This window comes from Clostridioides sp. ES-W-0016-02 (assembly GCF_020641035.1).
Lineage (GTDB): Bacteria > Bacillota > Clostridia > Peptostreptococcales > Peptostreptococcaceae > Clostridioides.
This window is the reverse complement of the sequence record NZ_CP061361.1, coordinates 75,172-305,857: the sequence shown is the minus strand read 5'-3', so window position 1 is coordinate 305,857 and position 230,686 is coordinate 75,172. Positions and strand designations below refer to the sequence as shown.

Here is a 230,686-nt window from a genome sequence, read left to right as displayed (position 1 = left end):
ATTATTTATAATTTTACGTTGATTCACTTCATCTTGATTTACCTTTTTAGAATCTAAACCTACTGCTTCTGCAAAAGCTTTATAGTGGTCACTTATTGTACTTACTTTTCCACCAACTGCTCCAATATCTATTTTTTCATCTTTTAGCTTAGCAATCTTCGAAGCCTCATCAGCAGTAAGCTTTAATTCATTTGGATTACTCTTTATAGCTGGATTTACCTTTATGATATCTTCACCATCTACATTTGAAGTTATAAAAAAATCTGTTACTGTTATTCCAGCAGATGTATTATAAACATCATTTATCTGTTTAGCTAATCCATCAGATACGTCTTTTAAATCGCTTTTATATGTATCAATCTTACCATGCATTTCAAACAGCCCTTGTAAAGTTCCTGATACACCTGTTTTCCAAGTCCCATCTGGATTTTTTAGTTCATTAAGTTCTAATTTACCATCTGCAAGCATATTTTTAACATCGCCATTTTCAAGGTCTAGCTTAAAACTTAAATCATCTAAGATTCTATCTCTTTCGTCAAGTAAATCATTTGGCGTCGAACCAGAGCCAGATATAACATCAATAGATTTATTCAAATCTTCAAGGCTCTTTAACATGTCATTTATCTGTTTTATCTCAGAATCTATATTATCATCTATATCTCCTTTTAACTTATCAAGTTTCTTATAACTCTCACTTATTAGAGTTGCTAAATTTGATGCATTTTCTACTACTAAACTTTTTTTGCTATCACTATTTATATCCTTTGCTAATGATTCCCATCCTTTGAAAAAATCATCTATCCCTGCAGATATACCATAGTCTGATGGTTCATTTATTATAGTTTCTATAGTATTATAATAATCATACTTTGAAACTGTATTACCATATTTATGAGCCTCTGCTCTAAATTGGTAATCATAAAAACTATTTCTAGCTCTTGTTACATCTGTTACATGTACACCAGTTCCTAATTGACCTCTTCCAATTGCATTGTTTAAGCTAGGCATATACATTGGGCTATTTGTAGCAAATTCTGTTCTCTGCCTAGAATAACCTTCTGTATCTAGATTACTTATATTATGAGAAATTGTCTGTATTGCTTTTTGATGTGCATTCATGCCTGAATTAGCTGTATTTAAAATGGAAAATAATCCTGCCATATTTCTCCTCCCAATATCTATTTTCTAATATTTCCATAAGAATTATAAGTTGTAGTTTGTTTATCCGCTGGTTTTATAAAATTAATCATTTTTTTCGTAAAAATAAGTTCTTTCTTTATTAGAGAATCATTTGATTCTTGTTGATTTTTAGCTAAAGCAATAATGTGCTTTAAGTCTGTATATATTTCTTTTAAATATTCATCATTACTATTTTCAACAACTTCACTCATTGAAATATCACCACTAAAAAGCTGTCTTCTCTTTATCTCTATAGATGCAAGTTCTCTACTAATATCTTCTAATTTAGGATTTAATCCATTTAAATTTTCTATATCTTTTACAACTATATAATCAAATTGTTCTTTTAATAATTCCATCATATTACTAAGTATCTTTTTTTCTTCATATATTATAACTTTTAAGTCTGTAATCATGACTTTATCCTCGCATATCCTCTATCATTTTTTTCGCAATTTCTTCTGGTTTTATTTTGTAAGTTCCACTTTCCAATGCATTTTTTATTTCATCGATTTTTTTATTTCTAATAGTCTCATCACTCATATTTGATACACTTGCCATTTCCTTTGCAAATTTAGATAGCTCTATCTTGTCTGTTTTACTAGTTTTTTGAACTTCTTCCACTTTTTTTACACCTGATGTATTCTTTAAATAATTATTCACTACAATATTTGAACTTACATTTTTAATATCCATAGTTTCACCTCCAAAATTACATACTTATAATTTAGTTATCGCTCAGAAAATAAAAACATTTATATGATTCAAACATATTTTAAATTTTTTATAAAAATATCCCCTTAGCTAAACTCATACGGAATAGCCTAAAGGGATACTATTTAAAATGCTAATTTATATCTGAATCTTCTATTTTAGATAATCTTACAGATAATTTCTCATTTGTAATAATACTTTCTCCATAAGCAAATAATCTATCATTTGCATATATATCTAATTTTTCATCCACATTCTTATTTAGTTTTATTATAGAGCCTTCTTTTAAATCTAATATATTTTTTATTGTTTCTGTTGTGTTTCCTATAGAAACAGCTACATTTACTTTTGCATTAAAAACATTTTGATTTTCTTCTATAACACCAGTCTTTTCTTCTATTAGTTGCCCAAAATTCAATTCATATATATCCTCTTTTTTGCTATTCATAAAACTTTTCTCCTTGTATAACCTTATCTATACATATCTATCAACAAGCCTTGTATCATATCAACAGTAGAAACAATATCTATGTTTTCTTTTTCTTCACTAAGTAACTTACTAGTCATATCCTCAAGTTTATTGTCAACAATCTTTACATTCTTATAATACTGATGCTCCCAAAAGCTACTATTTTTATCAAGTGAATACATGTTATCTACAACAGATTTTAGGTATTCTTTTACTGCATTTTTATATATACTAATATCGCCATAGTTTTGAGTAAGTACAAGCCTCTCTCCTGCCTTTTTTACACTTTCCAGATTTCGTTTTATATCTTCCATTGAAGAAGATTGTTTTACAGAGTTTAAGCTGTCAGAAAATTTATTATTTTCCTTTGTTTTTTTCACCTCTATATTTCTACTTGGACTTATGTTTAGCTTATCTATATTTATACCCATAATAAAGCCTACCCTCTATAATATTTCATAACCTTAGGAATATAATTTTGTGTTTCTTTTGGCATTTTATACAAGTCAGAAATTGATTCTACCCCTCTACTTTTCATCCTTCCAGGACCACCATTATATGCCATCAATCCCATTTCTATGCTCCCTCCAAACATATCAATGTATTCCTTAATGTGTCTAGTTCCAGCATCTATATTCTGCTCTATATTAAAAGGGTCTGCGACACCCAAATCTCTGCAATTTTCTGGCATAAGTTGCATAAGGCCTTTAGCCCCAGCAGAAGATACAGTATTTGGATTAAAATCCGATTCAACTTTAATTATTGCTTTTATAAGATTCGCATCTACATTATATTGTTTTGATGCTTGCTCTACAGCATTTTCAATTCTTGACTTTACATTTTTATCTTTTGTATCAACTTCTATAAATTTACCAACTGTATTATTTGCTACACTATCAAGTTCATTAAATAGTTGTTCAGAATTAGACGATAAATTATATCCATTAGAAGTTTGTTGATTGTTTTGTGATAATGCTTTTAATAAGGTCATCATAATCATATCAAATCCAGATGAATTATTATATCCACAATTACACTGATTTGTAGAATTACTGCCAGATAATTGCGTCAATGCTAATATATTAATTAGTGAACCTATTTCATTCAATATAAGACTCCCCTTTCAAAATTTTATAAACTTTAAAGTTAACCCTCATAGAACTCTAAGTACCTGAGTTCCTATAATATGTAAAATCCTCCTTCTTATAGTTTTCTATAAAGAATCTTTTGTTATAGATATTATAAGTATATACCTATCAACATAAGAATCGACATAGAATGATATATTATTAATTTATTATATATTGCAAATATTTACTTTGATATACATTTTGTCATATAATATAGTCTTATCATAAACCATTTTACTAAAATAATCCCTTTCAAATTTATTAAATCTTTAAATTTGATTTTGCCATATTATGATTATCGGATAAATAAAAAAAATATTTATACTCAAATTATTTACTAATTATTTTTTTAATTGACTACTATACCTTGTTATTAATATTTTCATTGATTGTTTTTACCCTCCAATAAATATTCAATTCTGCTTAATAATTAATTATAACATAGCTTATATTTTGACTTGAGTAGAATATATTATTTTTATATAAATAAAAAAGAGATGTAATATTAAATGATTATCATCACATTATTACATCCCTTTAAATCTAAATATATAAAATATATTGTAATTACCAATTAATTACCAGAATCCTATCTAAAATACTTAACTCCAGATTCAAATATCTTTTGGTCTTTTTCACCTATGATATTCTTAAATACTTCCTCACCAATTCTCTCAGAATGTCCCATTTTACCAAACACTCTACCATCAGCACTAGTTATACCTTCAACAGCATAGAATGAACCATTTGGATTAAATTCAATATCATAAGTAGCTTCATTATTAAAATCAACATATTGAGTTGCTACTTGTCCATTAGCAATTAATTCTCTCATAACATCTTCACTAGCAACAAATTTACCTTCTCCATGAGAAATAGCTATATTGTGAATATCTCCAACATTAGTTTGAGCTAACCAAGGAGATTTATTAGATGAAATTCTAGTTCTAGCAATCTTAGCTTGATGACGTCCAATATTATTGTAAGTAAGTGTTGGTGCACTTTCACTTGGAACTCTTATTTCTCCATATGGAACTAAACCTAACTTAATTAATACTTGGAATCCATTACAGATACCTAACATCAAACCATCTTTTTGAGTTAAAAACTCATTTATAGCTTCTTGAACTCTAGGGTTTCTAAATACAGTAGCTATAAATTTACCAGAACCATCTGGCTCATCACCAGCACTAAATCCTCCTGGTAACATTATTATTTGAGAAGATTTTATTTCATTCACTATTGTATCTATAGAATCTTCTATGTCTTTATAAGTTAAATTCTTAAATACTCTTATATTTGCATTAGCCCCTGCTCTTTCAAATGCTCTTGCAGAGTCATATTCACAGTTTGTTCCAGGGAATGCTGGTATAAATACTCTTGGAGTAGCTATACTTAATGATGATTTTTTAGCCTCTCCTTGTGATATATAGCTTATAGTCTCTATTTTTGATTTTACTTCTTCTGTTTTAGTTGGGAATATAGGCTCTAAAGTACTACAATGCGCTTTATATAATTCATCTAATGAAAGTTCTTCACCTTTAATGAATATACTAGCATCTTTAACTGTACTTCCAAGCACTATGTAATTATATCCATCTAACATGCTTAAATCATCATTTGCTAATTCAAGTACTATATTTCCATAACTAGCTTCAAATAATTTATCATCTGTATATACTTTTTCAGCTTCTTCATTAAACTTAAATCCTATTTTGTTACCAAAAGCCATTTTACTTATTGCTTCACCTACACCTGCAAATCCCAATGCATATGTTGATAAAACTTTATTTTCATGTATAAGTTCTCTTACTTTATCTAAGTTTTTCTTTAGTTCTTCAAAGTCTATAACATTATTTTCTGCTTTATTTACACATAACATTACTACTTTTGAATCTGCTTTTTTAAATTCTGGAGATACTACTTTTCTAGCATCTACTGTATCAACAGCAAATGAAACTAATGTTGGTGGAACTTCAATATCTTTAAATGTACCAGACATACTGTCTTTTCCACCTATAGCAGGTATTTCAAACTTACTTTGTGCATAAAATGCTCCTAAAAGTGCTGAGAATGGTTTGCCCCATTTTTCTGGATTGTTACCAAGTTTTTCAAAGTACTCTTGGAATGTAAGTCTTGTTGTACTGTAATTTCCTCCAATAGCAACTAATTTACATACAGATTCTACTACTGCATATAAAGCTCCATGGAATGGACTCCATTTCCCTACTTTTGGATTATATCCATAAGTCATTATTGTAGAAGTATTAGTTTCTCCACCAAGAACTGGTATCTTAGCAACCATACCTTGAGTTGGAGTGGCTTGATACTTTCCACCAAATGGCATAAGTACTGTATTTCCACCAATTGTATTATCAAACATCTCTACTAATCCTTTTTGAGAACAAACATTAAGGTCAGATAATACTTTTGTAAATTTATCTTTCATACTTGCACACTTAACATCTTTTACTATTTCATTAGAGCTAAAGAATGTGTTTTCTTCATCTACTTTAGTAACATGGACATCAGTAGTTTGTTTCACTCCATTTGTATCTAAAAACTCTCTATTTATATCTACAATTGCTTTTCCATTCCAGAACATTCTTAAATATCCTGTATCAGTTACTGTAGCTACATGTGTAGCTTCTAAGTTTTCTTCTACTGCTAATTGTATAAATTTATCTTTATTTTCTTTTTTTATAGCTACTGCCATACGCTCTTGTGATTCTGAAATTGAAAGTTCAGTTCCATCAAGCCCATCGTATTTTTTAGGCACTAAATCTAAGTTTATGTCCAAACTATCAGCAATCTCACCTATAGCAACACAAACTCCACCTGCTCCAAAGTCATTACATCTTTTTATCATTTGAGCAACTTCTTTATTTCTAAAGAATCTTTGTATTTTTCTTTCGTTAGGAGCATCTCCTTTTTGAACTTCTGCACTACAAGTTAATATTGATTCTTCACTATGTTCTTTAGATGAACCAGTTGCTCCTCCACAACCATCTCTTCCTGTTTTTCCTCCAAGAAGAACTATTACATCTCCTGCTTCTGGTCTTTCTCTTACTACATTTTCTTTTGGTGCTGCTGCTATAACTGCACCTATTTCCATTCTTTTTGCAACAAAGTTTTCGTCATATACTTCTGCAACTTGTCCAGTTGTAAGACCTATTTGGTTCCCATATGAGCTATATCCATGAGCTGCTTCTGTAGTTATTTTTCTTTGCATAAGCTTTCCAGGTAAAGTGTCCTCTAAAGTGGTTCTTGGGTCAGCACTTCCTGTAACACGCATTGCTTGGTAAACATAACTTCTTCCTGATAATGGGTCTCTTATAGCTCCACCTAAACAAGTAGCTGCTCCACCAAACGGCTCTATTTCAGTTGGATGGTTATGAGTTTCATTTTTAAACATTACTAAATATTTTTCCATCTTTCCATCAACTTCAACATCCACATTTATACTACATGCATTTATTTCTTCACTTTCATCTAGGTCATTTAACTTACCATTTTTCTTTAATTCTTTTACTGCAACTGTAGCTATATCCATTAAGCATATATCTTTATGTCTATTTACATATACATTGTCTCTTGAGTTAAGATACATTTGATATGCTTCTTTTACTATATCATTAAATTTACCATCTTCTATTTTCACATTTTCTATTTCAGTCATAAAAGTAGTATGTCTACAATGATCAGACCAATAAGTATCTAGAACTTTTATTTCTGTTATAGTTGGGTTTCTCTTTTCTGTATCTTTGAAATATTTTTGAACATGTTGTAAGTCTCCTAAAGTCATTGCTAATCCTTTGTCACTTACAAATGATTTTAATCCGTCTTCATTTAAATCTATAAATCCATCTAATATTTCAACTGCTGTTGGTATCTCAGTTTCCATTTTTAATGTTTCTGGTTTTTCTAAAGATGCTTCTCTACTATCCACTGGATTTATGCAGTAATCCTTTATTTTGCTAAATTCTTCATCAGTTATTTTACCTGATAATATATAAACCTTTGCTGTATTAATAGCAGGTCTTATACCTTGATTTACTATTTGGACACATTGAGCTGCCCAGTCACCCCTTTGGTCATATTGACCAGGTAGGAACTCTATTGCAAATACTTTTTCTCCATTTAATTCTGGTATTTCCTCATAGTATACTACATCTAGATTTGGCTCAGAAAAGATTGTCTTTGCTGCATTTTCATAAACATCTTCTGATATTCCTTCTACATCATATCTATTTAATATTCTTAAATCTTCTATACTACTTATGTGCAAACTTTCCACTAAATCCTTTTTTAAAGCTTTAGCCTCAAGGTCAAAACCTTCTCTTTTTTCAACTAGTACTCTTCTAACCATTGAGTCTTTATTTCCAGTATTCAACATACCTTATCCTCCATTTTAGAAAAATTATCTACCTATGTCTGTTCTATAATGCATTCCTTCAAAATTTATTTTTTTTATATTTTCATAAACTTTTTCTGCTGCATCTTTAACTGTATCTGATTTTGTAGTTATACCAATTACTCTTCCCCCATTAGTAACTAAATTGCCGTCAAGAATCTTAGTACCACTGTGGAATACTACTATATCATCATCTAAATTTTCAAGACCAGTTATAACTTTTCCTTTTTCATAACTGTCTGGATACCCTCCTGATGTAAGCATAACACATACAGCTTCATCATCACTATAATTTATTTCTATGTCTTTTAACTTATTGTCAAGTATAGCTTCCATTATTTCATGTAAATCTGTTTCTAATCTAAATAAAACAGATTGTGTTTCAGGGTCTCCAAATCTTACATTATATTCAAGTACTTTCTCTCCATCATCAGTTATCATAAGACCAACAAATAAAATACCTTTAAAGTTAAGTCCATCTTTTTTGAATCCTTCTAATGTTTTTTCTAGTACTGTTTCTTTTACTTTATTTGCTAATTCTTCTGTATAGATTTCACTAGGTGAAAAAGTTCCCATTCCACCTGTATTCGGTCCTTGTTCATAATTGTTTACCTTTTTATGGTCTTTTGCACTTGCCATAGGAACTATTGTATTATTGTCTACAAATGCCAAGATAGAAGTTTCTATACCTTTTAAAAATTCTTCAATTACTATTTTATCTCCAGCAGTTCCAAATTTCTTATCTGACATCATTTCTTTTAAAGTTGCTATAGCATCTTCTCTATTTTCAGGTATTACAACACCTTTTCCAGCAGCTAATCCGTCCGCTTTTATTACTACTGGATACCCAAAGCTATCTATTTCTGATATAGCTTCTTCTAAGTTTGTATATTCTTTATATTTTGCAGTAGGTATGTTATGCTTTATCATAAAATCTTTTGAAAAAGCTTTACTTCCTTCAAGTTGAGCACATTTTTTATTAGGTCCAAATACTCTTAAACCTTCTTTTTCAAATTCATCTACTATTCCCATAACTAGTGGTACTTCTGGACCTACTATTGTTAGACCTATTTTGTTATCCTTGGCAAATTTTAAAAGCCCTTCTACATCAGTATCACCTATATTTACACATTCTGCTACATTTGCGATTCCTGCATTACCTGGCGCACAATAAACTTTTTCTACATTTTTTTCATTGCTTAATTTCCAGCATATAGCATGTTCTCTTCCGCCACCGCCTACAACCAATATCTTCATAATATCCTCCTTAGTGTTTGAAGTGTCTTATTCCTGTAAATACCATAACCATATCATACTTATCACAAGCTTCTATTGAATCTTTATCTTTTATAGAACCACCTGGCTGAACTACTGCTGATATTCCATATTCATGAGCTAATGTTACACAATCATCAAATGGGAAAAATGCATCTGATGCTAAAACAGCTCCTGTAAAATCTTTATCTTTATTATTTTCAAGAGCATTTTTTAATGCCCAAATTCTTGATGTTTGTCCACAACCTAGAGCTAGAGTTTGACCATTTTTTACTATTGCAATTGCATTTGACTTCATATTTTTTACCACTCTCATACCAAATTCCATGTCTTTAAGTTGCTCATCTGTTGGTTTTGCTTTTGTTACATTTTCACTTTTTTCTGCTAATGTATTGTTTCTATCTTGTATCAATAATTTTCCATCTAAGTATTTCATTTCATATGGTTGTAAACTATTTTCTATCTTAGCTAATTTTAAGATTCTTAGATTTTTCTTTTGTTTAAGTATCTCTAATGCTTCTGGTTCAAAATCGTATGCTACTACTATTTCTAAGAATATTTCATTTAATTTCTCTGCTGTAGCTTTGTCTACAGTAGAAGTTATTCCTACTATTCCACCAAAGATTGATACTTTATCTGCTTCATAACATTTTGTATATGCTTCAAAAGCATCTTTTCCTAATCCTACACCACATGAATTAGCATGTTTTATAGCTACTGAAACTACTTCTTCACTGTCTTTAAATTCTCTCATAACTTCTAAGCAACCATGTAAATCATTTAAGTTGTTGAAAGAAAGTTCTTTACCACCTAGTTGTTCATAATTTAAGATTGGATTTTTTGCATTTGATTGTGAATATAAGAAACCATTTTGATGTGGATTTTCTCCATATCTTAAAGTTTGTTCTTTTTGGAAAGTTAAATTTAATATGTCAGGATATGTATCTCCTACTTCTCCAGCAAAATAGCTAGATATTAAAGCATCATATCTTCCTGTAGTTGAGAAAGCTTTATATGATAATTTTTTTCTATCTTCTAATGTCATTGTGTCTGTTTTTAATTTTTCTATTATAGAATCATAATCTTTTATATCTACTACTACTATTACATCTTTATAGTTTTTAGCAGCAGAACGTATCATAGATGGTCCACCGATATCTATATTTTCTATCATTTCATCGTGGCTTTTTCCAGCTTTTAAAGTTCCTTCAAAATCGTATAGATTTACAGCTACTAAATCTATTGAATGTATTTTATGTTCATTCACAGTTTCTACATGAGATTCTTTGTCTCTTTTATAAAGTATTCCACCATGTATATATGGATTTAATGTTTTTACTCTTCCATCCAATATTTCTGGGAAGTTTGTAACATCTTCAACTTGCATTACATTAACTCCATTTTCTTTTAATGTCTTAAAAGTATTTCCTGTAGATATAATTTCATAGTCTAACTTATTTAATTCTTTAGCAAATTCAACTACACCTGTTTTGTCAGTTACACTTATTAAAGCTCTCTTACTCATTTATAAACACTCTCCTACCTTGAAGTTTTAATTTATTTTCACAAAAAAGACTTAAACTCTCTTCCAAAATCCTATGTTCAACTTCTAACACTCTTTTTGCAAGTGTTTTTGCATCATCATCTTGATTTACCTTAACTACATCTTGCATTATTATTGGTCCAGTATCAGCACCTTCATCCACAAAATGAACTGTAGCACCAGTTACTTTAGCCCCATAATCTATTACTCCCTGATGGACTCTTTCTCCATAGAATCCAGCCCCACAAAATGAAGGAATTAATGATGGATGTATGTTTATCATTTTGTTTCTAAACTCATTAACCAGCTTTGGGCTGATTATTTTTAAATAACCAGCCAAAACTACTAAATCTATTTTATTTTCTTTAAGAATTTCTATTATCTTGTCTTCATTAGTTTCACAAATTGCCTTTATGTTATGATTTTTAGCTCTCTCTAAACCATAAGCATCTTGCTTACTTGAGATAACTACTTTAACCTGACCTTTTATTTTTCCAGACTCAGTACCATCTATAACTGCTTGTAAATTTGTTCCTCCGCCAGATATCAAAACTCCTATATTTAGCATAATTCTACACCTTCATGACTATCTACTACTTCACCAATTATATATGCTTTATCTTCTAATAATTCGCTATACTTTTTATCTACATAAGCAGCATTGTCATTTTCTCTATTATTTATAAAGTTTACAACATCATTGGCATTTTCTTTATCTACTATTAAAACTAGTCCAATACCCATGTTAAAACTCTTATGAAGTTCTCTCTCATCTACAGCATTAAAACCTTCTATCATTTTAAATATAGGAGGCTTCTCCCAAGATTTTTTATTGATGTCTAATCCTAATCCTTTAGGTATAACTCTTGTTATATTTTCTATAAGCCCTCCACCAGTTATGTGAGCTATAGCTTTTATATCATGTTTAGCTAATACATCTAAAGCTAACTTAACATATATTTTAGTTGGTGTTAAAAGTGCTTCCCCAACTGTCATTCCTAGTTCTTCTACATATTGTTCCATCTTATAATCATACGTTTCTAAAAATATCTTTCTTATAAAAGAAAATCCATTACTGTGTACTCCACTTGAAGATATTCCAACTAATACATCTCCTGATTTAACATCATTTCCAGAAACAATCTTTTCTTTGTCTGCTATACCTACAGAGAATCCTGCTAAATCATAATCATCATCTCCATACATTCCAGGCATTTCAGCAGTTTCTCCACCAATTAGTGCACAACCAGACATCTTACAGCCATCTGCTATTCCGCCAACTACTTTTTCTATATGCTCAGGAACTAATTTTCCAAGAGCTATATAATCAAGGAAAAATAATGGCTTAGCACCTTGACATATTAAATCATTTACGCACATTGCAACTAAATCTATTCCAACAGTATCATGCTTGTCCATCATTTGAGCTATTTTTAACTTAGTCCCAACACCATCTGTAGATGCAAGCAAAACTGGTTCTTTCATTCCTACAAAATCTTTTAAACTGTATAATCCACTAAAGTTTCCTAAATCTCCAACTACATTTCCATCATAAGTTCCTTTAATTTTCCCTTTTATAAGGTCTACTGCTCTATTTCCTTCATCTATATCTACACCTGATTCTTTATATGTTAACATGAAAGTAGTTCCTCCTTATCAATTTTTTTAACTGGGTATTCTCCATCAAAACAAGCTTTACAGAAAGTAGACTTATGTTCTGCTGCATCTAACATTCCTTCTATATCTAGGAATTTTAAACTATCACATCCAATATATTCTCTCATTTCTTCTACGTTGTTACTTGATGCAATTAACTTAGAGCGATTTGGAGTATCTATTCCATAATAACAAGAGTAAGCTACTGGAGGAGATGTTATTCTAAGATGAATTTCTTTTGCTCCTGCTTCTCTTAAAGATTTTACTAACTGTTTAGATGTAGTTCCTCTTACTATTGAATCATCTACTAAAATTATAGATTTTCCTTTTATTACTGTTGAAAGAGGATTTAATTTTATTTTTACAGCTATTTCTCTTTCCTCTTGTGTAGGTTTTATAAATGTTCTTCCTACATATCTATTTTTAACTAGACCTTCACTTATTTTTAATCCACTAGCATTTGCATAACCAATAGCTCCTGGCCAACCTGAATCAGGAACTGGAACTACTACATCTGCTTTTACATTTTCATCTTGAGCTAATCTTTCCCCACATTTAATTCTGAACTCATATGCATTTACATTATCTATAGTTGCATCATTTCTTGCAAAGTATATGTGTTCAAATATACAACTTTTCTTAACTGGTTTATAATTTTCTGAATAAAAATATGATTTTAATTCACCATCTTTAACTACTATTATTTCTCCTGGCTCTACATCTCTTATAACTTCTCCGCCAAGTATGTCTATTGCACAATTTTCTGATGCAAATATATATTCATCACCCTTTTTACCAAGTACAAGAGGTCTGAATCCATGTGGATCTCTAACTGCAACCAATTCATCTTGACTCATTATTACAAGGGCATATGCACCTTTGATATAGTCCATTGTTACTTTTAAACTTTCTACTATATCACCTTTGTAATATCTTGCAAGTATATATAAAATTACTTCTGTATCTGAATTAGTTTGGAACATATATCCATCTTCTTCTAGCATATCTTTTAAATAATTTGCATTTACTAGATTTCCATTATGAGCTATAGCTAATTGTCTTTTTCTGCAACTTCCAACTAAAGGCTGACAGTTAGAAACATGACTTCCTCCAGCTGTTGAATATCTAACATGTCCAATACCTATATTTCCTTTTAACTTAGATAATTCACTTTCCTTAAAAACATCTCCAACTAATCCCATATCTTTTTTGTACTTAATTTCTCCATCATCTAAAAGAGCTAAACCACAGCTTTCCTGCCCTCTGTGTTGCATAGAATATAAAGAATAATATAGTTCTTTAGTTACATCTTTATTAGAGTAAATCCCTAAAACTCCACACATACATTTGCCTCCTATTTATTATTCATTCTCGAAAGTACTTCCATATAACCTTCTACAAGGTCTCCAAGGTCTCTTCTAAATCTGTCTTTGTCTAATTTTTCATTTGTGTTTACATCCCAAAGTCTACAAGTGTCTGGTGATACTTCATCTGCCAATATTATGTTTCCTTCTGAATCTTTACCAAATTCTATTTTAAAGTCAACTAACTTTAGGTTTAATTTTAAGAAGAATGTTTTTAGCAATTCATTTATTTTTAGAGTTTCTTCTCTTAAGAATTTCAATTCTTCTCTAGTTGCTAATTTCATTGCCACTGCATAATCGTCATTTAGCATTGGGTCACCATAATCATCGTTTTTATAGCTTATTTCAAAGATTGGCTCATCGAAAACTACACCTTCTTCAAGACCAACTCTTTTGCAGATAGAACCAGCAGCAATATTTCTTACTATCACTTCTAATGGTAAAATTTCTACTTTCTTAACTAGCATTTCTCTGTCTGATAAACTTTTTATAAAGTGTGTATTTATATTATTTTCTTTTAACATTTCAAAGATTATTGTTGATATTTTATTATTTAGTATACCTTTTGAAGATATTTCTGCTTTTTTTTCTCCATTAAATGCTGTTGCATCATCTTTATAATAAACAACATATTCGTTTTCATTATCTGTAGAATATACTTGTTTTGCTTTTCCTTCATATAATAACATTTCTGTTACCCCCTTAAGTTCTTGTCGTCTTCTAGCACCTTTTGTGCCATTTCTTCTCTATATGATTTCAAATCTTCTTTTAATTTTGGGTATTTTAGAGTCATTATTTGTAATGCCAATAAAGCTGCATTTAAACCTAAATCTATTGTAACTGTTGCAACTGGTATTCCTTTTGGCATTTGAACTATTGATAAAAGTGAGTCTAATCCATCCATAGTTGATGATTTAATAGGCAATCCTATTACTGGAATTAGAGTTTGTGAAGCTATTACACCTGGTAGATGTGCTGCTTTTCCTGCTGCTGCTATTATTACATCTGTATCATCTTCTATTTCTTTTAGGAATGTTGAAAGTTGTTCTGGTGTTCTATGAGCAGATAATGCTCTTGCTACAACTTCTATTCCATATTTTTCAAGCAGTTTTATCCCTTCTTCTAATTTTGGATAATCTGATTTTGAACCCATAACTACTGCTACTTTCATTAGACTTCCCCTCTCCGTTTATAAGTTATTTTACATTTTAAATCATTCGTATCATTATACGAATTATACACCTTAAATTTTATATTAATATACATATATTATCAACTCTTTTTTGAAATTTTTTAAAAAAAATATTACTTGTATTTTTTTTATTCGCCCCATATCGAACTTTATTCGCTTTTTTTGATACCTAATAAAATTACTTTTCATTTATTTATTATTTTTTGATAAATAAATATATTTTATATAATTTTAAAGTAAACTTGCATAGTATTTTTTAAATTATAAGATTTATAATTCAGTAAGATACTCATTTCTATACATACTTGTATCAGAGTCTATACTAAAAAAGGAAGTTAATTATTATAAATCATCTTCCTTTTCATTAGTGTATAATTTTATAGTTGTTAATTTAAAAATATAAAGTGCCGTTTTTAATTCTGTATTTTATCAATAAATTCATATCTTGCCAATAGTTAATCATCCTTAAATAATCTTTTATATAACAATTTCATTTCTTGATAATCTAAAATTACAAAATCAGGCTCATAAATCAAATCTTCTAAACTATTCCCCCTATGATTCATCCAGATACTCTTCCATCCAGCTTTTTTAGCACCTACTACATCATTTTTATAAGAGTCACCTATATAATATGTATTTGCCCTATCTAAACCCATAAATTTCTCAGCTAATCTAAAAATATTAATGTCTGGCTTAGAAAAGCCAACTTCACTAGAAATAAAAATATTCTCTTCATCAACCCACTTTTCAATATTTAATTGCTTTAATTTCATTCTTTGATGAGAAGATGGTCCATTAGTTATAATTCCAATATTAATATTTTTTTCTTTAGCAAAATTCAAAGCTTGCTCCATCTCTGGTATTAGAGTTATTTGTGATTGTTGATATATATACTCATCTTGAAAATTTTGAGCATCTTTTTCTGTAATGGGGTTTCCTAACTCTTCAAAAGCTTTCATTATTCTATACACATGCATTTTTTCAATTGGCATCTCTCCACTCTCAGTCAAATGAAATACCTCATCACTATACTTTCTGCTACTGATATATAAATCTTTAACAGAAATATTCTTTATTGAAGAAAATACTTTATCATATGCGATATAAAAAGGTGTTAACTGATTGTATAAAGTATCATCTACATCAAAAATTAAATTAATCAAAATATTAGTCCTCCAAAATTTAATAGTGGTAAATATAATTATAACTATAAATACCTAGTATAACAATACCTACCACTATAAGTCCTATTATTTATTTAAAATTCTAGTAGTTACACCTTTTAGATTATAACATTCTGCATAATCACGTAAAGGACGCTTAATATGGTCTACAACAAATCTTTGACCATTGATGTTATTTTTTCTTAAATTACTATAAAGCATTTCTATCTCTCTTTTAACATCATCATTATTGAATGTATAGTGACCTGCAATATCTAATATTTCATTAGATAAAACTTCATCCTTAAAGATTTCTTCAGTAGTTAGATTTTTCTGTTCTCCTATCACCCATTTTCTCCAACGTCCACATTCAATAGCATCTACAAGAAGAACATGTCTAATATTTGAAGTCTTTTCAATTAATCCTTCTTCCTTTAGTTTTCTTTCAACTTCTGCTAGCTTTAAGTATGCTCTAGTCTCTTCAGTACCATATTGAGGAGCAACATTTGTCGCAATAATTTGAGATGGTATATGTTCTAATAAAGTCACATCATCCAAATAATCTCCATTATGTTCCTTTAACCCAACTCCATACTTTTTAGCCATTTGAGCTAAATCATAAGCATTCTTAAAGTTAAAAGTGCCTACCTGTTCTGTTTTTCTAGTTAGAGTACCTGTCTGACCAACTATAAATGTCGGCATTGGCAAATCTCTCTTTTCAAGTTCAACTTTTAATCTAGTTATAAATGTTTCATATGTCTCAGTTGAAGTTAAGCCTCCATTTGTTTCCTCTGTCCCAACTTCATATCCTATCTCTGGCAAATTAAGTCTTTTTCTTTCTTTTTCGCAATATTCAATTAATTCTACAGTTCGTTCTAACACTATATCCAATGGAATCACTTTTCCCATTTCAAATGGGTCTTTTGTAGGGTCAATCATTAATAAATCAAAACCTGCCTCAATATCAGCTAAATAAGATTTTTTTCCTAATTCCATAGCTTTGTCAACAGGTAAATGGTCATTTCTCTCTTTATCTCTTTGCCATGGTCCTCCATGGTCTCTGCATAAGTAATATAAACCATCAAATCCCACTTCATCAGCTATTTTCTTAATATCTCTTGTAAATGTTTCTTGATTCCAACCATTTACATAACCTCCTCCTAGCTCATCTGCATCTACTTGATTTCTACTTGCAATAAACATTAAAGGAAAATCATCATCCTTTGCTAATTCAAAACTCGCTTGTAACAAATTAGGTGACATAGGACCAATCCCTAAAAGTGTTGCACTTTTCCCCTCTTTTTGTAAGTCTAGTAATCGTTGTACGACAGTTTTTATTGGTAATTTTTTCATTACTATATCTCCTTTTATTCTATTTTTTAAGATGTTTTCAAAGATGCTTTTAATAAAATCTTCAATAAAAACATCTTTATGTTATATGTAAAATAAATCAAACTTTATTGAAAAGTATCTTTTATTTTCTTAATTAATGCATCAGATTTTTTAATAATATCAGACACACTCATTCTTACTACTTTCTTGCCTTTAAAACGCTCCATATTTCTAATCTCAACATCATTAGTTAATATTACACAAGTTGCTTCTTCAATTTCTTTAATTGACAACTCATTATCTATTCCAGAGCTTCCTTGAGTTTCAACCTTTATTTCTATACCAAATTTTTTTGCTGATAATTCAAGTGATTCAGCTGACATATAAGTATGGGCCACTCCACTAGGACAAGATGTTACTGCTACAATTTTCATATCTTTATCTCCTTTAAATTTATAGTTCTATATAATTTTCTTACAATTTTATATAAATTAATTTATTATTTTATATATCTATAATTCTTCAAATATTAGTTCAATAGAATCATCTATATCTTCTTCAATTTCTTCATCTTCTTTTACATCTTTCTTTACTAATTTCATCAATATTGCGACAACAACTGCTCCAGTTAGTACAGATGCTATATAACCCAACCTGTTATCAACAACTGGAAGTACTATCAATCCTCCCCAAGGAGCATGATTCAAACATCCCAGTAAAAAAGCCATAATATTTCCAATAATTGAACCAGCCATAATACAAGGAATTACTCTAACAGGGTCCGCTGTTGCAAATGGAATAGCTCCTTCCGTGATTCCAACACATCCCATTAGAAGTGATGCTTTTCCTGAATCTCTTTCTTCTTTACTAAATTTTTTTGGGAATAATAATGTTGCTAACCCTAATCCAATTGGAGGTATACAAATCGCAACTCCAACCCCTCCCATTAAGTATGGAAGTGTATCAACTTGTGTTTGAGCAAAAGTCGCAGCAACTTTATTTATAGGACCACCCATATCAGAAGCTATCATTCCTCCCAAAATACCCCCTAAAGGAATCTTTGAAACACCAGACATTCCATTTAACCAGTTCGTCATCCATGCCATAAAAGAAGCTATAGGTTCTCCAATTAAAAATACAATTATACCACCTGTAATCAATGTACCAAGCAAAGGATAAATAAATATGGAACCTAGAGTTCTCATTGTAGGAGCTAATTTTATTTTCTTCAGTTGTAATACAACAAATCCTGCTATGAACCCTGCTATAATACCACCTATAAAACCAGCATTTACTTCTTTTGCTAAGTATGCACCTATCATACCTGGTGCTAGCCCTGGCTTATCTGCCATACTAAATGCTATATATCCGCCTAATATTGGAATGAATAAAGCTAGACCTGCAGCACCAATTTGATTTAGTTTAGCTAACCATCCAGTTTCAGGAACAGCAGCTTGTCCACTTAATGTTACTGATAAAGCAAATAATATTCCCCCAGCAACTACAAATGGAATCATATATGATGTTGCTGTCATAAGATGTTTTTGTAAAAACTTTAAAATCCTCATTTTAATCTTCCTCCCCTATCTTTTCTTTTATAAGATTATAAACTGTTTGTTCATCTGCCCCTCTAATTTGATTTCTAAAACTCTCATGCATCAATAAACGTGCCAGTTTTGATAAAATCTTTAAATGAAGATTATTTTCATTATCTTTTGTTACTGATATTAAAAATATCAAGTCTACTTTTTCACCTTCTTCTGTCCATTCAATAGGAACATCAAACTTTCCAATTGTAATACAAGAATCTTTGACACCTATACTTTGACTATGAGGTAGACCTATACCATGCCCAATATATGTTGATAATGTTTCCTCTCTCTTTAAAACATCTTCTAAAAATTGATTTTTATCTCTTAAATACCCCTCTTTTGATACTACATCCACTAATGATGTAATAGCTTCTTCTTTTGAATCTGCTTTCATTTTGAATGAGCATTTTACATTGACTAATTTACTCATACAGTGACCTCCTCCTCATATTTATGAATTAAACCTTCTGCTTCTTCTTTTGTCCTTGCACTTTCTAACATACTAATAAAATTAGTCTTATAAACCATTTTAGTTAAATTAATTATTGCTGGAATTTGCTCTTTCTTATCTCTACTTGCTAAACAAAATATAACTTTAACCTTTTTATCACCAAAACTAATTAGCTCTTTACATATTAGTAAACTTATTGAACTTACTTTAACTAATGAACTGTCATTTCCATGCAATAAAGCAAACTCTTCATCTTTTACAGCATAGAAACCTACATTATTTAAAATATCTATAATATTCTCAGCATATTGTGTTGATACAAAATCACAATTAGCAAGTATATTTGAACTAATTTTAACAGCATCTTCCCACTTAACTTCTCTATCAATTATACTAATAGTATCAGCACCTATTAAATCACTTAATTTAAGCTGTCTAGATAATATTCTCTCATCACTATATCCAAGCTCCTGCCATATGATACTCAATACTCTTTTTTGAGCATCTTCTTCTAAGAAATCCAGCCTTTTTTTGATTGATATATAGTTAGTCAAGACATTCTTTCTTTTTATTCCTTTTTCTTCGAGTTTTAAATAATCGTTTTCCTGCAAAAATGGATTAATCTCAATAACTACTTTAGGCAAAGTTACAACTATCTTTGATGTTGTTATAATAAAATCTATATTTTCCCATTCCTTATAATCTTGTAATTTATATGCTGGAATACTATCCACTATATTTATTTGATAATCATTTATTAGAGTATCTTTTAACATAGCAATTACACCATATCCAAATCCACAAACTAATAATATGTTTTTATAATTATTTCTCTCATTTCTTTGTACACTTCCTAAAAAGTGTATTGCTAAAAGTATTATTTCATTTTCATTTTTTATTTGATTTAACATCCTATTTTTTTGTATAGAAACCTTAGTAGCTTCAAGTACATATTGATACTTATCTGGTATTACATGAAATAGTTCTTCATAAATCTGTATGTTTTGCTTGATTCTTTCTATTAATGGGGCAATATGATTAAGCAATCCTTTATAAAGAATCATATCTTCTTTAAAATCAACACTCAATATTTCTGACATATTGTAAATTAAATCTTGAACTATTATTTCTGTACTAATCAAATCCATATCTTCATTTAAACTTGCATATTTATTTGTAAAAAACACAAAACTTTTTAGCAATAAAATTTGTTCTTTAGTCAATTTCTTTTGAATGATTTGTTCAAATTCTTGGTCAAATTTATTTTCAAAATATGGTTCACTTAATGAGGAAGATTCCAAAGGATGTTTTTCATCTGAATGTATGTACCATGTAAAAAGAAAAATATTTGAAACATACCATGTGAAAGATTCATCATTTAAAATCCAATCCATTTTGGAAAGTAAATCTATTGACCAATTATATATATTATTCAAGGAAATCCCCTTGAATATTTGTTCAATAATTTTCACTAAGTACTGCTCAAACACACTTAAATCAGACTTTTCTTTACCAAATAGGTAAGAATATAATTTTAATATACTTAGTCTTTGTTTATATATAGTGTTTTCATCTCCACTTATTTTGAAAGTCTTATCATATGTAATAGTTATTTGGTTTCTTTCTAATTCACTTGATAGAACATTAAGGTCGTTTTTAATTGAACTTCTAGAAACCTGGAATTCTTTGCTCAACTTTTCTAAATTTAGCTTATCTATTTTAAACATTGATATAATCTTCATAATAGATACTCTCTCAGTTAAAGAAAATACATATTCATTATTATCTATATATACTACTTGGAAATTCTTAGGAATAATTAGTACACCTTTATTTATTTTTTGTATTAATGGTTTATTTAATGACTGTAAAACTATATTTAAATTATTTATGTCATATCTAACTTTTCTTTCTTCTATACTTAATTGTTGGCTAATTTCCTTATAACTTGTCTTCTCTTTTCCTTTTAGAAAATTCATAATGAGTAACATTCTTCCACTTATCATATTTTCCCTCCTTTCAAAATAATTAGAGTTATTAATACTGCAAATTTTATGTTATTCTGTATATTTAAGTTTTTTTATGTCTAAAAATAGTAACTATCTTTCTATATTCAGAATAATACAATAAAGCTTTAACTACAACTTACAATATTTGAAAATTGTTTTTACAAAATCTGTAGACATATTTTTATTAAAAAATATAATATTTATATTTAAAACTTTATATCACCTACTAATTACAATATATTTTAACATTACATAGTATTTTCAACGCTTTACTAATAACTGCTACATATCTTTAACTATATGGGTAACAACAAAATAGTTAAAAGTTTTACTTAAAAGTAAAACTATATCTGTAGATTTAAACATACAAATAAAAAAAGCAAGCTATATATTTAAATTATATAACTTGCCTAAATATTTAATTTTATAAACCTAATCATTAGGTATTGTTAAATTTTTTACTTTATCACCATTATATGCGAATTCTTCAAATTCATGTATTGATAATGGTTTAGAAAAAACATAACCTTGAATATAATCACATCCAATACTTTTTAAGAAATATACTTGTTCAACTTCTTCAATACCTTCAGCAATTACTTTCATACCAAGTCTCCTGCTAAGTTCAATAATAGATTCCACAACAACTTTACCACGTTCTATATTATTTTTACTAACAAAAAATGAACGATCTAATTTAATTATATCGACTTTAAACTCCTTTAATATCCCTAATGATGAATATCCAAATCCAAAATCATCTATAGAACATTTAAAGCCTTTACTGTGGATATCATCTATTACACAAATTGCTTCTGGATTTTCTAAAAAAATAGATTCTGTAAGTTCTAAGTCTATTAAAGATGTAGGTACATTATATTTAATACATATCATCTCATATTTTTCTAAGAATGATTTATCCTTTAAATGTTGTCTTGATACATTAACAGAAATTATTAATAACTCCTTACATTCTTTTATCCATTTAGAAATCAATTTACATGTTTCTTCAAGAACATATAGGTCTAACTCACATATAAATCCACTTTTTTCAAAAATGGGAACAAAATCACTAGGATAAATCATCCCCTTCTCTGGGCTATTCCAACGAACAAGAGATTCTGCACCACTAACCTTTCCAGTTTTTATATCAATCTTTGGTTGTAAGCATATAAAAAATTCTTTATCATCAAGAGCTTTTTCCATTAAATTTGACAATTCCTTTTCAAATATCAATCGTTTTTTTTCTATATCACTATAAAAATTAAAATCACTTTTATGTGCTTTATTAAAACTTTTTCTTGCTGTATTCACATGGTCTTGTATTGTAATTAAATCTTCGTCATGATTTTCAATTGCGTAAATACCTACTGATATTCTTAAAAAGTATGGGTTTTCTTTTCCTTTGTTAAAATAATTAATCTCATCTTCTATTTTATACAGTAATTCTAAAACTTCTAATACTGGTCTATTCTTCATAAATAGATAGAACAGGTCTGCATCATGCCGACATACAAACTCCTCATCATTAGCAATATTTTTTTCTAAAACATTATAAATATATTTAAGTGTATTATTTCCTTTTTCACTACCAAAACAGTCATTTATTAGCTTAAAATCCTTTATATTTATTGCTATCATCATATAAGTATTATCAGGAGATTTTGAAATTAAAGGTTTTATTAACATACTAAATTTTGTTGAATTAATACCATTTGTTATATTATCTAAATAAGCAATATCTTCAATTTGTTTTATGTATTTTCTTCTAATAGTATATAAAATCCATGTTATAATTCCAATAATAAAAATAATTATAAAGGTCATTATTATTGTAAAAATGTTTAATTTATTCAATTCACCTAAAACAGCTTCTTCAGGCACTATAAGAATGAAATACCAATCATTTAAATCTTTTGTTACTGGATGATACGTTAGCAGACACTTTACATTTTTTGACGAAGTTATTGTAATTTCTCCTGATTCTTCATTCTTAAAGTCATCCATTATTTTGGGAACCCAATGCTCATTTGTAGCACCTTTATATTTATGACTAAGGTCCTTTATCAACTCACTATTTTTACCTATAAAGAGAGGTTTCCCCTTAGTATTAACAATTTCAATAGTTCCTTCTCCGTTAAAACTGTCAATACCAAGAATATTATTCACACTTTCTTTTTGAGAAACACCTACTAAAATACTAGATACCTCATGTTTATAATCAAATATAGGTACACTGTAGAGTACAACATCTATTGACTCTATAAGTTCTGTGTATTCCTTTCCCTCTATCCCCTTTTTATATGAAATAGTATTCTTTAAATCCGCTTCTTTTCCACTTAAAAACTTTGTTTTACCTTTTAAATCTATTATTCCAATATCAGAATATTTATAACTAGTTTTTCTTTTTGCTAAGTAATCATATCGACTATCACCTTCATATTGTTTAATAAAATCTGCCATTAGCCTTAAATCAGATAAAATAAACTTAATTTGATTATCAACATTTGTTACAACTTGTGTAGATACATCATTTAGATAGTTTTTAGTTTGCTTATTAGATATGTTGTACAGTTTTACAGTAGTAAAAACAGTAATTACAAGAATTGAAATAATAAGTGCACATAAAACCACAGACAAAACCATATTGTTTTTTTCGTACCTTGATAATTTCATTTTTTGTCCTCCAAACTATAAGTCCATTTTTAGCATAAATACTAACTCTACAAATTTCATTACCAAAAAACTATTCACACTATATTATAATATTCTACTTATCAATATTCAACAAAACTCCTTTATATTTCAATAATAATTCATTAATAAGCATTTTATTGATTTTATTTATGTAATATTTTTCCTTAAACTGCTGTAGAATATTGTTTAAAAACAAATTCCATAATCTAAGTTTATGTTTCTATTTATTCAAGACTAACAAATTCTATATACTTATATCAAAAAAGCTATCCCATATTTTAAGATAGCTCTTTATTTTAATGAGACACTTAATATCTCTAATATCTCATAACTAAATATATTATTAAACCTTCACTTATTTTCTTTAATAACACAACAAGGATTCCCATAAGCTATAGTATTAGATGGAATTGACTTTGTTACAACACTACCTGCACCAATAGTTACATTGTCTCCTATTGTTACTCCTGGTAAAATAATACTCCCTCCACCAATCCAAACATCATTACCAATTTTCACTGGTGCAGTTATAGTTTTGCAAAAACTAAATCCATCATCAGTTCTTTCCTCAAATCTATCTTTAGCATTAGTTGGATGAAATGCTGTATATATTTGTACATTAGGGGCAATCAATGCATTGTCACCTATTATGATTTCATTATCATCTAAAAATGTACAATTCATATTTACTTCGCAATTATTACCAAAATAAATATTATTTCCATAATCAACATAAAAAGGTGCAGTAATCCATATATTTTTTCCCTTTCCACCTAAGAGTTCTGTTAAGATACGTTCCTTGTTAATACTATCATCTGATTTCAAACTATTATACTCTTTTGTTAAATCCTTGGCTTTGTGCCATTGACATAATAATTCTTTATCTCCACAGTCATACAATTCTCCTGCCAACATCTTTTCACGTTCTGTCATCCCAACCTCCTAAAATATATTAGTATATTAACTAAAAATAATATTTGTTATTAATATTGTTCCATATTTATATTGTAATATAAAAAATTAAATACTCAATGAAACTATCTTATTGAATATTTAATTTACTTACATCTTGCAAATACAAAGTTAGTATATAATTATAGGTTCTACTTAAATCAAATCTATACTATAGATATTTTCATTATTCATTGAATCAAAAATGCTAAATTTAAAATCTACTTTTTTCAATAAATTATTTGAAGCCAGATTATCTGATAAAGCACTTGCTAATACTTGTATAAACTTTTGTTCATTATTTCGGTAAGACATAAAAGAATCAATATAGCTTTCTTGAAATCTTCTGATTTTATATCTTTCAGTTGGCATATGCAGTCTCTTTTTATAATGATTTTTTTTAACAAGTGTGTAGTTACTATATCTTCAATACACCAAGCATAACACAAACCATATTTGTATGACAATTCATAATTATATTATTTATTTAGTCATTTTTAAATAATTGATATGAATTTGTATCATATGAATTTAAAAATCATTATTTGATAGAATCGCTGTAACTCTTTTTTTATTTAACTTATCAAAATAAATAGAGATTATAGCAAGTGTACTACCTAAATAATGAATGTAATACATCTGGTAACCATCCAATAATATTTGAAGCACCTGCTAATATCAAAAATACTAATTCTATCTTTCTTAAATAGAAAGAACAGTTATAGCAAAATGATATTACATAAAGCTCTAGCAGTAAAGTAAATAGGGTGAAAAATGAAATTGAAGTTAACAAAATATATACTAGTTGTAATTGATTATGTGCAACTCCAAATGAAATACTAAAAGCATAATACAAAATGATACCTAGAATTGTTAGAAAATTTGTTTTTTGTTCTACTGTATCTATATCACGAAATATGTATGAACCAATGACTGGAACGATAATTAAAAGCATTGTTAAGTCTGAACCTATCAATATAGGTGCCTTGAAATATGAGTCATATTGATAAATACCTGTACCATACATCTCAATAACCTGCCCATATAGGTTTATTGCTTCATATTTATTATCTATAGAAAATGAAAATATTCCACAAACTGTAATGATTAGCAATAATATGAATATAATGGTTGGTGAAATATTTAGCCAGGTCATTTGTTTTTTCTTTATCATTTAATTTCCTCCCTAAGGTAAAGTGTTTAAAGACTCTAAATGTTATTAGTTAGTATAACTGATAAATCTCTTGTATAAATCTATAGTAATAAGTTACCATTTACACTATAGCAACTTATTACTATAATATAAATAGTAGATTTCACATGAAAGGAGTATCTTATGCAAATTAAAAACATGATTAGAAATTTTAGTGGTGAAAGAAATAATGAAGTTCGTGGTATTTTTGCAAGCATATTTATTTTACAAAACCGATTACAAACTATTTTTGATAAAGCAGATGAACATCTTACTTTAAAACAATTTATGCTTCTTACAATGGTAAAGCATGCTGATGAAAAAACTACTTTTACTTATCTTGGGAAACTCTTAGGGTCTTCACGTCAAAATATAAAAAAACTAGCTGTTTCTCTTGAAAACAAAGGTTTTATAACTATTGAACATGAACCCAATAATAAAAGAAATACTTCTATTGTACTAACAAAAAAAGCAGATGAATATTCACAAAAAGTACAGGAACTCCATACTGAGAAATTAAACAATATATTTCAGGATTATTCAAATGAAGAAATCAGCCTGTTTTATCAAATGATTACAAAACTATATACAGGAGTTGAAAGAGAAGAAAAATACTATGAGTAAAATAATTATTTATAGCACAAAATTTAACTCAACTAATATGTATTATGACTTTGAATTTTATGCATTCCATTGAAAACATAAATATAGTCCAAAAGAATAGTTACACAGCACGATATGTATTAAAACAAGTAAAAAATAGACCGAAAAAGAGCTAGAAATACCCTATTTAAAGGCTTTCTAGCTCATTATTAATTATTCCCATTCTATTGTTCCAGGTGGTTTAGAAGTTATATCATAAACTACTCTATTTACTCCATCAACTTCATTAATTATTCTATTAGAAATTTTTTCTAACACATCATAAGGCATCTTATACCAGTCAGAAGTCATTCCATCAGAAGAAGTAACTGCTCTTAAACCAACTAAATAAGCATATGTTCTTTCATCTCCCATAACTCCAACAGTCTTAACATCTGGTAATGTTGCAAAAGCTTGCCATATTTCTCTATATAAACCAGCTTTTCTAAGCTCGTCCATATAAACAGCATCTGCTTCTCTTAATATATCACATTTTTCTTTAGTTACATCACCTATAACTCTTATTCCAAGACCTGGCCCTGGGAAAGGATGTCTAAATATTAATCCTTCTTCTATACCAAGTTCTAATCCTATTTTTCTAACTTCATCCTTAAATAGTTCTCTTAATGGCTCAACTATTTCTTGGAAATCCACATCTTCAGGAATTCCACCAACATTATGGTGAGATTTTATAGTAGCAGCACCATTTCCATGTCCACTTTCTATAACATCTGGATAAATTGTTCCTTGAACTAAGAAATCCATTTTTCCTAATTTATTTGATTCTTCTTCAAATACTCTTATAAATTCTTCACCAATTATCTTTCTCTTAGCTTCTGGCTCAGAAATTCCTTTTAGTTTAGATAAGAATCTATCTTCTGCATTAACTCTTATTAAATTTATATCGAATTTCTCTCTAAATATTCTTTCTACATCGTCACCTTCATTTTTTCTAAGTAAACCATGGTCAACAAATATACAAGTCAAGTTATCTCCAATTGCTCTATGAATAAGAACTGCAGCAACAGAAGAGTCAACACCTCCACTTAAAGCACATAAAGCTTTTTTGTCACCTATTTTTTCTTTTAATTCTTTTATTTTATCTTCTATGAATGAATCTGTAGTCCAGTCACCTTTTACTTCACATACATTGTATAAGAAATTTTTAAGTATCTTATCTCCCTCTAAACAATGTTCTACTTCTGGATGGAATTGAACTCCATATAGTTTTTGTTCTACATTTTCCATAGCCGCTACTGGACAATCTTTAGTATTTGCAACTATAGTAAATCCTTCTGGAGCCTTTTCTATTAAATCAGTATGACTCATCCAAACACTATTTGTAGTAATCCCTTCAAATAATGATGATTTTCCATAAGTTATAGATGTTTTTCCATATTCTTTTTCTTGTTTATTGCCTTTTCTTACAACTCCACCTAATACATGAGACATTATTTGAACTCCATAACATATACCAAGTATTGGTACTCCTAGTTCAAATATTTCTTTTGATATTGTTGGAGAATCTTCTAAGTATGCACTATTTGGCCCACCTGTAAATATTATCCCTTTAGGATTTTTTGCTTTTATTCTTTCTATGCTTGCAGTACATGGAAGTATTTCACAATATACGTTGTTTTCTCTAACTCTTCTAGCTATTAACTGATTATATTGACCTCCAAAATCTATTACAAGTACTAATTCATGTTTCATAAATTTCCATCTCTCCTTGTATAATATAGTTTTTATATATATTTATTTTAACACAATACAGTCTAAATTATATTAAATCTTTTTACACAAAAAACCTGTATAGTAACTTCCATAATTTCTAGCAAAAGTGAAATTACTATACAGGCTTCCAAAATGCCCCTTATCTTATAGCCAACATATAGGGAGTATAACTCAGCCTACACATTTACTTAACTAGGTCTTTTGGTATAATAATTTCACTCATAGTCAAGATATTTACGGTATCTTGGTAGAGACTCTCAGACCATATCTCTGAGCATATACGAGTGAGTTTATATTTTATATATTTTTTTCTGTTTGCTTTTATTTATTAAAGCTGAGTATTAATTTATCAAAATTTATTACTTATGTCAATAAGTTTTCACTAAATTCTTCTTTTATTCTAAAATTTATATCAGCAAACACTTTTTTTATAGGAATATCTTCATTTTTTGCTATAGTTTTACATTCATCATATTCTGGAGTAGCTTTAACTAATTTATCTTTGTAATACCCTAGTTTTATTGTAACTAATCCATATTTTGTGTCTAATTTTACAAACTTTCTATCTAAAATTTCTCTGTTGTAAGCATTATATCGTACTCCAAAAGTGCTAGTTTCTAAAAGCAATATTTCAATAAATTTTTCTAAATCTACTTTATTACATAAAATCGATATTTTTGTTGCAGGTCTATTCTTTTTCATATAAATGCTTTCTGTATAAATATCTAACGCTTTCTCGTCTAATATTTTTTCATACAAATAAGAATATACTTCTGAAGACATATCATCGATATTTGCACTAATTTCATAAATTAATTCTTCTTTTTTTTTTCTCCTAATACTGCTCTTAACATATTAGGTACTTCAAATTTCTTATGACCTATTCCATATCCAATTTTTATTGGAGAAAACTCAAAATCCTCTACAAATTCATCACACAGAACTTTTATTATTGCAGCTCCTGTTGGAGTCGTACATTCTCCTTTTACATTATTTAATTTGATTGGTACACCTTTTAATATTTCCATAGTTGCAGGTGCAGGTACAGGCATGACTCCATGGTCACATTTTACAAATCCTGAACCAACAGATACTGTACTAGAATAAATCTTATCTATACAAAGTAAATCAACTAATATAGATGCTCCTACGATATCTACAATTGAATCTATAGCTCCTACCTCATGGAAGTGTATCTTATCTATTGTAGTTCCATGAACCTTTGCTTCTGCTTCTCCAATTACCATAAATATTTTTTTAGCATTAGCTTTTACATTTTCATTTAAATCACTTTCATCTATAATTTCAAATATATCCACTAAATTCCTGTGCATATGTGTTTCTTTCGTAATTACTTTTACTGTTATACCTGATATTCCACTTTCATTTTTTGAGCTTATATTTATATTAAATTCATCGCTCATTTTTAGTTTATGAATTTCCTCCAAAAAAATTTCCTCAGGTACACCTAAATTTAATAAGCTTGCAAGGGTCATATCCCCTGATATACCACTTACTATATCAAAATAAAGTATTTTTTCACTCATATATTTCTCCTCAGTTTTAATAATGAAAAATCTAATAAACATTAGATTAACATCGTATAATTTATGTTTAATTTATATCAATATACCTATTATAATTTATTTATCATAGCTGCCAAATATCCTGCTCCAAAACCATTATCAATATTTACAACAGATATTCCAGATGCACAACTATTTAACATAGCCAATAATGCTGCTAATCCTCCAAAATTGGCTCCATATCCAACAGATGTTGGTACAGCTATTACTGGAACATCAACTAGACCTCCAATTACACTTGCAAGTGCACCTTCCATTCCTGCAACAGCTACTACTACTCTAGCACTATCTATTTTGTGTCTCTTATTTAAAAGCCTATGTATACCAGCCACTCCAACATCATATATTCTATCAACATCATTACCTAAAAATTTAGCTGTATAATATGCTTCATCTGCTACTGGTATATCAGAAGTTCCTCCTGTTGCAATTACAATTTTGCCTTTTCCAATATTCTCTATAGCATGATTTTGAATTTTAAGAATTTTAGATAATTCTTCGTATTCAGCATGACTATAAATTTCTTTAACTTTTAAAAATGTTTCTTTTCTACATCTTGTCCCCAATATATTAGAACCTTTTTGATTCATTTTATCAATAATTCCTAAAATATGTTCATCACTTTTACCTTCACAATAAATTACTTCTGGATATCCATTTCTTAATTCTCTATGATGGTCTATATTGGCATATCCAAGGTCTTCATAGGGTAAATCTTTTAATTGTTCTAATGCAACATCTATATCAATGTTTTCATTTTTAACCTGTTCAAGCAATTTTCTTAAGTCCATATTATCGCATCCTTTTAAACTTTGATTTATTCTCTATCAACAATTATACCTTAATTAATATATATCTAACATCATAACCTAAAAAATAACAATACAACTTCAAAGATATTATTATAATCCAGATACTAATTATCCAGATATATATATTAAAATTGTAAATACACAAAAAAATTAAATATATACAAAAGAACTATTTCAACTTAGATACTAAAATCTAAGTCAAAATAGTTCTATATCTTAAAATTTATATTTTTAAATATTTTAAGATTACATCATTCCTGGCATACCGCCACCCATTCCTGGCATTCCTACATCTTCTTTTTCAGGAAGGTCAGCAACAGCAGCTTCAGTAGTTAAGAAAGTACTTGCTATTGATGCAGCATTTTGTAGAGCACTTCTACTAACTTTAGTTGGGTCAACTATACCAGCTTCTATCATATTTACATATTTTTCATTTAAAGCATCAAATCCAGTTTCTGCTTCAGCGTTAACAACATTTTGTACAATTACAGCACCTTCAAGACCAGCATTTATAGCTATTTGTCTTAATGGTTCTTCTAATGCTTTTTTAACTATTTGAGCACCTAGTTTAACTTCTCCAGTTAAACTCTCAACTAGTGTTCCTATTGCTGGTATAACACTAACAAAAGCAGTTCCTCCACCAGCTACTATTCCTTCTTCTACAGCAGCTCTAGTTGCATTAAGAGCATCTTCTATTCTTAATTTTCTTTCTTTTAACTCAACCTCTGTAGCAGCACCAACTTTTACAACAGCTACTCCACCAGCAAGCTTAGCTAATCTTTCCATTAATTTTTCTTTATCAAAATCTGAAGTAGTTTGCTCTACTTGATGTTTGATTTGATTTACTCTATCTTCTATAGCTTTTTTATCTCCAGAACCATCTACTATTGTAGTATTTTCTTTAGTTACTTTAACAGATGAAGCTCTACCTAACATAGATAAATCAGCTTCTTTTAAATCATATCCTAATTCTTCTGATATTACTTGACCACCTGTAAGTATAGCTATATCTTGAAGCATTTCTTTTCTTCTATCTCCAAATCCTGGAGCTTTAACTGCTACTACATCAAATGTTCCTCTTAATTTATTAACAACTAATGTAGATAATGCTTCACCTTCTACATCTTCAGCAATTATTAGTAGCTTTTTACCTTGTTGAACTATTTGTTCAAGAACTGGTAATAGCTCTTGTATGTTAGATATTTTTTTATCAGTAATTAATATATATGGGTCATTTAAAACTGCTTCCATCTTGTCTACATCTGTAACCATATATGCAGAAACAAATCCTCTGTCAAATTGCATACCTTCAACAGCATCCAATTCAGTATTCATAGTTTGAGATTCTTCAACAGTTATAACTCCATCTTTACCTACTATTTCCATAGCTTCTGCTATTAATTTTCCAACTTCTTCATCACCAGCAGATATAGAAGCAACTTGAGATATAGCTTCCTGTGTTTCTACTATTCTTGATTGATTTTTTAATTCTTCTACTGCTACTGTTACTGCTTTTTGTATTCCTTTTCTTAAAAGTATTGGGTTAGCACCTGCTGTTACATTTTTTAAACCTTCTCTGATTATAGCTTGTGCTAAAACTGTAGCAGTTGTAGTACCATCTCCAGCTACATCATTAGTTTTAGTTGCTACTTCTTTAACCAACTGAGCACCCATATTTTCAAATCTATCTTCTAATTCTATTTCTTTTGCTATAGTTACACCATCATTAGTTATAAGTGGAGAACCAAATTTTTTATCTAATATAACATTTCTTCCTTTAGGTCCTAATGTTACTTTTACTGTATCTGCTAATTTATTTACACCAGCTTCTAAAGCTCTTCTTGTTTCCTCTGAAAATTTAATTTCTTTAGCCATTTTAAACCCCTCCTAATAAATTTATTCTATATTTATTCAATAACAGCTAATACATCACTTTGTCTTAGTATTGTATACTCTTGTCCTTCTATTTTAACTTCTGTTCCAGAATATTTTTGGAATATAACCTTGTCTCCAACTGCTAATTCCATTTTTACTTCTTTTCCTTCAACTATCCCACCTGGTCCAACTTCTACAACTTCAGCTATTTGAGGTTGCTCTTTAGCTGCTCCTGGTAAAACTATTCCACTTGCAGTTTTTTCTTCTGCTTCCACTTTTTTAATTACTACTCTGTCAGCTAATGGTCTTATTTTCATTATTCACGCCTCCTAAAATATTAAGTATAGACTAGTTTGCCTATGTTTTTAGTTATTTTTAAATTAATACTACTTTTATATGTAGATTTATATATATACTTTTTATTTATTATCACTCTATCTACTAGAGTGCTAACAATTATTATAATATACCAATCACACATAATTTTCAATACCTTTTTTAATAATTTTTTATAATATTGGTGAAAACAATCTGGCTACAGATTCTTTAATTTTTTGTACAATATTTCTGTTCTTAAATACCTCTAAATTAAGTTCTTCACAATGACTTAAATCTTCATAGAAATCATCTGTCATTACTTTAATAACATCTTCATCATAGATAAAAGCATTTACTTCAAAATTAAGCATGAAACTTCTTAGGTCCATATTTGCTGTACCTGCAGAAGCAATTTTATCATCTATTATTACGACTTTGGAATGTATAAATCCTTTTTTATACAAATAAACTTTACCACCTGCTCTTAATATTTCTTCAAAATATGAATAAGATGCTATATTAACTATTTTGTGGTCTGCAATTTTAGGAAATATTATTCTTACATCTACACCACTAAGCGCAGCACTTTTTATAGCTTTCAGCAGACTCTCATCTGGAATAAAATATGGAGTCTCTATATAAACACTTTGTTTAGCTTGACATATAGCAGAAAAATAAGCATAATGAATGTCTTCCCAATCACTATCTGGTCCACTAGCTACAACTTGTATCATACTCTCACCTATATTTCCGACACTTGGAAAGTAATTTTTAGTAACTAAAACCTCTTTTGTTGTATAGTACCAATCAATCAAAAATGTCATTTGAAGCATATATACAGAAATTCCTTTAATTCTAATATGAGTATCTCTCCAATACCCAAACTTCTCATTTTTTCCTAAATATTCATCTCCTATATTTATTCCACCTGTATATCCAATTATTCCATCAATAACAACAATTTTTCTATGATTCCTATAGTTTAACTTTCCTCCTATTATAGGGAATTTTGTAGGTAAAAAAGCTGCTATTTCTATACCTACTTCTCTCATTTCTCGGAAAAATTTTCTATTAAACCAAAATCTCCAACACCCTACATCATCATATAAAATTCTTATTTTAATACCTTCCTTAGCTTTTTTTATAAGCTCTTCTTTTAACACCCTACCTATTTCACTGTCTTTGATTATAAAGTACTCTAAATGAATATGGTCTTTAGCTTCTCTTATATCTTCTATAAGTCTCTTGAATTTTTCATTTCCATCTACAAAAACATCTACTTTATTGTTCTTAGTAAATGGAAACATCCCAGTCTTTAGTAGCATACTTATGACTCTTTTTCTATAGCTACCATCTTCCTCATCTCTTAAAAGCTTATTTTGCCTTATAGATTCTTTTTCTAGTTCAACAATTTCTGTTATCTTTTCTAATGTATCAAAAAGTTTCTTTTCTTTTATATTATTAGCTAGTTTTTGAGTTTTAAATAATTTTCGTTTTCTAATATTTCTACCCGAAATAGCATATATAATTAACCCTATCCCAGGAAATATGATAAACATCAATAACCAAGACATGGTTTTTGCAGGATCTCTATTTTCAAGTAATATAATTACAGAAATTATGGCTCCAGCTAGATATGATATAATTAAATAGAACAGAAATATTGTGCCTATCACTCCCATAATTCCTTCCCCCTTAAGTCTATTTTCCTATACCTAACTCTCTTGCATAGTAAAATAGATATTGTTGTGCAAACCCAGACAATTCTCCAAATTTATCAATCCCATAAGTTCTCATTTTAGGTAAACTCATATCTTCATTTATGTAGAACTCTTGCATAACTCTCTTAACCCACACATCAACTGGAAAAGAATCATATTTTTGCATACCAAATAACGCAATACAATCACATACCTTTGGACCTACTCCATTAAATTTTAAAAGCTCTTTTCTACAATCATCTGTACTTAGATTTACATATTCAGATACCTTATCATTATTTTCTATAACTGCCTGTGTAGTACTCTTTATGTACTTGTCTCTAAAACCTGTTTGACATGCTCTTATTTCCTCTTGTGAGGCTTTATTTAACTCTTCTGGCGTTGGAAATGCATAGTATTCTTTCCCTTCATACTCACCTATGTATTTACCAAAACTTTTTGATAAGTTTTCTATAGCTCTTTGTATCATAGGAATTCTATTATTAGAAGAAATTATGAATGATATAAGCATTTCCCATCCATCTTGTCTCAAAATTCTTATTCCCCATCCAAATTCAGTAGCTTTATTTAAATATTCATCCATACTCTTTAGATTGTTTTTTATTTCTGTATAATCAGTCCCTAAATCAAAGTAATTATACCAAATGCTATTAAACTCCTCTAAATTTGTATTATTTAAATATACTTTATCATCTTCTTTTTTTACATTTAATATTCTACCTTTTGCAACTCCTGTGTATGAGCCATCTTCTTGCTTATGCCATCTAAAACATTGACCACACTCAAATATATGTTTTGGATCAAAATCTGTTACTCCTTCTAGTATAACTACATTATTCTTTTCATAAACATTCATATAAAAAATCTCCTTAATATTTATATTTTTATTTTATTTATCTACTTAAATACTTAACTGTGATATGTGCATTTTTCTTATTTTAACACAAAGATAAGTAATTTCAAAATTTATAATGTTATTATTATGTAAAATAATATTTTACTTTAAATTTTCACTATAAATAAAAAATGAACTCCAATAAGCTTATACCCATCTACACTTATTAGAATTCATTTTTTATTTATATTATCAGTTATTAATAACATATTATTTTGATTAAGTAAATTGATATTATAATCAATACTTCTATTCTATATAAATATTTTTATCAAAACTATCGCTGATATAACTTGTATTGTTCCTACAAATAGACCATATAAAGAAACTGCTTTACCTTGTCTTACTAAGTCTTTTACATTAACTTTTAATCCAATTGCTGCTAGTGCTATTATTTCAAATTTATTACTTATTTCTTTGCACAATACAGATACTTCTTTTGGTATAATATTAATTGAAAAAAGTGCACAAGTTATGAAAAAACCAATTACATACCATGGTATATTTATTTTTTTCTTTTTTATTTCATCTTTTTCTTCTTCAATAATTTCACTGTTAGACTTATTTTTCAAATGTCCAAATACTAAAACAACTACAACTAAGAATATTACTCTCACTATTTTGAAAATAGTTGCTAAATCCTTTACATTTTCCCCAACTATAGCTCCACTTGCCACAACTTGACCAATTGATTGTAATGTTCCACCTATCATTGCTGATGTTTTTACAAGCTCATGACTATATAAGAATTGAGATATTATTGGAAGTAAAAACATAAGAAATATACCAGTAACATTGACAATAGTTATTGCTATTCCTTTTTCTTTGTCTGTAGCATTAACTACTGGAACTGTTGCTGCTATAGCAGAAGAACCACATACTGCATTCCCACTTGCCATAAGAAATCTAAAGTTTTCACCAAAACCTAGCTTTTTACCTATATAAAGTGCTGATACTATTGTTATTGTCATTTGTAATATTATAAACAATATACCTGAAATTTTTAAATCTATTAGAGTAGATATACTAAGGGTTGCTCCTAATAATACTATTGAATATGATAGCAAATCTGTTTCTGAAAATTTATAGCCCCTTTGAAAGACTTTCTGATTTAAAAATAAATTTCCTACAAACATACCTAAAAATATAGAAATTGATGCTGCTCCTACTTTAGGTATTAATGTTGAAATAAATATACTAATATAACCTACTAATACAGATACAACCAACCCAGGTAATATTTCTTTTATATTCTTTAATGTAAAACTGCTTTTATTCTTTAACATAATATACCTACCTTCTAATTAATATAGTTTTCTTTACAATAATAGTATATAATTGTAATAACCATAAGTAAAATAAATATATAATATCGTAATGATTAATAATTTTAATGATTAATGTATATATTACAATTATCTGTAAGTAACTGATAAAAAATACAAAATTTTTATTATGCAAAGGAGATGTAAAAAATTGTTTGAAGAATTAAAAACATTTGTTGCTGTTGTTGAATATAAAAACTTCACCAAAGCTGGTGAATACCTAAATTTATCACAACCAAGTGTAAGTAAACATATTAAAAACTTAGAAAATTACTTTAAGGTTGTACTTATAAATAGATCTATTAAACAGAAAACTATTTTTATTACAGAAAGTGGACAAATATTATATAAAAGAGCCAAGGAAATACTAAATCTTTTAAGTGTTACATATCACGATGTAAATCAGGTTTCAGATGCTATAACTGGGCGTTTAAAGATTGGCGCAAGTTTAACTATTGGAGAATATATTCTTCCTAATTTTCTTGCACTATTTTCTCAAAAGTATCCTGATATAGATGTAGAAATTTTCATAGAAAATACATCCATTGTATCTTCTCATGTTAAGGATTATATTTTAGATATTGGACTTATTGAAGGGACTTGTTCTTCTCCCTCATTTATGCAAGAATATTTTTTTGAAGATAAGATGGTTTTAGCACTTCCGTATAATAGCCCTTTATTAAAAGATTTTAGTTTTGATAAGCTTCAAAATCAAAAATGGATAGTTAGAGAAGATGGTTCTGGAACTAGAGATTATTTAGATATGTTTTTAAGCATTAAGGAAATTATTCCAAAAAGTATGATGGTCTTTGGAAGTAATTATGCTGTCAAAGAATCAGTTAGAAATAATTTAGGAATTACAATAGTATCTAATCTCGTAACAAGCTTACCTGTTTTAAACAACGAACTGTCTGTCATAGAACTTGGAAGCAACTATAACAGACATTTTTCATATATCTTTCCAAAAGATATAACTTTATCAAAAGCAGCAAGTATTTTCATTGAAGAGTTAAAAGTATTTAGTAATTTAAATAGCATAAAAGATTAATATAATTTAAAGCTAACAATAAATTATAAGTTTTTTGAGAATGTTTATAGATTTGTGTAAATATATTTTTTCTTACTCAATATTACTGGAAATTTCTAATTCCAGTAATATTTTTATTCTCAAAATATTAAGTAAGTAATTATTTATAAATTTTTTGTTTCTTTCCTATTCATATTTAATTATTGTTTAAATAAACTTTTCATAAAGAACTGGATAGTATTTTCAATCATGTAACATTATTCAATAACTATATTTTTTAATGTTTCCATTATGTTTTTTTTATATAATCCACCATGACTAAAAACTATTTCCTCTATATCATAGTTACTTAATTTTTTAATAGCTTTTATCAATTCTTGCTTATCACTATGCATTACATCAACTGGTCTAAGTTTACCATCTCTTATATCTAATAAATCTCCAGCAATAAGTACTTTAGATTTTTTTAAATAAAGACATATATGACCCCTAGTATGACCTCCTGTGTGTATAACCTCTACTTCTTCACTTAAATTTAAAACTTCATGATTGTTTAAAGATACATCTACTGTAGTATATGATGACTTAAATCCAAATTTCATAGCATTTAACATATCAAGCATTTTATCATTAAGACTATCTATTTCTTGTTCTAACATGCAAAGTTTAAATGGGGTTTCTTCCCCTGTTATATAGTTGACTTCACTTTTGTATGCATATACCTTTATATCATTTTTAGATTTTTCTCTTAAATATTTTATATTTCCTATATGGTCTATATCATGGTGAGTTATTACTATATTTTTTAATTTATTAAAACTTGTATTACTATTATTAAGAGCATCAATTATTAAATCTCCTTGACCAGGAAGTCCAGTATCAACAAGAGTTACCTCATCTTCTGTATAGATTACTGGAATATATATAACTTTATCTTTGCCTAATATACTTGATGGAATTTCTAAAATATCTAATCCTTTTTTTAAATTCATAATATTTCTCCTTATAAGTATTGAGCTAGAGGTAAATTTAATCAAAAAAATTAAAAAACATAGATTGTCCTCTAGTTACATTATATTTATAAAAAACTATTAAAACCTAGTATATCACTGAAATAGAGAGATTACTCGACTTGATTTTTTTGTTATTTTATGATATAGTATTTAATATAAAAATAAGTAATCCCAATAGTTGTAGCTATTAAAAATATTTTTTAATTCGCATTTGATATATTATAAGATGGATAGTTCTAAAATTAAATTAACATTGAATTTCAAACCACTCTTAGTCATATTTGGGTGTTTTTTATTTTAGATAAAAGATAATTTTTATTTTAGACATCAAATATGTTGTTGGGAATCCTAACATCTGACAGAACCCTACTCCAAAAGCAAGAGGTTTAGAACCAATGATTTTCCAACCTGGAAGCACCTTCATCATAATGAATATATCAATAATAGAAACTGCAAACATACCTACAATTGGTACAAAAAGACTGATTAAACCTGTCAAAGAAACTTTTGCTAAAGAAGGAATAACAGCTGCGAACACAACCATGTTGATAAAACCTTTGATTTTTACTTTTGCTTCATGATACTCTACTAAAAGACAGTTTGCTTCCATTTTTATCAATTATGTCTACTAAAAAAGCTGTAGATAAATTTGTTTTGCACAGATTTACTTACAGCCTCAATTTTTTCTAAAAATTTTCTAAAATCTACTTTCAATTACTTTTATCATATAAAAAAAAGTCTGATTTATAGGAGTTGGTATGTTATACTTTCTTCCAAGCTCACAAATATTCTTAGAGAACATATCTACTTCTGTAAGTCTATGAGCCTCTACATCCTGAAGCATTGATGTTCTACCTTCTCTTGAATGTTCTAGTATTCTATGTAATGAATTTTCTACATCATCTTCCGTAAGGCATATACCTTTTACTTGAGCTATATCAACCACTTCTCTCATTGCAGATTTTGCTAACTCTCTTAGATATTCAGAATCTTGAAATACTCCATAAGAAGCGCCAAGTATAGCTGAAGTTTGATTCACCCCAATATTAACCATGTATTTCCACCACATGTCTCGTTGAATATTTTTTGATAATACATATTCTATATTTACACTATCAAAAACTTCAGTTATTATATCTGTTTTTCTATCTTCACTATTATCTTTATTTCCAAATACAATTATTCCATCTGTAGTATGTATAATATTATTTTCTATTTTTTTTGCATCTATATTTGTTACATATGAATATACCATTTTTTCAATTCCAAATCTTTCTCCTATTATCTCTTCACTATTAACTCCATTTAGTAAAGACATTAGTACTGTATCTTTTCCAACTAATCCATCTAACTCTTCTATATTTTCTTTTAGGTTATTATATTTTAAACCTATAATTATAAAATCAGCTTCTTGTTTATATTCATCTTTAGTTATATAATCGAAGTCATATCTTTTTCCATTTATTATAAAACCCTCTTCTAAATATCTTTTTTTTCTTTTTTGGTCACAAAGAATTTTAAAATCATATTTAGAATTTAAAAATTGTTCTGCAAAGGTAGCTCCAACAGCACCAACACCAAAAAATACAACCTTTTTTTGATTTTTCTTTAATTGATTACTCATACCGAAACCCTCCCCAATATATATAATAATTTTTTATCTTATAATTATATTGTACTGCTACCAGCTACTGTTTTGTAAATATATTTTTAACAAAAAACAGCTAGCTTTTTAAATGAAAGCTAGCTGTTTATTATATCTTATTTATATATTTAAATTGATATTTATTTAGTAAAAAAATTTGTATTTACTAAAATAATGTTAAATTTAATTAATTGGTTATTACATTCCTAATTCTTTAAATTCTCTACTTCCAGGTTTAACAACTGGTAATTTTCCTTCTTTACATAAAGGACATTCATCAGCTTCATAAACTTGAATATCAAGTTTTATTGCACTATATATAGGCATACCTATGTCATGATTAGTTCTATCAGCTATACAAGCGACACCTATAACTTCGCCACCTAACGCTTCTAATACTCTTTTTGTTTCCATAGTTGACTTACCAGTAGTAACAACATCTTCAGCAATTATTATCTTTGCACCTTTTTTAACTTCAAATCCTCTTCTTAACTCCATTGTATTATCTTTTCTCTCAGTGAATATAGCTTCTTTTCCTAATTGTCTTCCTAGCTCATAAGAAACTACTACTCCACCCATAGCTGGACCAACTACTAAGTCTATATCTAAATCTTTTATTTGTTCAACAACTGTATTTAATACCTCAGCTGCATACTCTGGAAATCTTAATAGCTTTGCACATTGCACATATCTGTTACTGTGCTTTCCTGAAGATAATAAAAAATGTCCTTCTAATAATGCATCACTTTTCTTTAATATATCTACTACATCTACTTTACTCATATTATTTTTTCCTCCATGTTAAATATTATAAAATTATATTTATTTTAATTTATATTCTTTGCTTTAATTGTACTTATTTGTCATACCTGTAACCTATATAATTCCTCTTATTTCTTCTAAATTCTTTATTCCTTCTCTATCCATAAATTCATTGATTCCATCTATTATCTCAAGCCCAATTTTAGGATTCATGAAATTTGCAGTTCCAACTTGAATACAAGTAGCTCCTGCCATTATAAATTCTATCGCATCTGTAGCTTTAGTTATTCCACCCATTCCCATTACTGGTATATTTACATTTTTACAAACTTCATGTACCATTCTAAGAGCTATAGGCTTTATAGCTGGTCCAGATAATCCAGCATATACATTTTCAAATACTGGCTTTCTATTTTTTATATCAATTGCCATTGCTTTAAAAGTATTAACTAAAGATACTCCATCAGCACCTTCTTCTTCACAAACTTTTGCCATACCCACAATATCTTCAGCATTAGGTGATAATTTTATTACTAGAGGTAGTTTAGTTGCGTTTCTTACCTCACGAACAACTTCTCTTGCCACTTCATTTTTTATACCAAAAGCCATTCCTCCTGCTTTGACATTTGGACAAGATATGTTCAATTCAATAATATCTATAGGTTTATCATTTAACAGCTTAACCCCAAGTAGATAATCTTCTAATGTTCCACCTCCAACATTAGCAATTCTAACTAAATCTAACTCACTGAAGAAAGGAAGTTCACTGTCTATAAATCCTTGAACTCCAGGATTTTCAAGTCCAACACTGTTCATCATACCTGATGGCGTCTCATGAACTCTCATACCATTGTTACCAGGTTTTTTATTTAAAGTAAGACCTTTACTACTTATACCACCAAGTTTTTGTATATCATAAATTTCATTATATTCTCTTCCAAATCCAAAAGTCCCAGACGCCATTATTACTGGATTTTTAAAATCAATATTTCCAAATTTTACGTTTAAATTAGCCATTAAAAATCACGTCCTCTCCCCAAAATACTGGACCGTCTTTGCAAGTTTTTTTATTTCCTTTAGTAGTCTTACATGTACATACTAAACACGCTCCTACTCCACATGCCATATGATTTTCAAGTGACACCATAATCCTTGTTTTAGTACCTTCTACCATTTTAACCAATTTTTCCATCATTGGAGTTGGCCCACATGTTAATATATAGTCATATTTTTCTACATCAATTATGTCTGTTACAAACTTATTTCCTACTGTTGTATATACCTCATTGCAAACTTCTCTATATTCATTTTCTAATATAACATCTTCTCTAAATCCAAGATAAGCATCGCAGTCTTTTATGTTTTTAGCAACTAAATATAATGGTGCTATACCGATTCCACCACCTACTAGAGCTACTTTTCCATCAACTTTACTATATCCATTTCCATAAGGACCCTCTAGTTTTATAGTATCGTTTACTTTTAAATTACTAATAATTTGAGTTCCTTCTCCTACTACTTTATAAAGAAAAGTTATACCTTCTTCATCTATATCATGTATACTTATAGGTCTTGAAAGGACTGGATAAGTATCCCATGCTCTTAGCATATAAAATTGCCCCATCTTACCTTCAAAAGCGCCTTTTACTTTCATTCTATACATATCTTCACCTATGTATATATTTTCTAGAATTTTATACATCCCAAAATCTCCTTTACTTCACTATTATATAATGTAACTACTAACCTTCATTTACACCTAGAAGCTTTATTATTAATGCCATTCTAACGAACATTCCATATTTAGCTTGCTTAAAATAAACAGCTCTATCATCTGTATCTACATCAACATCTATTTCATTTACTCTTGGTAGTGGATGCATTACTAACATACTTTCAGATGCTTTTTCTAATTTAGCTTTATTTAAAATATAATAGTTTTTTAGTCTTTCGTATTCTGATTTATCTTCAAATCTTTCTTGTTGAATTCTAGTCATATATAAAACATCCAAACTTCCTATAACATCATCTAAATTATTAGTTTCATAGTAAGCATGTCCCTTTATAGCTTCTTTTATATAGTCTGGCATTTTTAGTTCTTCAGGTGCTATAAATACAAACTTAGTATTTTTGTATCTCGCCATAGCCTTAACTAAAGAATGTACAGTTCTTCCATATTTTAAATCACCACATAATCCTATTGTGTGATTTTCTAAAGTTCCTTTTAATGATTTTATAGTAAGTAAATCTGTAAGTGTTTGGGTTGGATGCTGATTTCCGCCATCTCCTGCATTTATAAATGGTACTTCTGTAAATTTTGATGCTTCTGTAGCTGCACCTGATTGAGGGTGTCTCATAGCTATTATATCAACATAACTAGATACTATCCTCATCGTATCACCTAAAGTTTCACCCTTTGATGCAGATGATGAATTTGGCTCTGAAAAACCTACGACACGACCTCCTAGTCTGTTCATAGCAGATTCAAAACTTAATCTTGTTCTTGTTGATGGTTCATAAAATAATGTAGCTAATAGTTTACCTTCACATATATGAGAATATTTTGACAGATTGTCAATTATTTTTTGAGCTAATTCTAATATTTCATCTATTTCTTCTATAGAAAAGTCTTCTGGTTGGATTAAATTTCTTGATTTTAACATCTTTCGTCCTCCTTTTTTAGCCTCTCTGAACTAAAATTAAAAGTATTTTTGTACTGTTAGTAGCTTATCACCTTTACCTTATCCTGTCAAGGTATTGCGCAAATAATCATTATCTGGAAAGAATACTATTTAATAGTAATATTAATATAAGTCCACATCAAAATTTAAGATAATACAAAAACACTCTATATTGCATTTAACATATAATCATTTTATATTTCCTGATTAAATTAAATATAATATAGAGCATTTGTATTTATGTATTTATCAATTTGTTATAGTACAAATCGATTATAAGATTCTTTTTGCTGTAACAAATCTCGCTGTATAGTATGCTGAATTTATACTAGTTACACGGACTGTTTTTCCTGTTGATGGTGAATGTATCATATTACCTCCACCTACATATATACCAACATGACTAACAGAACCAGAACCATTAGTTGTAAAGAATACTAAGTCTCCTGGCTGTAAATTTGCCTTACTTACAGTTTGTCCATAATTAGATTGTGCCTTAGATGTTCTTGGTATCTTCTTTCCTACTGCATTTCTGTATACATATTGTGTGAATCCTGAACAGTCAAAAGTATTTGGCCCTTCTGCTCCCCAAACATATGGGCAACCTTGCTTAGAATAAGCCAAATTAAGTACAGCTTGAACTGCATTAGAGTTAGCTGTTGGCACATTTGAATTATTATTTTGTTGATTATTATTTATATTGTTTTGTTGAGTGTTATTTGTGTTTGTAGAATCTCCATTTTGAGTAACATTTTGGTCTACTTGCGGTTCTTCTATTACTGGAGCTTTATCAGTTACATAAGATGATTTTACATATCCTTCTGTTTCTCCATCTTTAACTTTCAACCAATCTCCATTTTCCTCTAAAACCAATAAAGAGCTTCCTTTTTCTAGCTCTCCAATTACTTCTGAATTTTCACTTTTATCTTTTCTTAAGTTTACTTTATCAGCGTTAGTATATCCTACCCCTTCAGATATATCTACATATCTAGTAGCTAACCAACCTTCGCCATCTTCAACTTTAACTTTAACCCATTCTCCTTGAATTCCTAGAACTGTAAATTCGTCTCCAGAATAAGCTATATTTTGAACTTGACCTTCTTCTCTTATCTTTATAGCTACTCCATCTTTTATTCTTGCAACTTTATATTTTACTTCTTTATATTCGCCTAAATTTAATTCAGTATTTGTTTTATCATCTTTATTTTGAGATGAATCATTTATTTCATCTGCATTTACAATTGAACTTACTGATAATGCCATAACTGATGCAAATACTGGTATTAATATCTTTTTCTTCACGATAAACCTCCTAAAATTTTCCCATAATTATCTTATGATTCTATTTTGTAGGTGAAGAGTACCTAAGGATAAAATACTAATACACAATACATTAATAAAAGCTCTATCTGTAACTTTTTTGTAAACCTCTTTATATAACTTTTATAGTATCATTATATTAATAAATAATAATTAATTAGTTTATCCAATATGTCACCTAAATATACATTATTTACTTCATTATATAATATGAGTTTGTAAAAGTAAAGAATTTTGTACCTTTTGAAGCTAAAGTACGCATAAATATTGTTTTATGTGTTTTTTTGTGCGTTTTTATGCATCGTATATTTTTTAATAAAACTTCTATAAAGTTAGAAATATAGTGAATTTTTTAACTTATTCTAAGTAAAAAGTCACCTTTATAAAAGTGACTTTTAGATTATAATTTTTTTAAATTTGATTATGGTTCTACTAGTATATCATAAAATTCTACAACAATCTCCATTCTGTCAGAATCTTTAGGAGTTAATCCTATACTTTCACAGTTTTCTTTATGTTCTCTTCTCATACTTTCAGGAGCATCTGCATATGTAAATGGTATGGTTGAAACTGTCATAGAAAAAATGTTTCCTGTAACTTTTACATCTTTAGGCAATATATTCAAATCAATGATACTAGTTAAGCTAATCTTTAAAAAAGTAATAGAAGATAATAAGCATAAAATTAATGCTATTAAAATACCATTTTTATATTTTTCATTAAACATATTCATTACTCTTTTTCTAATATCAGATTGTTTATGTAATCCAGCCACAAATTTATTTGAAGTATTTGAACCTCTTCTCATTGCATTTATAATTGTTAAAGCATAGTCTTGTTTTTCTTCTTCACTACGGTTCTTTAAAACTCTCTCATCACAATAAAGTTCACAGTCTAAATCTATATGTTTATCCATTATATATACAAATGGATTAAACCAATATACTATTTTCAAAAATATCATTACATACTTTAGACAAAGGTCTTTACTCTTAAAATGCATAAGCTCATGCCTAAAAATCCAGTCGAGTTCTTTTAAATTATAGTCATGTGGTGGTAAAAGTACACATGAATCAAAAAATGCTGGTGTTTCAACTTCATAAGAATATTTTAATTTTATATCTTTTGTTATATCAAATTCTTTTAATATATCTTTATAAAGATTTATTATTTCTTTATCCTCAACATCATAGGATAAATCATTTATTAAATTTTTAAGTTTTATGTATTTAAATATAGTATAAATTAAATATATTACTACAGTTATAAGCCAAGTATATAATAAAATATTATTCTTTAAATTTGAAATATTATTAAAGCCTTCTAAATTTATATTATTAATATTGATATTTTCTTTGTTTCTCAAGATGTTTATTGTAAATGTATAGTATGTAAAAGGTAACAACAACTTAATAACTATTATCATCCATATGTAATAATTAAATTTTTTACTAAATCTTTTGAATACATTTTTCTTAAAAATCAATATCAGAAAAATACTTAAGCTACTTACTATAGTAGTTCTAAAAATCCCATTTAGAATTAAGTTAGTCATTAATTCTCACCCATCTTATTTTTTAATATTTTATATTTAAGTTTAATTATTTGTTAAATTTTTCATAAAATGTTTTTAAATTTTCAATTTAAATGTTTATTTAATAAAATTATTTTAATATTTATATACATTTAATAGCATATTAAATATATATTATTTCTTGTTTTTATTAGATATTCTTTACTCTTTAATATATCTATTTCTTATTGTTTTGAATTATCATAAGTTATAATAATAAATAATCTTTGTTTAATTATAACTTAGCAAGAATTAGCTCACAATTTTCATTAGTTAATTAAAATAATTATCTATAAATTTTATTTTTAATATTTTATCATAATATTATAAATAACAGTTGAAAAATGTCTTAAATAATTTTGATTCATCTAATTTTTAATGCTTGTACACAATACAATTTTTTTATACCTTGGATAATTATATTTTATTATTTGATATGGATAAATTCCTATACCCATATCATAATTGAGTATCTATAAGAAGGTTTAATTGATGACTCTAGACAATTTAACTATTGCATTAATACATCATTATATTGTATGGGAGTATCTATAATATCAGAATCTTTAGGAATCATGCCCAATGCTTCACAATTTTTTTTATATCTTTCTCTAACTTTTTCAGGAGCATCTGCATATGTAAATGGTAAAGTTAAAACTACTGTACTACCAATAATTTGTGTTTCTTCCATATTTTTAGGTAATACATTTAAATTAACAATACTGGTTGAACTAATTTTCAGAAAAGTAATAGAAGATAATAAGCATAAAGTTAATGCCATTAGAATACCATTTTTATATTTTTCATTAAACATATTCATTACTCTTTTTCTAATATCAGATTGTTTATGTAATCCAGCCACAAATTTATTTGAAATGTTTGAACCTCTTCTCATTGCATTTATAATTGTTAGAGCATAATCTTGTTTTTCTTCTTCACTACGATTCTTTAAAACTCTTTCATCACAATAAAGTTCACAATCTAAATCTATATGTTTGTCCATTATATATACAAATGGATTAAACCAATATACTATTTTCAAAAATATCATTACATACTTTAGACAAAGGTCTTTACTCCTGAAATGCATAAGTTCATGCCTAAAAATCCAATCAAGTTCTTTTAGCTTATAGTCATGTGGTGGTAAAAGTACACATGAATCAAAAAATGCTGGTGTTTCAACTTCATAAGAATATTTTAATTTTATATCTTTTGTTATATTAAATTCTTTTAATATATCTTTATAAAGATTTATTACTTCTTCATCCTCAACATCATAGGATAAATCATTTATTAAGTTTTTAAGTTTTATGTATTTAAAGATATTATAAATTAAATATATTACTACAGTTATAAGCCAAGCATACAATAAAATGCTATTCTTTAAAGTTGAAATATTATTGAATCCCTCTAAATTAATATTATTAATATTGATATTTTCTTTGCTTCTCAAGATGTTTATTGTAAAGGTATAGTATGTAAAAGGCAACAACAGCTTAATAACAACTATCATCCATATGTAATAATTAAATTTTTTACTAAATCTTTTAAATACATTTTTCTTGAAAATCAATATCAGAAGAATACTTAAACTACTTACTATAACAGTTCTAAAAATCCCATTTAGAATTGAATTAACCATATATCTTCACCTAACTTATTTATTAGTATTTTGTATTTGAATTTAATTATCTCTCTAACTTCTTTCTATGACATTTTATGTAATAATAAATGTCCATCTTACTTCAATGTGTATTGATTCTATATAAACATGGAGATTTAACTAAAGTTAAACTAGTTTTTGATTTCCTTTACAAAACCTCTTTTATTTAAATCATATTTATTTTAGAAATATATTTATTTTTATTTAATATTTTTTCAATTAAGTTTATAAAACTATTTTTATTTAATTATAGCTTATTCATAATTAGCACGTCAATTGACAAGAATTAGTTTAAGTCATAAATATAGACTCTATCTAAAACCCATTAATATTACATTATAAATGTTTTGAAAGTAAATAATTTTAATTGCATCAACTTTAGTTTATTGCTTCTAATTATATTTAATTTTTTTCATAAGTTACATTAATATGTTCTACAAAATAAAAAATGACCCAAATCACTTTGAGTCATATAACTTTTAAGGACTGTACATAGTACAGCCCTTTTTATATATTAAATAATTATATCCTATTATTTATTAAGAGTAAATTCTAGTACCATCCTCTTAATTTCATAGCTTCAGCAACTCTCTTAATTGAATGCATATAAGCAGCTTCTCTCATTGTAACATTGTACTCTTCTTTGATTTTCCAAATAGATTCAAATGCTTTAACCATAGCTACTTCTTCTTTTTGCTCTACTTCTTCTTCTGACCAGTAGTATCCATATAAGTTTTGTACCCACTCGAAGTAAGAAACTGTAACTCCACCAGCATTAGTTAATATGTCTGGAGTAAGAACTATTCCTCTTTCAGCAAATACTTCATCAGCCTCTGGAGTAGTTGGTCCATTAGCAGCTTCACAAACTAATTTAGCTTTTATAGATTCAGCAACTTCTTTAGTTATAGAGTTTTCTAATGCAGCTGGGATTACTATATCAACATCTGAAGCCCAGAACTCTTCTAAAGATATTCTCTTAGCTCCTGGGAAGTTTAATAAGTTACCATGCTCTTTCATATGATCTAACATAGCTTGACCATCTAACCCATTTTCATTGTATATAGCATAAGAACCTTCTGATTTACACCATTCAGCCATAGCTACGACAGTACCACCAAGTTTTTCACAGTTAAGAACTGTGTAAGAACCAACGTTTCCTATACCTTGAACAGCTAATTTAGCTTTTTTCATATCTATTCCTAATTTAGCAGCAGCTTCTCTTGCAGTTACAGCAACACCAAATCCAGTAGCAGCTGTTCTTCCTAAAGAACCACCAAATTCAACTGGTTTACCAGTTAAAACACCTATAGCACTTTGTCCAGTTAATTTATTATATTCATCAACCATCCAAGACATTATTTGTCCATTAGTGTTTACGTCTGGTGCAGGAACGTCAACTTTTTCACCTATTAATTTATATATTCCATCTATGTATCCTCTACTTAATCTTTCTAATTCACCTTGAGATAAAGTTGATGGATCTACTATTATTCCACCTTTACCTCCACCATATGGTATACCTGTTACAGAACATTTGAAAGTCATCCATATAGATAAAGCTTTTACTTCGTCTCTTGAAACATTTGGATGGAATCTTATTCCACCTTTTGTTGGCCCTACTGCATCATTATGTTGTGATCTAAATCCTTTAAAAGTTTTTATAGAACCGTCATCCATTTTTACTGGAATTGAAACCTCAATAACTCTCATAGGTTCTTTTAATAATTCATAAACTGCTGGTTCCATACCTAATTTATCACATGCATTTTTTACTTGAGATTGCGCCATCTCGAAGACATTTACATCTTTTCCTGACATTTGAAAGCCCCCTTATAAATACGTTATAATTATGTATACTCCATTTAGAAAAACCATTTCCTAAATTTACAGTTTAATTATAGCACACTTTATTGCAAATTAGTATATCATTTTTTCAGTTTATTTTTTAACATGGGAGGAAGTTTATTTTTTTAATTTTATGAATGTTAATATCTATTTTTTGTACATTAACTAAAGTCATTCTCTCAATAGACTTTTTTATTATCTGTTGCATACTTTCAATTTTTTTTATAATTTCTAAATCATTGATATTTATACTTACAAAAATATTCATAAAATTATTGCAATTCTCTATATTGATTTTATTTATTCTATCAATGCTTCCAAAGTTGTACACTTCATATTCAATTATTTGTTTAATTACATCTGCATCAATATAAACTTTGCCAATATAACTAAAAGTAGGTCTTATAATTGTCTTTTCTAAAACGACCATATTTATATTATTTCCTTTTCTAAAAAGCCTTTTTAATGGATTTATACTAAGACCACTTGTCATATTTTTTATTTCAACTGCTGGAACAGGAATTACATGATTTCCTTCTTTTCTAGATTGTTTTGCTATTGCTATTTCATATTTAGTACTTATATCTTGAATATTTATAAATTTATAAACTTTTCCGATTGATAATCTATCTACAATCTGATTAATCATTTTTTTTGAAGTTCCTATAACAAGAATCTTATTTATATTTTCCTTCTCTATTACCTCTCTAACCTTCTGCCGATGTTCTAAATTATAAAAAATAGCTCTTTTAACTGCCTCAACAGTAGTCTTTGCTTGTTTTGCTGATATACCTACTAAAACTTTATTTCTATATATTAAAATACCATCATCAATTATATAATCTATGTCATTTTCATATGCAAACTCTAGTGCCTTATAACTTTTTCCTGTACCACTTGACCCAACTAAAGCATATACTTCCATTTGATATCTCCTTTATTAAATAGTTTCAGACTAATTGCTTCAAAACTTTATTATTAATTAAAGTTATTATATCACTACTAATTGAATATTATATCCAATACTAAAATTTATAAAATAAATAAAATACTAAAAGATAAGATTCCTTTATAAAGTAAAAAGTTGATTCAACGAAAAATCAACAAAAAAAATTTTACTTTTTAAAAAAAAGGAATATAATATACTTTAAAGCAAGGAAAACTTACTGGATTTACATTAAAAGGAGCTGGTAATATGAACATTACAAAAAAATTTTTAAAAGACTATTTAGAAAAATTTAATGAAACACCATTTCTAGTTAGGCTTAAAGACGGGGAAGAATTTCTAGTTGGAGATAGCTCTCCTCAATTTAAAGTTATTGTAAATAATGATATTAGCAAATCTGAATTATTAAAAAGTACATCTTTAGCACTTGGAGAGGCCTATATAAATAGAGACATTGAAATTGAAGGAGATTTATTTTTAACCTTAAATCTACTTCTAAAACAAATAGACAAATTTAGTATTGATAACTCAGCTGTAAAACATTTGCTACATTCATCTAATTCGATGAGACATCAAAAGAAGGAAATACACGCTCATTATGACATTGGAAATGATTTTTATAGTTTATGGCTAGACAAAACACTTAGTTATTCTTGTGCATATTTTAAAGATGATAATGATAATCTTTACGAGGCTCAGGTTAATAAAGTTCATCACATATTAACTAAACTAAATTTAGAAGAAGGTATGAGTCTTCTTGATATTGGTTGTGGATGGGGATTTCTATTAATAGAAGCTGCAAAAAAATATAAAATTCATGGTGTGGGAATTACACTTAGCGAAGAACAATTTAAAGAGTTTAATACTAGAATTAAAGAAGAGAATCTTCAAGATTACCTTGAAGTAAAACTTATGGATTATCGAGAACTTAAAGAATCAAACCTTACATTTGATAGAGTTGTTAGCGTTGGTATGCTTGAACATGTTGGCAGAGAAAACTATGAACTTTTTATTAAAAATGTAAATGCTGTCCTAAAAGATAGTGGATTATTTTTGCTTCACTATATAAGTGGCTTAAAAGAATCTTATGGAGACCCTTGGATAAAAAAATATATTTTCCCAGGTGGAGTTATCCCTAGCTTAAGAGAAATGATACATATTTGTAGCGATTATAACTATCATACTATAGATGTTGAAAGTTTAAGATTACATTATGTAAAAACTTTATTATCTTGGCATGAAAATTTCTATGATAATCTTCCTAAGATTAAAGAAATGTTTGATGATAAATTTATAAGAATGTGGGATTTATATCTTTGTTCTTGTGCTGCTGCTTTTAATACTGGCATTATAGATATACATCAAATACTTTTCACTAAAGGCATAAAAAATGATTTACCTCTAACTAGAGATTACATGTATTCTTGTTCAAAATAGATATTTTTATAAATTAATCAAATTTTGAACTTAATTATAAAAATAGAGCTATCTTTAAGTAAAGATTTTTATAAAGTAAAAATTCTCTATATTAAAATAGCTCTATTTATTATATTCTTATAAGCTTCTATTCAGCTATGTATTATACACTATAACAAAACTCTCCATTTTCTTTTATGTTAAAGAAGTCTGCATAACACACATCAAATATCCTATTTTCTAAATCAGATATTTCAACCTTATTTTTTATCAAATAAGTTAATACACCTACATATGAAATATCTCCCTGTATAACTGCTCCATAGATTATATTATCTTTAAAAATAAACTTTTTATAACAATCATTTCCATGTCTAGTTAATACTTTATAACTATCATCTACAGGTGTATTCATGCCTATAGAAATGGTTGGTATATCCATAAAATTCATACTATTTTTAAAAGCAAATTCATCTTCTACCTTTTTATCTTTTCCAACCATATTGTGTGCAGCTATAATTCCTTGTTTTACAGCTATAGGCCAGATAGCATTTTTACCTACAACATCCCCTGCTGCATAGATATCTTTTTGCGTTGTTTGGCATCTATCATCTATTATTATGCCTCTGTCATATTCTATTCCTGTTTCATCTAAAAAGTCAGCATTAGGTTTCACTCCTGTAGCTACGATTACCATGTCTGCATCAAGAATTTCTCCATTTGAAAATGCAACGCCTTTAACATCTTTACTATCATCTAAAACAATTTCTTGTATTGATGCACTTGGATAAAATTTTACGCCTTTTTCTTTAAATTTATTTTCGTATACTGATGCTGTATATTCATCTAATTGTCTATCTAGAATATATTTTTCCATAAAGGCCACTGAAATATCCAGCTGTTCATATTTAAATAGACCAATTAAAGCATCTATTCCAACTAATCCTGCCCCTATTATAACAACTTTCTTTGATTTTTCTGCCTTCTCTTTTATTTTATAAATATCATCTATGTTTCTTACAGAGTATACAAAATTTCCTTCTCTTAAATTCTTTATAGGAGGAATAGCAGAAGATGCACCTGTAGCTATTAAAAGCTTATCATAATTTACAGCGATGTCTTCCATTTGAACTAGTTTTTTATCTGTATCTATTCCTTTAACCGTTTTACCTGAAATCCAGTTTATGTTGTTTTTCTCCATAAAGTCTTCATCAACAAAGTTTATTTGCTTTAAAGTTCTGTGTTCAGATATAACATGATGTAGCATACATCTTGAGTATATATTTTCATCTTTAGAAATTACCACTATATTAGAATCTTTATCTAATTCTCTCAATGTTTTTGCTGCATTTATACCAGCAGCACTAGCCCCTAACACTACATAATTCATCATTTTCCTCCTTCTGTAATTCAATTGCACCACTTGGACAATTAGCTACACATCTAGGATATTCTTCATCTTTACATAAATCACATTTAAGTATGTTTTGCTTGCTTCTATCATCTGGTTTTAATAATCCATATGGACAAGACATTACACACATATAACATGAACCACATTTTTCTTCATCATATGAAACGATTCCACTCTGACTATCTTTATGCATTGCACCACTCATACATGCTAAAGCACATTCTGGCTCATCACAGTGTCTGCAAAGAATTGGAACTGGATTATTATGTTTGCTATCTAGTTCTATATGCCCTCTACTATCATTATCTACATTTTCTAAATCAAGAGTATACATGTTATAATCTTTATTATGCTTTAACATACAAGCTAATACACAACTTTTACAGCCTGTACATAAATCTTTATTTATAAAAATTCTATGCATTACATTCCACATCCTTTAACCCTAAATTTTTTCTTCTGTCTATTATTATTTGTTCTAATTGATCAGCTGAAGATTTAGGATCTGGATTCACTATAACATGTCCTCCTGTTAAGTCTTTTAATTTTTCTGTTAATACCTCTGTTACTAACTTTCCTCCTGTTATAAATGGAGGTAATGCTAAATGAAGAGGTAAACCAAGAGCAAGTCCAAAAGCTCCATCAGCTAATGCTTGTTCTTCCAACCATTGTGGAGCTGAAAGCACTAATGGTAATTGTGGTAAATCTATTCCAAGCTCAGCCGCTAACTCTGTTGCTACTATTTCAAGTCTTCCTATAGCTAAACATGGCCCGAAATTTAATACTGGTGGTATTCCTAAAGTCTTACATACTTCTTTTAAGTTTTCCCCTGCTAATTCTTCTGCTCCAGGTGACATAAGACCAACATTTTCTAATCCTCCAGTAGAACATCCTGCTGAAAGTACTATAATATCTTTTTTAATTAACTCCTTAGTCAATTCAACAGTATTTATATCATGACCTCCTGCTGTCATATTTGAACATCCTACAACAGCTGCAACCCCTTTAATTTTTCCTTCTGCAATTAAATTAATAAGAGGTTTCCATGAATCTCCTAAAAATGCTTTTAAATTCTTTTCACTTACACCAGTTAAAGACTGTTCAAATCCATGGTCTTTTGGTATATCTATTTCAACACTTCCTCTTCTCTCCTTATAAGATTCTAGTGCTTTTTGTATTAATGAATTACTAAGTTCATCTAAATTACTTCTATCTAATTCTATATATTCTGCATTTGCTTTTTTAGCAACATCATCTAAGCAAACCATTTTTACTTTATACTTATCTGCTATTGGCTCAAGTCCAGGTATAGTACAGTTAAATTCAGAAAGAACTATATCTATTGCTCCAGTTGATAAAACAGCTTCACTTGTAAAGTTATTACCCGCATGACCAGCAAATACTTCTTGATAATGTTCTCCTCTTAATTGTAAGTCTTGACCAACACATGTACATCCTACTAACTTAAATCCTTTTGCCCCAACAGATTGAGCTAACTTTATAACATCTTCATCTTTTAATCTATCTTGGAAATTTGCAAATGTTGAATGTTGATGACCTGTTATCATTATATTTATGTAGTCTGGATCTATTACATTAAATCCTACAGGAGCCATTCTTATAACTGGTTCTCCTAACATAACATCATTTAAAAGGTTCGTTAGAGTAAGACCATATAACCCTGTTGATATTCCTAAATTTAAACAGTTAACTAACATGTCTACTGGGTCACTGTTTAAGTTTGTTGATGATTTTACTATTGCATCAAATACTTCTGATTTTGCACCACCAGGCATTATGCCTAACTCTTTCCATTTTTTTACTCTAGGTGCATAAGCTATTTTTTCTACTAATTCCATCTTGTCATCTCTTGATTTATATAAATCATTTATAACTTTATCAGCTACTTTTATACATTTATCGTATTTTTCATCACTTTCTATTCCAAACATCTCTGCTAATTGATTTAATGTTTTTTCTCCCTTAATAACACCTTTAGTTATTCCAACATTTTTTAAATTCTTAGCTGTATTTTCTACCACATGTAAATAACAAGCTGCTCCTGATGCTACTGCTCTTAAAAAGTTTCTTGCTACTATAGTATCTGCATCTGCTCCACATACACCTCTTGGTGATTTTGGAGTTACTCTACATGGTCCATTTGAACAGAGTCTACAACAGACTCCTTGAAGTCCAAAACCACATTTAACCTTTTGATCTTCTGTTCTATGAAATGCTGTTTCAACATCCTTTGAAGCTACAAAACTTTCTAATTTCTTGTCCGCACTTTCGCACATTTTACAAGTGTTACAAGCCATTACAAATTCCCCCTTATATTTTTATATTAAAAAAGTAGATTTGATAGTATTATAGCAATTGACTATAATTTAACTATTAAAATCTACTTATTTAATACCACGTTTTCCCAACTTTAAAACAAAATATAAATTATTAAAATAAATATATATATTTATTTTTTTTTACACTTTTAATTATTTAAATCTTTACTTATTTTTTCTAGCTTATTTAAAACTCTATCTTTCTCACTTCCATCTAGTACTTTTGGTTGATAATTATTCCTAGAGCTGCTAGATGTTATTGCTGTTGGTATTATATTTGGCTCTTTAATTGAAGATAGTTTATTATCTGAGAAGGTAAAGGTTTGTTGATATATATAGCTATCTGTATCAGAAGGATTCTTATTTCCTCCAAAACAAAAATTTCCTAAACTGTAAGCTATATACTTATCTTTATACTTTTCTATACCTTGAACTACATGAGGATGAGAACCTATAACCAGGTCTGCACCCTTATCTATTGCATAATGAGCAAAATCTTTTTGTTTTTTATCTGGAGAATATTCCAGTTCTATTCCCCAGTGAAAATAAACCATAACAACATCTGACTTCTCCTTTATGGCTTTAATATCATCTTCCATTTGTTTTAAGTTTTTTTCATTGTATTCAGTTGACAATCCATTATATCCCAATAAACCTACTTTAATTCCATTAACATCTATTACTGCGTCTTTACCTAAACCAAAATAATTTATCTTATTTTCATCCAGTATGAACTTTGTATCTTTCATACCTTCTTCAAAATAATCCTCTGAATGGTTATTTGCAACACTTACTGCCTCTACACTTCCAGACTTCAAAATGTTTATATATTCTGGTTTGCCTTTAAATGCAAACTTCTTCTCTTTCGCCTTTGATGCATTAGTAAGAGGACCTTCTAAGTTAACTACTGTTAAATCATCTTTTTCAAATATAGATTTTACATTTTTAAGAAAATAATCATAATCTTTTCCTTGTCTTTCAAATTCATGGTTGAAACTACCATAGTATGATGAACCCTTATAGTTTCCCATAGTTACATCACCAGTAAAACTTATAGTTATATCTTGTTTTACAGGCTCTCTTTTTTGTTCTTCAACCTGACTTTGATTATTATTAGAATCTTTTTTAATGTTATTTTCCTTCTCAGAATTATTAGAACACCCTACTACAAATAACAATAAACTCATAATACATATGTAAACTAACTTATTTTTCATGTTAAATCTCCTTTAAAGCAATAAATTCTTAATAAAATATACTCTTTTAAAAGTATAACATTTTTAAATGTACTCCATACATAACTTTTAAACTTTAATTTTATTTTTAAGGTAAACTTCTCTAAGATAAATAAAAATATAAGCAGATTAAACTTTATTGTAAAACTTTAAAATAAGAATATCATAATAAAGTTTTTGTTGTAGAATTAATTTAATTGTTATATTCAATAATATTTGTTATAATGTTATTGAATTACAATACATATAAAAGGGAGGATTTCAAAATGGCATATAAAATTACTGACGCTTGTATAAGCTGTGGTGCTTGTGAGGCTGAATGCCCTGTTAGCTGTATATCAGCTGGAGACGACGCATATGTTATAGATGCTGGTTCTTGTATAGACTGTGGTTCTTGTGCAGGAGCTTGTCCTGTAGATGCACCTCAACCAGAATAATAATTGGTTATTCATAAAGAGACTGGCTTAATTTGATTTTATCAATATTAATCAGTCTCTTTTATTTATAGCCTAATTGTATTTTATATTTTAGAATGATACTCTGATATATAAATAAATCAGTTTTAAATTATTCGTTAAATATGACTCATTTCTAAGCTATTAATTTTAATATCACCTATATACCATATTCTATTTTCACAAGTTATATCTTGTTTTGCATCAAAAAAATTCAAATATAATCTATGAATATTACTATAAGTTTCTTTACATATGTTTATTTCTCAAGTCCACAGGATTCTTATTTTCTACTTTTCTATAAATAGCATATAATATGGAGTTAAATATAAATCTAATATTTTTAAAAACTATTTTATATATTCAATACTCTTATACTTTACTTCTAAAAATATACACAATACTCTCATTACTCAAAACCTGATTTTTTATTATTTTAAAATATTTTTTAGTTTATTTGTTTTAGTTTTTTCAATAAAAAGGCATTGAACAGATATGTTATTATTTAAATATGTGTATTATCACAAGCTTATCTATTACAGGATGCTTATTTTGTATACTAAAAAGAGAGGCTCTATTGCATGATCTTTAAAACCATTTTGGAGCACTCTCTTCTCTATCCAATACCACATTCATATTCTTGTTCATTTAAAAAACTATAATAATATTTTCCAGTATTTATAAGTTCCTCATGAGTTCCCTCCTCTACAGATTTTCCGTCCTTGATGACATATATCTTGTCTACATTTTTTATTGTCGATAGTCTATGTGCTATAATTATAGTTGTTTTATTTTTCAAAAACTCATTTATATTTTTTAATATATCTCTTTGTGATATATTGTCCAATGCTGATGTTGCTTCATCAAATATCAATATTTTAGAATTGCTTAGCAACGCTCTTGCAATAGATATTTTCTGTTTCTGTCCTCCAGATAGTTTTACACCTTTCTCTCCAACTATAGTTTCAAAACTATTCTCAAGGTTACTTATAAAATCATACACATCGATTTTTTTACAGATATACTCTACATCGTTTTTAGATATATTTTTATTCCCTAAAGTTAAATTGTTGAAAATTGTATCATCAAATAATAGTAAGTCTTGAGTTATAACAGATATCTGTTTTCTTATATCCACTAAATTATAATCCTTTAAATCAACATCATCTACTTTTATACTTCCTTTATCAATATCCCAAAGTCTAAATATCAACCTAGCTATTGTAGATTTACCACATCCGCTAGATCCAACTAATGCAGTTGTTTTTCCATTTTTAAACTCTAAAGTTAGATTATCTATAGTCTTAATCTCATTATCATAGGAAAATTCAACATTCTTAAATTCGATATTGCCTACAAAATTTTCTTTACACCTATTTCCATTATTATTTTGTTTTATAATTACTGGTTCATCCAATGCATTAAATATCCTATCTATGGAGACTGATGCCTGTTGAATTCTAGTATTAGACTTAATTATACTTGTGCAAGGCATAATCAGCATACTTGTATATTGTTGAAATGCAATAAGTTCCCCTATACTCATTTCCCCCTTTATTATTTTTATTCCTCCATAACAATAAATTGATATTGTTATTAAACTGCTCAATATCATTGCTATTGAAATATTTGTTGAAATTATTGTATTGAGCCTTATCCATTTATCTACTATTCCTTTTTCTTTTTTTACATATGTTCTAAAAAACTTTAATACTGATTTTGATATCACTATATTCATCATATTAGAAACATATTCTTGAACTAAGTTTGACACATCTCCTGAATCTGTTCTTATTTCTTTTGTCTTAAGTGCTATTTTTTTTGTAAATTTCGATTGACTAAATATTATTACTATCTGAATTACTAAAACTATAAGTAATAAATCAAATCTAATATTAACTAAAAATACTAATGCCGAAAAAGCTGTTATAACATTTACAATCAAAGAAAATATCATTTCTATCCCAAAATTCTCAACTATAAATATGTCATTTTCTAATATGGTTAATATATTTCCAGATTTTATATTTGTGTAATAGTTGCCAGATAGTTTTGATAGATGTTTTAGTAGCTTTAATTTTAGATTTATTGTTATTCTTTTTTTCATCTTTGAATATATATATTGTAGAGCTATTTCAGATAATGCCACGGTTATCTTTATTACAGAAAATACTATAACAAGCTTTATCAGCAATTCTACATTCCCTAGTTGTATAGCATCATCTAATATAATTTTTATCACTTGAGGAATTACTAAATCCAAAGCAGATATTGTCAATACGATAATAAATGCCATCATAATAACAACTCTATTATTTTTAAAAACCATTCTTAGAAATTTCTTTATATTTTTTTTATTTTTCAAAAGTTTACCTCCCAAGCATCTAAACATAACAAAACTTCATAAATAAAATATTATTCACACTTGTCCATTTATATTTAACTCAACAAGTTTTGTTAGAGTATGTACTGACACAAAGTCATATCTTGAGACATTTATGTATTCAATTTTTATATTAAATTTCTCTTCCATTTTTCTTATTACACTGAAACAATTATGATCATTTAAACCAACTCTATTACTAAACAAATTATAATCATATATATCTTCACTCTTATTATCTATTTTTAATACTTCTTTCAAAGTTTCCTTTACACTTTTTAAAATATAATTATTACTGTCATATGGTTCAACTTTATTATCATAATATCTTTTACTTGATAATAAGTCACTCTCAGACCATCTATTTTTTAATGCTAAAGATTCAAGTTCTTCATTCAAACCTTCCAATTCTATTTTGGGATATTTTGACATAACCTTAGCTATTTTTCCTGTTAATCTAGCTGTAGCTTGGCTGTTGCTTTTCCCAAATAATTGATATGAGTTATTTAAACTACAACTTAAATAAGAATTGTTGTCTATTACACATTGTATGTCATAATCCTTATTGTACCAAAATGAATCCTTATTCTCTAAGATAAATCCTTTTACTCCTATTACATTATCAAATATACATGGATAACTTGATTTATATCTATTTGCAAGTGAGCTTACTATTATTTTCCCATTTAAAAATAATTCTTTACATATACTATATAAATCACTTTGAAATTTATTTTCCTTTATTGATAAGCTTAAATTTATCAACCTTATATCTGTTTTCAATATAAATTTTAATGCTTCTTCAAGAACTTGTATATTGCTTCTTCCTTGACTATCCAATATTTTAATTGCAAATATATCTATATCTTTAAATTCTTTTTTTATTAGAGATGCACAAGCACTCCCATGACCATTATCATCACTGTATTCATCTCCAATTAATATATTTTTATCATTTAATATAAATGACCTTCCTCCAATTATATTTTCTTTTAAATAGTCATGTTTAATATCTATTCCAGTATCTAATATTGCTACTTTCACTCTGCTCATTGTAAAATCACCTATTCTTTTATTTTCCCATCAATTATAGAAATAACTCTATCTGAAATTTTGGCAATATTATTATCATGAGTTACAAGAAGTAATGTTTTATTAAGCCTTTTAGTAGACATCTTTAAAAGATCTATAACTATATCGCTATTTTTACTGTCTAGATTTCCTGTAGGTTCATCTGCTAATATAATGCTTGGAGATGTAGATAATGCTCGTCCTATAGCAACTCTTTGCTGTTGACCCCCAGATAACTGACTTGGAAGGGATTTCCTCTTATCTTTAAGCCCAAGCATATCTATTAATTCGTTTATATAATTCTCATCAATTTTTTCTTTTCCCATTAACAGTGGAAGTTTAATATTTTCTTCAACTGTAAGTATTGGGATTAGATTATACTGTTGAAATACAAAACCAATTTTTTTCCTTCTATATTCTGACATAGTTATATCTGAAAATATATTTATATCCTTATTATCAACAATTATTTTTCCAGAAGTAGCTCTCTCAATACCTCCTAATAAATAAAGCAATGTGCTTTTTCCACTTCCACTTGGACCCATTATTGATACAAATTCGCCTTTATCAATTTCAATATTTATATTTCTTAGAACTTCAACTCTTGATTCCTTTCTCCCATATATCTTGCACAAGTCTATTGTTTTTAATATATTCATTTTTCCTCCTGTAACTTTATTCTACTCCATTTATACATTCAACCACACGTTTGCTTTTAATTTGCTTGAATTGCAAATGAGCAGTTACAGCTCCTATAATTATATTTACTGCTGTAATTAATATATAATCCCAATATAGTAGGCTAAATTCTATTCCTAAACTTGATACTCCACTATTGAGATATATTCTTTTCTGCAAAATACATGATAATATAACGGTAACTAAACTTGACAATACTCCATAAGATATACCTTCATATACTATCATTTTATTTAAAATCTTTTGATTTGCTCCTATTGCTATTAATATTCCAAATTCATTGATTCTTGAGATTATGCTATATCCTATATTATTTATCACATTTATAATAGTAATTATAAAAATTATAAATACTATTCCTGTATTATAAATTTTGATTTTTTTATTTAATATCTCAACATCTTGTTTCTGCTTCACTATATTTGTCAATATTATTCTTTTAGCATTTGATTTTGATATGATTTTTGATATTTTATCTTCTATATTTTTATCATCTGCGCCTCTATCTAAGTTGATATTAACAGAATAATAATCATTTATACCTGTGCTAGCTTTAAATGTTTCCTGGTCGACAATAACATCCACGCTATTACTAGTTGTATTATACGCTTCATGCATATAATCATATGATACTATAGCTCCAACTTTAAATTGTTTATATACATATTCTGAATCGTAATCAGTTAATTTATAATACTTATCATCTATAATATTATCTTTCCTAAATTTTATACTAATTTCGTCACCAGGTTTTATATCTACAACACTTTTTCCATTTACTTGTGGAACAGGATTTTTTCCATTTATTTGAGGGATATATACAATAGCCAAATTATTTTCTTTAATTTTATTTATATCTATATTTCCTTCTATAATATAATCTTTCAATCTATTAAGAGCATTATCATTATATCCTCTAAAGTTGTTCTTTAAAATAGTCTCTTTTATTAATTTATCATTCATCAAATACTCTTTTTTAGGAGTATCTTTATTATAATAATTTAAATCATTAAAATAATCTTTATTCAAAATTTTTATATTATTCATTATTAACTTTGAATATGTAACTTGAGATGACTCTATATTTTTTACACCTTCAATTTTTTCTATCTCTTCTAAAATACTTTCATTTATTCCACTACTCTTATTATCATTGTATATATTCATCATAAAATCAGAATTCATATGTAAATTAGAAAAATAAACTGGATATCTCTTCTCTTTTAGATACCCATTATAGTTCAATAGAACAAACATAGTTCCACAAATACACATAGAAAGGATTATCATAAAAAAAGTTTTTTTATTTCTAAATATATTTTTAAGAGAAATTGCCTTAGAAAATTCTACAAACCTATTAAAGAAACTAAAACTAACAAAATTTCTTTCAAATACATTATCATTGCTTCTTTTTATCAAACTTATAATAGTATTGTTCATAATATTCCTACAAGTTAAAAAAGCTATTAATATTATAATAACTCCAATTGATAAGATTGATAAAATTATTATGTCTGCTGGAAAAATCAAACCTATTTTTATGATTTCACCATTTAATATAAATTTTGTATTTATATTTTCACCTAATTTATAAAAAATTTTAGCTCCTAAATATCCTGTTATTATACCTATAGGTATCGAAATAAAATATAAAATTCTTAGTTCTTGTAATATAACTTTAAACATGCCATTTCTATTAGTTCCTATTGCTCTTAATACACCATATTCTCCCATTCTGTTATATATAGATATATTGAATATTCCATATATAACAATTCCACATATTAAACTTACTACTAAAACTATTTTAAACTTATTATAAATTTCTTTATTTTCTGATGTTTCTAAACCTATTAAATCATTATGAGGTCTGATATTTTCCTTAGGGATGGAATTTTCTTTTGCTATTTTATTTATTTCATTGTTTATATCAATATTATTTTTAAATGCTATATATGTATTTATTTTATCCATATTATACAAATCAAGTGGTAACATTAGTTCCATATTAGCAATTGCCTTATGACTCTCTCTATCTTTAATAATACCAACTATCTTGAATTTTTCTTTTTTAAATCCTTTTTTATCATCTTTAACTTTCAACTCAATTTCTTGATTAATGTCAGGTTTAATACTTAAATTTTTCAATACCCAACTTTCAGCAATCATTTCATTTTTTTTATTTGGAAATCTTCCTTTTATTATTTCGGAGTCGCTTTTTATATAATCTTCGTTTACTAAAGTGAGCTCAACTAATTGCTTTTCTTCTTTTGATGTTGAAGCATTGTATACTTTCAAACCCATGTTAGCTATATTAGCTTTATCTTCAATCCTTTTAATCTGTTTTTTATTCAAATCACTAAATATTACATGATAAATTCCTTGAGTATACCTCATATTTTGTATTTCTGCATATCTTGTTGTCTCTAATAAACTTCCGATACCAACAATGAGAGCTATAGAAAGTATCATGCTTAGTACTATTGATATAGATCTTTTTCTATACATTTTTATATATTTTTTACTTAAATTAAAACAATCTTTATTCATTCAGCATCATGTCCTCCTTATGTCTCATATAATTAATATCATTTTGCATTTGATAAAAGTAATCATCTTATATAAAGATGATTACTTTTGTCATTTAAAATTTAATTTTACCAATATTGACTTCCAAAATATGCTGGTTTATCGTCAGCTGTACAGTCATCCCAACAAGGTGCATAATAATTACCATCTGGATCTGCTTGTGTTGAGCAATCTCTACTTTGAGATAAAACTTCTACCTCTTGTTTGTCCTGTATTTTTTCTACCTTTAACATATACATTTCCCCCTTTTATAAATTTATAATTTATCTTAAAATACTATGTGTATTTCAAAATCATAGCTATCAAATTTATCTATATAAAGATATTTTTTATATTAAATTTATATCTCATTTTCTCCATAGCACATTGCATAGGAGGTGGTAAAAGATAATCTCCTGTAATTATTTTATTAATTATCTTACATCTAGCTCCATCACAGTACTGGTATAAATCGCATCCATTACACTCTGGATTTATCTTTTTAGAATAGCTCAATATTTTTTCTAGTTTATTTTCGTCCATCCCATCCTTCAAATTCCCTATACAAAATTCATTAATACCAACTGATAAAATACAAGGATATAAGTTTCCATCAGGATCTATATCAAAGCCTGACCTTCCTCCAACACAACAGCTTTTTTTAAAGTGTAAATCTTTATCAAGTATACTGACCACTACATTTTCTTTGTGTTCTAAATATTCTTTCAATTTTTTAACTTGAGCTTGTAATATATATAATGATTCCTCATCCCAATTTTTATCAAATAAATTTGGAGCTGGCACTATACATTTAAAGCCACCTTCAATCAGAAATTTAACATCTTCATATAAAGTTCTAACACTTTTACTATCAAATGTAGTTCTTATTCTCATATTAGGAATATATTTAAGTATTTCATTTGCATTTCTTAATACTATATGATGAGTTCCATTCCCATTTTTAAACTGTCTGTTCATATCATGTGTTTCCCTAGCTCCATCAATGCTGAAAGTTATATTTTTAATATCTTTTATAATAAACTCTTTTATTTTTCTATTCATAATTGTTCCATTTGTAGTAGTTGCAAATGAAATATTTATACGGTTTTCATCCACTTGTCTTCTAAAACAATTTACTATATATTCAATTATTTCAAATGCTAAAAATGGTTCTCCTCCATGTATTGAAACTATTAATTCATTTGTATTTAATTTTTTAATGTAGTTCAACGTATAATTTATAGCCTTATCAATAACATTTTTAGACATGTATTTTTTAGCTTTATCCTGGCCCTCATAGCAATAATTACACTTCAAATTACAGTCATTAGTTACCCAAAATTTAACTATCACAACAAACCTTCTCTCCCCAAATTTCTTCAAATAATATTGGTCTGATTTTTTTACACCTTTTTTCAAAAACTCTTTCATTCTTAATTATTCTTTTAAATTCAGACATACAAGACCAGCAAAATAAACTAACTTCACAATTAATACAGTTTGATTGACTAATGTTATACAATTTGCTATTATCATATTTATTAGTTGTATCTTCTAAATTTTTGATTTCATTTAAATTACCTAGTCTATATTCTGACTTCATAAAAGATGGACAAGGATATATATCTCCATTGTATGTTATGAAAACTTCTCTTTTAGCTGCAGCGCAACTGAAAAATTTAATAGGTCTTCTGCTTTCTCTCTTTAAAAATTTGTCTGGAATCTTAAATTCTGAATCATTAGTTGTCAAAAATATTTCCTTACTATCTTTACCTCTTCCAATACTCATAAATCTTCTTATAATAGCTTTTGTTTTTAGTTTATCGCTTAATTCTCTGAACTTCTCTTCTATGTATTCATTTTTATCACCTGTTACTATAGATAAACTTATTTGATGAAATCCATTGTTTTGTAGAAGTTTTACACTTTCAATAACCTTGTTAAAAATACCTTTTCCTCTTATAATTGAACATGTTTTTTCATCATATCCATCTAAACTTATATCAATTTGAGATGCACATTCAGCTAATATTTCTACATTTTCATTATTTATAAGAGTCCCATTAGTTGATATTATTATTTTTCCTTTGTAATGATCTTTTAAATATTTTAATAGTTCTATGAAATCATTTCTAATCATAGGCTCCCCACCACTTAACATTATTCTTTCTGGATTCCATAAAATTAATTTGTCTAATATATCTTTCAATTCAGAAGTTGTTAAGTCTTCCTTTGTACTATTTTTCATACTATCTGCATCTATTCCACAATGGATACAATTTAAATTACATTTATGTGTCATCTCAACTGAAGCTATTTTATTAGTGAACTCTGGTTTATTTTTTCCATCATCAAGTATTCCCATAAAAATTAGCTTTTTATATAGATTTTCAATATAATTCTTGTCCTCATCATCATACAGATTTAATTTTAATTCTTCTAATGAGATTTTATTCTCTATAGATGAATCCAATATATTGAAAACTTCTTGTGATATCCTTATCCATTGACCAGTTTTTGTATTCCCTAATACAACTTTATTGTTATATATAATTTTTTTACTATACTGACTAAATTCATATGTCATAATATCACCCTTTCAATAATTTAAAATTTTTTAAACTTATAAATGTTTGTTGGTACTTTTGATTGATATAATGTCTAAGCACAAGTTGAATTTGCTGATAGAAATATAATTTTGCCACTGCTAATTTACCAATATTTCTTATATATCATATTTGATAATTTTTTCATACTTTAAAATTCTCCACATTACTTTAAATGCCTAAGATTAACATTATAAAAATCCACATTATTGCTGATGATATATAAAAAGAATATTTATAAATTCGCTTTATATTTATACCTACAATAATAAAAAATAAAGATACAACCAATACATAAGTGCAAATTTTACAATTCTCATCGTTTATTGAGTTATTATAAAGCAAAATAGATGTTATCTTTTCAGCACATAATTTAATATTTTTTCTTCTCAATTAAATTATTTTTATGCTTAAAAGATAACATCTATTATTAACTATTTCAATATCTATGCCCTAACAGGTCAATTTAAAGCCCCAACAGGTATTTTTCTACATATTTTTTAACAGATTTTTCTACACTGTTTATACCTATTCCATGTGCAAACTCTTTTTTTTATTTCTTTTTGTATACTATCATCATCTATTTTTTTACATGCTTCTATTGCATTGTCACTTATATTAGAAATATTAAACTAACAATAATTCTCATAAATAATTTTATATTTATAGAAGTACTTATAACATTTGACATGTTCACATAATTAAAAATAGCGCACAAAGACATAAGTATTAAAAAGGAAATTAGTACAAACATTTTGTTTTTCTAATGTAAAAAATTTCATCTAATAAAAATTTAAATACCAAACATTCTATTACTATTGTCAAAATATCTATTGTATTGTCAGAATAAGTCATTCTCTAACATAGCGTCTCCTCCAATACATAAGATAACTTATCTTTTAATTTCTTTAATTATGCTTACTTACAGGTATATTATCACTATAAATTGAAATCACACCTTTTTTTAAATACTCAATCTGCTTTAGATTGACTAAAAAGCTTTTATGACATCTAAAAAAATTATGAGTTTCTAATTCTAGCTCCATTTTCCAATACTTTTCCTAATCTTGTAGTCCTTATATCTAGTATGTATTGTTAAATTTTTTCTATCAATTTCTATGTATGTGTTATATCATTAATAAAAATTTTATTTATTTCTCCATTATTTGTAACTACTATAAATTTTTGCAAATTCTCTCTTATCTTTTTAAGACAATTTAAAAGATAAGTCTCTAGTTCATCATCACATATAACTATTTTATACATAAAAAGTTTCTCTCCCCTTATTTCAATCTATAAACTAATCTTAATAATAATTATGCACAAATTATATATACTTTTTTAAATTTAAGTTATTCTATATCATAAATATTTTTCAAAACAAAAATGCTATCTAATAACGTTAAAAATTTAAGTATCCATTTAAATTTTTTGCTTAATGTTAAAAATATAGCATCTTATCTTTTATACATAATTTTAAATTTTTTTATTAATCTTCTTCATAAAACCTTTCATATTTACTAAAACAATCAAGACATACTTTTTTTGTATTTTGAATTCTTATATATTGCTCAGGTGCAAACTCTCCACACACTTCACATTTAAGAGACTTAAATATTCTTGCCTTTTCTGGAAGTCTTAATTTTGTGTCTGTAATTTCAAATATATCTTCAAATTCACTTTCCAATAAGTATTTTTTATACCCTTCTCTATCCATATCAAATGGTTTTGACTTTACATATATTCTTATAGACTTTCCATTTTCCCTATTAAAAAAATGGTATACTGATTTCCCTGTCATTCTAAGCAGCAAATTCCCTTTACCCATTGTACAACTTAATACAACTTGTATACCATCTATTCCACATGCATCATTTTCAGAAATACATACAATTTCCTCATCTCCTGATTGTTTACATCCTAAATATTCTCTTGCTGCAAGTGCTGCTTTAAATCCTATAGCTAAACCTGGACATTCATGACCATGAAATTCAATTGCTTTTTTCCATAATTCCTCCACAAAACTCACGCTCCCTAATATTATTTATTTGCATACATTATTTAAACTTTTATCCTAATATTTTAAAAAGCCAGATGATTTAATATTAAATCTTCTGACTTTCTCAATACTCTTCATAGTTACTTATTATTAATATGTTTAAGTTGTCTACTTTCCTTCTTTCATTAAATATGATAAAGTAAATAAGCTTTCTGTTAGGTTTACATTTTCAACTATAACACCTTTCGGAACTTCTAAATCTAATGGTGCAAAATTCCATACACCTTTTATTCCAGCTTTTACAACTCTATTAATAACTTCTTGTGCTCCATTTTTAGGTATACATAATACAGCAATATCTATATCATTGTTTTTTATAAACTCTTCTAAAGTGTCTGAATCTAACACTTCAAATTCTCTTATCTTTAAACCTATCATTCTAGGATTTGCATCAAATAAAGCTTTTATCTCGAATCCAGCTTTTCTAAATCCTGCATAATTGGCTATAGCTTGTCCTAAGTTACCTGCTCCTACAAGAACTGCATTATATGGTCGGTCTAATCCAAGTATTTTACCTATCTCAGTATGAAGGGCCTCTACATTATAACCATACCCTTGTTGTCCAAATCCACCAAAGTTGTTCAAATCTTGTCTTATTTGAGAAGCAGTAAAACCTATTATATCACTCAATTCTTTAGAAGATATTCTTTGTATATCCCTATCTAATAAGTCTCCAAGATATCTATGATATTTTGGGAGCCTTCTTATAACTGCCATTGATATATTTTTATTTCCCAACATTTTCACCTCCTAAAAGTGTCCTCTTTTTTGTTTGATTCACAATAAAATATTTCTTTTTCAAAACTAATACATATAACCTTGATTATATTATATCAAAACATTATAATTTTAGATAGTTCAAGGAGGTAGAAATTTATGATTGTTTTGTCATGTAACAACTTAAATAAAAGTTTTGGTATAGATTCTATATTGGAAAATATTAGTTTTACAGTAAATGAAGGCGATAAAATTGGTATAATTGGCATTAATGGTACTGGAAAAACTACTTTATTTAAAATAATATCAGGAATTTATGGCTATGATAGTGGAGATATTTACACTTCTAAAGATTGTGAAATCGGATATTTAGAACAAAATACCAATTTTTATTCGGATAATACCATTTTAGAAGAAGTGTTGGAAGTTTTTAAAGATTTGATAGATATGGAGTCCTATTTAAGAGAATTGGAAGTTAAAATATCTGAGGAAAGCACAAAAACAAACTCTCCAATTTTAGAAAAAATCATGGATGAATATTCACATAAGTTGGAATTATTTTCAGATTTAAATGGATATGGATATAAATCTGAAGCTAAGGGAGTTTTAAAAGGATTAGGATTTAGTGACAATGATATGGATAAACCAATAAGTATACTTTCTGGTGGTGAAAAAACTAGGGTTCTTTTAGGAAAATTACTTCTTAAAAAACCAACTTTATTATTACTTGACGAGCCTACTAACCACTTAGATTCTGAAGCAATAGAATGGTTAGAAGTATTTTTAAAACAATACAAAGGTACTGTTATGCTAATATCTCATGATAGATATTTCTTAGACCAAGCTGTAAATAGAATTTTTGAAATTCACAATAAAAGACTTAGAGTATATAATGGTAACTATTCTAAATTTGTTGAACTGTCTAAAATAGAAAAAGAACTAGAACTAAAAAAATTCGAAGACCAACAAAAAGAAATAAAAAAACAAGAAGAATCTATTGAAAGACTAAAAGCGTATGGTCGGGAAAAGCACCTAAAACGTGCAAGAAGCAAAGAAAAAGCATTGGATAAAGTGGATGTTTTAGATAAGCCTGAAGCTTATAGAAAAAAAGCTCGTATACAATTTACTCCATCTGTTCAAAGTGGGAATGATGTCCTTCAAATTAGAGACGTCTCTATGGGATATGGAAAAAGAATACTTTTTAAAGATTTAAACTTAGACATATATAGAGGAGAAAAAGTTGCTCTTATAGGTGCAAATGGCATTGGTAAGTCTACATTATTTAAAATAATAACTAATGAGCTACAACCTATTAATGGTAATATTAAATTTGGAACTAATGTCCATGTTTCTTACTTCCATCAGGAACAAAAAACTCTTAATTTGGATAACACTATAATTGATGAAATTTGGGAAAACAATAATCATCTTACTCAAACCACTTTAAGAAATATGTTAGGAGCATTTTTATTTGTTGATGAAGAAGTTTTCAAGAAAATTTCTACATTAAGTGGTGGAGAAAGAGCTAGAGTGGCTATACTTAAACTTATATTATCAAATGCAAATTTCTTATTGTTAGATGAGCCTACTAACCATCTAGATATTGATTCTAAAGAGGTTCTTGAGGAAGCATTAACTAATTATGATGGTACTATATTTACAATATCACATGATAGATATTTTCTAAATACTGTTGTAGATAAGATTCTTGTTTTAGATGAAGATGGAGTTACTGAATATTTAGGTAACTATGATTATTATATTGATAAGAAAAGACAAGTTCAAGAAATGAGTATTGTTGAAGAGAAAGAAGAAAAAACAAGGACTCAAATAAAAGATGAAAAAAGAAAAGAAAGAGAGCAAAGAGAATCAGAAAAGAAAAATAGAATAAAAAGGCAAAGTATAGAAAAAGAAATTGAAAAACTAGAACTTAAAATTGAAGAATTAGATGTGCTATTGTGTCAAGAAGAAGTATACTCTAATCCTGAGAAAGCTAAAGAAGTCAGTCAAGAAAAAATCAGTTTAGAAAATGAACTTTCCTCTCTATATGATGAGTGGGAAGAGTTTATGTAAAAAGGAGAGGATTATTTGCAAGCATTGTTTTCTTTAAAGGATGAAAATAAAAGGTTTTACAAGATACTTCTATCTTTATGTATACCTATTATCATACAAAACTTAATTTCTACATCTGTAAATGTAATAGATACAGTTATGATAAGTAGTTTAGGTGAAGTATCTGTAGCTTCAGTTGGAGTTGCAAACCAATTTTTCTTTCTTTTTAATATGTCTCTGTCTGGTATTACAGGCGGGGCTGGAGTTTTTATTTCACAGTTTTATGGAAAAAAAGATATTAGTAATATAAGAAAGGTTACAGGTCTTACCTGTATATTAGCACTTGCTTTAAGCTTTGTATTTGTTATCCCTGCTCTACTAACACCAAAACCAATAATACACATATTTTCTTATGATTCAGAGGTTGTAAGACTTTGTATAGACTATTTTAGTATCGCAGTATTTAGTTATCCATTGATAGCTATAAGTACAGTGTTTAGTACTGGTTCTAGAGGTGTTAGGAATCCTAAGTTGGGTATGATTTGCAGTGCATTTGCTCTTGTAACAAATGTTATTTTAAATTATGGATTTATATTTGGTAATTTAGGGCTTCCTGCATTAGGCGTAAAAGGAGCTGCTTTAGCAACTGTAATTGCAAGAATATGCGAATTAATTTTAATGCTTACTTATGTGTATTTTTATAAAAAAGACTATATATTAAAATTTGGGTTGAAAAATCTAAAGGCTATCGATAGGATTTTTATCAAATCTTTTTCATCAAAGAGTTTCCCTATATTTGTAAATGACTCTGCATGGGCAGTTGGAACTGTCCTATATTCTGTTGCTTATTCAAGAGCAGGTACATCTGCTATAGCAGCAAGTCAAATAGCAACTAGTACAGGTAACTTCTTTATAATGACTGCTGTATGTATTGCATCTGGTGCATCTATTATGCTTGGTAATGAACTTGGTGCTGACCATATCAAAAGAGCCATTGAATATGCTAAGAAATTTTCTATACTAGTGTTTTTAGCTGGTTTAATACTTGGAGTTATTTTAATTTTAAATATCCCATTATTATTAAAGATGTTCAGTGTTTCTGATAGCTTGTCTTCTGATATAACTAAAATATTTTTTATAATGGGTATACTAATGGCTCTAAAATCATTTAATACATTAATTATAATTGGTATTTTGAGAAGTGGTGGAGATACTAAATATGCTCTATTTTTAGAATTAGGATGTATGTGGTTAGCTTCACTTCCTTTAACTTTTATAGCTGCATTCAAAGGTGCACCTATATTCATCCTTGTTCTACTCACTTACAGTGAAGAAGTTGTAAAATTTATATTTGGGGTACCTAGAGCATTATCTAAAAAATGGGCTATTAACATAGTTAAGGAAATTGATTAATAACAATAGTGTATTTTAGTAGTATATAATACTTTAAAATAGTATCACTGAAAACAGCTAAATTATTTCTAGTTTTCAGTGAAGCTATTTTTTATTTTTTATATAAATTATTATATTATATTTTAATTAAATAATAATAATATTAATAACTATTTATCTTCTAAAAATTCCTTTACTTCAAAGGCTAATCTATGTAATTTATCATAATTCAAAACTTCATATGTGCTATCTATTTTTTTAATTATACCCTTTTCAATTAAATTCAATAGGGAGTGGTATCTACTTTTTCTACTGATTGAATAAATTTCACTAAAATTACGAATATGCTTTGCTTTACATATACTATGCTCTTGTTTTTTTAAGATACAATAAGCAATAACTTCCGTACAAGAAAATAATTCTCTTACCATTCTAGTTTTGTACAACTCATATATTCTTCTTGTACATTTACTGTGAAATAATTCAATAAAATCTCTTTTAAGATATAACTCATCAAATACATCTTTTTTAAATCTAAATAATCTTATATTAGTTTTTGCAAATATATCACATTTCAAGTTATGTTCATATATATAACTAATTTTACCTATAAATTCATTTTCTGGTACAATATCAACAAGAAATTTATTTCCTCCTCTAGTGGAACATTCTACTAATGCAACTCCCTCTATTATAAAAAAGACTTCTTGCAAATCTTCATCTGATGCTACAAATCTTTGCCCTTTTTTATATTCAACAATGGATACTTGATTTAAATTATTTTTAATAATTGGGTATATGCTCGTCTCTTCTGCTTTCATTAAATTCTCCTTTTATGATATATTGTATAAAATATTCTATTCATATATTTTAATTTAGATTAATTTTTAACAAAAGATAATATAACAATTAAATTAATCTTGACAAATCTATTCTACTCAAGCAGAATAAACTTATACATATATATTTTCATATATTATTTATTTTAATATAATTCTATATTTATGAAATTGTATTATCAATAGAATTTGTTAAAATAAATTTTTTAGATGTATATTATAATTTAATCGAATAGAAATGAAAAATATACATACATTTTGAATTTTAAGCAACAATTAGGGGGATTTGGTGACAAGATTTAATTATAAGGAAGAAGGTTTCTATGTATGATTCTCAAAAAATCATATCTAGGCACCTTCTTTTTTGTATAAAACGCTATTAAATTTAAAATGTTATATATAAAGTTATTGATGTTATATAAAAAAGATATTAAAATTAAATTATTTTATAGTATTAATAATGTTTAATAGTTTAAGTATTAATATTATATAAGTTTTGTACAATTTTAGATACAATAAGATATATTGATTATGGAAATAACCTTCCTGTAAATATTATTAAAAACTATTTATTATATAAATAAGGAGAAATCAATGAAAAAATCAGTAGCTTTGGTAAATGATAGCAGAAAAGATTTAATAGATTTTTTGGAAAATAACTTAAAGTTAGTTTTTGGAGATTACATAAAAATTAACAGATACTTTATAGATGAAATAAATAATGATGATATTATAAATGATGATGTAATATTGGTAATGTCTGTAGAAAGATTAGACAAAATTATAAATAATATATTAGACAAGAAAAAAGTTATTGTAATAAGAAGAACTTTTAAGGAAGATAAAGTATATGATTTATTATCCTTACCACAAGGTACAAATGCTTTAATTGTAAATGATTCTGATGAAACTACTTTAGAGACTATAAGCTTATTTTATAAGATTGGAGTAACTAATATTAGACCAGTTCCATATATGAACGAAAATAATTATAAAGATATAAAGATAGCTATAACTCCAGGAGTTCCAGAAAAAGTCCCTAGTTCTATCTCAGATATTTTTGATTTAGGTCATAGATATATAGATATTTCTACCTTTATAGAAATAATAAACTTATTACAAATCGACTCAAAAGAAATACAATCTAATCTGGTTAAATACTCAGAAGAAATAATAAGTTTAGACACAGGTATAAAAGATAAATATAAAGAACTGTTTTTAAAGATAGAAGAATTAGATACAATATTGAACTTATCAAAAGATGGAATATTATTTACTTCAAAAGATGGTGTAATAAATACATATAATAGTAAAGTAAAAGACATCTTAAACATAAAAGAGGATATCTATGGTAAATATATTCAAGAAGTGTTTATAGATAGTTTAAAGGTTTTATTAAATGAAAAAGAGATATTGGACAAGGTTATTATATTTGATAAAAAGTATATAAATGTAAATAAAAAAAACATATACAATAAAGATGAAAAAATGGGTACATATTACAGTTTACAAGAAATAACATACATAAAAAAGCTGGAACAAAATTTAACTAAAAAATTAAGAGAAAAAGGGCAAATAGCGAAATATACATTCAAAGATATAAAAACAAATAGCCCAAAGATGCTTGAATGCATAGATTTAGCTAAAAAAGTTTCTAAATCTGATTTAAGTATACTTATTAGAGGTGAAAGTGGAACTGGTAAAGAACTCATAGCCCAATCTATACACAATAATTCAACTAGAAAAAATCAGCCATTTATAGCAGTAAATTGCGCAGCTGTTCCTGAAAACTTACTAGAAAGTCAGTTATTTGGATATGATAAAGGTACTTTTACTGGGGGTCTAAAAGAAGGAAAACAGGGATTATTTGAATTAGCAAATAATGGAACTATATTCTTAGATGAAATTGGCGACATGCCCTTAGAACTACAAACAAAGCTACTTAGAGTTCTCCAAGAAAAACAAATAATGCCTGTTGGTTCTCATAATATAATTAACATAGATGTTAGAATCATATCGGCTACTAATAAAAACCTAGAACAAATGATTGATAATAGTAGATTTAGAGAGGATTTATATTATAGATTAAATACAATTCCAATAAATATACCTCCTTTAAGGGAGAGAAAAGAAGATATCTTAATTATTATGGAAGATTTAATTAATAAAAAGTTATTTATTACACCAGAGGCAAAAGAACTTATACAAAACTATAAATGGAAAGGTAATATAAGAGAACTCCAAAATGTAACATCTTACTTAAATATTATGTGTGATGATATTGTACTTGAAAAGGACTTACCTCCAAACTTAAGGACTTTAGATAATAAGAATTCCCCATTAAAACTAAAGTATAATAAAAATGATATTTTAAATATACTAGAATTGTTGATTTTAAATAAAGAATCAGATGTTGGTATTGGTAGAGGACTAATTTTGCAAAGATTACTAGATAAAAATATTCAAATTACTGAAGGTAAAATAAAAAAAATATTTGAATATCTAAAAAAAGAAGAATTTATAATTTGTAATTCGGGAAGATATGGAAGTAAAATAACTCAAAAAGGAGAAATCTTTTATAGTAAATTAAAGTATGAAACTCTATAAGTTTATCAACTATTAAATAAAAAATCTATTAGGGAATAGTTTGTCTCCTTAGTAGATTTTTTTGTTTGCTAAATACATCAAAATTATAGTCTATTTTTATCTAATTAATAGGAATTAATAGGAATAGGATAAATAACAATTTTCCTATTTTTTTTATAAATACTCATATATAGTGCAATCTTTATCCAAAACAAAATTTTTTACTGAAAATTGCAATATAATATTTATTTTTCATACTTTTCATACAATGTAATGATTTTTTTTATTCAATATTTTTATAAAAAACAAAATTCTTAAGTAAAAAAACATGGCATAATAATTGCTTAACTATATTAACAAGACAATAAAAAGTAATTGGAGGAATAAAAATGCAACCAGCTTTAAAATTAAAAAATCAAGTTAAAGAATTAGAAAAAGATTTTGTAATAGAAAGTTGTAATTCTATAAAACCTTGGTTAATAGATGTTAGAAGAGAATTACATAGAATACCAGAATTAGCTCTTGAGGAAAATCTTACAAAACAAAAAGTCATTTCTTATTTAAAAGAAATAGGAATTGATTATATGGAATTTACAAAACACAATGGAATTATGGCATACATTTTAAAAGAAAATGCAGATAAAACTATTTGTATAAGAGCAGATATGGATGCGCTTCCTATAGAAGAAGAAAACGATATACCTTATAAATCAATACATAATGGAAAAATGCACGCTTGTGGTCATGATGCGCATACAACAATGTTACTTGGAGCATGCAAAGTACTCTATTCAATGAAAGATAATCTAAATGTAAATGTAAAATTTTTATTTCAACCAGCAGAAGAAGGTTTTGGTGGAGCAAAGTTCTTGGTTGAGGATGGGTGTTTAGAAAACCCTAAAGCTGATTATATATTTGGGCTTCATGTCATGCCACACATTAAAACAGGATTTATTGAAACGAAATACGACACATTAAATGCAAGTGTTGATACTATAGAAATAAGTGTTAAGGGTAAAAGAGCTCATGGTGCGTATCCTGAAAATGGTATTGATGCAATAGTCACAGCTTCACAAATTGTTACATCACTACAAACCATAATAAGTAGAAACCTAGAACCAAATAATGCTGCAGTTTTGACTATAGGCAAAATATATGGTGGTGATGCACATAATGTAATATGTGAAGATGTAAAATTAGAGGGTACATTGAGAACTTTAAATAGTGAGACAAGAGATTTTGTAATTAATAAGATTACTAAAATTGTTGAAGATACAGCATCTGCATTTGGATGTATTGGAACATTACACGTGAGCGATGAAAATTACCCTGCTGTTATAAATGAAAGGGAATTAGTAGATACTGTTATTTCAAGTACTAAGGAATTACTTGGAGAAGAAAAATTTATACTGAGAGCAAACCCTTCATTAGGTGGTGAAGATTTTTCTTTTTATACAGAACATTGCAAAGGAGCATTCTTCCATTTAGGGTGCAAAAACGAGGAAAAAGGACTGACTTCACCTCTTCATACCTCTAAATTTAATGTAGATGAGGATTGTCTTCCAATAGGAGTTATGATGCATGTAATGAATACTTTATATTTTAATTAATATGGTAATTAATAAAAGAATAGGAGATAAATTAATATGGAAAAAGCTAAAAAATTAGGGTTATTTAGTATGATATTATTAGGAATTAATAGTATCATAGGTTCAGGTATATTCTTACTACCAGGTAAAGTTTACAATCTAGCGAGCCAAAATAGTATATTTATATATATTTTTGCTACACTTCTGGTTCTATCAATACTTTTATGTTTTGCAGAGGCTGGAAGTATGTTTGACAAAAATGGAGGTGCATATTTATACTCCAAAAAGGCATTTGGTGATTTTATAGGTTTTGAAGTTGGTACAATGTCTTGGGTTATTAGAATCATATCATGGTCTACACTAGCAGTAGGATTTGCAACAGCTTTAGGTGCATTTTGGCCAGAAGCTGCTACTGAATATAAAGGATATATCGCAGTGGCATTAGTAACATTACTTTCAATAAACAGCTTATTTGGAATTAAAAGTACAAAGATAATGAATAATGTAATAACCATAGCTAAATTAGTACCATTAATAGTTTTTGTAATAGTAGGAATATTCTTTATAAAATTTGGTAATGTTGTTCCTTCAGGCAATGTTGTAAATTCTAGTATAGGACCAGCTATAATATTAGTATTTTACGCGTTTACTGGATTTGAATCATTTGTTGTAGCAAGTGGAGAAATGGATAATCCTAAAAAAAATCTTCCAATAGCATTAATAACTACAATATTTATATGTGCAATAATTTATATCTTAATTCAAGTTGTCTGTATGGGTATACTTGGAGACAAATTATTTGAAAATAGTATTCCAATCGCAGACGCTTCAAGCGTATTTTTAGGCAATTATGGTAAAGTATTTATATCTGTAGCAACATTAATATCTATATTTGGAATAAATATAGGTTCTTCAATAGTAACTCCCAAGTGTGGTTCTGCTCTAGCAGAAGAAGGCTCTCTTCCAGCATTTATAGGAAAAACAAATAAATATGATGCTCCATATGTAGCAATAATAATATCTTTAATCTTCTGCATACCACTTGTATTAACTGGAAGTTTTGAACAGCTTGCAGTAATGAGTGTAATTGCCAGATTTGCTCAATACATACCAACTTGTTTAGCAGTAATAGTTTTAAGAAAAAGAGCAGATATCCAGGCTTCATTTAAAATTCCTTTTGGCCCTGTTATACCAACAGTAGCTATATTAGGTAGTATATGGTTGTTACAACAAGCTTGGGTTGAAGATATGTCAAAACCTATAACTCAAAATAGAGTTTTGATAGGATTAGGAGCAATGTTATTGATAGCACCTTTATATGTACTTATGAAAAAAAACAAAAAAATTGAATGTGAGTGCAAAGATAAGTCAGAAGATTCAAAATTATATGTTCCAAGAGAAAAAATTCAGTAATATTTTATAGATTGCTTGACATTCTTTTTTATTTAAAATCTATAGAAAAAGTTAATAAAGACCTAAACTTTATTATTTACACAAAGTTTAGGCCTTTATTTTTTCTAATAAGTAACATATATCAAATACTATAATCAAACATCAAAATTCAAACAAGTTTCAGGTTCATCTTCTATTTTTGCTATTTTAAACTTACATGCAATTAATGCTAGAGATACCAATGGATTTATGATATTTAATAATGCATATGGACCATACGTTAATGCAGATACACCTAATGTTGCTGTTATATACGCTCCACATGTATTCCATGGTACCAATGGAGAACTTAAAGTTCCACTATCTTCTAAAGCTCTTGATAACATCTTAGGATGTATACCTCTCTTTTTATATTCCTTATTATACATTCTTCCTGGTATAACTATAGACAAGTATTGTTCTCCTGCTATTATGTTAGTAACTGTGCAAGTTACCATTGTACATAATACTGTTCCAAATACACCCTTTGCTAACCTTAGTAAAGAAGAAGCTACTGCTTCAAGCATGCCTGTTTTTTCTAAAATACCTCCAAGAGATAAGGCACATATTGTTAAAGATACAGTAGACATCATATTCATAATCCCACCTTTAGACAATAAAGCATCTACCTCTTCTACTTGTGTTGATGAAACATATCCATTTTGTGCTGCATCTAATATTACATTCATAGATTCTCCTTGGAAAACTACTGCAAACAATACTCCTAATACAGCACCTACTATAAGCCCTGGTATAGCAGGAACTTTGAATATAACCAATCCAATTACTATTGCTGGAGCTAATAATAATACTGGTGATAAAGTATTAAATGTAGAATCTAATGTAGACCTAATTAGCTCTATCTGTTTTATATCTAATGCTTGACCTGAATACTTCATTCCGATTACACCATAAATTACTAGGCAAATTAATAATGATGGTATAGTTGAATATAACATATATTTTATATGTGTAAACAAATCTGTTCCTGCCATTGCTGGTGCTAAGTTAGTCGTTTCAGATAAAGGTGATAGTTTATCTCCAAAGTAAGCTCCAGATATTATAGAACCCACTATTAATCCAGTTGGCATACCTAAACTTTGCCCAATTCCTAAAAGTGCCACGCCTACTGTACCCATTGTACTCCAAGATGACCCTGTTGCAAGAGACACTATTGAGCAGACTAATGTGGATGCTACTAAAAAAATATTTGGTGATAAAATTTTTAGTCCCCAGTAAATCATACATGGAACTACTCCACTTACTATCCAAGTTCCTATAAGCACACCTATTATAATTATGATTAAGATTGCTTGCATTGCCATCTTTATACTATTAAACATACTTAATTCTAGGTCTTTCCATTTAAATCCAAGCCTATATACAGCTACAAGGCCTGCTACTGCTGCAGCTCCTATTAGTGGTACATGAGGTGATGAGCCATACATTAATACCCCTAAACTTAAAAATAATATCAAGCAAGTAATTGGTATCATTGCATCAAACAGATTTGCTTTTCTACATTCTCGCTCTTTCATAAAATAATTTCCTCCTAATTATTTGAACACTATACTATAATTTTCTTTGAAACATATTCGCTTGTACTAGATGACATGATACCTCCATAAGTTAATAAAAAATCTACATTGTCGCCTAATTTATAATCACATTTTGTATTACTTACATCTAATATCATGTGGTCTGAACTTGCCCCTAATATCTCTATATCAGTGTCTATTGGAATTAAAGAGTCAATATTTATGTCCTGCTTACCTATGGCTATAATTGCCCTTTTTAAGATTCCTTTATCTTCATAAACAGGTTTATTTCTAAACGCATCAACTCCTATTTCTCCAATAGGAACTGATGGTTTTTCTTTACATTCAACTATTTGACATATTAATTTGAATACATCTTGATATGTCCCATTTATATTTTTACCGTATGCCGTTTCTCTACCAAGTAAAATAGATTCACCTATTCTCAAATTATTAATACCTTCTGGCATATTATTACTTGTCATTAAATGTATAGAACTTGAATTACCTCCTGATACTATTTCTAGATTTATTCCAAATTTACCTTCTATCTTTTGAGCTATACTTACTAGCCTACCTGTATTTTCTTTAGATGGTATAATAGCTCCATAACAAGTTAAGTTTGTAGCTATACCAATTATTTTAATATTTTTTAGTTTTACTATCTCTTTTATACTATTAAAGAGGTCTTCTTCATAAAAATACCCTTCTCGTAAATCTCCTAAGTCAAACATAAGAACTATATTATGAATAATATTTTTACTTTCACATAATTCATTTAATTTCTTTATAGTTTCTAATTCTGAGTTAAAACTTATATCACAATAATTGATAACTTCTTCTAGTTCACTTATCATGGGTATTCTAATTAGTATTTTAGGTAAATTTATATTTTGTAACTTTTTTAAGTTTTGTATTCTTGAATCTGCTATATGATCTATTCCTTCATTATATACTGCTTCTACTATTTCTTTTCGTGCACAAAATGATTTAGTTACGAAAGATACTTTAATGTTTCTTTCATGACAACTCTGTAAAATTACTTTAGCATTATGTCTTAATTTTTCTATATCTATTTCTAATCTAGGGTACATAGTCTTTCCTCCTTGAAGTTTAAACTTTTTAGTAGGAGCTTAAGAGATGCTTCTTCGTATTTTTTAGATAAAACCCCCATAGATGCCATAATATAGTCATTATCTATCAATATCTTTGTTTTTTCCTTTGGAAATAGTAATTCTTTATTTTTATTGTATTTAGTTATACCATCTAATATTTTAATTCTACTAGGGAGCCTAGTAAGTGCTCCCCCTGTACCCACTATATATCTTACTTCTGTTAAATCTTTTCCTTCTGCAATTTTGGTTTTTCCAGTTGTTCCATAAATATTTCTTATTTTCCCTGAATGCCTTAACATAGCTTTAATAACAGCTTCTTTTGTCAATCTCTCCACAAATAATATTTCTTCTTTTGATTTTGGTATTGGTGGATAATTATCTATTACTTTATCAATATCTATAGATAATTCATTTTGTAAATTTTCTTTACCTATAACTTCTACTATATTTTTCATATTTACATATACACCTAAATCTCCCTCAACACTTCTCTTAGCTACAGGTTCAGGATTAACTAATATTTTATTAATATAGTCACTCCCATATGTAACAGAATGCACATCAGTAGTTGCTCCACCTACATCTAGAGTTAATAAATCTCCAATATTTTTATATAAAAGTTTAGAAGCTTCCATTACAGCCCCTGGAGTTGGGGTAATATTTTCATTAACCATTTCTTTGATATACCTCATTCCTGGCGCTGTAGTTATGTGGTCTTCAAACACACCTTGAATGATTTTTCTTGTAGGTTCTATATTCAATAAATCTATTTTAGGGTATACATTTTCTGTTATATAAAGCTTATAATTCGTATCTTCAAATATTAACCTTACTTCTTCTTGATTTTCAACATTACCAGCATATATAACTGGTATACCTAAACTCATAGAAGCTATCATTTCAGCATTATAAATAGCTGTATCTCTTTCTCCATAGTCAACTCCACCAGCTATTAAGATTATGTTGGGATTTATTTCTTTTATTTTCTTTAAATCAGTTCTTTTAATTCTACCTGATGTTACTTGACGAATAACAGCTCCAGCTCCTAGAGCAGCTTCTTTAGCTGCTTTTACTGTCATATCATACACTAATCCATGAACAGTCATTTTTAATCCACCAGCTGCACTAGAAGTTGCAAACATATCATTATACTTTATATCATCTACAGATAATTTATTAGCTAAATCTTTAATAGCACCCGATAAGCCATTTCTTACATCGCCACCTTCAAATACTGTTGTTGGAGCCTGACCTTGACCCGAAAATACAGGATTATCAGAATCAATATTATGGAAAGCGTTTACTACAGTGGTAGTACTTCCTATTTCAGCTACCAACACATCTATTTTTAAAGAAACTTTTTTATTCTCCATTATTTATTATTCATTTCTCTTCTTTTTTCAACTAAGAAAGTGGCTACATGTATACCTTTGCTGTTTCTTCCAAATCCAGCATCTATTCCTTGTTCAATGGCTATTTCAGGTGTTACCTGTGTTCCTCCACAAGCAATCATTACTTTATCTCTTATACCTTTTTCTACACAATAATCGTGTAATTTCTTCATATTTTTATAATGAATATCATCATGACTTATTATTGTAGATGCAAGTATTGCATCTGCATTTAGCTCTATTGCTGCGTCTACTAATTTTTCTACAGGTACAGAAGTTCCCAAGTAATGACATTCTATACCATATTTTTCAATACCACCATGTTTTATATCTATTATTTCTCTTAAACCAACTGAGTGTTCGTCTTCTCCAACTGTAGCTGAAACTATTTTCATAGGCTTTTCTTCTATATCTGCTCTTATTTCTTCATCAGTTAGTACTTTAGGTTCTTCTGGTATTACTAAGTCATTTAAATCTATATCAAATGGAACTCTTCCCTTCACTTCTATCCTAGTGCCTTCGGATTCATGCATAACTTCTCTACTTATAACTTCAACTTCTTGTAAATTCATTTTTTTGACAAATTCCAATGCTGCAAACTCAGCTGTTCTTTTATCAGTAGGAAGCATCATTGTTATCATCACAATTCCATCTGCACACCATTCCATTTCAGGTTTGATTTTAGTTCCACCTCTGTATTCCTCTGATTCTTTTAGTCTATTTTCTACATTATCAAAATCATCAAGTTCATCGATATATATTATTTTGTTTGGATTTTCAAATGTACATCCATCTATTAATATTGATGGATTATCTATAGCTTTTTCATCATATTGAGCTACATTATTGTATCCAAAGTGAGCAGTTACAGGTGCTAAATAATCTTTATCTCTTTCATAAACAGTACCCTCACCAACTCCGCCTTTTATTTTTCTAGATATACCATCACCATTTCTTTCTGGATAATTTCCTGAGTCAACGAAGAATCCTTGTTCTACTGATTCAAAATATCCTCCAACTTCAAAGATTTCTTCCATATATAGTACAGCTCTTTCTTTAAGCTCTCTTGCTTTGTATCTTAATTCTCCAACATCCTTAAGTTCTATCATATCCATAAGACCATCCATGCCAACTAAAGCTTGCTTTGCTGTATCACATGCTTCTATGTTGTATATATGCCAAGGTACATTTCTACCTTCGTCAGGTGTTATAGTTGATTGTATGTCAGCTCTAGTTAGTACTGATGTTAATAAATTTAATACATGAGTAACTGTTGCTTCTCTAGTTGATGATTCCATATATTTAGTATTCATTTGAGCTCTCATCTTATAATCACTAAATAATTCTCTAAGTGCAACAGCATAAGGTAAGTCTATTCTTAAACATGGTGCTGGAGGGGCTGTTGGTGGCACTGTTGATAAGCATATATTACTTTTATCTATTCCTATTTTTTCTGAAAATATAGAATTTAAAGCGTGTTGAACCATAAGTTCAGGCATTACCTTCCATGCTTCTCTAGCCGTAGCATTAGCATTATGTGCTCCATCTATTTGAGCTATATTTGCAAAAGCCATTATTTGCTTAGCTTCACAAGCATCTACAAAAGATCTTACCATGTTTATATTTCTATATAGAACATTATATTGTGGGTCTTGATGTGCTCCATTGACCCCTTCTTCAGCAAACATTACTGCTACTTCAGGACCCGCAACACCACTTACATATGAATGGTAATTAATAGGTCTACCAACTTCTTCTTCTATAAAGTCAAGAGCTTTTCTTTGAGCTCTTACTTGTTTTCTTGTTATTGGAACACCTCCTATACCTTGAGGGGTTCCTTCTATAAGTCCGTCAAAATGTGATTGCCCAGCAGTTCTAATGACCATTAAGTGGTCAGCACCGTGATGAGCTGCCATCCTCATTCTTCTTATATCATCTTCAAATCTTCCAGAAGCTATTTCAGTAGTAATAATTGGGCTTGGTTGAGGGTCTATATTATTAAAATATTTAGATGATGGTAACCCTACACTCTTCTTTAAAGGTTTTGTACAGTCTTTATATTCAAAAGGTCCCATTTCAAGATTTTCCAAGTGTTCTCTCCAAACCCAACCTCTTCTTTTTGGTTTATATTTATCCAAATCTTTTAATATATAGTCTATATCTAATTTTTTATTTTCCTTTAACATGATTCTACCCCTTCTCTAAATAAACATGTAACTTCATCCCAATATTCACCATTAACTAATAATAAACCAGCTTCTCTAACTGATATATTTTTAGATTTAGCAAGCTTATAAACTACATGCCCTGCTCCCTTACCTATAAGACCTCTTTCCATAACACCTTCTAAAATAGGTTTTACCTCAAGAGAAGAAAATCCCATTCTTAACAAAACAGACCTTTCTATTGATGGCGTTGTATTCTTTTTGCCAAGGTCTATCATTGGTTCTACTATCTGGGCAGCTAAACTCCAAAATCTTTCTTTTAACTCATCATCGCTCAATTTCTGAAGATGTTTTCTTCTAACCTCAAAATCATCCTCTCTTTTTTTCATGAACATTCCCCCATTCATATTAATTTAAGTGAATTTTCCAACTATTCATTTCATGTTAAATTAAAAAATAGTAATTATTATAAATTATCTAACGTATCAATAACAAAATCTCTTGAACTTTTTACTTCTTTCATTAGAAACTCTATATCTTCATTACTTAGACTATTAACATCATCAATACCATTATGAGATATACAATTTTTTATAAATGATTTTCTTATTTTATTTATGTCGATATCAACACATTTTAATAATTCTGGTCTTTCTGGTAATATTAAGTTTACTCCTGCAATTTCTTCTCTTGGATTTCCAAATTTTATATCTATTCCATTTTCTTTTGCAAATGTAAGCTGTGGACATATGTGTTTACCTGCACCTGTATACTCTGTCTCTTGTACTACTACAACTTTATCTTCATCCAATTCTTGTGCTAAGGAAAATGCTGCTGCTAAAGATGTATTTCCAGCAGGTCCTCTTTCTATACCTTCCAACTGTGCCAATAATTCAGTTGTATAGAAAACTTCTCCTTGTTTTACTAACACATATCTGTCCATATATCTAAGTGGTCTAGCTGCAGACCTAGGTACATCTGACCTATCAGGCCATGTACAGAATGGTATACCAAAACCTGTATGTCCTGTTGTAAATGATTTTTTATTAAATTGACTATCACTAGCCATGTGTAATCCTTTTAAATCAACACTTGCTCCAACTACTTTTGTGTTAAGAGAACCAGCTTTTATTAGTCCTCTTGCTGTTCCAGTGAGATTACCTCCACCTGCATTTGTACAAACAACTACATCAGGGTCTTTTTTATATTTTTCTCTAAATTGAATAGCTAGCTCATATCCTAAAGTTTCTACACCTGCAATTCCAAATGGTGAATATAACGATGCGTTAAAATAGCTTGTTTCTTCTAGTAGGACTAAGAATGTATAAAATAATTCTGGTCCAACAGTTAATTGAATAACTTCTGCACCATATGCCTCACATTTTCTTGCTTTCTCTATAATCTCAGGTTGACCTAGACCATTAGAATCATAACATTCTTGAACTATTATACATTTTAAACCCTGCATTGCTGCCTGAGATGCTACAGCTGCTCCATAGTTACCACTAGTAGCTGCTATTACACCTTTATATCCCATTTTTTTAGCATGATATACTGCAGTAGCTGCTCTTCTTGCTTTAAAACTACCAGATGCATTCATTGCTTCATCTTTTACAAATATTCTAGCACCTTTACCTTCTGGAGCACATCTTCTGGCCAACTTAGTTAAATTTTTAAGTTCTATTATAGGAGTATTTCCAACAGCATATTGTGATTGAATTGCTTCAATATCTTGTAATGTATATCCTGTTTCACCCATCATTTTTTCATAGTCAAATCCTATTCCTTCTTGTTCAAAAGATGAGTAATCCAATCCAATTGCGTTTTTCATTATTTCATTGTTTCTTCCCATGACAGCTTGATAGCTCATATCTTTCATTGATGCTGCATTATTCATTATATACACCTCCAAATAATATTTCTTTAGCCTGTATTCCTATTTGGAGTAACTCAGGTATACATTTACCATAATCATGAGTATAATATGGATTTACTTTAAGTAAATCACCTTTTACAAGTCTACCCGTAATTGTTTTAACTTCTACTAAATCACCTATAGAGGCATCCTTTTGTATAAACCCTTTAACCCACATTTCTAAGGATACTTTCTTAGTATCCTCTGGAACTTGTGGAGCTCTTTCTTCTGGAGTCAACACTATATTGTGTATAATAACCCAATCATTAATTTTAGCATCCATTTTTTCATCCCCTTATCAGCTAACTGTTATTTTATTAATTTGCTTTTGACTCTTCTTCTAACTCAATTTCTATCTGATTTCTTATATCTCCCATTATTGCTCTAGGTACTGGTATATCCAACATAGTTTTAAGGCCTGGTCTAGCATTTATTATTAATGGAATAGAGTTTACTATCATTGCATAAGTACCTACCCCTCCAGGTATTTCAGGATTTATTTGTAAATCAATATTTGGTATCCCTTTTATTGATACATAGTCTCCTGTTTTAATACCTTCTGCTTCAGGTATTATCTGTTGTGGATGCTCCATTTCAATTAAAACATCTCCATTTACATATCCATATCCACATTGTCTACAACCAGCAACATTTCCAGCCAATGCCTCTCCGTACTTAGATTTTCTATCTACTGTAGTCATTATTGGTTCTTTTGTTTGTTCTATCTTATCTAGTTTCCACCCTAATCCATCAGCTATCATATTTATTGATTCTACAAATCCTACATGACCTGCTATAGTATTATTTTCTACACCTTTTATGAACTCTTCTTTTGTTACTCCAACACCTTGTTCTACCATAACAGATTTTCCAAATGGTGATAAATCATTTACCCTCTTCGCTTTTATACTATTAACTTCTTCACAAGTACCTGAAAGCGCTAATACTAGTAAATCTAGTACAAACCCTGGATTGATTCCTGTTCCAAGAATACTTACTCCATTCTCTTTTGCAACTTCATCCATTTTCTTAGCCAAGTCTGCATCATCAGCTTGTGGATATGCCATTTGTTCTGCTGTTGATATAACATTTATTTTTCTATTTAATAAGAACATTATTTTATCAAAAGCCTTTTTAGTAAATGAATCAGTTGCTAATAAAACAACATCTACACTTTTTTCTTTAAAAACTTCTTCATAATTTCCATTGATAATAACTTCTGTTCTTTCTCCTCTTTCAATTCCTAGGACATCATACATACTTTTACCTGAAGTACTTCTACTGCAAACAGATACTATTTCTATACCTTCTTTTTTTAAAATCATATTAGCCATGCCTATCCCCATAGCTCCAAATCCCCATATACCAACTCTTACTTTTCTCATATATACACCCTCCTAAAAATTTATATTCTTAATTATTAGTTAAAGCATGAATCGTGCCAACTTCAAAACAAAAATAAATATTTATTAGAACGTTGAAACTATAATTATCTTGTTATGTATTTTCATAAATAAAAAATAATATTTTTTCTGAGAAATAAAAAAAGAGCAAAAAAATTTGCTCTTTTTTAATAATTTTGCGCCTTTATTTTACTTCTTTATAGGACTTTAATATTATATTTTTTTATTTTATATTGTAAATTTTGCCTATTCATACCTAAAATTGATGCAGCCTTAGTTATATTATATGATGCCTTTTCTAATGATTCATATATATACTTCTCTTCTATCTCACTGAGAACATTATTAAGTGTCTTATTCTCTAAATCATTTAAAGAATAAGTATTCCCCTCTTTATTCTCTTTAAGATTGTAATAGTCATTTAAATTAATCATGCTTGTTTCTATTTGTATCTCGTTTTCCATCATACTCATAGTACAATAAATTATGTTTTCTAGTTCTCTTATGTTCCCTTGCCAGTCATAATTTTTTAAAACCCTGATAGCTTCATCTGAAATACCTACTACTTTTTTATTTAACTTTTTATTATACTTTGAAATAAATTTTTTGCATAATACAGATATATCCTCTTTTCTATCTCTAAGAGGAGGAATTTTTATATCTATTATGTTAAGCCTATAATATAAATCTTTTCTCATTTTATTCTCATTTAAAATAACTTTTGGACTTTCATTTGTTGTTGCAATAATTCTTACATCAACAGGTATATCCTTAGTCCCTCCAACTCTTCTTACATAACCTTCCTGCAAAACTCTTAGCAATTTAGCCTGTAACATAATAGGCATGGAGTTTATTTCATCTAATAATAATGTCCCTTTGTTAGCTTGCTCAAATAAACCTGGCCTGTCTATTGCCCCTGTAAATCCTCCCTTAGCAGTTCCAAATAGTATTCCTTCGAATAATGATTCTGGTAAAGCTGCACAATTTTGTGCTATAAATGGATAATTTTTTCTATTACTTCCATAGTGAATGGACTGGCTAAATAGCTCTTTGCCTGTCCCAGTTTCACCATATATAAATACTGAGGCATCAGACTTACAAGCTTTCTTAGATTTTGCTATTGCCTCTTTAATCAGATTACTTTCCCCTAAAATATCATCAAATTCATAGCCCTTTTTTTGTTTATTGTCAACTTTATTAATTAAATTTTTTTTATAGCTTCTGTTTAATAAATTTTCTATAGTTGTCATATTCTTTGATATTTCAAGTGCCCCTACAAATTCTCCTTTAATATCAATTGGTATCGTAGTATTTATTGCTGTTATTTCTTTTCCATTTTTATCTAGATATTTTTGAATATTGTCTTTAATAATTTCCCTTTTTTCCAAAACTTCTACTAGTGTACTTCTATTTATTTTCATTTTGCTGACTATATCAAAAAATGAATTAGTTAAAACATCATGTCTATTCATTTTTTCCATTTTTTGTACAGAATCATTGTAGATTATAGTTTTCCCTTCTTTATTAACAAAATGTACCCCTTCATCAATATTTTCCAATATTTCATTCATTACTTTAAAAAATATTTCTTGGTTCAACTATATCACCCCAGTACCTAAATATATAACAACCCAAAAATAAGTAAAATATTTCTATATATTTATCTTATCACATATTTATGATATTTTTTATGTCCATTATATTTTTAATTAATACTTGATGAACTACATAGTAAAGCATGAATAGTAATGGTTATATTCTTAGTATTTTCCCTTTTGTTGATATTTCCTTATTAAAAAAAACATTCTAAATATATTATTTATACTCAAATATTATCTAAAAAAGAGTATTTGTATACCTTTATTCTCGTACATATTTTTAACTTAAAATATAAACTTTATATAAAACAAGTTAAAATATACTTAATTAAAATACGTAAAAAAGAGCTATCACAGAACAAATTTAATTTACTCATGCGATAACTCGATTCTACAAACTAATATTTAATTTTCATAATATTTATTTCTAAAAAGCAGTCTCATGCCCAACATAACAGGCTATGCCATTATCTAAAAATATGTCCTGTAATTCTTCAAGATGCTCTTCATCAACATCTCCTTTATCAGAATACTCATATTCTTTACCTAATTGAATCCATTTTGACTCTCCTAGTCTATGAAATGGTAACAGATTAATTTCTACTAAATTATTTTTATGCATAAAAGATATAATATCATTTATATTTTCTATACTATCATTAAATCCTGAAATAACTGGTACTCTAAGTACTAATCTTCCACCCCAGTCAGAGTTCACAAGATTTGATATGTTTTCTAATACTAAATCATTATACACACCTGTTTGTTCCTTATGCTTTTCTCTATCCATATGTTTTATATCAATAAATGCAAAGTCGATATCCTTAAATATATTATTAAAAATTTCATTTGAAACACATGCACTCGTTTCAATAGCAGTGTGCACATTTGTTTCATGACATTTTAATAGCACTTCATGTAAAAATTCATGTTGAAGTAGTGGCTCTCCTCCACTAAATGTTACTCCTCCATTACTTCTCCAGTTATTAGAATCACGCTTAATCACCTTTACAAGTTCCTCTACAGTATATGGCTTTGCACATAATTTAAACGCATTATAATAACACGAGTTGACACATTCAAAACTCTCACAATTCTTACATATGCCCCAATCTATGACTGGCTTATTGTCAAGGTCAAAACTCAATGCACCATTTTTACATTTACCATGACATACAGTACATCCATTTTCATATTGACAAGACAACTCACTAAACATCATATGTGGTCTAACAGTCCAACTTTCAGGATTTGCACACCACTTACAACTAAGTGGACATCCATTTAAAAACACAGTTGTTCTACAACCTGGCCCATCATGAACTGAAAAGCTTTGTATATCAAAAATCATTCCTTCTAATTGTCTTTGACTATTCATTAAACACATGCCCTTCACAAGTAATTGCGTTTAATGTTGAGTATACCCAATCTTCATTCTCTAGCCCAACACATTTACCTATACCTTCATCATTAGCATTAACAAAATTTTTACAATTTTTACATTTTGGCATTACTTTTATTTCTGAACATGCTTCATCATCTAAATTAATCATTTGTTTTGATAATCTACAAATCCCTTTAGTCGCATCTACTGCGCAAAAATTCATACAATCACTATGTTTTCTCATATTTTACACCCCTTCATACTCTGTTCTAGCAATTACTTCATCTTGTATTGGTTTACCTAGTTCACACCAGTATTGAGTAAATCCAGCAACACGTACCATTAGTTGACGATAATTATCAGGATTTTTTTGTGCGTCTTTCAAAGTTTCTGAGTCCACAACATTGTATTGAATATGGAATCCACCTTTTCTCAAGTAACTTCTTGTTAAATCTAACAGTTTTTTTGTTCCCTGTTGTCCTCTAATAGTTGTAGGATGAAGTTTTAAATTCATTTGAGAATTTTGAACTACTGCTTGATCCCAAATAGTCGCAGATTCAAATAATGCATACACACCATTTTTATCTGTTCCTGCATATGCAGAAACTGAACCATCTGAATATGTTGTCCCACTTAATCTACCATCTGGGGTAGCTAAAGTAGCAGCTCCTTGTGGTCCATGTGTAGATACAGAAATTTGACAAGGATACATTTTTTTAGCATATAAAGATTGTGCTTCTTCACACACTTTTGCTAGCCATATTTCATAATTTTTAAGAATCATATCTGCATACAAATCATTGTTTCCATATTTAGGTGCATCAAGACAGGCCTTATAAATAGCATCATATTTGCCAGTCTTATCCACTTTTACTTGGTCTGCCATAGAATAATTACCAACTTCTAATGCATCTTTAAATCCAAAATTATTTAATACAGCATCCTTCATTTCTTCAACTGTAAAAGCTTTGTCATCATATACAAGTTTTTTAAGTGCAGCAAATGAGTTAACCATAGTAACAGTTCCACAAGTTTCTACATTTAATGTTGCATTATAACGATATCCCATATTTCCTATATGTTGACCTTTATCTAAACAGTCTGGTTTTAATAGAGAATTTATTATAGAAGTATCAAACTTTCTCCATATATCTAACTCAATATTATTTGCTCTCTCAAGAACATTTATTGCTTGTTTATAATAGTCTTTAAATACTTCTACAACTTCTTCATAAGTATCTAATGGCTTATTATGAGGTTCAAATACTTGTATATTCATACGATGGTCTTTACCATTCATAAGAACAAGTTCTAATATTTTAGGATTAGCAATAAAGTGAACTCCAGAACCAGCAGATTGTCCTGCTCCACCTGCAATAGAATATGTCTTTCCATTTAAAGTCAGTTGTTTCCAGCATCCTGGAGATGTTTCCAGACATCCACCTAATGCAAATGCTCTAGCTTCTTCAACAGTCATTCCTTCATCAGCAAATTGCTTCATCATAAATGTTGTCCCATTTGAATTGTTTACCCATGCTGGATAACCAGAACCAAGTTTTGTACATTCAACAGCTTTCATTAAAAAATCTTCTGGAAGTTTTTCATCATATAACATAGTTAAGCTAGGCTGAGGAGTTCTACATCTCATACTTGCCTCTAATAATAATTCTTCTAATTCATTAGCTCCTGTAGAACCATCTTCTCTTAACCCACCTATAGATAAAGTATTGAATGTATTTCCTGATAAGACTCCTCCATTTACACCTGCTGAAGCAAAACAGTCAATACAAGTGATTTTTATTCTATAAAGTTCTAATAATTCAATAACTTCTTCTTTTGTAATTAGTCCTTTTTCCATATCCTGTTCATACCAAGGATATAAAATTTGACCAAAACGACCTATAGACATACCAGATATAGCATCTTCATTTACTGATGCTATATGAATTGTATAAGTCAATTGAAGAGCTTCTCTAAATGTACGAGGTTGTTTATGTGCAATATGTTCTAATATCTCTACTAAATCTGAATATTCTTTTTTTGATTCTAAATCTGTTTCTATACTCTCTAAATATTTTGCATGTTTTGCATAGTTTAAAATCCAAGCTTGTAACCCTTCAATGACTTGAATAACAGCTTCATAAAAATATAGACGATCCATTCCGATAAGCCCATCTCCAGATGCATTTCCTGCAACTGCTTTTTTACATTCTTTTGCCATTTCTATAATTCCATCTAATCCATAATTTAAAGGATAAAAATAGTTTATAACTTCTCTACCTTGAGGAAGTGTATATCCTGAATCAAACATACATATAAGTGTACTCATTAAATTTTCTTTTAAATCATAATCTGGCATCATCTTTTCATAGTGAAATCCTAAATCTTCAACTGATTTTCCAACCCATTCCTTTGCCATTTTTACAAGAACAGGTACTTCTTCTTTTCTCATTCCAAATTTACCAGCTATTGAAACAACATTTCCAAAACTTTCAGTTACATTTCCTCCACCAGAACCAAATTTTGTAAGCTCATCTGCTGTATTACTAGCTAATTTCTTTGCTTCTTCTTTCATTTGTTCTCCCTGAGCAACAAAGAAACTTTCACTTACCCAAGGCATTGGGAAAGAACCTCTATAATGGCGTGTTTTTTGCATTACTATCTTCTCACCAGGTATTATATTTGGTGTCATATGAGAAAAAGCAGCTTTAAGAGCTTTAGCTCTTCTAACTACTGCTATATCCCCATCTGATTTTCTATATTCTCTATTGTACCAATATGGAAATTCCATATCAGCTGTAGACAATGTATTGTAATATACATTCAATAAATCATCTGCTCTTTTACTTGCTTTTTTTTCACTAAGTTCATCTAAATTTTCTTGATTTTGAAAATTTGCTTTAATATTTTTTGCTTCTAAAATACTTCTTATTTTATCTTCTTTACTTTGACTCATTTCTTCCCCTCCTTAAACTTTCTATACTTAGTATAAAACTTTTTAAGAAGGGAAAAAAAGAGTCTATTACCCACTTTCTAAAATAATCTTTCTACAAAAAAATAAAACTTAAAACATTTTAGACCATAAATTTACCTTATATCTAAATATCTAAAAACCTACTGATTTATTAAAATATAAAGATTGTCCATTGTCTTGTTTTAAGCTTTAACATATACTATATTTAATTTTATAAAAATACTTGATCAATATATTTTTAAACTTAGTTTATATTACTGGTTTATCTTAAGATTCGGAACTGCATTCAGACTCATATCATGTGTTTTATTGTTTATAAAATTATAATATCCTGCGCAACCTATCATAGCAGCATTATCTGTACATAAAATTAAAGGAGGATATTTAACTATAATTCCACTCTCTTTTGCAAGTTCTGTTATTTTAGCTCTAAGACCAGAGTTGGAAGCAACTCCACCAGAAAGAGTTATAACATCATAACCTTTATCTTTTGTCGCTTTTAATGCTTTAGTAGCTAAAACTTCAACTACTGCTTCTTGAAAAGATGCAGCAACATCTTCAACTACTATTTCTTCGTTTTTCATCCTTTTTCCATTTAAATAATTTAATACAGAAGATTTTAGACCACTAAAACTAAAGTCATAGCTATCATCTTCTAAATAAGCTCTTGGAAATTCTATAGCATGCTTATTCCCTTTTTTAGCTAAATTATCAATAATAGGTCCTCCTGGATACCCCAAATTCATAGCCCTTGAAATCTTATCAAAGGCTTCTCCAGATGCATCATCTCTAGTCTTTCCTAAAATTTCATATTTACCATAATCTTTAACTTCTACTAAGTGAGTATGACCTCCAGATACTATTAATGTTATAAAAGGAGGTTTTAAATCTTTATGCTCTATATAGTTTGCACTTAGATGTCCTTCAATATGATTTACTCCTACAAGAGGAATATCCAATGTATATGCAAGTGCTTTAGCATAAGATAATCCTACTAATAAAGCCCCTACTAGTCCTGGGCCATATGTAACTGCAATGTGGTCTATATCATTAAATCCTATATTTGCCCCATCTAAAGCTTCTTGAACAACTATATCAATATTTTCAACGTGTTTTCTTGAAGCCACCTCTGGTACTACTCCGCCAAACTTTTTATGTGTTTCTATTTGAGTAGAGATTATGTTTGAAAGTACTTCTCTACCATTTTTTAAAACTGATGCAGCTGTTTCATCACAGCTACTCTCTATAGCTAATGTTATTATATCACCCATAAACTCTACACCTCTTTTAATTGATTCCACATTATAATTGCATCTTCTTTGTTATCATTATAGTATTCTTTTCTGATTCCACCCATTTTAAATCCATATTTTCTATATAGATTTTGTGCTATTTTATTTGATGCTCTAACTTCTAATGTCATAGACGCAATATTATTATCTTTACATAAATCAACTAATCTTTTTATTAACTTATCTCCTATTTTTTTGCCTCTATAGTCACTATGAACAGCCACATTATTTATATGACCTTCATCAAGTATAAGCCAAATTCCAACATATCCAACTACTTTTCCATCTAGTTTTGCTACTATATACTTTGCTACTTCATTAGATAACTCTTTTCTAAAAGATTCTTTTGACCAATAATCTTCAAAACAATTTTTTTCCACTTCAAAAACTTCATCTATATCTTTAATAGTCATTTCTTCTATTTTTACATCATCTATTATTTGTTTTGTATTATCTTTCATTATTTATCCTCTTCATTTTTTCGTCATATTGTACTTCGGCCTGAGATTTTCTGATATACATAGGGTTTATTGTATAACAAGTATGTACATCTATATTTTTACTATATTTATTTAGTGCTACAGAACATAAGCTTCCTGCTTTAGATACATTATGAGCTGGTGAAGGTATCTTTATATTTTTTACGTTTTCTAGCTCATCCTTATATTTATAAACAGCTTCTCCAACTATTATAAATTCTTCATCACTTGATTTAATTTCCTTTAGTAAAGTTTCAAATTCTACAACATCGACACTATCTAACTCTATTAACTCTCCATCTTCAAACTTATATTTAGCTGAATACACCTGATTTTTTTGTGCATCTAATATAGAGCATATTTTTCTTTCACATAAATTCATATTACCTGCTAAAGATTCTAAAGAATTTACTGCTATTATTGGTAGATTATTTACATGGGCTATAGCTTTTACTGTAGCCATACCTATTCTAAGACCTGTAAATGAACCAGGGCCTATACATATAGCTAACAAATCCATCTCTTTTATGTTTAAATCACTTATATCCAACATATTTTCTATCATTGGCATAAGCTTTTGTGAATGAGTTTTTTTGTTATTTACTGTAAACTCACAGATTAAATTATCATCTTCAACAACTGCTACACTTGCTGCCATAGAAGATGTATCTATACCTAATATCTTCATTATTTAATCAACTCCTCAACTATACTTTTATAATAATCTCCTTTTGGAGTTAATATCATTTCTCTTCCTTCATCTTTGTACCTTAATTCTATGTTTAAATATTCTTTTGGAAGTATATCTTCTATTAAATTACCCCATTCAATTATACAGATTCCATTTGAATTTATATATTCATCATATCCAATATCATACATTTCATCACTACTACCAATTCTATAAACATCAAAATGATACAAAGGTATTTTTCCTTCATATTCGTTTATTATAGTAAAAGTTGGGCTTGTTATATAATCATTTATACCTAATGAGTCTGCTAAGCTTTGTGTCATTGTGGTCTTTCCAGCTCCTAAATCCCCCACTAAACAAATTACACTACCTTCTTTTAATAATTTACCTAATTTATATCCTATTTCTCTAGTTTTACTTTCATTTTCTAAATATATTTTTGCCATTAATTCATCTCCATCTTGATATAATCGTCGTGTGAATTTATATCACTGCTTAATTAATTATAGTATAAGCCCCAACTATTATAAAGTACTTCTATTTATCTTTTTTGTTTATCTTTCAATATTGATGATTCTATTAAAACTTATATATAATCATCAATAGCAATCCTTACATATTCTTTTGCCTTACAATTTTGTTTCAGGGCTTCTTTACATATTTCCTCTGATTGCTCTTTTACATACTTGAGAGATTTATAATTTTCTTTTACTGCTTCAATGCACATTTTTTCTGTTTGATTCTTTATATACATAAGCATCTTTCCATTTTGTCTTACAATCTCTGTACATATCTCTTCTGTATAGTTATCTATGTAATTTAGTACATCTTTAATATTGTACTTTTTATCCAAGTATCTTATAGCTCTTATACATGTTTCTTCTGTCTTATTATTAACAAATTGTAGGCTTCTTCCATCTTGTTTAACTGCTTCTAAACATATTCTTTCTGTCTGCTGATTTACATATTGTAATGCCATACCATTTTGACTTACAGCTTCAATACACATTTTTTCTGTTTGGTTTTGTACATATTTAAGTGCTTTATAGTTTCGTTTTATTGCTTCTATACATAATTCTTCACTTTGTTCTCTAACATATGCAAGACACCTGCCATCTTTTTTAATTGCTTCTAAACATATTTTTCTTGTTTGAACCTCTAAAGCTTTTAATATACTTACAACATCTATATTAGAAGAACATCTTATTGCTTTTATAATAAGTTCTTCTGTTTGATTTCTTACATACTTAAGTGCATTGCAATCTTTTTTTATTGCTTCAAGGCATATATACTCAGTTTGTTCTTTTACATATTCAAGTGCTCTATAATTGTACCTTATAGCTTCTAAACATAATTCTTCTGTTTGCTCTTTTACATACTCCAAAGCTTTATAATTCTGTCTTATAGCTAAAATACACATACCATCTGTTTGATTATTTATATTTTCTAATTCATGATAGTCATACTTCACTCTTTCCATATTTTCAATATATTCATTCGTAATATACTTTAAAGAATCTCCTAACATTTTACTATCAATGCCTATATGAATATTTTCCCAATCACTATTAAAATAATACCCTTTATCGTCTAAAAATACTTTTTTCATTTTTTTACATACTTTCATAAATCTACTCTCCTATCATCATTAAATTAGTTATTATTAAGAATTACAATTCAAAACATTATTTATTCTTAATAATAACTTTATTTTTTGTCTATTATGAATTCGCTCTGCATATTGTAGATACCTTTTTAGTATTTTAATAGTTAATCGTTTTAATTCTTCCTTTATTTTAAAAATTAAATCTGTCTAAATATTTCTTATTTTAAATACATTTTTTGATAAATTAATAAAGCCATAATGTATTTAATACATCAATCACAACATGAGACTGAAGTTATAAATAAATTATGGCTTTCCAATATATTTAATTTTAAAATTTTATATTTTCTTGTCTGATTATTTTTTTATTACATTTCCCATTTTTTTATAAAGTGGTAATGTTACTAAAGATATTATCACAGCTTTTAGTACATTAAATGGAGCTATCATCCAAATTACAAAAGTAAATAGGTCATGAATCTTAGGATTTATAGCTGAACCTAACCCTATTATAGCATCTAGTCCCATAAATTGACCATAAAGTGGTAACATTACAAAGTAATTTAACACTGAGCCAATTATAGTCATAGCTATTGTTCCTAATACAAATCCAATTAATATGCCTTTTAAATCTTTACTTTTCTTATATGAATAACAAAGTATCATTACATAAGAACCACCAATTAATATATTTGCAAACTCTCCTACTCCTCCAGTTGTTGTTGCTGTAATCGCTTGTAGTATATTTTTTACTACAACTATTCCAAATCCAACTAATGGTCCTAAAGACATCCCTCCAAATATTGCTGGAATATCTGATAAGTCAATTTTTAAGAAATCTGGAAATATACCTGGTATTGGTGCTTGAATAAACATTAGTAAATAAGATATTGCTGATAAAATTGACATTACTACTAAAGTTCTTGTTGAAATCATATTACTTCTTTTTGCTGTACTTTGCATAATTATTATCCTCCTAATAAATATATTTATATTTTTTTAGGAAAAACAAAAAACTCGAAGACCTTATCTTCGAGTTTTTATGGATATAGTTTAAACAAACTAAAATAAACTTATTTATATTCCATAAATATCTTCTCTCATCCAGACTTTACTGTCGGCTTTGGAATTTCACCAAATCAACCACATAAGTAGTTCGCGGGCTATACCGCCGGTAGGGAATCTCACCCTGCCCCGAAGATCTTCTTTGATTTTTTAATTTTCCTTACACTCTTATATTAGTTAATTTTTTAATAATTGTCAAGTTATTTTTTTTCATACACTACTTTCCCATTTATTATAGTGTAAAGTACATTACTTTGAATCTCTAGTGGAGAATTATCCCAAATTACTATATCTGCATCTTTACCAACTTCTATAGAACCTACTCTATCTTCAATTCCTAGAGTCTTAGCTGGATTTATTGTAATGGATTCTATTGCTTTTTCTTCTTTCATTCCATGCTTAACTGCTATCCCTGCACATATTGGAAGATATTGAACTGGTATTACTGGATGGTCTGTCATTATACATACATCGAGTCCTGCATTTGAAAGTATTCCAGCTGTATTAAACGTTAAATTTCTAAGTTCAAATTTAGACCTTTCTGATAATGATGGCCCTACTATTACAGGAAATCCTTCTTCCAATACCTCCTCCACTATAAGATGACCTTCTGTACAATGGTCTAATGTAAGCTTTAAATTAAACTCTTTTGCAATCCTTATGGCTGTGAACATATCATCAGCTCTATGGGCATGTGCTTTAAAAGGAATTTCTCCTCTTAAAACGGGTATTAAACTTTCCATTTTTATATCATATTCAGGTTTTTCACAATCTTCATCATCATGACTTTCATACAGGTCGACTTCCTCTAAATATTCTTCTGCTTTTTTAAGATTCTCTCTAAGTAATGAAGCTATTGCCATTCTAGTTTGTGGAGATTTATCATCTTGACCATAACAGCTTTTTGGATTTTCTCCAAAGGCTATTTTAGACGCTACTGGATTTTTTATTACCATTTTATCAATTCTTTTCCCATAGGTCTTTATAGCTATACATTGACCTCCCATAACATTTGCACTTCCAGGAGTTGTACATACAGAAGTTATACCACCTTCAAAAGCTTCTTTAAATGTTCTGTCCATTGGATTAATCCCATCTATAGGATTTAATTGTGGTGTTATTGGGTCAGTTTCTTCATTTCCATCTGCTCCTTCAAATCCTATACCATCTTCCCACAATCCTAAATGAGTATGGGCATCTATAAACCCTGGAAACACAAATTTACCACTTGCATCTATTACCTCTACATCTAAAGGTGCTATTAAGTCTTTTCCTATCTCTATTATTTTTCCTTGATCTATAAGTATATCTCCCTGAATTATTCCATTTGTTATGGTATTTATGCTACCATTTTTTATAAAAACCATTCATTTTCCTCCTGATTTTCAATACTATACTAACTATTTTAAATATTATCTCTTACAATCTCATTTCATAATTTCTTAAATTTTTTATTATGCTACTTACATTTATAATTGTTACACATAAGTATCATAACTAAACATAAATTAACCTATTTTTTCATTGATAATGCAACTCTTTTTTTATTTAAATCAATTCCAATTACTTTTACATCTACTATATCACCTACTGTAACAATACTCATAGGGTCTTTTACAAAGCTATTACTCATTTCTGATTTATGAACTAGCCCATCATTTTTTATTCCAATATCTACAAATGCTCCAAAATCTACAACATTTCTTATTGTACCTTTTAAAGACATCCCTTCTTGTATATCTTCAATTTTTAGGACATCAGTTCTAAGTATAGGCTTTATTCCTTCTTCTCTTGGGTCTCTTCCTGGTTTTTTAATCTCAGCTATGATATCTCTTAAAGTAACTTGGCCTACTTCCAATTTTTCACTTAATTCTCTCAAACCAATTTCCTTAACTTTTTCATCTATTTCTTCTATATTTTTATTTTTTACATCATCCAAAGAATATCCTATTATTTCAATCATTTTTTTGCATATATCATAACTTTCAGGATGTACACCTGTATTATCTAGAGGATTCTTTCCATCTAAGATTCTCATAAATCCAGCACATTGAGTAAATGCTTGAGGGCCAAGTCTTTTTACTTTTTTCAGTTGTACTCTTGATGTAAAGTCTCCATTTTCTTCTCTATATGCTATTATATTTTTTGCGATAACCTTACTTATTCCTGCAATATGCTCTAATAGAGAATATGATGCAGTATTTAAATCTACTCCAACACTATTTACGGAATCCTCAACAACTCCATTTAATACTTCTTCTAATCTCTTCTTATTTAAGTCATGTTGATATTGGCCTACACCTATACTCTTAGGGTCTATTTTCACAAGTTCTGCTAAGGGGTCTTGTAGTCTTCTCGCTATAGATATAGCTCCTCTTATTGATACATTTATATCTGGATGTTCTTCATTTGCGAGTTCAGATGCTGAGTAAACTGATGCACCAGCTTCGCTGACTATAACATATTGAATGTCTCTATCTATCTCTTTTATCATTTCTGACACAAATGTTTCTGACTCTCTTGATGCTGTCCCATTTCCTATTGAAATTATGTCTATATTATATTTTTCAATTAATTCTTTTAAAGTCTTCTTGGCCCCTTCTACATTATTTTGAGGGTCTGTTGGATATACTGTTGTATAGTCCAATAATTTACCATTTTTATCTACAACCGCTATTTTGCAACCAGTTCTAAATGCAGGGTCAAATCCCATAACTACTTTATCTTTAACTGGTGGTTGAAGTAATAAACTTTTAACATTTTTTCCAAATACACTTATAGCCCTTTCTTGAGCTATTTCTGTCAGATGATTTCTTATTTCTCTTTCTATCGATGGGAAAATTAATCTTTTATATGAATCTTCTATTGAATTTACAATTTCATCTTTATTCTTAAAGTTTTTATCATTTACATATTCATTTACTATATAATTTAAAACTTTATCATTATTTATTTCTAATTTAACTTTTAAAAAATTCTCTTTTTCTCCTCTATTTATTGCTAAAACTCTATGTGGAGCCATACTTTTCACTGCTTCACTATAATCGTAATACATATCATAAACTGATTTCTCATCAGTAGAACTTTTACTAACTATCATTCCTTCTCTTAAAGCAAGCTCTCTTATGTATTTTCTAATCTTCGCATCATCTGAAACTGTTTCTGCAATTATATCTCTTGCACCTTTTAAGGCATCCTCAACAGAAGTTACTTCTTTTTCTTCATTTATATAACTCTTCGCCTCTAAATCTATATTATCTAGATTACTCTCTAGTATTGATACTGCTAGATTTTCTAACCCTTTTTCTTTTGCTATTGTTGCTCTAGTTCTTTTCTTTTGTTTATATGGAGCATATATATCTTCTACTTCTTGTAGTGTTTTTGCTTTTTCTATATTTTGTGTTATCTCATCTGTTAATTTTCCTTGTTCATCTATTAATCTAACTACATCATCTTTTCTACTTTGAAGGTTTCTTAGATACATCAATTTTTCATAGAATTCCCTTAATGTGACATCACTCATCTCACCAGTCATTTCTTTTCTGTATCTAGCTATAAATGGTATTGTATTTCCTTCATCAATAAGCTTTAGCGTATTATTTATTTGTTCATCTTTGAGATTAAATTCATTTTTTAAGATTTGATTTATATCCAATTTTTTTCACTCCTAATGTTAGTTTTTTCATAAGTATAACAAACAGAACGAAGGCTGAGGGTTGTAGTCCTCAGCCTAAGTGCTGTAAAGTGCATAGTAAGCACTAACCTTCTTATATATCTATCTTAATTACTGTACATTGTTTATTAAACTGTCTTATTCATTTTTAAGTATTCGTTGATAAACAAGTCTATATTCCCATTCATCACACCATCTACATTTCCAAACTCAGCATTTGTCCTATGGTCTTTGACTAACTTATATGGTTGGAAAACATAGGACCTAATTTGGCTACCCCACGTTATTTGTGAGTATTTGCCTTGTATATCTTCTATTTTTTCCTTTTGCTCTAATTCTTTTAACTCTATCAATTTTGCCATCAAAAGTCTCATAGCTCTATCTTTATTTAAATGTTGAGACCTTTCATTTTGACACTGAACCACTACACCAGTAGGAATATGTGTTATTCTAACAGCTGAATCAGTTGTGTTTACATGTTGTCCTCCAGCACCAGACGCTCTATATGTGTCTATCTTCAAATCTGATGAATTAATTTCTACTTCTATATTTTCATCTAACTCTGGTGTTACATCTATAGAAGCAAATGAAGTATGTCTCTTTCCTGATGGGTCAAATGGAGATATTCTTACCAATCTATGAACCCCTTTTTCACTTTTTAAATATCCATAAGTGTTGGTTCCTTCTACAAGAATTGTAGCTGTCTTTATTCCCGCTTCAGGGTCTGATATTATATCTAAAAGCTTAACTTTATAACCCTTACCTTCTGCCCATCTTATATACATTCTTAAAAGCATCTGAGCCCAATCTTGAGCATCTAGACCCCCAGTTCCAGCATTTATAGATAATATAGCATTATTTTTATCATACTCGCCATTTAAAAGAGTTTTTATTTTCATCTCAGATAATTTTTCTTCTATTGATTCTATAGACATTTCTATATCCTTTTCAACAGAATCATCCTCTTCTTCTAGGCCTATTTCAATCAATACTTCTACATCTTCTAATAAGTTTTTTAGACTTTCATATTCATCTATAGTTTCTTTTAAAGCTTTGTTTTCTTGAAGTACTTTTTGCGCTACTTCATTGTCATTCCAAAAATCTTGTTTATTTATCTTCTCTTCATTAATTTTTATCTTTTCCATCAATGAAGCTACGTCAAAGAGAAACCCTCAATTCTTCTAAATTTGAAGCTATTTGCTCCACACTATGTCTATACTCTTGTATCTTTAACATTTAATCCTCCAAAACTATCTTCCACAACAGTTTTTATATTTCTTACCACTTCCACAAGGACATAAATCATTTCTTCCAACTTTTTCATCTTTTTTAATAGTTTTACTTGTTGGAAGAGTTCCATCTGAGGGAGAAGTTAGATTTTCAACATCTACAACTGCTTTTCTTTCTACTGGAGCCTCTATTGTTATATTAAATAAATATCTTACAGTATCTTCTTTGATATGTTTATTCATCTCATCAAACATATCAAAACCTTCCATTTTATAAGCAATAACTGGGTCTTGTTGACCTACAGCACGAAGCCCTATACCTTGACGTAATTGATCCATTGCATCTATATGGTCTATCCAATGATTATCAACAGCTTGAAGTAAGATAACTCTCTCAACTTCTCTCATTCTTTCATAACCTATTTGTTCTTCTTTTGCAGTATATATCTTCATAGCTATTTCATAAACTTTTTCTGTTATTTCAACTGGATTAAGCTTTTCTATCTCTGGGATTTCTATACTACCTTTTGGTAAGAACAGATTATACATATGTTCCTTAAATCCTTCTTCATCAAATCCTTTATCTTTTGTATAAAGAGTCACTGATTCTTCTATTATAGAATGAGTCATTGATTGTACTTGCTCTTGTAAATCTTCACCTTCTAATACACGTTTTCTCTCTGCATATATTATTTCTCTTTGCTTATTCATAACATCATCATATTGAAGTACATGTTTTCTTATTCCAAAGTTTTTACCTTCGACTTTCTTTTGTGCACCTTCAATAGACTTAGATAATATTCTATGTTCTATAGGCATGTCTTCTTCAAGACCTATTTTATTTACGATTCCAGATATTCTATCGCTTCCAAACAATCTCATAAGGTCATCATCAAGACCTATATAAAATCTTGAGCTACCTGGGTCACCTTGACGACCAGCACGACCTCTTAACTGGTTATCTATTCTTCGAGATTCATGTCTTTCTGTACCAATTATAGCAAGTCCACCTGCTTCTACTACTTGTTTTTGTTCGTCTTCTGTTTGTTGCTTAAATTGTTTATATAATCTTTCGTACTCTGCTCTAGCTTCAAATAAAATTTCATTTCCTGCCACAGGTATTCCTTCTATTGGAGTATCAACTCTATTTACTACATCTTCTTTAAATCCATTTCTTCTCATTTCTCTCTTAGTTAAGAAATCTGGATTCCCACCTAAAACTATATCAGTACCACGACCAGCCATGTTAGTAGCTATTGTAACAGCTCCAAGTCTACCTGCTTGAGCTATTATTTCTGCTTCTTTATCATGGTGTTTAGCATTTAATACTTCATGTCTAATACCTTTTTTCTTTAATATTTGTGATAGTAGTTCTGACTTTTCTATCGAAACTGTACCTACAAGTATTGGTTGATTAACTCTATGTCTTTCAATTATTTCTTCAGCTACAGCATTAAATTTACCTATCTCACTTTTATATACACAATCTGGCAAGTCTTCTCTTACCATAAGCTTATTAGTAGGCACTTGGAAGACATCCATTTTATATATTGCTTTAAACTCTTCTTCTTCTGTTTTTGCTGTACCAGTCATACCTGAAAGTTTTTTATACATTCTGAAGTAATTTTGGAATGTTACAGTAGCTAGTGTTTTAGATTCTCTCTGTATTTTAAGACCTTCTTTTGCTTCTATTGCTTGATGCAAGCCTTCTGAATATCTTCTACCAAACATAAGTCTACCAGTAAACTCATCAACTATTACTATTTCTCCATCTTTAGCAACATAATCAACATCTTTTTTCATTATTATATGTGCCCTTAAAGCCTGATTTATATGGTGATATAACTCTGTATGAGATATATCTGTTATATTATCAACATTAAAATATACTTCTGCTTTTTGTATACCTGATGCTGTTAGAGATACAGCCTTATCTTTTTCTTCTAATTCATAGTCATCAGGTTTTAAAGTTAACACAAATGTATTTGCATCTGAGTATAGGTGAGTTGATTTATCTCCAGGACCAGATATAATAAGTGGTGTTCTAGCCTCATCTATAAGTATAGAGTCGACCTCATCCACTATCGCATAATTTAATCCTCTTTGAACTCTTTGCTCTTTGTGTATTACCATATTGTCTTTTAAGTAGTCAAATCCATATTCATTATTTGTACCATAAGTTATATCACAATCATATTGTTCTTTTCTAACTTTTGGATTTTGACCATGTACAATAACACCTACACTCATTCCTAAAAACTCATAAACTTTTGCCATTTGGTCTCTATCACGTTTTGCAAGATAATCATTTACCGTTACAACATGTACACCTTTTCCAGTAAGAGCATTCAAATAAACAGGAGCAGTTGCAACCAAAGTTTTACCTTCACCTGTTTTCATCTCAGCTATTCTTCCTTGATGTAATACTATACCTCCAATCATTTGAACTCTGTAGTGTCTAAGACCTAATACTCTTTTAGAAGTCTCTCTGACTACTGCAAATGCTTCTGGAAGTATATCATCTATACTTTCTCCATTTTCTAATCTTTCTTTAAATGTATTTGTCATATTTTTAAGTTCCGAGTCTGCCATAGATTCAAATTTAGGTTCTAATGAATCTATTATATCAACAGTCTTATTGAACTTTTTCAATTCTTTTTTATCTGCCATGTTGAATAAACTATCCATAAAGCTCATATTTTACATCTCTCCTCGTTCTTTATTGTACTATTATTCATTTTACCATAAAAACTATACTTTTAATATTAATTTAAAAAGCTATCGATAAATAATTTATCGATAGCTAATATGATTAAATCTAAATTGCTTTATTCATGTTCTATTATACCATATCCGCCATTATGACGTTTATAAACTACAGCTATTTCATCTGAATCTATATTCTTGAACATATAGAAATCATGTCCTACTAATTCCATTTGTAATACAGCTTCTTCTTCGCTCATTGGCTTAACACTAAATTTCTTACGTCTTTGAATTACTATATCTTGATTTTCATCTTCATAATCTTCTTGTTCATCTGCTAGATTTATCTCTGCATCTTGGAATCTTATACTCTTATTGTCTTGATGCTTATCTTGTAATCTCTTTTTATATTTTTTTAATTGTTTGCTTAATTTATCATATACAACATCTATAGCTGTGTATAAATTCTCCTGCATATCTTCTGCTCTAATTATAGGACCATTTACAGTAGCTATTGTTACTTCTATTTTTTGTCTTGTTTTTTTAGCACTTACTGTAACCTTTACATCAGTGTCTGGATGAATGTAATTATCTAACTTACTTAACTTGCTTTCGATTTTATTTTTTATTGCATCAGTTAATTCGATTTGTTTTCCAGATATAATTATGTTCATAAGTACATCTCCCTTCAATTATGCCAGTATAAGAAAATTTATACTTAAATAATATATTCTACACGAAATCTCATAATCCTTCTTTTATTATTAACTTTTGTGATTTTTTCTATTCAATTGATAGAATTATTTTTCATTTTTAATCACCTTAATGCTTATGTGGATTAATATTATAACAATACCCTGTGGATAATGTGGATAAAACTGTTAATAACTCTTGTTCCTGTGTATTTAAAGCTATTTTTATTATCCTTTCTATCCACAAATATCTCCAATAATTGTTTATTAATATGTGAATTCATGTCATAAAGTGGTAATTTTAGGAAATTATATGTATTATATGTTACTTAACTTTTATAAATTTTTCATAGTTATCCACCTTCTAAGACCTCCATATTTCATTTTTTCTTTCACTATTTAGTTTAACTTCAAAATTATCTAAAAATAGTAAAGCATCATAACAATAATTTCTTAATCAATACTCATAATATTCATATACCCAAACTACAATTGACTAACACTCTTTATTTAATCTAATAAGTTATATAAATTATATATGTTTATATTATTTCGAAATTATATCCACTAATTGTTTTAGCTTTTGTCTGTCTATATCTTCAAATGGATTTTTATCTATTCTAACAGCTGTACCAAAATGAAAATTATTTGCCTTAGTTACTCCCTTTATTTCAACTATATTATTAAAATTAAGACCTCCACCTAAAAGAATTTTTATATTATTAGAGTTAAGCATCATATCTTTTATAATTTTTATATTCTCTCTTATACTTCCCTTTCCCCCTGACGTTAATATATTTGTAATTCTGTCATAATTCTTTAAAAGATTAACACTTTCTATTGTATTTGATTCATCTATTGCTCTATGAAATGTAACATCAAGATTATCGCAATATTGCAACAAAAAATTTAAATTTTCTTCATCTATATTATTATTCTTGTCTAACATTCCAAATACAACTCCATTAGCTCCAATCTTTTTGACTGTATTTATATCTTTTAACATTATATTTATGTCTTCTTTACTATATACAAAGCTTTTAGCATGTGGTCTTATCATTACGTTCACAGGTATCTTTACACTGTTAACAACACTTTCTATAAGTCCAAAACTTGGTGTTAGCCCTCCTTCAGTTAAAGCACTAACTAATTCTATTCTATCTGCGCCACAATCTTCTATAATCTTAGCGTCTTCTACTGTCATTCCTATTATCTCTAGCATAACTACTCCTTTGCTAATTCATATATTGCATTTGAAAATATCTTTGCATTTAAGATTATATCATCTATATCCATATATTCGTCAGGATTATGTGCTATTCCTTTTTGTCCTGGAAACGAAGGTCCAAATGGAACTATATTTGGCATTACTTTTGCATATGTACCTCCATTAGTTGTTACTGGAGTACCATCTAATGATGTTACTCTTTCATAAGCTATTTGAAGTTTTTTAACAAGCTCACTATCCTTATCAAAATATACAGGATTAAAATTAGAAATTACTTCTATCTCTGTACCATTGGGAAAATTAGATTTTATTTCATCTAAGACATCTTCTAGTTTATAACTAAATTCATATTTTACCTTTATCTCCAGTATTATGTAACTATTCTCTTTATGTAACTCTTGATTTGTGACAATCACCTTTTCAGACATATTTTCTATAAAGCTTAGAAATGTATCTTCCTTATAGTTACAGTTATTTTTGATTATAATTTTCGCCATACCTTTTTCGCCATATACAACAGGATATTTACAATCTGGTGTGAACCCCATTATAGGAGGTTTTTCCTTTTTTAAATAATATGGTATATCTTTAAATCCACTTTCTTCATTTGTGCCAAAAACTATCCTAACTTTTTTATCTAACTTTAAACCTAATTCCTTAATAACATATAATCCATATAAAGCACACATTATAGGTCCTTTATTATCTAATACCCCTCTACCATAGATTTTTCCATTATATATTTCTCCTCCATAAGGTTGATATATCCAATTTTCCCCTTCATGTACTACATCTACGTGGCCAATTACACAGATATAATCTTCGCTATCTCCATATTCTGCATAACCAATATAATTGTCTAAGTTTCTAACTTTAAATCCTAATTTTCTTGAAATTTCTAGTGCTTTATTGAGTGCTTTTCCTACCTTTTCGCCAAAAGGGAAGTCATTTTCTGACTCCCCTTCAACGCTAGGTATTTTTACAATATCTACAATATCACTTAATAAATGTTCTTTTATCTCGTCTACTTTATTGTTTATAATATTCATAAAAATCTCCTTTTAAATATTAAAGACTCTACTTTACTGCATAAATACAAACTTTATTCACTTACTTCTATTGGAGCCTTTATCCTAGCTTCATATGCTTCCATCCACTCGTTTGACACAACCTTATGTATAGTTTTACCATCTATTCTATTTGATATATACACTGTAGGTGCTTCTGCTTTAGTAGCTACTGAGAATGTAAAGTCAGCTATGTTTGTAGCTACTCCCCATTCTCCTTTATTATTCATAGCAACTAATGATAAGTCTCCAGCTTTTCCTCGTCTTTTGATAAGTTGTTCATCTAACTCATTTACTGCTATATCACATGCCTCTTGTGGATGTTTTCCTTCTTTCATAAGTCTAACTATCTCATATGATATACACCCTTTCATCAAATCTTCTCCAAGACCAGTAGCTGTAGCCCCTCCTATGTTACTATCAACGAAAAACCCTGAACCAGATAGTGCAGAATCTCCTATTCTACCTCTTTTCTTCATAAATAGACCACTTGTTGAGGTTGCTGCACACATCTTTCCATCTCTATCTAAAGATATCATCCCAACAGTATCATGACCAGCATATGGGCTTAATCCTTTATCTAAAGTTTCTTTTTTTCTCTTCTTATAATGTAGTTTCGCTCTATCTGTTAACATATTTTTTCTTTCAAATCCATTTTTATGGGCATATTCTTCAGCTCCTATTCCAACTAAGAAATTATTCACTTTCTCATAACTTAGTTTTCTAGCTATGCTGACAGGGTTAGAATAATCTCTTATACCTGCAACTGCTCCTATATCTAATGTGTTTCCATCCATAAATGCAGCATCAAGTTCTACTTCACAATTTTCATTTGGAAGTCCTCCATATCCAACCGATTTATAGAATGGATAATCTTCGACTCTTCTTACAGCAAGTTCTACAGCATCTCCTGCTTCCATTCCTTTTTCTAAATGTTCTGATGCTTCAGTGATTCCTTCTATAGCCATTCTCCATGTTGCTATCATTCCCCACATATCAGAAAATCCCTCCTTAATTATAGAAACTCTATCCACATACTTTAATGTAAATAATATTTTACTTAAACCTGTCCCCTAGTAAAGTGTTAATTAATAACAAAATTCTTCTTTCATTAAAGTTATGTCTTCTTTATTTGCTATTGAATTTGCTAATTTACATATATTGTTTAGTGAATCATTAAGACCAATTCCACCTTTTTTAGGTGTCTTAACTATACATATATCATTTTTGTATTCGTTTATTACGTATGTATTTTCTTCTGACATAGCTGCAAAAGCTGGTATATCTGTTTTATTATTTATATTTTTAGATAATATTGCTGACATCTTAGAAAAATTTTCATAGTTAAAACTTGGTCCACAAATTACTACATCAGGATTTAACTTTTTAACCATAGCTATCATTTTATTTGTCACTTCTTCTTCATTGTTTATAAAAAATTCATCCCCACAGAAAAGTGTCGCTATTACTTTAGATTCTTTTAAAAATGGTTCCATCATTACACCTGGACCTAATGGACTTGATTTTCCAGCAGGAGGTATATTGCTTTTTTCTTTCCCACCTGCACCTGCTTGTATTTGATCCAATATCATAACTATTTTCTTCATAATTTTCCTCCTATAATACTAAATCATCAAAAGATATATCATCATCTTCCTCTTCAACATTTGTTTTTTCTTCTTTTAAATATTGTTTATCTAACATCTTTATAAATGGCATGTACATAAATATTCCTAGTACAAGAAGTATTATTTGTAATAAAGCACCTTGCCATCCTGTTGTTAGAAATCCAGAGAATATAATTGGAGTTGTCCATGGTAATTGAACTCCATTTGTAAGTGGTACTAATCCTGCTGACATACAGAAATAGGCTATTATTATGTTTATTGTTGGAACTATTGCAAATGGTATCAATAATATTGGGTTAAGCATTATTGGTAGACCAAATATTAATGGCTCATTTATTCCAAATATCCCTGGTAAAATTGATAATTTACCCATTGATTTTATACGTTTACTTTTGCATATAAGTAACATAGCTATAATTAAGGATAGTGTACTACCTGCCCCACCAAATGTTGCAAACATATCCTGGAATTGACCAGTTATTATGTTTGGTATTTTTGAACCAGCTTGAAAAGCCGCTAAATTTTCAGCTGATAAAATTTTTAATATTGGATTATAGACAGCTCCAACAACACTACTACCATTTATTCCAAAGAACCAGAATAAATGTAAGAATATATAAGCTATTGCCATAGCACCTAAACTATTTCCTAATTTTAATAATGGCATTTGTAAAAACTTAAATATAAATTCATGTATACTTCCATATGGTGTAGCTTCAAAAGCAATCTTAACTAAAAAGAAAACTACCATAACTATTGCACTTGGTATTAATGCAGCAAATGATTTTGAAACAGTTGGAGGAACTCCATCTGGCATCTTCAATGTCCACCCTTTTTTGACAACTACTGCAAATAACTTAACAGATGTTATTGCGGTTATCATTCCTACAAACATTCCCTTAGAACCCATCCAACCTAATGGGATACCAGTTACCATATAGACTGCCTTTGTTCCTTCTGGTGTATATGGTATTACAAATGGTGTAACTATAAAAAAGGCGACTATTGCAACTGCTGCTGATGCAATTGGGTCTACATCTATTTGTTTAGCATAAGAGTAACCAATTCCTAAAACTGCAAGTAAAGTCATTACTTCAAAAGTCGCTATAGTTGGCTGTTGTAATTTTACTGCCCAATCTGGACCAAAAATTTGACCTACAAATTCGTCCCATCCTTTTATTGGGAAGTTTGCTACTAATAAAAATAATGACCCTATTATCAATAATGGTGATGATACTAAAAAACCATCTCTAATTGCAATTAATAATTTATTTTTACCTATTTTTTCAGCCAACGGCATAAGTATTCTTTCCAATTTATTCATCTATCCACCCTCATTTCTCAGTATCTTTTTACTATATTTTAAGCTTGTTTAGATTTTATTAATTTTATAGCAAGCTTTAGTACTTTTTCTCCATTCATAGTTCCATAATCAGTTTCATTTATTATATCCACAGGTTTTCCTTGAGCTTCAAACTTTGGCTTTAACTCCTTTAGCATGTATTTAACTTGAGGTCCTAACAATATACAATCTGGATTCTTCTCTGCAACTATCTTATCAATTTCTGCTATTGGAAATGCTTCTACTTCTATTGGTAAATTGTGTTCATCTGCTACTTTCTGCATCTTTCCTGCAAGTAAGCTTGTTGACATACCAAAACTACAAAATAAATATACTTTTCTCTTCATTATCTTAAATCCCCCTTAATTACTTTTTATTTTAATTTTTGAATTTCTTTTCTTAGCACTATCATTTCTTTTATAAGGTTTCTTTCACTCATACAAGTCATTAAATGGTCTTGAGAGTGAATTAGTAAAATAGATATATCTGATTTATTTCCTCCTGCTTCCTTTTGTATAAGTTCTGTTTGTACTTTATGTGCTTTTAATATTTCTTCATTTGCACTTTCGATTAATTCATCAGCCTTTTCAAAATCGTTTTCCTTTGCACAATCAAGAGCTTCATAAAGCATAGATTTTGCATTTCCAGCATGAATTATAATCTTTAATACTATTTCTTCCATTTCTTCCTCCTAAATTACTTGTCTACTTTTAACTGATTTCTATCTGATAGATATATAATATCTTATAAAAACAAAAAAACATGCACAACTTTTTCCACTACATGGAAAATTTTGTGCTTATTCACATTTTGATATAAATTTATATAAGAATATTTTTTATATTTTTAATATCACAATTACTTAGCACATCAAGCATATTTTCATCTTCTGTCAATTTAGATATTTCTTTGAATAATTCTCTAAATACTTTTCTATCATCCTCTTTTTTATAAGCTAATAAAAGTATAATCTTTATGTATTTTCCATTTCTAATTTTTATTGGTGTTTTCAATCTTGCAAAACATAAGACAGATTGTTTTATATACTTCATATCTCCATGAGGAAATAATATTCCTTTCCCAACATTAGTTGGATATGCCTTTTCTCTTTCTATAATAGAATTTAAATATTCTTTATCTGCATAATGCTTTTCGATTAATAAATTAGTTAAGTATGCTATAGCCTCATAAATATCATTATGTTCTAGCTCTCTTATTAAATAATCAGACATCATTAATCTATTCATAAGTTTATATGATGTATCTTTTTCTTTTATTTTGTTGGTAAATTCTTTGAGTTTATTTTCATCTTCATCAGTAAATAGTGGTGTTGTTATAAAAATTGGCTTTTGTACATTTTCATATTCTTGAAATGCAATTATAAAATCTATCATTTTATTGAAGTTATCTCTTCTTAAATCTTCTTCCCTTAGTGTTTCAACTATTTCTATATTATTAAATCTCTTTTCTATCTTTACTTTTAGTAACATACTTACTCCAAAACTAAATGGGCACACGATACTTGCTTTTTTAGTTGATTCTCTCTTATTACTTTTTCTTTCTAAAGATGTTTGAAAGTGAAGAGTAAGATAACCTATTTCATCTTCAGTTATTTGTGTTCCTTTTTGCTCAATTCCTATTGAATTTGAAATTACTGTAAATAAAAAACAAAATTTATTTTTTATATTATCTAAAAGTGGATTTTCCAAATAAACGTTACTTTGCATTTGGTGCATTGTAACATTTAAGTGACATATTAATTGGTCATAAAGCAATATATCATTATTAAAGTTTATACCCGATTCTTCTGATACCAGATTTATAATTCTTTTTGTATACTCTGATAATTCTTCATTAAGGTATAGTGATTTTTTAGTATCTTTACTATTTATTTGTTTATTCATGCCAAGTATTAGTGATTCTATAAATAATTTTTCTTCATGGTTTAATACTATAGATAGACTGGATTTCAACTCATTTTCTATATCTAATATAAGAATTTCTAACTTTAATTCTTTTTTAATATTTACTATTTCAAAAGAATTCCCCAACCTTATTCGTATGATATTTATAAGTAAAAATAACATCAATTGCCTGAATGAAACATCTGTAAGTCTTATATCCATTTTATCTTCTATTATAGACATTATATTTTTGACAACTATTATGTCTACTATATGGAAATATTCTATTTCATCCATGTTTAGTCTGTATTTATCTATATATTTAAATAAAAATGCCACTAACATTATTCTTATGTCTTTCTCATTTCCCTCAATACATATACCACTGCCCGTTTTAGTTGAAATTTTCAAATTATAATTACTTAATTCTACTGATAATGTATTTATTTCTTCCCTAACAATATTTTTATTTATATACAATTTATTGGACAAATCATTTAAGGTAATCTTCTTATTATTGCAAAGTAATAGATTCAATATCTCAACTTGTTTATGGAGTTCACTATTTACTCTTTTAACTTCACCTCTTAACTTCTGGTTTACTATTATTTTATCTGTATCATCTCCACTAAACTTAATTCCTATTTTAGGCTTTCTTTTAATATAAGCACTACAAAAAGTAGACAACCATTCATCAATGTACTTACAATCATTTCTTATTGTTCTCTCTGAGCACTCAAAATCGTTAGCAATGTCATTGATATTTATAAATTCTTCTTTCAATAGCAATACTGTCAACAAGTTCTCTTGTCTTTTGTTCATATATATCACCTCTTTATGATTCAATCTAAATTTATTATATATAAAAAAGAGCTACACATAAAAACATTATGCTAGCTCTCTTTTAATATGATATTTAGCTGACCTGGTCTTTGACCCCACACTCGCCTACTGGAGGGTTCGCTTGGGTTCGCCGCACTACTACTCTCTCTCGATTTTATTATCGGTAGGTCTTACTTCTAAGCCGCACCATGCTCATTAACCCAATTTTTAGTGTTAACTTACGTGGATCCTTTTGCCTGCGACTGGCTTGGACTTTCAACCACAGACCTAAATATCACTTATTCATTTTAATATTTTAAAGTAAAATTGTCAATATATAAGATTATTCCATAACGTAGTTGTCATTTGCTCTTGTAAGCAACGTCATTACAAAAACCTTATTAACACCAGATAACTTTAAAATCTTAGATATTTCATTTGTTGTCACGCCAGTTGTAAATATATCATCTATCAAAAGTACATTTTTATTATTTATTAATTTAATATTTTCATTAACAGCAAATACATTTTTTAATTCCTTTTTTCTCTCTTGTTTACTTAACTTATAAAGCATCCTTGTATTTTTTTCCCTGGATATACAATCTAACATTGGAACATTGATTATTTTACTCAAACTCAAAGCTATTTTTTGTGCTTGGTTAAATCCTCTTTTATTAAGTCTTTTCTTATGAAGTGGAACAAATAATATATAATCAAATTTCACATTTTCTAAATCCAACTTTTCTTTCATTATTTGCGCTATGTATTTAGCCATAAATGTTTTTTGATTGTACTTTAATCCTAATATTATTTTTTTAGTTATCTCGTTGTATTCAATACAGGAGATTGACTTGTCAAAATAAAAACTTTTATCAAAACAATAGCTACATCCTTCAATAAATTCTTTTTCAAGTGAATGATGTATTATTGGCTTTCCACATTTTATACACCCATTTAGTATAAAATTCATTTCATTAAAACAACTTTTACAGACTGAATAGGTATTAGTTTTTTTTATTGATTTATCACAAATTATGCAATTTATATTTTCAGGATAAATAAAATCCAGACATTTATTAATTAGATTTCTAAGACTCTTAATAAAATTATCATTGCATATTTTCATATTTACTCTATCAACAGCCCTTCTTGTTTGAATTTGTTTAACTTATATCCTAAGTTTGAATATCTTTGATTTACTCTGTTATTTTTTATCATATATTCCAAATATTTCACATCTCCAACTAACACAACTAATTTTTTTGCTCTTGTCACTGCTGTATATAATAAATTACGACTTAGTAACATAGGAGGAGCCCAAGTTATTGGTATCACTACGACTGGGAATTCACTTCCTTGACTTTTATGTATGGTTGTACAAAAACTATGGTCAATCTCATCTAATTCATCATATAAGTATGATACCATTTTAGTTTGGTCAAATAGTACATAAATAGTTTTCTTATCCTTATCTATATGATATACATAGCCTATATCTCCATTATATATACCTTCCCCACTTTCCTTTTGGTCTTCTGTCTCCCACTTTTTTGTATAATTATTTTTTACTTGCATTACCTTGTCACCAACTCTAAACAACCTTTTAGAAAAACTTTCTTCTACTTTAAACTTCTCCTTTTTGTTAAGATACTTTTGTAACTCTATATTAAGATTGGTAACTCCTAGCTCTCCTTTTCTCATTGAAGATAACACTTGTATATCTTTTAGTTTATCGACATTATAAAATTTAGGTAATCTTTCATTTACCAAACCTATTATTTCATTTAATATCTCTTCATTTGTTGATTTTCTTATAAAAAAGAAGTCTTTTCCCTTTGTATTTAAATGAAGTGGTTCTCCATTATTTATCTTATGCGCATTCACAATTATCATACTTTGTTGAGCTTGTCTAAATATTTCATTTAATTTGACTACATTTATAATATTTGAATCTATCATGTCCTTAAGTACATTGCCTGCACCTACAGAAGGTAATTGGTCGCTATCCCCAACTAATATTACTCTTGTTCCTGATTTTATTGCTCTAAGTAAATTATACATTAAGATAATATCTACCATTGATACTTCATCGACTATTATTACATCTGAATTTATTGGGTCTTCTTCATCTTTAAAAAATGTTAAATCATCATCTGTTGAAAATCCCATTTCTAATAATCTATGTATAGTCTTTGCTTCTTTATTAGAAGTTTCACTCATTCTCTTAGCTGCTCTTCCCGTTGGAGCAGCTAAAGTTACACTTTTCCCATTATTTTCAAATATATCTATAATTGCATTAATAGTGGTAGTTTTTCCAGTACCTGGCCCACCAGTTATAATTAATACGCCACTGTTCACAGATTCTTTAACTGCTAAAACTTGCTTCTCTGCTAACTTAATATTCTTATCATCTTCTAAAATTTTAATTTCATTTTCTATATCTATATTCAAATCTTCAAATTCATACTGCGACAATTTTACTATTTGACTACATACTCCATTTTCAGACAAATAGTATGGCATAAGATATATGAGATTTTCATTATTTACTTTTTCTATATGTATTTTTTGATTATATACCAACATCATTACACATTCTTTTACTATGTCTCCACTTAACTCCAACAATTTTTCCGAATCTTGTATTAGAATATGTTCTGGCAAATATGTATGCCCATTACTTAGTGATTTATTTAAGGTATATAATATTCCTTGGCATATTCTATCTTTAGAATTCTTATCTATACCAATTTTATTAGCTATACTATCAGCTACTTTAAACCCTATTCCTCTTATGTCTTCAGCAAGCTGATATGGATTTTTATTTATAATTTCTATTGCACTACTTTTATATTTTTTATATATTTTTAGACAGTAATTGGGTGTTATTCCAAAAGGAGATAGTTCAATTATTATGTTTCTTAGTTCTCTATCTTCTTCATAACTCTTTACTATTTGCTTTACCTTTTTACTACCTATCCCCTCTACTTCTTGTAATTTTTCTGGGTAGTTTTGTATTATATCTAGTGTGTCAACACCAAACTTATCAATTATTCTCTTAGCCATTTTTTCGCCAATTCCATGTATCATACCAGAAGATAAGTAAACATAAATTCCTTCCAAAGATGATGGTGTCACTGGCATAAAACTATTCACTTCAAATTGAGTTCCATAAATTTTGTGGTTTACCCATTTACCTTCAACCTCTATACTCTCTCCCATTGCTAAAGTAGGCATACATCCTACAACAACAATTTCATCATTTTCATTTACCAGATGAGCTATTGTATAGCCATTATCTTCATTTTTAAAGACTATCTCACTTATCATTCCTTCTAATTTTTCCATTTTTATCTCCTAAAAATACTAATAATTGTTCCGTTCGTATGTTAGTATACTTAAATATATTAAGTTCTATGATAGGATTCTATCAGAAAATTTTTCTATATTTTTATACTTAACTTAATTTCTAACTATTATACATTTTATCAGAAACAAAAAAAATCTGCACCCTAAAAATATGGTACCTTAAAGTAAAGGTACCATATATAAATAATTATTTTATTTCAACCAGCTTACTTCTAAAACATAGATTAAATTTCACAAATTTATTTTGATATTAATTTACCTCAGATTTATTTTCCTTGTATCCTTCAGTTTTGGTAATTCTTCGATAAAGCATACATAGTAAAATTAAAATTCCCATATAACCTGTATATGGATATAATGTCCCTACAAGCTTATCAAATGGTAATAATCCTCCTATACATGCTAATATGCTTACTACTACTGTTATTATTTTAAATTTAGGATGGTCATCTTCCACAAATCTATTAGTTACTGACCATAATAATGGTACAGCTGTAGTATATATTCCTAATAAAAGTACTACTGAGAATAAAATACCTATAATTGGAGATATCTTGTCAGCTAAATAAAGAGCTGGTATTTCTTTTGTGTATATATTTCCTACATCTGAAAGTAATGCTAGATTCATCATTATAGCAGCTGCCATAAGGGCTACTCCACCTACTATACCTCCCCATACAGCATCTTTCTTATTTTTTGCTGAAGCTCCCATTCCAGTTAAAAATGTTATTACTATTATTACATTATAGCAAGTATAAAGTACACCTGAGAAATATCCATTTGATGTAGCAGTTTTAACGTTTAGACTATCAATTATAGCTCCTGCATTTGATAAAGCACCAATATTACTAAATAGACTAATTGCTCCTACTAAAAGTGTAAATATTATTATTATAGGACCTATATTACCTAGTATCTTTGAAAGCCTTGTCAAACCTAGAGATACAGTTATTAGGGAAACGATTGCCATACCAATTCTACCTACATATGGATTTAGACCATAATACTCTGATAATGTAGCTCCTGCTCCTGCAATCATTATTACTAATGTACCAAACAAAAACAATGGTCCAAACCACTCAAAAAATGTACCAAGATATTTTCCACAATATACCTGATAAATCTTTATTGGTTCTTTAAGCTTTAATTCTCTCCCTTTTTCTATAACTTCTGCTCCAAACCATGAGAATAATACCATAGATATTATTCCTCCTATAATTCCAGCATACCCATAAAACGTAAAGAATTGTACTATCTCTTGACCAGTTGCAAATCCAGAACCTATTACAGTCGCTACATATGCTCCAGCAAAACTTATAACCATTTTGATGTTTATTTTATCCGACATACACACTACTCCCTCCTAAATAAAATAAATTTTTTAATAAGTAAAATTTAATGTAAGTTTATTAAGACTATATTAGTTGTATTATTGATGCTTTTCAATATTTTTTGAATTATTTAACATTACTTAACGAAATCTTAACCAGTTTTTAACATATTCCTTCTACTATGTATTAATTTAATGCAATATTATATAATGAAATATATTAATCTCACTAAATAATGTTTATTTATTATATGATTGAAAATTAGTATTTATTAAATATATTTAATCATAAAATAAAAAACTGCTAAAACGTAATTTTAAAATTACATTCTAGCAGCTTCTTATCTAAGCATTATTCACCTAATGCATCTTTTCTTAATTGTTCTACTTTATCAGTTCTTTCCCATGGTAAATCTATATCCGTTCTACCAAAGTGACCATAAGCAGCAACCTTTTTGTAAAGAGGCTTTCTTAAATCTAAATCTCTTATTATTGCTCCTGGTCTTAAATCAAAGTGTTTGTTTACTAGTTCAACAAGCTTCTCTTCTGAAACTTTACCTGTCCCAAAAGTATCTATAAATATAGATAATGGTCTAGCTATACCTATAGCATATGCAAGTTCTATCTCACATTTATCTGCAAGTCCAGCCGCAACAATATTTTTAGCAACATATCTAGCAGCATAAGCAGCAGATCTATCAACTTTTGTAGGGTCTTTTCCTGAAAAAGCTCCTCCACCATGTCTAGAATATCCACCATAAGTGTCTATTATTATTTTTCTTCCTGTAAGACCTGTATCCCCTTGAGGTCCTCCTATAACGAATCTGCCTGTTGGGTTTATATAAATTTTAGTATCTTCATCAAGTAATTCAGCTGGTATAACTGATTTTATAACATGCTCAATTAAATCTTGTCTTATCTTATCATTTGATACTGTTTCACAATGCTGAGCTGATATAAGAACTGTATGTACTCTTACAGCTTTATTTCCTTCATATTCAACAGTAACTTGAGTTTTTCCATCTGGTCTTAAATAATCAACTAAACCTGTCTTTCTAACTTCTGTAAGTCTTCTTGATAATTTATGAGCTAATGATATTGGAAGTGGCATTAATTCTGGAGTTTCATTACATGCAAATCCAAACATTATACCTTGGTCTCCAGCTCCTACTTTTTCTATTTCTTGTTCTATTTCTTCTCCAGTCTTACTTTCTAGACCTTCATCAACTCCCATAGCTATATCTCCAGATTGTTCATCTATAGAAGTTATAACTGCACAAGTGTCACAGTCAAATCCATATTTTGCTCTTGTATATCCAATTTCTTTTACTGTTTCTCTTACTAATTTAGGTATATCTACATAAGCAGATGTACTTATTTCTCCAGCTACTAAAACTAAGCCTGTTGTTACTGTAGTTTCACAAGCTACTCTAGATTGTGGGTCTTTTTCTAACAATGCATCTAATATTGAATCTGATATTTGGTCACATATCTTATCAGGATGTCCTTCTGTAACTGATTCTGACGTAAATAAATGTCTTGCCATTTTTGTTCCTCCTTATTCATTCTTAATTTTTATTATAGGTTTTACCTTATCTTCAATTCTTAGAAATTTTACTCAAAATAAAAAACCTCTCCTTATAAGAAGAGGTTAATAATCGTAATCGCATACTAATTAACTGACCTCATCTTTCAAGACTTTTGTCTTGTAGGAATTAGCACCTTTTCCCATTTGGGTGGTTGCTGGGCTTCACAGGGCCTATCCCTCAGCCGCTCTTGATAAGGTAATCAAGATTTAAGTTTTATTTTACTTTATTAGCTTACTATTTTTTTAAAATTTTGTCAAGATTTTTAGCCATATTTTTGCCATTACTTTTTTTGTGAGACAAATAAAATATTATCTCTATCTGAAATTTAAAGTTAGGTCTTTTTAGTGTTTTTTATTCATATATTTTTTTGAAGGGGGTGTTCCTATTGTATTTAGCTAAAGTAAATTACAGCGATGATGATGTTATACAGATGCTAAGTTCAGTTCTCAAAACCATAATTAATGAAAATACGATTGTTGTTTGCATAGGAACAGACAGGGCTATAGGTGATACTTTAGGCCCTTTAGTTGGAACAATACTTAAAAACAGTAAATTTAAATACCCCGTTTACGGTACACTAGATAACCCTATTCACGCCTTAAATATATATGAGTCTTTAGATACTATAAAAAATACACATATGCAAGGTAACTTCTTGGCTATAGATGCTTGCTTGGGGTCACAGAGTAACATAGGCAATATACAGATTAGAGAAGGACCTATCCTGCCCGGAAAAGGTGTGGGAAAAAAACTACCTCAAATAGGAAATTATTCTATAGTAGGGATTGTAGATAAAATTGATGAAAATAACAGACTTTCATTTAATAATATACGTCTTAGCTTTATACTAGACTTAGCTGAAACAATAGCCTTAGCACTATTGGTATCTACTTAAATCTTATATAAGGTAACTGATAAAATTTTTTGTATTAAAAAGGTAGATACTATAGAGTATTTAATTTAATAAATACTCCAAATTATCTACCTTTTTATTTTGATATTTATTCTTCTGTTTTAATGCTTTTCATTTTTAAAAATTTTATTTTTCTACTAGAGCAAACATTAACTCACCTTTACAGACAAGTTCTTCACCAACATAAGCTTTAGCATCTGCTTTTGCTATATTTCTTCTAAGCGTTGTCATTTCAACTTCCATAGTCAATGTATCTCCTGGTCTTACTTCTCTCTTGATTCTAACTTTATCAATACCAGCAAATACACCTAATTTCCCTTTATTTTCTTCCAAAGACATCATTGCTACTCCACACACTTGTGCTAGAGCTTCTACTATCAGCACTCCTGGCATCAATGGGTAATTTGGAAAATGACCTTGAAAAAATGGTTCATTAACTGTTACATTTTTTATACCAACAGCTCTTTTTCCAACTTCTAACTCTGTAATCTTGTCCACTAATAAAAATGGATATCTATGTGGTATTAGTTCTTTTATTTCATCTATATTTAACATTTTAAACTCTCCTAATTATTTTCTTTTGAAAGACCCACCTGTTTCAAGTAAATCTATTGAGCCCAAAGCAATCCCTGTTCCTTTCGCAACACAAGATAGTGGTTCATCTGCTATTGTAACAGTTATTCCTGTTCTCTGTTCTATTATCTTATCTAATCCATATAATAATGAGCCTCCGCCAGTCATTATTATACCAACATCACCTATGTCTGCTGCTAATTCAGGTGGTGTTTTTTCTAAAACAGCATGAGTTGCAACAACTATTTGTTCAACACATTCTCTAAGGGCTTCTAACATTTCTGCTGAGTTTATAGTTATAGAACTAGGAAGACCTGTAATCAGATTTCTTCCTGTTATTTTCATATACTTTTCTTCTTCTCTCTTAAATGCAGAACCAATTTCAAACTTAATTTTTTCTGCGGTTCTTTCTCCAATAAGAAGATTATGTTGTTTTTTCATGTACTTAACTATAGCATCATCAAATCGGTCTCCGCCAACTTTTATAGATTCACTTACAACTGCTCCCCCTAGTGATATTACGGCTATATCTACAGTTCCTCCACCAATATCTATAATCATATTACCATTAGGTTGTGATATGTCTACACCAGCTCCTATAGCTGCTGCTATTGGCTCTTCTATGATATACACTTCTCTAGCCCCAGCTTGTCTAGTAGCATCCTCTACTGCTCTCTTTTCTACTTCTGTAACACCTGTTGGCACACATACCATAATTCTAGGCATGAAAAATCTTCCAAATCCCTTTTTATCAACTATCTTATCTATAAAAGATTTTAACATCTTCTCAGTTACATCATAATCTGAAATTACACCATCTCTTAAAGGTCTTATTGCAACTATATTTCCTGGTGTTCTTCCTATCATTTTTTTAGCCTCTTCTCCTACAGCTAAAACAGAATCTGTTCTGTTGTCTATTGCAACAACAGATGGTTCTTCTAAAACGATTCCCTTACCACTAACATAAACAAGTACATTTGCAGTACCTAAATCTATGCCTATATCAGCTCCAGCCATTTTTTCAACTCCTTCATTTATATATTAGATTATATTATAAGCCTATTTATTAATACTCCTATAATAAAGCATATACAAAAATCTCGCTTTAATCAAGAGAAAATAAATGTTTTGAGAGTATTATTCTTTTGCTATTTATAATTATATAATATATTTCTTACAATAATTTAATGTAATAAAAAAAGTAGGTTTTTAACCTACATTTTTTTATGTTCCTTCTCATACTTTAATTTCGTTGCTAATCCCCCTCTAATATGTCTCTCTGATTTATTTTTGTCTAGCACACTTTTAACTTCTTTGGCAAGGGATGGATTTATTTCCTTTAATCTTTCTGTAACATCCTTGTGAATTGTACTCTTACTTACTCCAAATGTCTTGGCTGTTTGTCTTACTGTAGTGTTTTTTTCAAGTATATATTTTGCTACCACTATGGCTCTTTCCTCTATATGAGATCTCAAAGATTACCCCCCTCACATAATAGCTTTAATGATATATATGTAAAAACACCAAAAAATATAACAAGCTTAACCAAATATGATTAAACTTGTTATACTTTTACTTAATTAGACTCATTGGGTCTATAGATTTTTCTCCATTATATGCTTCTAAATGCACATGTATACCCTCTTCACTTTCTATCTGAGAAGTACTTCCTACAGTCCCTAATGATTGTCCTTCTGTTACTTTCTGATTCTTCTTAACACTAACATTTTCATCTAGATTTGAATATACTACTACAGTATTATTGTCGCTTTTTATTTTTACTGATTTTCCATATTCTTCATCATCAAATACATCTACTACCATTCCGTTTAATAGAGATTTTATTTCTTTACCTTTAGTACAACTAACATCTATACCTTTATGAGTTTCCCAAACATCCAATGTTTTAGAATAACTAGGTTCTTTTTCTGAATATTCTCTTATTATCTTATCACCAATGTAATTTAATTTTGTTGTACTTGACTTATTTTCTTCTTTTGCCTTAGCTTTTTCTAAGTTTTGTTTTGAATCTGTCGCAGTAGGGATAGCATCTTTCTTATCTTTTTCAATTAAATGTATTTCCTCTTCACTATCTTTATTAGATTTTTCTATCATGCCTTTATTAGAAGCTAATTTATCTACATTATTATTTGTAAACCAAACTCCACCTACTGCTAATAAACAAACACATACAAATAAAGATAAATAAAAACCATCTTTTTCTAACAGTTTTTTCTTCATTTCGCACCTCCAAATATATTTCTACATTTGGATTATTGACGTGTTTTTGGTATTTTATACAATTATTAGTATATATCTTTTATTTTTGTATCAGTATAGTAATGTGATAATATATCATAGTATTTATAGCCTTCTTCTGCCATACCTTCAGCTCCCCATTGGCTCATACCAACTCCATGACCATATCCTTTTACTACAAAATCTATGTATCCTTCTCCAAATTTTATATCAAAGTTTGCAGAATTTAAGTTAAAAACAGTCCTCACATCTTTTCCTGTGACTTCTTTGTTTCCTAATTTTATTTTTTCTACAGTTCCAGCATCGCTTCTTTCAGTTATTGCAACTTGTTTACTCAAGTTATTTACATCTATCACAATGCTACTATAAGACTTTCTAAGGCTCTTAACAAAATCTGTGTTGCTTATTTTAAGTGTTGATGCAAATTTGGGAGAATACTTATCATATGGGCTTTCTACAGATTTTAAATAAGGATATTTTGATGAAAATACCTCTTCACTATTCTCTGTTTTCCCTGATGAGGTAGAGAAATAAAGAGGAAGTATAGCCTTATCATTGTAAGTTATTATCTGCCCCTTAGTGCCTTTAACTGCGTTTTTAATTTTAGAATACTTATTTTTAATCCATTCTTCACCATTCAACTTTTTAAGAGTCGCATAACTCTTGTATTCTTGACAGTGTTTATAATCAGTACATACCACTGCATTTTTATGTTTACTTGATTTCCCATGTTCTTGCTTATATACTACATACGTTCTAGCTGCTACAGCTTGGGCTTTTAAGGCCTCTATATCAAAATCCGAGGACATCTCACCAGCTAGTACTCCACATAAATAGTTTTCCATGTCCATTTTTTCAACTTTACCTGACATGTGATTATAGACATTTATAACTGGTGTTTTTTTGTCTACAGTTTCATAGTTTACTACCTTTTTATCTTCTTTCTTACCTTCATTTTTAATATCATTTTTTTTAATGGTTTTGTTTATGGAAACTACTTTCTCTGGTTTTTCAGTTAGCTCCACATTTTTGTAAGAAACTAAAGTTATCAATGAAGGGACTAACACAGAGCAAGTTACAAATCCTAACAAAACAACCAATGGGTTCTTCATATACTCTCCTCCTTAGCTTTTAAAACCTTGTATTTAAGTATATGAACAACCCTATCAATTTATAACTTACTTATCTAAACCAATTATTAATCTTCTACTATTTTGATTTGACCACCTAATGCTGTTATCTTTTTATCTATATCAACATAACCTCTTTGAATATGGTATATTTCTCCTATTTGAGTTTCTCCTTCTGCTATAAGACCGCATAAAATAAGCGCTGCTCCTGCTCTTAAATCAGTAGCATTTACTGCTGCACCGTGTAATTCATCTACTCCATTAACAACCGCACTTCTTCCATCTATTTTTATATTAGCACCCATTCTATTGAATTCAGCAACATGCATAAATCTATTTTCAAAAACAGTTTCTATAACTACACCAGTTCCATTAGCTACAGTAAGCATAGCCATAAATTGAGCTTGCACATCTGTAGGAAACCCTGGATGTGGTAAAGTCTTTATGTCTATTGGCTTTAATACCTTTGGACCTACTACTCTAACAGAATTGTCCATCTCTGTAATTTCACAACCAGCTTCTCTTAATTTAGCTACAACTGGCTTTAAATGCTCCATTAAAACATTTTCAACTGTTATATCACCTTTTGTCATAGCTGCTGCAACCATATAAGTTGCTGCTTCTATTCTGTCTGGAATTACATTATGTTCTGCTCCTTTTAACTCCTTAACACCTTTTATCTTTATAGTGTTAGTACCTGCACCTTTAACATCTGCTCCCATTTCATTTAAGAAATTAGCTAAGTCAACTATTTCTGGTTCTTCTGCTGCATTTTCTATTATTGTAGTTCCTTCTGCTAAAGAAGCTGCCATCATTATATTTTCAGTAGCTCCAACAGATGGGAAATCTAAATACAATTTATTTCCTACTAATTTTTCTGTTGCGGCTTCAACAAAACCGTGGTCCATTTCTATTTTTGCACCTAAAGCTTTAAATCCTTTTAAATGTAAATCTATAGGTCTCGTTCCTATAGCACATCCTCCTGGCATAGAAATTTTTGTACTATTAAATCTAGCAAGTAATGGTCCCATAACCAAAAAAGAAGCTCTCATCTTTCTTACAAGCTCATATGGAGCTTCACAAGTTCTTATATTACTTGCGTCAACAGTAAGTGTATTTTCTTTATATTCAACTTCTGCTCCTACATGTCTTAATAAATCTGATATAACATGAACATCTCTTAAATTTGGAACTCCATTTAAAGTTGATTTCCCGTTTGCTAATAAAGTTGCTGCTATTATTGGTAAAACTGCGTTTTTTGCGCCATCTATTTTAACACTACCTTTAAGTGGATTACTCTTTTTTACTATTATCTTAGCCATATTTTCTGATCTCCTCATAATTAATAATCTAATTTTATAATTGGTGTGGCAATATATATGAGTGTTTTTCCATCGTCCTCATTATATTTAATTCCTATATTTAAATTGATTTTTTCCCCTAAATATTCTAAATCATCATCATTTAATACTTTACTATATGCTGTTATAGATAAAAAGTTTACGTCTTTCACTTTATCTATTTGCTTAGCACTCATATTATATAATATTTTTTGTAAAATATCATCATATTTGTGGTTTTGTAACCTTTTTGTGTATTCTCCAACAATACAAGCAGATACATCTACTTGAGATGAATATTTATTTAACACGTTTTCTACACTACTATAAATATCCTCTTTATGTTTATATACTTTGTTGTCCAATATGTCAACTATTATGTAGCTTTCTTTATTATTTTTATTTATTCCTTTTATAGAAATTTCTTTATCGCTATCTTTTATAGTAGCATATAATTGTATTTCATCGCCATACCCTTTTTGGTTCCAATTTATTCCTTTTTCATCTAACTTTAGATTGTTAATTATTTCTAGAAAAATATTATGTAATTCTTTATTTGATAAATTGTAATTTATAACAGAATTAATTTTCATATTATAATATTTAAAATCGGCTTCTGAAGTTTCAAGAGCACTAATTAATTTATTATATCTAGTATTTATATTTGCATCTGCATAAGATATTGTCATGCCTATAGCCATTAACATAAAAAAACTTACAACTAATTTTATTATCTTCATAATAAAAATCCCCCTTAAATTTGTTTTTCTCTATAACAGAATTATTAACAAATTTAAGAGAGATATACTTTATCAATATGTATTTTTATGCATTTTGTAATTTTATATTAAATAAATGTTTTTCAAACTCTTCGATTCCAATTCTCTCTAATACTTTACTTATTCTTTCTCCTGGACTTGCTAATTGTTTATATGTATAAAATACATCTTGCACTAATTCTTCTATATTATCCTCTGTATACAAATTACTAAGTCTATCTCCAAATCTATAGCCTCTTCCCATTCTACCACCAAGATAAACAGCTAGTCCTTTTTTATCAACTTCCATAGCTCCAAATGGACATGCTTGAGCACACTTTCCACAATTTACACATTCTTCTTTATTCCACACTAATTTCTTATCTTCCATATAAACTGATTTTTGTCTACAAGATGATGTACACAATCCACAATTTTTACATTTATCTTCATTAAATTTTACGTATACTTGACCTACTATACCCACATCATTAGTATTTGCTTTTGCACAGTTATTTGGACATCCAACTAGTGTAATTTTAGTTTTAGATGGTAAATCATATCCAAAATATGAATCATGTAACTTTCCACATAATTCTTGTGTATCATATATTCCATGTTGACATACAGTACCTTTGCATGCGACTAATGGTCTTACTTTTTTACCCGTACCACCATGCTTTAGCCCTACAGCTTTTAAATCTTCCTTCATTAAATCTATATCTTCATACTTTATCCATGGTATTTCAACAGCTAATCTAGTAGTAACACCTAAATAACCTCTACCATATTTTTCAGATAACTTTGATAGGTTGATAAGCTGTTCTGCTGTAAAGTTTCCCGCTCTACTCAATATTCTTATTGAGAAATACCCTTCTTGGCTTTGGGCTAATATACCTTCAGCTTTTAACCTTGCTTTTTCATCTTTACTAATCATATTTCACACCTCATAATATATAATTTTATAATTCTATATTGCTAATAATATGTTTAAATAAGTGCACATCCATATAAGCATATTCTAACTATGTTTATATTTTAAAACAGAACAAAGGTATATTCAACTTAATAAACTGAATATACCTTCATTTTAAACAATTATATTATATTTTTTACAAAATTCTATTTTGAATCTCCTGTTTCAATTGGATTTGAATCATCAAGACTCCATCCCATCCATCCATCACTATAGAGAGAAGTATTTTCAAATCCCATAACATTTGCATATGTTAATACCTCTGCAGCACGCCATCCACTTCCACACATAAATGCAAGTTGTTTATTAGTATCTATATTTTCTTTATCCCACATTGCCAATATTTCATATTGATTTCTCATTGTGTTATCTATATTACGATACTCTTCTAGTGATACACTGTCACTACCTGCATGACCATATAAGGCTCCTGGTATACGACCTTTTTTATCATAATAGCTATATCCAGATATTTTACCTATATGTTCATCCCAAGAACGATTGTCCACTAATGTAAATTTATTTTTATCTCTTAGTTTTTGCTTTAATTCTGGTATACTAACAATTAGTTGTGGATTAGCTGGTATATTTTCCCCAAAAGTAGTACATGAACTTTTTGGATTACTAGTTAACTCCAGCTCATATCCTTCTGATAACCATGAGTTTATTCCACCATTCAAAACTCTTACATCTCTTACTCCTATATATCGTAATATAATAGCAATTCTATAAGAAGCCATAGATGCGCTACTTGAAACTATCACAGTATCATCTTTTGTAAATCCATAGTCTAAAGCAAATTTGGCCAAATTATCATTGTTAGTAAGCATCCATGTTGGAGGAGGTTCTATAATATCAGTATTTATATGAACACTTGTAGGTATATGCCCTTTTGCATAAGATTCTTTTTCTTCTCCCCAACTTGCTTCAATCATTTTTATATTCTTAGAATATTCAAATGTCTCTGGAATTTTTCCATCCAAGATATCTTTTATTATGGAAGCAGGTACTATCATTTGATAATTTTTATATCTTTCCATTGGAAGATTTTCATTATTTGCCCATTGTTTAATATCATATTTATATAGATTTTTATATCCTTTTTTAGATAAGTAAGTAGCTACAAGTAAAGCATCTTTTCCATTAGCATCATATAGTACTATATTTTTATCTAAATCAATACCTTTTGTTTTTAGTGCTTGTTCTAATACTTTGTCTTTTTTATCTGAGTCTACATATAACCAATTCGCAGAAAAATCTACTGCTCCTCTTATATGTCCACCTCTTTTTACTCCATCTAATTTCCAGCCATTATATGCATCATTTAAACGAGTATCAACTATAACCCAAGATTCATCTTGTACTTTCTCTTTCAAATCTTCTGTAGAAATTGATTTAACATTAGCACAAAAACCTTCTTCTATTTCTTCTCTTAATTTCTTCGACATAATTTGTACTCCGATTTCTAATCAATCTTTTATTATTTTAAATCTATTTAACTAAATCAAAATCATATTCATCCACACCATCAACTGAATTATATACTTTTGTAAATCCATTCTCTGAAAGTATTTTAGCTGCTTGCCCACTTCTATTTCCAGTTCTACAGTATAAAATTATATCCTTATTTTTATCAAGTTCTCCCATTTTCTTTTCTGTGTCTTCTAGTGGTATATTGATAGCTTCTTTTAAATGTCCAGTTTCAAATTCTTTTGACTTTCTAGCATCTATTACTATAGAATCTTTATTTTCGCTTATTAACTTTAACATTTCAGGCGCAGTTATATCATTATATGTAACTAATTCATAATCAAAATCTTTCACACCTTCTACATTATAAACATCTTTAAATCCATTTTTTACTAATATTTCAGCAGCTTTTGCACTTTTTTTACCTGAGTTACAATACGCTAATATAGTTTTATCCTTATATCCTTCTAAATCACTTAATTTATCTTCTAAATCATCTACTGATATATTTATACCATTTATAATATGACCTTTAGCATAGTCCTCTGCACCTCTTACATCTAATATCAATAATTCTTTATTTTTCTTCATCATTTTTACAGCCTCTTCACCTGTGGCTTCTTTATAACTAGCCTTATCTTGACTTTGAGAAGATTCTTTTGGTTTTTCTGATTCTTTAGAATCACAACCAACTACACTCCCTAATGTTAATACTAAAGTTAAACCAATAGCTAAAACTTTAAATCTTTTACTAAATTTCATAAAATTACCCTCCAAATATTAAAAATATTCCCTTTTTTGATATAAAATCTTATTTTATTATAGTATTCGAATTCATTATAACAAAATTAAAATATATTTGATACTTATTTACTTGTTTACAGCCATAGTTTTTTTCTATAGTTCAACAGGAAAGAATAGAATTTTTCTTTGTTCCATAAACACATCTACCTTTTCATTTATTTCATATAAATTATTGTTGCTACTAGCTTTTAATACCGTTCCATCAATATCTACATCATAGTAAACTTTATCTCCTGCATATCTTTTTTTTAATATAGACCCTTGTCTTCCTACATCATTATCAATCGTTTTTAGGATTATACTTTCTTTTGGTATCATTAACTCTACATTATCTATATTTATATTTTTATATTTATCTAATTTAATAGAAATTATATCATTTACAAATTCTCCATTTCTTATATTTCCGATTAAATAATTTTTTTCTCCAAATATATTTGCAACTTCTTTACTTTTGGGATTTTCATAAAGATTATCAGGTGTGTCGAATTGTTTAACCTCACCATTTAACATAACTGCTATTCTATCACTCATCATTAACGCTTCTTCTTTGTCATGTGTTACTAATATCGTTGTTATCTTTAGATGTTTTTGTAATCCTAATACAAATTCCCTCATTTCATTGCGTAAATTAATATCTAAATTTGAAAATGGCTCATCTAATAACAGTACCTTTGGATTTATTGCTAAAGACCTTGCTATTGCAACACGTTGTTGTTGTCCTCCTGAGAGTTCGTTTGGATATTTATTTTCATATCCTTTTAACTTAACTAAATTTATAAGTTCGTTTACTCTACTTTTTCTTATATTCTTATTTATTTTTTTCATTTTAAGACCAAATTCTATATTTTCATATAAAGTCATATGTGGAAATAATAAATAATCTTGAAAAACTATTACAGTATCTCTTTTTCCTATAGGTATATCTAATACTGATTCATTATTTAAAAGTATATCTCCGCAATCAGGATGTAAAATACCAGCAATTAATTTTAGAGTAGTACTTTTTCCACAACCTGATGGACCTAAAAGAGAAACTATTTCTCCTTCTTTTATATCTAAATTCATATTGTTTAAAACTTTGATTTTGTTAAAACTCTTACATAAATTTATAAGTTTAACTGATGACAATTATTACACCTCCAATCGTACTAAAATAGCCTTGTATTTTGAATATGCTTATAGTTCTTTTTTACATTGTATTCTATTATTATCAAGATAAATAAACTTATTATTAAAAAGAGCATACTATACAAAGATGCGATTGTCCTGTCTCCACTTTGTATATATGGAAACATAATCATTGGATAAGTTATGACACTACCTCCCCCTATAAGAAGAGTCAAAAAATATTGACTAAAGGATATTATGAAAGACATACTTGATGCACCCAATATCCCTGGCAAAATCAAAGGGAAGGTTACATATCTAAATGTATTAAATCTACTTGCTCCAAGTACTTTCGCTTGTATTTCTAAATTATCACCTATTAATTTATAAACATCTGTTATTATTCGAACTGAATATGGTATACATGGAAGTATATTTATAATAATTACTCCCAAAATATTATTGGCCAGGCCTATTCTAATAAATGCTATATGTATGCCCATAGCAACAGATATTAGTGGAATTATAATTGGAGACAATATCAGTAACTCACAAAACCTTTTTCCTTTAAAATCGTATAGTGCTAACGCTTTAGATGCTGGTATACTTAATAAAATAGTAACTAAGACTACAGTTATTGATATTATAATACTTCTCAAAATGATATTCAGATTATTTATATCCAAAATATATCTAAATCCTCTTAATGAAAATTCCTTAGGTAAAAGATTTGGAAATGGCCATGTATTTACAACTCCCCATATTGACAATAATATTATAGGAGCTATAATAACTACAAACATGATATTAAGAATTATATTAAATTTTTTACTCATAGATACTCCTATACATTATATTTTGATATTTTATTAAAAAATCTATCATAAATTATTAATAGTATAAAACTTATTCCAGATAATACAACATTGATACACATTGAGATTGGTCTTTGCATTAAATCTGAACTAGAATAACTCAGATATGCTTGAACTGGTAATGCTTTTGGAGTTGATGCACCTATTAAAAAAGGTACTTCAAAAGAACCAAATGAAAAGGCAAAAATTATTATAAATGAAGAAATTATTGTAGGCATAGCAAGCGGCAACACTATATATCTAAACGTTTGAAGTTTACTTGCACCTAAATTTATAGACACTTGTTGTAGATTATCATTTATATTTTTCAATATATTATAAACCATTAGTGTTATATATGGTATTCCTTTCCACAAATAAACTGAAATTATCCCTATTCCATTTTTATCAGAAACCATTGGTATAAATTCAGATGAATCCTTTATTATATTGAAAAAATAAAATACTCTTGAAACTATACCTGTTTGAGAAAATATTATAAATACCAATAATACAGCTATTATATGTGGAACTACTAGCGGAACATTTAGAATCATATATCTAACTTTAGAAAATTTATTTTGAGACATTATATATGCTAAAAGTATACCTATAATAATAGCCAAAATTGATGACACTAAAGAAATCTTCAAACTAAAGATAAGAGATTCTAAAAAATTAGAATCTCTAAAAATTTCTCTATAATAATTTAATGTAATTTGCTCAAGACCAATCTGAGGAAAAAATCCTAGACTTTGTGAGATGCAATTTATAATTCCTACACCCATTATAAGTATCAGGATGATAGATACAGGTGCTATTAATAAATATGGAATTATTTTATCATTAATTATTTTACTTTTCACTTTCTAGTACCTCTTTAGTCCATATTTTTTCTATTATTGGAACTATTCCCGCTTTTAATTCTGGAACTGAATTTTTTAATACTATAGTTTCACTAAATTTCTTAACATCTTCACCTGGAATCTTCTTCATATCTAAAACAGATGTATCTCCCCAATTTTTAGTTTCTGTCTTAGAGGATTGTGCATCTATACTCATCAAAAAATCTATTAACACTATTGCACCTTCTTTATTTTGAGAATTATCTGGTATAGCAACAAAATGTGTGTTACTTATATTTCCTTTTTCAAATTCTATTGCTTTTGTAGATTTGCTAAACTCTCCACTTTCTATCCTTCCTAATAATACATTGGGAGCATAAGTCATTGTAAAATAGGTTTCATTATCTGAATACATATTATCTAACTGAGAAGATGTCGCAGGATAAGTTTTACCTTTATTCCATAAGTATGGTTTTATTTCTTTAAGATACTCCATAGCGGGTTGTATGACTTGTTTTACTTTAGCTTCATCTTCTGGTAAATTTTTTACTTTATCATATCCTACTACATCATATATTATATTTCTGACAAATGCACTTCCTGTAAAATCTGGTGGGGCTGGATAGGTAAATTTTCCAGGATTAGATACAATTACTTTTTTTAGTGTTTTTGCATCAGTTATTTTTGTATTAATCTTAGATGTGTCTGTTACAACTGCAAATTGAGATTTACCCCAAGGAGCTTCCATCCCCTCTACCTTAACTCCAAAATCTGTAGTAATATCTTCAGAAGATGAATCAACATACTTTTCATAATTAGAAAGTTTCTCTACAAAAGGTCCAAATAGCAATTTATTCTCTTTTGCTGTTTTGAAGTTTTCTCCATTTATCCAAACCACATCTATAGTACCCTTAGCATTTCCAGCTTGTTTTTCTGACAATAGTTTATTAAGAATGTTTTCTATATCTATTCCTACTCTTTTTACAGTTATGTCATAGTCTTCTTTCATCTTTGGAATTACATAACTATCAAACCATTTATTCATTACTTCATTTCCACCATATCCATAAAAGTTAACTGTTGTACCTTTTGCAGATTTTAAAATCTCTTCATTGCTACTTTTTAATATATCTTTTTGAGGCTCTTCTTTTTTATCGTTATTTGAACACCCTATCAATCCAAATACAAGCCCTAAACATAATAATATTGTTAATATCCTCTTTTTCATTTTTTCCCCTCTCAAAAATTAATTTATAATATTTTTTTTGCTTCTAGTAGTCTTTGAACTGCTGTAAATAAAACGACTATAGAAAATAGATTTGCTATCGTTCCAATATAACTTTGAAATAAAATCATCAAAGTAAAAAGTATAAATCCCTCACTCCTTTCAGCTACACCAGCTTGATAATAAAATGATTTCATACCTTTTTTATCAGTTAAGGCCCCAACAGTTAAAAATATAGTCATTGACATAAGAATACTACTTAAAAGAATCATTAGATTTAACCTTACATCAATCATCTTCAAGCCAAATACTAAAATCATACTTATTTCTACTATTCTGTCAAAAGTAATATCCATTAATGTTCCAAATAAGGATGTTTTATTACTACTTCTCGCCATATCACCATCTACAGCATCTAGGTATCCTGAAACCCATAATGTAATTATTGCTAGCACTTTCATATCGAGATATATAAATAAAGACGTAGATATTCCAACTATAAGTGCTATTATTGTCACGTTATTTGGAGTTAATTTAAGTTTTAAAAAGAACTCTGCTCCTTTGATTATAAATGGCTCTACATATTTTCTTGCATGTGTATCTAACATATTATTTCCTTTCATTAGCTTATATACTTTTTATGGGAATTTATTAAGTTTCTATATTCATCTTCTTTGCTACTTCTATTCCTTTATACCTTGTACTCCATTTTTTAATAGATGATGTTTTTTTCTGGGTTAATTTATTTTTGTTTATAACATCAACATCAAAAATTAAATCTAATACATGTAGTACTTTTTTATCTGCCATTAACATAGACTCACAACAAGATTGACAGTATGAGATTACATAATCTGTTTTTTCATTATTTGCTCTATTTTTGGTCTGGTTTATAGCAACTTCATTATTAGTAACTCTTACCATACCTCCAGAGCCACAACACTCTGTGTTTTCTCTATTTTTTTCAAATTCAATTATTTTTATTCCCATAAAACCTAGTATATATCTGACTGATTCATGTATATTATGCTCATTTCTTATAGGGCATGGGTCATGTAATAAAAATTCCTGATTTAAATCATCATAATGATTTTTTAGATTTTCTGGAAGTCCATATTCTTTTATCACTTCCCATATTGAAGTCACTTTTATATCACTATTATTTCTTATAGTATTAAAACAATTTGGACAAGTTACGATTACTTCGTCTATATCATTTTCTCTAAATAGCTTGTCTATTTTAGAATAATATTTATCAAATTTATTTGTATCTCCCATAGCTAAAGTTGGCTTGCCACAACATTCAAAAGCTAAGGATATATTTTCTATATGATTTTCTAAATATTTATATGTTGCTAATACTAAGTCACTACTATAGCTAGAAAGGCTACATCCTGGAAAAAAAATCTTTTTGGTGTTTTTTTTAATAAATTTTTTTGAGAATAATGAAGAGAAACTATTAGTTTGATGAAATTTTATTGTTCTATATCCTATATCATTTAATTCTTTTTGATTGCTATGAAATATTTCTTTCCTTACATCAAAAAACATTTCTTTTAAATCTATATCTTTTGGACACTCTACCTTGCATATTCCACATAACATGCAAGAATATGGTATATTTTTATTTATTGATTTATTTTGCAAAATGTCTATCATAAGTTCTCTTGGTGAGTCTCCAAATTCTTTCATCATAGGACATACCTTAAAACATTTTTTGCAATTTATACAATCATTGTTATTTTTTTCGATTTTTTTTAACGTCTCTAATTTTAACTTTACCTCTTTTATACAAATACACCTCCATATTGATTAATAGCTTTTTTCTATAATAAAAAACTCATTCTATAAAATTATAACAAATAGAATGAGTTTTTTCTAATAGATATTATCTATGCACTTTTTAATATATTTTTATTCAACTGTTACTGATTTAGCTAAGTTTCTTGGCTTATCTACATCACAACCTCTTAATACAGAAACATGATAAGCAAGTAATTGCATTGGTACAACTGCTAATATTGGTGATAAAATATCATCTGAGTTTGGTATATAAATTATTTTTTCAGCAGCTTTTTCAACGTCTTTATTATGACTTTGAGCAATTGCTACAACATAAGCTCCTCTTGCTCTTACTTCTTCCATATTAGAAACCATTTTTTCAAATAATTTTTCTTGAGTAGCTATAGCAATTACAGGAGTTCCTTTTTCTATTAATGCTATTGTTCCATGTTTTAATTCTCCTGCTGCAAAAGCTTCTGCATGTATATATGATATTTCTTTTAATTTTAATGAACCTTCCATTGCTAAACTATAGTCTATACCTCTTCCTAAATAGAAAGCATGGTCAGAGCTAACAACTGTTTTAGCAACTTCTTTTATATATTCTTCATTATCTAATATTTCTTGTATTTTTGATGGTATTTCTTTCATCTTAGTAATCATACCATCATAAAACTCTCTAGTTATTGTTCCTTTTTTAATAGCAAAATCTAAAGCTATCATATATAAAGAAGTTATTTGAGTTGTATATGCCTTAGTTGATGCAACTGCTACTTCAGGTCCTGCCCAAGTATAGAAAACATCATCTGATTCTCTTGCTATAGATGAACCTACAACATTAGTTATTGAAAGTATTCTTGCTCCTTTAGCTTTTGAATCTCTTAGTACTGCTAAAGTATCTGCTGTTTCACCAGATTGGCTAACTAATATTACTAATGAGTTTTCATCTACAAATGGGTCACTATATCTAAATTCTGATGCTATATCAGTTATTACTGGTATATTTACAAATTTTTCTATAGCATACTTACCAAGTAATCCAGCATTATATGCCGTTCCACAAGCTACTATATAAACTTTATTTATTTTATCTAAATCTTCTTTAGAAATATTTATACTATCTAAAATTATATTTCCATTATCATCAAGTCTTCTTTCTAGAGTTTCTCTAACTCCTGTTGGTTGCTCATGTATTTCTTTTGACATAAAGTAATCATATCCACCTTTAGATGCAGCTTCTACATCCCATGTTACATGGAATACTTCTTTTTCTACAACATTTCTATTAGAGTCATAAATTGTTACATTTTCATCTTTTAGGTGAACTATCTCTCCATTTTCTAAGAAATAAACATCTCTAGTATATTTTAATAAAGCAGGTATATCTGATGCTATAAAGTTTTCGCCTTCACCCACACCAACTACAAGAGGACTATCTTTTCTTACTGCAACTAATTCATTTCCATGTTCTTTACATATAACACCTAATGCATAAGCTCCTCTTAATTTTGATATAGTTTTATATACAGCGTCTAATAAGTTACCTTCATAGTATTTATCTACTAAATGTGCTATTACTTCTGTATCTGTTTGAGATTCAAATTTAACACCTTCAGAAATTAATTCTTCTTTGATTTCCATATAATTTTCTATTATCCCATTATGAACAACTGCTATTGTTTTAGCTTGATTAAAATGAGGATGTGAATTTACATCAGATGGTTCTCCATGAGTTGCCCATCTTGTATGTCCTATTCCCAAATTTCCATCAATAGGATTTTTTTCTAAATCTTCTGCAAGCACAGAAAGTCTACCTTTGAACTTTCTAATATTAAGTTCATCACAATTAGAACCATTAACTGCTACACCTGCTGAGTCATAACCTCTGTACTCTAGCTTAGAAAGCCCCTCTATGATAACTTCTGCTGCCTTTCTACTTCCTAAATATCCAACTATTCCACACATTATTTGTGTCCTCCTAAAAATATTATTTATATATTTTAAGAGTTAGGTCATATAAGTTTACTTTGGCTTCCCTTTGTCCATAGGATTACTCCTATTATTTAAAGAAGTCTTTCGATGGTAAACACACCGCAGAGCATCCGCCGACAATTCGATTAACTCTGACCTCGTCAACTTAGTTCCAATAATACTTAATTCTTGTGCCTATAACTAAGTTCTGGCGCTTAGAAAGGTGTCCTCAGGGTTTATATCTGAGAATACCCTTATAAATTACGATAATTTTTCTTGTATAAGATTAGCTAAATTTGTTGCTAATTCTTTTATTTGACCTTCCTCTTTACCCTCTAACATAACTCTAACTAATGGTTCAGTTCCTGATGGTCTTATTAAGACTCTACCATTTCCATCTAAAATAGATTCTATTCTTTCTATTTCAGCTTTTATTTCTGGATATTCCATATATTTGGTTTTATTTTCATTTTTTATTGTTGCATTCACTAGTACTTGTGGATATTGACTCATTATTGATGCAAGTTCTGATAAAGGTTTCTTTTCTTGCAATATTATATTTGCAAGTATTAAAGAACTAAGAACTCCATCTCCTGTAGTATTGTAATCTAAGAATATCATGTGTCCAGATTGTTCTCCACCAAGATTATATCCATTTTTAGCCATGTCTTCTAAAACATATCTATCTCCAACTGCTGTAGTAGATAATTTTATTCCATTTTCTTTTGCAGCTATTGTTAATCCTATATTACTCATAACTGTAACTACTAAAGTATCTTGTGCTAATTTATTATTTTTCTTTAAATTTAAAGCACTCAATATCATTATATGGTCTCCATCAACAATTTGACCCTCTTCATTTACTGCAATTAATCTATCAGCATCTCCATCATACGCAAGACCTAAGTCAGCATTATGTTCCAAAACAGCCTTTTGAAGTTGTTCTGGATGTGTAGAGCCACATTTATAATTTATATTGTTTCCATCTGGTGAACTATTTATTGAAATTACACTTGCTCCTAATTCATCAAATACTATTGGTGCTACTTTATACGATGCACCATTAGCACAGTCCAAAACCACTTTTAATCCTCTAAAATCAGTGTTAATTATTGATTTTAAATAATCTACATAATCTCTTTGTGCATAATGCTCATGTAATCTTCGTCCTACATTTTCACCAACTGGCATACAATCTACTTTAGCCATGTCATCTATATATTCTTCTATCTTTAATTCTATTTCATCATCCAATTTATATCCATTCTTATTAAAGAATTTAATTCCATTATATTCAACAGGATTATGAGATGCAGATATAACCACACCACAATCAGCACCATATTTTCTAGTTAAATATGCAACTGCAGGGGTTGGTATTATTCCAACAGTAATAACATCACATCCAACAGACATAAGACCTGCTATTAAAGATGCCTCCAGCATATCTCCTGATATTCTAGTATCTTTACCTACTACTACTTTTACTCTATGGTCTCCTTGAGCTAAAACAAATCCACCAGCTCTACCAAGTCTATATGCTAAGTCACATGTTAATTCTGTATTTGCTATTCCTCTAACTCCATCTGTTCCAAAATACTTTCTCACTAAATATTCTCCTTTCATAATTGAAAAGCTTGTAATTTGTATTATATTTTTATAATTCATAAAATACTATTATATTCTTAATTTCAGTCATAAAAATATTTTAATACTTCTCAGCAAAAAAGACAATAGAAATAATTCTATTGTCTTTTTTTTGACATCTTTTTTCTTTATTAGTTAGTTGCTCCGCAACATGTAGCATCCATACCTTTTTGTAAAGCTGCTCTGTTTAATGGAACAAATTTTTCTTTTCTAGGTCCGAAAACTTTTTTAAATGCTTCTAATACAGACTCTATATCTACTGTATCAGCTACTTTTAAGTAAGCTCCTAGCATTATCATATTAGCAACTTTATCATTACCTAATTCAACAGCTAATTCATTTGCTGGGATATAATAAACATCTACATCTGTTCTTTCAACTTTTTCTTTTATTAAAGAGCTATTTACTATTATTTTTCCACCAGGTACAACATCATCTTTAAATTTTTCAAATGCTGGTATATTTAATAATATAGCTGCAGTTGCATCATTTGTTATAAGTGGAGAACCAACTGGTTCACTAGATACAGTTACTGCACAGTTTGCTGTACCTCCACGCATTTCTGGTCCATAAGATGGTAACCAAGAAACTTCTTTACCTTCTAACATTCCTGCATAAGTAAGTAATTGTCCCATAGACATAACACCTTGGCCTCCGAAGCCTGCACATATTACTCTAGCTGTAGACATTTACTTCACCTCCTCAACTTCAACATTTTTGAAATTTCCTAATGGATAGTATGGTATCATATTGTCTCTTAACCATTGTAAAGCATCATTTGGAGCTAGTCCCCAGTTTGTAGGACAAGTAGATAATACTTCTACTATTCCAAATCCTAATCCTGCTTGTTGAACTTGGAATGCTTTCTTTATAGCTTTTTTAGCTTGTCTAACATGAGCTGGAGTATCAACTGCTACTCTTTCTACAAATACAGCTCCTGTTAATGTAGCTAACATTTCACTTACTCTTATTGGATAACCTTGAGTTTCAGCATTTCTTCCTGATTGAGCAGTAGTAGCTCTTTGTCCAACTAATGTAGTTGGAGCCATTTGTCCACCAGTCATACCATATGTTGTATTGTTTACAAATATAGTAGTTATTTTTTCTCCTCTAGCAGCTGCATGAACTATTTCAGCAGTACCGATTGAAGCTAAGTCTCCATCACCTTGATAAGTGAATACTGTGTTTTCAGGATGAACTCTTTTTATTCCTGTAGCAGCAGCTGGTGCTCTACCATGAGCTGCTTCTTGAGTGTCACAGTTAAAATATTTATATCCTAAAACTGAACATCCAACTGGAACAACACCTACAGCATCACCTAATACTCCTAATTCTTCTAATACTTCACCAACTAATCTATGGATTATACCATGTGTACATCCTGGACAGTAGTGAGTTTGAGTATCTTGTAACCCTTCAGTTTTCTTAAATACAACAGCCATTATCTAGCACCTCCTGCAACCAATTCTCCGGCAATAATTTTTTTAGCTTTTTCAACTATTTCTGCTGGTGTTGGAGTCATTCCTCCTGGTCTTCCATGGAAGTAAACTGGTAATTTACCTTCTACTGCCATTTTTACATCTTCCACCATTTGTCCCATACTCATTTCAACAGTTAATATGTTTCTAGCACTAGGGATTTGATCAAATGCTTCAAATGGGAATGGCCATAATACTTTAGGTCTTATAAGACCTGCTTTTATTCCTTCTTCTCTTAATATATCAATTGCGCTTTTCACTATTCTTGAAGTAGTTCCATAAGCTGCAAATATAAATTCAGCGTCTTCTGTTTTGTACATTTCATATTGTACTTCATTTTTTTCCATTTCATTGAATTTAGCTTCTAAGTGCCAACAGTGATCTTCTAATACTTCTGGCTCTAAGTATAAAGAGTTTATTACATTAGGTACTCTTTTTCCTTTAGTTCCAACAGTTGCCCAATCTTTAGGAGGCAATTCTCTTTTCTTTTCAGGAGCTTTGAATTCAACTGGCTCCATCATTTGACCTATCATACCATCTGCAACTACCATAACAGGTGATCTGTAGTAATCTGCAACATCAAAAGCTTCCATTATCATGTCAACAGCTTCTTGAACTGTAGCTGGTGCGAATACTGGAGTTCTGTAGTCTCCATTTCCTCCACCTCTTGTAGACATAAAGTAGTCAGCTTGTGAAGGTTGTATACTTCCAAGTCCTGGACCACCTCTCATTACGTTAAGTACAACACAAGGAACTTCTGCTCCTACTGCATATGTTATACCTTCTTGTTTTAAAGCAACTCCTGGTGAAGATGAAGAAGTCATAACTCTTGCTCCTGCACCTGCTCCACCATAAACCATGTTTATCGCAGAAACTTCTGATTCAGCTTGAACGAACGCTCCACCTATTTTAGGTAACTCTCTTGATAAATATTCTGGTAATTCACTTTGTGGAGTTATTGGGTAACCGAAGAAATATTTGCAACCAGCTTCTATAGCTGCTTTTCCAAATGCTTCGTTACCTTTCATAAGTATCTTAGCCATTAAAATTCCCCCTTAAATATTAATTTAAATTAATCTCTTTCTACTGTTATAACTACATCTGGACACATAGTCGCACAACTTGCACATCCTATGCATTTTTCCATTTCAGAAACAGTTGCTGGGTTATACCCTTTTTTGTTTATTGTGTTTGAGTCTAATTGTATGATTTTTACTGGACATGCTTCAACACATAATCCACAACCTTTACAACGTTCTTGATTAAAAGATACTTTTCCTTTAGCCATTTACCTAAGCCTCCTTAAACTTTCTATATATTTGAGCTCAAACTACATCCAGTCTTCTCTCATATATAATTTTATTGGAAAAATTTCTCCCTCTAAATCTTTTGGTAATTGTTCAACAAGATTTTCTAAGCATGCAACATATCTTATAGGTATATTACATTCCTTAGAAACTTCTTCTGCAACTTTTTGGCCTCTTAATACATCATCAATAGTAGTAAATCTAATAAGATGAGTATTATTAATTAGACCTGTTACCTTTAGTTTAGAAGATTTTTCTATTTCCTTTATATATTGGATAACTTCTTCAGAAGTTTGAGTTTTCTCCCTATTTGCATTTATTACAAAAAGCATGTCATAGTCGCCTTCTTTTAATAAATGACTAAATCTTCCTATAACTCTAGCACCTACATTATCTCCGCCTAAGTCTATAACAGAATTGTATGAATGATCAACCATAGGTGACATTACTTCTGCTGATACTGCTGGTAAATCTAATGTTGGAGCATTAATTGAACTATCTATTGGTTGTATACCTAAAGATTTCATTAACTCTTTCTTTTCTCTAGTTCTAAAGTATACATTCACCACATCCAAATCAGCTATAGCAACTTTGCCAGAAACCATATCTCTTAATTTAACAACATAGTTCATCGCAAATTCACTTTTACCACTTCCATAGTGACCTGTTATGATTCTTATTCTTTTATCATTAGTTATCATAAACTTGAGCCTCTTCTTCACCAATTAAAACTCTAAGTCCACCTTGAGCTAATGCAATCATTTCATCTTCACCTGGATAAACTTTTACATCTGCTATAAATTTAACTCTATCTGCAATCATATCTGTAAACATTTTTGAATATGCGATTCCACCAGTTAATAATATTGCTTTTACATCTCCCTTAAGAACTGCTGCATTAGCTCCTATTTCTTTAGAGATTTGATATGCCATAGCTTCATATACTAATTTAGCTTTTTCATCACCAGCTTCAATTCTTTCTTCAACTTCTCTAGCATCATTAGTATTTAAATATGCAACTAATCCACCATTACCTTTTATTTTCTTTTTAATTTCGTCTTGAGTATATTCTCCACTGAAGCACATTTTCACTAATGCTCCTACTGGTAATCCACCACTTCTTTCTGGAGAGAAAGGACCTTCTCCATCTAATGCGTTTGCAACATCTACTATTCTACCATTTTTATGAGCTCCAACAGAAACTCCTCCACCCATATGTGCAACTATAAGATTTATATCTTCATATTTTGCGTTTATCTCTTTAGCAAATCTTCTTGCTATTGCCTTTTGATTTAAAGCATGTACTACACTTGCTCTACTTATTTCAGGCATACCAGAAATTCTAGCAACATCTTCTAGTTCATCCACAACAACTGGGTCTACTATGTATGAAGGAACATTAACTTCATCACCTATTTGTTTTGCTATTATACCACCTAAATTTGAAGCATGTTCTCCTAAAACTCCTACTTTTAAATCTTCTATCATAACATCACTTACTGAGTAAGTTCCACCTTTTATAGGCTTAAGAAGACCACCTCTACCTACTACAGCATCTAAGTCAGATGTTTTTACTCCACCCTCTTTTAATGCTTCTTCTATTACTTGTTTACGAAATTCAAATTGGTCTGAAACCTTCTCATACTTTCCTATTTCTTCAGAAGAGTGTCTTAGTGTCTTTTCAAATACTAAATCCTCATTATCAAATACAGCTATTTTAGTTGATGTCGAACCAGGATTTATTGTTAAGATTTTAAATATTTTGCTCATTTGCCTATTTCCCCCTTAAATTTAAGCCTTTGCTGCCATTAAAACGCCCAAGGCTATTGAGTTAAGCTTAGTTTCTTCACTATCTGCTCTAGAAGTTAATATTATTGGTGCTTTAGCTCCAACTATAACTCCTGCATTTTTTGATTTTGAGAAAAATACTAAAGCTTTGTATAATATATTGCCACCTTCGATATCTGGAGCCAATAATATATCAGCTCTTCCTGCTACAGGATGATCTATACCTTTATGTTTAGCTGCTTCTAAAGACACTGCATTATCTATTGCAAAAGGTCCACCAACCATACAACCTTTGATTTCTCCTCTTTCATACATTTCTTCAAGTTCTTTAGCTTCAACTGTATCTTTCATTTTTGGATTTACTTTTTCTTTTGCGCATATTGCAGCAACTTTTGGTTCGCTTATATCTAATGAATGTGCTACTGTGCAAGCATTTTCTATGATTTGCTTTTTAGTATTTGTATCAGGAGCTAAGTTCATAGCTGCATCAGTTACGAAAAATAATCTGTCATACCCCTCTACATCAAATACTGCTACGTGGCTTAATACATTACCAGTTCTAAGACCCACTTCTTTGTTTAAAACTGCTTTTAGTATTATTGATGTGTCTACTAAGCCTTTCATTACCATATCGGCTTTTCCTTGTGAAACTAATTCAACAGATTTTAGAGATGCTTCTGCTAAATCTTTTATATCTATTACTTCATAATTTTCGATATCCATGTCTATGCTTTTTGCAATTTCTTTAGTCTTTTCTATATCACCTATTAAAATGGCATTTGCTATTTTTTCTTTTCTAGCCATTTCAACTGCCATTAAAACTTCTTTATCTTGACAACATGCTACTGATATAGTTTTAGGTCCTCTTTCTTTTGCAAACTTAATTACTTCTTCAAAACTTCTCATGCATTTCCACCTCATCTTGAATTTTTTGAAATAGAACTTTTATATCTCAATTAAATTATAACTCGTTCAGCAACGTTTTCCTAGGGATAATTGAAATATTTAATTCAAAAATATTTATTTAAATCTATTTATCAGTCTTTTTTCATATATCTAACACTTTTTAGATTTAACAAATATCTCATTGTCCTTATTTTATAATATAACTAAAATAAACAAGATGCAACAAAAACATAAAATTAACAAACTTAATTTTATAGATTTTTTTGTCGCATCTTGTAACAACTAAATATTCAAAATATTTGTTCATTCCACTTCAACAATATTAGGTTCTATATTTATTTTTTTAAATTGATATGTTGTTTCATATTTTATTTTATATTTACCATTTTCAGTAGGTGCTTCTGATAAATCGATATATAACGAAATATCTTTTTTATTTAGCTTACTTAAATCTTCTGTTGATTCTACAACAACTTGAATATCTCCAGTAAAAATTATACTCGGATTGTCCATATTTGCTGGAATATTTCTTAACATAATATCTTCTGAACTATATACAAACTCAGCACTTAATTGTTTTGTTTCATTTAGTTTTATAGTTATAGAGCTATCATCAATAGTTATTCCTTCTGGAATCTCTAGACTCACTTCTTTTTCCTCTCCATTAGCTAAATCAACTAAATCAATAGGTTTTGTCTTAATATAATTTATTTTGTCTATACTTTCTTTTTTACCTTTTATGCTAACTTCATCTTTACTTAATTTATAATTTTTCAATGTATTATTATCTTGATTATTATCCTTTAAATCTACTCTTATTGGTACAGTTTTTTCTTTTAATAATTGTACACTTGCTGTTACAGAATTTGAACTTAGTGTCACACCTTCAACCTTAGTTCCATCACTATTTAAAGGTATTAAATCCAATTTTTTAGAGAAATCTTCTGTCTCATTACCTACATTTAGATTAGCTCTTATATTCTTAACTTCCTTAACTAGACTCATTGGACCCGATATATCGACATAATTTTTATTCAGTTCAATTTTATCTATATTTCTTTTAGAATTTCCACTTACTTCTACCTTTATATCTCTTTTTTCTTTTATATTTTTCTCAAGATTTACTATTAAAACGTCATGCTTAAATTCTAAAGTAACACCTTGAGGAATATTTGCTTTTAAATATACTTCCTTCTTACCTTGTATTGGGTCTTCAACAGTTCCATATACATGTATATCTTCTTTTTTAACTTTTTGTACCTTTGATAAACTACCTTTTATATACACATCTGCTGTTAATTTTTCGTCTGGATATATAACAAGATTTTTATCATTTAAATCACTCATATTACTTATAGATACAGGTATATCTTCAAACCCTCTAGTTTCTTCAGGGTCAACTACAGCCATGACATACATCCATAAAGCAATTGCACTTAAAAATGATATTATTTTTATTTTGGTATTATTTTTTAGTCTATTTATCATTTAAATATACCACCTTTGAAAAAACTTCTTGTTTCCGTATTCGTTTTTAGATTACTACGTAATATATTCATCATTCTTTCTCTAGAAATATCTCTATATAACTTACCAGCTTTAGCAATTGATACGCCTCCAGTTTCCTCTGATACGATTAGTGTTATACAGTCAGATACTTCACTTACACCTATTCCCGCTCTATGTCTAGTGCCTAAATCTTTACTTAAATCTTTACTCTCTGTCAACGGCAAGAAACATGCAGCTGCCTTTACCTTAGAATCTCTAATTACAACAGCGCCATCATGTAATGGTGTATTTGGTATAAATATATTTATCAATAATTGCCTAGAAATTTCAGCATCAATTATAGTTCCTGTATTTATTATATCACTTATTCTGGTTTCTCTCTCCATTATGATAAGAGCTCCTATTTTTTGTCTAGAAAGTGAATATAAAGCTTCTACAATCTCTTCTATAGTTCTATTAAGAGTTTCTTCTGAAGTATTTACATTTTTTCCAAATAAATTAAACTTTGCTCTTCCTATATGTTCAAGTCCTGCTCTAAATTCTGGCTGAAAAATTATAAGAGCTGCTATAACTCCATAATCCAGAGCCTTAAGAGATATCCAATAAACGGTATGCAATTTAAAAGTGTTACTAAGTTGAGTTGCTAGCAAAAGAAATATTATACCTTTAAATACTTGTTCTGCTCTTGTATCTTTTATAAACATAAATATTTTGTAAAAAATATATGCTACTATGGATATGTCAATTAAATCATATATACTCATTCTTAATATTATATTAAAAAATTCATTTAAAAAAGAATTTATATCTAACACAGTTTTATCCTCCTGTTCGATAACTTCTTAATTATTTACACTATGTATTATACTATATAAATCTAACTCTATACAAACTATTTAACTTTTGTGTAAATAATTCTATTTTTATAGATTGAGATTGTTAAATAATCTCTAAATACATTAAAAATATTGCTCATTAAATATATATTTTTTATTAAAGTTAAATCTAGTTTAAATAATTCAAATCATCAAGGCGCGAATACAAAATAGTACTCGCGCCTTGATGCAATTTTATACTATAAAATCTATTTCAAAATACATATTATTTTTCAATATATGTTTGCTACAATAAATTTAATAATCTATTTATTAATTATATAAAATTGTAACATTATTTCTATATTTCTATTAATATTATATTAGTAATATTATTTTTATCTTATACTAATAATTTACCTTATAAATAATTTATATCAAGTTCTATTAATATCTTATTATGTATCTTTTCTAGAAATTATCTTTTATTATAAAAATAATTAAAACAACTTATCTATTTCAAAGTCATAGATATATTACTTATAAGTATAACAATTCATTTAATACAATAATCTACAAGCACTATATTATCAAGTATTTAGAATCTCTAGTATTTCATAGTAGATTTCATCGTTCTTTTTCAGTATAAGAAATTAATTTATAAATTTAAATAGTATTTTAATATCTTAGTACTATAAAGTATACAGTATAATGTATATGAGCCTATTTACTAATTAATTAAATCTATGCAATAAATCTTTCTATAAACTTCTTGTAGACTATTATACATTACCATTAATATGATTACAATATTAATGAATATAATGTAACTCTTATATAATTTTATATTTATAAAGAAAAAGACACAGGTGACATGCATGTATCCTGTGTCTTTTTAAACAATATAAAAGTTTACTATAAATATAGTAAACTTTTCTTAATGAGCGCACAGGGATTCGAACCCCGGACACACGCCTTAGAAGGGCGTTGCTCTATCCAGCTGAGCTATGCACCCAAATCATTATGGAGCGGGAAACGAGATTCGAACTCGCGACTTCAACCTTGGCAAGGTTGCGCTCTACCACTGAACTATTCCCGCTTATTTAATTTGGCGACCTGGAAGGGGTTCGAACCCTCGACCTCCAGCGTGACAGGCTGGCATTCTAACCAACTGAACTACCAGGCCGCAAATGGTGGGACCAGCAGGGCTCGAACCTGCGACCCCCTGCTTGTAAGGCAGGTGCTCTCCCAGCTGAGCTATGATCCCATTTTTTGGAGCGGGTGAAGGGGATCGAACCCTCACAGCTGGCTTGGAAGGCCAGAACTCTACCATTGAGCTACACCCGCTTATTTAATTGTTTTTTGGTGACTCGTAGGGGAATTGAACCCCTGTTACCGCCGTGAAAGGGCGGTGTCTTAACCTCTTGACCAACGAGCCATTTTAATGGTTGCGGAGGCAGGACTCGAACCTACGACCTTCGGGTTATGAGCCCGACGAGCTGCCAACTGCTCCACTCCGCGATATTGTTTTATAAGTGCCGAAGACCGGAATCGAACCGGTACGAGAGGTAAGTCCCGCAGGATTTTAAGTCCTGTGCGTCTGCCAGTTCCGCCACTTCGGCTTTTTTGGCTCCAAGGGTGGGGCTCGAACCCACAGCCTACCGGTTAACAGCCGGTTGCTCCACCGTTGAGCTACCTTGGAATATTCAACGTGGCTACGTCCTACTCTCCCAGGCAGTTTCCCACCAAGTACCATCAGCGCTAGAGAGCTTAACTTCTGTGTTCGGAATGGGAACAGGTGTATCCTCTCTGCTATTGTAACCACATAATCTTTATGCTTAATATTACTATTAAGTTATTGAAACTAGTAAACTAGATTCTTTAGAGTTAACACTCTAAAAACTACATATATATTTTAATCAATGAACATCAAATAATATTGGTCAAGTCCTCGACCTATTAGTATCGATAAGCTAAATACATTGCTGCACTTACACCTTCGACCTATCAACCAGATAGTCTTTCTGGGGTCTTACCCTTGCGGTGGGAAATCTTATCTTGAAGTTGGCTTCGCGCTTAGATGCTTTCAGCGCTTATCCATTCCGTACATAGCTACCCAGCCATGCCCTTGGCAGAACAACTGGTACACCAGAGGTACGTCCATCCCGGTCCTCTCGTACTAAGGACAGGTCTCCTCAAATTTCCTACGCCTGCGACGGATAGGGACCGAACTGTCTCACGACGTTCTGAACCCAGCTCGCGTACCACTTTAATGGGCGAACAGCCCAACCCTTGGGACCTACTACAGCCCCAGGATGTGATGAGCCGACATCGAGGTGCCAAACCTCCCCGTCGATGTGGACTCTTGGGGGAGATAAGCCTGTTATCCCCAGGGTAGCTTTTATCCGTTGAGCGATGGCCCTTCCACGCAGAACCACCGGATCACTAAGTCCGATTTTCATCCTTGCTCGACCTGTATGTCTTGCAATCAAGCTCTCTTTTGCCTTTACACTCTACGTACGATTTCCGACCGTACTGAGAGAACCTTTGAGCGCCTCCGTTACCTTTTGGGAGGCGACCGCCCCAGTCAAACTGCCCACCTGACAGTGTCCCAAGACCAGATTCATGGCCTATGGTTAGAGTCCCAGTACTACAAGGGTGGTATCCCAAGGATGGCTCCGCCAAAACTGGCGTCCTGGTTTCAAAGCCTCCCACCTATCCTGTACATGTAGTACCAAGACCCAATGTCAAGCTACAGTAAAGCTCCATGGGGTCTTTCCGTCCTGTCGCAGGTATCCGGCATCTTCACCGGAATTACAATTTCACCGAGTCTGTTGTTGAGACAGTGCCCAAATCGTTACGCCTTTCGTGCGGGTCGGAACTTACCCGACAAGGAATTTCGCTACCTTAGGACCGTTATAGTTACGGCCGCCGTTTACTGGGGCTTAAGTTCACTGCTTCGATTACTCTAACAGATCCCCTTAACCTTCCAGCACCGGGCAGGCGTCAGCTCCTATACATCGTCTTGCGACTTAGCAGAAACCTATGTTTTTGGTAAACAGTCGCTTGGGCCTATTCTCTGCGGCCACCGTATGGTGGCACCCCTTATCCCTAAGTTACGGGGTCATTTTGCCGAGTTCCTTAACAACAGTTCTCTCGCGGGCCTTAGGATACTCTCCTCACCCACCTGTGTCGGTTTGCGGTACGGGTACCTTTAACCTCGATAGAGACTTTTCTTGACAGTGTGAAATCAGCTACTTCGCTACTAAATTTCGCTCCCCATCACATCCCAGCATTATCAAAGCGGATTTACCTACTCTGACTGCCTCAATGCTTGGGCACACATAACCAACAGTGTGCTTAGCTTATCCTACTGTGTCATCCCATCTCTCAAACGGTTATCGGTAGTACAGGAATATCAACCTGTTGTCCATCACCTACGCCTTTCGGCCTCAGCTTAGGTCCCGACTAACCCAGGGCGGACGAACCTTCCCCTGGAAACCTTGGGTTTACGGCCTGTGGGATTCTCACCCACATCTCGCTACTCATGCCAACATTCTCACTCCCATACTGTCCACATGTCCTTACGGTCATGCTTCAACCCGTATGGGAAGCTCCCCTACCCATCATTACTGATGCCGTAGCTTCGGTAGTAAGTTTTAGCCCCGGAAATCTTCGGCGCAGGATCACTCGACCAGTGAGCTATTACGCACTCTTTGAATGAGTGGCTGCTTCTAAGCCAACATCCTGGTTGTCTGTGCAATCCCACATCCTTTACCACTTAACTTACATTTAGGGACCTTAGCTGACGATCTGGGCTGTTGCCCTTTCGACTATGAATCTTATCACCCACAGTCTGACTCCCAAGTATAAGATGACGGCATTCGGAGTTTGATAGTCTTCGGTAGGTGCAATACCCCCTAGGACATTCAGTGCTCTACCTCCGTATCTCTCACCTTGAGGCTAGCCCTAAAGCTATTTCGGGGAGAACCAGCTATCTCCGGGCTCGATTGGAATTTCACCGCTACCCACAAGTCATCCCCGAGCTTTTCAACGCTCGTGGGTTCGGACCTCCACGAAATTTTACTTTCGCTTCATCCTGCTCATGGGTAGGTCGCCCGGTTTCGGGTCTACGTCAAGTAACTGAACGCTCAGTTAAAACTCGCTTTCGCTACGGCTCCACACCTTAAGTGCTTAACCTTGCTACTTAACGTAACTCGTTGGCCCGTTCTACAAAAAGTACGCGGTCACACAAGAAATGTGCTTCCACAGCTTGTAAGTGCAGGGTTTCAGGTTCTATTTCACTCCCCTCCCGGGGTTCTTTTCACCTTTCCCTCACGGTACTATACGCTATCGGTCACTAGGTAGTATTTAGCCTTGGAGGGTGGTCCCTCCTGCTTCCCACAGGGTTTCACGTGTCCCGTGGTACTCTGGATCATATCTGAAGTTTTCTCGTTTGACATACAGGACTATTACCTTCTGTGGTGGGTCTTTCCAAACCTCTTCAATTACGATACCTCTTCGTTTAAGATATGTCCGCAACCCCAATAAAGAAAACTTTATTGGTTTGGGCTATTCCGCGTTCGCTCGCCGCTACTTACGGAATCGAATTTCTTTCTCTTCCTTCAGGTACTTAGATGTTTCAGTTCCCTGAGTTCCCCTCATTAAGCTATGTATTCACTTAATGATACTTAGACATTACTCTAAGTGAGTTTCCTCATTCGGAAATCTTCGGATCAAAGTTTACGTGCAACTCCCCGAAGCTTATCGCAGCTTATCGCGTCCTTCATCGGCTCCTAGTGCCAAGGCATCCGCCCTGCACCCTTAATAACTTGACCAGTTAAAAAGGTTTGATAGATTAGAAGCTATCAACTTCGATAATTTTTAAAAGTTATCAGCTTTATATATTACAAATTAGATGTCATATCACTAAATATATATATGCAGTTTTCAAAGTGCTAACGCACAGCGCCAACGAATAAATCTCGTTGCTTAAAGTGCTAGTACACGTCGCCAACAAACAAACTTCACATGTGTTCAGTTTATTCCGTTGCTTAAAGTGCTAACGCACATAGCTTGTCTAAAGATAAGCTAAAAGTGCATGTAAGAGGCTACTAGATAAATCGAAGATTTAAGTAATATACTCTTAATGGTGGAGATGAGGAGAGTCGAACTCCTGACCCCTTGCTTGCAAGGCAAGTGCTCTCCCAACTGAGCTACACCCCCAAATATGAAGTTCATAAAGAACTTTCAAAATTAAACAGTAGGCAATTCTCCTTAGAAAGGAGGTGATCCAGCCGCACCTTCCGATACGGCTACCTTGTTACGACTTCACCCCAGTTATTGATTCCACCTTCGACGACTTCTTCCAAAAGGTTAGATAATCGGCTTCGGGCGTCTCCAACTCCCGTGGTGTGACGGGCGGTGTGTACAAGACCCGGGAACGCATTCACCGCAGCATTCTGATCTGCGATTACTAGTAACTCCAGCTTCATGTAGGCGAGTTTCAGCCTACAATCCGAACTGAGAGTAGCTTTAAGGGATTAGCTCCACCTTACGGCTTGGCAACCCTCTGTACTACCCATTGTAGCACGTGTGTAGCCCTAAGCATAAGGGGCATGATGATTTGACGTCATCCCCACCTTCCTCCAGGTTATCCCTGGCAGTCTCTCTAGAGTGCCCAACTTAATGATGGCAACTAAAGACAAGGGTTGCGCTCGTTGCGGGACTTAACCCAACATCTCACGACACGAGCTGACGACAACCATGCACCACCTGTCACCAATGTCCCCGAAGGGAACTCTCCGATTAAGGAGATGTCATTGGGATGTCAAGCTTAGGTAAGGTTCTTCGCGTTGCTTCGAATTAAACCACATGCTCCGCTACTTGTGCGGGTCCCCGTCAATTCCTTTGAGTTTCACTCTTGCGAGCGTACTTCCCAGGCGGAGTACTTAATGCGTTAGCTGCGGCACCGAGGGGGGTAACCCCCGACACCTAGTACTCATCGTTTACAGCGTGGACTACCAGGGTATCTAATCCTGTTTGCTCCCCACGCTTTCGTGCCTCAGCGTCAGTTACAGTCCAGAGAGCCGCCTTCGCAACTGGTGTTCCTCCTAATATCTACGCATTTCACCGCTACACTAGGAATTCCACTCTCCTCTCCTGCACTCAAGTCTCCCAGTTTCAAGAGCTTACTACGGTTGAGCCGTAGCCTTTCACTCCTGACTTGAAAGACCGCCTACGCACCCTTTACGCCCAGTAAATCCGGATAACGCTAGCCCCCTACGTATTACCGCGGCTGCTGGCACGTAGTTAGCCGGGGCTTCCTCCTCAAGTACCGTCATTATCTTCCTTGAGGACAGAGTTTTACGACCCGAAGGCCTTCATCACTCACGCGGCGTTGCTGCATCAGGCTTTCGCCCATTGTGCAATATTCCCCACTGCTGCCTCCCGTAGGAGTTTGGACCGTGTCTCAGTTCCAATGTGGCCGATCACCCTCTCAGGTCGGCTACTGATCGTCGCCTTGGTAAGCCGTTACCTTACCAACTAGCTAATCAGACGCGGGTCCATCCTGTACTGGCTCACCTTTGATATTCAAGAGATGCCTCTCAAATATGTTATCCCGTATTAGCATACCTTTCGGTATGTTATCCGTGTGTACAGGGTAGGTTACCCACGCGTTACTCACCCGTCCGCCGCTCTTTACCGAAGTAAATCGCTCAACTTGCATGTGTTAGGCACGCCGCCAGCGTTCATCCTGAGCCAGGATCAAACTCTCAAATAAAAGTTTATCAGGCTCAGATACTATTGTTATCTAAATATCTGGCTTTATGGTTTGTTTCTTGTTTTATAAATTAACCTACTGTTTAATTTTCAAAGTTCTTTAAATTATTGTGGTGGGCCATCAGGGACTCGAACCCCAGACCTACCGGTTATGAGCCGGGCGCTCTAACCAACTGAGCTAATGGCCCACAATAATTTGGTGCCGAAGACCGGAATCGAACCGGTACGAGAGGTAAGTCCCGCAGGATTTTAAGTCCTGTGCGTCTGCCAGTTCCGCCACTTCGGCACATCACCTGGCTATGTCCTACTCTCCCAGGCAGTTTCCCACCAAGTACCATCAGCGCTAGAGAGCTTAACTTCTGTGTTCGGAATGGGAACAGGTGTATCCTCTCTGCTATTATAACCAGATTATTGTCTAAATTTTCATTTATCTTTTTTCTAAGACAAGTATTATAATAACATATTTGTCTTATTATGTCAATACTTTTTTCATTCGATTTTAAGCTTATAAAATTCTTAAAAATCTCTAATTATTGACAAATTTAAATACATAGAGTTAACACTCTAAAAACTACATATATATTTTAATCAATGAACATCAAATAATATTGGTCAAGTCCTCGACCTATTAGTATCGATAAGCTAAATACATTGCTGCACTTACACCTTCGACCTATCAACCAGATAGTCTTTCTGGGGTCTTACCCTTGCGGTGGGAAATCTTATCTTGAAGTTGGCTTCGCGCTTAGATGCTTTCAGCGCTTATCCATTCCGTACATAGCTACCCAGCCATGCCCTTGGCAGAACAACTGGTACACCAGAGGTACGTCCATCCCGGTCCTCTCGTACTAAGGACAGGTCTCCTCAAATTTCCTACGCCTGCGACGGATAGGGACCGAACTGTCTCACGACGTTCTGAACCCAGCTCGCGTACCACTTTAATGGGCGAACAGCCCAACCCTTGGGACCTACTACAGCCCCAGGATGTGATGAGCCGACATCGAGGTGCCAAACCTCCCCGTCGATGTGGACTCTTGGGGGAGATAAGCCTGTTATCCCCAGGGTAGCTTTTATCCGTTGAGCGATGGCCCTTCCACGCAGAACCACCGGATCACTAAGTCCGATTTTCATCCTTGCTCGACCTGTATGTCTTGCAATCAAGCTCTCTTTTGCCTTTACACTCTACGTACGATTTCCGACCGTACTGAGAGAACCTTTGAGCGCCTCCGTTACCTTTTGGGAGGCGACCGCCCCAGTCAAACTGCCCACCTGACAGTGTCCCAAGACCAGATTCATGGCCTATGGTTAGAGTCCCAGTACTACAAGGGTGGTATCCCAAGGATGGCTCCGCCAAAACTGGCGTCCTGGTTTCAAAGCCTCCCACCTATCCTGTACATGTAGTACCAAGACCCAATGTCAAGCTACAGTAAAGCTCCATGGGGTCTTTCCGTCCTGTCGCAGGTATCCGGCATCTTCACCGGAATTACAATTTCACCGAGTCTGTTGTTGAGACAGTGCCCAAATCGTTACGCCTTTCGTGCGGGTCGGAACTTACCCGACAAGGAATTTCGCTACCTTAGGACCGTTATAGTTACGGCCGCCGTTTACTGGGGCTTAAGTTCACTGCTTCGATTACTCTAACAGATCCCCTTAACCTTCCAGCACCGGGCAGGCGTCAGCTCCTATACATCGTCTTGCGACTTAGCAGAAACCTATGTTTTTGGTAAACAGTCGCTTGGGCCTATTCTCTGCGGCCACCGTATGGTGGCACCCCTTATCCCTAAGTTACGGGGTCATTTTGCCGAGTTCCTTAACAACAGTTCTCTCGCGGGCCTTAGGATACTCTCCTCACCCACCTGTGTCGGTTTGCGGTACGGGTACCTTTAACCTCGATAGAGACTTTTCTTGACAGTGTGAAATCAGCTACTTCGCTACTAAATTTCGCTCCCCATCACATCCCAGCATTATCAAAGCGGATTTACCTACTCTGACTGCCTCAATGCTTGGGCACACATAACCAACAGTGTGCTTAGCTTATCCTACTGTGTCATCCCATCTCTCAAACGGTTATCGGTAGTACAGGAATATCAACCTGTTGTCCATCACCTACGCCTTTCGGCCTCAGCTTAGGTCCCGACTAACCCAGGGCGGACGAACCTTCCCCTGGAAACCTTGGGTTTACGGCCTGTGGGATTCTCACCCACATCTCGCTACTCATGCCAACATTCTCACTCCCATACTGTCCACATGTCCTTACGGTCATGCTTCAACCCGTATGGGAAGCTCCCCTACCCATCATTACTGATGCCGTAGCTTCGGTAGTAAGTTTTAGCCCCGGAAATCTTCGGCGCAGGATCACTCGACCAGTGAGCTATTACGCACTCTTTGAATGAGTGGCTGCTTCTAAGCCAACATCCTGGTTGTCTGTGCAATCCCACATCCTTTACCACTTAACTTACATTTAGGGACCTTAGCTGACGATCTGGGCTGTTGCCCTTTCGACTATGAATCTTATCACCCACAGTCTGACTCCCAAGTATAAGATGACGGCATTCGGAGTTTGATAGTCTTCGGTAGGTGCAATACCCCCTAGGACATTCAGTGCTCTACCTCCGTATCTCTCACCTTGAGGCTAGCCCTAAAGCTATTTCGGGGAGAACCAGCTATCTCCGGGCTCGATTGGAATTTCACCGCTACCCACAAGTCATCCCCGAGCTTTTCAACGCTCGTGGGTTCGGACCTCCACGAAATTTTACTTTCGCTTCATCCTGCTCATGGGTAGGTCGCCCGGTTTCGGGTCTACGTCAAGTAACTGAACGCTCAGTTAAAACTCGCTTTCGCTACGGCTCCACACCTTAAGTGCTTAACCTTGCTACTTAACGTAACTCGTTGGCCCGTTCTACAAAAAGTACGCGGTCACACAAGAAATGTGCTTCCACAGCTTGTAAGTGCAGGGTTTCAGGTTCTATTTCACTCCCCTCCCGGGGTTCTTTTCACCTTTCCCTCACGGTACTATACGCTATCGGTCACTAGGTAGTATTTAGCCTTGGAGGGTGGTCCCTCCTGCTTCCCACAGGGTTTCACGTGTCCCGTGGTACTCTGGATCATATCTGAAGTTTTCTCGTTTGACATACAGGACTATTACCTTCTGTGGTGGGTCTTTCCAAACCTCTTCAATTACGATACCTCTTCGTTTAAGATATGTCCGCAACCCCAATAAAGAAAACTTTATTGGTTTGGGCTATTCCGCGTTCGCTCGCCGCTACTTACGGAATCGAATTTCTTTCTCTTCCTTCAGGTACTTAGATGTTTCAGTTCCCTGAGTTCCCCTCATTAAGCTATGTATTCACTTAATGATACTTAGACATTACTCTAAGTGAGTTTCCTCATTCGGAAATCTTCGGATCAAAGTTTACGTGCAACTCCCCGAAGCTTATCGCAGCTTATCGCGTCCTTCATCGGCTCCTAGTGCCAAGGCATCCGCCCTGCACCCTTAATAACTTGACCAGTTAAAAAGGTTTGATAGATTAGAAGCTATCAACTTCGATAATTTTTAAAAGTTATCAGCTTTATATATTACAAATTAGATGTCATATCACTAAATATATATATGCAGTTTTCAAAGTGCTAACGCACAGCGCCAACGAATAAATCTCGTTGCTTAAAGTGCTAGTACACGTCGCCAACAAACAAACTTCACATGTGTTCAGTTTATTCCGTTGCTTAAAGTGCTAACGCACATAGCTTGTCTAAAGATAAGCTAAAAGTGCATGTAAGAGGCTACTAGATAAATCGAAGATTTAAGTAATATACTCTTAATGGTGGAGATGAGGAGAGTCGAACTCCTGACCCCTTGCTTGCAAGGCAAGTGCTCTCCCAACTGAGCTACACCCCCAAATATGAAGTTCATAAAGAACTTTCAAAATTAAACAGTAGGCAATTCTCCTTAGAAAGGAGGTGATCCAGCCGCACCTTCCGATACGGCTACCTTGTTACGACTTCACCCCAGTTATTGATTCCACCTTCGACGACTTCTTCCAAAAGGTTAGATAATCGGCTTCGGGCGTCTCCAACTCCCGTGGTGTGACGGGCGGTGTGTACAAGACCCGGGAACGCATTCACCGCAGCATTCTGATCTGCGATTACTAGTAACTCCAGCTTCATGTAGGCGAGTTTCAGCCTACAATCCGAACTGAGAGTAGCTTTAAGGGATTAGCTCCACCTTACGGCTTGGCAACCCTCTGTACTACCCATTGTAGCACGTGTGTAGCCCTAAGCATAAGGGGCATGATGATTTGACGTCATCCCCACCTTCCTCCAGGTTATCCCTGGCAGTCTCTCTAGAGTGCCCAACTTAATGATGGCAACTAAAGACAAGGGTTGCGCTCGTTGCGGGACTTAACCCAACATCTCACGACACGAGCTGACGACAACCATGCACCACCTGTCACCAATGTCCCCGAAGGGAACTCTCCGATTAAGGAGATGTCATTGGGATGTCAAGCTTAGGTAAGGTTCTTCGCGTTGCTTCGAATTAAACCACATGCTCCGCTACTTGTGCGGGTCCCCGTCAATTCCTTTGAGTTTCACTCTTGCGAGCGTACTTCCCAGGCGGAGTACTTAATGCGTTAGCTGCGGCACCGAGGGGGGTAACCCCCGACACCTAGTACTCATCGTTTACAGCGTGGACTACCAGGGTATCTAATCCTGTTTGCTCCCCACGCTTTCGTGCCTCAGCGTCAGTTACAGTCCAGAGAGCCGCCTTCGCAACTGGTGTTCCTCCTAATATCTACGCATTTCACCGCTACACTAGGAATTCCACTCTCCTCTCCTGCACTCAAGTCTCCCAGTTTCAAGAGCTTACTACGGTTGAGCCGTAGCCTTTCACTCCTGACTTGAAAGACCGCCTACGCACCCTTTACGCCCAGTAAATCCGGATAACGCTAGCCCCCTACGTATTACCGCGGCTGCTGGCACGTAGTTAGCCGGGGCTTCCTCCTCAAGTACCGTCATTATCTTCCTTGAGGACAGAGTTTTACGACCCGAAGGCCTTCATCACTCACGCGGCGTTGCTGCATCAGGCTTTCGCCCATTGTGCAATATTCCCCACTGCTGCCTCCCGTAGGAGTTTGGACCGTGTCTCAGTTCCAATGTGGCCGATCACCCTCTCAGGTCGGCTACTGATCGTCGCCTTGGTAAGCCGTTACCTTACCAACTAGCTAATCAGACGCGGGTCCATCCTGTACTGGCTCACCTTTGATATTCAAGAGATGCCTCTCAAATATATTATCCCGTATTAGCATACCTTTCGGTATGTTATCCGTGTGTACAGGGTAGGTTACCCACGCGTTACTCACCCGTCCGCCGCTCTTTACCGAAGTAAATCGCTCAACTTGCATGTGTTAGGCACGCCGCCAGCGTTCATCCTGAGCCAGGATCAAACTCTCAAATAAAAGTTTATCAGGCTCAGATACTATTGTTATCTAAATATCTGGCTTTATGGTTTGTTTCTTGTTTATAAATTAACCTACTGTTTAATTTTCAAAGTTCTTTATGTTTATGTCCTTTTCTTGAGGACAAGTATTACTATACCAACTTTTTCTTTTAGAGTCAACAACTTTTTTTACTTTTTTTATTTTTAAATTATCACTTTACCTCTCTATTATAATATTATCCACATTATAAACAACTGATTCATATTGTTTTAACTTATTACATTAAATATTATCCACATTATAAACATATTTATCCACATATTACATAATTTATTATTTTTTGAATAAAGATAAATCCATATGTATAATCACTTCTCATTAGTCCATTTATCTATATGATACAATATGTTTACAACTTGAAAACATTGGTTGAAAATGCTTGCTTTAATAGCAGCATTATTTCCTCTCAAAAGCATTAATAATGATATTAGTAGTGATAATAGTACATGAGCATATAATTTTATTAAAGTATTTATCAACCCCTTACTACTTTACTTTGTAAATTTATATATTAACTAAAAACTTTCATAATCAAATTAAATACTTTAGTTTCATAGCCGAGTATCAATTAAACAATTTGTAAAACTTTCTTTTAAAAGAATATAAATCAAAACAAACTAATATATTATAAAACTAAAGCTATAAAAGCTACAATAGTCAGTCTAATATAAATACATTTTATATAATACATAGTTAAAGAAAAACTTTTTACATAAAAATAGACGAAAGTAAATATGTTTTTACATTTACTTTCGTCTATTTATGTTCTATTCTGCTATAGATAAATCATCCTTCATATACTGCTCAATTAAAAATACTTTTTTATACTTTAAGCTCTTCTGAACATCAATTATTCTTTGATTTGATGAACCTCTAAATTTTAAACTTATATCTTTTTTTTCATCTACAAATCTTCCATCTACTAAAACATCAATCTGCTTTAATAGGTTCAAGTTTTTAAAATATGCACTATTTTTTTTATCTAGTAGTTGTTCAAATGTAAATCCTGTATAGGACCATACATCTAAGCCAGTCTTTTTGGCTTCTTTTGCTATTTCTTCTAATGGTTCTGGCTGTAAAAATGGCTCTCCACCTGATAGTGTAATACCTTTTTGTAATTTTAGTGACTTTATCTCATTTATAATTTCTTTTGTATCCATATAAAATCCACCACATAAATTATGTGTTTGAGGATTATGACATCCTTTACAATTATGAACACATCCTTGAGTCCATATTACCATTCTTAACCCTGGTCCATCAACTATACTGTCATGACTTATAGTAGATGACATTCTTATCTTCATAACTTATTCCTCCAAATAAAACTATCTATGTTTTACCCTATCTTTAACTTCCGCTTTTTTGGCATTATTAAATCTATCAACTGTACCAACTAAATATCCTGTTATTCGTCTGATTCTTTCAAATTTAATATCACTTTCGTCTTCATTTCTTCCACATACAGGACATATATTACTTGCTATTACTCCCGAGAAACCACATATAGGATCTCTATCTACAGGATGATTTATACTTCCGTATCCTATGCCCAAATCTTTCATTGCTTTTATGATAGTTTCAAAAGCTTCTAAGTTATCAGATGGATCTCCATCTAGTTCTACATATGTTATATGACCTGCATTAGTAAATTCATGATATGGAGCTTCTATCTCAATTTTGTCATATGCACTTATATTATAATAAACTGGAACATGGAATGAATTAGTATAATACTCTTTATCTGTAATACCTTTAATTTCTCCATATACTTTCTTATCTATTTTAGTAAATCTTCCTGAAAGACCTTCTGCTGGAGTACCCATTAAAGAGAAATTTAATTTATATTTGTCTGTAGCTTCATCCATTTTATGTCTCATATATGACACTATTTTTAGTCCTAATTCTTGAGCTTCCTTGCTTTCTCCATGATGTTTACCTGTAAGAGCAATAAGGCATTCTGCTAAACCTATAAACCCAATAGTCAATGTTCCTTGCTTTATTACTTCTTTTAATGTATCTTCTGGGCCCAAATCATCAGAATCTTTCCATACGCCTTGACCCATTAAAAACGGAAAGTTTTTCATTTTTTTATTTCCTTGAACTTCAAGACGCTCTAATAATTGTTCTATAATTAAGTCTATTTTCTCATCTAGTTCTTTAAAAAATTCATCTAAATTAGTTTTCTCATTTTTTATAATTCCATGCTTTATACCTAATCTTGGAAGATTGACAGTAGTAAAAGATATATTTCCTCTGCCACTAACTGTTTCTGGCCCACATACATTACTAAGTACTCTTGTTCTACAACCCATATATGTAGCTTCTGTATCTGGATCTCCTGCTTTATAATATTTAGCATTAAAAGGAGCATCTAAAAAGCTAAAGTTAGGAAATAATCTTTTAGCTGATACCCTGCATGATAACTTAAATAAATCATAATTAGGATCTTCAGGATTTAAATTTACACCTTCTTTAACTTTAAATATCAATATTGGGAAAATTGGGGTCTCTCCATTACCTAAACCTCTTTCTTGTGATAATAATAGATTCTTAGTTACCATTCTTCCTTCTTCTGAAATATCTGTTCCAAAATTTACACTTGAAAATGGTACTTGTGCACCTGCTCTAGAATGCATTGTATTTAAGTTATGTATAAATGCTTCCATAGATTGATATGTTTTTTTATCAGTTTCTTTATATGACTCTTCAAATGCAAAGTTTTGCATGTTCTTTATAAGTTCTTCATCAATATTAAACATTTCTTTTAGTTTTTCTTTTTCAGAGTTTAAATACAATTCATCTTTTTTAAGACCAACTTTTTTATTTGTTTCTTTCTCTGTTCTATATACTATGTCCTTTATTGCTTCATTATTTTCAATTCCTTTAAATAATTTTAATGCTTTAGCTAAGTTTCCTATGTAGAATTTTTTAAATGTCTTATACACACCTTCAGACAAACCATAATCGAAAAATGGTATGCTTTGACCTCCATGTTGATCATTTTGATTACTTTGTATCGCAATTGCGGCTAGAGCTCCATAACTCATTATATCTTGTGGTTCTCTTAAGAAACCATGACCAGTTGAAAAACCATCCTCAAATAGTTTTTTAACATCTATCTGGCAACAAGTTAATGTCCCCATATTTAAAAAGTCCATGTCATGTATATGTATATCTCCATTATCATGTGCGAAAGAATGTTCTGGCTTTAATATATGAGTCTTGCAAAATTCTTTGGATACAGTACTTCCATATTGTAACATTGTTCCCATAGCTGTATTACCATTGATATTTGCATTTTCTCTTTTTATATCAGCATCTTCTGCATCCTCAAAGGTAATTTCTTCTATTGCCTTCATTAATCGTGTTTTTGAATTTCTTATTCTACTTCTTTCAGTTCTATATACTATGTACTCTTCACTAGTTTTTGCATGACCTGTTTCTATAAGAACCTTAACTACAGAATTTTGTATGTCTTCAACACTTGGAACTGATTCAGAATATTTATGATTTATCAACTTTATTACTTCCTGAGTTAGTTGCTCAGATAACTTATAATCAGGTACAATACCTTCTCTTTCTGCAACATTTGTTGCTGCTAAAAATATAGCCCTTGTTATTCTATCTTCATTAAATGGAATCACTCTTCCATCTCTCTTTTTTACAAACTCAACCAATTAAAAAAACCCCCTATTACTATATATTGTATTTTATTAATCTACATACCACTATATGTAGTATATTAAGTCTAAAAAAATCCCCTTCAACTAAGTTAAAGGGATTATCTTAATAATTACTATATTAAGATTACCAAATTTGTACATAATAGTCAAACTAACGCAAATCATTGCAAATACTATGTAGATATTTTGAACATCAGCGTTTGTAACAACTTTGGAAGTCAAAACTTTTTTCTCTTTTTTTTACACTAATTTTAGGCAAAAAATACTCATTTTCATATGTATTAATGTATATATCTACAAATTTCCTTATGTACATTTTTCAAATTTGTCGTATAATATAAATAATAATTTAAAAGGGGGCATTTTATGTTATCAAAAAGACTAAACTTTATAACTCCATCCTATACAATAGGTATTAGTTCAAAAGTTAAAGAAATGGAAAGTGACGGAATTAAAGTAATCAACCTTAGTATAGGAGAACCTGATTTTAATGTACCTAATGTTGCAAAATCTTACGGAATTGACTCTTTAAATAAAGATTGTACTAAATATGATTTAGTTCCTGGATTGAAAATACTTAGAGAAGAAATCTGTAAAAAACTTATTGAAGAAAATAACTGTAAATATTCAATAGATGAAATAGTTATATCAAGTGGAGCTAAAAATTCTATAACAAACACTTTACTAGCGTTAACAGATGAGGGAGATGAAGTGTTATTGCCAAAACCATATTGGGTTAGTTACCCTGAAATGGTTAAATTAGTTAATGCTGTTCCAATTTTTATTGATACCAGAAAAGAAAATGGATTCAAATTAACAAAAGAAGAACTTGAAAAATCTATAACAAGCAAAACAAAGATTCTTGTAATAAATAATCCTTCAAATCCTACTGGTAGTGTCTATACAAGAGATGAGCTAATTGAAATCGTAAAAGTGTGTATACAGAACAAAATATATATTTTGGCAGATGAAATATATGAAAAAATATGTTACACTGGAAATTTCACATCAGTTGCTTCATTAAACGAAGAAGCAAAAGATATAACTATAACTATAAATGGTTTTTCTAAATCAGCTGCTATGACTGGATTAAGATTAGGCTATACTGCTTCTAATAAAACCATAGCTAAAGCAATGAGTTCCATACAAGGACATCTTATATCACATCCAAGCTTAACATCACAATACATAGCATATGGAGCCTTAAAAGATTGTTCAACTGATATAGATGATATGGTGGAAACATATAAATCTAGAAGAGATTTAATCACATCTAAATTAGATTCTATCGAAAATGTAGATTACGTAAATCCAGATGGTGCGTTTTATGCTTTTATAGACCTTTCTAAGATAGCTGAAAACTTTAAATATAAAGATAGTTTTTCTATAGAATTTTGTAATCAGTTTTTAGAAGAATACAATGTAGCAGTTGTTCCTGGCATAGCATTTGGTATGGATAAATATATTCGTATATCTTATGCTTGTAATGAGAATACTTTCTTGGCTGGATTAGATAAATTAAAAGAATTTGTATCTAAGATAATGGCATAATAATTTTAATCAAACAATTTTTAAATATAAGATATTAGATGATAAATTAATAGATTGTGTATCTATATAATATATTTAACATCGTAATTAAAAACTTAAATAAAATAAAAACCTATTGATTTTCATACCAATAGGTTTTTATTTTATTTGTTATATTAAGCTAGAATTTTATTTTAAATTTTAACTCAATATAACAAATAAAAAAATTACGTGGCTACGTCCTACTCTCCCAGGCAGTTTCCCACCAAGTACCATCAGCGCTAGAGAGCTTAACTTCTGTGTTCGGAATGGGAACAGGTGTATCCTCTCTGCTATTGTAACCACATAATCTTTATGCTTAATATTACTATTAAGTTATTGAAACTAGTAAACTAGATTCTTTAGAGTTAACACTCTAAAAACTACATATATATTTTAATCAATGAACATCAAATAATATTGGTCAAGTCCTCGACCTATTAGTATCGATAAGCTAAATACATTGCTGCACTTACACCTTCGACCTATCAACCAGATAGTCTTTCTGGGGTCTTACCCTTGCGGTGGGAAATCTTATCTTGAAGTTGGCTTCGCGCTTAGATGCTTTCAGCGCTTATCCATTCCGTACATAGCTACCCAGCCATGCCCTTGGCAGAACAACTGGTACACCAGAGGTACGTCCATCCCGGTCCTCTCGTACTAAGGACAGGTCTCCTCAAATTTCCTACGCCTGCGACGGATAGGGACCGAACTGTCTCACGACGTTCTGAACCCAGCTCGCGTACCACTTTAATGGGCGAACAGCCCAACCCTTGGGACCTACTACAGCCCCAGGATGTGATGAGCCGACATCGAGGTGCCAAACCTCCCCGTCGATGTGGACTCTTGGGGGAGATAAGCCTGTTATCCCCAGGGTAGCTTTTATCCGTTGAGCGATGGCCCTTCCACGCAGAACCACCGGATCACTAAGTCCGATTTTCATCCTTGCTCGACCTGTATGTCTTGCAATCAAGCTCTCTTTTGCCTTTACACTCTACGTACGATTTCCGACCGTACTGAGAGAACCTTTGAGCGCCTCCGTTACCTTTTGGGAGGCGACCGCCCCAGTCAAACTGCCCACCTGACAGTGTCCCAAGACCAGATTCATGGCCTATGGTTAGAGTCCCAGTACTACAAGGGTGGTATCCCAAGGATGGCTCCGCCAAAACTGGCGTCCTGGTTTCAAAGCCTCCCACCTATCCTGTACATGTAGTACCAAGACCCAATGTCAAGCTACAGTAAAGCTCCATGGGGTCTTTCCGTCCTGTCGCAGGTATCCGGCATCTTCACCGGAATTACAATTTCACCGAGTCTGTTGTTGAGACAGTGCCCAAATCGTTACGCCTTTCGTGCGGGTCGGAACTTACCCGACAAGGAATTTCGCTACCTTAGGACCGTTATAGTTACGGCCGCCGTTTACTGGGGCTTAAGTTCACTGCTTCGATTACTCTAACAGATCCCCTTAACCTTCCAGCACCGGGCAGGCGTCAGCTCCTATACATCGTCTTGCGACTTAGCAGAAACCTATGTTTTTGGTAAACAGTCGCTTGGGCCTATTCTCTGCGGCCACCGTATGGTGGCACCCCTTATCCCTAAGTTACGGGGTCATTTTGCCGAGTTCCTTAACAACAGTTCTCTCGCGGGCCTTAGGATACTCTCCTCACCCACCTGTGTCGGTTTGCGGTACGGGTACCTTTAACCTCGATAGAGACTTTTCTTGACAGTGTGAAATCAGCTACTTCGCTACTAAATTTCGCTCCCCATCACATCCCAGCATTATCAAAGCGGATTTACCTACTCTGACTGCCTCAATGCTTGGGCACACATAACCAACAGTGTGCTTAGCTTATCCTACTGTGTCATCCCATCTCTCAAACGGTTATCGGTAGTACAGGAATATCAACCTGTTGTCCATCACCTACGCCTTTCGGCCTCAGCTTAGGTCCCGACTAACCCAGGGCGGACGAACCTTCCCCTGGAAACCTTGGGTTTACGGCCTGTGGGATTCTCACCCACATCTCGCTACTCATGCCAACATTCTCACTCCCATACTGTCCACATGTCCTTACGGTCATGCTTCAACCCGTATGGGAAGCTCCCCTACCCATCATTACTGATGCCGTAGCTTCGGTAGTAAGTTTTAGCCCCGGAAATCTTCGGCGCAGGATCACTCGACCAGTGAGCTATTACGCACTCTTTGAATGAGTGGCTGCTTCTAAGCCAACATCCTGGTTGTCTGTGCAATCCCACATCCTTTACCACTTAACTTACATTTAGGGACCTTAGCTGACGATCTGGGCTGTTGCCCTTTCGACTATGAATCTTATCACCCACAGTCTGACTCCCAAGTATAAGATGACGGCATTCGGAGTTTGATAGTCTTCGGTAGGTGCAATACCCCCTAGGACATTCAGTGCTCTACCTCCGTATCTCTCACCTTGAGGCTAGCCCTAAAGCTATTTCGGGGAGAACCAGCTATCTCCGGGCTCGATTGGAATTTCACCGCTACCCACAAGTCATCCCCGAGCTTTTCAACGCTCGTGGGTTCGGACCTCCACGAAATTTTACTTTCGCTTCATCCTGCTCATGGGTAGGTCGCCCGGTTTCGGGTCTACGTCAAGTAACTGAACGCTCAGTTAAAACTCGCTTTCGCTACGGCTCCACACCTTAAGTGCTTAACCTTGCTACTTAACGTAACTCGTTGGCCCGTTCTACAAAAAGTACGCGGTCACACAAGAAATGTGCTTCCACAGCTTGTAAGTGCAGGGTTTCAGGTTCTATTTCACTCCCCTCCCGGGGTTCTTTTCACCTTTCCCTCACGGTACTATACGCTATCGGTCACTAGGTAGTATTTAGCCTTGGAGGGTGGTCCCTCCTGCTTCCCACAGGGTTTCACGTGTCCCGTGGTACTCTGGATCATATCTGAAGTTTTCTCGTTTGACATACAGGACTATTACCTTCTGTGGTGGGTCTTTCCAAACCTCTTCAATTACGATACCTCTTCGTTTAAGATATGTCCGCAACCCCAATAAAGAAAACTTTATTGGTTTGGGCTATTCCGCGTTCGCTCGCCGCTACTTACGGAATCGAATTTCTTTCTCTTCCTTCAGGTACTTAGATGTTTCAGTTCCCTGAGTTCCCCTCATTAAGCTATGTATTCACTTAATGATACTTAGACATTACTCTAAGTGAGTTTCCTCATTCGGAAATCTTCGGATCAAAGTTTACGTGCAACTCCCCGAAGCTTATCGCAGCTTATCGCGTCCTTCATCGGCTCCTAGTGCCAAGGCATCCGCCCTGCACCCTTAATAACTTGACCAGTTAAAAAGGTTTGATAGATTAGAAGCTATCAACTTCGATAATTTTTAAAAGTTATCAACTTTATATATTACAAATTAGATGTCATATCACTAAATATATATATGCAGTTTTCAAAGTGCTAACGCACAGCGCCAACGAATAAATCTCGTTGCTTAAAGTGCTAACGCACATAGCTTGTCTAAAGATAAGCTAAAAGTGCATGTAAGAGGCTACTAGATAAATCAAAGATTTAAGTAATATACTCTTAATGGTGGAGATGAGGAGAGTCGAACTCCTGACCCCTTGCTTGCAAGGCAAGTGCTCTCCCAACTGAGCTACACCCCCAAATATGAAGTTCATAAAGAACTTTCAAAATTAAACAGTAGGCAATTCTCCTTAGAAAGGAGGTGATCCAGCCGCACCTTCCGATACGGCTACCTTGTTACGACTTCACCCCAGTTATTGATTCCACCTTCGACGACTTCTTCCAAAAGGTTAGATAATCGGCTTCGGGCGTCTCCAACTCCCGTGGTGTGACGGGCGGTGTGTACAAGACCCGGGAACGCATTCACCGCAGCATTCTGATCTGCGATTACTAGTAACTCCAGCTTCATGTAGGCGAGTTTCAGCCTACAATCCGAACTGAGAGTAGCTTTAAGGGATTAGCTCCACCTTACGGCTTGGCAACCCTCTGTACTACCCATTGTAGCACGTGTGTAGCCCTAAGCATAAGGGGCATGATGATTTGACGTCATCCCCACCTTCCTCCAGGTTATCCCTGGCAGTCTCTCTAGAGTGCCCAACTTAATGATGGCAACTAAAGACAAGGGTTGCGCTCGTTGCGGGACTTAACCCAACATCTCACGACACGAGCTGACGACAACCATGCACCACCTGTCACCAATGTCCCCGAAGGGAACTCTCCGATTAAGGAGATGTCATTGGGATGTCAAGCTTAGGTAAGGTTCTTCGCGTTGCTTCGAATTAAACCACATGCTCCGCTACTTGTGCGGGTCCCCGTCAATTCCTTTGAGTTTCACTCTTGCGAGCGTACTTCCCAGGCGGAGTACTTAATGCGTTAGCTGCGGCACCGAGGGGGGTAACCCCCGACACCTAGTACTCATCGTTTACAGCGTGGACTACCAGGGTATCTAATCCTGTTTGCTCCCCACGCTTTCGTGCCTCAGCGTCAGTTACAGTCCAGAGAGCCGCCTTCGCAACTGGTGTTCCTCCTAATATCTACGCATTTCACCGCTACACTAGGAATTCCACTCTCCTCTCCTGCACTCAAGTCTCCCAGTTTCAAGAGCTTACTACGGTTGAGCCGTAGCCTTTCACTCCTGACTTGAAAGACCGCCTACGCACCCTTTACGCCCAGTAAATCCGGATAACGCTAGCCCCCTACGTATTACCGCGGCTGCTGGCACGTAGTTAGCCGGGGCTTCCTCCTCAAGTACCGTCATTATCTTCCTTGAGGACAGAGTTTTACGACCCGAAGGCCTTCATCACTCACGCGGCGTTGCTGCATCAGGCTTTCGCCCATTGTGCAATATTCCCCACTGCTGCCTCCCGTAGGAGTTTGGACCGTGTCTCAGTTCCAATGTGGCCGATCACCCTCTCAGGTCGGCTACTGATCGTCGCCTTGGTAAGCCGTTACCTTACCAACTAGCTAATCAGACGCGGGTCCATCCTGTACTGGCTCACCTTTGATATTCAAGAGATGCCTCTCAAATATGTTATCCCGTATTAGCATACCTTTCGGTATGTTATCCGTGTGTACAGGGTAGGTTACCCACGCGTTACTCACCCGTCCGCCGCTCTTTACCGAAGTAAATCGCTCAACTTGCATGTGTTAGGCACGCCGCCAGCGTTCATCCTGAGCCAGGATCAAACTCTCAAATAAAAGTTTATCAGGCTCAGATACTATTGTTATCTAAATATCTGGCTTTATGGTTTGTTTCTTGTTTTATAAATTAACCTACTGTTTAATTTTCAAAGTTCTTTATTGATATAGTTAGATGGTAGCGGTAATAGGAGTCGAACCTATGACCTTTCGGGTATGAACCGAACGCTCTAGCCAACTAAGCTATACCGCCGTATTTCTGGTGCCCAGAGGCGGAATCGAACCACCGACACGGGGATTTTCAGTCCCCTGCTCTACCGACTGAGCTATCTGGGCAAATGGTGGGCCTAGCTGGACTCGAACCAGCGACCTCACGCTTATCAGGCGTGCGCTCTAACCACCTGAGCTATAGGCCCTTACTTGGTCGAGGTGAAGGGACTCGAACCCCCGGCCCCATGGTCCCAAACCATGTGCGCTACCAAACTGCGCTACACCTCGAAATATTATTTACTATCTTATATTACTCTAAAACTCATTTTTTTTCAAGTCCTTTTTATTTGGCAGGGGTGGAGGGACTCGAACCCCCGGCGCACGGTTTTGGAGACCGACGCTCTACCAACTGAGCTACACCCCTATGAAGAATAATGGACCTTCAGGGACTCGAACCCCAGACCTACCGGTTATGAGCCGGGCGCTCTAACCAACTGAGCTAAAGGTCCTGGTTGGTCGAGGTGAAGGGACTCGAACCCCCGGCCCCATGGTCCCAAACCATGTGCGCTACCAAACTGCGCTACACCTCGTTTTTTTAAATGGCGGAGAAGGAGGGATTCGAACCCTCGCACCGGTTACCCAGCCTAATCCCTTAGCAGGGGATCCTCTTGAGCCACTTGAGTACTTCTCCAAATTTAGTCCTATTATTTAGTTTGGCGGAGAGGGTGGGATTCGAACCCACGGCCCCTTTCGAAGTCACTGGTTTTCAAGACCAGCTCCTTAAACCACTCGGACACCTCTCCATTGGTGATCTATCCGCGACTCGAACGCGGGACACCCTGATTAAAAGTCAGGTGCTCTACCGACTGAGCTAATAGACCATGTTTTTATTTGGCTGGGGATGCAGGACTCGAACCTACGCATACATGAGTCAAAGTCATGTGCCTTACCGACTTGGCTAATCCCCAATATATATGTGGTGAGCGCACAGGGATTCGAACCCCGGACACACGCCTTAGAAGGGCGTTGCTCTATCCAGCTGAGCTATGCACCCACGCTTTTTGGAGCGGGTGAAGGGGATCGAACCCTCACAGCTGGCTTGGAAGGCCAGAACTCTACCATTGAGCTACACCCGCATATTTAATTTAATTGGTGGAGGATGGTGGATTCGAACCACCGAAGTCGATGACAACAGATTTACAGTCTGCCCCCTTTGGCCGCTCGGGAAATCCTCCGTATTAATTTTACATGGAGCTGGTGATAGGAATCGAACCTACAACCTGCTGATTACAAGTCAGCTGCTCTACCGTTGAGCCACACCAGCATTTTTCATATTTTATTTTGGCGACCTGGAAGGGGTTCGAACCCTCGACCTCCAGCGTGACAGGCTGGCATTCTAACCAACTGAACTACCAGGCCGCAAATGGTGGGACCAGCAGGGCTCGAACCTGCGACCCCCTGCTTGTAAGGCAGGTGCTCTCCCAGCTGAGCTATGATCCCACAAATGGTGACTCGTAGGGGAATTGAACCCCTGTTACCGCCGTGAAAGGGCGGTGTCTTAACCTCTTGACCAACGAGCCATTTATTGGCTCCAAGGGTGGGGCTCGAACCCACAGCCTACCGGTTAACAGCCGGTTGCTCCACCGTTGAGCTACCTTGGAACATCTAACGTGGCTATGTCCTACTCTCCCAGGCAGTTTCCCACCAAGTACCATCAGCGCTAGAGAACTTAACTTCTGTGTTCGGAATGGGAACAGGTGTATCTTCTCTGCTATTATAACCACATTTCTTTTTTGTTGCTAGGACAAGTATAATATTAACATTTTTTGTTATTTTTGTCAATACTTTTTTCATACTTTTTTTCAGAGTTAACACTCTAAAAACTACATATATATTTTAGTCAATGAACATCAAATAATATTGGTCAAGTCCTCGACCTATTAGTATCGATAAGCTAAATACATTGCTGCACTTACACCTTCGACCTATCAACCAGATAGTCTTTCTGGGGTCTTACCCTTGCGGTGGGAAATCTTATCTTGAAGTTGGCTTCGCGCTTAGATGCTTTCAGCGCTTATCCATTCCGTACATAGCTACCCAGCCATGCCCTTGGCAGAACAACTGGTACACCAGAGGTACGTCCATCCCGGTCCTCTCGTACTAAGGACAGGTCTCCTCAAATTTCCTACGCCTGCGACGGATAGGGACCGAACTGTCTCACGACGTTCTGAACCCAGCTCGCGTACCACTTTAATGGGCGAACAGCCCAACCCTTGGGACCTACTACAGCCCCAGGATGTGATGAGCCGACATCGAGGTGCCAAACCTCCCCGTCGATGTGGACTCTTGGGGGAGATAAGCCTGTTATCCCCAGGGTAGCTTTTATCCGTTGAGCGATGGCCCTTCCACGCAGAACCACCGGATCACTAAGTCCGATTTTCATCCTTGCTCGACCTGTATGTCTTGCAATCAAGCTCTCTTTTGCCTTTACACTCTACGTACGATTTCCGACCGTACTGAGAGAACCTTTGAGCGCCTCCGTTACCTTTTGGGAGGCGACCGCCCCAGTCAAACTGCCCACCTGACAGTGTCCCAAGACCAGATTCATGGCCTATGGTTAGAGTCCCAGTACTACAAGGGTGGTATCCCAAGGATGGCTCCGCCAAAACTGGCGTCCTGGTTTCAAAGCCTCCCACCTATCCTGTACATGTAGTACCAAGACCCAATGTCAAGCTACAGTAAAGCTCCATGGGGTCTTTCCGTCCTGTCGCAGGTATCCGGCATCTTCACCGGAATTACAATTTCACCGAGTCTGTTGTTGAGACAGTGCCCAAATCGTTACGCCTTTCGTGCGGGTCGGAACTTACCCGACAAGGAATTTCGCTACCTTAGGACCGTTATAGTTACGGCCGCCGTTTACTGGGGCTTAAGTTCACTGCTTCGATTACTCTAACAGATCCCCTTAACCTTCCAGCACCGGGCAGGCGTCAGCTCCTATACATCGTCTTGCGACTTAGCAGAAACCTATGTTTTTGGTAAACAGTCGCTTGGGCCTATTCTCTGCGGCCACCGTATGGTGGCACCCCTTATCCCTAAGTTACGGGGTCATTTTGCCGAGTTCCTTAACAACAGTTCTCTCGCGGGCCTTAGGATACTCTCCTCACCCACCTGTGTCGGTTTGCGGTACGGGTACCTTTAACCTCGATAGAGACTTTTCTTGACAGTGTGAAATCAGCTACTTCGCTACTAAATTTCGCTCCCCATCACATCCCAGCATTATCAAAGCGGATTTACCTACTCTGACTGCCTCAATGCTTGGGCACACATAACCAACAGTGTGCTTAGCTTATCCTACTGTGTCATCCCATCTCTCAAACGGTTATCGGTAGTACAGGAATATCAACCTGTTGTCCATCACCTACGCCTTTCGGCCTCAGCTTAGGTCCCGACTAACCCAGGGCGGACGAACCTTCCCCTGGAAACCTTGGGTTTACGGCCTGTGGGATTCTCACCCACATCTCGCTACTCATGCCAACATTCTCACTCCCATACTGTCCACATGTCCTTACGGTCATGCTTCAACCCGTATGGGAAGCTCCCCTACCCATCATTACTGATGCCGTAGCTTCGGTAGTAAGTTTTAGCCCCGGAAATCTTCGGCGCAGGATCACTCGACCAGTGAGCTATTACGCACTCTTTGAATGAGTGGCTGCTTCTAAGCCAACATCCTGGTTGTCTGTGCAATCCCACATCCTTTACCACTTAACTTACATTTAGGGACCTTAGCTGACGATCTGGGCTGTTGCCCTTTCGACTATGAATCTTATCACCCACAGTCTGACTCCCAAGTATAAGATGACGGCATTCGGAGTTTGATAGTCTTCGGTAGGTGCAATACCCCCTAGGACATTCAGTGCTCTACCTCCGTATCTCTCACCTTGAGGCTAGCCCTAAAGCTATTTCGGGGAGAACCAGCTATCTCCGGGCTCGATTGGAATTTCACCGCTACCCACAAGTCATCCCCGAGCTTTTCAACGCTCGTGGGTTCGGACCTCCACGAAATTTTACTTTCGCTTCATCCTGCTCATGGGTAGGTCGCCCGGTTTCGGGTCTACGTCAAGTAACTGAACGCTCAGTTAAAACTCGCTTTCGCTACGGCTCCACACCTTAAGTGCTTAACCTTGCTACTTAACGTAACTCGTTGGCCCGTTCTACAAAAAGTACGCGGTCACACAAGAAATGTGCTTCCACAGCTTGTAAGTGCAGGGTTTCAGGTTCTATTTCACTCCCCTCCCGGGGTTCTTTTCACCTTTCCCTCACGGTACTATACGCTATCGGTCACTAGGTAGTATTTAGCCTTGGAGGGTGGTCCCTCCTGCTTCCCACAGGGTTTCACGTGTCCCGTGGTACTCTGGATCATATCTGAAGTTTTCTCGTTTGACATACAGGACTATTACCTTCTGTGGTGGGTCTTTCCAAACCTCTTCAATTACGATACCTCTTCGTTTAAGATATGTCCGCAACCCCAATAAAGAAAACTTTATTGGTTTGGGCTATTCCGCGTTCGCTCGCCGCTACTTACGGAATCGAATTTCTTTCTCTTCCTTCAGGTACTTAGATGTTTCAGTTCCCTGAGTTCCCCTCATTAAGCTATGTATTCACTTAATGATACTTAGACATTACTCTAAGTGAGTTTCCTCATTCGGAAATCTTCGGATCAAAGTTTACGTGCAACTCCCCGAAGCTTATCGCAGCTTATCGCGTCCTTCATCGGCTCCTAGTGCCAAGGCATCCGCCCTGCACCCTTAATAACTTGACCAGTTAAAAAGGTTTGATAGATTAGAAGCTATCAACTTCGATAATTTTTAAAAGTTATCAACTTTATATATTACAAATTAGATGTCATATCACTAAATATATATATGCAGTTTTCAAAGTGCTAACGCACAGCGCCAACGAATAAATCTCGTTGCTTAAAGTGCTAGCGCACGTCGCCAACAAACAAACTTCACATGTGTTCAGTTTATTCTGTTGCTTAAAGTGCTAACGCACATAGCTTGTCTAAAGATAAGCTAAAAGTGCATGTAAGAGGCTACTAGATAAATCAAAGATTTAAGTAATATACTCTTAATGGTGGAGATGAGGAGAGTCGAACTCCTGACCCCTTGCTTGCAAGGCAAGTGCTCTCCCAACTGAGCTACACCCCCAAATATGAAGTTCATAAAGAACTTTCAAAATTAAACAGTAGGCAATTCTCCTTAGAAAGGAGGTGATCCAGCCGCACCTTCCGATACGGCTACCTTGTTACGACTTCACCCCAGTTATTGATTCCACCTTCGACGACTTCTTCCAAAAGGTTAGATAATCGGCTTCGGGCGTCTCCAACTCCCGTGGTGTGACGGGCGGTGTGTACAAGACCCGGGAACGCATTCACCGCAGCATTCTGATCTGCGATTACTAGTAACTCCAGCTTCATGTAGGCGAGTTTCAGCCTACAATCCGAACTGAGAGTAGCTTTAAGGGATTAGCTCCACCTTACGGCTTGGCAACCCTCTGTACTACCCATTGTAGCACGTGTGTAGCCCTAAGCATAAGGGGCATGATGATTTGACGTCATCCCCACCTTCCTCCAGGTTATCCCTGGCAGTCTCTCTAGAGTGCCCAACTTAATGATGGCAACTAAAGACAAGGGTTGCGCTCGTTGCGGGACTTAACCCAACATCTCACGACACGAGCTGACGACAACCATGCACCACCTGTCACCAATGTCCCCGAAGGGAACTCTCCGATTAAGGAGATGTCATTGGGATGTCAAGCTTAGGTAAGGTTCTTCGCGTTGCTTCGAATTAAACCACATGCTCCGCTACTTGTGCGGGTCCCCGTCAATTCCTTTGAGTTTCACTCTTGCGAGCGTACTTCCCAGGCGGAGTACTTAATGCGTTAGCTGCGGCACCGAGGGGGGTAACCCCCGACACCTAGTACTCATCGTTTACAGCGTGGACTACCAGGGTATCTAATCCTGTTTGCTCCCCACGCTTTCGTGCCTCAGCGTCAGTTACAGTCCAGAGAGCCGCCTTCGCAACTGGTGTTCCTCCTAATATCTACGCATTTCACCGCTACACTAGGAATTCCACTCTCCTCTCCTGCACTCAAGTCTCCCAGTTTCAAGAGCTTACTACGGTTGAGCCGTAGCCTTTCACTCCTGACTTGAAAGACCGCCTACGCACCCTTTACGCCCAGTAAATCCGGATAACGCTAGCCCCCTACGTATTACCGCGGCTGCTGGCACGTAGTTAGCCGGGGCTTCCTCCTCAAGTACCGTCATTATCTTCCTTGAGGACAGAGTTTTACGACCCGAAGGCCTTCATCACTCACGCGGCGTTGCTGCATCAGGCTTTCGCCCATTGTGCAATATTCCCCACTGCTGCCTCCCGTAGGAGTTTGGACCGTGTCTCAGTTCCAATGTGGCCGATCACCCTCTCAGGTCGGCTACTGATCGTCGCCTTGGTAAGCCGTTACCTTACCAACTAGCTAATCAGACGCGGGTCCATCCTGTACTGGCTCACCTTTGATATTCAAGAGATGCCTCTCAAATATGTTATCCCGTATTAGCATACCTTTCGGTATGTTATCCGTGTGTACAGGGTAGGTTACCCACGCGTTACTCACCCGTCCGCCGCTCTTTACCGAAGTAAATCGCTCAACTTGCATGTGTTAGGCACGCCGCCAGCGTTCATCCTGAGCCAGGATCAAACTCTCAAATAAAAGTTTATCAGGCTCAGATACTATTGTTATCTAAATATCTGGCTTTATGGTTTGTTTCTTGTTTATAAATTAACCTACTGTTTAATTTTCAAAGTTCTTTTGTCTTATTTTTGTGCTCCTTTTGGGCACTCATATATAATACCATCTATGTTATTCCAAGTCAACGCTTTTTTAACTTTTATTTTAATTATTTTTTTGTCAAAACAAAAATAGCTTATATTAGTGCATTTTTAAACACCTCAATACAAGCTATTTACATATTTAGACTTATTTTTATAATTATTTCAACTTAGATATTTCTGTATACCTATGTATATTGCCCATGCTATCTTTTCTTGATATGTTTCATCTGTCAAAAGTTTACATTCTTTTTCATTTGATAGAAAACCACATTCTATTAATACTGATGGAATATTATTTTCTTTCAAAAGGTATATGTCATCTCGTGGCTTAACTTCTCTGTTATTTGTTTTATCTACTACTCTTTTAAGTTCTTCTTGAATACACTTTGATAATTCCTTGCTATCTTGCTTATCTTTAGGATAAAATGTCTGAGCTCCATAGTATTTAGATTGTTCGAATGCATTTAGATGTATGGATACAAACATATTAGCATTGGAATTAGAGATTATTTCTTTTCTATTTTTCAAGTTCTCATTATATTTTTGTCTTGTTGTTTTATTATTTTCTTCTTTATAGAGGCTACTGTCATCTTCTCTAGTTAATATTACAAGACCTCCACTTGATTCTATAAGCTCTCTAAGCTTAAGTGTTATTGCTAAGTTGATATCTTTCTCAGATGTGCTCTTATCCTTGTTTAATGCGCCTGGGTCAATACCTCCATGACCAGCATCTAGAATTATTGTTTTATTTGTTATTGGCATATATTTAATAACATCTTCAGAAATATTTTTCACTTCAAATATTGATACTATTACTAGACATACCATAACAAAACTAAAAATTATATGTTTTATGTACTTTCTCACAACATCACCCTGTATATGTATACTTATAAAAACACTATAATATTCCAAATATTAGTACAAACATTTAAATTTCACTTTAGTATTTATCTATCTCTATTTTTTAATATTAATATATGATTACATAAGTATGCTATATTCACATATACTCTAAATTCCCATTTTTAATTAGTATCGTATAACAGGTATAATAAATTATGACAATTTACATTATGAATTATATTATTTAATAACCTAAATTCTATTACTTATAAAATGTAAAATTTTTAATTATATTTACTGTAAATTTCTTTATCCATTTCTCAATAGAACTATAATCTCAATAACTTTAACATATAATCTTTTATTACAATAAAAAGGATGTTTTTCAATAGAAAAACATCCTAATAAGATATCTTATTATTTTATTGTATATCAATCATTAACTTAAACCCAACATTTCAACATGCTTCCATATTTTCTGGATAACAGAAAATAAAGGATTTTGCTTTTCCAAAAAGATAAATAATTATCTTTTTGAGAATTGTGGAGCTCTTCTTGCTGCTTTTAATCCGTATTTCTTTCTTTCCTTCATTCTAGCATCTCTAGTTAAGAAACCTTCTTTCTTTAAAGCAGGTCTTAAATCTAAATCAGCTTTTAATAAAGCTCTAGATATACCATGTCTTATAGCTCCAGCTTGTCCAGTGAATCCTCCACCTTCAACTTTTACTATAACATCATATTTATTTTCATTACCAGTTAAAACTAATGGTTGTTTAACATCTCTTATTAATGTTTCATAGTTAAAATAATTTTCTAATGCTCTTCCATTTACTAATATATTTCCTTCACCTGCAACTAGTCTTACTCTAGCAACAGAACTTTTTCTTCTTCCAGTTCCATAATATTGAACGTTAGCCATTATAAACTCCTCCTTTCACCTATTAATCTTATTTAAAGTTTAAAACTTCTGGATTTTGAGCTGCATGAGTGTGTTCAGCACCTGCAAATACTCTTAATCTAGTCATCATTCTACTTCTTAATTTGTTTTTAGGTAACATACCATTTACAGCATGTGCTATAACTTCTTCTGGTTTTTTATCCATCATATCTCTATAAGATATTTCTTTTAATCCACCTACATAACCAGTGTGGTATCTGTAATATTTTTGATCTAATTTTTTTCCACTTAAAACTACTTTTTCTGCATTTACTACAACAACAAAATCTCCACCATCAACGTGAGGAGTAAATGTTGGTTTATGTTTACCTCTCAATACTGTCGCAATTTCTGTTGCTATACGACCTAATGTTTTTCCTTCAGCATCAACTAAGTACCATTTTCTTTGTACATCAGCTGGCTTAGCTATATAACTTTTCATAACTGTCCCTCCTTAACTACTTTTCATAAAAATTTTTTACCGTTTATGTCAAGTCCGGGGCAAGTGGACTTATTAACACATTCTCATATATTTTAATACATGTAGCCTGGTGTGTCAAGTTAATAATGAACTTTTTTAAGAAATAATCCTTGTGCTGGAGCTGTATGTCCACATCTTGATCTGTTTTTAGATTCTATTATATCTAAAAATGATTCATTAATTCTACCACGTCCTATATCAACAAGTGTTCCAACAATAATTCTCACCATATTATATAAGAACCCATCTCCACTAATTTCTAAAGTAATCAAATCATCTGTTTTTTTTATATTTATATCATATATTGTTCGTATTGTATCTTTTACAGATGAACCAGAACTCATAAAACCTTTAAAATCATGTGTACCCAATAGACTTTTTGATTCTATACACATTTTTTCAAAATCAAGTTCATACTTTACTTGATATGATATGCTGTTAAGTATTGGGTGTCTAAACTTACTGTTATATATTAAATATTTATATGTTTTTCCTTTTGCACTATATCTTGAATGAAAGTCATCATTAACTTCACATGCTTCTATAACTGCTATGTCTTTTGGTAATTTAGCATTTAGTGCCATTGGTACACTTTCTATACTTATACTTGAACTAATTTTAAAATTTGCAGTTTGTGCAAGAGCATGAACCCCTGAATCAGTTCTACCTGAGCCTATAAGTTTAACTTCTTCATTCATTATCTCATATATAGCCTTTTCAATTGTACCTTGTATCCCTAGAGAATCTGGTTGCTTCTGCCATCCACAATAATTTCTACCATCATATTGGATTGTAATCTTTATATTTCTCATATTTTACCTCACCTATATGCTTCTATTAAATCGCTATAAATCTAGTAGCTATGATTAATCCTAAATAAATAACTTGAAACACACATGCTATATAATCTGCTTTTACTATAACAGACTCCCTCATTTTTGTTCTATTGTGTCCACCTCTATAACATCTAGCTTCCATGGCCATAGCCAATTCATCAGCTCTTCTAAATGCACTAACAAATAGTGGAACTAAAAGAGGTACTAGATTTTTAGCTCTATTTATAAGATTTTTACTTTCAAAGTCTGCACCTCTAGACATTTGAGCCTTCATTATTTTATCTGTTTCGTCTAATAATGTAGGAATAAAGCGCAAAGCAATTGTCATCATCATTGCAAGCTCATGAACTGGTAAACCAATTTTCTTAAAGGGATTCAATAATCGCTCTATACCATCTGTCAATTCTATTGGTGAAGTTGTTAAAGTAAGTAATGATGTCCCAATTACTAAAAATATAAGTCTTATTGCCATAAAAATTGCTTGTCTCAAGCCTTGACTTGTTATTGTTAAAAATCCAAATGACCATATCTCATCACCTGGTAAGAAAAATATATTTATAATAAATGTAAATAAAATAATCCACTTAAGAGGTTTTACACCCTTAACAATATACTTAACAGGTATATTAGCTAACTTTATCATACCTAATAAACATAATAAAACTATCATATAAGGCCAAAATTTATTTACTACAAATATAGATACCATAAATACAATTGTTGCTACAAGTTTTATCCTTGGATCTAATTTATGAATAGCAGAACTTGTTGGGTAGTATTGCCCTATAGTTATATCTTTTAACATAATCCTCGCCCTCTCACAACTCTTAATATTTCCTGTTTTGCTTCTTCTAAAGTCAATATGTCTTCACTAATGTCAAAACCTTGTTCTCTTAATTTCAATGCAAGCTCTAAAACCTGTGGAATATCTAAACCAATTTCTTTTAATTTAATAGCATTCGATTTAAATACATCTCTAGGAGTACCCATAAATTCTATTTTACCATGATTCATAACAATTAACGTTTGTGCCAACTTTGCCATATCATCCATACTATGTGATGACAATATTATAGTCATATTGTTTTTTTCATGTAAGTTTTTTATTAAATTAAAAATTTCATCTCTTCCACCAGGATCAAGACCTGCAGTTGGTTCATCTAATATAAGTACTTCTGGGTTCATTGCTATAACTCCAGCTATTGCAACTCTACGCTTTTGACCTCCTGATAATTCAAATGGAGATTTATCTTTAAATTCCTCATAGTCAAGTCCTACAGCTTCCATCGATGCTTTTACCCTATTATGTATCTCAACCTCTTCTAAACCTAAATTAGCGGGTCCAAAAGCTATATCCTTATCAATTGTTTCTTCAAATAATTGATATTCTGGATATTGAAATACAACACCTACTCTTTTTCTTATCTCAGTTAAGTTTAAATTCTTATCTGTTATGTTAAAATCATTTATAAAAATCTCTCCTGAGGAAGGTTTTAATAATCCATTTAGATGTTGTATCAATGTAGACTTTCCTGAACCTGTATGACCTATAAGTCCAACAAAATCTCTATCTTTAATCTCAAAAGATACATCATCAAGTGCTTTACTTGCAAAAGGCATCCCTTCATTATATATATGTGTTAAGTTCTTTACTATAATTGACATAATTCCATCACCATCTCATCCACAGTTAATATATCACTACTAATATTTATACCTTCTTCTATTAATAAACTAGACAACTCTGTCATACAAGGCACATCTAAACCGATTTCCTTTAACATCTCTATTTTACTAAATACTTCTTTAGGAGTCCCTTCTAAAAGTTTCTTACCTTTCTCCATAACGACAACTCTATCAGCTTCTACAGCTTCTTCCATAAAGTGAGTTATATGTAAAACAGTTATATTTTCTTCTTTATTAAGCCTTTTTATTGTTTTCATAACTTCTTTTCTTCCAGATGGGTCTAACATCGCTGTTGCTTCATCAAATATTATACACTTGGGTCTCATGGCAATTATGCCTGCTATTGCAACCCTCTGTTTTTGGCCACCTGATAACAAATGCGGTTGTCTACCTCTCAAATCATACATACCTACACTTTTTAAAGACTCTTCTACAATTCGTCTTATCTCTTTTGGCTCTATACCTAAGTTTTCAGGACCAAAAGCTACATCTTCTTCTACTATTGTGGCAACAATTTGATTATCTGGGTTTTGAAATACCATACCTGCTGTTTGCCTTATATCCCATAATCTTTCTTCTTCTTTGGTGTCCATTCCATCAATGAGAATATTTCCTTCTGTAGGCATAAGAATAGCATTTAAGTTTTTAGATAAAGTAGACTTGCCAGAACCATTATGTCCTATTATCGCAACAAATTCTCCCTTTTTAACATCTAAGCTTAAATTATCTATTGCTTTAAGTTTTGCTTCATCTGTAATATACTCAAATGAAATATTGTTTACTTTTATTATATTATCCATTAATTCATACTCCTTTTAGTAAGCAATAACTTATAAAAATCATTTTACACATTATTATATCACACCTTAGTCAAAAAAATAAAAAAAAGATTAAGCCATCAAGCCTAATCCTTTCCTTACTATACTAATTCTATAAAAGCCATTTCAGCAGCATCGCCTTTTCTTGGCCCTATTTTTATTATTCTAGTGTATCCACCATTTCTCTCAGCATATTTTGGAGCTAAATCTGTGAATAAGTTATTAACTACTGTTTCATCCATAACATAAGCTAAAACTTGTCTTCTAGCATGAAGATCTCCTCTTTTAGCAAGAGTTATCATCTTTTCAGCCATTCTACGAGTTTCTTTAGCTCTAGTTACTGTAGTTTCTATTCTTCCACTTCTTAGTAAACAAGTTACTAAGTTTCTTAACATAAGGTTTCTGTGAGCTGTTTCACGTCCTAATTTACGGTACTTAGCCATTCTTATCCCTCCTTTGCTCGCTATTCTTCACTTGGTTTTAATCCTAGCCCAAGTTCCTCTAGTTTTTGTATTACTTCTTCTAATGACTTTTTACCTAGGTTTCTAACCTTCATCATATCGTCTTCAGACTTATTAGCTAATTCTTCAACTGTATTAATTCCCGCTCTCTTTAAACAGTTGTATGATCTAACTGATAAATCTAATTCTTCTATAGTCATTTCAAGAACTTTTTCTTTTTGATCTTCTTCTTTTTCTACCATGATTTCAACACTACTTACATGTTCAGTTAAGTCTATAAATAGATTTAAATGCTCAACTAATACTTTTGCAGCTAATGATATACCTTCTTGAGGGTTTATACTACCATTAGTCCAAACTTCTAGTACTAATTTATCATAATCTGTTTTTTGACCAACTCTTGTGTTTTCTACATGATAACTAACTTTCTCAACAGGAGTATATATTGAATCCACAGGTAAAACACCTATTGGAACATTCTCTGTTTTATTTTCTTCAGCAGAAACATAACCTCTACCTTTATCTACAAATATTTCCATATTAAACTTGGCATTATCATCTAATGTAGCTATTGCTAAGTCTTTGCTTAATATTTCAACATCTGGAGGACAGATTATATCTGAACCTGTGATAGAGCATGGTCCTTGAGCCTCTATTTTAAGTGTTCTACTTCCTTCACCATCTATAGTTGCTGAAAGCTCTTTTAAAGTTAATATTATCTCTGTAACATCTTCTTTAACACCAGGTATTGTAGAGAATTCATGAAGAACTCCATCTATTTTTATAGCATTTACTGCTACACCTGGTAAAGATGATAATAATATTCTTCTTAGTGCGTTACCTATAGTTATTCCATATCCTCTTTCTAGAGGTTCTATAACAAACTTACCATATCTATAGTCTTCGCTAAGCTCAACTATATCTACTTTTGGCTTTTCTATTTCTATCATGGACAAAACCCTCCTTAAAATTCAGTAATCCACTGAGGGTAAACAAAATTTTAAAATAATTTTTAAAAGTGTGCTTATTATTTAGAGTAAAGTTCTATGATTAAGTGCTCTGCTATTTCAAGATCTATATCTTCTCTTGTTGGAACACCAACTACTTTTGCTGTCATTCCTTCTACATTAGCTTCTAACCATTTAGGAGCTATTCTTGAGTTAACTTCTACTAAATTTTTGAATTTTGCAGAAGATCTTGATTTTTCTTTAACTTCTATCACATCTCCAACTTTAACTGTTAATGAAGCTATATCTACTTTATTTCCATTTAAAGTGAAATGACCATGAGTTACTAATTGTCTAGCTTCTTTTCTAGAAGATGCTAGTCCCATTCTGTAAACTACATTGTCTAATCTTCTCTCTAATAAACTTAATAAATTCTCACCTGATTTTCCAGGCATGTTTTCAGCACGTTCGTATAAGTTTCTAAATTGAGTTTCTAAAACTCCATATATTCTTTTAACTTTTTGTTTTTCTCTTAATTGTAATCCATAGTTAGAAACTTTCTTTCTCCCTTGGCCATGTTGACCTGGAGCATAGTTTCTTTTAACTATAGCACATTTATCTGTATAACATCTATCACCTTTAAGGAATAATTTCATTCCCTCTCTACGGCATTGTCTACATGATGCACCTGTATATCTTGCCATTTATCTACACCTCCTATTTGTACTCTTATTAATTACACTCTTCTTCTCTTTGGTGGTCTACATCCGTTATGTGGGATTGGAGTAACATCTTTTATCATAGTTACTTCTAGTCCAGTTGCTTGTAAAGCTCTTATAGCAGCTTCTCTTCCTGAACCTGGCCCCTTTACGAATACCTCAACACTTTTTAATCCGTGTTCCATCGCAGCTTTTGCAGCTGTTTCAGCAGCCATTTGAGATGCAAATGGAGTTGATTTTCTTGACCCTTTGAATCCTAATTGTCCTGAACTTGCCCAAGATATAGCATTTCCATGAACGTCAGTTAAAGTTATTATTGTATTGTTGAAAGTTGACTGTATATGAGCATGACCACGTTCTATATTTTTACGTTCTCTTCTTCTAACACGTGTAACTTTCTTTTTTGGTTTAGCCATTTTCCTTTTCCCTCCTTCATCTAATTATTATTTAATTATTTTTTCTTTTTACGAGATACTGTTTTTCTAGGACCTTTTCTAGTTCTAGCATTAGTTTTAGTTCTTTGTCCTCTTAATGGAAGACCTTTACCATGTCTAATTCCTCTATAACATTTTATATCTCTTAATCTCTTTATGTTTAAAGCAATTTCTCTTCTTAAGTCACCTTCAACTAAGAAATCGTCATCTATAACTTTTCTTAACTCATTAACTTGATCTTCTGATAAATCTTTTATTCTTGTATCTGGATTTATCTCAGCTTTAGCTAATATTTCGTTAGCAGTTGCTTTACCTATACCATATATATAAGTTAAGCCTATCTCCGCTCTTTTTTCTCTAGGTAAATCTACCCCAGCTATTCTTGCCATGATCGCACCTCCTACACATAGTTTTTAGTGTTTAAAACTTCATATCATATATCAATCCTACGTCAGATTGTTCAACGATTTTAACGTTCTTTTGTTAACATCACAATATAGTATTATACTATAAAATTTAACAAAATACTAGTAATAATTTCTTATCCTTGTTTTTGCTTATGCTTTGGATTTTCACAGATAACCATTACTTTTCCTTTTCTTTTTATTACTTTGCATTTTTCACATATTGGTTTTACTGATGGTCTAACTTTCATTATTAATCCCTCCTTAGACTAAATATCAAGATAGTCTACTTCTTACGCCAAGTGATTCTTCCTCTTGTAAGGTCATATGGAGAAAGTTCAACATTCACCTTATCACCTTCAAGAATTCTTATGAAGTTCATTCTTAGCTTTCCAGAAATGTGGCATAATATCTCATGTCCATTTTCTAGTTTAACTTTAAACATAGCATTAGGTAAAGCTTCTGAAACTGTACCTTCTAATTCTATAACATCTTTTTTGGCCATTAACTAACCAGCCCTCCATTTCAATAAGTTAAATTATCTAATTTAACTTAGTAAGTTCAGCTCTTAAAAAAGAATCTGTAATCTCTTGTCCAGATACTACTCTTTTTCTAACTTCATCATTAATAAAATTATATTTTTTTAAGTGCTTAACTTTCTTTAACTTAGGTTTGTCAAGTTTTCTTTTCTTTCCATCAGCTATTAATACATATTCATTATTAATTATCTTGACTACGAAAAATAAATTTCCTTGATCTCGACCTAATGAAACCTTAACAACTTGACCTATACTTAAATTATCTGATAGCACTTTTTTCACCTACTTCTTAATTTACAACTTTGTCAATATCAAAGGTTCATGTTCAGTAATTGCTATCGTATGCTCATAATGAGCTGATTTTTTTCCATCTATTGTAACAGTCGTCCACCCATCTGATAGAGTCTTTACATGATAACGACCTGCATTAACCATTGGCTCTATAGCAATAACCATTCCTTCTCTAAGTCTTGGTCCTTTTCCTGGGAGTCCATAATTAGGTACCTGTGGATCTTCATGAAGATTTGCTCCAACTCCATGTCCTACCAAATCCCTAACTACTGAGAAACCATGTTTCTCAACGTGTGTTTGTACTGCGTGTGAGATATCCGAAAGTCTATATCCTAATTTAGCAAATTTTATTCCTTCATAGAAGCTTTCTCTAGTTACTTCTATTAATTTCCTATCTTCTTCAGATATCATGCCTACTCCATGAGTTTTCGCAGAATCACCATGATATCCTTTATAATAGGCTCCTATATCTAAGCTTACAATGTCTCCTTCCTTTAATAGAGTCTCACCTGGAATTCCATGTACAACTTCTCTATTGATAGAAGCACATATACTTCCTGGAAAACCTCCATATCCTTTAAAAGAAGGTTCAGCATTGTATTTTCTTATATTCTCTTCAGCTATTTTATCTAATTCTAAAGTAGATATTCCCGGAGAAATAGCTTTTCTTAAAACTTCATGAGTATCAGCAACAATTTTGCCTGCTTCTCTTAAAAGTTCTATTTCTTTCTTTGATTTCAAGATAATCATTTATTTTCCACTTCCTAAAGCTGCAACAATATCTTCAAATACTTTATCTATTGCTTGGTCACCTTTTATATCAGCTATTATACCTTGTTTGCTATAATAATCTACTAAAGGCTTAGTTTCATCTAGATAAACTTGTATTCTCTTAGATACAGTTTCTTCATTATCATCAGCTCTTTGATACAATTCTCCTTGGCATACATCACATACACCTTTTACTTTAGGAGGATTAAACTCAACATGATAAGTAGCTCCACAAGACTTGCATATTCTTCTACCAACTGCTCTAGATACTAATATGCTCTTATCAACTTCAATATTGACAACTTTATCCAGTACTATACCAGCATTTTTTAAGAATACATCTAAATGCTCACCTTGTGCTACATTTCTTGGAAATCCATCTAACATAAATCCATTTTTACAGTCTTCTTGAGATATTCTATCAGTAACTAAACCTACAGTTAACTCATCTGGTACTAATAAACCTTGGTCCATGTATTCTTTAGCTTTTTTTCCAAGTTCTGTTCCCTCTTTTATATTCTTTCTGAATATATCTCCTGTTGATATATGAGGTATATTGTATTTTTCTACTATTCCTGCCGCCTGAGTACCTTTACCAGCACCTGGAGGTCCAAGTAATATTATTCTCATATTATCCATCTCCATTTTATTTTAAGAAACCTTGATAGCTTCTCATAACTAAGTTTGACTCTAACTGTCTCTTAAGCTCCAAAGCAACCCCAACAACGATTAGCAATGAAGTTCCAGCTAGACTCATATTGACATTCATATAATGTGTTGTAAGAGCTGGTACCATAGCAATTATTGCTAAGAAAGTAGCTCCAGCTAAAGTTAATCTTGTTAAGATTCTATTTAAATAATCCATAGTAGGTTCACCTGGTCTAATACCTGGTATAAATCCACCATTATTTTTCATATTTTTAGATATATCTTCTGTATTGAATGATACAGTTGTATAAAAATATGAGAAGAAAATTATAAGTAGAATTTCAATTGATCTGTATGTCCAAAATCCTTGTTCTGTTGCCATACTTAAGTATTTTTGAACAAAAGCTTGAGCATCTGCCCCCATAAACATAGCTATTGTTTGTGGAAAAGCTAAAAGTGAACTAGCAAAAATTATAGGCATAACTCCTGATTGGTTAACTTTCATTGGTATATGAGAACTTTGTCCTCCATACATTTTTCTTCCAACAACTCTTTTAGCATATTGTACAGGTATCTTTCTAGTCGCTTCTTGTATAAATGTAACCCCTGTAACTGTAAGTAATATAACTACAATTAGAAGTATTATTACCCAGGGTGCAACTTGACCAGATTTAACTTGTTGTGCGATTTTAATAACATCTGTTGGTATTCTTGATATAATACCTGCAAATATTATTACTGAACTACCATTACCAATTCCTTTTTCGGTAATTTTGTCCCCAATCCACATTACTAACATACTTGCTGAAACTAATGTTATTACAACAGTTGTGATAAAAAACACACTATTTGATATTAAAGCACTTCTTACAATTCCTAATGTAATTCCCAAAGCTTGTACAACTGCTAGAGCTAGTGCTGTATATTTAGTGTACTTATTGATTTTTTTCTTTCCTTCTTCACCAGATTTTTGAAGTTCTGCTAAACTTTCAAAACCTACTGTTAGAAGCTGTATTATGATTGATGCAGTAATATATGGACTTATACCCAAAGCAAATAGTGAAAAGTTACTAAATGCTCCACCAGTAAACATATTATACAGAGAAAGTAGACTATTGCCGCCTACCATCTTTTGTATAATACTAGTGTCTATACCTGGAACTGGTATTGTAGTACCTATTCTGAATATCACGATCATCATAAGTGTATACATTACTTTTTTTCTTACTGCTTTAATCTTCCAAGCTTGTTTTAATTTTGACAGCACGCTAATTCACCCCGCCTGTACTGGCTAGGAGATTAGCAGGTTATTATACTAACTCTGCTTTTCCACCAGCTTTTTCTATTTTTTCTTGAGCTGAAGCTGTAAATTTAGCAGCTTTAACAGTTAAAGCTTTTTCTAAATTACCTTCACCTAAGATTTTAATTCCATCTTTACCTATTTTGCTTATAGTTTTAGTAGATTTTAATAATTCTGCAGTTATTTCTGTTCCATTTTCAAATCTGTTTAAAACTTCAACATTAACTTCTGTGTAAACTTTCTTAAATATGTTATTGAAACCTCTCTTAGGAAGTCTTCTAGCTAGTGGCATTTGTCCACCTTCGAACCCTACTCTTACTCCACCACCAGAACGAGACCATTGACCTTTTTGTCCACGTCCTGCAGTTTTACCTTGTCCAGTTGCAGTACCTCTACCTAATCTTCTCTTAGCTCTTACTGCACCTTCAGCAGGTTTTAACTCATGTAACTTCATGGATTGCACCTCCTTGCACTACTTTTTAAAAATTATTCAGCTATTTCAGTTACTTCTAATAAATGACTTACTTTTTTTATCATACCTCTTACTTGAGCATTGTCTTCTTTTACAATAACTTGTTCTCTTTTTCTTAATCCTAACGCTTCAACATTCTTTTTTTGGTTAGGAGTAGTTCCTATAACACTTCTAACTAATTTTATTTGTAATTTAGCCATTTTACACTACCTCCTTACCCTAGAAGTTCTTCAACTTTTTTACCTCTAAGTTTAGCTATATCTTCAACTGTTTTTAGAGAATTAAGTCCTTCTATTGTAGCATTTACCATATTTCTTGGATTGTTAGATCCTAAAGATTTAGCTCTAACGTCTTTTAGTCCAGCTAACTCAAGTACGGCTCTAGCAGGTCCCCCAGCTATTACTCCTGTACCTTCTACAGCAGGCATTATTAATATATTTCCAGCACCAAAGTGTCCGCGTACTTCGTGAGGAATTGTAGTCCCAACCATTGGCACTACTATTAGATTTTTCTTAGCATCTTCAACTGCTTTTTTTATAGCATCTGGTACTTCCATTGCTTTCCCAGCACCTATACCAACGTGTCCGTTTTCATCTCCAACAACTACTAACGCTGCAAATCTGAAGTTTCTACCACCTTTTACAACCTTAGTAACACGTCTTACTTCAACAACTTTTTCTTGTAAGTCAAGTTGTCCTGCATCTATCGGCTTACGACGTAGCATGTATTTTTCCCTCCTTCGTATTAGAACTTAAGACCAGCTTCTCTAGCACTTTCAGCTAATTCTTGAATTCTTCCATGATATAAGTATCCACCTCTGTCAAATACAACTTCAGTGATTCCTTTTTCAACAGCTTTTTTAGCAACTAATTCTCCAACTTTCTTAGCTGCTTCCTTATTTCCTGTATGATTAACAGCACTCTTAACTTCTGCTTCTAAAGAAGATGCAGCAACTAGAGTTACTCTGTTTGTGTCATCTATTATTTGAGCATATATATTGTTAGCACTTCTAAATACACATAATCTTGGTCTTTGAGCAGTACCGCTTATTTTTCTACGAACTCTCTTATGTCTTTGAAGTCTATTAGCATTTTTATCAGCCTTTTTTAACACCTAGCTCACTCCTTTCTAGCGTTTAAGTTTTGGTATTATTTTTTACCAGTTTTTCCTTCTTTACGTCTGATTACTTCATCAACGTATTTTATACCTTTACCTTTGTATGGCTCTGGCTTTCTCCAAGCTCTTATTTTAGCAGCATAGTTTCCTACTAATTGCTTGTCTATACCTTTTACTATTAACTCAGTTTGGTTTGGAGCTTCAACAGTTATTCCTTCTGGATCTTCCATTTCAACTGGATGAGAGAAACCTAAGTTCATAACTAATTTTTTTCCTTGTTTTTGAGCTCTGTATCCAACACCTTTTAGTTCTAATTTCTTTTCGAAACCAGTATTTACACCTACAACCATATTATCTAATAAAGTTCTAGTTAATCCGTGTAAAGATCTGTGTTTTTTATTATCAGTTGGTCTTTCAACCATTATTGTATTTTCTTCTTTTTTTATATTTAACTCAGCACTTAATTGTTTAGTTAAAGTTCCCTTTGGACCTTTTACTGTAACTAAATTTCCTTCAGCTATAGTAACTTCAACACCTGCTGGTATTATTATTGGCTTAACACCTATTCTTGACATGGTCGCACCTCCTTACATTGTTCATATTAATTACCAAACGTAGCAGATTACTTCTCCACCAACATTTTCTTTTCTAGCTTGCTTGTCAGTTAATATTCCTTTTGAAGTAGATATTACTGATATTCCTAATCCATTTAATACTTTTGGTATTTCGTGGTTAGCAGCGTAAACTCTCATTCCAGGCTTAGATATTTTCTTAAGACCTGTGATAACTCTTTCGCCTTCTTGTCCGTACTTTAATTGTATTCTTATGATACCTTGTTTTCCATCTTCTATAACATCATAACCTCTTATGAAACCTTCTTCTAATAAGATTCTAGCTAACTCTTTCTTCATATTAGAAGCTGGAACATCTACAGTTTCATGCTTAACAACATTAGCATTTCTTATACGAGTAAGCATATCTGCAATTGGATCTGTCATTGTCATTTTGTAGCCCTCCTTCCATTCTAATCAAGCTTCTACCAGCTTGCTTTTCTAACACCAGGTATTTGACCTTTATAAGCTAATTCTCTAAAGCATATACGGCATATACCAAATTTTTTCAAAACTGAATGCGGTCTTCCGCATATAGTACATCTAGTGTATTCTCTAGTAGCGTACTTTTGCTTTCTTTGTTGTTTAACAACCATCGCTTTTCTAGCCACGGGAATCCCTCCTTTGCTTACTTAGAAAATGGCATTCCTAATAATTTTAATAATTCACGAGCTTCTTCGTCAGTTTTTGCTGTAGTAACGAATATTATATCCATTCCTCTTACTTTATCAATTTTATCATATTCTATTTCAGGGAATATTAATTGTTCTTTAACTCCTAAAGCATAGTTTCCTCTACCATCAAAAGCATTAGGGTTAACACCTCTAAAGTCTCTAACTCTTGGTAAAGAAACTGATACTAATTTGTCCATAAAGTAGAACATTTTGTCAGCTCTTAATGTAACTTTTGTTCCTATTGGCATTCCTTCTCTTAGTTTGAAGTTAGCAACAGATTTTCTAGCTTTAGTTATAACAGGCTTTTGTCCTGATATTATTTCTAATTCTTCAACGCCTTTTTCTAATCCTTTTGGATTTTCTCTAGCGTCACCTATACCCATGTTAATAACTATTTTGTTTAACTTAGGTATCTCCATTACGTTTTTATATCCAAATTTCTCCATTAAAGCAGGAGCAACTTCTTTCATGTATTTTTCTTGTAATCTAGAAGCCATTTAAGGTCCCTCCTTTCAAGCAATATTTATTATAATTCTTTTCCGCTCTTTGCTGATACTCTTACTTTTGTGCCATCTTTTACTTCATATCTTACTCTAACGCCTTTTCCTGTTTCAGGATCAAATGGCATTACATTAGATATGTGTATTGGGGCTTCTTTGTTTATTATTCCACCTTGTTGGTTCATAGCACTTGGTTTTTGATGTTTAGTTATTACGTTTACACCTTCAACTAATACTTTATCAGCTTTAGGGTATACCTTTAAAACTGAACCTTTTTTACCTTTATCTTTACCTGCTATAACTACAACAGTGTCACCTTTTTTAACACGCATCATGTCCTATTGCACCTCCTTAATTATAGTACTTCTGGAGCAAGAGAAACTATTTTCATGAATTCATTGTCTCTTAACTCTCTAGCAACAGGCCCGAATATACGAGTTCCTACTGGAGTTTTATCGTCCTTTATTATAACAGCAGCATTTTCATCAAAAGATATATAGCTTCCGTCATTACGTCTTACGCCTTGTTTGCTTCTTACTATAACAGCTTTAACAACCTTACCTTTTTTTACAACTCCACCAGGTGTTGCACTTTTAACAGTAGCAACTATAACGTCGCCTATGTTACCATATCTTCTTTTACTTCCGCCTAGAACACGTATACATAAAAGTTCTTTAGCTCCTGAGTTATCAGCAACTCTTAGACGTGATTCTTGTTGTATCATATCGTAATCCCTCCTTCTTCAAAAACTACTTAACTTTCTCAACAACTTCAACTAGTCTGAATCTCTTATCTTTAGATAAAGGTCTAGTTTCCATTATTTTAACTCTATCTCCGATGTTACATATATTCTTTTCATCATGAGCCTTAAATTTCTTAGTTCTCTTAACACGTTTATTATATAGTGGATGACGTACGAACTCTTCAACAGCTACTACTATTGTTTTATCCATCTTATCACTAACAACACGGCCTATTCTAACTTTTCTTCTTCCTCTTTCCATGTTTAAAAAGCCTCCTTTCCAAATTAAGCTCTAGTTTCGTATAACTTTCTTTCAGCAAGAACAGTTTTAACTTTTGCTATATCCTTCTTAACAAACTTTATTCTAGCTGTATTTTCTAATTGACCAGTAGCTAATTGGAATCTTAAGCTAAATAATTCACTTTTGAAGTCGTTTAATTTGTTCATTAGCTCTTCGCTTGTTAAATCTCTTAATTCTTTAGCTTTCATCCTATTCACCACCCTTTACTTCTAAATCTTCTTTTTTAACAAATTTACATTTGATTGGTAATTTATGTGCAGCAAGTCTCATAGCTTCTCTTGCTTTATCTTCAGAAACACCTGCTAATTCAAACATAACTCTTCCTGGCTTAACTACAGCTACCCAATATTCTGGAGAACCTTTCCCTGCACCCATACGAGTTTCTGCTGGTTTTCTTGTTACTGGTTTATGAGGGAATATTTTTATCCAAACCTTTCCCCCTCTTTTTATATATCTAGTCATCGCGATTCTGGCAGCTTCTATTTGATTAGAAGTTATCCAAGAAGCTTCTAAAGCTACTAATCCAAACTCACCATAAGTAACTTTGTTACCTTTATGAGCTTGCCCAGCCATACTTCCTCTATGAACTCTACGACGCTTTACTCTTTTTGGCATTAACATGAGTATTTTTCCTCCTTCCTTGAACCTAACTATTATTAATTTCCTTTGTTTTCAGTTCTTTGAGGTCTTGATCCACCTTGAGGTCTTTGTCCACCTTGAGGTTTTTGTCCTCTGTAGTTTCCTCTGTTATCGTTTCCTCTTCTATCATTTCCTCTTCTATCGTTTCTTCTGTTATCTCTCTTGTTGTCTCTTCTGTCGCTCTTTCTGCTTTCTTCTCTTGGATTTACACCATCTCTAGTTGGTAAAACTTCACCATTACATATCCAAACTTTTATACCTATTTTTCCATAAGTAGTATCAGCTTCAGCGAAACCATAATCTATATCTGCTCTTAAAGTTTGTAGTGGCACATTTCCTTCACTATAACCTTCAGTTCTAGCCATTTCAGCTCCACCTAATCTTCCTGAAGCAGAAACTTTTATCCCTTTAGCACCAGATTTCATTGCTCTTTGTATAGCTTGTTTCATTGCTCTTCTGAAAGCAACCCTTCTTTCTATAGCTAAAGCTATATTTTCAGCTACTAATTGAGCATTTTTATCTGTACTTCTTACTTCTACTATGTTAACTATTATACTTTTCTTTGTCATTTTTTCTAATTCAACTTTTAATGCTTCGATTCCAGCACCAGCTCTTCCTATAACTACTCCTGGCTTAGCAACATGTAAGTCCATTTTTATTTTATTAGCTGATCTTTCTATTTCTATTCTAGCAACTCCAGCTGAGTATAATCTTTTCTTTAAGAATTTACGTATATTATGGTCTTCTAATAATAAGTTTCCGAACTCTTTTTTATCAGTAGCGAACCATCTTGAGTCCCAATCTTTTATAACACCGACCCTTAAGCCGTGTGGATTAACCTTTTGACCCATTACTTTCCCTCCTATCTATTAATTATTTTTTTTCTTTCACAACAACCTCTATATGAGAAGTTCTTTTTCTTATTGTAGTTGCACGACCCATAGCTCTAGGCATGAATCTCTTCATTGTTGGCCCTTGATTAGCAACTATTGATGCTATATATAATTTTTCAGTATCCATTTCGTGATTGTTTTCTGCGTTAGCTTTAGCTGACTTTACAACTTTAGCTATTATTGAAGCTGCTCCTCTTGGAGTGAACTTTAATATCGCTAATGCTTCATCAACATTCTTTCCTCTAACAAGGTCACAGATTTGGCCTGCTTTTCTTGGTGATACACGTACATATTTAGCAGTAGCTTTTGCTTCCATTGTTATTCCTCCTTTCTTAGTCATAATTTAATTATTTTCTCTTATTAGATTTTTCGTCATCCTTATGTCCTTTGAAAGTTCTAGTAGGAACGAACTCACCTAATTTGTGTCCAACCATATCTTCTGTTATATATACTGGAACATGTTTTCTTCCATCATGAACAGCTATAGTGTTTTCTACCATTTGTGGAAATACAGTTGAAGATCTTGACCAAGTTTTTATAACTTCTTTATTTCCGCTAGCATTCATAGCTTCTATTTTCTTTAAAAGTCTTGCATGGACAAAAGGTCCTTTTTTAGTTGATCTTGACATTTATATTCCTCCTTTCCGAGCAAAAATAAATTTACTACTTAGTTCTTCTTGATACTATTAACTTATTTGAAGCTTTGTTTTTCTTTCTAGTTTTGTATCCAAGAGCTGGTTTACCCCATGGAGTAACAGGAGATGGTCTACCTATTGGAGATCTACCTTCCCCTCCACCGTGTGGATGGTCATTAGGGTTCATTACAGAACCTCTTACAGTAGGTCTTATTCCCATATGTCTTTTTCTACCTGCTTTACCAATAACTACGTTACCGTGCTCTATATTTCCAACTTGTCCTATAGTAGCTTTACAGTTTATGCTTACTAATCTCATTTCACCTGATGGTAATCTTAATAAAGCATTTTTTCCTTCTTTAGCCATTAATTGTGCAGAAACTCCAGCAGATCTAACTAATTGAGCTCCTTTTCCTGGCTTTAATTCTATATTATGAATGATAGTACCAACTGGCATATCTTTTAATGCTAAACAGTTTCCTGGTTTTATATCAGCACCTAATCCTGATAAGATAGTATCTCCAACGTTGATTCCAACTGGAGCTAATATATATCTTTTTTCTCCATCAGCATAGTTTAATAATGCAATATTTGCAGTTCTGTTTGGATCATATTCTATAGTAGCAACCTTAGCAGGTATACCATCTTTATCTCTTTTAAAATCTATTATTCTATATTTTCTTTTTTGTCCTCCACCTCTATGACGAACAGTTATTCTACCATGTACGTTTCTACCAGCATTTTTCTTTAAGTTAACTAAAAGAGATCTTTCTGGTTGGTTACATGTTATTTCCTCAGAAACTAAAACTGTCATTTGTCTTAAGGCAGGAGAAGTTGGTCTAAACTTTTTTATAGCCATCTGTTTTCCCTCCTTCGTTTGTTATAATATTACATTCCTTGGAAGAATTCTATTTCTTTACTATCAGCAGTTAATTTAACTACTGCTTTCTTAAAGCTTGCTGTTCTTCCTTGAGTTCTACCCATTCTTTTAACTTTTCCATCGTAGTTTAAAGTATTTACTTTATCAACACTAACTCCGAATACTTTTTCTACTGCTTTTTTTATTTCAGTTTTGTTCGCATCTTTAGCCACAACAAAAGTGTATTTTTTTTCACCCATTTCAGCCATACTGTGCTCAGTTACAACTGGTCTTATTATTACATCATGTGGATTAGTCATTATGCGTACACCTCCTCCACTTTTTTAACAGCATCTGTAGTTATTATAAATGAATCATATTTTAATATATCATATACATTCATAGTATTAACTAATGCAGTTTGAACACCTTCTATATTTCTAGCTGATTTTATTACATTATCATTTTTATCAGCTATAACTACTAAAGCTTTTTTAGCAGCATTTATATTATTTAATATTTGAGCGAATTCTTTAGTTTTAGGAGCATCCATGTTTAATGCATCTAATACTATAACTTCACTATTTTGTATTTTTGAAGATAAAGCACTCTTCATAGCTAATCTTCTTACCTTCTTAGGTAATGTATATTTGTAACTTCTTGGTTTAGGTGCAAAAGCAACTCCTCCACCTACCCATTGTACAGATCTTGTAGAACCTTGTCTTGCTCTACCTGTTCCTTTTTGTTTCCAAGGTTTTCTTCCGCCACCTCTAACTTCTGCTCTAGTCTTAGCAGATTGAGTTCCTTGTCTCTTATTTGCTAATTGATTTTTTACAACTTCATATAAAACATGTCCATTAACTTCTACGCCAAATATAGAATCTGATAATTCTATTTCTCCAACGTTTTGTCCACTAACATTTAGTACATTTAATTTTGGCATTGTTATTCCTCCTTTCTCTAGGTTAGTCATTATTTAGAAACCTTTACAGCTTCTTTTATAGTTACTACTGAACCTTTAGCTCCTGGTATAGCTCCCTTAACTAATATAAGGTTCTTATCAGCATCTACTTTCACAACCTCTAAGTTTTGAACTGTTACCTTTACGCTTCCCATGTGTCCAGCTAATTTTTTGTTTTTAAATACTCTACCTGGGTAAGAACAAGCTCCCATTGAACCTGGTCTTCTGTGGTATCTAGAACCGTGAGATTCAGGACCTCTACTTTGTCCATGTCTTTTTATTGGACCTTGGAATCCCTTACCTTTACTTATTCCAGTAACATCTATTTTTGCACCTGCTTCAAATACATCAGCTTTTATTTCTTGTCCAACTGTGTATCCTTCTACAGAATCTACTCTAAACTCTTTTAAATGTTTCTTTAAAACATTAGCAGCAGCTAAGTGTCCTTTTTTAGGCTTGTTTAAAGATTTTTCTTTAGCATCTTCAAAACCTATTTGTATAGCATTGTATCCATCTTTATCAACTGTTTTTATTTGAGTAACGACCATAGGTCCTGCTTCAACAGCTGTTACAGGTATAACTACACCTTTATCAGTGAATATTTGAGTCATACCAACTTTTTTTCCTAATATTCCATTCATATTAGCACCTCCTATAATTCTTACAGCGGATTACATCATTTTAGAAGTAATCATTCTAAGATAGTTACCTATAGGATAATATCTTAGGGGTTCTTATAATTTTATTTCTATATCTACACCTGCTGGTAAGTCTAATCTCATTAATGAGTCAACTGTTTTAGGTGTTGGATTAGCTATGTCGATTAGTCTTTTATGAGTTCTTATTTCAAATTGTTCTCTAGAGTCTTTGTACTTATGTACGGCTCTTAATATAGTTACAATTTGTTTTTCTGTTGGTAGAGGCACAGGTCCTGAAACTTGTGATCCAGCCTTTTTAGCAGTTTCAACTATTTTACCTGCTGAAAAATCTAATAATTTGTGATCATATGATTTTAATCTTATTCTTATTTTTTCATTCTTAGCCATTTTGTTTTCCCTCCTTTATCACGTGTTTAATTTTCAAGTTGCGTACAACTAATACCGATACACTGCTCCGGGTGTGTTGTAACTTTCAAATCGACATCAGTTCGTATTTCACTAGGATTTAATTCTTATTTTCTTAATCTCTCAAGCACACTATTATATTTTATATCATCTGTTACATTTTTTCAAGTTTTTTTTATGTTTTTTTCAATTTTATTTTCTCTTACAACATTATAACCTTAAACTTGATTATGAATCTATCTCAAGGCACTAGTTTAGTATATATGCTTTATTGCTACTTGTCAACAAAAAACAAAAAAGAGAGGTTAAACCCCCTCTTTTTTTATATGAAATCAATTAGCTTAGTAAAAGATTATTCGATTATTGTAGCAACAACTCCTGAAGCTACTGTTCTTCCACCTTCTCTTATTGAGAATCTTAATCCTTCTTCTACAACTATTGAATTTATTAAGTCTACTTCCATTGTTACGTTATCTCCAGGCATTACCATTTCTATTCCATCTGGTAACTTACAAGCTCCTGTTACATCTGTTGTTCTGAAATAGAATTGTGGTCTATATCCATCAAAGAATGGTGTATGTCTTCCACCTTCTTCTTTTTTAAGTACATATACTTCTGCAGTAAATTTTGTGTGTGCTTTTACTGATCCAGTCTTTGCTAGTACTTGTCCTCTTTCTATTTCGTTTCTTTGTACTCCTCTTAATAATGCTCCTATATTATCCCCTGCTTGTGCTTGGTCTAATAATTTTCTGAACATTTCTACTCCTGTTACTACTACTTTTCTTGGTGCTTCTGTTAATCCTACTAATTCTACTTCGTCTTGTACTTTTAATACTCCTCTTTCCACTCTTCCTGTTGCAACTGTTCCTCTTCCTGTGATTGAGAATACGTCTTCTACTGGCATTAAGAATGGTTTGTCAGTATCTCTTTCTGGTGCTGGTATATATTCATCTATTTGCTCGAATAATTCTACTATTTTATTTCCCCACTCACTCTTTGGATCTTCTAATGCCATTAATGCTGATCCTCTTACTATTGGAGTATCATCTCCTGGGAAATCATATTCTGTTAATAAATCTCTTACTTCCATTTCTACTAGTTCTAATAACTCTTCATCATCTACCATGTCACATTTGTTTAAGAATACTACTATATATGGTACTCCAACTTGTCTTGATAATAGTATATGCTCTCTTGTTTGTGGCATTGGTCCATCTGTTGCTGAACAAACTAATATTGCTCCGTCCATTTGTGCTGCTCCTGTTATCATGTTCTTAACGTAGTCAGCATGTCCTGGGCAGTCAACGTGTGCGTAGTGTCTGTTTGGAGTTTCATACTCAACGTGTGCTGTTGATATTGTGATTCCTCTTTCTCTTTCTTCTGGAGCTTTATCTATGTTTGCGAAATCTACTGCTTCTCCTAATTGGTATCTGTCATATAATGTTTTTGTTATTGCTGCTGTTAATGTAGTTTTACCGTGGTCAACGTGTCCTATTGTCCCTATATTAACATGAGGTTTTGTTCTTTCGTATTTAGCTTTAGCCATTTTGAATTTCCTCCCTTTATCTTGTGCAAGACGAGACAAGTCTCGTCTTGCTGATTATTTTTTATATTTATATTATTAATTAATTTTTAAATTATTTTCCTTCAGCTATCTTTTTAGCAACTGAAGCTGGAACTTGTTCATAGTGATCGAATATCATTGTATAAGTTGCACGACCTTGAGTTGAAGATCTTAGGTCTGTAGAGTATCCAAACATTTCTGAAAGTGGAACAAATGCATTTATAACTTGTGCACCACTTCTTGCTTCCATTCCTTGGATTAATCCTCTTCTTGAGTTTAAGTCACCCATAACATCTCCCATATAATCTTCTGGAGTAACAACTTCTACTTTAAAGTAAGGCTCTAAAAGAACTGCATTACCTTTCTTCATAGCATCTTTGAATGCCATTGAACCAGCCATCTTGAACGCCATTTCAGAAGAGTCAACTTCATGGTAAGAACCATCATATAACTCAACAGCAACGTCTACAACTGGATATCCAGCAACTATACCAGATTGCATAGCTCCTTGTATACCCATGTCAACTGGACCAACATATTCTTTTGGTACAGATCCACCAACAGTTTTGTTTGTGAATTTGTATCCTTCACCTGGCTCTTGAGGAGCAACTCTAATCTTAACGTGACCATATTGTCCTCTACCACCTGATTGCTTAGAGTACTTGTATTCAACATCAACTGGTTGAGTTATAGTTTCTCTATATGCAACTTGTGGAGCACCAACTTTAGCTTCTACTTTAAATTCTCTTAATAATCTATCTACTATTATCTCTAAGTGTAATTCACCCATACCAGATATTATAGTTTGTCCTGTTTCTTGGTCAGTTTTAACTGTGAAAGTTGGGTCTTCTTCAGCTAATTTTTGAAGAGCTATACCCATTTTTTCTTGAGCTGCTTTAGAACTTGGTTCTATAGCAACAGATATAACTGGCTCAGGGAATTCCATAGATTCAAGTATTATTGGATTAGCAGGATCACATAATGTGTCTCCAGTAGTAGTATCTTTTAATCCTACTGCTGCTGCTATATCTCCAGCATAAACTTTAGTTATTTCTTCTCTTGTATTGGCATGCATTTGTAGTATACGACCAATTCTTTCTCTCTTATTCTTAGTTGCATTTAAAACATAAGAACCAGATTCTAATGTTCCAGAGTAAACTCTGAAGAACGCTAGTTTTCCAACAAATGGGTCAGTCATTATTTTGAATGCTAATGCAGAGAATGGCTCTTCATCAGAAGAATGTCTTTCAGCTTCCTCTCCATCTTCCAATATACCTTTTATAGCTGCTATATCAGTTGGTGCTGGTAAGTAATCTAAAACTGCATCTATTACTAACTGAACACCTTTGTTTCTATAAGCTGTACCACAGAAAACTGGGTTCATCTCACACGCTATAGTAGCTTTTCTTATAGCAACTTTTAGTTCATCTATAGTAGGTTCTTCACCTTCAAGATATTTCATCATTAACTCTTCGTCAGTTTCAGCTACTGCTTCAACTAATTTTTCTCTCCACTCTGTAGCTAATTCTTTCATATCTTCTGGTATGTCTGTTTCTTCCATTTCAACACCTAAGTCGTCTTTGTATATAACAGCATCCATTTTTAATAAGTCTATTATACCTATAAATGAATCTTCTTTACCTATTGGTAATTGCATAGGAACTGCATTAGAATTTAATCTAGATTTCATCATGCTTACAACATTGTAGAAATCTGCTCCTAATATATCCATTTTATTTACAAAAGCTATTCTAGGTACTCCATAAGTTTCAGCTTGTCTCCATACATTCTCAGATTGAGGTTCAACCCCACCTTTTGCACAGAATACAGCAACTGAACCGTCAAGAACTCTTAGAGATCTTTCAACTTCAACTGTGAAGTCCACGTGTCCAGGAGTATCTATTATATTTATTCTATGGTCTTTCCATGAAGCAGTAGTAGCGGCAGAAGTTATTGTTATACCTCTTTCCTTTTCTTGCTCCATCCAGTCCATTTGAGAAGCCCCTTCATGAGTTTCTCCTATCTTATGAGTTTGCCCAGTATAAAACAGGATTCTTTCTGTAGTAGTAGTTTTCCCTGCATCTATATGAGCCATGATTCCTATATTCCTAGTTCTTTCCAAAGGAAACTTTCTAGCCATGGTTATCCTCCTTATGATATCCTCAATTTTATAAGATATCTATATATCCTACCATCTATAATGAGCAAATGCTTTATTAGCTTCTGCCATTTTATGAGTATCTTCTTTTTTCTTAACTGAAGCTCCTGTGTTGTTAGCTGCGTCCATTATTTCTTTAGCTAATTTATCAACCATTCCTTTTTCTCCACGAGCTCTAGTGTATTTTACTAACCATCTTAAACCTAATGTTTGTCTTCTTTCAGGTCTAACTTCGATTGGTACTTGGTAGTTTGCCCCACCAACTCTTCTTGCTTTTACTTCTAAAACAGGCATTATATTATCCATTGCCTTATTAAATACTTCTAAAGCATCTTCTCCTGTTTTTTCAGCAATAACTGTGAAAGCATCATAAACTATTGTTTGAGACTTTCCTTTTTTTCCGTCTACCATTAAATTATTTATTAATTTAGTAACTACCTTACTCCCATACATAGGATCTGGTAAAACTTCTCTCTTTGGAACATTACCTTTTCTTGGCATTTCGCTTCCCTCCTTAATTATTTAACTTAAATCATAGGTACTCGACATAAATTATTTAATGCCGTGATGCCATAAATATCTATATATTTAAAGCACCGAACTATAATCAATCATTAATTGTTTTTATTTTTTAGCGTCCTTAGGTTTCTTAGCACCATACTTAGATCTTGATTGTCTTCTCTTATCAACACCTGCTGTATCTAAAGTACCTCTTAGTATATGGTATCTAACCCCTGGAAGGTCTTTTACTCTTCCGCCTCTTATAAGAACAACACTATGCTCTTGTAAGTTATGTCCTTCTCCTGGTATATAAGCAGAAACTTCTATACCATTAGTTAATCTAACTCTGGCAACTTTTCTTAAAGCTGAGTTAGGTTTCTTAGGAGTAACTGTTTTTACTGAAGTACAAACCCCTCTTTTTTGTGGAGCACTAGCGTCAGTTACTTTCTTGTTTAAAGAGTTGTAACCTTTTTGTAATGCTGGAGCAGTAGATTTCTTTTCAACTGCTTTTCTACTTTTACGAACTAATTGGTTAATTGTTGGCATCATCTGCACCTCCTTCCAAATTTTCGATCTTATCAGTGACCGCCAACTACATCAATATGAATACTCATACTGACTGATTGTAACATTTGTTACTTACAATTTAATGTCTATAACACATGAATATGTGATATTAGCATTTTTCTAGCTTGATGCTTTTAGTTCTTGTTTATTGCCATTTAAAAGTCACTAAGAGCTCATATAAGCCCTTAGTGTACTTTTAAACAACACACTTTACTATTTTAACACCACAAATAATGGTTGTCAAGATTTCTTTACTCTATCTGCCATTAATCTTCAATTTTTTCAACAGCTATATTTCTATATTTCTTCATTCCTGTTCCTGCTGGTATTAGCTTACCTAATATAACATTCTCTTTAAGCCCTATTAGGTGGTCTTCTTTACCTTTTATTGCAGCTTCTGTTAATACTCTTGTTGTTTCCTGGAATGAAGCTGCTGATAAGAATGAATCAGTTGCAAGAGATGCTTTAGTTATACCAAGTAATACTCTTTTAGCAACTGCTGGTCTTAAGTCTTTAGCTATAGCTTCTTCGTTACATCTATTAAATGTTAATACATCTTCATATCCACCTGGTAATAAATCTGTATCTCCTGGGTCTTCAACTTTAACTTTAGATAGCATTTGTCTTACTATAACTTCTATATGCTTATCGTTAACATCAACCCCTTGAAGTCTATAAACCCTTTGAACTTCTTTAACTATATATTCTTGAACACCTTTAACACCTTTTACTCTTACTATATCATGAGGATTTATAAATCCTTGTGTTAAAGGATCTCCAGCTTCTAATATCTGTCCTTGCTTAACTTTTAATCTAGAACCATATGGTATCACATATGTTTGAGTTTCGCCTTCTTCTGGTATTACATTTACTTCTTTTCTCTTTCCAGTTTCATCTATTTCAACTCTACCAGATACTTCAGTTATTACAGCTAAACCTTTTGGTTTTCTAGCTTCGAATAATTCTTCAACCCTTGGAAGACCTTGAGTTATATCGGCTCCTGCAACCCCTCCAGTATGGAATGTACGCATTGTAAGCTGAGTACCCGGCTCACCTATAGATTGAGCTGCTATTATACCAACTGCTTCACCTATATTAACTTCTTTTCCTGTAGCTAAGTTTCTACCATAGCACTTAGAACAAACTCCATGATTAGTTTTACAGTTAAGAACTGTTCTTATCCTAATTTTTTCAATTCCTAAATCTACTATAGTTTCTGCTTCATCTTCTTGTATCATAGCATCAGCTTCAACTATAACTTCACCAGTTTCAGGATTTAATATAGGGTCTATAGTATATCTTCCTACAATTCTATCATATATTTCTTCTATAACTTCATTTCCTTCTTTTATAGCATAAATTTCTGTAGTATCTTCTGTTCCGCAATCTACTTCTCTTACAATAACATCCTGACTTACATCAACAAGTCTTCTTGTTAAGTATCCAGATTCAGCCGTACGTATAGCTGTATCGGCAAGACCTTTTCTGGCACCATGTGAAGATGTAAAGTATTCAAGTACTGATAAACCTTCACGGAAATTAGATTTAACTGGTATCTCAACTGTTTTACCAGATGCATTGGCCATAAGACCACGCATACCTGCTAGCTGTCTAATTTGGTTTTTAGAACCTCTGGCTCCTGAATGTGCCATTATATATATATTGTTTAATCTATCTAGTCCACCCATAAGAGCATCAGTAACCTTATCAGTTGTTTCTGTCCATGTCTCTATAACTTTTTCATATCTTTCTTCATTAGATATTAAACCTCTTCTGTATGCTTTTTCATATTTATCAACTTTTTCTTCTGCCTCAGCTATAAATACTTTCTTTTCTTCTGGAACACTCATATCAGCAACAGCAACTGTTATACCACCTAATGTAGAATATTTAAATCCTAGAGATTTTATATAATCTAGTAATTCCGCTGTTTCTGTATTTCCATGTTTTCTAAAGCACTTATCTATTATTTTACCCAGAGATTTTTTATCTGCTAAGAAGTCAACTTCTAGAGCAAATGGGTTTTCATTTCTATCTACAAATCCTAAATCTTGAGGTATGCTTTCATTAAATATAAATCTACCAACTGTACTTTCAACTAATGAACTTCTTCCATCTTCAAGAGTCACCTTTAGTTTTACTAACGCATGTAGATGAACTGATTTATTGTAATAAGCAAGTAATAGCTCATTAAAGTCTTTAAATACCATTCCTGTTCCTTTAGCATCATCTTGTGCTTCTATTGTTAGATAATAACAACCTAAAACCATATCCTGAGATGGAGTAGTTATAGGAGAACCATCTTTAGGAGCAAGAATGTTGTTTACAGAAAGCATTAAGAATCTTGCTTCTGCTTGTGCTTCCACTGATAAAGGTACATGGACTGCCATTTGGTCACCATCGAAGTCTGCATTGTAAGCTGTACACACAAGTGGATGTAGCTTTATAGCTTTACCTTCAACCAAGATTGGTTCAAATGCTTGTATACCTAATCTATGAAGAGTCGGTGCACGGTTAAGAAGAACTGGATGGCTTTTTATAACATCTTCTAAAACATCCCAAACTTCTGGCTTAACTTTTTCTACTATAGATTTTGCACTTTTTATATTATGTGCATATCCTTCTTTAACTAGTTTATCCATAACAAATGGCTTAAATAGTTCTAGTGCCATTTTCTTTGGAAGACCACATTGATAGAATTTAAGTTCTGGTCCAACAACTATAACAGAACGTCCTGAGTAGTCAACACGCTTACCAAGTAAGTTTTGACGGAAACGACCTTGTTTACCCTTTAACATATCTGATAAAGACTTAAGTGGTCTATTTCCAGGCCCTGTTACAGGTCTACCTCTTCTACCATTATCTATTAATGCATCAACTGCTTCTTGAAGCATTCTCTTTTCATTTCTTACAATTATATCTGGAGCTCCAAGCTCTAATAGTCTCTTAAGTCTATTATTTCTGTTTATAACTCTTCTATATAAATCATTTAAGTCTGAAGTTGCAAATCTTCCACCATCAAGTTGTACCATTGGTCTTAAATCTGGTGGTATTACTGGTATCGCATCTAAAATCATCCATTCTGGTTTATTCCCAGATTTTTTAAATGCTTCTACAACTTCTAATCTTCTTATTGTTCTAACTTTCTTTTGTCCTGTACTGTCTTTTAATTCCGCTCTTAGGTCTTTGCTTTGTTGCTCTAAGTCTATGTTTTGTAACAATATCTTTACAGCTTCAGCACCCATACCTACAGTAAAAGTATATCCATATTTTTCAAGAGCAGTTCTATACTCTTTTTCTGTCAATAACTGCTTCTCATTCAATCCAGTTTCTCCTGGATCAACTACTACATATGAAGCAAAGTATAGTATTTTTTCCAATGATCTTGGTGACATATCAAGTAAAAGTCCCATTCTACTTGGTATACCTTTAAAGTACCAGATGTGAGACATAGGAGCTGCTAGCTCTATATGTCCCATTCTTTCTCTTCTTACTTTCGATTTAGTTACTTCTACTCCACATCTATCACAAACTACACCTTTGTATCTAACTCTTCTATATTTACCACAATGGCACTCCCAGTCTTTTTGTGGTCCAAATATTCTTTCACAGAAAAGACCATCTTTTTCTGGTTTTAAAGTACGGTAATTTATAGTTTCTGGCTTTTTAACTTCTCCTCTAGACCATTGTCTTATTTTTTCTGGAGAAGCCAATGCTATTTTTATCGACTCGAAATTGTTTAATTCAAACAAGGAGTTCTCTCCCTTCTATTTGAGATTTACATTAATTAAATTTACATATCAAAGTCATCACCATCAAAGTCTATTTCTTCTTCAAATAAATCTTCTTCAGCAAATTCTTCTAAATTCTCTATATCCTCATCTTCTACGGTTTCCGTAAAATCATCTTCAATTTCTTCTATTATATTACTTTCTTCAACTTCTCCCATGTTATTTACAACATCTAGTTCAAATTCACCTATTGTGTCATCTTCATCTACAGACTCTCTTACTTCTATTTCTTGATCTTCATCTGTTAATACTTTTACATCTAAGCATAAACTTTGAAGTTCTTTTATAAGAACCTTAAATGATTCTGGGATTCCTGGCTCAGGTATGTTTTCACCTTTAACTATAGCTTCGTAAGTTCTAACACGACCTACAACATCATCAGACTTAACAGTAAGTATTTCTTGAAGTATGTGAGCAGCTCCATATGCTTCTAGAGCCCAAACCTCCATCTCTCCAAATCTTTGTCCACCAAATTGTGCTTTACCACCTAGTGGCTGTTGAGTAACTAATGAGTATGGTCCAGTACTTCTTGCATGTAGTTTTTCATCAACTAAATGATGTAGTTTTAAGTAGTACATATATCCAACAGTTATTCTATTATCAAAAGTTTCACCTGTTCTACCATCATATAAAGTTAATTTACCATCTCTAGGATATCCAGCTTCTTCAAGAGCATCCATTATATCATACTCATTGGCACCATCAAATACTGATGTTGCAACATACCATCCTAAAGTCTTAGCAGCAAGTCCTAAATGAACCTCTAAAACCTGACCGATGTTCATACGTGATGGTATACCTTGTGGGTTAAGTATTATATCTAGTGGAGTTCCATTTTCCATAAATGGCATATCTTCTTCTGGTAATATTCTTGAGATAACCCCTTTATTCCCATGACGACCAGCCATTTTATCTCCAACTTTTATTTTTCTCTTTTTAGCTATATAACATCTTACCAATTCATTTACTCCTGGAGATAAATCATCTCCATTTTCTCTAGTAAATACTTTTACATCAACTATTATACCAGATTCACCATGAGGTACTTTAAGTGAAGTATCTCTAACTTCTCTAGCCTTTTCACCAAATATTGCACGAAGTAATCTTTCCTCAGCAGTAAGTTCAGTTTCCCCTTTTGGAGTTACTTTACCAACTAGTATATCTCCTGAATCTACTTCTGCACCTATTCTTATTATACCTCTGTCATCTAAGTTCTTAATTGCACTATCTCCAACATTAGGTATATCTCTAGTTATTTCCTCTGGCCCTAGTTTTGTATCTCTAGCTTCACATTCATATTCTTCTATATGAATTGTTGATAATCTATCTTCTTTAACTAATCTTTCATTTATTAATATGGCATCTTCGTAGTTATAACCTTCCCAAGTCATGAATGCTATAAGACAGTTTCTTCCAAGTGCTACTTCTCCTAAATCAGTTGCTGGACCGTCTGCTATAACATCTCCTTGCACTATTTGCTCACCTTTAGTTATTATAGGTGTTTGATTTATACAAGTACCTGAGTTTGAACGTTTAAACTTAAGTAGATTATATCTATCTCTGTTTCCATCTTCTCTTTTTATAATTATCTCATCCGCTGTTACTCTTTCTGCTATACCAGAATTTCTAGCAACAACAACTGCTCCAGAGTCTTTTGCAGCTCTATATTCTATACCAGTTCCTATAATTGGTGCTTCTCTTCTAACTAGAGGCACTGCCTGACGTTGCATGTTCGCTCCCATAAGGGCACGGTTGGCATCATCATTTTCTAAGAAAGGTATCATAGCAGTGGCAACAGATACAACCTGCTTAGGAGATATATCCATATAGTCTACTCTGCTTTCAGGAACCATTTCAACAGCACCATTTACAGTTCTACAAACAACTCTATGGTTTACGAATTTACCATTGTCTGTTAATGGCTCATTTGCCTGAGCTCTTACGAATAAATCTTCTTCATCAGCAGTTAAATAATGTATCTCATCAGTAACTGTTGATGTTACTTTATCAAATTTTCTATATGGTGATTCTATAAATCCAAACTCATTTATTTTTGCATAAGTTCCAAGAGAGTTTATAAGACCGATATTTGGTCCTTCTGGAGTCTCTATCGGACACATTCTACCGTAGTGTGAATGGTGAACGTCACGCACTTCGAATCCAGCTCTTTCTCTTGAAAGACCTCCAGGCCCAAGAGCTGATAGTCTTCTCTTATGTGTTAACTCAGATAAAGGATTTGTTTGGTCCATGAACTGAGATAACTGAGAACTACCAAAGAATTCTTTTATTGCAGCTGAAACTGGTCTTATGTTAACTAACGCTTGAGGCGTTATAGCTTCCATATCTTGAACTGTCATTCTTTCTTTTATGACTCTTTCCATTCTTGAAAGACCAATTCTAACTTGGTTTTGTAATAATTCTCCTACAGATCTTATTCTTCTATTTCCTAAATGGTCTATATCATCAATGTTTCCTATATTATAGAAGATATTGAATTCATAACTTATTGAAGCTATTATATCGTCTAATAATATATGTTTTGGTATAAGTTCTTTAATTCTTGATTTTATAGCTTCTTTTATTTCTTCTTCATCACTATATCCATCTAAAATTTCTTTTAATGTTGGATAATGCACTTTTTCTTTTATGTTTAAATCATCTATGTCAAAATCAATATGAGACTTAATGTCTACAAAATTATTTCCTATAACTCTAACTTTCTTATCATCATCCATTAATAGATTTACTACATTTATACCTGCATTTTGTATATCTTTAGCTAACTCATAGCTTATTTTTTCTCCAGCTTTTACAAATACTTCTCCTGTTTCAGGATTTATTATGTCTTCTGCTGAAATTCTATTCATAATTCTATAGCATAAAGCAAGCTTTTTATTAAATTTGTATCTACCAACTTTTGCTAAATCATATCTCTTTGGATCAAAGAATAAAGCATTTAGTAAAGATGATGCACTTTCTACAGTAGGTGGTTCACCTGGTCTTAATTTTTTATATATCTCAACAAGACCTTCCTCTACTGTCTTAGTATTATCTTTTTCTAATGTGGCAGATAATCTTTCGTCTTCTCCTAAAAGGTCAATTATTTCTGCATCTGTCCCTATTCCTAAAGCTCTAAGTAAAACTGTAACTGGTTGTTTTCTTGTTCTATCAACTCTTACAGATATTACATCGTTAGAATCTGTTTCATATTCTAACCATGCTCCTCTATTAGGAATTACAGTAGATGAAATTAATCTCTTACCTGTTTTGTCTCTCTCTTCCGCATAGTAAACACCAGGAGATCTAACTAATTGACTTACGATAACTCTTTCTGCCCCATTTATAACGAAAGTTCCTCTTTCTGTCATTAAAGGGAAGTCACCCATAAATACTTCTTGTTCTTTTATTTCACCTGTTTCTTTATTTATAAGTCTTACCTTAACTTTTAGAGGTGCACAATATGTAGCATCTCTCTCTTTACACTCTTCTATATCGTACTTTGGTTTATCGTCTAAAGAGTAGTCAACAAATTCCAATATAAGATTACCAGTATAATCTTCTATTGGTGAAATATCATCAAACACTTCTTTTAAACCTTCTTTTAAAAACCACTCATAGGAATCTACTTGAATTTCTATAAGATTTGGCACATCAGCTATTTCCTTAATTTTAGAAAAGCTCATTCTAGTTCTTTTACCTATCGTGACAGGATGTGGCATTCACTTTTCACCTCTCAATAATTAAAAATAAAACAATAGTTCATTCTAACGCATCTAATAATTTTAGCATAATGTCAAGTATTTTTCAATATATTTTTTATCTTATATGTAAACTATGCATTATTTTTGATTTTTTGTAAATTATTTTAAGCATATATTATGTATTATGTACAATTCTCCAATATAAAATCCAATTTTTTCATTTATCGGTTTAATTTTCTAGAAAAAGTTACATTCTAATACCATACCCATATTTAATTATAATTTCATAAATAAGTACTAGTAAATAATTATATTTATACAAAAGCTGTTAAATATACAAAATAAAGACCATAAATGAATTTAATCTGGAGTTTTAAATCTTAAACTATTTCCATCATAAATTATATCTACAGTCTTTATAAAAATAGAATTTCTACTATAATTAAGTTTTTTATTTTTACTATTATATTAGTAATATAATTATCCTAATATATTATCTGCAAACTGTGGCGTAGGTAAACCAAATCCTCCAGCTACTTCAAGTAAGTCTCCTGTTATAAAGGATGAATCATCACTAGCATAGAATAAAACAGCTTTTGCTATGTCTTCTGGTTTCCCTATACGATTTAAAGGAACATGCTTTAGGAACTCCTTTATGAATTCTGGAGACATATTATCTAAAGCAGCTTTGGTTGCAATAAGGCCTGGAAGTACAGCATTACATCTAACATTGTCTTTTGCATATTGTGTTGCTATATTTTGAGTTAATGAGTTGATTGCTGATTTTGATACACAATAAGCTATTCTAGATAGGTCAGGCAATACTGAACCTATACTAGATATATTTATTATACTTCCCTTGCCATTCTTTATCATATGAGGAATAGCAGCTTTACATGGTAAATATACACTTTTTAAATTAGTATTTACTGTATCAAAGAAACTATCTGTATCTCCAGTTAAAAGGTCTTTATCAAGTGAGGGATTTGTCGAACCAAAATTATTTACAAGTATATCTATCTTACCTTCTTTTTTAACTACATCTTCTATCATTGAAGTAAACGTTTCTTCTTCACGAGCATTAAAATAAACAAACTTAGCACACCCGCCTTCTGCACTTATTCTGTCTATAACTTCATTAGCCAATTCTTCTGAACGAGCTGCTAAATATACAACTGCTCCATTTTGTGCCAATATTTCAGCTGATGCTAATCCAATACCTTTAGTTGCTGCAGTAACCACTGCAACTTTACCTTGTAATTTTTCCATTATTAACTCCTCCTTAAATGTATTTCTTAAAATCTACATATTTCGATTTTTAGAAGTATTTCACTCATTTTAAATTTGTATTTGTTAATTAATTATTTATTACATTTTATTTTTAAAGTATTTTTGTAAATTTTTAAAACAATATGTAGTTTTATATAATTTGTCTTTTATTATATCACCTTATATATGCACATTACAATAATTGTTTATATTTTAATTTAACATCTGTATTTAACATAGTAAAAACATATTCTTTAATAGTATTAAATTAAAATCTCATTACAAACTATATGATACCCTTAATTTAATACTATTATATAAATTTTTTTTATTTTATAGAAATATTCTATTCACAATTTTTTATAAATAAAAAAAGATACCCAAATGGGTATCTTTTTAAAGAAACTACTTAACTTCTACTTTAGCTCCAGCAGCTTCTAATTTTTCTTTTATTTGATCAGCTTCTTCTTTAGAAGCTCCTTCTTTAACTGTCTTAGGAGCATTGTCAACTACTTCTTTAGCTTCTTTTAATCCTAATCCTGTTATTTCTCTAACTGCTTTTATAACTCCAACTTTTGAAGAACCAACCTCAGCTAATACTACATCAAACTCAGTTTTTTCTTCAGCAGCTGGTCCACCAGCAGCTGCACCAGCTACCATTACTGGAGCTGAAGCTGATACGCCGAATTTTTCTTCAGCAGCTTTAACTAATTCATTTAATTCTAAAACTTTCATATTTTCTATAGCTTCTAATATTTGTTCTATTGTCATTTTTAGCACCTCCGAATTTTCTTTTCAAATTAATATTTATAATTTTTTAGTTAAGCAATTAAGCTTCTTCTTGACCTTCTGCCTTTTTCGCTATTGCATCTATTAAGTATGCAAAGTTTGATATTGGAGCTTTTAAGCTACCAAGTAATTTAGCGATAAGAACTTCTCTTGATGGTATGTTAGCCATTTCAACAATCTTAGCTTCGTCATAGAATACACCTTCTACAACACCCATCTTTAATTTCATCTTTGGATGAGAATCCATGAATCCTTTTAATATTCTAGCTGGAGCAACTGGATCATCATATCCAAATGCTATAGCATTAGTACCAATTAATAATTCTTCATTGAATTGCTCTATACCAACTTCTTTAGCTGCTCTTCTAACTAAAGTATTTTTATATACTTTGTAATCTACACCAGCTTCTCTCATTTGTTTTCTTAACTCAGTTACTTCTTCAACTGTTAACCCTTTGTAATCAACAACAACGGCAGCAGAAGATTTTTGTAACTTTTCAACTATTTCAGAAACAACTTCTGATTTAATTTCTATAGCTTTTCTCATCTAGATGTGCACCTCCTTCACCAAATAGGCTTAGTATTTACCGCAACATTATAAAAAGCTTTTGTTGCCAAAAGTAGACATCAAAAGCTTTAGTAATCTCAATTTATCTAAAACCTCGGTGGGATATTAAGCTTTCGCACCCACTATCTACGGCAAATCTATTCTTTTTTACATTGACAAATGATATGATAACATTTTTGTCAACCTGTGTCAACAGTTTTATTATTCAGCTGTTCTTGCTGGGTTTATTTTAACTCCAGGTCCCATTGAAGAAGCTACAGTTATACTTCTTAAATATTGTCCTTTAGCAGCAGCTGGTTTAGCTTTTATTATAGCATCCATTAATGCAGCAAAGTTTTCAGATAATTTTTCTCCACCAAATGATACTTTTCCTACTGGAACGTGTATTATGTTAGTTTTGTCTAATCTGTATTCAACTTTACCAGCTTTTATTTCATCTATAGCTTTAGCTACATCAAATGTAACTGTTCCTGATTTAGGGTTTGGCATTAAACCTTTTGGTCCTAATACTCTACCTAATCTACCTACTACACCCATCATGTCTGGAGTAGCAACTACTATATCAAAATCAAACCAGTTTTCACCTTGTATTTTTTGAACTAATTCTTCAGCTCCTACAAAATCAGCACCAGCTTGTTCAGCTTCCTTAGCTTTTTCACCTTTAGCAAAAACTAAAACTCTTTTAGTTTTACCAGTTCCGTGAGGTAATACAACTGCACCTCTTACTTGTTGATCAGCATGTCTTGAGTCAACACCTAATTTAATGTGTGCTTCTACTGTTTCGTCAAATTTAGCTCCAGCTATATCTGAAACTAATGTTAATGCTTCTGATGCATCATAGAACTTAGTTCTATCTACTTTTTGTAATGCACCTGCATATCTTTTACCTTTTTTAGCCATTTTATTTTCCTCCTTGTGGTTAATCTCGGCTTTTCGCCTCCCACTTTATAAAAAAAAGTGTATCTTTTAATTAGTCTTCTACTACAACACCCATGCTTCTAGCAGTACCAGCTATCATACTCATAGCAGCTTCTACTGATGCAGCATTTAAGTCAGGCATTTTTAATTCAGCTATTTCTCTTACTTGAGCTGAAGTTATTTTAGCAACTTTCTTTTTGTTTGGTTCTCCAGAACCTGATTTTAAGTTTAATGCTTTTTTAATTAAAACTGCAGCTGGTGGAGTTTTTGTTATAAAACTGAATGATCTATCTTGATATACAGTTATAACAACTGGTATTATCATTCCAGCTTGATCTGCAGTTTTAGCATTAAATTCTTTTGTGAATCCCATTATATTAACACCATGTTGTCCTAATGCTGGTCCAACTGGTGGCGCTGGAGTAGCCTTTCCTGCAGGTATTTGTAATTTTATTTGACCTATAACTTTTTTAGCCATTTTGAGCGCACCTCCTCAGATTTTTCTATAATAATAGTATTAGATTTTTTCTATACCTTCAAGCTCTATTACAAATAGAGTCCTTTTACCAAATGCATTTATGCATACTTTAACTTCTCTGTTTTCTAAGTCAATTTCTTCTATGTTTCCTACTTGTCCACTAAATGGTCCTTGAGATACCTTTACTGTATCTCCTATTTCAAAGTCAATATCACTATTTACTACTTTAGGTTCAGTTGTATCTATACCCATAGCTTTAACTTCTTCTTCACTTAATGGTACTGGTTTTGAACCAGGTCCAACGAAACCTGTAACTCCCTTAGTATTTCTTACTACATACCAAGATTCATCAGTTATTATCATTTTAACCAAAACATAACTTGGATAAACTTTACGTTGTCTAGTTTTTTCTTTTCCAGTTTTAGTAGTTTCCACTACCTCTTCTGTTGGAACAACTACTTGTCTTATGCAGTCTTCCATACTTCTTGTTTTAACTGCTTTTTCTATTGTAGCTTTAACTTTATTTTCATGTCCCGAATAAGTATGAACTACATACCAACTTGCTTCTTGTAATTCTGACATTTAACTTACCTCTTTTCGTCTATTTTAGTAATAACGCTAGTGCACCAGATAATATAGTGTCTATACCCCATACTAATATAGTGCATGAAATAACTACAGTTAAAACTATACCTGTGTTTTTAAACAATTCTTTTTTTGTCGGCCATGTAACTCTTTTCAATTCTTGTTTAGTTTCTTTTAAATAACCAAATAAACTGAATCTCTTTTTAGTTTTTGCACCGTCATTTGTTTGGGCAGCCATTCCATACTCACATCCTTATAAAACTATTTTGTTTCTTTATGAGTTGTATGCTTTTTACAGAATCTACAATATTTTTGTAATTCTATTCTGTCTGGATTATTTTTCTTATTCTTAGTAGTGTTGTAGTTTCTTTGCTTACACTCTGTACATGCTAAAGTTACTTTAACTCTCATCTGATACACCTCCAACTTTGTAATACAATAATATATATTGTTAATATATGTGAATATAATATCTTTAAAATATGTATTTATTAAAAATCTACAGTATTTAAGATATTATTAACTTCCTATAATCATTACCTTGTATAAGTTATCACAAAATCCTATGCTGTGTCAATGTTTTTGTATTTCTATGTTAAAAAAAGAGGAGCATAACCCCTCTTTTTATTATTCTTTAATCCATCAGTTTAGTAATAAGAATTACTCTATTATTGTAGCAACAACTCCTGAAGCTACTGTTCTTCCACCTTCTCTTATTGAGAATCTTAATCCTTCTTCTACAACTATTGAATTTATTAAGTCTACTTCCATTGTTACGTTATCTCCAGGCATTACCATTTCTATTCCATCTGGTAACTTACAAGCTCCTGTTACATCTGTTGTTCTGAAATAGAATTGTGGTCTATATCCATCAAAGAATGGTGTATGTCTTCCACCTTCTTCTTTTTTAAGTACATATACTTCTGCAGTAAATTTTGTGTGTGCTTTTACTGATCCAGTCTTTGCTAGTACTTGTCCTCTTTCTATTTCGTTTCTTTGTACTCCTCTTAATAATGCTCCTATATTATCCCCTGCTTGTGCTTGGTCTAATAATTTTCTGAACATTTCTACTCCTGTTACTACTACTTTTCTTGGTGCTTCTGTTAATCCTACTAATTCTACTTCGTCTTGTACTTTTAATACTCCTCTTTCCACTCTTCCTGTTGCAACTGTTCCTCTTCCTGTGATTGAGAATACGTCTTCTACTGGCATTAAGAATGGTTTGTCAGTATCTCTTTCTGGTGCTGGTATATATTCATCTATTTGCTCGAATAATTCTACTATTTTATTTCCCCACTCACTCTTTGGATCTTCTAATGCCATTAATGCTGATCCTCTTACTATTGGAGTATCATCTCCTGGGAAATCATATTCTGTTAATAAATCTCTTACTTCCATTTCTACTAGTTCTAATAACTCTTCATCATCTACCATGTCACATTTGTTTAAGAATACTACTATATATGGTACTCCAACTTGTCTTGATAATAGTATATGCTCTCTTGTTTGTGGCATTGGTCCATCTGTTGCTGAACAAACTAATATTGCTCCGTCCATTTGTGCTGCTCCTGTTATCATGTTCTTAACGTAGTCAGCATGTCCTGGGCAGTCAACGTGTGCGTAGTGTCTGTTTGGAGTTTCATACTCAACGTGTGCTGTTGATATTGTGATTCCTCTTTCTCTTTCTTCTGGAGCTTTATCTATGTTTGCGAAATCTACTGCTTCTCCTAGTTGATATCTGTCATATAATGTTTTTGTTATCGCTGCTGTTAATGTAGTTTTACCGTGGTCAACGTGTCCTATTGTCCCTATATTAACATGAGGTTTTGTTCTTTCGTATTTAGCTTTAGCCATTTTGAATTTCCTCCCTTATCTTTCGATATAAATTAATTTTGCTCACAATAAGCTTATGGTAAGTATTTTACTATTAATCATTTCTGTTTTCAAGATGTTTTTCTAATTTTCTCTTAACCCTTTGTAAAGCGTTATCTATTGACTTTACATCTCTTTTAAGTTTGTCCGCTATGAACTGGTATGACTTTCCATTCAAATACAATTCTAGGACTTCTAATTCCAAGTCGCTTAATAATTCGTTCATCTTTGATTCTATATTTTTTAATTCTTCTTTACTAATTATAAGTTCTTCTGGATCTGTTACTATACTTGTAGCTATTATATCTAAAAGTGTTCTGTCTGACTCTTCATCATATATTGGTTTATTCAAAGAAACATATGAATTTAAAGGTATATGTTTTTGTCTTGTTGCAGTTTTTATAGCAGTTATTATTTGTCTTGTTATACATATCTCTGCAAAACATTTAAATGAATTTGTCTTACTTCCATCAAAATCTCTAACTGCCTTATAAAGGCCTATCATTCCTTCTTGTATTATATCTTCTTTATCTGCTCCAATTAAAAAATATGACTTTGCTTTTGCCTTTACAAAATTTCTGTATTTGGTAATAATATACTCTAGTGCTATCTTATCCCCTTCACTTGCTCTTAATACAATGTTATACTCATCTTGCTGACAATTGTCTATTAACTCATAACTTTTTTCTTTTGCTACCAACATGTAAATCTCCCCCATATATAAAACAAATTTATAGGTATATTATAGTCTAAAGAACCTAGTAATTTCAACGCTTTCTACGAATGTTCTCAAGTTTCGACAATGTTTCTTCATCTAACCTTTCCTCCAACCAATTTCGCTGAATTTTTTTCCTTAAACCGCTATTTTTTTCCTTCATTTTATTCTTGGAACGATCTAATTCTAACTTTAATTCTCTAGCAGACATTCTCATAGCACCTTTTCCTAAAATCATTTGTTGCTCTGCATAGTCATTAGTAGCTACTTTTACATCATCATATTTTGATAGAGAAGTTATAAATTTTTCTATATAACTATCCGCTGTTTGGTGCTCTCTTGTATAAACTATTGTTATGTGTTTTCTTTTTTCAACTTTTTCTCGGGAATTCTTAACATTATAAGCATCAAAAACTATTATAGTCTTATATCCCATGAACTCAGAAAATTCTATAATATCATCAATAAGTTTTTCTCGAGAATCCTCTAAATCCTCTTTCGCCAGTTCTTTTAAATTATCCCACGCATTTATAATATTATAGCCATCTATTATTAAGTAGTGATTTATGTTTCTTCTCATGCTTATTTACTTTTTATCCAGTCTTTGTCTGAATATTTCATATAAAAGTATACCACCTGCTACAGATGCATTTAAAGATGTAACATTACCTATCATGGGCATTTTTACTATAAAGTCACAGTTTTGTTTAACCAATCTAGATATTCCAAAACCTTCACTTCCAATTACTACACCTAGAGGTCCTGTAAGATTTTGTTTATAAAAAGTTTCTCCATCCATATCAGCAGCTGCAATCCACAGCCCTTCATCTTTCAGTCTTTTTATTGTATTGACTATATTGGTTACCTTACAAACTGGCATATACTCTACAGCTCCAGCAGAAGCTTTTGTAACTACAGGAGTTATGTGCACAGACCTTCTTTTTGGGATAATAACTCCATGTGCTCCTACTGCATCTGCTGTCCTTATTATTGAACCTAAGTTATGTGGGTCTGTTATTTCATCTAGTATAATAAAAAATGGGTCTTCATTTTTACCTTTTACTGAGCCTATTAACTCATCTAATTCATAATACTTATATTCACTTGCATAAGCTATTACACCTTGATGCGAATGACTTGTGCTTACTTCATCTAACTTATGTTTATCAACATATTGTATAATTATATTCTTCTCTTTGGCCATTCCTATTATTTTCTTAATTGAACCTTCTTTAGCTGAGTTTGCAATTAATATTTTGTCTATTTCTCTATCACTCTTTATAGCTTCTATTACAGGATTTCTTCCTTCAATACTTGCCAAACTATTCACCACCTACAAGGATTTAAATTTTTCTCTAACTTGAACTATATCACCACAAGTCATAGTTCCTTCTGGACAACTTCCATTTACACAGCTTGGACCAGTCTTTTTAAATAATATAGGAGCAACTTTTTTAACTTCTCTTAACATTTCTACAGCTAAGTTTCTTATTTCCCATTGTGCTCTTTCACAGCATCTATGTTCAAAGAAATTAAATAAACTTCTAGCGTTTATAGTAAATACCATTTTTGTTTCACATGCATTTGGAAATACATATCTAGCATCCTCTATTGCTTTTTTCTCAGCTTGTCTCTTTGCTGTTTTCTCATTTTTTCCTTCTTTTATTAGTTCATCATAATGCTTATCAAATAATATCTCCACTAATTTGTCATAATCTTCTTGGTCCTTTTTCATTGAGTTAACAAATAACTCTTTTGCTTTTTCTATTTTTTCTATTTCAGGAGGAATTATGTACTCAAATTGGTCTAATTTAACATACCTTTGACTTTGTTGTGAAAAACTAGCTATACGATGTCTAACAATTTGATGCGAACAAGCTCTTGAAATACCTTCTATTGAAAACGTAAAAGATGCATGTTCTAATATTGAACCATGCCCTATATTTAATAACATATTTAAAAATTTTTCTATACTTTCTTCTGTTAAGTCTTTTTCTATTTCGTCTGTCCCAACTGGTGAATAACATAACTTAGCTGCCATAGCTATTACTTTTTCGGGTTCAGGTGTATGTGATATTAATTTTACTTTCATAAATTTTTGTCCTTTCTTATTACTAATTTCTATATATTTATTATACATTAGTTATAAAAAAAGTGTTGCCTTATTAATTATTATTAAGACAACACTCTTTAATATTTACATATCTCTTTCAATAATTTTAATTCCTTTATTGATAATATATTGAAGTCTCTCTATTTCATTATTCAAATACAAATATCCAATTAATGCTTCAAATCCAGTTGCATGTTTATAGTCTATAATATCTGCATTTTTAGGAGAAGTGTTTGATTTTTGATTTCTTCCCCTTTTATAAATTTTACCCTCTTCCTCTGTTAATTCACTTTCGATTTCATGAATTATTGATGCTTGAGCTTTAGCCTTTACATACTTTATGGCTAACTTATGCAAATCATTAACTTTTCGCTGTGTATTTTGTCTAATCAAGTGTTCTCTTATATATGTCTCATACACTGTATCACCTAAATATGCTAAAACTAGTGGTGACATAGTAACTAATTCAGTTTTTTCCATTTTTATACCCTTTTCCACTTAACACCTTGTCTTGTGTCTTCTAGTACAATTCCCATATCTAATAATTGTTGTCTTATATCATCCGCTAATTGGAATTCTTTATTTTTCTTTGCGTCAGTTCTCTTTTGTATTAATTCTTCAATGTCTTTATCTAGCACAGTATCCTTTTTCTTATTTACAATATTCAATACTCCTGTAAGCTCATTAAATTCATCTAAACACTTCTTAGCTAACTCTAAAGAAGAATTTTCGTCTACATTAGAATTTATCAACTTAGCCAATTCAAATATAATACTTACTGCATCTGCTGTATTAACATCATCATCCATAGCATCTATAAATCTTTGTCTAAAGTTATCTAATTCTTTAACAAGCTCTACTTCTTTTTCTGTTAGAGATGATTCTTTTAAATTACTTAATGTAAACTCTAATTTTTCTTTGGTATTATACAATCTTTCAAGACCAGCTTTAGCTTGATTTAACATTTCATCACTAAAGTTTACTGGATTTCTATAATGTGCTGATAACATGAAAAATCTCACTATTTCTAAATCATATAGCTTTGATATATCTCTTACTGTAAAGAAATTCCCTTTTGATTTACTCATTTTTTCATCATTTATATTTATATATCCATTATGCATCCAATATTTTGAGAATGTTTTTCCACTTCTAGCTTCACTTTGTGCTATTTCGTTTTCATGGTGTGGGAATGTTAAATCTTGACCACCTGCATGTATATCAATTGTCTCACCTAAGTATCTCTTAGACATAACAGAACATTCTATATGCCACCCTGGTCTACCTTCTCCCCAAGGACTCTCCCATCCTGGTTCTCCTTCTTTTTTTGCTTTCCAAAGAACAAAATCCATAGGATGTCTTTTTTGGTCATTAACTTCAATTCTAGCTCCAGCCTCTAAGTCTTCTTGTTTTTGGCCTGAAAGTTTTCCATATCCTTCAAATTTATTTGTATCAAAATATACATCGCCATTTACTGCATATGCATATCCTTTATCTTCTAATTCTTTTATAAAATCTATAATTTGTTGTATATTATCTGTAACTTGAGGATGAACAGTAGCTCTCTTAATTCCTAATCCATCACAATCTACAAAATACTCTTTTATGTATTTAGTAGCAACTTCTTCTGGAGATATTCCTTCTTCGTGGCTTCTATTTATAATCTTGTCATCAACATCTGTAAAGTTTTGTACATAAGTTACGTCATATCCTCTATACTCTAAATACCTTCTTAGAGTATCAAATATTATAAATGGTCTTGCATTACCTATGTGGATATAGTTATAAACTGTTGGACCACACACATACATTTTTACCTTTCCTTCTTCTAATGGAACAAATTCTTCTTTTGCTCTAGTTAATGTATTATAAACTTTCACACTCATCACCTCACTGTATTTTTATAAATTATTTTCTTAACATCATATATTATATTATAGTTGAAAATTGCAATAAATAATAGTACTACTATCATTTTTCATACTATCCTTCAAATTACATAATAATACTATCACTATTTTCTATTGTTCCTCTAAAAATATCTTTTTTTGAGAAGAACATTTTTCAAAAGTCTCTTCTGTAATCATTTTTTCGTCTTTTAACTTTTCTAAAATTGTAACATATTCTAAGCATAGCTCCTTTAATTCCTTTTTAACATCATCAATATTACTATACATAGTAATTACCCCCTTAATAATTAAATCAAACTAAAATAATAGATTACCTTCTTCTATGCTTAATATTTTTATTAGTTTATTATTCATATTTTATTTATATTTTTGCTTTGCTTTTTATATATTAAATTTATTGACCTAAATACCTTCATTTTGTTAGCCATATCTTTTCACCAAATACTAACACAAAAAAAGTCCGCATCTAAATTAGCGGACTTTTATGACTATAATATATGATTTTTTACATAAGCTATTCTATTTAAGCAAGTTTCTTTTCCTAAAACTTCCATTACTTTTGGTAAATCTGGGCCATGCATTTGTCCTGTCAAAATTATTCTTGACCCCATAAATAAATTTTTCCCTTTTATTTTATACTCTTTTTGTATCTCTTTAAGCATTGTTTGACCAAACTCAGCATTTAATATTTCTGCTTTTTCTATTTTTTCTTGTAAGGCATCTATTAAAGTAGGTATATGTTCTAATTTTAGGAAGTCACTTCCTTCTTCAGTTTCTATCTCTACATTATCTCCAAAGAATATACTCGCATGCTCAGTAACTTCTTTTACATATTGTAATTTTTCTTTAAGCACTGATATCATACTCTTTAAAAATTCATACTTACTAGTAGCTTCTGCTTCTGTTATAAACCCATCTTCTATTAAAAATGGTATAGCTAAATCTGTTAGGTAAGCATCATCACCGTCTTTTATATAATGTTGATTAACCCAGTTTAACTTTTCAGTATCGAATACCCCTCCACTTTTAGATACTCTTTCAACAGAGAAAGCTTTTTCTAACTCTTCCATTGTAAATAACTCTTGATTATCTTCTGGAGACCAACCAACTAATGCTACATAGTTTACTAATCCTTCTGGTAAATATCCTTTTTTCTTAAAATCTTCAACTGCTACATCACCTTGTCTCTTACTTAATTTTTTCTTTTCTTTATTAAGTATATTTGGTAAATGTACAAATACTGGCGCTTCCCATCCAAATGCTTCATATAAATAAACATGTTTTGGAGTAGATGATACCCACTCTTCTCCTCTTATAACATGTGTAATTTTCATTAGATAATCATCTACCACTACTGCAAAATGATAAGTTGGGAATCCATCTGTTTTCATCAAAACTTGGTCATCTAAATCATTAGTATTGAATTCCATGTCTCCTCTAACTAAATCAGTAAATTTAATTATATGATTTTCTGGTAATTTTAATCTTATAACATATGGTACTCCTGCTTTTATATTAGCTTCTACCTCTTCTTTAGATAAGTTTTTGCAGTGACCATCATATTTAGCAGTTTCTCCTGCTGCCTTTTGAGCATCTCTTACTTCATCCAATCTTTCCTTTGTACAGAAACAATAATAAGCTTTTCCACTATCTAAAAGTTGTTTTATATATTCTTGATATATATCTAATCTTTGAGATTGAATATATGGTCCATATTCTCCTTTTTGTATTACTTTTTCATTATCATCTAATATAACTCCCTCATCATGATTGACGCCAGCCCATTTCATAGCATTAAGCATATTTTCTATAGCACCTTCTACCAATCTACTTTGGTCTGTATCTTCTACTCTTAATATATATTCTCCGCCCATTTTCTTTGCAAATAAATAGTTATATAAAGCAGTCCTTAAACTACCTATATGTACAAATCCTGTTGGACTTGGTGCAAACCTTACTCTTATATTCATTTTTACTTCCTCCTGATATTTTATTCAATATAACTATAATATTAAACTAGTACATTGTTTTGCAAGTTTATTTTTAATCAAACTTAATAATAATATCCTTTTTATTCAAAAATACACATGTTTATTATATCAGAAAATACTAGATTTAATTTCATAAATCTTTCTTTTAATCCATTTATTTTTCCAAAAATTAAAGGTATTATTTATAACTATTCATAAATGCTTATTATCAATTTTTTAGAAATCTATACAATAAATGTGCTATCAAAAATAGTAATATAGTTCCTATAATTTGAAAAATCAAAAATACATCTACTGTAAATTTCATAACATTTAAACTCCTAAATCTATATTCTCTTTCTACATTATCATCTGTAATATATATATTTTTCTTTCATAATTTCTAACAATCAAAAGTAGTTCACTTCCATCCTCTTTTTTTACATGCAAATAGTTATCACCTATGGATGTTTTTATAGGATAATTTCTAAATGCTTCTTCTATATGTTTCTTGTGATTAGAATCGTCTTTAACATCACTTAAAGATAAAGTTTTACTTTTAAAATTTTTAACCTGCTCATTTATATTATTTATATTTTTATCATCTATACTATTACCTATATGTAAGTTTTTTATTTTATCAAATTTAGTATCTGAATATTTATAAATAATAAAACTTTCTCCATCTCCAAGGAAGCTTTCTTCTGATATTAATACTACCTTTTCCTCACTGGGTGAAGGTATTTTGATGTCCCAATATTCATTAAATTCCTTTGTAGCATTGGATAAATAAACTGAAACCCACATCAATATGCAAACAAGTAAAAAAGAGCCGATAATTGTGATAACAATAATATTCAATGTTTTTTTTATACATTTATTAATCATCTTAGCATACTCCTTTATTTTTTAGGCACATATATTACATATTCTACCATAAGAATAAAGTAAATTTAGATAATTATATTAAAATTATTATTAATCTTAACCGAATAGTAAAAAACAAAAAACTGGGATGTAAAGTATTAAATACTTTACATCCCAGTTTTTTGTTTTTACATTTATTTAAATATATGATTCTAGTATGCTTTTGCCATTACTACCATATGCTCTGCTTCTTTTCCACAATATACACACTTGTGACCTAAGTTTTCTTGTTCAAAAGGTAAGCATCTTATAGTTGCCCCTGTTTCTTCCTTAATCTTCGCCTCACATTCAGCATCTCCACACCACATAGTTTTTATGAATCCTGGTTTTTCTTCCAAAGCTGTTCTAAATTCATCCATATTTTCAACTACAGATGTGTTATCTTCTCTATGTTTTCTTGCTCTTTCAAACATATCATTGTGTATAATATCAAATAAATCATATACAGCATCAGCTAATCCTTCTAAAGGCATAGCACTCTTTTCTAGAGTATCTCTTCTAAATATCATAGCTTGATTATTTTCTATATCTTTTGGTCCAATTTCAATTCTTATTGGTACACCTTTCATTTCCCACTCATTAAATTTCCATCCAGTTGTATAGTTATCTCTATCATCAACCTCTACTGTTACTCCTTTAGCTTTTAAATCTGCATATATTTTATCAACAGTTTCCATTACATTGCCTTTTTTAGCAGCTATAGGAACTATAACAACTTGTATTGGAGCTACTCTTGGTGGTAATACTAATCCTCTATTATCACTATGAGTCATTATAAGCCCACCTATAAGTCTTGTAGATGCTCCCCAAGATGTATGATATGGATTAGCTAAGTTGCCTTCTCTATCTGCAAAAGTAATATCAAACGCTTTTGTAAAGTGTTGTCCTAAGAAATGACTTGTACCTGATTGTAATGCTTTCCCATCATGCATCATAGCTTCTATAGTGTATGTTCTCTCACCACCTGCAAATTTTTCACTTTCACTTTTTTGACCAGATACAACTGGCATTGCAAGCAATTCTTCACATAAAGCTTTATATATTTCTAATTGTTGTATTGTTTCTTGTTGTGCTTCTTCTGCTGTTTCATGTAATGTATGACCTTCTTGCCATAAGAATTCAGATGTTCTTAAGAAAGGTCTAGTTGATTTTTCCCATCTAACAACTGAACACCATTGATTATAAAGATATGGTAGCTCTCTATATGATTTTAGCCATTTAGCATACATTGTACATATTATAGTTTCTGAAGTAGGTCTTACACATAGTCTTTCTTCTAGTTTTTTATTTCCTCCATGTGTTACCCATGCAACTTCTGGAGCAAACCCCTCAACATGCTCTGCTTCTTTGTTTAATAAACTTTCTGGTATCAATAATGGAAAATAACAGTTTTTATGTCCAGTTTCTTTGAATTTTTTATCCATAAATTCTTGCATTTTTTCCCATAAAGCATATCCATATGGTTTTACAACCATAAATCCTTTTACTGGTGCATAATCAACTAAATCAGTCTTAGTTATAACATCTGTATACCATTGTGGAAAATCCTCTTCCATCTTTGTTATTTCTTCAACAAATTGTTTTTCATTTTTTGCCATCTTAATTACCTCCTCATTTATTATGTTTTTATACAAAAACACCCTTTTATCTTTTTATATAGATAAAAGGGCATTTATAAAGTACAACTCTGATTATCTATACAGTAGCTTTCTTT

Annotated in this window: 198 protein-coding genes, 34 tRNA genes, 12 rRNA genes, 1 pseudogene, 3 riboswitches and 1 other annotated feature (1 of these 249 cut by a window edge); of the genes and pseudogenes, 11 read left to right on the top strand and 234 right to left on the bottom strand. The window is 31.3% G+C overall.

Features of this window, described 5'->3' with window-relative positions:
• From flgK to IC758_RS01630, 24 genes are all read right to left on the bottom strand, one after another.
• A protein-coding gene (gene flgK, locus IC758_RS01745; protein WP_227834889.1) for a flagellar hook-associated protein FlgK crosses the window boundary here: on the bottom strand, window positions 1-1,161 show its 5' portion. 150 nt of this gene lie to the left of the window's left edge; 1,161 of the gene's 1,311 nt are visible here — the first part of the coding sequence; it begins with the start codon at window positions 1,159-1,161; its stop codon lies off the left edge, out of view.
• Between the two features lie 17 nt (window positions 1,162-1,178).
• A complete protein-coding gene (locus tag IC758_RS01740) occupies window positions 1,179-1,595 on the bottom strand; it encodes a flagellar protein FlgN (RefSeq protein WP_227834890.1) in 417 nt (138 codons plus the stop codon).
• A 4-nt stretch (window positions 1,596-1,599) separates the two neighbouring features.
• A complete protein-coding gene (gene flgM, locus IC758_RS01735; RefSeq protein WP_227834891.1) occupies window positions 1,600-1,875 on the bottom strand; it encodes a flagellar biosynthesis anti-sigma factor FlgM in 276 nt (91 codons plus the stop codon).
• A 151-nt stretch (window positions 1,876-2,026) separates the two neighbouring features.
• The gene (locus tag IC758_RS01730; RefSeq protein WP_227834892.1) at window positions 2,027-2,341 is read right to left on the bottom strand and encodes a FliM/FliN family flagellar motor switch protein; all 315 of its coding nucleotides are present in this window, start codon (window positions 2,339-2,341) and stop codon (window positions 2,027-2,029) included.
• Window positions 2,342-2,364: 23 nt separating this feature from the next.
• On the bottom strand, window positions 2,365-2,793 hold the full coding sequence (locus IC758_RS01725; protein ID WP_227834893.1) for a YaaR family protein: 429 nt from the start codon (window positions 2,791-2,793) through the stop codon (window positions 2,365-2,367).
• Between the two features lie 8 nt (window positions 2,794-2,801).
• Entirely contained in the window at window positions 2,802-3,470 is a 669-nt protein-coding gene (locus IC758_RS01720; protein ID WP_227834894.1) for a lytic transglycosylase domain-containing protein, read from the bottom strand.
• Window positions 3,471-4,081: 611 nt separating this feature from the next.
• Entirely contained in the window at window positions 4,082-7,888 is a 3,807-nt protein-coding gene (locus tag IC758_RS01715) for a phosphoribosylformylglycinamidine synthase (protein WP_227860702.1), read from the bottom strand.
• A 24-nt stretch (window positions 7,889-7,912) separates the two neighbouring features.
• Complete coding sequence (purD, locus tag IC758_RS01710) at window positions 7,913-9,163, bottom strand: phosphoribosylamine--glycine ligase (protein WP_227434638.1); 1,251 nt, start codon at window positions 9,161-9,163, stop codon at window positions 7,913-7,915.
• A gap of 10 nt (window positions 9,164-9,173) precedes the next feature.
• On the bottom strand, window positions 9,174-10,706 hold the full coding sequence (purH, locus tag IC758_RS01705) for a bifunctional phosphoribosylaminoimidazolecarboxamide formyltransferase/IMP cyclohydrolase (RefSeq protein ID WP_227834896.1): 1,533 nt from the start codon (window positions 10,704-10,706) through the stop codon (window positions 9,174-9,176).
• Window positions 10,699-11,292, bottom strand: a complete 594-nt coding sequence (gene purN / locus IC758_RS01700; protein WP_227434636.1) for a phosphoribosylglycinamide formyltransferase — start codon at window positions 11,290-11,292, stop codon at window positions 10,699-10,701. Before purN ends, purH begins: the two co-directional genes overlap by 8 nt.
• Window positions 11,286-12,362 (bottom strand): phosphoribosylformylglycinamidine cyclo-ligase, encoded by a 1,077-nt coding sequence (gene purM / locus IC758_RS01695; protein ID WP_227434635.1) that lies wholly within the window; start codon window positions 12,360-12,362, stop codon window positions 11,286-11,288. The genes purN and purM overlap by 7 nt, the downstream gene beginning before the upstream one ends.
• Window positions 12,356-13,723 (bottom strand): amidophosphoribosyltransferase, encoded by a 1,368-nt coding sequence (gene purF, locus IC758_RS01690; protein WP_227434634.1) that lies wholly within the window; start codon window positions 13,721-13,723, stop codon window positions 12,356-12,358. Before purF ends, purM begins: the two co-directional genes overlap by 7 nt.
• 11 nt (window positions 13,724-13,734) lie before the next feature.
• Window positions 13,735-14,433 carry a phosphoribosylaminoimidazolesuccinocarboxamide synthase gene (gene purC, locus IC758_RS01685; protein WP_227483465.1) on the bottom strand — a complete coding sequence of 233 codons (699 nt, stop codon included), beginning with the start codon at window positions 14,431-14,433 and terminating at the stop codon, window positions 13,735-13,737.
• A gap of 5 nt (window positions 14,434-14,438) precedes the next feature.
• Window positions 14,439-14,915, bottom strand: a complete 477-nt coding sequence (purE, locus tag IC758_RS01680) for a 5-(carboxyamino)imidazole ribonucleotide mutase (RefSeq protein ID WP_003420964.1) — start codon at window positions 14,913-14,915, stop codon at window positions 14,439-14,441.
• A gap of 476 nt (window positions 14,916-15,391) precedes the next feature.
• Window positions 15,392-16,102, bottom strand: coding sequence for an HAD family hydrolase (locus tag IC758_RS01675; protein ID WP_227860701.1), 711 nt, complete (start codon window positions 16,100-16,102; stop codon window positions 15,392-15,394).
• Between the two features lie 87 nt (window positions 16,103-16,189).
• The gene (locus IC758_RS01670) at window positions 16,190-17,455 is read right to left on the bottom strand and encodes a class II D-tagatose-bisphosphate aldolase non-catalytic subunit (RefSeq protein ID WP_227434631.1); all 1,266 of its coding nucleotides are present in this window, start codon (window positions 17,453-17,455) and stop codon (window positions 16,190-16,192) included.
• 104 nt (window positions 17,456-17,559) lie between these two features.
• Window positions 17,560-17,868, bottom strand: a complete 309-nt coding sequence (locus IC758_RS01665; protein WP_227434630.1) for a PTS fructose-like transporter subunit IIB — start codon at window positions 17,866-17,868, stop codon at window positions 17,560-17,562.
• A gap of 78 nt (window positions 17,869-17,946) precedes the next feature.
• Entirely contained in the window at window positions 17,947-19,002 is a 1,056-nt protein-coding gene (locus IC758_RS01660; RefSeq protein ID WP_227434629.1) for a PTS fructose transporter subunit EIIC, read from the bottom strand.
• A 1-nt stretch (window position 19,003) separates the two neighbouring features.
• Complete coding sequence (locus IC758_RS01655) at window positions 19,004-19,456, bottom strand: PTS sugar transporter subunit IIA (RefSeq protein ID WP_227434628.1); 453 nt, start codon at window positions 19,454-19,456, stop codon at window positions 19,004-19,006.
• Window positions 19,453-21,483 carry a BglG family transcription antiterminator gene (locus tag IC758_RS01650; protein WP_227434627.1) on the bottom strand — a complete coding sequence of 677 codons (2,031 nt, stop codon included), beginning with the start codon at window positions 21,481-21,483 and terminating at the stop codon, window positions 19,453-19,455. The genes IC758_RS01655 and IC758_RS01650 overlap by 4 nt, the downstream gene beginning before the upstream one ends.
• A gap of 435 nt (window positions 21,484-21,918) precedes the next feature.
• Entirely contained in the window at window positions 21,919-24,162 is a 2,244-nt protein-coding gene (locus tag IC758_RS01645) for an EAL domain-containing protein (protein WP_227434626.1), read from the bottom strand.
• A 372-nt stretch (window positions 24,163-24,534) separates the two neighbouring features.
• A complete protein-coding gene (locus IC758_RS01640; RefSeq protein WP_227434625.1) occupies window positions 24,535-25,116 on the bottom strand; it encodes a sugar O-acetyltransferase in 582 nt (193 codons plus the stop codon).
• Window positions 25,117-25,290: 174 nt separating this feature from the next.
• Window positions 25,291-25,506 carry a hypothetical protein gene (locus IC758_RS01635; RefSeq protein WP_227434624.1) on the bottom strand — a complete coding sequence of 72 codons (216 nt, stop codon included), beginning with the start codon at window positions 25,504-25,506 and terminating at the stop codon, window positions 25,291-25,293.
• A gap of 241 nt (window positions 25,507-25,747) precedes the next feature.
• Window positions 25,748-26,308: a hypothetical protein gene (locus tag IC758_RS01630; RefSeq protein WP_227434623.1), complete on the bottom strand. Its 561-nt coding sequence runs from the start codon at window positions 26,306-26,308 to the stop codon at window positions 25,748-25,750.
• Between the two features lie 162 nt (window positions 26,309-26,470).
• On the opposite strand from IC758_RS01630, the gene IC758_RS01625 reads away from it, so the two are divergent.
• Window positions 26,471-26,950 carry a MarR family winged helix-turn-helix transcriptional regulator gene (locus IC758_RS01625; protein WP_227434622.1) on the top strand — a complete coding sequence of 160 codons (480 nt, stop codon included), beginning with the start codon at window positions 26,471-26,473 and terminating at the stop codon, window positions 26,948-26,950.
• Window positions 26,951-27,142: 192 nt separating this feature from the next.
• On the opposite strand, the gene guaA is transcribed toward IC758_RS01625, so the two are convergent.
• The 8 genes and pseudogenes from guaA to IC758_RS01585 all read right to left on the bottom strand — a co-directional run bounded on the left by guaA (window position 27,143) and on the right by IC758_RS01585 (window position 37,195).
• The gene (gene guaA / locus IC758_RS01620; protein ID WP_227434621.1) at window positions 27,143-28,681 is read right to left on the bottom strand and encodes a glutamine-hydrolyzing GMP synthase; all 1,539 of its coding nucleotides are present in this window, start codon (window positions 28,679-28,681) and stop codon (window positions 27,143-27,145) included.
• 223 nt (window positions 28,682-28,904) lie between these two features.
• A riboswitch (purine riboswitch) is annotated at window positions 28,905-29,006 on the bottom strand.
• 59 nt (window positions 29,007-29,065) lie between these two features.
• Window positions 29,066-30,198: pseudogene (larC, locus tag IC758_RS01615) on the bottom strand (nickel pincer cofactor biosynthesis protein LarC).
• A 140-nt stretch (window positions 30,199-30,338) separates the two neighbouring features.
• Window positions 30,339-31,079 (bottom strand): nickel pincer cofactor biosynthesis protein LarB, encoded by a 741-nt coding sequence (gene larB / locus IC758_RS01610; protein WP_227434620.1) that lies wholly within the window; start codon window positions 31,077-31,079, stop codon window positions 30,339-30,341.
• Window positions 31,080-31,346: 267 nt separating this feature from the next.
• The gene (gene groL / locus IC758_RS01605) at window positions 31,347-32,975 is read right to left on the bottom strand and encodes a chaperonin GroEL (RefSeq protein ID WP_227834950.1); all 1,629 of its coding nucleotides are present in this window, start codon (window positions 32,973-32,975) and stop codon (window positions 31,347-31,349) included.
• A gap of 32 nt (window positions 32,976-33,007) precedes the next feature.
• Entirely contained in the window at window positions 33,008-33,292 is a 285-nt protein-coding gene (gene groES, locus IC758_RS01600) for a co-chaperone GroES (protein WP_227434618.1), read from the bottom strand.
• Between the two features lie 192 nt (window positions 33,293-33,484).
• On the bottom strand, window positions 33,485-34,975 hold the full coding sequence (gene cls, locus IC758_RS01595; protein ID WP_227434617.1) for a cardiolipin synthase: 1,491 nt from the start codon (window positions 34,973-34,975) through the stop codon (window positions 33,485-33,487).
• 19 nt (window positions 34,976-34,994) lie between these two features.
• On the bottom strand, window positions 34,995-35,870 hold the full coding sequence (locus IC758_RS01590) for a DNA-3-methyladenine glycosylase family protein (RefSeq protein WP_227824853.1): 876 nt from the start codon (window positions 35,868-35,870) through the stop codon (window positions 34,995-34,997).
• Window positions 35,871-36,163: 293 nt separating this feature from the next.
• Window positions 36,164-37,195, bottom strand: a complete 1,032-nt coding sequence (locus tag IC758_RS01585; protein ID WP_227434615.1) for a YeiH family protein — start codon at window positions 37,193-37,195, stop codon at window positions 36,164-36,166.
• Between the two features lie 190 nt (window positions 37,196-37,385).
• On the opposite strand from IC758_RS01585, the gene IC758_RS01580 reads away from it, so the two are divergent.
• Window positions 37,386-38,282: a LysR family transcriptional regulator gene (locus IC758_RS01580; protein ID WP_227483533.1), complete on the top strand. Its 897-nt coding sequence runs from the start codon at window positions 37,386-37,388 to the stop codon at window positions 38,280-38,282.
• A 236-nt stretch (window positions 38,283-38,518) separates the two neighbouring features.
• Here IC758_RS01580 and IC758_RS01575 read toward each other — a convergent pair whose 3' ends face one another.
• From IC758_RS01575 to IC758_RS01520, 12 genes are all read right to left on the bottom strand, one after another.
• Window positions 38,519-39,253, bottom strand: coding sequence for an MBL fold metallo-hydrolase (locus IC758_RS01575; protein ID WP_227831435.1), 735 nt, complete (start codon window positions 39,251-39,253; stop codon window positions 38,519-38,521).
• 313 nt (window positions 39,254-39,566) lie between these two features.
• Entirely contained in the window at window positions 39,567-39,884 is a 318-nt protein-coding gene (locus IC758_RS01570) for a hypothetical protein (protein WP_227860700.1), read from the bottom strand.
• An 87-nt stretch (window positions 39,885-39,971) separates the two neighbouring features.
• Window positions 39,972-40,898 carry a ketopantoate reductase family protein gene (locus IC758_RS01565; protein WP_227831437.1) on the bottom strand — a complete coding sequence of 309 codons (927 nt, stop codon included), beginning with the start codon at window positions 40,896-40,898 and terminating at the stop codon, window positions 39,972-39,974.
• Window positions 40,899-41,117: 219 nt separating this feature from the next.
• On the bottom strand, window positions 41,118-41,702 hold the full coding sequence (gene pyrE / locus IC758_RS01560) for an orotate phosphoribosyltransferase (protein ID WP_227434610.1): 585 nt from the start codon (window positions 41,700-41,702) through the stop codon (window positions 41,118-41,120).
• A gap of 93 nt (window positions 41,703-41,795) precedes the next feature.
• The gene (locus tag IC758_RS01555; RefSeq protein WP_227434609.1) at window positions 41,796-42,698 is read right to left on the bottom strand and encodes a dihydroorotate dehydrogenase; all 903 of its coding nucleotides are present in this window, start codon (window positions 42,696-42,698) and stop codon (window positions 41,796-41,798) included.
• Window positions 42,691-43,383 carry a dihydroorotate dehydrogenase electron transfer subunit gene (locus IC758_RS01550; protein ID WP_227434608.1) on the bottom strand — a complete coding sequence of 231 codons (693 nt, stop codon included), beginning with the start codon at window positions 43,381-43,383 and terminating at the stop codon, window positions 42,691-42,693. The genes IC758_RS01555 and IC758_RS01550 overlap by 8 nt, the downstream gene beginning before the upstream one ends.
• Window positions 43,384-43,423: 40 nt before the next feature.
• Window positions 43,424-44,344, bottom strand: a complete 921-nt coding sequence (gene pyrB / locus IC758_RS01545) for an aspartate carbamoyltransferase (protein WP_227824859.1) — start codon at window positions 44,342-44,344, stop codon at window positions 43,424-43,426.
• Between the two features lie 291 nt (window positions 44,345-44,635).
• Window positions 44,636-45,664 carry an NlpC/P60 family protein gene (locus IC758_RS01540; protein WP_227860699.1) on the bottom strand — a complete coding sequence of 343 codons (1,029 nt, stop codon included), beginning with the start codon at window positions 45,662-45,664 and terminating at the stop codon, window positions 44,636-44,638.
• Window positions 45,665-46,103: 439 nt separating this feature from the next.
• Window positions 46,104-47,237, bottom strand: a complete 1,134-nt coding sequence (locus IC758_RS01535; RefSeq protein WP_227824861.1) for a M56 family metallopeptidase — start codon at window positions 47,235-47,237, stop codon at window positions 46,104-46,106.
• A 529-nt stretch (window positions 47,238-47,766) separates the two neighbouring features.
• Window positions 47,767-48,897 (bottom strand): M56 family metallopeptidase, encoded by a 1,131-nt coding sequence (locus tag IC758_RS01530; protein WP_227831438.1) that lies wholly within the window; start codon window positions 48,895-48,897, stop codon window positions 47,767-47,769.
• Between the two features lie 573 nt (window positions 48,898-49,470).
• Window positions 49,471-50,736, bottom strand: a complete 1,266-nt coding sequence (gene gluD / locus IC758_RS01525) for a Glu/Leu/Phe/Val family dehydrogenase (RefSeq protein WP_227434603.1) — start codon at window positions 50,734-50,736, stop codon at window positions 49,471-49,473.
• Between the two features lie 127 nt (window positions 50,737-50,863).
• The gene (locus IC758_RS01520) at window positions 50,864-51,688 is read right to left on the bottom strand and encodes an ATP-binding protein (protein ID WP_227860698.1); all 825 of its coding nucleotides are present in this window, start codon (window positions 51,686-51,688) and stop codon (window positions 50,864-50,866) included.
• 270 nt (window positions 51,689-51,958) lie between these two features.
• Between IC758_RS01520 and IC758_RS01515 the strand changes: the two genes are divergently transcribed.
• The gene (locus tag IC758_RS01515) at window positions 51,959-53,146 is read left to right on the top strand and encodes an SAM-dependent methyltransferase (protein ID WP_227860697.1); all 1,188 of its coding nucleotides are present in this window, start codon (window positions 51,959-51,961) and stop codon (window positions 53,144-53,146) included.
• Between the two features lie 142 nt (window positions 53,147-53,288).
• Here IC758_RS01515 and IC758_RS01510 read toward each other — a convergent pair whose 3' ends face one another.
• The 4 genes from IC758_RS01510 to IC758_RS01495 form a co-directional block, all read right to left on the bottom strand.
• The gene (locus IC758_RS01510) at window positions 53,289-54,515 is read right to left on the bottom strand and encodes an NAD(P)/FAD-dependent oxidoreductase (RefSeq protein WP_227434600.1); all 1,227 of its coding nucleotides are present in this window, start codon (window positions 54,513-54,515) and stop codon (window positions 53,289-53,291) included.
• The gene (locus IC758_RS01505; protein WP_227434599.1) at window positions 54,490-54,963 is read right to left on the bottom strand and encodes a 4Fe-4S dicluster domain-containing protein; all 474 of its coding nucleotides are present in this window, start codon (window positions 54,961-54,963) and stop codon (window positions 54,490-54,492) included. Before IC758_RS01505 ends, IC758_RS01510 begins: the two co-directional genes overlap by 26 nt.
• Complete coding sequence (gene cooS, locus IC758_RS01500) at window positions 54,956-56,857, bottom strand: anaerobic carbon-monoxide dehydrogenase catalytic subunit (RefSeq protein ID WP_227860696.1); 1,902 nt, start codon at window positions 56,855-56,857, stop codon at window positions 54,956-54,958. Before cooS ends, IC758_RS01505 begins: the two co-directional genes overlap by 8 nt.
• Window positions 56,858-57,027: 170 nt before the next feature.
• The gene (locus tag IC758_RS01495) at window positions 57,028-58,095 is read right to left on the bottom strand and encodes a CapA family protein (protein ID WP_227836198.1); all 1,068 of its coding nucleotides are present in this window, start codon (window positions 58,093-58,095) and stop codon (window positions 57,028-57,030) included.
• Between the two features lie 284 nt (window positions 58,096-58,379).
• Between IC758_RS01495 and IC758_RS01490 the strand changes: the two genes are divergently transcribed.
• Window positions 58,380-58,550 (top strand): DUF362 domain-containing protein, encoded by a 171-nt coding sequence (locus IC758_RS01490; RefSeq protein WP_009888017.1) that lies wholly within the window; start codon window positions 58,380-58,382, stop codon window positions 58,548-58,550.
• A gap of 634 nt (window positions 58,551-59,184) precedes the next feature.
• On the opposite strand, the gene IC758_RS01485 is transcribed toward IC758_RS01490, so the two are convergent.
• The 11 genes from IC758_RS01485 to IC758_RS01435 form a co-directional block, all read right to left on the bottom strand.
• A complete protein-coding gene (locus IC758_RS01485; RefSeq protein WP_227834955.1) occupies window positions 59,185-60,933 on the bottom strand; it encodes an ABC transporter ATP-binding protein in 1,749 nt (582 codons plus the stop codon).
• A gap of 54 nt (window positions 60,934-60,987) precedes the next feature.
• Window positions 60,988-62,004 (bottom strand): S8 family serine peptidase, encoded by a 1,017-nt coding sequence (locus IC758_RS01480; protein WP_227824865.1) that lies wholly within the window; start codon window positions 62,002-62,004, stop codon window positions 60,988-60,990.
• 11 nt (window positions 62,005-62,015) lie between these two features.
• Window positions 62,016-62,681 (bottom strand): ABC transporter ATP-binding protein, encoded by a 666-nt coding sequence (locus tag IC758_RS01475; protein ID WP_227834956.1) that lies wholly within the window; start codon window positions 62,679-62,681, stop codon window positions 62,016-62,018.
• Window positions 62,682-62,697: 16 nt separating this feature from the next.
• A complete protein-coding gene (locus IC758_RS01470; RefSeq protein WP_227834957.1) occupies window positions 62,698-65,271 on the bottom strand; it encodes an ABC transporter permease in 2,574 nt (857 codons plus the stop codon).
• A 107-nt stretch (window positions 65,272-65,378) separates the two neighbouring features.
• Window positions 65,379-65,543: a hypothetical protein gene (locus IC758_RS01465; protein WP_153885192.1), complete on the bottom strand. Its 165-nt coding sequence runs from the start codon at window positions 65,541-65,543 to the stop codon at window positions 65,379-65,381.
• Between the two features lie 79 nt (window positions 65,544-65,622).
• Window positions 65,623-66,642: a radical SAM/SPASM domain-containing protein gene (locus IC758_RS01460; RefSeq protein ID WP_227824868.1), complete on the bottom strand. Its 1,020-nt coding sequence runs from the start codon at window positions 66,640-66,642 to the stop codon at window positions 65,623-65,625.
• A complete protein-coding gene (locus IC758_RS01455; protein WP_227824869.1) occupies window positions 66,632-67,876 on the bottom strand; it encodes a radical SAM/SPASM domain-containing protein in 1,245 nt (414 codons plus the stop codon). The genes IC758_RS01460 and IC758_RS01455 overlap by 11 nt, the downstream gene beginning before the upstream one ends.
• Before the next feature lie 927 nt (window positions 67,877-68,803).
• Complete coding sequence (locus IC758_RS21135) at window positions 68,804-68,941, bottom strand: LytTR family transcriptional regulator DNA-binding domain-containing protein (protein ID WP_227824870.1); 138 nt, start codon at window positions 68,939-68,941, stop codon at window positions 68,804-68,806.
• Window positions 68,942-69,011: 70 nt separating this feature from the next.
• Window positions 69,012-69,161 carry a hypothetical protein gene (locus IC758_RS01445; RefSeq protein WP_227434588.1) on the bottom strand — a complete coding sequence of 50 codons (150 nt, stop codon included), beginning with the start codon at window positions 69,159-69,161 and terminating at the stop codon, window positions 69,012-69,014.
• Window positions 69,162-69,384: 223 nt separating this feature from the next.
• A complete protein-coding gene (locus IC758_RS01440) occupies window positions 69,385-69,915 on the bottom strand; it encodes an FmdE family protein (protein WP_413926674.1) in 531 nt (176 codons plus the stop codon).
• Window positions 69,916-70,062: 147 nt separating this feature from the next.
• Window positions 70,063-70,695 carry a redox-sensing transcriptional repressor Rex gene (locus tag IC758_RS01435; RefSeq protein ID WP_227434586.1) on the bottom strand — a complete coding sequence of 211 codons (633 nt, stop codon included), beginning with the start codon at window positions 70,693-70,695 and terminating at the stop codon, window positions 70,063-70,065.
• Between the two features lie 135 nt (window positions 70,696-70,830).
• Here IC758_RS01435 and IC758_RS01430 point away from each other — a divergent pair, with 135 nt between their 5' ends.
• The gene (locus IC758_RS01430) at window positions 70,831-72,744 is read left to right on the top strand and encodes an ABC-F family ATP-binding cassette domain-containing protein (protein WP_227483540.1); all 1,914 of its coding nucleotides are present in this window, start codon (window positions 70,831-70,833) and stop codon (window positions 72,742-72,744) included.
• A 15-nt stretch (window positions 72,745-72,759) separates the two neighbouring features.
• On the top strand, window positions 72,760-74,136 hold the full coding sequence (locus IC758_RS01425) for an MATE family efflux transporter (RefSeq protein ID WP_227834959.1): 1,377 nt from the start codon (window positions 72,760-72,762) through the stop codon (window positions 74,134-74,136).
• 149 nt (window positions 74,137-74,285) lie between these two features.
• On the opposite strand, the gene IC758_RS01420 is transcribed toward IC758_RS01425, so the two are convergent.
• Window positions 74,286-74,936: a Crp/Fnr family transcriptional regulator gene (locus tag IC758_RS01420; protein ID WP_227434583.1), complete on the bottom strand. Its 651-nt coding sequence runs from the start codon at window positions 74,934-74,936 to the stop codon at window positions 74,286-74,288.
• A gap of 612 nt (window positions 74,937-75,548) precedes the next feature.
• On the opposite strand from IC758_RS01420, the gene IC758_RS01415 reads away from it, so the two are divergent.
• From IC758_RS01415 to IC758_RS01405, 3 genes are all read left to right on the top strand, one after another.
• Window positions 75,549-77,561 (top strand): sigma-54 interaction domain-containing protein, encoded by a 2,013-nt coding sequence (locus tag IC758_RS01415; RefSeq protein WP_227834960.1) that lies wholly within the window; start codon window positions 75,549-75,551, stop codon window positions 77,559-77,561.
• 368 nt (window positions 77,562-77,929) lie between these two features.
• Window positions 77,930-79,150, top strand: coding sequence for a M20 metallopeptidase family protein (locus tag IC758_RS01410; protein ID WP_227434582.1), 1,221 nt, complete (start codon window positions 77,930-77,932; stop codon window positions 79,148-79,150).
• A gap of 36 nt (window positions 79,151-79,186) precedes the next feature.
• Window positions 79,187-80,542, top strand: coding sequence for an APC family permease (locus IC758_RS01405; protein WP_227434581.1), 1,356 nt, complete (start codon window positions 79,187-79,189; stop codon window positions 80,540-80,542).
• 134 nt (window positions 80,543-80,676) lie between these two features.
• On the opposite strand, the gene nhaC is transcribed toward IC758_RS01405, so the two are convergent.
• The 35 genes from nhaC to metK form a co-directional block, all read right to left on the bottom strand.
• Window positions 80,677-82,098, bottom strand: a complete 1,422-nt coding sequence (gene nhaC, locus IC758_RS01400; RefSeq protein ID WP_227434580.1) for a Na+/H+ antiporter NhaC — start codon at window positions 82,096-82,098, stop codon at window positions 80,677-80,679.
• Between the two features lie 29 nt (window positions 82,099-82,127).
• The gene (orr, locus tag IC758_RS01395; protein WP_227483545.1) at window positions 82,128-83,192 is read right to left on the bottom strand and encodes an ornithine racemase Orr; all 1,065 of its coding nucleotides are present in this window, start codon (window positions 83,190-83,192) and stop codon (window positions 82,128-82,130) included.
• A complete protein-coding gene (locus tag IC758_RS01390) occupies window positions 83,177-84,586 on the bottom strand; it encodes a GlmL-related ornithine degradation protein (RefSeq protein WP_227483546.1) in 1,410 nt (469 codons plus the stop codon). Before IC758_RS01390 ends, orr begins: the two co-directional genes overlap by 16 nt.
• Window positions 84,586-86,790, bottom strand: coding sequence for a D-ornithine 4,5-aminomutase subunit OraE (oraE, locus tag IC758_RS01385; protein ID WP_227831444.1), 2,205 nt, complete (start codon window positions 86,788-86,790; stop codon window positions 84,586-84,588). Before oraE ends, IC758_RS01390 begins: the two co-directional genes overlap by 1 nt.
• Window positions 86,784-87,158 (bottom strand): ornithine aminomutase subunit alpha, encoded by a 375-nt coding sequence (locus tag IC758_RS01380; RefSeq protein ID WP_227434576.1) that lies wholly within the window; start codon window positions 87,156-87,158, stop codon window positions 86,784-86,786. The genes oraE and IC758_RS01380 overlap by 7 nt, the downstream gene beginning before the upstream one ends.
• Before the next feature lie 77 nt (window positions 87,159-87,235).
• The gene (ortB, locus tag IC758_RS01375) at window positions 87,236-88,666 is read right to left on the bottom strand and encodes a 2-amino-4-oxopentanoate thiolase subunit OrtB (RefSeq protein ID WP_227483548.1); all 1,431 of its coding nucleotides are present in this window, start codon (window positions 88,664-88,666) and stop codon (window positions 87,236-87,238) included.
• Window positions 88,659-88,967, bottom strand: a complete 309-nt coding sequence (gene ortA / locus IC758_RS01370) for a 2-amino-4-oxopentanoate thiolase subunit OrtA (RefSeq protein ID WP_227831446.1) — start codon at window positions 88,965-88,967, stop codon at window positions 88,659-88,661. Before ortA ends, ortB begins: the two co-directional genes overlap by 8 nt.
• A 34-nt stretch (window positions 88,968-89,001) precedes the next feature.
• Window positions 89,002-90,069, bottom strand: coding sequence for a 2,4-diaminopentanoate dehydrogenase (gene ord, locus IC758_RS01365; protein WP_227434573.1), 1,068 nt, complete (start codon window positions 90,067-90,069; stop codon window positions 89,002-89,004).
• A gap of 215 nt (window positions 90,070-90,284) precedes the next feature.
• Window positions 90,285-91,685 carry a sigma 54-interacting transcriptional regulator gene (locus tag IC758_RS01360; RefSeq protein WP_285894659.1) on the bottom strand — a complete coding sequence of 467 codons (1,401 nt, stop codon included), beginning with the start codon at window positions 91,683-91,685 and terminating at the stop codon, window positions 90,285-90,287.
• Between the two features lie 427 nt (window positions 91,686-92,112).
• On the bottom strand, window positions 92,113-93,063 hold the full coding sequence (gene hpdA / locus IC758_RS01355; RefSeq protein ID WP_227434572.1) for a 4-hydroxyphenylacetate decarboxylase activase: 951 nt from the start codon (window positions 93,061-93,063) through the stop codon (window positions 92,113-92,115).
• The gene (gene hpdC / locus IC758_RS01350) at window positions 93,056-93,313 is read right to left on the bottom strand and encodes a 4-hydroxyphenylacetate decarboxylase small subunit (RefSeq protein WP_227860695.1); all 258 of its coding nucleotides are present in this window, start codon (window positions 93,311-93,313) and stop codon (window positions 93,056-93,058) included. The genes hpdA and hpdC overlap by 8 nt, the downstream gene beginning before the upstream one ends.
• 3 nt (window positions 93,314-93,316) lie before the next feature.
• Window positions 93,317-96,025, bottom strand: coding sequence for a 4-hydroxyphenylacetate decarboxylase large subunit (hpdB, locus tag IC758_RS01345; RefSeq protein ID WP_227434570.1), 2,709 nt, complete (start codon window positions 96,023-96,025; stop codon window positions 93,317-93,319).
• Window positions 96,026-96,297: 272 nt separating this feature from the next.
• The gene (gene tsaD, locus IC758_RS01340) at window positions 96,298-97,314 is read right to left on the bottom strand and encodes a tRNA (adenosine(37)-N6)-threonylcarbamoyltransferase complex transferase subunit TsaD (RefSeq protein WP_227434569.1); all 1,017 of its coding nucleotides are present in this window, start codon (window positions 97,312-97,314) and stop codon (window positions 96,298-96,300) included.
• A 5-nt stretch (window positions 97,315-97,319) separates the two neighbouring features.
• Window positions 97,320-97,796 (bottom strand): ribosomal protein S18-alanine N-acetyltransferase, encoded by a 477-nt coding sequence (gene rimI / locus IC758_RS01335; RefSeq protein WP_227824877.1) that lies wholly within the window; start codon window positions 97,794-97,796, stop codon window positions 97,320-97,322.
• Window positions 97,786-98,502, bottom strand: a complete 717-nt coding sequence (gene tsaB / locus IC758_RS01330) for a tRNA (adenosine(37)-N6)-threonylcarbamoyltransferase complex dimerization subunit type 1 TsaB (protein ID WP_227483550.1) — start codon at window positions 98,500-98,502, stop codon at window positions 97,786-97,788. Before tsaB ends, rimI begins: the two co-directional genes overlap by 11 nt.
• Window positions 98,502-98,954 carry a tRNA (adenosine(37)-N6)-threonylcarbamoyltransferase complex ATPase subunit type 1 TsaE gene (tsaE, locus tag IC758_RS01325; RefSeq protein ID WP_227434566.1) on the bottom strand — a complete coding sequence of 151 codons (453 nt, stop codon included), beginning with the start codon at window positions 98,952-98,954 and terminating at the stop codon, window positions 98,502-98,504. The genes tsaB and tsaE overlap by 1 nt, the downstream gene beginning before the upstream one ends.
• Window positions 98,955-99,094: 140 nt before the next feature.
• Window positions 99,095-100,135 (bottom strand): DUF4116 domain-containing protein, encoded by a 1,041-nt coding sequence (locus tag IC758_RS01320; RefSeq protein ID WP_227860694.1) that lies wholly within the window; start codon window positions 100,133-100,135, stop codon window positions 99,095-99,097.
• A gap of 336 nt (window positions 100,136-100,471) precedes the next feature.
• Window positions 100,472-101,077 (bottom strand): ECF transporter S component, encoded by a 606-nt coding sequence (locus IC758_RS01315; protein ID WP_227434564.1) that lies wholly within the window; start codon window positions 101,075-101,077, stop codon window positions 100,472-100,474.
• Window positions 101,078-101,202: 125 nt separating this feature from the next.
• Window positions 101,203-101,320, bottom strand: a riboswitch (FMN riboswitch).
• A 59-nt stretch (window positions 101,321-101,379) separates the two neighbouring features.
• A complete protein-coding gene (locus IC758_RS01310; protein ID WP_227860693.1) occupies window positions 101,380-102,546 on the bottom strand; it encodes an amidohydrolase in 1,167 nt (388 codons plus the stop codon).
• A gap of 146 nt (window positions 102,547-102,692) precedes the next feature.
• Complete coding sequence (locus IC758_RS01305) at window positions 102,693-104,834, bottom strand: Tex family protein (protein ID WP_227834966.1); 2,142 nt, start codon at window positions 104,832-104,834, stop codon at window positions 102,693-102,695.
• 146 nt (window positions 104,835-104,980) lie between these two features.
• Window positions 104,981-106,088 (bottom strand): peptide chain release factor 2 gene (gene prfB, locus IC758_RS01300; RefSeq protein WP_227846091.1). Its coding sequence is split into 2 segments (ribosomal slippage): window positions 104,981-106,012 and window positions 106,014-106,088, totalling 1,107 coding nucleotides; the frame shifts between segments, so codons are not numbered across the junction.
• 14 nt (window positions 106,089-106,102) lie between these two features.
• Entirely contained in the window at window positions 106,103-108,778 is a 2,676-nt protein-coding gene (gene secA, locus IC758_RS01295; protein WP_227860692.1) for a preprotein translocase subunit SecA, read from the bottom strand.
• 131 nt (window positions 108,779-108,909) lie between these two features.
• Window positions 108,910-109,461, bottom strand: a complete 552-nt coding sequence (hpf, locus tag IC758_RS01290; RefSeq protein ID WP_227434559.1) for a ribosome hibernation-promoting factor, HPF/YfiA family — start codon at window positions 109,459-109,461, stop codon at window positions 108,910-108,912.
• 565 nt (window positions 109,462-110,026) lie between these two features.
• Window positions 110,027-110,701, bottom strand: a complete 675-nt coding sequence (locus IC758_RS01285) for a copper homeostasis protein CutC (RefSeq protein WP_227434558.1) — start codon at window positions 110,699-110,701, stop codon at window positions 110,027-110,029.
• Between the two features lie 2 nt (window positions 110,702-110,703).
• Window positions 110,704-111,756, bottom strand: a complete 1,053-nt coding sequence (locus tag IC758_RS01280) for a Sapep family Mn(2+)-dependent dipeptidase (RefSeq protein WP_227851677.1) — start codon at window positions 111,754-111,756, stop codon at window positions 110,704-110,706.
• A 53-nt stretch (window positions 111,757-111,809) separates the two neighbouring features.
• Window positions 111,810-112,769: a N(4)-(beta-N-acetylglucosaminyl)-L-asparaginase gene (locus IC758_RS01275; protein ID WP_227831454.1), complete on the bottom strand. Its 960-nt coding sequence runs from the start codon at window positions 112,767-112,769 to the stop codon at window positions 111,810-111,812.
• A 93-nt stretch (window positions 112,770-112,862) separates the two neighbouring features.
• Window positions 112,863-113,381, bottom strand: a complete 519-nt coding sequence (locus tag IC758_RS01270) for a GrdB-related putative oxidoreductase (protein ID WP_227434555.1) — start codon at window positions 113,379-113,381, stop codon at window positions 112,863-112,865.
• Window positions 113,382-113,391: 10 nt separating this feature from the next.
• Entirely contained in the window at window positions 113,392-114,726 is a 1,335-nt protein-coding gene (gene celB / locus IC758_RS01265; RefSeq protein ID WP_227434554.1) for a PTS cellobiose transporter subunit IIC, read from the bottom strand.
• Window positions 114,727-114,764: 38 nt separating this feature from the next.
• Entirely contained in the window at window positions 114,765-115,091 is a 327-nt protein-coding gene (locus IC758_RS01260; RefSeq protein WP_227434553.1) for a PTS sugar transporter subunit IIB, read from the bottom strand.
• 26 nt (window positions 115,092-115,117) lie between these two features.
• Window positions 115,118-115,426, bottom strand: coding sequence for a PTS lactose/cellobiose transporter subunit IIA (locus IC758_RS01255; RefSeq protein ID WP_227483559.1), 309 nt, complete (start codon window positions 115,424-115,426; stop codon window positions 115,118-115,120).
• Between the two features lie 139 nt (window positions 115,427-115,565).
• Window positions 115,566-117,470: a BglG family transcription antiterminator gene (locus IC758_RS01250; RefSeq protein WP_227483560.1), complete on the bottom strand. Its 1,905-nt coding sequence runs from the start codon at window positions 117,468-117,470 to the stop codon at window positions 115,566-115,568.
• Window positions 117,471-117,813: 343 nt separating this feature from the next.
• A complete protein-coding gene (locus IC758_RS01245; RefSeq protein WP_227851676.1) occupies window positions 117,814-118,596 on the bottom strand; it encodes a ComF family protein in 783 nt (260 codons plus the stop codon).
• A gap of 2 nt (window positions 118,597-118,598) precedes the next feature.
• Window positions 118,599-120,818, bottom strand: a complete 2,220-nt coding sequence (locus IC758_RS01240; protein ID WP_227860691.1) for an ATP-dependent RecD-like DNA helicase — start codon at window positions 120,816-120,818, stop codon at window positions 118,599-118,601.
• A gap of 271 nt (window positions 120,819-121,089) precedes the next feature.
• Window positions 121,090-122,187 (bottom strand): hypothetical protein, encoded by a 1,098-nt coding sequence (locus tag IC758_RS01235; protein ID WP_227434548.1) that lies wholly within the window; start codon window positions 122,185-122,187, stop codon window positions 121,090-121,092.
• A gap of 334 nt (window positions 122,188-122,521) precedes the next feature.
• Complete coding sequence (metK, locus tag IC758_RS01230) at window positions 122,522-123,715, bottom strand: methionine adenosyltransferase (RefSeq protein ID WP_227434547.1); 1,194 nt, start codon at window positions 123,713-123,715, stop codon at window positions 122,522-122,524.
• Between the two features lie 136 nt (window positions 123,716-123,851).
• A riboswitch (SAM riboswitch) is annotated at window positions 123,852-123,955 on the bottom strand.
• Between the two features lie 188 nt (window positions 123,956-124,143).
• Between metK and yyaC the strand changes: the two genes are divergently transcribed.
• Window positions 124,144-124,653 carry a spore protease YyaC gene (yyaC, locus tag IC758_RS01225; RefSeq protein ID WP_021382545.1) on the top strand — a complete coding sequence of 170 codons (510 nt, stop codon included), beginning with the start codon at window positions 124,144-124,146 and terminating at the stop codon, window positions 124,651-124,653.
• Window positions 124,654-124,797: 144 nt separating this feature from the next.
• Here yyaC and fabZ read toward each other — a convergent pair whose 3' ends face one another.
• The 48 genes from fabZ to IC758_RS00985 all read right to left on the bottom strand — a co-directional run bounded on the left by fabZ (window position 124,798) and on the right by IC758_RS00985 (window position 167,176).
• Window positions 124,798-125,226: a 3-hydroxyacyl-ACP dehydratase FabZ gene (gene fabZ, locus IC758_RS01220; RefSeq protein WP_227483562.1), complete on the bottom strand. Its 429-nt coding sequence runs from the start codon at window positions 125,224-125,226 to the stop codon at window positions 124,798-124,800.
• A gap of 15 nt (window positions 125,227-125,241) precedes the next feature.
• A complete protein-coding gene (locus tag IC758_RS01215) occupies window positions 125,242-126,261 on the bottom strand; it encodes a rod shape-determining protein (protein ID WP_227434545.1) in 1,020 nt (339 codons plus the stop codon).
• A gap of 197 nt (window positions 126,262-126,458) precedes the next feature.
• Window positions 126,459-126,719, bottom strand: a complete 261-nt coding sequence (gene spoIIID, locus IC758_RS01210) for a sporulation transcriptional regulator SpoIIID (protein WP_044212029.1) — start codon at window positions 126,717-126,719, stop codon at window positions 126,459-126,461.
• A gap of 97 nt (window positions 126,720-126,816) precedes the next feature.
• Window positions 126,817-127,485 carry a M23 family metallopeptidase gene (locus tag IC758_RS01205; protein WP_227434544.1) on the bottom strand — a complete coding sequence of 223 codons (669 nt, stop codon included), beginning with the start codon at window positions 127,483-127,485 and terminating at the stop codon, window positions 126,817-126,819.
• Window positions 127,486-127,550: 65 nt separating this feature from the next.
• Window positions 127,551-128,615, bottom strand: coding sequence for a stage II sporulation protein D (gene spoIID / locus IC758_RS01200; RefSeq protein ID WP_227434543.1), 1,065 nt, complete (start codon window positions 128,613-128,615; stop codon window positions 127,551-127,553).
• Window positions 128,616-128,701: 86 nt separating this feature from the next.
• A complete protein-coding gene (gene murA, locus IC758_RS01195) occupies window positions 128,702-129,955 on the bottom strand; it encodes a UDP-N-acetylglucosamine 1-carboxyvinyltransferase (protein WP_227434542.1) in 1,254 nt (417 codons plus the stop codon).
• Between the two features lie 20 nt (window positions 129,956-129,975).
• On the bottom strand, window positions 129,976-130,713 hold the full coding sequence (locus IC758_RS01190) for a YwmB family TATA-box binding protein (protein ID WP_227434541.1): 738 nt from the start codon (window positions 130,711-130,713) through the stop codon (window positions 129,976-129,978).
• 85 nt (window positions 130,714-130,798) lie between these two features.
• Window positions 130,799-131,668 (bottom strand): 4Fe-4S binding protein, encoded by an 870-nt coding sequence (locus tag IC758_RS01185; RefSeq protein ID WP_227483564.1) that lies wholly within the window; start codon window positions 131,666-131,668, stop codon window positions 130,799-130,801.
• Between the two features lie 185 nt (window positions 131,669-131,853).
• The gene (locus IC758_RS01180) at window positions 131,854-133,155 is read right to left on the bottom strand and encodes a rhodanese-like domain-containing protein (RefSeq protein WP_227434539.1); all 1,302 of its coding nucleotides are present in this window, start codon (window positions 133,153-133,155) and stop codon (window positions 131,854-131,856) included.
• Between the two features lie 43 nt (window positions 133,156-133,198).
• Window positions 133,199-133,939 (bottom strand): rhodanese-like domain-containing protein, encoded by a 741-nt coding sequence (locus IC758_RS01175; protein ID WP_227834969.1) that lies wholly within the window; start codon window positions 133,937-133,939, stop codon window positions 133,199-133,201.
• 135 nt (window positions 133,940-134,074) lie between these two features.
• Window positions 134,075-135,112 carry an ABC transporter ATP-binding protein gene (locus tag IC758_RS01170; RefSeq protein WP_227834970.1) on the bottom strand — a complete coding sequence of 346 codons (1,038 nt, stop codon included), beginning with the start codon at window positions 135,110-135,112 and terminating at the stop codon, window positions 134,075-134,077.
• 20 nt (window positions 135,113-135,132) lie between these two features.
• Entirely contained in the window at window positions 135,133-135,927 is a 795-nt protein-coding gene (locus IC758_RS01165; protein WP_227483567.1) for an ABC transporter permease, read from the bottom strand.
• An 8-nt stretch (window positions 135,928-135,935) separates the two neighbouring features.
• Window positions 135,936-136,811: an ABC transporter permease subunit gene (locus tag IC758_RS01160; RefSeq protein WP_227434535.1), complete on the bottom strand. Its 876-nt coding sequence runs from the start codon at window positions 136,809-136,811 to the stop codon at window positions 135,936-135,938.
• The gene (locus IC758_RS01155) at window positions 136,801-138,018 is read right to left on the bottom strand and encodes an ABC transporter substrate-binding protein (protein ID WP_227834971.1); all 1,218 of its coding nucleotides are present in this window, start codon (window positions 138,016-138,018) and stop codon (window positions 136,801-136,803) included. Before IC758_RS01155 ends, IC758_RS01160 begins: the two co-directional genes overlap by 11 nt.
• A gap of 23 nt (window positions 138,019-138,041) precedes the next feature.
• Entirely contained in the window at window positions 138,042-138,623 is a 582-nt protein-coding gene (locus tag IC758_RS01150; RefSeq protein WP_227434533.1) for a CDP-alcohol phosphatidyltransferase family protein, read from the bottom strand.
• A 43-nt stretch (window positions 138,624-138,666) separates the two neighbouring features.
• Entirely contained in the window at window positions 138,667-139,707 is a 1,041-nt protein-coding gene (locus tag IC758_RS01145; RefSeq protein ID WP_255630941.1) for a (Fe-S)-binding protein, read from the bottom strand.
• A gap of 222 nt (window positions 139,708-139,929) precedes the next feature.
• Entirely contained in the window at window positions 139,930-141,762 is a 1,833-nt protein-coding gene (gene glmS, locus IC758_RS01140; RefSeq protein WP_227434532.1) for a glutamine--fructose-6-phosphate transaminase (isomerizing), read from the bottom strand.
• 267 nt (window positions 141,763-142,029) lie between these two features.
• Window positions 142,030-143,376, bottom strand: a complete 1,347-nt coding sequence (gene glmM, locus IC758_RS01135; protein WP_227483570.1) for a phosphoglucosamine mutase — start codon at window positions 143,374-143,376, stop codon at window positions 142,030-142,032.
• Window positions 143,377-143,546: 170 nt separating this feature from the next.
• A complete protein-coding gene (locus IC758_RS01130; RefSeq protein ID WP_227434530.1) occupies window positions 143,547-144,104 on the bottom strand; it encodes a 2-oxoacid:acceptor oxidoreductase family protein in 558 nt (185 codons plus the stop codon).
• Window positions 144,105-144,857 (bottom strand): thiamine pyrophosphate-dependent enzyme, encoded by a 753-nt coding sequence (locus IC758_RS01125; RefSeq protein ID WP_003420710.1) that lies wholly within the window; start codon window positions 144,855-144,857, stop codon window positions 144,105-144,107. It lies immediately after the preceding gene.
• A complete protein-coding gene (locus tag IC758_RS01120; protein ID WP_227434529.1) occupies window positions 144,857-145,936 on the bottom strand; it encodes a 3-methyl-2-oxobutanoate dehydrogenase subunit VorB in 1,080 nt (359 codons plus the stop codon). The genes IC758_RS01125 and IC758_RS01120 overlap by 1 nt, the downstream gene beginning before the upstream one ends.
• Before the next feature lie 29 nt (window positions 145,937-145,965).
• The gene (locus IC758_RS01115) at window positions 145,966-146,181 is read right to left on the bottom strand and encodes a 4Fe-4S binding protein (RefSeq protein WP_227434528.1); all 216 of its coding nucleotides are present in this window, start codon (window positions 146,179-146,181) and stop codon (window positions 145,966-145,968) included.
• A 42-nt stretch (window positions 146,182-146,223) separates the two neighbouring features.
• On the bottom strand, window positions 146,224-146,901 hold the full coding sequence (locus tag IC758_RS01110) for an ATP-binding protein (protein WP_227434527.1): 678 nt from the start codon (window positions 146,899-146,901) through the stop codon (window positions 146,224-146,226).
• Window positions 146,891-147,970, bottom strand: coding sequence for a butyrate kinase (gene buk, locus IC758_RS01105; protein WP_227434526.1), 1,080 nt, complete (start codon window positions 147,968-147,970; stop codon window positions 146,891-146,893). Before buk ends, IC758_RS01110 begins: the two co-directional genes overlap by 11 nt.
• Before the next feature lie 21 nt (window positions 147,971-147,991).
• Entirely contained in the window at window positions 147,992-148,894 is a 903-nt protein-coding gene (gene ptb / locus IC758_RS01100) for a phosphate butyryltransferase (protein WP_227434525.1), read from the bottom strand.
• 303 nt (window positions 148,895-149,197) lie between these two features.
• Complete coding sequence (locus IC758_RS01095; RefSeq protein ID WP_227434524.1) at window positions 149,198-150,382, bottom strand: YbbR-like domain-containing protein; 1,185 nt, start codon at window positions 150,380-150,382, stop codon at window positions 149,198-149,200.
• A complete protein-coding gene (cdaA, locus tag IC758_RS01090) occupies window positions 150,379-151,218 on the bottom strand; it encodes a diadenylate cyclase CdaA (protein ID WP_227434523.1) in 840 nt (279 codons plus the stop codon). Before cdaA ends, IC758_RS01095 begins: the two co-directional genes overlap by 4 nt.
• Before the next feature lie 941 nt (window positions 151,219-152,159).
• Window positions 152,160-152,233, bottom strand: a tRNA-Arg gene (locus tag IC758_RS01085).
• A gap of 9 nt (window positions 152,234-152,242) precedes the next feature.
• Window positions 152,243-152,317 (bottom strand) — tRNA-Gly (locus tag IC758_RS01080).
• A gap of 10 nt (window positions 152,318-152,327) precedes the next feature.
• A tRNA-Asp gene (locus tag IC758_RS01075) sits at window positions 152,328-152,404 on the bottom strand.
• A gap of 5 nt (window positions 152,405-152,409) precedes the next feature.
• Window positions 152,410-152,485, bottom strand: a tRNA-Val gene (locus tag IC758_RS01070).
• A 6-nt stretch (window positions 152,486-152,491) separates the two neighbouring features.
• Window positions 152,492-152,565, bottom strand: a tRNA-Gly gene (locus tag IC758_RS01065).
• Between the two features lie 16 nt (window positions 152,566-152,581).
• Window positions 152,582-152,656: transfer RNA gene (locus IC758_RS01060), tRNA-Glu, on the bottom strand.
• Between the two features lie 7 nt (window positions 152,657-152,663).
• Window positions 152,664-152,739, bottom strand: a tRNA-Met gene (locus IC758_RS01055).
• 15 nt (window positions 152,740-152,754) lie between these two features.
• Window positions 152,755-152,840: transfer RNA gene (locus IC758_RS01050), tRNA-Leu, on the bottom strand.
• Between the two features lie 5 nt (window positions 152,841-152,845).
• Window positions 152,846-152,920, bottom strand: a tRNA-Asn gene (locus tag IC758_RS01045).
• 7 nt (window positions 152,921-152,927) lie between these two features.
• Window positions 152,928-153,044: ribosomal RNA gene (rrf, locus tag IC758_RS01040) — 5S ribosomal RNA — on the bottom strand.
• Between the two features lie 113 nt (window positions 153,045-153,157).
• A 23S ribosomal RNA gene (locus IC758_RS01035) occupies window positions 153,158-156,056 on the bottom strand.
• A 312-nt stretch (window positions 156,057-156,368) separates the two neighbouring features.
• Window positions 156,369-156,444, bottom strand: a tRNA-Ala gene (locus tag IC758_RS01030).
• Between the two features lie 55 nt (window positions 156,445-156,499).
• Window positions 156,500-158,002 (bottom strand): 16S ribosomal RNA (locus tag IC758_RS01025).
• Between the two features lie 110 nt (window positions 158,003-158,112).
• A tRNA-Ile gene (locus IC758_RS01020) sits at window positions 158,113-158,189 on the bottom strand.
• 9 nt (window positions 158,190-158,198) lie between these two features.
• Window positions 158,199-158,287 (bottom strand) — tRNA-Leu (locus IC758_RS01015).
• A gap of 5 nt (window positions 158,288-158,292) precedes the next feature.
• Window positions 158,293-158,409, bottom strand: a 5S ribosomal RNA gene (gene rrf, locus IC758_RS01010).
• Window positions 158,410-158,609: 200 nt separating this feature from the next.
• Window positions 158,610-161,508 (bottom strand): 23S ribosomal RNA (locus IC758_RS01005).
• A 312-nt stretch (window positions 161,509-161,820) separates the two neighbouring features.
• Window positions 161,821-161,896: transfer RNA gene (locus tag IC758_RS01000), tRNA-Ala, on the bottom strand.
• 55 nt (window positions 161,897-161,951) lie between these two features.
• Window positions 161,952-163,454, bottom strand: a 16S ribosomal RNA gene (locus IC758_RS00995).
• Together the 16S, 23S and 5S rRNA genes with 13 tRNA genes alongside form the textbook arrangement of a ribosomal RNA operon.
• A gap of 809 nt (window positions 163,455-164,263) precedes the next feature.
• A complete protein-coding gene (nrdG, locus tag IC758_RS00990; RefSeq protein ID WP_227832019.1) occupies window positions 164,264-164,803 on the bottom strand; it encodes an anaerobic ribonucleoside-triphosphate reductase activating protein in 540 nt (179 codons plus the stop codon).
• Between the two features lie 21 nt (window positions 164,804-164,824).
• The gene (locus IC758_RS00985) at window positions 164,825-167,176 is read right to left on the bottom strand and encodes an anaerobic ribonucleoside triphosphate reductase (RefSeq protein WP_227437646.1); all 2,352 of its coding nucleotides are present in this window, start codon (window positions 167,174-167,176) and stop codon (window positions 164,825-164,827) included.
• Window positions 167,177-167,548: 372 nt separating this feature from the next.
• On the opposite strand from IC758_RS00985, the gene IC758_RS00980 reads away from it, so the two are divergent.
• On the top strand, window positions 167,549-168,733 hold the full coding sequence (locus IC758_RS00980; RefSeq protein ID WP_227437648.1) for a pyridoxal phosphate-dependent aminotransferase: 1,185 nt from the start codon (window positions 167,549-167,551) through the stop codon (window positions 168,731-168,733).
• A gap of 208 nt (window positions 168,734-168,941) precedes the next feature.
• Here the strand turns inward: IC758_RS00980 and rrf (IC758_RS00975) are convergent.
• The 91 genes from rrf (IC758_RS00975) to proS form a co-directional block, all read right to left on the bottom strand.
• Window positions 168,942-169,058 (bottom strand): 5S ribosomal RNA (gene rrf, locus IC758_RS00975).
• A gap of 113 nt (window positions 169,059-169,171) precedes the next feature.
• Window positions 169,172-172,070, bottom strand: a 23S ribosomal RNA gene (locus tag IC758_RS00970).
• 250 nt (window positions 172,071-172,320) lie between these two features.
• Window positions 172,321-172,396 (bottom strand) — tRNA-Ala (locus IC758_RS00965).
• Window positions 172,397-172,451: 55 nt separating this feature from the next.
• Window positions 172,452-173,954, bottom strand: a 16S ribosomal RNA gene (locus IC758_RS00960).
• 116 nt (window positions 173,955-174,070) lie between these two features.
• Window positions 174,071-174,147 (bottom strand) — tRNA-Met (locus tag IC758_RS00955).
• 7 nt (window positions 174,148-174,154) lie between these two features.
• A tRNA-Phe gene (locus tag IC758_RS00950) sits at window positions 174,155-174,230 on the bottom strand.
• 3 nt (window positions 174,231-174,233) lie between these two features.
• A tRNA-Ile gene (locus IC758_RS00945) sits at window positions 174,234-174,310 on the bottom strand.
• Between the two features lie 5 nt (window positions 174,311-174,315).
• Window positions 174,316-174,392, bottom strand: a tRNA-Pro gene (locus IC758_RS00940).
• Between the two features lie 60 nt (window positions 174,393-174,452).
• A tRNA-Trp gene (locus IC758_RS00935) sits at window positions 174,453-174,528 on the bottom strand.
• Between the two features lie 11 nt (window positions 174,529-174,539).
• A tRNA-Ile gene (locus tag IC758_RS00930) sits at window positions 174,540-174,613 on the bottom strand.
• Window positions 174,614-174,617: 4 nt separating this feature from the next.
• Window positions 174,618-174,694 (bottom strand) — tRNA-Pro (locus tag IC758_RS00925).
• A gap of 10 nt (window positions 174,695-174,704) precedes the next feature.
• A tRNA-Ser gene (locus IC758_RS00920) sits at window positions 174,705-174,795 on the bottom strand.
• A gap of 23 nt (window positions 174,796-174,818) precedes the next feature.
• Window positions 174,819-174,907 (bottom strand) — tRNA-Ser (locus IC758_RS00915).
• A gap of 2 nt (window positions 174,908-174,909) precedes the next feature.
• Window positions 174,910-174,985: transfer RNA gene (locus IC758_RS00910), tRNA-Lys, on the bottom strand.
• A gap of 11 nt (window positions 174,986-174,996) precedes the next feature.
• A tRNA-Gln gene (locus IC758_RS00905) sits at window positions 174,997-175,072 on the bottom strand.
• A gap of 9 nt (window positions 175,073-175,081) precedes the next feature.
• A tRNA-Arg gene (locus tag IC758_RS00900) sits at window positions 175,082-175,158 on the bottom strand.
• A gap of 8 nt (window positions 175,159-175,166) precedes the next feature.
• Window positions 175,167-175,240, bottom strand: a tRNA-Gly gene (locus IC758_RS00895).
• 14 nt (window positions 175,241-175,254) lie between these two features.
• A tRNA-Tyr gene (locus tag IC758_RS00890) sits at window positions 175,255-175,339 on the bottom strand.
• 14 nt (window positions 175,340-175,353) lie between these two features.
• Window positions 175,354-175,428, bottom strand: a tRNA-Thr gene (locus tag IC758_RS00885).
• An 18-nt stretch (window positions 175,429-175,446) separates the two neighbouring features.
• Window positions 175,447-175,523 (bottom strand) — tRNA-Asp (locus IC758_RS00880).
• Between the two features lie 5 nt (window positions 175,524-175,528).
• Window positions 175,529-175,604: transfer RNA gene (locus tag IC758_RS00875), tRNA-Val, on the bottom strand.
• 5 nt (window positions 175,605-175,609) lie between these two features.
• Window positions 175,610-175,684 (bottom strand) — tRNA-Glu (locus IC758_RS00870).
• A gap of 6 nt (window positions 175,685-175,690) precedes the next feature.
• Window positions 175,691-175,765: transfer RNA gene (locus tag IC758_RS00865), tRNA-Asn, on the bottom strand.
• A gap of 7 nt (window positions 175,766-175,772) precedes the next feature.
• Window positions 175,773-175,889, bottom strand: a 5S ribosomal RNA gene (rrf, locus tag IC758_RS00860).
• A 135-nt stretch (window positions 175,890-176,024) separates the two neighbouring features.
• Window positions 176,025-178,923: ribosomal RNA gene (locus tag IC758_RS00855) — 23S ribosomal RNA — on the bottom strand.
• 312 nt (window positions 178,924-179,235) lie between these two features.
• Window positions 179,236-179,311, bottom strand: a tRNA-Ala gene (locus IC758_RS00850).
• A gap of 55 nt (window positions 179,312-179,366) precedes the next feature.
• A 16S ribosomal RNA gene (locus IC758_RS00845) occupies window positions 179,367-180,869 on the bottom strand.
• A 284-nt stretch (window positions 180,870-181,153) separates the two neighbouring features.
• On the bottom strand, window positions 181,154-181,858 hold the full coding sequence (gene cwlD / locus IC758_RS00840; RefSeq protein WP_227436991.1) for an N-acetylmuramoyl-L-alanine amidase CwlD: 705 nt from the start codon (window positions 181,856-181,858) through the stop codon (window positions 181,154-181,156).
• 505 nt (window positions 181,859-182,363) lie between these two features.
• The gene (gene rpsI / locus IC758_RS00835; RefSeq protein ID WP_003421105.1) at window positions 182,364-182,756 is read right to left on the bottom strand and encodes a 30S ribosomal protein S9; all 393 of its coding nucleotides are present in this window, start codon (window positions 182,754-182,756) and stop codon (window positions 182,364-182,366) included.
• A gap of 28 nt (window positions 182,757-182,784) precedes the next feature.
• The gene (rplM, locus tag IC758_RS00830) at window positions 182,785-183,216 is read right to left on the bottom strand and encodes a 50S ribosomal protein L13 (protein WP_227436993.1); all 432 of its coding nucleotides are present in this window, start codon (window positions 183,214-183,216) and stop codon (window positions 182,785-182,787) included.
• Between the two features lie 119 nt (window positions 183,217-183,335).
• The gene (truA, locus tag IC758_RS00825; protein ID WP_227436995.1) at window positions 183,336-184,067 is read right to left on the bottom strand and encodes a tRNA pseudouridine(38-40) synthase TruA; all 732 of its coding nucleotides are present in this window, start codon (window positions 184,065-184,067) and stop codon (window positions 183,336-183,338) included.
• Between the two features lie 25 nt (window positions 184,068-184,092).
• Window positions 184,093-184,896 (bottom strand): energy-coupling factor transporter transmembrane component T family protein, encoded by an 804-nt coding sequence (locus IC758_RS00820; protein ID WP_227436997.1) that lies wholly within the window; start codon window positions 184,894-184,896, stop codon window positions 184,093-184,095.
• On the bottom strand, window positions 184,890-185,756 hold the full coding sequence (locus IC758_RS00815) for an energy-coupling factor transporter ATPase (RefSeq protein WP_227436999.1): 867 nt from the start codon (window positions 185,754-185,756) through the stop codon (window positions 184,890-184,892). The genes IC758_RS00820 and IC758_RS00815 overlap by 7 nt, the downstream gene beginning before the upstream one ends.
• Window positions 185,744-186,577 carry an energy-coupling factor transporter ATPase gene (locus tag IC758_RS00810; protein WP_227825412.1) on the bottom strand — a complete coding sequence of 278 codons (834 nt, stop codon included), beginning with the start codon at window positions 186,575-186,577 and terminating at the stop codon, window positions 185,744-185,746. Before IC758_RS00810 ends, IC758_RS00815 begins: the two co-directional genes overlap by 13 nt.
• A 119-nt stretch (window positions 186,578-186,696) precedes the next feature.
• Window positions 186,697-187,038 (bottom strand): 50S ribosomal protein L17, encoded by a 342-nt coding sequence (gene rplQ / locus IC758_RS00805; protein ID WP_003421117.1) that lies wholly within the window; start codon window positions 187,036-187,038, stop codon window positions 186,697-186,699.
• A gap of 20 nt (window positions 187,039-187,058) precedes the next feature.
• A complete protein-coding gene (locus tag IC758_RS00800) occupies window positions 187,059-188,006 on the bottom strand; it encodes a DNA-directed RNA polymerase subunit alpha (protein WP_227437003.1) in 948 nt (315 codons plus the stop codon).
• 77 nt (window positions 188,007-188,083) lie between these two features.
• A complete protein-coding gene (gene rpsD / locus IC758_RS00795; RefSeq protein WP_227437005.1) occupies window positions 188,084-188,707 on the bottom strand; it encodes a 30S ribosomal protein S4 in 624 nt (207 codons plus the stop codon).
• A 32-nt stretch (window positions 188,708-188,739) separates the two neighbouring features.
• Window positions 188,740-189,138, bottom strand: a complete 399-nt coding sequence (gene rpsK, locus IC758_RS00790; protein WP_227437007.1) for a 30S ribosomal protein S11 — start codon at window positions 189,136-189,138, stop codon at window positions 188,740-188,742.
• A 35-nt stretch (window positions 189,139-189,173) separates the two neighbouring features.
• Window positions 189,174-189,545 carry a 30S ribosomal protein S13 gene (rpsM, locus tag IC758_RS00785; RefSeq protein WP_227437009.1) on the bottom strand — a complete coding sequence of 124 codons (372 nt, stop codon included), beginning with the start codon at window positions 189,543-189,545 and terminating at the stop codon, window positions 189,174-189,176.
• 152 nt (window positions 189,546-189,697) lie between these two features.
• Window positions 189,698-189,811, bottom strand: coding sequence for a 50S ribosomal protein L36 (gene rpmJ, locus IC758_RS00780; protein ID WP_002509257.1), 114 nt, complete (start codon window positions 189,809-189,811; stop codon window positions 189,698-189,700).
• 35 nt (window positions 189,812-189,846) lie between these two features.
• Window positions 189,847-190,065 carry a translation initiation factor IF-1 gene (gene infA, locus IC758_RS00775; protein WP_003421127.1) on the bottom strand — a complete coding sequence of 73 codons (219 nt, stop codon included), beginning with the start codon at window positions 190,063-190,065 and terminating at the stop codon, window positions 189,847-189,849.
• A 37-nt stretch (window positions 190,066-190,102) separates the two neighbouring features.
• Window positions 190,103-190,372, bottom strand: coding sequence for a KOW domain-containing protein (locus tag IC758_RS00770; protein ID WP_227437012.1), 270 nt, complete (start codon window positions 190,370-190,372; stop codon window positions 190,103-190,105).
• A 21-nt stretch (window positions 190,373-190,393) separates the two neighbouring features.
• Window positions 190,394-191,140, bottom strand: coding sequence for a type I methionyl aminopeptidase (gene map / locus IC758_RS00765; protein WP_227437013.1), 747 nt, complete (start codon window positions 191,138-191,140; stop codon window positions 190,394-190,396).
• On the bottom strand, window positions 191,141-191,791 hold the full coding sequence (locus IC758_RS00760; RefSeq protein WP_227437015.1) for an adenylate kinase: 651 nt from the start codon (window positions 191,789-191,791) through the stop codon (window positions 191,141-191,143).
• A 16-nt stretch (window positions 191,792-191,807) separates the two neighbouring features.
• Complete coding sequence (secY, locus tag IC758_RS00755) at window positions 191,808-193,076, bottom strand: preprotein translocase subunit SecY (protein ID WP_227437017.1); 1,269 nt, start codon at window positions 193,074-193,076, stop codon at window positions 191,808-191,810.
• A gap of 43 nt (window positions 193,077-193,119) precedes the next feature.
• Window positions 193,120-193,563, bottom strand: coding sequence for a 50S ribosomal protein L15 (gene rplO, locus IC758_RS00750; protein ID WP_003421135.1), 444 nt, complete (start codon window positions 193,561-193,563; stop codon window positions 193,120-193,122).
• 32 nt (window positions 193,564-193,595) lie between these two features.
• Window positions 193,596-193,781 (bottom strand): 50S ribosomal protein L30, encoded by a 186-nt coding sequence (gene rpmD, locus IC758_RS00745; RefSeq protein ID WP_227437019.1) that lies wholly within the window; start codon window positions 193,779-193,781, stop codon window positions 193,596-193,598.
• Between the two features lie 14 nt (window positions 193,782-193,795).
• Complete coding sequence (gene rpsE, locus IC758_RS00740) at window positions 193,796-194,305, bottom strand: 30S ribosomal protein S5 (protein WP_227437021.1); 510 nt, start codon at window positions 194,303-194,305, stop codon at window positions 193,796-193,798.
• A gap of 20 nt (window positions 194,306-194,325) precedes the next feature.
• The gene (rplR, locus tag IC758_RS00735; RefSeq protein ID WP_227437023.1) at window positions 194,326-194,694 is read right to left on the bottom strand and encodes a 50S ribosomal protein L18; all 369 of its coding nucleotides are present in this window, start codon (window positions 194,692-194,694) and stop codon (window positions 194,326-194,328) included.
• Window positions 194,695-194,729: 35 nt separating this feature from the next.
• On the bottom strand, window positions 194,730-195,272 hold the full coding sequence (rplF, locus tag IC758_RS00730; RefSeq protein ID WP_003435668.1) for a 50S ribosomal protein L6: 543 nt from the start codon (window positions 195,270-195,272) through the stop codon (window positions 194,730-194,732).
• A gap of 30 nt (window positions 195,273-195,302) precedes the next feature.
• Window positions 195,303-195,701: a 30S ribosomal protein S8 gene (gene rpsH / locus IC758_RS00725; protein WP_003421148.1), complete on the bottom strand. Its 399-nt coding sequence runs from the start codon at window positions 195,699-195,701 to the stop codon at window positions 195,303-195,305.
• A gap of 32 nt (window positions 195,702-195,733) precedes the next feature.
• A complete protein-coding gene (locus tag IC758_RS00720) occupies window positions 195,734-195,919 on the bottom strand; it encodes a type Z 30S ribosomal protein S14 (RefSeq protein WP_003421149.1) in 186 nt (61 codons plus the stop codon).
• Window positions 195,920-195,936: 17 nt separating this feature from the next.
• Complete coding sequence (gene rplE / locus IC758_RS00715) at window positions 195,937-196,479, bottom strand: 50S ribosomal protein L5 (protein WP_003421151.1); 543 nt, start codon at window positions 196,477-196,479, stop codon at window positions 195,937-195,939.
• Window positions 196,480-196,508: 29 nt separating this feature from the next.
• Window positions 196,509-196,814 carry a 50S ribosomal protein L24 gene (gene rplX / locus IC758_RS00710; protein WP_227437031.1) on the bottom strand — a complete coding sequence of 102 codons (306 nt, stop codon included), beginning with the start codon at window positions 196,812-196,814 and terminating at the stop codon, window positions 196,509-196,511.
• A 23-nt stretch (window positions 196,815-196,837) separates the two neighbouring features.
• Window positions 196,838-197,206 (bottom strand): 50S ribosomal protein L14, encoded by a 369-nt coding sequence (gene rplN / locus IC758_RS00705; protein WP_003421155.1) that lies wholly within the window; start codon window positions 197,204-197,206, stop codon window positions 196,838-196,840.
• A 25-nt stretch (window positions 197,207-197,231) separates the two neighbouring features.
• Window positions 197,232-197,486 carry a 30S ribosomal protein S17 gene (rpsQ, locus tag IC758_RS00700; protein ID WP_003421156.1) on the bottom strand — a complete coding sequence of 85 codons (255 nt, stop codon included), beginning with the start codon at window positions 197,484-197,486 and terminating at the stop codon, window positions 197,232-197,234.
• A 23-nt stretch (window positions 197,487-197,509) separates the two neighbouring features.
• Window positions 197,510-197,713 (bottom strand): 50S ribosomal protein L29, encoded by a 204-nt coding sequence (rpmC, locus tag IC758_RS00695; RefSeq protein WP_003421158.1) that lies wholly within the window; start codon window positions 197,711-197,713, stop codon window positions 197,510-197,512.
• 1 nt (window position 197,714) lies between these two features.
• Window positions 197,715-198,146 carry a 50S ribosomal protein L16 gene (rplP, locus tag IC758_RS00690; RefSeq protein ID WP_003421160.1) on the bottom strand — a complete coding sequence of 144 codons (432 nt, stop codon included), beginning with the start codon at window positions 198,144-198,146 and terminating at the stop codon, window positions 197,715-197,717.
• A gap of 35 nt (window positions 198,147-198,181) precedes the next feature.
• Window positions 198,182-199,015 (bottom strand): 30S ribosomal protein S3, encoded by an 834-nt coding sequence (gene rpsC, locus IC758_RS00685; protein ID WP_227483637.1) that lies wholly within the window; start codon window positions 199,013-199,015, stop codon window positions 198,182-198,184.
• Between the two features lie 22 nt (window positions 199,016-199,037).
• The gene (gene rplV / locus IC758_RS00680) at window positions 199,038-199,373 is read right to left on the bottom strand and encodes a 50S ribosomal protein L22 (RefSeq protein ID WP_009887891.1); all 336 of its coding nucleotides are present in this window, start codon (window positions 199,371-199,373) and stop codon (window positions 199,038-199,040) included.
• Window positions 199,374-199,404: 31 nt separating this feature from the next.
• A complete protein-coding gene (gene rpsS / locus IC758_RS00675; RefSeq protein WP_003421166.1) occupies window positions 199,405-199,686 on the bottom strand; it encodes a 30S ribosomal protein S19 in 282 nt (93 codons plus the stop codon).
• A 34-nt stretch (window positions 199,687-199,720) separates the two neighbouring features.
• Window positions 199,721-200,551: a 50S ribosomal protein L2 gene (gene rplB, locus IC758_RS00670; RefSeq protein WP_227437027.1), complete on the bottom strand. Its 831-nt coding sequence runs from the start codon at window positions 200,549-200,551 to the stop codon at window positions 199,721-199,723.
• 29 nt (window positions 200,552-200,580) lie between these two features.
• The gene (gene rplW, locus IC758_RS00665; protein WP_003421170.1) at window positions 200,581-200,871 is read right to left on the bottom strand and encodes a 50S ribosomal protein L23; all 291 of its coding nucleotides are present in this window, start codon (window positions 200,869-200,871) and stop codon (window positions 200,581-200,583) included.
• Window positions 200,871-201,494 (bottom strand): 50S ribosomal protein L4, encoded by a 624-nt coding sequence (gene rplD, locus IC758_RS00660; protein WP_227437028.1) that lies wholly within the window; start codon window positions 201,492-201,494, stop codon window positions 200,871-200,873. The genes rplW and rplD overlap by 1 nt, the downstream gene beginning before the upstream one ends.
• Window positions 201,495-201,523: 29 nt before the next feature.
• Window positions 201,524-202,153: a 50S ribosomal protein L3 gene (gene rplC, locus IC758_RS00655; protein ID WP_227437029.1), complete on the bottom strand. Its 630-nt coding sequence runs from the start codon at window positions 202,151-202,153 to the stop codon at window positions 201,524-201,526.
• A 93-nt stretch (window positions 202,154-202,246) separates the two neighbouring features.
• On the bottom strand, window positions 202,247-202,558 hold the full coding sequence (rpsJ, locus tag IC758_RS00650) for a 30S ribosomal protein S10 (RefSeq protein ID WP_054268679.1): 312 nt from the start codon (window positions 202,556-202,558) through the stop codon (window positions 202,247-202,249).
• A gap of 370 nt (window positions 202,559-202,928) precedes the next feature.
• Window positions 202,929-204,122 carry an elongation factor Tu gene (gene tuf, locus IC758_RS00645; RefSeq protein ID WP_227437055.1) on the bottom strand — a complete coding sequence of 398 codons (1,194 nt, stop codon included), beginning with the start codon at window positions 204,120-204,122 and terminating at the stop codon, window positions 202,929-202,931.
• A 91-nt stretch (window positions 204,123-204,213) separates the two neighbouring features.
• A complete protein-coding gene (gene fusA / locus IC758_RS00640) occupies window positions 204,214-206,280 on the bottom strand; it encodes an elongation factor G (protein ID WP_227437035.1) in 2,067 nt (688 codons plus the stop codon).
• Window positions 206,281-206,328: 48 nt separating this feature from the next.
• Entirely contained in the window at window positions 206,329-206,799 is a 471-nt protein-coding gene (rpsG, locus tag IC758_RS00635) for a 30S ribosomal protein S7 (RefSeq protein WP_227437037.1), read from the bottom strand.
• Between the two features lie 123 nt (window positions 206,800-206,922).
• Window positions 206,923-207,345 (bottom strand): 30S ribosomal protein S12, encoded by a 423-nt coding sequence (gene rpsL, locus IC758_RS00630; protein WP_227437039.1) that lies wholly within the window; start codon window positions 207,343-207,345, stop codon window positions 206,923-206,925.
• 287 nt (window positions 207,346-207,632) lie between these two features.
• Window positions 207,633-211,118, bottom strand: a complete 3,486-nt coding sequence (gene rpoC, locus IC758_RS00625; protein ID WP_227437041.1) for a DNA-directed RNA polymerase subunit beta' — start codon at window positions 211,116-211,118, stop codon at window positions 207,633-207,635.
• 41 nt (window positions 211,119-211,159) lie between these two features.
• Window positions 211,160-214,876 carry a DNA-directed RNA polymerase subunit beta gene (gene rpoB / locus IC758_RS00620; RefSeq protein ID WP_227437043.1) on the bottom strand — a complete coding sequence of 1,239 codons (3,717 nt, stop codon included), beginning with the start codon at window positions 214,874-214,876 and terminating at the stop codon, window positions 211,160-211,162.
• 462 nt (window positions 214,877-215,338) lie between these two features.
• Window positions 215,339-216,127, bottom strand: coding sequence for an SDR family NAD(P)-dependent oxidoreductase (locus tag IC758_RS00615; RefSeq protein WP_227860690.1), 789 nt, complete (start codon window positions 216,125-216,127; stop codon window positions 215,339-215,341).
• A gap of 405 nt (window positions 216,128-216,532) precedes the next feature.
• Complete coding sequence (gene rplL, locus IC758_RS00610) at window positions 216,533-216,898, bottom strand: 50S ribosomal protein L7/L12 (RefSeq protein ID WP_021382505.1); 366 nt, start codon at window positions 216,896-216,898, stop codon at window positions 216,533-216,535.
• A 58-nt stretch (window positions 216,899-216,956) separates the two neighbouring features.
• Complete coding sequence (gene rplJ / locus IC758_RS00605; protein ID WP_227437047.1) at window positions 216,957-217,463, bottom strand: 50S ribosomal protein L10; 507 nt, start codon at window positions 217,461-217,463, stop codon at window positions 216,957-216,959.
• A 42-nt stretch (window positions 217,464-217,505) separates the two neighbouring features.
• Window positions 217,506-217,634: a sequence feature (ribosomal protein L10 leader region), on the bottom strand.
• A gap of 51 nt (window positions 217,635-217,685) precedes the next feature.
• Window positions 217,686-218,384 carry a 50S ribosomal protein L1 gene (gene rplA / locus IC758_RS00600; protein WP_227437049.1) on the bottom strand — a complete coding sequence of 233 codons (699 nt, stop codon included), beginning with the start codon at window positions 218,382-218,384 and terminating at the stop codon, window positions 217,686-217,688.
• A 70-nt stretch (window positions 218,385-218,454) separates the two neighbouring features.
• A complete protein-coding gene (gene rplK, locus IC758_RS00595) occupies window positions 218,455-218,880 on the bottom strand; it encodes a 50S ribosomal protein L11 (protein ID WP_054268674.1) in 426 nt (141 codons plus the stop codon).
• A 39-nt stretch (window positions 218,881-218,919) separates the two neighbouring features.
• On the bottom strand, window positions 218,920-219,462 hold the full coding sequence (gene nusG / locus IC758_RS00590; RefSeq protein ID WP_227437051.1) for a transcription termination/antitermination protein NusG: 543 nt from the start codon (window positions 219,460-219,462) through the stop codon (window positions 218,920-218,922).
• A gap of 19 nt (window positions 219,463-219,481) precedes the next feature.
• Window positions 219,482-219,703, bottom strand: a complete 222-nt coding sequence (gene secE / locus IC758_RS00585; RefSeq protein ID WP_227437053.1) for a preprotein translocase subunit SecE — start codon at window positions 219,701-219,703, stop codon at window positions 219,482-219,484.
• Window positions 219,704-219,726: 23 nt separating this feature from the next.
• A complete protein-coding gene (gene rpmG / locus IC758_RS00580) occupies window positions 219,727-219,876 on the bottom strand; it encodes a 50S ribosomal protein L33 (protein WP_003421192.1) in 150 nt (49 codons plus the stop codon).
• 249 nt (window positions 219,877-220,125) lie between these two features.
• A complete protein-coding gene (gene tuf, locus IC758_RS00575) occupies window positions 220,126-221,319 on the bottom strand; it encodes an elongation factor Tu (protein ID WP_227437055.1) in 1,194 nt (397 codons plus the stop codon).
• 73 nt (window positions 221,320-221,392) lie between these two features.
• Window positions 221,393-222,040 (bottom strand): RNA polymerase sporulation sigma factor SigH, encoded by a 648-nt coding sequence (sigH, locus tag IC758_RS00570; RefSeq protein ID WP_021382468.1) that lies wholly within the window; start codon window positions 222,038-222,040, stop codon window positions 221,393-221,395.
• A gap of 64 nt (window positions 222,041-222,104) precedes the next feature.
• The gene (locus tag IC758_RS00565; protein WP_227437059.1) at window positions 222,105-222,632 is read right to left on the bottom strand and encodes an NYN domain-containing protein; all 528 of its coding nucleotides are present in this window, start codon (window positions 222,630-222,632) and stop codon (window positions 222,105-222,107) included.
• 6 nt (window positions 222,633-222,638) lie between these two features.
• On the bottom strand, window positions 222,639-223,373 hold the full coding sequence (gene rlmB / locus IC758_RS00560; protein WP_227845188.1) for a 23S rRNA (guanosine(2251)-2'-O)-methyltransferase RlmB: 735 nt from the start codon (window positions 223,371-223,373) through the stop codon (window positions 222,639-222,641).
• 12 nt (window positions 223,374-223,385) lie between these two features.
• On the bottom strand, window positions 223,386-224,144 hold the full coding sequence (gene thyX / locus IC758_RS00555) for an FAD-dependent thymidylate synthase (RefSeq protein WP_227483630.1): 759 nt from the start codon (window positions 224,142-224,144) through the stop codon (window positions 223,386-223,388).
• Window positions 224,145-224,249: 105 nt separating this feature from the next.
• Complete coding sequence (locus IC758_RS00550) at window positions 224,250-224,645, bottom strand: Mini-ribonuclease 3 (RefSeq protein ID WP_227860689.1); 396 nt, start codon at window positions 224,643-224,645, stop codon at window positions 224,250-224,252.
• A 2-nt stretch (window positions 224,646-224,647) separates the two neighbouring features.
• Window positions 224,648-226,045 (bottom strand): cysteine--tRNA ligase, encoded by a 1,398-nt coding sequence (cysS, locus tag IC758_RS00545; RefSeq protein ID WP_227483629.1) that lies wholly within the window; start codon window positions 226,043-226,045, stop codon window positions 224,648-224,650.
• 141 nt (window positions 226,046-226,186) lie between these two features.
• Window positions 226,187-226,342, bottom strand: a complete 156-nt coding sequence (locus IC758_RS00540; protein ID WP_003421202.1) for a hypothetical protein — start codon at window positions 226,340-226,342, stop codon at window positions 226,187-226,189.
• Between the two features lie 221 nt (window positions 226,343-226,563).
• On the bottom strand, window positions 226,564-228,045 hold the full coding sequence (gene gltX / locus IC758_RS00535; protein WP_227437069.1) for a glutamate--tRNA ligase: 1,482 nt from the start codon (window positions 228,043-228,045) through the stop codon (window positions 226,564-226,566).
• Window positions 228,046-228,405: 360 nt separating this feature from the next.
• Window positions 228,406-228,933, bottom strand: coding sequence for a hypothetical protein (locus IC758_RS00530; protein ID WP_227831905.1), 528 nt, complete (start codon window positions 228,931-228,933; stop codon window positions 228,406-228,408).
• Window positions 228,934-229,124: 191 nt separating this feature from the next.
• Entirely contained in the window at window positions 229,125-230,570 is a 1,446-nt protein-coding gene (gene proS / locus IC758_RS00525; RefSeq protein ID WP_227860688.1) for a proline--tRNA ligase, read from the bottom strand.
• Between the last annotated feature and the right edge of the window lie 116 nt (window positions 230,571-230,686).

Excerpts from the sequence above, each read along its gene's own strand:
- purE (WP_003420964.1), bottom strand. The coding sequence starts at position 14,915 with ATGAAAGTAGCAGTAGTTATGGGTTCAAAATCAGATTATCCAAAATTA.
- IC758_RS01095 (WP_227434524.1), bottom strand. The coding sequence starts at position 150,382 with ATGATAAATAGACTAAAAAATAATACCAAAATAAAAATAATATCATTT.
- purF (WP_227434634.1), bottom strand. The coding sequence starts at position 13,723 with ATGTGTGGAGTTTTAGGGATTTACTCTAATAAAGATGTAACTAAAGAA.
- IC758_RS01650 (WP_227434627.1), bottom strand. The coding sequence starts at position 21,483 with ATGATAAGTGGAAGAATGTTACTCATTATGAATTTTCTAAAAGGAAAA.
- IC758_RS01670 (WP_227434631.1), bottom strand. The coding sequence starts at position 17,455 with ATGAAAAAATTACCAATAAAAACTGTCGTACAACGATTACTAGACTTA.
- rpsI (WP_003421105.1), bottom strand. The coding sequence starts at position 182,756 with ATGGCTAACGTTCAATATTATGGAACTGGAAGAAGAAAAAGTTCTGTT.
- IC758_RS01380 (WP_227434576.1), bottom strand. The coding sequence starts at position 87,158 with ATGAAAAAAAGAGAGGATGATTTTGAGGTTAGAAGAAAACATCTTCAG.
- IC758_RS00530 (WP_227831905.1), bottom strand. The coding sequence starts at position 228,933 with ATGATTAATAAATGTATAAAAAAAACATTGAATATTATTGTTATCACA.
- IC758_RS00815 (WP_227436999.1), bottom strand. The coding sequence starts at position 185,756 with ATGTCAATTATAGTAAAGAACTTAACACATATATATAATGAAGGGATG.
- IC758_RS01430 (WP_227483540.1), top strand. The coding sequence starts at position 70,831 with ATGATTGTTTTGTCATGTAACAACTTAAATAAAAGTTTTGGTATAGAT.
- purM (WP_227434635.1), bottom strand. The coding sequence starts at position 12,362 with ATGTTAACATATAAAGAATCAGGTGTAGATATAGATGAAGGAAATAGA.
- IC758_RS01310 (WP_227860693.1), bottom strand. The coding sequence starts at position 102,546 with ATGGTTTTTATAAAAAATGGTAGCATAAATACCATAACAAATGGAATA.
- rpsK (WP_227437007.1), bottom strand. The coding sequence starts at position 189,138 with ATGGCTAAACCAAAAAAGAAAGTTACACGTGTTAGAAGAAGAGAACGT.
- truA (WP_227436995.1), bottom strand. The coding sequence starts at position 184,067 with ATGAGAAATATAAAGATTACAATCCAATATGATGGTAGAAATTATTGT.
- IC758_RS00565 (WP_227437059.1), bottom strand. The coding sequence starts at position 222,632 with ATGAGAAGAAACATAAATCACTACTTAATAATAGATGGCTATAATATT.
- IC758_RS01180 (WP_227434539.1), bottom strand. The coding sequence starts at position 133,155 with ATGTCGAAGAAATTAAGAGAAGAAATAGAAGAAGGTTTTTGTGCTAAT.
- IC758_RS01435 (WP_227434586.1), bottom strand. The coding sequence starts at position 70,695 with ATGTTGGGAAATAAAAATATATCAATGGCAGTTATAAGAAGGCTCCCA.
- IC758_RS01550 (WP_227434608.1), bottom strand. The coding sequence starts at position 43,383 with ATGTATAAAATTCTAGAAAATATATACATAGGTGAAGATATGTATAGA.
- ortA (WP_227831446.1), bottom strand. The coding sequence starts at position 88,967 with ATGGATGCTAAAATTAATGATTGGGTTATTATACACAATATAGTGTTG.
- groL (WP_227834950.1), bottom strand. The coding sequence starts at position 32,975 with ATGGCTAAAGAAATTAAATTTTCAGAGGAAACAAGAAGAGCTTTAGAA.
- IC758_RS01635 (WP_227434624.1), bottom strand. The coding sequence starts at position 25,506 with ATGCCAACTGAAAGATATAAAATCAGAAGATTTCAAGAAAGCTATATT.
- rplO (WP_003421135.1), bottom strand. The coding sequence starts at position 193,563 with ATGAAGTTACATGAGTTAAAACCTGCTGAAGGTGCAGTAAGAGCTAAG.
- IC758_RS01245 (WP_227851676.1), bottom strand. The coding sequence starts at position 118,596 with ATGAAAATATGCAATGATAATTTTATTAAGAGTCTTAGAAATCTAATT.
- IC758_RS01585 (WP_227434615.1), bottom strand. The coding sequence starts at position 37,195 with ATGTTAAAGAATAAAAGCAGTTTTACATTAAAGAATATAAAAGAAATA.
- IC758_RS00550 (WP_227860689.1), bottom strand. The coding sequence starts at position 224,645 with ATGGAAAAAACTGAATTAGTTACTATGTCACCACTAGTTTTAGCATAT.
- nusG (WP_227437051.1), bottom strand. The coding sequence starts at position 219,462 with ATGTCAGAATTACAAGAAGCAAGTTGGTATGTAGTTCATACTTATTCG.
- rplJ (WP_227437047.1), bottom strand. The coding sequence starts at position 217,463 with ATGAGAAAAGCTATAGAAATTAAATCAGAAGTTGTTTCTGAAATAGTT.
- groES (WP_227434618.1), bottom strand. The coding sequence starts at position 33,292 with ATGAAAATAAGACCATTAGCTGACAGAGTAGTAATTAAAAAAGTGGAA.
- rpmD (WP_227437019.1), bottom strand. The coding sequence starts at position 193,781 with ATGGCTAAATTACAAATAAAATTAGTTAGAAGTGTTATAGGAACTACT.
- IC758_RS01270 (WP_227434555.1), bottom strand. The coding sequence starts at position 113,381 with ATGAAGAAAATAGTTATGATATTGGATCAAATACAAGCAGGTGCAGGT.
- hpdC (WP_227860695.1), bottom strand. The coding sequence starts at position 93,313 with ATGAGAAAACATAGTGATTGTATGAATTTTTGCGCAGTAGATGCGACT.
- IC758_RS01465 (WP_153885192.1), bottom strand. The coding sequence starts at position 65,543 with ATGTTAAAGGTAGAAAAAATACAGGACAAACAAGAGGTAGAAGTTTTA.
- IC758_RS00615 (WP_227860690.1), bottom strand. The coding sequence starts at position 216,127 with ATGGAAAAATTACAAGGTAAAGTTGCAGTGGTTACTGCAGCAACTAAA.
- IC758_RS01520 (WP_227860698.1), bottom strand. The coding sequence starts at position 51,688 with ATGGAAGTATATGCTTTAGTTGGGTCAAGTGGTACAGGAAAAAGTTAT.
- tuf (WP_227437055.1), bottom strand. The coding sequence starts at position 204,122 with ATGGCTAAAGCTAAATACGAAAGAACAAAACCTCATGTTAATATAGGG.
- IC758_RS01655 (WP_227434628.1), bottom strand. The coding sequence starts at position 19,456 with ATGAGTAAATTAGTCAATGTAAAATGCTCATTCAAAATGAAAGCAGAT.
- flgM (WP_227834891.1), bottom strand. The coding sequence starts at position 1,875 with ATGGATATTAAAAATGTAAGTTCAAATATTGTAGTGAATAATTATTTA.
- rplL (WP_021382505.1), bottom strand. The coding sequence starts at position 216,898 with ATGACAATAGAACAAATATTAGAAGCTATAGAAAATATGAAAGTTTTA.
- rplQ (WP_003421117.1), bottom strand. The coding sequence starts at position 187,038 with ATGGCTAAGTACCGTAAATTAGGACGTGAAACAGCTCACAGAAACCTT.
- purD (WP_227434638.1), bottom strand. The coding sequence starts at position 9,163 with ATGAAGATATTGGTTGTAGGCGGTGGCGGAAGAGAACATGCTATATGC.
- IC758_RS01715 (WP_227860702.1), bottom strand. The coding sequence starts at position 7,888 with ATGTTGAATACTGGAAATAAAGACTCAATGGTTAGAAGAGTACTAGTT.
- rplW (WP_003421170.1), bottom strand. The coding sequence starts at position 200,871 with ATGACTAATCCACATGATGTAATAATAAGACCAGTTGTAACTGAGCAC.
- larB (WP_227434620.1), bottom strand. The coding sequence starts at position 31,079 with ATGGACTTAAGAAAATTGCTTGAACAGGTTAAAAATGAAAACATTGAT.
- nhaC (WP_227434580.1), bottom strand. The coding sequence starts at position 82,098 with ATGAAAGAGCGAGAATGTAGAAAAGCAAATCTGTTTGATGCAATGATA.
- secA (WP_227860692.1), bottom strand. The coding sequence starts at position 108,778 with ATGAGCTTTATGGATAGTTTATTCAACATGGCAGATAAAAAAGAATTG.
- IC758_RS01665 (WP_227434630.1), bottom strand. The coding sequence starts at position 17,868 with ATGAAAATTGTAGCAGTAACATCTTGTCCTAGTGGAGTGGCCCATACT.
- IC758_RS01625 (WP_227434622.1), top strand. The coding sequence starts at position 26,471 with ATGCAAATTAAAAACATGATTAGAAATTTTAGTGGTGAAAGAAATAAT.
- IC758_RS01555 (WP_227434609.1), bottom strand. The coding sequence starts at position 42,698 with ATGGCTAATTTAAACGTAAAATTTGGAAATATTGATTTTAAAAATCCA.
- rplD (WP_227437028.1), bottom strand. The coding sequence starts at position 201,494 with ATGCCAAAATTAAATGTACTAAATGTTAGTGGACAAAACGTTGGAGAA.
- IC758_RS00800 (WP_227437003.1), bottom strand. The coding sequence starts at position 188,006 with ATGATAGAAATAGAAAAGCCAAAAGTAGATATAGTTGAGCTTAGCGAA.
- gluD (WP_227434603.1), bottom strand. The coding sequence starts at position 50,736 with ATGTCAGGAAAAGATGTAAATGTCTTCGAGATGGCGCAATCTCAAGTA.
- IC758_RS00760 (WP_227437015.1), bottom strand. The coding sequence starts at position 191,791 with ATGAGAATAATATTACTTGGACCTCCAGGTGCTGGTAAAGGTACTCAG.
- rpsH (WP_003421148.1), bottom strand. The coding sequence starts at position 195,701 with ATGACAATGACAGATCCAATTGCAGATATGCTTACTCGTATAAGAAAT.
- hpf (WP_227434559.1), bottom strand. The coding sequence starts at position 109,461 with ATGAACATAATTATATCTGGAAAACAAATCGAATTAACTGATGCAATA.
- IC758_RS01535 (WP_227824861.1), bottom strand. The coding sequence starts at position 47,237 with ATGACTAACTTAATTCTAAATGGGATTTTTAGAACTACTATAGTAAGT.
- IC758_RS01510 (WP_227434600.1), bottom strand. The coding sequence starts at position 54,515 with ATGAATTATGTAGTGTTAGGGGCTAGTGCTGCTGGTATAAATGCAGCA.
- purC (WP_227483465.1), bottom strand. The coding sequence starts at position 14,433 with ATGTTATTATATGAAGGAAAAGCAAAACAAGTATATTCTACAGATAAT.
- IC758_RS01260 (WP_227434553.1), bottom strand. The coding sequence starts at position 115,091 with ATGAAGAGAAAAGTATATTTATTTTGTAGTTTTGGTATGTCAACAAGC.
- IC758_RS00540 (WP_003421202.1), bottom strand. The coding sequence starts at position 226,342 with ATGTATAGTAATATTGATGATGTTAAAAAGGAATTAAAGGAGCTATGC.
- IC758_RS01455 (WP_227824869.1), bottom strand. The coding sequence starts at position 67,876 with ATGACATATGAATTTAGTCAGTATAGTAAAAAAATTATATATAACAAT.
- rpmC (WP_003421158.1), bottom strand. The coding sequence starts at position 197,713 with ATGAAAGCTAAAGAATTAAGAGATTTAACAAGCGAAGAGCTAATGAAC.
- orr (WP_227483545.1), bottom strand. The coding sequence starts at position 83,192 with ATGTACCCTAGATTAGAAATAGATATAGAAAAATTAAGACATAATGCT.
- IC758_RS01205 (WP_227434544.1), bottom strand. The coding sequence starts at position 127,485 with ATGAAGAAAAAACTGTTAGAAAAAGATGGTTTTTATTTATCTTTATTT.
- rplK (WP_054268674.1), bottom strand. The coding sequence starts at position 218,880 with ATGGCTAAAAAAGTTATAGGTCAAATAAAATTACAAATACCTGCAGGA.
- rpoB (WP_227437043.1), bottom strand. The coding sequence starts at position 214,876 with ATGCCACATCCTGTCACGATAGGTAAAAGAACTAGAATGAGCTTTTCT.
- IC758_RS01660 (WP_227434629.1), bottom strand. The coding sequence starts at position 19,002 with ATGAGGATTTTAAAGTTTTTACAAAAACATCTTATGACAGCAACATCA.
- hpdB (WP_227434570.1), bottom strand. The coding sequence starts at position 96,025 with ATGAGTCAAAGTAAAGAAGATAAAATAAGAAGTATTTTAGAAGCAAAA.
- rplA (WP_227437049.1), bottom strand. The coding sequence starts at position 218,384 with ATGGCTAAAAAAGGTAAAAGATATGCAGGTGCATTACAAAAAGTAGAT.
- tsaD (WP_227434569.1), bottom strand. The coding sequence starts at position 97,314 with ATGGGTGATATAATAACATTAGCTATAGAGAGTAGCTGTGATGAAACA.
- metK (WP_227434547.1), bottom strand. The coding sequence starts at position 123,715 with ATGGCAAGACATTTATTTACGTCAGAATCAGTTACAGAAGGACATCCT.
- IC758_RS01185 (WP_227483564.1), bottom strand. The coding sequence starts at position 131,668 with ATGATTAGTAAAGATGAAAAAGCAAGGTTAAAAGCTGAAGGTATATTA.
- tsaE (WP_227434566.1), bottom strand. The coding sequence starts at position 98,954 with ATGGCAAAAATATATTTAGAAAATGAAAGTAAAACTAGAGAAATAGGA.
- IC758_RS01115 (WP_227434528.1), bottom strand. The coding sequence starts at position 146,181 with ATGGCTAAAGGAAAAGTATCTTTTAATCAAGAACGTTGTAAAGGTTGT.
- rpsG (WP_227437037.1), bottom strand. The coding sequence starts at position 206,799 with ATGCCAAGAAAAGGTAATGTTCCAAAGAGAGAAGTTTTACCAGATCCT.
- IC758_RS01250 (WP_227483560.1), bottom strand. The coding sequence starts at position 117,470 with ATGAACAAAAGACAAGAGAACTTGTTGACAGTATTGCTATTGAAAGAA.
- IC758_RS01120 (WP_227434529.1), bottom strand. The coding sequence starts at position 145,936 with ATGGCTAAGATACTTATGAAAGGTAACGAAGCATTTGGAAAAGCAGCT.
- IC758_RS00820 (WP_227436997.1), bottom strand. The coding sequence starts at position 184,896 with ATGTTAAAAGATATAACTATAGGGCAATACTACCCAACAAGTTCTGCT.
- IC758_RS00980 (WP_227437648.1), top strand. The coding sequence starts at position 167,549 with ATGTTATCAAAAAGACTAAACTTTATAACTCCATCCTATACAATAGGT.
- oraE (WP_227831444.1), bottom strand. The coding sequence starts at position 86,790 with ATGTTAAAGGAAAATAAAAAATTAGATATAGACTATATATTAAAAGAT.
- IC758_RS01165 (WP_227483567.1), bottom strand. The coding sequence starts at position 135,927 with ATGAGTAAAAAATTTAATATAATTCTTAATATCATGTTTGTAGTTATT.
- IC758_RS01490 (WP_009888017.1), top strand. The coding sequence starts at position 58,380 with ATGGCATATAAAATTACTGACGCTTGTATAAGCTGTGGTGCTTGTGAG.
- rplE (WP_003421151.1), bottom strand. The coding sequence starts at position 196,479 with ATGGCTTCTAGATTACAAGAAAAATACATGAAAGAAGTTGCTCCTGCT.
- rplM (WP_227436993.1), bottom strand. The coding sequence starts at position 183,216 with ATGAAAAGTTATATAGCTAAGCCAGCTGATGTACAAAGAAAATGGTAC.
- rpsS (WP_003421166.1), bottom strand. The coding sequence starts at position 199,686 with ATGTCAAGATCAACTAAAAAAGGACCTTTTGTCCATGCAAGACTTTTA.
- guaA (WP_227434621.1), bottom strand. The coding sequence starts at position 28,681 with ATGAAACATGAATTAGTACTTGTAATAGATTTTGGAGGTCAATATAAT.
- cooS (WP_227860696.1), bottom strand. The coding sequence starts at position 56,857 with ATGGCTTGTAACACTTGTAAAATGTGCGAAAGTGCGGACAAGAAATTA.
- fabZ (WP_227483562.1), bottom strand. The coding sequence starts at position 125,226 with ATGTTAAATATAGATGAAATAAAAGAACTAATACCACATAGATATCCA.
- rpsL (WP_227437039.1), bottom strand. The coding sequence starts at position 207,345 with ATGCCAACAATTAACCAATTAGTTCGTAAAAGTAGAAAAGCAGTTGAA.
- IC758_RS01320 (WP_227860694.1), bottom strand. The coding sequence starts at position 100,135 with ATGAAAGTATGTAAAAAAATGAAAAAAGTATTTTTAGACGATAAAGGG.
- IC758_RS01275 (WP_227831454.1), bottom strand. The coding sequence starts at position 112,769 with ATGTGGGGAATGATAGCAACATGGAGAATGGCTATAGAAGGAATCACT.
- rplN (WP_003421155.1), bottom strand. The coding sequence starts at position 197,206 with ATGATACAACAAGAATCACGTCTAAGAGTTGCTGATAACTCAGGAGCT.
- IC758_RS00810 (WP_227825412.1), bottom strand. The coding sequence starts at position 186,577 with ATGGATAATATAATAAAAGTAAACAATATTTCATTTGAGTATATTACA.
- IC758_RS01240 (WP_227860691.1), bottom strand. The coding sequence starts at position 120,818 with ATGGAAAAATTAGAAGGAATGATAAGTGAGATAGTCTTTAAAAATGAA.
- cls (WP_227434617.1), bottom strand. The coding sequence starts at position 34,975 with ATGGGAGTGATAGGCACAATATTTCTGTTCTATTTAATTATATCATAT.
- thyX (WP_227483630.1), bottom strand. The coding sequence starts at position 224,144 with ATGAAAGTAAAATTAATATCACATACACCTGAACCCGAAAAAGTAATA.
- IC758_RS01285 (WP_227434558.1), bottom strand. The coding sequence starts at position 110,701 with ATGCTAGAGATAATAGGAATGACAGTAGAAGACGCTAAGATTATAGAA.
- IC758_RS01410 (WP_227434582.1), top strand. The coding sequence starts at position 77,930 with ATGCAACCAGCTTTAAAATTAAAAAATCAAGTTAAAGAATTAGAAAAA.
- IC758_RS01565 (WP_227831437.1), bottom strand. The coding sequence starts at position 40,898 with ATGAGTAATCAATTAAAGAAAAATCAAAAAAAGGTTGTATTTTTTGGT.
- rplV (WP_009887891.1), bottom strand. The coding sequence starts at position 199,373 with ATGGAAGCAAAAGCTACTGCTAAATATGTACGTGTATCACCAAGAAAA.
- proS (WP_227860688.1), bottom strand. The coding sequence starts at position 230,570 with ATGGCAAAAAATGAAAAACAATTTGTTGAAGAAATAACAAAGATGGAA.
- purN (WP_227434636.1), bottom strand. The coding sequence starts at position 11,292 with ATGCTAAATATAGGAGTTTTGATATCTGGCGGAGGAACAAATTTACAA.
- nrdG (WP_227832019.1), bottom strand. The coding sequence starts at position 164,803 with ATGAAGATAAGAATGTCATCTACTATAAGTCATGACAGTATAGTTGAT.
- IC758_RS01155 (WP_227834971.1), bottom strand. The coding sequence starts at position 138,018 with ATGAAAAAGAGGATATTAACAATATTATTATGTTTAGGGCTTGTATTT.
- ord (WP_227434573.1), bottom strand. The coding sequence starts at position 90,069 with ATGAGAAAAGTAAGAGTTGGTATATGGGGATTTGGAGCTATGGGGATA.
- IC758_RS01530 (WP_227831438.1), bottom strand. The coding sequence starts at position 48,897 with ATGGTTAATTCAATTCTAAATGGGATTTTTAGAACTGTTATAGTAAGT.
- gltX (WP_227437069.1), bottom strand. The coding sequence starts at position 228,045 with ATGAATATAAGAGTAAGGTTTGCACCAAGTCCAACAGGATTTGTACAT.
- IC758_RS01515 (WP_227860697.1), top strand. The coding sequence starts at position 51,959 with ATGAACATTACAAAAAAATTTTTAAAAGACTATTTAGAAAAATTTAAT.
- IC758_RS01575 (WP_227831435.1), bottom strand. The coding sequence starts at position 39,253 with ATGAATTTAAAAAAAGGATTAGATATTTTAGAAATTCCATCAAGTATA.
- IC758_RS01110 (WP_227434527.1), bottom strand. The coding sequence starts at position 146,901 with ATGATAACTAATGATAAAAGAATAAGAATCATAACAGGTCACTATGGA.
- IC758_RS01645 (WP_227434626.1), bottom strand. The coding sequence starts at position 24,162 with ATGAAATTATCAAGGTACGAAAAAAACAATATGGTTTTGTCTGTGGTT.
- tuf (WP_227437055.1), bottom strand. The coding sequence starts at position 221,319 with ATGGCTAAAGCTAAATACGAAAGAACAAAACCTCATGTTAATATAGGG.
- rpmG (WP_003421192.1), bottom strand. The coding sequence starts at position 219,876 with ATGAGAGTTAAAGTAACTTTAGCATGTACAGAGTGTAAGCAAAGAAAC.
- ortB (WP_227483548.1), bottom strand. The coding sequence starts at position 88,666 with ATGAATAATGCAGCATCAATGAAAGATATGAGCTATCAAGCTGTCATG.
- tsaB (WP_227483550.1), bottom strand. The coding sequence starts at position 98,502 with ATGAAGATATTAGGTATAGATACATCTTCTATGGCAGCAAGTGTAGCA.
- IC758_RS01130 (WP_227434530.1), bottom strand. The coding sequence starts at position 144,104 with ATGTCTACAGCTAGAGTAATATGTGCAGGCTTCGGAGGCCAAGGTGTT.
- rplP (WP_003421160.1), bottom strand. The coding sequence starts at position 198,146 with ATGTTAATGCCAAAAAGAGTAAAGCGTCGTAGAGTTCATAGAGGAAGT.
- IC758_RS21135 (WP_227824870.1), bottom strand. The coding sequence starts at position 68,941 with ATGGAGCTAGAATTAGAAACTCATAATTTTTTTAGATGTCATAAAAGC.
- IC758_RS01640 (WP_227434625.1), bottom strand. The coding sequence starts at position 25,116 with ATGACAGAACGTGAAAAGATGTTGGCAGGAGAATTGTATGACTGTGGA.
- map (WP_227437013.1), bottom strand. The coding sequence starts at position 191,140 with ATGATTATCTTGAAATCAAAGAAAGAAATAGAACTTTTAAGAGAAGCA.
- rplC (WP_227437029.1), bottom strand. The coding sequence starts at position 202,153 with ATGAATGGAATATTAGGAAAAAAAGTTGGTATGACTCAAATATTCACT.
- IC758_RS01480 (WP_227824865.1), bottom strand. The coding sequence starts at position 62,004 with ATGAGCAGAGTGAAAGTAGCAATATTAGATACTGGAATAGATATTAAA.
- IC758_RS01405 (WP_227434581.1), top strand. The coding sequence starts at position 79,187 with ATGGAAAAAGCTAAAAAATTAGGGTTATTTAGTATGATATTATTAGGA.
- spoIID (WP_227434543.1), bottom strand. The coding sequence starts at position 128,615 with ATGAAGAACCCATTGGTTGTTTTGTTAGGATTTGTAACTTGCTCTGTG.
- rpsE (WP_227437021.1), bottom strand. The coding sequence starts at position 194,305 with ATGCTACGTCGTAAGCCGATAGATGCAGGACAACTTGACTTACAAGAA.
- rpmJ (WP_002509257.1), bottom strand. The coding sequence starts at position 189,811 with ATGAAAGTTAGACCATCAGTAAAACCAATATGTGAAAAATGCAAAGTA.
- IC758_RS01570 (WP_227860700.1), bottom strand. The coding sequence starts at position 39,884 with ATGGAAGCAAACTGTCTTTTAGTAGAGTATCATGAAGCAAAAGTAAAA.
- hpdA (WP_227434572.1), bottom strand. The coding sequence starts at position 93,063 with ATGAATAGTCAAAGACAATTAGAAGGAATGATTTTTGATATACAAAGC.
- ptb (WP_227434525.1), bottom strand. The coding sequence starts at position 148,894 with ATGAGAAGTTTTGAAGAAGTAATTAAGTTTGCAAAAGAAAGAGGACCT.
- celB (WP_227434554.1), bottom strand. The coding sequence starts at position 114,726 with ATGAATAAATTGGAAAGAATACTTATGCCGTTGGCTGAAAAAATAGGT.
- IC758_RS01730 (WP_227834892.1), bottom strand. The coding sequence starts at position 2,341 with ATGAATAGCAAAAAAGAGGATATATATGAATTGAATTTTGGGCAACTA.
- rpsC (WP_227483637.1), bottom strand. The coding sequence starts at position 199,015 with ATGGGTCAAAAGGTTAATCCACACGGCTTAAGGGTCGGTGTTATAAAA.
- murA (WP_227434542.1), bottom strand. The coding sequence starts at position 129,955 with ATGGCTAAGATAATAGTAAAAAAGAGTAATCCACTTAAAGGTAGTGTT.
- IC758_RS01215 (WP_227434545.1), bottom strand. The coding sequence starts at position 126,261 with ATGGCTGGAGCTGATATAGGCATAGATTTAGGTACTGCAAATGTACTT.
- infA (WP_003421127.1), bottom strand. The coding sequence starts at position 190,065 with ATGGCCAAAAAAGATGTTATAGAATTAGAAGGTACAGTTTCAGAAGCT.
- secE (WP_227437053.1), bottom strand. The coding sequence starts at position 219,703 with ATGGCTGCCCAAACAAATGACGGTGCAAAAACTAAAAAGAGATTCAGT.
- IC758_RS01125 (WP_003420710.1), bottom strand. The coding sequence starts at position 144,857 with ATGGCTGTTGTATTTAAGAAAACTGAAGGGTTACAAGATACTCAAACT.
- IC758_RS01630 (WP_227434623.1), bottom strand. The coding sequence starts at position 26,308 with ATGATAAAGAAAAAACAAATGACCTGGCTAAATATTTCACCAACCATT.
- rimI (WP_227824877.1), bottom strand. The coding sequence starts at position 97,796 with ATGAAAGATAATACAAAACAAATAATAGATGATGTAAAAATAGAAGAA.
- IC758_RS01150 (WP_227434533.1), bottom strand. The coding sequence starts at position 138,623 with ATGTTAGATACACATGCAAGAAAATATGTAGAGCCATTTATAATCAAA.
- IC758_RS01470 (WP_227834957.1), bottom strand. The coding sequence starts at position 65,271 with ATGAATAAAGATTGTTTTAATTTAAGTAAAAAATATATAAAAATGTAT.
- IC758_RS01505 (WP_227434599.1), bottom strand. The coding sequence starts at position 54,963 with ATGCATAGAATTTTTATAAATAAAGATTTATGTACAGGCTGTAAAAGT.
- rplF (WP_003435668.1), bottom strand. The coding sequence starts at position 195,272 with ATGTCAAGAATAGGTGTTAAGCCAATAATAATACCAGCAGGTGTTGAA.
- IC758_RS01145 (WP_255630941.1), bottom strand. The coding sequence starts at position 139,707 with ATGAAAGAATTTGGAGACTCACCAAGAGAACTTATGATAGACATTTTG.
- rplX (WP_227437031.1), bottom strand. The coding sequence starts at position 196,814 with ATGCGTGTTAAAAAAGGTGACACTGTTGTAGTTATAGCAGGTAAAGAT.
- sigH (WP_021382468.1), bottom strand. The coding sequence starts at position 222,040 with ATGTTGGTAGCAAAAGAAAAAAGTTATGAGTTAATAGACAATTGTCAG.
- rplB (WP_227437027.1), bottom strand. The coding sequence starts at position 200,551 with ATGGCTATAAAAAAGTTTAGACCAACTTCTCCTGCCTTAAGACAAATG.
- IC758_RS01235 (WP_227434548.1), bottom strand. The coding sequence starts at position 122,187 with ATGTCGGATAAAATAAACATCAAAATGGTTATAAGTTTTGCTGGAGCA.
- IC758_RS01175 (WP_227834969.1), bottom strand. The coding sequence starts at position 133,939 with ATGAAATTTAGTAAAAGATTTAAAGTTTTAGCTATTGGTTTAACTTTA.
- pyrE (WP_227434610.1), bottom strand. The coding sequence starts at position 41,702 with ATGAGTAAAGTAGATGTAGTAGATATATTAAAGAAAAGTGATGCATTA.
- rpsM (WP_227437009.1), bottom strand. The coding sequence starts at position 189,545 with ATGGCAAGAATAGCTGGGGTAGATTTACCTAGAGAAAAAAGAGCGGAG.
- purH (WP_227834896.1), bottom strand. The coding sequence starts at position 10,706 with ATGAGTAAGAGAGCTTTAATAAGTGTAACTGACAAAACAGGTGTAGTT.
- IC758_RS01280 (WP_227851677.1), bottom strand. The coding sequence starts at position 111,756 with ATGAATATTATAAACAATAAAGTAGACGAGATAAAAGAACATTTATTA.
- IC758_RS01190 (WP_227434541.1), bottom strand. The coding sequence starts at position 130,713 with ATGAAGATAATAAAATTAGTTGTAAGTTTTTTTATGTTAATGGCTATA.
- rpsJ (WP_054268679.1), bottom strand. The coding sequence starts at position 202,558 with ATGGCTAAGAATGAAAAAATAAGAATAAGATTAAAATCATATGATCAC.
- pyrB (WP_227824859.1), bottom strand. The coding sequence starts at position 44,344 with ATGTTAAAATCAAGAAATTTAATCCAACCAGAAGACTTTTCTATAGAA.
- IC758_RS01420 (WP_227434583.1), bottom strand. The coding sequence starts at position 74,936 with ATGAAAGCAGAAGAGACGAGCATATACCCAATTATTAAAAATAATTTA.
- IC758_RS01445 (WP_227434588.1), bottom strand. The coding sequence starts at position 69,161 with ATGTATAAAATAGTTATATGTGATGATGAACTAGAGACTTATCTTTTA.
- IC758_RS01725 (WP_227834893.1), bottom strand. The coding sequence starts at position 2,793 with ATGGGTATAAATATAGATAAGCTAAACATAAGTCCAAGTAGAAATATA.
- rpsD (WP_227437005.1), bottom strand. The coding sequence starts at position 188,707 with ATGGCAAGATATACAGGTGCATCATGTAGACAATGCCGTAGAGAGGGA.
- fusA (WP_227437035.1), bottom strand. The coding sequence starts at position 206,280 with ATGGCTAGAAAGTTTCCTTTGGAAAGAACTAGGAATATAGGAATCATG.
- IC758_RS01740 (WP_227834890.1), bottom strand. The coding sequence starts at position 1,595 with ATGATTACAGACTTAAAAGTTATAATATATGAAGAAAAAAAGATACTT.
- buk (WP_227434526.1), bottom strand. The coding sequence starts at position 147,970 with ATGAGCAAAATATTTAAAATCTTAACAATAAATCCTGGTTCGACATCA.
- IC758_RS01255 (WP_227483559.1), bottom strand. The coding sequence starts at position 115,426 with ATGGAAGAAATAGTATTAAAGATTATAATTCATGCTGGAAATGCAAAA.
- IC758_RS01390 (WP_227483546.1), bottom strand. The coding sequence starts at position 84,586 with ATGGAGAATAAAAAAGTTTCTTTAAAAATAGATGTGTTGGTAGCTGAA.
- IC758_RS01415 (WP_227834960.1), top strand. The coding sequence starts at position 75,549 with ATGAAAAAATCAGTAGCTTTGGTAAATGATAGCAGAAAAGATTTAATA.
- glmS (WP_227434532.1), bottom strand. The coding sequence starts at position 141,762 with ATGTGTGGAATAGTTGGATATTTAGGAAGTAGAAAGGCAGCAGAAGTT.
- IC758_RS01315 (WP_227434564.1), bottom strand. The coding sequence starts at position 101,077 with ATGCAAAGTACAGCAAAAAGAAGTAATATGATTTCAACAAGAACTTTA.
- rpsQ (WP_003421156.1), bottom strand. The coding sequence starts at position 197,486 with ATGGAAAGAGGAAGAAGAAAAGTTAGAATAGGCCGTGTTGTTAGTGAT.
- IC758_RS01475 (WP_227834956.1), bottom strand. The coding sequence starts at position 62,681 with ATGAATATATTAAAAACAATAGACTTGTGCAAGATATATGGGAGAAAG.
- IC758_RS01495 (WP_227836198.1), bottom strand. The coding sequence starts at position 58,095 with ATGAAAAATAAGTTAGTTTACATATGTATTATGAGTTTATTGTTATTT.
- IC758_RS01590 (WP_227824853.1), bottom strand. The coding sequence starts at position 35,870 with ATGAATGTTTATGAAAAGAATAATGTAGTTATACTAGAAGGAGTAACA.